The sequence below is a fragment of the Streptomyces sp. SYSU D01066-1 genome (assembly GCF_054956795.1).
In genome coordinates this window covers 1-171,917 of sequence record NZ_JBUDHV010000014.1, presented here as the reverse complement: position 1 = coordinate 171,917, position 171,917 = coordinate 1, and the positions used below count along the sequence as shown (strand labels likewise).

The following is a 171,917-nucleotide window of genomic DNA, read 5'->3' as shown; positions in this document are numbered from 1 at the left end:
TCATTGAGGGCTTATCCCCGTATACGGGGTCGTCGTACAGCGACCATGCCGGGGCGCAATCTGCCAAGAACTACCGCGAAAGCGAACCAAACGCTCACTTAGGGCGGTCGCCTTTGGGATAGGGGATGGGCTGGCGCGAGAACATCAGGGCCTTCCCTTGGGCCGAGACAACGACCTTGACGACGTTGTGGTCAAGGGCGGCACCCAGGTCGTGCAGCTCGGTGTATGCGTTCACGGCGAGTGTTCCCGGCGGCGCGTACTCCAGGGCCTCGGAGATGTCGTCGATGGCAGTTGGTGAAATGAACGGCTCGTCGCCCTGGACGTTGATGTACGCCTCAGCCGGCAGACGCTCGGCGACCTCCGCAACGCGGTCGGTGCCGGTGAGGTGCTCTCCGGTACGGATGCAGTCGATGCCCAGTTGGCCGCACGCTGCCTCGATGCGTTCGTCGTCCGTCGCCACGATGGCTCTGTCGAGGCGTTTGGCCTCCAGGCAGCGCTGGTGGACGTGCCAGAGCAACGGCTTGTCGCCGAGGAGGGCCAGCGGTTTGCCGGGGAAGCGCGAAGCCCCCCAGCGGCAGGGTATGACGGCGATGTGCCGGCGCGGTTTCGCTCCGGCCAGTTGATGGGCTGTGGTGGCGGACACGGCGTCCTCCGGTGGTCGGGTACGAGTGGGCGGCTCAGGCGAGCCGGGTGAGCTTGGCGCGGACGGTGGGTGAAGCGGCACTGGCGAACGGCCGCCATTCGTAGCCGTCGACCTCCTCTTGGAGCGTCACCCTGTGTTCTGCGGCGAGGTCGAATGCCCAGCGGAAGTCCACGTGGTGGTGAGCCGGCTCGTCCTTCAAGGGGTTTGCTTCGATGGCGTGCACGTCGATGTCGAGGGGGACGTCCTCGTAGCCGACGAGGGGGACGACGGCGCTGGGCGCGATGCCGACCTCTTCGTGTAGTTCGCGCAGGGCAGCGTCGCGCAGGTGCCGGTCAGCCGGCTCGTTGTGCCCGCCGGGCGCCAGTAGCTTCCCGGACGCCTTGTGCACGATGTGCAGCACGCGCCGGTCGTCGTCGATGAGGATTGCGCTGCAGGTCACGTGGGCGGGGTAGGTTTTGCGGCTCGTGGGGGCGTCGGGGCCGACGAGCGCGGCGAACAGCAGGGCCAGGGAATCGCGCTCGTCCGGGTGGCGGGCGAGATACGCCTCGGTGACAGAGCGGATGTGTTCGGTGGAGGGAGGCACCGGGTCACCTTTCGAAGTGGCGGAGCCAGGTTCTGGCGATGGTGTCGCGGTCGGACGCCGGCATCTCATGCAGGCCCGGGTGGAAGCGGGCGTGGCTGAGTGCGGCGGTGGCGGCGAGTATCTCGGCTTGGACGAGGTGGATGTACGGGCCGACGGCGGCGCCGTGCACGAAGTTGACGGCACCGCCGTCGGCGAGGACGTAGAAGTAGTGGCCGGTGACCTCGTATCGCGTCAACTGGGCTCCGACTGGGCTGCGCTCGTAAAGGTCGTGGAGGCTGCCGAGTTCGAGTTCGTCCTCGGAGGAGGTCACCGATCCGAGGTACGCGCCGTTGCGCAACGCGGCGAAGTCTCCCTGCCGAAGAGCCAGATTGCCGGTGGCGCACAGGACGAGTTCCGCGTCGTGCACGGCGTGGGCGGTGGACGCGCTGGTGCGGAAGCCGAGGGAGTGCGCCTGCACCCGCCTGACCGGATCGTTGTCGTACACGGTGACGCGCAGATCCTGCGAGCGCAGGGTCTGGGCGATGGCGCGGCCGATCTTGCCGAAGCCGATGACGCAGGCGTTGCGGCTGGCCAGGATGTCCCCACGAGCGCGGACGAGGGCGTCGGTGGAGAACACGATCGATCGGCCGACTAGGTGGTCCTCGCAGTCCTTGAGTGGGGAGCGGGCCACGGACACGACCGGGCACGGCAGGGAGTCGAGGGCCGCGTACCGCTGGTGTCCGTTCTCGGTGTCCTCGACGACTCCGAGGATGCGGCCGGAGAACTTGCTCACGAGCGTGTCGAGACTCGCCGCGAAGTACCCGCCGATGTCCACCAGGACGACGTTCCGGCCGCCGGCCGTGTCCTCCAGATAGTCCAGGGCGCGCGTCTCGTCGGTGAACCGCTCCCGGGCCAGGGTGTGGACCGGCAGTGTGCGGCGGACGGCGTCAAGGGTCGGCTGGTGGATCGACCGGGGCTTGGGCAGTACGGCGCCGACCGTGCAGACCGCGGCCATGGCGTGCAGGAAGGCCGGTCTTTCCGGGAGCAGGTGCGTGATGACCAGCGTCGTGATCGCCTCGCCGGCAGGGAACTGCGCGGTGATTTGCCGGAAGAAGGCGTCCAGCCGCGCTCGCTCGGGAGTTTCCATTACCACTCTTCTCGGGCTTCGAGGCGTAGGGCTACGCGGCCCGGCTGTAATCCGGAAGCTGGGCGGCCAGCGCCTGCATGTGGGCGCGAAGCCCGGTGTGGAGGTCGACTCGCGGCTGCCAACCGAGGACCTCCCGGGCGCGGCTGGGATCGGCGCGGGTGATGAGGACGTCACCGTTACGCGCGTGGTCCTGGTGGAGCTGGATATCGCGACCGGTGAGGCGGGCGGCGATATTGATCACCTCCAGCAGCGATGCGTTCGAGCCGCCGCCGACGTTGATGGCACCGTGAGCGGTCGGTGTGACGGCCGAGGCAATCGTGGCGGCGACCACGTCGTCGATGTAGGTGAAGTCGCGGCGCTGGTGGCCGTCTCCGTACAGACGGAGGGGTTGTCCGGTCAGGGCGGCGTGCAGGGCGCGATGGGTGAACATGTCGGTGCGCTGCCGGGGACCGTAGACGGTGAAGTACCGCAGGGCGACGATGCTCGGACCGGTGGGGCGCTCGGCGTAGGCGAGGCAGAGCTGCTCTTCGGCCAGTTTGGTCACGGCGTACGGGGATGCGGGTTTCGGACGGTCGGCCTCGAGGCTCGCGCCGCCGTCGGTCGGACCGTAGACGCTGGAGGAGGAGGCGACGACCAGCCGGGGGACACCGATGCGAGTGGAGGCTTCCAGGACGCGGTGGGTGGCCAGCACGTTGGACGCGAGATAGTCGCCGAACTGCGGTCCCCAGGAGGGCCGTACACCGGGGATTCCGGCGAGGTGGAAGACCGCGTCCGCGTCGATCAGGAGAGGGTCGATCGCGCAGTGGAGGAGGTCGGCCGTGACGTGGTGGTATCCCGGGAGCCCTCGCAGCGCAGTGAGGTTGGCTGCGGCCGTGGAGTCGGTGGTCGGGTCTCGGCGGTCCACGCCGATCACTGTGGTGCCGGCCCGGACGAGGGTGTGCGCGAGGTGGGAGCCGATGAATCCGGCGGAGCCGGTCACCACGGCCCGACGGGGGGCGGCAGTGATCGGGGACTGCTCGTGCTGCGGCACAGGAATCTCCAGAGAGGTGTCGTCGAAGAAGAGGAAGGTCAGGCGAGCTGGGACAGGACGGTTCTGCCGTGCTCGCTGAGAGTGGGGTCGTTTTCCAGGTGGCCCTTGACCAGGGCCGTGGCCGCCTCTATGGCGCCGAAGGACTCCAGGAAGTGCTGTTCGGTGTCGTTCAGCGGACGCCCGTAGCCGTCGAAAAATGCCGTGCGGAGGTGGGGTGCGGCTTGCCAGCGTCGGAATTCGAGCCGTGCGAAGTCCCGGACGCGGGCGTCGCGTCGCATGTGCTCGAAGTCGCAGATACCGAAGGTGTCCCCTGTCAGCCAGTTGCGCGGCTGGTAGTCGAGATGGCAGACCGCGCTGTCCATGCGGCTGTGCCCCAAGATTTCGGCGTGGTGCTTCAGCAGGCTCTGCTCGGCTGCGTCGACCAGGTCGGCGTGGACGGCCCGGTCGATCCAGCTCTGAAGGCGCTCGGCGAGCGCTGCGCCGACGGCGCCACCCGGAGACATGGTGGTGGCACGGTGGAGCTTGCCGAGGACGTGGCCGGCCTCGTAATGGGCCAGTTTCTCCTCGGGTGAGCCAGGGGCTGCGGTGTCTGCTCGATCGCCTGTGAGCGCGGTCAGCAGCAGGGTGCGGGTGGCATCGTCACGACCGACCAGCTGCGGCGCATGGCCGGTGAGGTAGGTGCCCCATGTCCGGTAGGCGTGGAGTTCTCCTGCGTAGCGGTCTCGCTTTGCGTGCTGCTTGGCAACGAAGTGACGCCCGTCGCAGGCCACCACGCGCACGACCCTGGCCGGCAGCCTGGAGTCCGGCGCGGTCTCGACTGGGCCAAGGAAGCGGTGTGCCAGTCGGATTCGAGGGTCCTCCGATGTAGCGATCACGGGGTCGGCTCCGGTGTGAGGAGACTGAGGTGCTCGGTGTCGTTGTGTCGATCGAGCATCCAGCGGGTCTGGCCCAGGCGGTTGCGGTGGTGTTGCCAGCGGGTGATGGACGCGTGGTGGTGCGTGAAGCCCGCCGGCGAGCCGATCGGGATACCGAGGAGCAGGGTGTGTGCGGTGATCACGGTCTCCCCGTGGGCCGCAAACACGACGCGCTTCCCATGGTTCTCCTCGATGAGCTGACACAGGTCTCTGCTGGCGCGCTTCAGGAACCCGTTCCAGGTGTCGGAGCCGGCGGCCCAGGGAGGTCGGGGTGCGCATGCGGTCCGCCGTTGGCGGCCGTCTTCACCGCATCCCAAGGCTTGCCGTCGGCATCGCCGTGGACCGGGCCGTCGAGACGATCATCGTGGTGCAGCGGAATCTGCAGCGTCTGAGCGATGATCTCGCCGGTCTGGACGAGACGGATCCGCGGTCCCGCGTAGACCACGTCGAAGGGCTTCTTCAGGTGCTCGGTGGCCAGGCGGCGTGCCGCCTGTTCAGCCTGGGCGTACCCGAGATCGGTCAGGCCGGTGCAGGTGCGCGGGCCACCGACGAGGCCGTCGGCGTTGCACTGCGCCTGACCGTGTCGTACGAAGACGAGTTCGCTGATGATCATGAGGCACCTCGGTGGTGAAAACGGAGGGGCAAGGCGTAGCGGTAGCCGTTACGGCCGACGTACGGGGCTGTGAGCACGGCGTGCAGGCCCAGAAAGCTGTCGAGCCGTCCTCGGTCCGTCGTACCCAACCGGGCGTCGTGGCGTCGGGCTGCCGCGTTGTACGCGAGCAGGGCAGCGTTGACGGCGTGGTCCGTGAGCGGTCCGTACGTCAGGTGGAGCGTCGCGATGAGCTTCGCGAGGTCATAGCCCAACGGGGCCAGGGACAGGTCATCGGTATCGACGGCGACGATTTCCTGCGTGCTGGTGATGATGAAGTTCAGCGGGTTGCTGTCCTTGTAGAAGGCGCATGGTCCTTGGGCGGTGGCTTCCAGCAGGCCAAGCATCGCGTACAAGGCCGCCTTGTCCGGCAGGTAGCCCTGCTCGTGGCGTTGCCGTAGGGCTGCCTCACGAACGCCCAGGTAATCGCCAAACGCCGTGCCATCCCGAAAGCAGTGCGGGGTGTGCAGCGACGCCGACTGCAGGTCGCTGGACCAGGCGGCACCGTGGGCGTGGCCCAGCAGTTTCGCCACGCGGGGAAGGTCCGCGGGGCGCACGGAGCGGCCCTCGATCCGTTCAAACGTCAGGCTGTCAGGCCTGATGGTGTGGAGGGCCGGCTGCCGCAGCGGTTTCGCGTGCTCGTCGATCCACCGGTAGTGGCGCACAGCTCCCGCCGCGCGCTCTGGTGTCGCGTAGTGCTTGGTGAATGGTGTGATGCTCATGCTGGCCGCCCTTCGTTCGGCTGGGCTACGACGAAGGTGATGCGGGACCGGGTGGTGAGTGGCTGGTCGGGGATGAATTCGTGCAGGGTTGCGGACAACGCGCCGGGGTCGCCGTACAGGCCGGGCGCGAGGTCGTACTTGGGGTTGGTGGCCAGGTACTGCGCCGTGTGGTCGTGGCCCTCGAAGGTGAAGGCGTGCTCCTCGTCCAGGACGGCGATCACGTCGAGCGAGGAGGCGGCCAGGTCGGCGAGGTTGCCGCTGTGGGCCGCGGCGTAGAGGCTCTCGCGCTGGTCGGCTCGCGGATCGAGGCCGACGGAAGCGACGAGCTGGTCCATCTCTCGGTAGCTGTCGAGACTCTTGGTGACGAGCACGGCCACGCCCTCGGGGGCGAGTACCCGGGCGATCTGCGCGATGACGCTTCCGGGGCACGGCGAGTGGTAGAGGCAGAACGCGGCGACGGCAACATCGCACGACCCGGCGGGCAGCGGAAGGTCGTGGAAGTCTCCCTCGACGAAGCTCACCGTGGTGTCGATCAGATCTTGGGCGCGCTCGTGGGCTTGGGCCAGCAGGGAGGGGGCAGCGTCCAGGCCGACGACGTGCTGCGGCTGGAGTTGCTCGGCGAGGACCAGGCTGCTTGTGCCGCGACCGCAGCCGATGTCGAGCACGACGCCGAGCCGGTCTGGCCGGGCATGGTGGGTCTGCACCAGACTGACGATGGTCTCGGGCACGGGGCGGCCAGAGGTCTTCGCACGCAGCAGGGCACTGGTCCGCCCAGCCAGCCGCGAGGCACGGCCGTACAGCTCCTGCCGGCGGGTGGGGTCCAGGAACGGGTTGGGGTCGCTCATGCCGCGCCCCCGGCCCGGGGGCGCGAGCCGTTCAGGACTGCTCGGCGGCCACCTTCCGTAGCCAACGGCGCGTCTGACGCCGGTTGGCCAGCAGCACCACATCGGCGCCGGAGCCGAACTCCTCGATCTTCGCCAGCACGCGGGGCCGCATCTTGCGCCGGTAGGTGGCGACGTACTTGATCACACCCCAGTGGATGCGGTTGTGCACCCCGTTGCCCTTGTGCCCGGCCCCGTGCCGGAGCTGCCGGGAGAAGATCCCGTACAGCGCCGCTACCGTCGACACGTCCATCAGGACCACCGTGTCGCAGGCTTCGAGCCGCACCTGCAGGGTCGAGTTGTAGTTGCCGTCGATCACCCACCGCGGCTGCGCGACCAGCTCGCGCTGGACGGCGGTGAACTCGTCCATGGACAGCGCGTTCCACTCGTCGTCGTAGAACGCGGCGTCCAGATGCGTCACCGGGGCGTCGAGGATCCTGCCCAGTTCGCGGGCCACGTGAGATTTGCCGCTGCCTCCGCAGCCGATGATGGCGACCTTCTTCATGGTGCTCCAGCGTAGACAGGTGCGAGTGTCCGGCGGCCCCGTCCCCCGAGGCACGATGGGATGAGCCAGGCTTCTTGGCCAGCCGAGCGGTCTGCATCAGGCAGCTCCCCGTTCGGCCGCGGTGGCCTCGACGAGCCCGTGCACGACGGATTCCAGGGTGTCGACCTGTTTACTCAGGTCGAACAGGCTCAGGCGGTCCACACACGCGGCGATCAGGTCGGCGTGCTGCTGGGTGCCGGCGATCTTGCGGAGGTGGGGGAGGTATTCGAGTACGTCCCGGCCGGAACGCACGACCAGCTCACGCGGGACGAAACGGTCGGCGAAGCGGATGTCTGCCGGGACCAGGGGGAGACACCCGGCGAGCACTGCCTCGAAGATGCGCTGGGTCATCTGCCCGACGCGGGCATACCGCTCGGGCAGCATGAGCACCGTGGCCAGAGACCGGCCGTAGACGCCGGCGGTGGCCTCGAACGGGACCCGGCCAACGAAGCGGACATGCGGCCAGCGATCGGTCTTCGTCCATTTCCCGGCGACCAGGTGATCGACGTGGGCGGCGGCCGGGGCGAAGAAGCGATCGAAGGGCTCGTCGCGGTCGTACTGGTTGCCCACGTAGCCGAGCACGAGGTCCCGCCGTTGTGCGGCGAGGGCCACTGGGTCCGCCTGGGCGATGAGGTCCTCGGCTACGGGGAAGAGCAGGGAGTGTGCGCCGTGGGCCGGCGCGAGTGCGGCCTCGCAGACGAGAGCGTGGGCCGTACGTCGCCATACGCTATCGGCCTGCAGCGTGCGGTCCTTGTCCCAGATCACGGTGGGCGTACGGTGCCGCACTGTGTAGTGGTTGACGAGCTGGGCCTGCCGGTGCAGGTCGCACGTGTGCCCCTCGGTCCCGCAGACCGTGGTGTTGCGGCCGGGAATCACCCAGCGCCATTCCAGGAACAAGACATCGATGCCGGGGGTGCCTTCGTCGAAGGTGTACGCGTTGCCGAGGTCGTCGCCGGCTTCCAGGCGGTCGCGGTCGGCCTGCAGGAAGACGATGTCGTGACCGCGGGCGAGGAGGGCGTCGACGAAGGGGCGGCGGTGGCTGCGGCCCCCGTCCGGGGTGTCGGTGACGCCGTTGCCGAGGAAGCCCCAGAAGCTGTAACCGATCTTCACTTGGTGATCCACCGCCCTTCGAGGAGCAGGGCGTCGAGTCCGGAGTTGGCCAGGCACTCCAGTGCCATTTCGGGTGTCCCGCAGATCGGCTTGCCCTTGACGTTGAGAGAGGTGTTGATCAATACGGGTACGCCGGTGCGGCGACCGAAGGCGGTCAGGACCGCGTGCACGAACGGGTTCTGCCTCCTGGTCACGGTCTGGAGACGCGAGGTGCCGTTCTCGTGCACGACGGCCGGCACGAGCTCACGCGTCTTGTCCGTCACCCCGGAGGTCATGGACATGTACGGCGCCGGTTGGCCGAGTGTGAAGAACTCGGCAGCGCGTTCGGCCGGAACCATGGGAGCAAAGGGCCGGAATGGTTCGCGGAACTTCACGGTGGCGTTCAGGCGCTGCACGACGCCGGGCTCCAGCGGCGAGGCGAGGATCGAGCGGTTGCCCAGGGCACGCGGTCCGGCTTCGACGGCACCCTGGAACAGTCCGGTGATCGTGCCGTGGGCCAGCTGGTCGGCGAGGAACTCGGCGGTCTCGATACTCAGGGCTTTCTGGCGGAGGCCGGGCCAGGGTGTGAGGTCGAGGGGCTGGTCCTCGTAGGAAGGACCGAGGTAGCAGGTGCGGGCGATGCCGGCGGCCGGGTGAGGGTTGCGTCGGTCGACGTGCACGGCGAGGGCGGCGCCGATCGCCGTTCCGGCGTCACCTGGTGCCGGCGGCACGAAGACCTCGTCGAAGATGCCGGACTCGATGATCTTCCCGATGCTCAGGCAGTTCGTGGCGACACCACCTCCGACGCACAGACGCCGGCAGCCGGTGAGCACACGGGCACGGCGGGCGAGGTGCACCATCACCTGCTCGGTCCGCTCCTGGAGGGCAGCCGCCAGATCTCGGTGGACGTCCGCGAGAGGCTCGGTCGGGTGCCGCTCGGGGCAGGTCTCGGCGACGAATCGCCGAGATGTCCTTGAGTACCCCGATGTGAGGGTGCGCGTGGGGAAGTAACCGGGGTCGATATGGAAGCCCGTAGCTGTCATGCGGACGGCCCTTGCGAACAGGCGGCGGAAGCGAGCGGGGTCGCCGAGGGCAGCCAGCGCCATGACGGTGCCCTCCTCGTCGCCCCGCCGCCACCCCAGGTGCTCGGTGACAGCGCCGTACACGTACCCCAGGGAGGCCGGGTCGTTGATCGCTTCCAGCGTCTGGACACGGGGGTGACGAGTGCCGTGCCCGCGGGCGACTGTGGTGGTCTGCCGCTCGCCGAGGCTGTCGACCACGAGCACAGCGGCTTCCTCCCAGCCGGAGCCGGCGAAGGCGGTGAGCTGGTGGGCGCGGTGGTGCAGGACCGGACTGACGCGGGCAGAGGGGAATTGGCTACCGAGGAGCCGCAGTCGCCGCCGGGTACGTACGGCTACCTTGGCGAATCCGTGGGCACGCGCCATGCTCCGCTCGCGTGTTACCGGCGAGAACGCCATGCGCAGGGCGACGGGCGTCTCGGCGAGGTAGTGGGCGGGCTGGAAGTTGTAGGCGACGGCGTCCACGTCAGCGGCGCTCAGCTTGGCCCGGTCGAGCAGCCACCCGATGGCGCGGGCCGGAAAGAGCTTGGTGTGCTTCTGCTCGGTGAGGCGCTCCTCCTCGACGAAGCCGACGAGTTCACCGTCCACGAGAAGGGCGGCCGACGAGTCGTGGGTGTACGAGCACAGGCCGAGGACGACGAAAGGTGTGCGCTTCATGACGGCCGTCACCTCGCCCCGGCCGTCGCGGCGCGCACGGCCGAGCGCCGCTTCAGCTCTCTGTACCAGGCGGTGAGGGCCTCCCCCAGAGGCCCGTCGATCGTGTCGGCCGCGCCCCATGCCTGCTCGTGATCGCCGTCCTTCCACAGGCGGTAGCTGCGCAGCGTCCCGGCCATTGCGTCCCAGCCGGGGTGGCCGGTCACGTCGCGGGCCTCGACCTGGGCGAGCAGGTCGGCGAAGCCCACCCAGGGCGTTCGCAGGTCGGGCATGAGCGGGCTCGCCGAGAGCGAAGTCAGTACGTCGGCCTGCTCCACGTGTTCGTCGTAGATGTGCAGCGAGCCGACGTGCAGGTGGAACTCGCCCAACTCCGCGTCGAGCCACCCGGCGACCAACTCGTGCAGCACGGTGTAGAAGAACACGTCGTACGGCATGCCGACCCACACGTCCTGGCCGCGCATCATGGTCGCCATATGCAGGCGCCCGGCACGCAGGTGGAACCGGAAACCGAGTGTGCAGGGCACGTCCCTGTGCCCGGCGGAGTCGCGGGCCGGATCGTAGAGCTGGATCACGGCTCGACGGGAGTCGGGATCCGCCTGGAGGATCTCCACGACACGGGCCAGTTGGTCCACCTTGCCGGCCCAGTTCCGCATTCGGGGTCCGTACGCACCGAGGAGGACGCCGTCGTCGGCGTACTGCCGCAGGCGTTCGTTGTAGTCGAAGATCCACGAGGCGTCGGATCCGGACAGGTGCCAGACCGTCTCGGCGACCGCGAAGGCCGGGTTCACGATCCGGGACGGTGGTGCGTAGAGCAGGCGGGCGCGCGGCTGGGTGAGCAGCAGGTGGACGTCACGGACTTCGCGGGTTGCCATGCCCCGAGGGCTGACCTCCTGGCCGGACTTGGCCAGCGCGACAGCGCCGGAGAACAGCTCGGCCATGTTGTCAGCGGTGAGATGTGTCATCGGACGGATGCCTCCTGGTCCTGGGGCGACGCAGAGGCGCCCGAATCGTGATGGATGGAAATGGACGACCTGGCGGTGGACGCGGCGCGGTCGGTGATGAGACGAGCGATCCGAGCCGCGCTGTCACCGCGCCATCGGCACACCGCGTCCAGGGCCTTTTGAGGGACGGGCGTACGGGGTTCACGCAGTGCGAGCAGTGCTTCGGCGACGTCACCGGCGTCGTGGCACCGGGTCGCGAGACCGTGACCGGCCAGGTCCAGCGTGCGTTCACCCGGCGGGCCGATTTCAAGGACCGGGACGCCGAGCAGCGCGGCTTCGATACCGCACGTCGAATACGCGCTCGCCAGGGCGTCGGCGCCGGCGATGCAGCCCCGCGCACCGACCCGGGGATCGGCCACGGCAACGAGCGGCCCGCCATCCCGCTGCAAGACAGAGGTGAAGGCATCGGCGCCCTGCGCCGGGTGCGGAGCGACGATGAGTCCCCAGTCGCCATTCGCCCTGCCGAGTCCATCCAGGAGGAGGTCCGCATGGGACTTGAGGTGATCGAGGCTGAACGGCTGGCAGGCCCACACCGCTATCCGGGCGGGTGCGCGGCGGCCACCTGGAGCAAGCAGCTTCTCCAGGTACCGCCGCTGCGCCTCGCGGCCCAGGCCGGCCAGTACGTCGAAGCGGGGCTGTCCGAGTACATGCACCTCGGCGGCGGTGTGGCGTACCCACGCTCGACCGAGAGCGAGGTCTCGTTCGCCCATGACGACGATGTCGCGGCTGTGCAGGGCCGGCCAGGCCGCCGAGTCCGCCGTCCACGCCCCGTGCTGGACGTGAACCGAGTTCGCGCCGTGTCGGTCGGCGGCGTGCGCGGCCAGTACGCCGAGAGGACTGGTGTCGTTGCTCAGGAGGACGGTGTGCGGCCGGGTCGTCGACAGCACGTCGTCCAGCCAGCTCTCCGCCTGCAACAGGGCCTGCCACGAAGGCTGTGTGCAGCCACCGCTGGTCTCGAACAGCACAGACAAAAGGCGGACGAGCCGGACGAGTTGCACACCGTGTCCTGCAACGTGGACGACGTGCTCGTCATCGGGTTGATGTAGGCCCTCAGCGGTGCCGGAGAGGACGAAGAGGTTGCTCGGTGCCGAGCGCACTTCGTTGTCTGTGACCGATTCCGCGGTGCACCGCTCTGCGGGATCGGTGGCGAGATCGAGCAGGAGATTCTTCTGTCCGTCGCGGGCCAGTTCGGTGAGAACCGGCATCAACGTGTCGGCGTGGCGGGAGGTCCAGGACAGCGCGATGACGTCCTGCCGTCCGAGGTTCGAGGGACGTGGGATCGGCTCCGTGTTCGCAGTGCCGGTGCCGGTGCGGGTGCGGGTGCGTAGCCGGGCGGAGCGGGTCGGGTTGTGCGGTGCCGCAGCCCCGAGCAGGTACGCGATGCCGGACCAAGTCACGGTGTAGGCCAGGTACTCTCGCGAGCTGCTCGAACGCAGTCCCACAAGTCCCTCGTACGGAGCCAGAGCCAAGGGTCCCGGCGCCGAAGCGAACGGCTCCCAGGCGTTCAGGGACAGGAGCTTGCGCACGATCTCGGCAACGAAGCGTCGCACCGGAACATGCTGGACATGAAGCCAGCCGGCTCCGCCCGGAGTGGAGGCGAGCGAGGCGCCGTAGCGGTCGAGAGAAGCCATGGCATCCTCGACGCAAGCGCGCAACTCTTGGCGGTCGACGGTCGTGGCTTCCAGTTCCGAGGTGTGGACGTGGTCGGTACTCGCGTGTACCAGGGCGCCGCTGCCGACGAGATCCCACGTCGGTTTCCCGGGGAAGGCGGAGCGGACCAGGCCCAGACCACCCGTCATACGGGGACTCACGCCGAACTCCCCTCGACGAGCGGCTCGGCGGGGCGGAGAAGGCGCCGCAGTTCCTTGGGCGAAGCGGCAGCCTCGGGGGCGGGGGAGGTGGGCCGCCCGTACCCCCACCCAGCGTGGATGTAGGCGACCCCGGCACGGGCGGCGGATTCCTGGTCGACCGCCATGTCCCCTACGTACACGGCTGCAGCGGGATCGACCCCCAGATCGACCAAGGCGAGGAGGAGCGGGTCCGGGGCCGGCTTTGTCCGGCCCGATCCGGCGGGGGTTCGGATGGTCGCGAAGGGACATCCGAGGCGCGCGAGAAGCGGGGCCGCGCGGTCGACGTGCTTCGACGTCACCACGCCCAGCCGCCAGTTCGCGGCCACGAAGGCGTGGAGTATCTCGACGATGCCGGTGAATACCTGCGCGAGGTGCGCCGCGCCGACGGATTCCGTTTCGTATGTCCGGCGGACTGTCTCGGTGTCAGTCACGCCCAGTCGCTGCATGATGTCGCCGAATTCGCGCCCCAGGTGGCACTCGTAGTCGTGGAACGGGACGGCGATGTCGTGCAGCTCTTGGACCTTGCGCCACGCCTTTCGCATCACTGGGCGGGTGTCGAGCAGGACACCGTCGAGGTCGAGAAGAAGGGCGCGTGACGTGCTGTCGCCGGCTGAGGAAGTGCGCGGGGGCGGAGCCGGTGGCGATTGCGGGGTGGGAACGGTCATGGTCGTCCTTGTCATCTGGGGGGGCACACCTTGCTGTCAGGGGTGGCGTGCCAAAGTCCGAGTCACCGCTGGCACACCGGGAGAGGAACCTTGTCTTCCTCCTTGACGTGATCAGAGTGGTGGCACACCCGAGTCGGATCCACGGGGATCAGGGCGTCGGTTCAAGGGTGGTTGCGTCGTACGGTGACATCGGGGTGCCTCCGTATGAGTGGGGATGACCGCGTATGTAGTCCGGCCGCCGTCGGCCACGCCCCACCGGAACGACACGCACTCGACAAGGAGCAGTCCTCGTCCACCGTGGTCGTTGGCGCCTGTACGTCGTCGCCTGGCCGGGGCGCAGCTGCCGTCTTTGACCTCGATGCGGAGCTGGTAGTGGTCGTGCCATACCCGCAACCGCACATCCCCGGAGCCGTGGCTGATCGCGTTGGTCACCAACTCCGAGACGACGAGCTGGGCGTCTTCCGCCGGGCCCGCCGGCAACGCCCACTGACTCAGCACAGTGACTGTGGTGCCTCGCGCTTGAGCGACGTGGACACTCGCCGGCTCCATGACCATCTCGAAAACGCCAGACGTCAGCGGGCACCCCGAGGGCGAGCTGGCGACGACAGTGTCCCCGCCGTCGTCCATCTCGGGTCGGGGCGACGATGGTGCCCGGTGCGTGGTCATGTGCCTATCGCACCGTGGCCTCGCGTCCCGGAACAGGGGAAACCCGAGGGGGAAATCTTTGTCAAGGGGGAAACTGAAAGGCGGAGTTGGGGAGAGGATTGAGCCGCCCCCACTGATAGAGGTCAGACTCATGGCATCAGATCCGTTCGCCGAGCTACTCCGGCAGCTGCGTCGTAACGCGGACCGATCGCAGGACGAGCAGGCGGATGCCATCAATGCGGCCTCCGGCCGGGCGACGGTGACTCGCCGTGAGGTGAGTCGGTACGAGAACGGTGAAAACGTCCCTACGAACCACACGCTGGGACATATTGCTGTGGCCTGTGGCGTCCCGTTGGAACCCCTGCTGCGCGAGGCGAAGGCCGCCCGAGCCAGGCGGCGACGGAGGGACGAGGTTGAACGGGAGGATCTGGACGACGTGAAGCGCCGAACGCTGCTGGGGGGTGCCGTCGTCGGCTCAGCTGCGGCTGCCGAGCCATGGGGGCGACTCGCCTACGCGCTCAGCAAGGGGACCATGATCGACCCTGAGTCGGCGGGCGTGCTCATCGATCATGCGGCCCGGTTGCACGTGGACGAGCTGAGCGAAAGCGCGCGCAGTCTGCAGAATCGGGTCGAGTCGCACCTGGACGCGATCACTGCGGCTCTGCCCCGTGCCGGCACCCACGAGCGAGCGCTGACCATTGCAGCGGGGGAAACCGCAGCCCTTGCCGGGTGGGTCGCTTGGGATCTCGGGGAGCATGACAAGGCTGCTGCCTATTACGGAGTGACCTCACAGTGCGCGAAGACGGCCGGGCACCCCCCTCTGCGCGCCTTGGCGCTGGGCTACGCGAGCTACGGTGCCGCCACTCCGGCCAAGGCGCTGAAGCTGCTGTCTCAGGCAGCTCAGGACGCGCGCGGGCGCGGCAACGCGACTGCTGCCGCATGGGCCTTGGGACGGTATGCGGAGGAAGCGGCTCAAGCAGGGGACGACGCTGGTGCTCTCCGGGCGCTGGAACAGGCTCACTTCGCATACGACTTCGCCGACTACAGGAGTGAGCAGGCGTGGGTCCGCTTTGTGACGCCGTACCGGATGGACTCGCTGACGCTCTCGGTGTACGGCGAACTCAAGCGCCAAGAGCTGACGGCCACAGCCGACTCCGCGGTCGAGCGTCTGGGCAAGGAGTTGCCCGACTCCGGAGTGGTTGTCCTCGGGGACTTGGCGTCTGCCCTTCTGCGCGGTGGCGACATAGACCGCGGGGTCTACGTCGCACACCAATTCGCAGCGGCAGCGGAGTCCAAGCCGAACACCATGGGACGTCAGCGGGCGCAGGCCATCGCCGCCCGGCTCCCCGACACGGAGCGTGATCTGGCCAGCCATCTGCTGGCGTTCGCGTCGTGAGCCGTCCCTGGCGTGCGATCTTGCTGAGGGCGAGGTACTGGGTGGCGTGCCCGCCCTCTACTGCGGGTGCGTCTCGTCGACCACCCAGGACAGGTATGCCTCAGACCCTCCGGTCACGGGCAGCGTGACCCACTGGGGGACGTCATACGGGTGCCTCTCATGCAGCCATGCTTTCAGTGCTGGGAGGCGGTCCGTCGACGTCATGTACGAAATTCGCCACTCCTGTGCCGATTCCACCTTGCCCTTCCACCAGTAGAAGGCGGTGATGGGCGCATCGATGTGAACGCCTGCTGCCAGCTTGCTTTCCACCGCGCCCCGGGCGAGAGCCTTCGCCTGATCTTCGTTGTCACTGGTCGTCTGGGCGATCACGATCTCGTGGTCCATACGGCTACCTCTCCGGCTGGGGTACCGCGACCCTATCCAGATGCCCGACGCAGGTCGGCGGGTGGTAGTCACCAAATGCATGCCATGTGCTTCCGAAAGCCAGAGGGCGCGCTCCGCGTCGGCACTGGAAGGTGAATCCCGCGAACAGAGTGAGACGTCATTCCGGTCGAGGCGCGTCCAGAGGCCGAACAACGGAGTCGCACAGGGATGTGCGTCAGACTGCAGCGCGAGTCACGGTTGGCGTCCTGGCCTCCGAGGATCTCGTCGGCCCAGCGGGACTGCTGGTGCCGTTGAGATGAGGGCTCCGGGGGCGGTGGTGCTTGTGCTGGCGGACAGCTCTGCGACCCGGCGGAGTCGCCACACGAGTACGTCGCTGATGGAGTCCGCCGTGCCGAGCTCGCGTCGCACCGCTGCTTCGCACAGGAGGGTTGCCGGGTCGTGGCCGACGGCTTCGATATCAGCGAGGGTGGCAGCGAGGGCGTACCAGCCCGGTTCGGCGAGGATTCGCCCGGCCAGTTCTGGTACGGCCTCGTGCACCACCGTGCGCTGCCGCAGCAGCCAGGTGCGACTCATCTGTCGGCCGCGCCGGTACAGGTCGCCGAAGGGTTGGGCGGCTGCGGTTTGGTAGGCGGCTATCAGGTGTTCCGCGGCTCGGTGTGCGGCGTCGGCCTGCTGGGCGTGGCGCTTCTTGGCGTGCCAGTGGCCGATCGCGGTGATGAGGAAGAACAACATGTCGATCGCCATCGCCGTCGTCGCTCCGTCTTCACCGCGGCCGAGGACGGGGCCGCCGTGGGCGAGGTCGCGGGCGGCCTGGCGCAGTGCGCGGTCGTGTCCGCGCTCGGCACGGACGTGGGAGCGGGAGGCCCGCTCGAAGGCGCGGGCGGCGTCGCGCAGTGCGGGGCGGGTGTGAGCGGCGGACGTCTGTGCCAGTGCGTCGAGGACCTCACCGGCTGCGGCGATGTGTCCGGCGACCACCGTGTCCTCGCCGTGCTCGACGACCAGGAGTGACTGCCAGGCAGCCGAAGCGGTGCGCCGACGGGCAGCAGCTGCGGTGGGCGGTGTCTCGCGTGCGGTCAGGGCGGTAAAGCTAGGGGATGCGGCATCACCTCGGGCGGAAGCGTCGGTGGTCCAGCGTTCTCGAATACGAGGGAGGGACAGGTCCGGCGCGAGGCGCGCGCCGGGGTAAAAGACGGGTTCGCCGTCTTTGTTGCGGTCACCGGGCAGGGCGACCTTGTAGCCGAGCAGGTCGCCGGAGGGCGCGGCCCGCTTGCGGATGAGCAGGCCGCAGGCGGCCAGTCGGTCGAAGAACTCCTTCTCGCTCTCTGCGCCGGCCACCGCCCGGCGTACCGTCTCGCGCAGTTCCTCCCGCGCGGTGCGTTCCCGGCCCAGGCGTTCGGCCTTGTGCCGCTCGGCGCTGGTGGGCCGCTGGGCGGCCGTACCGTCACCGGGCGTGACCCGGTGCAGGCCGTACTCCTTCTCGATCAACCGGCATTCGGTCTGGGCGCGTTTGCCGGAGCGGTAGTCGTCGGGCCGGCTGCCGTCCTCGCAGACCAGGGTGGCGATGATGTGGATATGGTCGTCGGCGTGGCGCACGGCGGCCCAGCGGCATCCGGGCTGGCCGTCGCCGGGGTCGATGCCGGTGGCGGCCACGATGCGCCGGGCGATCTCACCCCATTCCTCGTCGCTCAGTATCCGGTCGTCTGCGGTCGCGCGCACGGAGGTGTGCCAGACGTGCTTGGCGGGGCGGGCGTGCTCGGGCAGCGCCTGCACGGGCTGGTCGAGCATGGTTTGCAGGTCTTTGAGCGTGGCGGTGGGGTCGCGGCCGGGGTCGGGAGACATGCCGTCGAAGGAAGCGACGAGGTGAGGGTCGGTGTGCTCCTCGCGTTTGCCGGGCCCGTAGAGATAGATGAGCAGGCCGAGCGTTCGGGAGCCGGGCGCGTGGACACGGGGGATCACGGGGTGCGCCGCTCGATCAGTCGGGTGCAGGCTTCGTGGACAGCGTCGGCGGCGCGTTGCACGGCGGCTACGGCTGCCCACAGTTGTGGGGTGGCCTCGGCACCGGTGTTTAGGGCCTTGACTGCCTGGTTAAGATTGCTGCCGGCCCAGCCGAGCTTGCGCCGGCTGTCGAACAGGACGGTGATCACCTCTCGCTCGTCGGCGACTTCGGCGCTGGTGCGATCAAGGTCACGGGCAGCGGCGAGGGCGGAGCGGGCGAGGAAGCCGGCAACGGACAGGTTGCAGCGGGCGGCGGCGGACTTGATCACGGCGAACTCGTCGTCGTTGAGACGTGTGTTGGGCTGATGCAGGCGCTTCTTCTCGCGCGGCTGACGTGGACGCTGACGGGCGCGGGCGGCGTGCTCGTGGCGACTGGGGTGCTTGGTCGGCTTCTCCTCCTGCTCCGGCTTCGATCCGCCCTCGGTCGATGCCGATACCTGCGCCTCCCGGTGCGGGTCTCTTCCCGCTCCTCCTGGGGCGGAGTCGGCGGAAGCTACGCTTCCGCCCCAACTTGCTCCGCCTGGGGCCGGGACGGCCTTGCTGTGGTGTGCGTCGTCGGTGGTCTGCGGATGCGGTTGATGCATGGAGTCCTTCGAAGCGGGTTTTTGGTGGCGGTGGAAGGTGTGAGGGGGTTTCTGGGCGTCCGGCCGGTCCCCAACCGGCGCTGCCTGAGGTTCGGGGGCCGTGGTCCCCACTGTGTTCTTCCGGTCCCCGGTCCCCGGTCCCCGGTCCCCGGTCCCCGGTCCCCGGTCCCCGGTCCCCGGTCCCCGGTCCCCGGTCCCCGGTCCCCGGTCCCCGGTCCGTTGGGGACCCGTCCCCGTGGCTGCCTCCGGTCCCCGCGTGATGGTCGGGTTCGGTCCCGGGACGGTCCCGCTGTGGTCGGCGGTCGGTCTCGTTGAGGGATGGGACGGTTCCCAATGCTGACGGCGGACGTCTCCCTGGACCGGTCCCCACTGTGGCCGTGCACCGTCCCCGCTCTGCTGCGCTCGGTCCCCGAGGGGGCTCGGCGCTCGTCGCGGCTCGTTGGGAGGCGAGGCATCACCCGGGGTTACGGCGTCGGCGGTCGGGACCGCCCAGGATGACGCGTTCGGCCATTTCGGCGAGGCGGGAGGCGACGCGGTCGCCGAGGGTGGCGCGGAGTTCGTCGGTGGGGAGGTTGGTGGTGATGAGGGTGGGGAGCAGATGCTCGTAGCGGTGGTTGATGAGCCGGTAGGTCAGCTCCTCGGTCCACTCGCTAGTCTTGGCGGCGCCGAGGTCGTCCAGGAGCAGCAGCGGGCTGCGGGCCAGAGTCTGCAACTCGCGCTCGGTGTCCTGGCCGGCGCGGGGCCGCAGGCGGGCGTGTAGGTCGGCGCTGGTAACGGCTTCCCACCGCAGCCGGACACCGCGGGCGAGGAGGGCGCGGACGGCGCCGTACGCCTGGTGGGTCTTGCCGGTGCCGGTGGGGCCGGCGATCAGCAGGGAGCCGCCCTCGGCGATGCCGGGTGCGCCAGCCGGACCGGGGCGCCCGGCTCGGGCGATCCGGTCGGCCCAGGCGGTGATCTGAGGGTGGTCGGCGAGCGCGCCGCGGTAGCGCGCGGGTATGCGGGCATCGGCCAGATGCAGCGCTGAGATCGGTTCGTCCGGCGGGGCCACCGTGGCCTCCGGATCGAGGCCGCGGGCGGTGAGAATCGCTTCGAGTCGGTTGGCCAGGGCACCGACGGGCTGCGGCGGGCACCCGCGGCTGGTGGTGGTGATGTTCACAGCTGGCCTCCGTAGGCCGCCGTGGTGTCGGCGGGATTGGTCCACGCCTGGTGCGGGGTGCTGCGCGAAGTGCCCGCGTTCATCACCTCGTTGACGAGGCTGGGCAGGGTGCTGGGGTGCAGTCCCTTGGTCCGCTGTAGCACCAGCGCGGCGCGGATGCGGTCGGGCGCTATGCCGTCCGCGAGCAGGGTGCGGACCTCGCGTCCCAGGTGTCCCAGGAAGCTGGAGGGCGGGCGCTCGGCACATGCGGCGATGTACTCGCCGATGAGGGTTTTGGCCGAGACGGTCGCGGGCGCGGGGGCGCTTGCGCCCCCCGAAGGGGTAGATCCTAGATCCATGATCCTAGGTCCTAGATCCGGACCGTGAGGGCTCAGGGAGTCCTCGGTGAGCCCTCCTTGCGTCGGTGGTGAGGGCTCACTGCCAGCCTCCTGAACAGGACTTTCCCCGACGGGCGAGGCCGCCGCCTTACCTTCGTGAGCACTCACGGAGGGTTCCGTGAGGTCTCCGGGAGCCCTCGGTGAGGGCTCAGGGACGCGACCGAGGTCGTGGAGCGGGCAGTCGGGGTGGCGTACGCCGCTGGGCCGGTTGATCTTCTGGTGGCGGGCGAAGGTGACGATGTGCAGATATCGCTTGCCGTCGCCGCCCTGGTAGCGGCAGATCAGCCCGGCGTTGTGCAGTTGGGTGAGGTCGTCCTCGACGCCGAGGGGACCGTGGTCGGGGCGCAGTGACCACAACAGGCCGGCGATGACCGCGGCCTGGTCGCGGAAGCGGCCGCGGTCGTCGGCCTGCGTGAGCAGCCCGAAGAAGGTCCGCTCGGCGGAGAGGGACACCATAGCCAGCGACTCGGAGGCGAACGCTTCGGGCTTGATGGTGCGGATACGGGCGATGTCGATCGACCACCTTCGTCGTTACTCGGAGCACTTTCCGGCATCGTGCCGGGCGTGTGGACAACACAGCCACACCCACGGCACACAAGTCCAGAGTTGGCTCTAAAACTCTGTAGTACTCGCCCCGGGACCGACACGGCATAAACCGGAAACGGTGACGGAAACAGGGGTCGGATACCGGCCCCTCCCGTGCATCGCTTACGGCAGACACCGAATCGCTTCCCGAGATCGGGAAAGCAAGCTACAACAAAAAAATGCCGCCACGACCCCTCGAAATAGGCCCCGCCGGACAAGCCGCCGCCCAGGCCATCGCGTGCTTGCGCACTGCCTGCGGCTACTCGCAGCGCCGGCTCGCCGACCGCGTCACCGCCCTTGGGCGACCTCTCACCTTCACCCAGCTCTCGCGTATCGAACGCCAGGTCCGACGCTGTGACGTCGATGACCTCACGGCCATCGCCGCAGCTCTCGGGGTCGCGCCGCAGACACTCCTCGGGGATGGCGCCGCGCGTCATGGCTGAGCAAGCGGCGCAACATAGCCGACGATCGCCGGTTGGCCAAACCGGCGGTCCTCCGGACCATTGATGTGTCCCCGGCAGTCGCGTCTTTCCCTTTCGAGTTCCCATCCCCTTACCTGAGTGAGGGAACTATCCCGCCGACCCACCCACACTCGAATGCTCGCCAAGTGTGACTGCCCTGCCCCCAGCAGAGGTATTGAATGCCCATCGCTCGGTCCTCCGTTCCGCCTGCCGCTGCTCCGCTATTGCAAGCTGCCGCTTTCTTGAACGTCAAGGGAGCTGCCGAATACCTCGGCCTGTCCCCGCACACCCTCTATGTCTGGCGCCACCGGCGGCAGGGACCACCCAGCTTCCGGATGGGCCCCCGCGGGCGCGTCATGTACCGGCGGAGCGCCCTCGATGCCTGGGTCCGTGAACAGGAGCGGTCCGACTCCCGCTCCACTCCCGAGCTGAGTCCTCTCAGCACACCCCCGCAGCAGCGCCCCGACCGCGACCGCCGCAGCGTCTGATGTACCGCCTCATCGCACCTGCCTGCTCAACCGAACGCTTCCGAGGAGGAGACGGCCCTGGCCGGCTACATAGAAGACCGTTGGATCAAGAAGAGGAAGGACCCCGTCACCGGCAAGCGCGAGCGGACCGCGCGCTACGGTTCCGGGAAGCGGTACAAGGTCGCCGGCATCCCCGGCGTCCGGGACCGTTCGTTCGAGACACTGGAGGACGCCAAGGCGTGGCTGCGCCGGGCGGCCACCGACGAGGAGCGCGGCGAGTTCGTCGACCCGCGGGACGGATCGATCACCCTGGCCGACTACATCACGCAGCACTGGGCGCCAGGGCGGGCGGGCGCTCCGAAGACCCAGGACAACCAGGAGCGGCGAACGCGCCTCCATATCGTCCCGCACCTGGGTCATCTGCCGCTCAGGAGCATTACGGCGGCCGACCTGCGTGCCTACATCGCGAGGCTGGACGATGTCGTCGTCTCGGTCGACTACCGCCGTGGCATCTTGTCCGAGCTGTCCTCCATCCTGGAAGCGGCCGTGGACGACAAGCGACTCGCCGCCAACCCCATGCGCGCGAAGTCCGTGCGGTGGCCCCGGGCCGAGCAGGAGCGCCGCGAGGCATGGTCGCTGGAGACCGCACTGCGCGTCCGCGACGTCATCAGTCCGCGTAACCGGATCGCCGTCGTGCTCGGGCTCGGCTGCGGGCTCCGGCAGGGCGAGGTGTTCGGGCTCAGCCCCGAGGACATCGACTTCGGACGCGGTGTAATCCGTGTCCGACGCCAGGTCCAGGCGATCAAGGGAAGGCTGTACTACACCCTGCCGAAGGGCAAGAAGACCCGCGTCGTCGACATGCCCCCCATGGTGGCCGAAGAGCTCAAGCGCCACATCGAGGCGTTCCCCCCGGGGGAAGTCGAGTTGCCCTGGGGGAAGCCGGAGGCCGCGCAACGGAGGAAGTACTCCCTGCTGCTCACCACCCGCTACGGCAACGCCATCGCGGTGAACACATGGAACACCTACACCTGGAAGCCCGCGCTGGCCAAGGCCGGCGTCATCCAGCCCCAGGCCGAGGGAGCGAAGCAGTGGCAGTGGGAGGCGGCCCCGCAGGACGGCTTCCACGTACTGCGGCACACCTTCGCCTCGATCATGTTGGAGGCGGGGGAGTCCGTGGTAACTGTGGCCCGCTGGCTGGGGCACTCCTCACCGGCGATCACCCTCGGTTACTATGCACACTTCATGCCAGAGGCTGGCAGCAAGGGACGCGCGGCCATCGACGGACTGCTGGGGAGGACGGGGAACCGCATGGCGAACCAAACTCCCCAGATTCTCCCCACGGCCGATCCCGGAAGGCCCCGCCCCAGAAACAGTCCGGGAGGCGGCCGTGGAATGTAAGGCTGAGGGGGTAGATTGGCTGCGGACATGCTGAGACAGGTCACCGCCACCCGCTACGTCGAACCCCTCACCTCCGGCGGTTCCGTCCCCGCGCTCGTCGAGGCCGACGACCTCGGGATCTACGTGGTGAAGTTCACCGGCTCCGCCCAGGGCCGCAGGGCGCTGGTCGCCGAGGTGATCGTCGGTGAGCTGGCGCGGGCGCTGGGGCTGCGCTTCCCCGAACTGGTGCTGGTCGACTTCGACCCGGCGATCGCCGAGCGCGAGCCGCACCAGGAGGTGCGCGAGCTCCACCGGGTCAGCGCCGGCGTCAACCTCGGCATGGATCATCTGCCGGGCGCCGCGGACTTCACCCCCGAGGCCGCCCGGACCTTCCCGGTCGATCCGCTGGAGGCCGGGCGGATCGTCTGGTTCGACGCCCTCACCGCCAACGTCGACCGCACGGTGCACAGCTCCAACCTGCTGATCTGGCCGACCCTCGGCACCGTACCGCCGCGGCTGTGGCTCATCGACCACGGCGCCGCCCTCGTCTTCCACCACCGCTGGGAGAGCGCCGACCCCGCCAAGGCGTACGACTTCCGCCACCACGCCCTGGGCCGCTACGCCCCCGACGTACGGGCCGCCGACGCGCAACTCGCGCCCCGGGTGACCGAACGGCTGCTCGGCGAGATCGCCGCCGAGGTCCCGGACGCCTGGCTGGCCGCCGAGGAGGGCTTCGCGAGCCCCGACGACACGCGCCGGGCCTACGTCGACCACCTCCACGCGCGCGTCCGGGCGTCCGCCGCCTGGCTCCCCGCCGACTTCCCCACCCGGGAGGAACTCGCCGCCGAGGACGCCCGACGCGCGGCCCGTGCCCGGCAGGGCCGCCCGGACTGGCTCAAACGCGTCCCCGACCTGCACGGCAAGCCGGCGGCGGCACAGGACTGGTCGGTACACCTCGAAGGAGGCCGCGGATGACGGACGACGGCGCACGGCGCGTGGAGATCGAGTACTGCACCCAGTGCCGCTGGCTGCCCCGGGCGGCCTGGCTGGCGCAGGAACTGCTCACCACCTTCGAGGCCGAGGTGAGCGAGGTCGCGCTGAAGCCCGGCACGGGCGGCGTCTTCGTCGTCCGGGCCGGCGGCGCGGTGGTCTGGGACCGCCGCGAGCAGGGCTTCCCGGAACCGACGGCCGTCAAGCGGGCGGTACGCGACCGCGTGGCCCCGGGGAAGACCCTGGGCCACGCGGAGAAGGCCGGCCGGTGACTCAGCCCTTGAGCCGCTCGTACGCCGGCAGGGTCAGGAAGTCCACGTAGTCGGCGTCGAGGGAGACCGTCAGCAGCAGGTCGTGGGCCTGCTGCCAGGCGCCGGAGGCGAACGCCTCCTCGCCGGCCCGCGCGCGGATGCCGGCCAGTTCCCGGGCGGCGATCTCGCGGACCAGTTCGGCGGTGACCCGTTCGCCGTTGTCGAGGACGACACCGGCGTTGGTCCACTGCCAGATCTGGGAGCGGGAGATCTCGGCGGTGGCCGCGTCCTCCATCAGGTTGAAGACGGCCACCGCGCCGTGGCCGCGCAGCCACGCCTCGATGTAGCGGATGCCGACCTGCACGGCGTTGACCAGGCCCGCGTGGGTCGGCCTGGCGTCCAGGGAGTCGATCGCGATCAGATCGGCCGCCTTGACGTCGACGTCCTCGCGCAGCCGGTCCTTCTGGTGCGGCCTGTCGCCGAGGACCTTGTCGAAGGACTCCATGGCGATCGGGACCAGGTCGGGGTGGGCGACCCAGGAGCCGTCGAAGCCGTCGGCGGCCTCGCGGTCCTTGTCGGCGCGGACCTTCTCGAAGGCGACCCTGTTGACCTCGGCGTCCCGGCGGGACGGGATGAACGCCGCCATGCCGCCGATCGCGTGCGCGCCGCGCTTGTGGCAGGTGCGGACGAGGAGTTCGGTGTACGCCCGCATGAACGGGGCGGTCATCGTCACCGCGTTGCGGTCCGGCAGCACGAACCTCTCGCCGCCGTCGCGGAAGTTCTTCACGATCGAGAAGAGGTAGTCCCAGCGGCCGGCGTTCAGGCCCGAGGCGTGGTCGCGCAGTTCGTAGAGGATCTCCTCCATCTCGTACGCGGCCGTGATCGTCTCGATCAGGACGGTGGCGCGGACGCTGCCCTGCGGGATGCCGACGTACTCCTGCGCGAAGACGAAGACCTCGTTCCAGAGGCGGGCCTCCAGGTGGGACTCCGTCTTGGGGAGGTAGAAGTACGGGCCCTTGCCCATGTCGAGGAGGCGCCGGGCGTTGTGGAAGAAGTACAGGCCGAAGTCGACCAGGGCGCCGGGGACCGGGGTGCCGTCGAGCCGCAGGTGGCGCTCGTCCAGGTGCCAGCCGCGGGGACGCATCACGACCGTGGCGAGTTCCGCGTCGGCCTTCAGGGCGTAGGACTTGCCCGTCCCGGCGTCCGTGAAGTCGATGTTCCGGGTGTGGGCGTCGATCAGGTTGAGCTGACCGAGGACGACGTTCTCCCAGGTGGGGGCCAAGGCGTCCTCGAAGTCGGCGAGCCAGACCCGGGCGCCGGAGTTCAGCGCGTTGACGGTCGTCCTGCGGTCGGTGGGACCGGTGATCTCGACCCGGCGGTCCTCCAGCGCGGCCGGGGCCGGGGCCACCTTCCAGGAGTCGTCCGCGCGGATCGCGGCGGTCTCCGGAAGGAAGTCCAGTGCGGAGGTGCGGGCGATCTCGGCGCGGCGCTCCGCGCGGCGGGCGAGGAGGGCGTCACGGCGGGGGGTGAACCGCCGGTGCAGCTCGGCCACGAAGGCGAGCGCCGCGTCGGTGAGGACCTCCTCCTGCCGGGGCAGGGGCCCGGCGCCGACGACGGCCAGCGGGGACGGCGCTGGTGCGGACATGAGCGGTCACTTCCTTCAGCGGGCGGCGACTTCTGAGCGATGGATAGTAGTTTCCTCATGGTGGAAGCTCAATGTCGCGTTGACGCCGGGACACCCGTCCGTCCGGTTCACTCCAGGTGGACGAGGTCCGCCTCGGTGTCGATGTCGTGGGGCCGCGCCACGTCCGCGCACTCGACGAGCGTGAGCCGCCGCGCGTGCGCCTTCAGATAGGCGCGGGCCCCCCGGTCCCCGGTGGCGGTCGCGGTGACGCCCGCCCAGTGCGCCGCGCCGAGCAGCACGGGATGCCCGCGTACGCCGTCGTAGGCGGCCGAGGCCAGTGACGTCTCGTCCCGGAAGGCGGCGCGGACCCGGGCCACCGCCTCGGCGCCGACGCCGGGCTGGTCGACCAGGCAGACGAGCGCGGCCCGCGCCCCCGTACCGGCCAGGGAGGCCAGCCCGGCGCGCAGCGAACCGCCCATGCCCTGCTCCCAGTCCGGGTTGTCCACCAGGACGCACCCGTCCAGAGCCGCCCGCGCGCGTACGGTGTCCGCCCGCGCCCCCAGAACGACGTGCACGCGGGCGCAGCCGCCCGCGCGCAGGGCGAGTACCGCATGCTCGGCCAGTGGCCGGCCGCGGTGTTCCAGCAGTGCCTTGGGGCGTCCGCCGAGCCGCCGCCCGCCGCCCGCCGCCAGCAGCACACCGGTGACCTGGTCTTCGTGCTTCTCCATGCGTCCTGCATACCGGAGTTCGGGACACGGAGCCCCGGTGGGCGAGGAATTTCGGAGCACTCGGTTTCGGCCCCCGCTGTGGCGCGTGCGTACCGGGTGGCGTTTACTGGCCCGCGTCCCCGGCGCCCGGCCGGCGCCGCCTGGGGCCGGGGGGCGGGAACGCGCGACGGCGCACGACGGGTGCGAGGCGGAGGGGACCGCGTGACGGCGCACGACGGGACGCGAGGGGGAGGGGCTGTGTTGCGGGGTGTGGGGCAGGACCGAGTGGCCGGCGGTGACCAGGACGTGCGGGTCGGGGAACTGCGGTCGGCGGTGGCCCGACTGCGCCGACGGCTCGCCGAGTTGCCGGCGGAGTTCCCCGATCGGGGCGTCGCCGAGGAGGAGCTGGCCGACCTCGCCGCGATGGCGGCCGTCGGTGTGCCGGAGGTGCCGCGGCTGCGCCGCTCCCTGCTGCTGCTCGCCGGCGCGATCGGCTCGGTCAGCGCCCTCTCGGCCGGCCTGACGGAGGTCCGGCACGCCGTGGAGCTCTTCGGGGAGCCGCCGCGGCCGTAGTGGGGTGGCTGTAGAGCTGTAGAGCTGGAGAGGGGTGGCTGTGGTCGGCGGCTGTGGTCGGGCAGTCGGGGTCGGGTGGCTGCGGTCGGACAGCCGGGATCGGGCGGCCGGGACCGGGCGGGTGGTGGTCGGGCCGCCGCGGCGTCAGGCCGCCGAGCCGCCGCCGGACGCCAGCAGTGTCTGGGACAGTTCCGCCGCCACCTGCCGCAGTACCGGCACGATCGCGGCGGTCGCCGCCTCGGTGACGCGGCCGGCCGGGCCGGAGATCGAGATGGCGGCGGCGGTGGGGGAGCCGGGCACGGGGACGGCCAGGCAGCGCACGCCGATCTCCTGCTCGTTGTCGTCGATCGCGTACCCCTGCCGCCGCACCTCCTCCAGCGCCGCCAGGAAGTCGTCCGGCGTGGTGATCGTCTTCTCCGTGGCGGCGGGCATCCCGGTGCGGGCCAGCAGCGCCCGCACCTCCTGCGGCGGGAAGGAGGCGAGCAGCGCCTTGCCCACGCCGGTGGAGTGCGGCAGCACCCGGCGGCCGACCTCGGTGAACATCCGCATCGAGTGCTTGGACGGCACCTGCGCCACGTAGACGATCTCGTCGCCGTCCAGCAGCGCCATGTTCGCCGTCTCGCCGGTCTCCTCGACCAGACGGGCCAGGTGCGGACGCGCCCATGTGCCCAGCAGCCGGGACGCCGACTCGCCCAGGCGGATCAGACGCGGGCCGAGCGCGTAGCGGCGGTTGGGCTGCTGGCGGACGTAGCCGCAGGCCACCAGGGTGCGCATCAGCCGGTGGATGGTGGGCAGCGGCAGCCCGCTGCTCACGGACAGCTCGCTCAGACCGACCTCGCCGCCCGCGTCCGCCATCCGTTCGAGCAGGTCGAAGGCGCGCTCCAGGGACTGGACGCCACCGCTCGCGGTGTGTTTGGCGGAGCCGGTGGTGCTGGCGCTGGACGTCGGCACGGCGCGTTCCTTTCGGGGCGGACGGGAGGGCAGAAGCCTACCCGGCGGCCGGTTGACTCCCTGCTCACTCATCACTCTTTTCCTGTGGGTGGACTAATGGTTCCACTCAGTGAAAATGCGCGGGGGTGCTGGCCGCCCGGTCCCGGGCGGGAGGGCCTCTTGGTGCCGGGCGGTGGGAGGGGAGGCTTCTTCAACAGCTCGTTGAAGCGCGCCCGGTGACGGAGAAGAAGCTCGGATGTCCGAAGCCGAACCGGTGCCGCGCTCCACGCGGGCCGTCACCCCGGAGCGGACACGCGCCGCGTCGATCCGGGACCGGCGGCACGATCACGGCCGTCCTGCCGTACGACGCCCCCGTCCCGCCCGGAGGACGCCGGCGACCGCTCCGTCCTCCCCGAGGAGGCCGTCGGCACGCACACGCGCGTGGACATCCTCCCCGGCGGCGGCAGCTCCCGCCTGCGTCTGTCCGGTGCCCTCACCGCGGACGGCGCGGCCCGGCCGGCCGCCCGCCACCCGGAACCGGGCGGCTGACCAGGTCGAACGACGACGGCACGGCCCGGTGGCCGGAACGCGTCTGTCCGCCTGGCCGCGCACGCCCCGGGAGAAGCGTCACCGGGAAGCGATGAATCGCGCGGACGGGAGGAGTCTGCCCTGGTGACAGCGGATCCACCGCACACGGAAGGCAGGTACCCGTCATGGGCAAGCTCGTCCTCACCACCTTCGTCACCCTCGACGGCGTCTACCAGGGCCCCGGCGGCCCCCAGGAGGACACCAGCGACGGCTTCACCCAGGGAGGCTGGACCGTCCCCTTCGACGACGAGGACTCCGGCCGTTTCATCGACGAGGTCTACGGCCGCGTCGGCGCCTTCCTCCTCGGGCGCCGCACGTATGACATCTTCGCCGCGTACTGGCCGAGGGTCACCGACCCCGCCGACCCGATCGCCGCCAAGCTGAACGGTCTGCCGAAGTACGTCGCCTCCACCACCCTCACCGGCCCCGGGTGGGCCGGCACCACCGTGCTCGGTGCCGACCTCGCCGGGGAGGTCGCCGCGGCCAAGGAGCGCACGGACGGCGAGATCCTGCTGCACGGCAGCGGCGTCCTCGCCCGCTCGCTGTTCGCGCTCGGCCTCGTCGACACCCTCCACCTGCTGACCTACCCCGTCGTCCTGGGCGCCGGGCGCCGCCTGTTCGAGGAGGGCGGCGTGCCGACCGCCTTCCGGCACACCGGCGGACGGACCACGGCGAAGGGGGTGAGCATCCAGTCGTACGAGCCGGCGGGCAGCCCCGAGTACGGCACGTACGAGCTTCCGGTGGACGGGTGACGCGGGGGCCGGGCCGGGTGCTCGTGCGAGACCGCGCGGGTGCCCGCTTGGGCAACTCCACGCCACCTGGGCGCACTTGCCGTGCCGTACGCCGTCTTCGTCGGCGGCTGATACCTCGGCCGGCCCCTGGAGGTCGTCGGCTGTGAACCGTACGTGCCTCCCGTCGCGGCCGACGCGCCGGAGTCGTTCGGGGAGGCGGGAGACGTCTCCGACACGCTGGTGTGGACGACGGGGAAAGCCCTCACCGCCGACATCGTCTCGGTGGAGGCCGTGGTGTCCTGCGACGGCGAGCCCCGCCCCCGCCTGCTGGCCCGGGTGACCGGCGACTGGCGCTGAGCGGCGGCGGACCGGCGGCGCGAAGGGGACGGCCGCGCGAAGGGGACGGCCGTGCGAAGGGGACGGCCGCGCGAAGGGGACGGCCGCGCGAAGGGGACGGCCGCGCGGCGGGGGTGGCCACGTGAACGGGTTAACCCCGTGAAAACTCATCGGACGTGACGGGAGAAAACTTCTTCCTTGTCATTGACATGACATCGTCTACGCGCGTCATCATGGTGGGCATGCGATTCCCCCCACACGCCGCCCGCGTCGGCGCGGCCGCCGCAGCCCTGGCCGCCCTGCTCGTGGGCGGCACCGTCTCCGCGACCGCCACCGCCGCCCCCTCGGCGGTCGGCAGCATCTGCTACAGCGACCTGCCCTCCCAGGCGCACGACACCCTCGACCTGATCGAACAGGGCGGTCCCTACCCGTTCGCACAGGACGGGGCCGTCTTCCAGAACCGCGAGGGCATCCTGCCCAGCCGGTCCAGCGGTTACTACCACGAGTACACGGTGATCACCCCCGGCTCCTCCACGCGCGGCGCCCGCCGCATCGTCACCGGGGAGGAGTACCAGGAGGACTACTACACCGCCGACCACTACGCCTCGTTCGACCTGGTCGACCACGGCTGCTGACGACCTGGCCGGCCACGGCCGCTGATCACCTGGTGCCACGTCCGCCGTCGGCCGCGGCGCACAGGGCGAAGCCCGGCACGAGGAGGGCGGCGTTCACGTGGATCCCGTAGCCGTCGAGGAAACCGATCCGCCGCACCGGGCCGACGCGCCAGGCGGTGAGCCCGTGCGGCAGACCGGCCGCCCCCTGGAAGGCGGCCAGGAACCCCGGTAGTCCCAGCGACTTCCTCGCACCCGCAGACTCTCGCCCCGCGGACCCCCCACCCACACCGGCCGCGGGGCGAGACCTTTTTGACGGAAGCGCCGGCCACCGTCCGCCCCGGCGGAGCGGCCGGACCCGGACCCCGCGCGGCCCGGCGGGCGGCCCCGGCCGACCGCCGCCACCGCTCCGCCTTCCGTCATGTCCGGACAACCGGACTACACGTCTTCCCGTCAACAGCTCACAGAGCTACGCTCGCCCCGTGCCGAAACCAGAAGCCGACCCGACCGCGACGCTCGACCTCGGGGTGGACCGGAGCAGTCCGGTGCCGCTGTACTTCCAGCTGTCGCAGCAGCTGGAGGCGGCCATCGAGCGCGGCGCCCTGACCCCGGGCAGTCTGCTGGGCAACGAGATCGAGCTGGCCGCCCGGCTCGGGCTGTCCCGGCCCACGGTCCGCCAGGCCATCCAGTCGCTGGTCGACAAGGGCCTGCTGGTGCGCCGCCGCGGCGTCGGCACCCAGGTCGTCCACAGCCGGGTCAAGCGCCCCCTGGAGCTGAGCAGCCTCTACGACGACCTGGCGGCGGCAGGACAGCGTCCCAGTACGAAGGTCCTGGTCAACGACGTCGTCCCGGCGACCGCCGAGATCGCCGCCGCGCTCGGGGTGGCCGAGGGGGACGAGGTCCACCACGTGGAGCGGCTGCGGCTGGCCCACGGCGAGCCCCTGGCGTACCTGTGCAACTACCTGCCGCCCGGCCTCCTCGACCTGGACACCGGCCGGCTGGAGGCGAGCGGGCTGTACCGGCTCATGCGCGGCGCGGGCATCACCCTGCACAGCGCCCGCCAGTCCATCGGCGCCCGTGCCGCCACCGCCGCCGAGGCCGAGCGGCTCGGCGAGGACGAGGGGGCCCCGCTGCTCACCATGGAGCGCGCCACGTACGACGACAGCGGTCGCGCGGTCGAGTACGGCGCCCATGCCTACCGGCCGTCCCGCTACTCGTTCGAGTTCCAGCTCCTCGTCCGGTCCTGAACCGCCGAGCCGCCGAGCCACCGCCGACCCGCTGTGTCGTGATGTCCGGACATGGCGTCCGGTACCCGCCCCCCGTGCGTCGTGCCCGGTGCCCGTGCCCGACAATAGGGCGTTTGGGTCGGTGGGGTCGCCGGGCCTCACGCGAGACAGAACCACCGCGGACCCCGCAAGGCACCGCACAGCGAGGCACCGCACAGCAAGGGATCGACAGCAGGACGGCACACCGCAGGACCAGTAGCACACCGCAGGACCAGTGCACCGCGAAGACCGCGGAACACGGCACACCGCAAGACCAGCACACCGCACGACCACAGAACACAGCAAGAAGGGCACCGCCTCGTGGCACGGTTTCGGACCTGGACAGGCATCGCGCTGGCAGGGGCACTGTCACTCTCCCTCGCCGGCTGCAGCAGCACCGGCGGCAAGCGCGCCGAGGACGCCCGCAAGGCCGCCGCGGCCCAGGGGAAGGCGGCGGTGGACACGCCCCGCTGGACCGTCGCGATGATCACCCACTCGGGTGACGGCGACACCTTCTGGGACATCGTCCAGAGCGGCGCCGAGCAGGCCGCCGTCAAGGACAACATCAACTTCCTGTACTCCCACGACGACGAGGCCCAGCAGCAGGCCCAGCTCGTCGACGCCGCCGTGGACAAGAAGGTCGACGGCATCATCGTCACCCTCGCCAAGCCGGACGCCATGAAGGCCGCCGTCGCCCGCGCGGTGAAGGCGGGCATCCCGGTGATCACGGTGAACTCCGGGTCGGCCGAGTCCAAGGAGTTCGGCGCGCTCACCCACATCGGACAGGACGAGACGATCGCCGGCGAGGCCGTCGGCGAGGAACTGAACGAGCGGGGCCGCAAGAGCGCCGTCTGCGTCCTGCACGAGCAGGGCAACGTCGGCCACGAGCAGCGCTGCGACGGCGTGGCGAAGACCTTCGACGGCAAGCTCCAGCGGCTCTACGTCACCGGCACCAGCATGCCGGACGTGCAGTCCGCCATCGAGGCCAAGCTCCAGACCGACAAGAGCGTGGACACCGTGGTCACGCTGGGCGCCCCGTACGCGGACACCGCCGTCAAGGCCAAGCAGGGCGCGAACAGCGACGCCGAGATCGACACCTTCGACCTGAACGCCAAGGTCGCGGCCGGTCTGAAGGACGGCAGCCTCGGCTTCGCCGTCGACCAGCAGCCCTACCTCCAGGGGTACGAGGCGGTCGACCTGCTGTGGCTCTACCGGTACAACGCCGACGTCCTCGGCGGCGGACAGCCGGTGCTCACCGGCCCGCAGATCATCACCGAGGACGACGCCGACGCGCTGGCGGACTACACGGAACGGGGCACCCGATGAGCGCCACCGGAGCCACAGCCTCCGACGAAAGGATTCTGCGGACCTCGCCGCTGCGGAAGCTGCTCGGCCGGCCCGAGCTGGGTTCGGTGGTCGGCGCGATCGCGGTCTTCCTCTTCTTCGCCTTCGCGGCCGACAGCTTCCTGCACGCCTCCAGCCTCAGCACGGTCCTGTACGCCTCCTCCACGATCGGCATCATGGCCGTACCCGTGGCGCTGCTGATGATCGGCGGGGAGTTCGACCTGTCGGCGGGCGTCATGGTGACCTCCTCCGCCCTGCTGTCCTCGATGTTCAGCTACCAGATGACCGCGAACGTCTGGGTCGGCGTCGGCGTCTCCCTGCTGGTCACCCTCGCCCTCGGCGCCTTCAACGGCTTCATGCTCAGCCGCACCAAGCTGCCCAGCTTCATCATCACGCTGGGCACCTACCTGATGCTGATCGGCATGAACCTCGGCTTCACCAAGCTGATCGACGGCACCGTCTCCACCAAGACCATCGCCGACATGGAGGGCTTCACCTCCGCCAAGGACGTCTTCGCCTCGACGCTCACCGTCGGCGGCGTCGGCTTCAAGGTCACCATCCTGTGGTGGCTGGCGCTGGTCGCGGTGGCGAGCTGGATCCTGCTGCGCACCCGCGCCGGCAACTGGATCTTCGCGGTCGGCGGCAACCAGGACGCGGCCCGCGCGGTCGGCGTCCCGGTGACGAAGACCAGGATCGGCCTCTACATGGGCGTCGCGTTCGGCGCCTGGATCTCCGGCCAGCACCTGCTCTTCTCGTACGACGTCGTGCAGTCCGGCGAGGGCGTCGGCAACGAGCTGATCTACATCATCGCGGCCGTCATCGGCGGCTGTCTGATCACCGGCGGCTACGGCAGCGCGGTCGGCTCGGCGGTCGGCGCGCTGATCTTCGGCATGACCAGCAAGGGCATCGTCTTCGCCGAGTGGAACCCCGACTGGTTCAGGTTCTTCCTCGGAGCGATGCTGCTCCTCGCGACCCTGCTCAACGCCTGGGTCCGCAAGCGCGCGGAGGCCACCAAGTGACGCGGACACCGAGTCGTACCCCCCTCGTCGAACTGTCGGACGTCAGCAAGCAGTACGGCAACGTCCGCGCCCTGGAGGGGGTGTCCCTGGCGGCGCACGCCGGTGAGATCACCTGCGTGCTCGGCGACAACGGCGCCGGCAAGTCCACCCTCATCAAGATCATCGCGGGTCTCCACCAGCACGACGGCGGCACCCTGGCCCTGGACGGCGAGGAGACCCGCCTCTCCTCCCCGCGCGAGGCGCTGGACCGGGGCATCGCCACCGTCTACCAGGACCTGGCCGTCGTCCCGCTGATGCCGGTGTGGCGCAACTTCTTCCTCGGCTCCGAGCCGCGCAAGGGCGTCGCCCCGTTCAAGCGCATGGACGTCGACCTCATGCGCCGCACCACGCGCGCGGAACTGCTCCGCATGGGCATCGACCTGCGCGACGTCGACCAGCCCATCGGCACCCTCTCCGGCGGCGAGCGCCAGTGCGTGGCGATCGCCCGCGCGGTGTACTTCGGCGCCAAGGTGCTGGTGCTGGACGAGCCGACCGCCGCGCTGGGCGTGAAGCAGTCGGGGGTGGTCCTGAAGTACGTGGCCGCGGCCCGGGACGAGGGCCTCGCCGTCGTCTTCATCACCCACAACCCGCACCACGCCTACCTGGTGGGCGACCGTTTCGTCCTCCTGAAGCGCGGCACGATGGTCGGCAACCACGCCCGCGACGAGATCACCCTGGACGAGCTGACCCGCCAGATGGCCGGCGGCAACGAACTGGACGACCTGCGCCACGAACTGCGCCGCCGCTAGACCCCGGCGACCGGAGGGCGGGGAAGCCCCGGGGGCGCGTGTTCGTGGACGGCGCGGCAGCGTTCCCGGGGGCGCGTGTTCGTGGACGGCGCGGCAGCGTTCCCGGGGACGCGTGTTCGTGGACGGCGCTGCGGCGTTCCCGGGGACGCGGGGAACGGCGTGCCCGGCCAGGACGCGACCGCACCCGACGACGATCGGTACGCCCCCGGTCCTTTCCCGTCCTTTCCCGCCGGAGCGCCGGCGTCCTTTCCCGCCCGGGCACCGGCGTCCTTTCCCACCGGGGTGCCGCAGGCGGACGGCACCGCCTCGCCCCCGGGGACAAGGCGAACCGCGCGATCGACCGCAAACCGCCCGCACCCGGCCGGCCCCCGCAGCCCCCTCACCCGCGCCGTTCGGCACCCGCCAGGGCCGTACGGCACAATCGCACCCGATGAGCACCTACCGCGACCTCACCGCCCCCATCGGCTCCCGCCGGGCCACCGTGCTGCGCACGGCCGGCACCAGGGAACGCCGCTCCCACCTCACGGCCCCCCGCGTGCCCACCGTGGGCATCGACATCGGCGGCACCAAGGTGATGGCGGGCGTCGTCGACGCGGACGGCACCATCCTGGAGAAGGTCCGCGCGGAGACCCCGGACAAGTCCAAGAGCCCCAAGGTCGTCGAGGACACCATCGTCGAACTGGTCCTGGACCTCTCCGACCGGCACGACGTGCACGCGGTCGGCATCGGCGCGGCCGGCTGGGTCGACGCCGACCGCAACCGCGTCCTGTTCGCCCCCCACCTGTCCTGGCGCAACGAACCCCTCCGGGACCGCCTCTCCGGCCGCCTGTCCGTGCCCGTCCTCGTGGACAACGACGCCAACACCGCCGCCTGGGCCGAGTGGCGCTTCGGCGCCGGCCGCGGTGAGGACCACCTCGTCATGATCACCCTCGGCACCGGCATCGGCGGCGCGATCCTGGAGGAGGGCCAGGTCAAGCGCGGCAAGTACGGCGTCGCCGGCGAGTTCGGACACATGCAGGTCGTCCCCGGCGGCCACCGCTGCCCGTGCGGCAACCGCGGCTGCTGGGAGCAGTACAGCTCGGGGAACGCCCTGGTCAGGGAGGCCCGTGAGCTGGCCGCCGCCGACTCACCGGTGGCGTACGGGATCATCGAGCACGTCAAGGGCAGCATCGGCGACATCACCGGCCCGATGATCACCGAGCTGGCCCGCGAGGGCGACGCCATGTGCGTCGAGCTGCTCCAGGACATCGGCCAGTGGCTCGGCGTCGGCATCGCCAACCTCGCCGCCGCCCTCGACCCGTCCTGCTTCGTGATCGGCGGCGGCGTCAGCGCCGCCGACGACCTGCTGATCGGCCCCGCCCGCGACGCGTTCAAGCGCCAGCTCACCGGCCGCGGCTACCGCCCCGAGGCCCGGATCGTCCGCGCCCAGCTCGGCCCCGAGGCCGGCATGGTCGGCGCCGCGGACCTGGCCCGCCTGGTCGCCCGCCGCTTCCGCCGCGCCAAGCGCCGCCGCGTGGAGCGCCACGAGCGCTACGAGCGCTACGCGCAGTCCCGCCGTACGGAACGGGAGGCGCTGTGACGGAACCCCTGCCGCTCCAGGACGGGCCCGCCGAGGAGCCCGGGACCCCGGCCGAGGACCGGCGGCACAGGATCCGCCGCCGGGCGCTCACCCTGCTCATCATCGTGCTGCTGATCGGCATCCCGGCCGGCTACCTGCTGATCTCCGCCGAACAGAGCCGCAGCAGCGGCCGGGACAAGGAGGAGAAGTACTCGGCGACCGGACTGACCGAGGCCTGGCCCTCCAAGCTCCAGCGCCGCCTCTACCAGGTCCCGGTCCCGCACCCCGCCGGCAAGGTCGCGTACTACGAGACCAACAACTGGAAGACGAGCCGCCTGTACGTGCAGTTCGAGACCACCGGCGCCGGACTGGACGCCTTCCTGGCGGGCGTCGGCGTCGACCGGAGCGACCTGAAGCGGGACGACATCTCCATCAGCGCCCGCGACCAGCGGGTCACCGGCTGGGACTTCTCGGCGCCGGGACAGTGGTGGGGCCTGGTCCACACCCAGAAGAACCCGGCACCGACCCAGGACGTCGTGGTGAACCTGGCCAACCCGGATCTCCCGATGGTGTACGTCGTCTCGCGCACCGTTCCCTGACCGGTCCTCGGCCGGTCCGGCCAGTCCTCCGTCGGTCCGACCAGTCATCGGCCGGTCCGGCCGGGGCCCGGCGGGCGTCCGGAGCCGATTGTCAGACCCCGCCCGTAGAGTCGTGGACAGTCGAACCGGCGAACGGGAGGGGAGGTGACAGGACGTATGACGGACACGCGCACGGCGGACACGCACCTGGCGGGTACGCACCCGGTGGGTACGGCGGCGGGTACGGGACCGGGGCCCGGTGCCGTACGGCTCGCCGCCGTCTTCCTGCCCGCCCCGCTGCCGCGCGAGGGACGCGTCGCCTTCTGGGACCCGGCCGACGACACCTCGCCCACCCCGCCCACCGAGCCCCCCGGGGCGGTCCCGCTCACCGTCGTCCGCCGCCACGGCACCCGCGTCCGCCGCCGGACCGTCCCCGCGGTGACCCTCCCCGTCGAGGAGGCCCTGCCCCTGCTGGTGCGCGCCCGGCACGACCCGGCCGCCCACCCCGCCACCGCCTGCTGGGGCGCCGCCGCCCTGCACGCCCTGCGGCTCGCCGCGCGGGGCCGGCTGCTGCCCGGCCTGACCGCCGACGGCCACGACGCCTGGCGGGCCGGCCCCCTGGACCCGGACGACATCGCCCACCTGAGGGCGATCGCCGCCGCCCTGCCGCCCGAGGGACACGCGGTCCCGCTGGACGGCCCGGGCCCGCTGCGGCTGCCCGAGCCGCGCGCGCTGATCCGCTCGTTCCTGGACGCCGTCACCGACACGCTGCCCCGCACCCCGGCCGCGCCGTACGCCCTGGGCCTGCCCTTCGCCGCCCGCCCCGCCCAGCGGCTGCCCGGCGCGCGGGACTGGGCCGCCGAGGTCGCCGCCGGCATGGACGCGGGGGTGCGGATCTCGCTCCGCCTGGACCTGTCGCCGTTCGACCTGTTCGACGCCTCGGGGCAGGGCGAGGGCAGGGGAGACGCGGAGAGCGGACGCGGGCGCGCGGCGGGTGCCGCGGTGGTCCAGGTGCACAGCCTCGCCGACCCCACCCTGGTGGCCGACGCCGCGGATCTGTGGTCGGGCGCGGCGGACCCCGCCTTCGGTCCGCGCGCCCGGGTCGACGCGGCCCTCGCGGTGCGGCGTGCCGCCCGGATCTGGCCGCCGCTGGACCGGCTCACCGAGCAGGACGTGCCCGGCGTGCTGGCCCTGTCCGAGGAGGAGCTGACCGACCTGCTCGGCATCGCGGCCACCCGGCTGGCCACCGCCGGCGTCGCCGTGCACTGGCCCCGTGACCTGGCCCAGGACCTCACCGCGTCGGCGGTGGTGCGGCCCGCGCCCGGTTCGGCGACCGACGGCACCGGCTTCTTCGAGAGCGGCGACCTGCTCCGTTTCAGCTGGCAGCTGGCGCTCGGCGGTGACCCGCTCACCGAGGCCGAGATGGACCGGCTCGCCGAGGCGCACCGCCCGGTGGTCCGCCTCCGCGACCGCTGGGTGCTGGTCGACCCGGCCCTGGTCCGCCGCGCCCGCGAACGCGACCTGGGCCTCCTCGACCCCGTCGACGCGCTGTCCGTGGCCCTCACCGGCAGCGCGGAGGTCGACGGGGAGACGGTGGAGGCGGTGCCGACCGGCGCCCTGGCGGCCCTGCGCGACCGGCTCACCGCCGGCCTCACCCCGGCCGAGCCGCCCCCGGGACTCGCCGCCACCCTCCGCGACTACCAGCTCAAGGGCCTGGCCTGGCTGGACCTGATGACCTCGCTCGGCCTCGGCGGCTGCCTCGCCGACGACATGGGCCTGGGCAAGACGGTCACCCTCATCGCCCTGCACCTCAAGCGGGCCCGCCCCGAGCCCACCCTCGTCGTCTGCCCCGCCTCCCTGCTCGGCAACTGGCAGCGGGAGATCACCCGGTTCGCCCCCGGCGTCCCCGTCCGCCGCTTCCACGGCCCCGACCGCACCCTGGACGGCCTGGACGGCGGCTTCGTCCTCACCACCTACGGCACCATGCGCTCGGCGGCGGCCACCCTGGCCGGCCTGCCCTGGGGCATGGTCGTCGCCGACGAGGCGCAGCACGTCAAGAACCCGTACTCGGCGACGGCTAAGGCCCTGCGCACCATCCCGGCCCCCGCCCGCGTCGCCCTCACCGGCACCCCGGTCGAGAACAACCTCTCCGAGCTGTGGGCCCTCCTCGACTGGACGACCCCCGGACTCCTCGGCCCCCTGAAGTCCTTCCGCGCCCGGCACGCCCGCGCGGTGGAGACCGGCGAGGACGAGGAGGCGGCGGCCCGGCTGGCCCGCCTGGTCCGCCCGTTCCTGCTGCGCCGCCGCAAGTCCGACCCCGGCATCGTCCCCGAGCTGCCGCCCAAGACCGAGACGGACCACCCGGTGCCGCTCACCCGGGAGCAGGCGGCGCTGTACGAGGCGGTGGTGCGCGAGTCGATGGCCGTCATCGAGGCGGCGGAGGGCATCGCCCGCCGGGGGCTGGTGCTGAAGCTGCTGGGCGCGCTGAAGCAGATCTGCGACCACCCCGCGCTGTACCTCAAGGAGGACCACCGGCAGCAGGGCGACACCGCCGCCGCCCGCTCCGGCAAGCTGGCCCTGCTCGACGAACTGCTGGACACGGTGCTCGCGGAGGACGGCTCGGCCCTGGTCTTCACCCAGTACGTCGGCATGGCCCGCCTCCTCACCTCCCACCTGACCGCCCGCGCGGTCCCCGTCGAGCTGCTGCACGGCGGCACACCGGTGCCGGAGCGCGAGCGGATGGTCGACCGCTTCCAGACCGGCGCCACCCCGGTCCTGGTGCTGTCCCTCAAGGCGGCGGGCACCGGCCTCAACCTCACCCGGGCCGGCCACGTCGTCCACTTCGACCGCTGGTGGAACCCGGCCGTCGAGGAACAGGCCACCGACCGTGCCTACCGCATCGGCCAGACCCAGCCGGTCCAGGTCCACCGCCTGGTCACCGAGGGCACGGTCGAGGACCGCATCGCGGAGATGCTCACCGCCAAGCGGGCACTGGCCGAGGCGATCCTCGGCTCCGGCGAGTCGGCCCTCACCGAACTGACCGACCGCGAGCTGTCCGACCTGGTGTCCCTGCGGAGGTCGCCATGACACCCCGTCCCGCCGACGAGGCCCGCCGCGCCCTGCGCGCGGCGCGGGAGCGGGCGGCGGATCCCGCGCGGGAACAACCGGCCCCGACGGCACCGGCACCGCCCCCCGCGGTGCCGGTGCCGGTGCCGGCCGACCCGGCCCAGAGACCGCCCGCCGGCGCTCCCCGCCCCGCCGACGCCGCCCGCGCGGCACTGCGCCGTGCGGTGTCCGCCGCGGGGCGCACCGCCCCCGCGCCGTCCGCCGACGGCGAAGCCGTGGCGCCGGACACACAGGGGAAACCGCGAGTCCGCCACGGGGAGCCGTCGGCCGACGCCGACGCGAGGGGAGGCGTCGGACCGGCCGCCCCAGCCGGGGACGGGACGGCGGCGTCGGCCGGCCGTGGAACGGACGAGGAGATGACGTCCGCCGGTTCCGCCTCAGACTTCGGCTCTGCCTCCGGTTACGGTTCCGTCTCCGACCTCGGCTCTGTCTCCGGTTCCGGTTACGGCTCTGGTTCCGCCTCCGACCTCGGCTCCGGTTCCGGTTACGGCTCTGGTTCCGACTCCGGTTCCGTCTCCGACCCTGACGCGGACGGGAGCGCGGGGCCGGTCGCCGCGGCCCGGGGCGCGCACGCGGCACCGCCCACCCCGGTCGCCGCCTCCGTCGCCACTCCCGGCGGCGACAGCACGCGGGCCCGTCCCGGGGACGGCGCGCGAGAAGCGCTGCGGGCCGCCCGCCAGGAGGCACGCCGGTCCCAGGTGCCGACGCCCGCACGCCGATCCGCTGCCGTCCGCCGCCCGGCCCGCCCCGAGACGGTCGCGGACACCCGCGCCCGTACCGTACGGGCCGCGCTGGCGAACGCCTTCCGCCCGCCCTTCGGCGACTCGGGCGACTTCGGCGACTCGGGCGACTTCGGCGACTCGGGCGGCTTCGACGACTCGGGCGACGTGAGCGACCTGGTGGACATGGGGGACTCCAGCGGCTCCGGTTACTCGGCTGCCTCCGATACCTCCGGTGCCTCCGATACCTCCGGTGCTTCCGGGGCTCCCAGCGCCTCCGATGTCCCCGGTGCCTCCGATGCCCCTGGTACCTCCGGTCCTCCCAGTGCCTCCGGTACCCCCGGCCTCTCCGATGCCCCCGCCCCCCTCGACGACACGCCCCCCGCCCCCGACCCCGGCCGGGCGCCGTCGGCCGCCGAACCGGCGTCCGCGTTCCCGCGCACCCCCCGTTCCATGGCCGCCCCGGGCCGGGACGGCGAGCTGCGCCGCACCTTCCCCGCGCTCCCGCCGGGACCGTCGGCCGGACAGGGGTTCGCCGGGACCTGGTGGGGCGACGCGTGGGTCACCGCGCTGGAGGAGGGCGCGCTGGACGCCGGACGGCTGGCGCGGGGACGCGGGTACGCCGAGCGGGGCCACGTCGACGCCATCACCGTCACGCCCGGACTCGTCCTCGCCTACGTCCAGGGCAGCCGCCCCCGTCCCTACCGTGTGCGGGTACGGCTGCGCACGCTGGACGACGCGGACTGGGGACGGTTCCTCGACGCCGTCGTCGAGCGGCCCGGACACGTCGCCGCCCTCCTCGACAAGGAGCTGCCCCCCTCCCTGGCCGACTGCGGCGTCCCCCTGCTGCCCGGCCCCGGGGACCTCGCCCCGCAGTGCGCCTGCCCCGACTCCGGCCACCCGTGCAAGCACGCCGCCGCCCTCTGCTACCAGACGGCACGGCTGCTCGACGCCGACCCGTTCGTCCTGCTCCTGCTGCGCGGCCGGGGCGAGCGGGAACTGCTCGACGCCCTGTCCCGGCTGAGCGCCGCCCGCGCGGCCCGCGCCGTCCAGGACAGGGAGCCGGAACCCCTGCCGGGGGTACGCGCCACCGAGGCCCTCGCCACCCGCGTACGCCCGCCCCTTCCGCCGCCGCTGCCCGCGCCCCCGCACCCGGAACAGCCGCCCGCCTACCCGGCGGCCCCCGGCGGACCCGACCCCTTCGCCCTGGACCAGCTGGCCACCGACGCCGCCGCCCGCGCCCACGCCCTGCTCACCACGGGGCGGGACCCGGTCGACGGGTTCACGCTGTGGCAGGACGCCGTGCGCCTGGCCGCCGCCCGTCCCGGTTCCGGCCTGACCGCCGCGACCCGCGCCCTCTACGCGTCCCTGGCCCGGGCGACCGGCCGGGACACGGCCGAGCTGGCGCGCGCGGTGGCCGCCTGGCGGCAGGGCGGCCCGGAGGGCCTCGGCGTCCTGGAGGAACCCTGGGACCCGCCGGCCGGACGCTTCGACCGGGCCCGGCCCCTGCTGCTCGCCGCCGGCCTGCCCGCCTTCCGCCCGTGGCGCAACCGCCTCACCCACCCCGGGGGCCACGTCCAGCTCCGCCTGGGCCGCACCGGCCTGTGGTACGCCTACGAGTCCGAGCCGGACCGCGACGACTGGTGGCCCCGAGGCACCCCGGACCTGGACCCGGTCGGCGCCCTGACCGGCCTCGGGACCCTCGAAGATCCCTGACCGTCGCGCTCCGTGCCCTGCGGCGAACCAGGGGGTCCGTCGCCACCGGCCGGCCCGACGCGGTGCGACCGGTCCGCTCGACACGGTGCCGGCCCCTCACGGCGGGTCGCCGTGACGGACCGTCCGGGCTCCCTCTCCCGGCGCCGTCAGGCGCGCGCGTGCGCGAAGCCACCGCGCGTGCGCGAAGTCACCCCGCAGGCGCGAACTCGGGCAGGGTGAGGGCCGAGTGGGCCGGTCGTTCCTGCCGGGAGGGCAGGGCGCCGAGACCGCGCAGCATGGCGTTGCGCCGCTCCAGGGACCGGGCAGTGGTGGGGAAGAGAGTGGCCTCGCCCGCGCCGACCTGGTCCTGGTTCGCGGTCACGAACCCTCGGGTGGTGTGTTCGTAGGCCGCGAAGCCCGCGGCGGCGTCCCGGCCGGCCAGGGAGCCGGCGAGCATGTACGCGCCGACGAGCGCGAGGCTGGTGCCCTGTCCGGTGAGGAACGAGGGCGCGTACGCGGCGTCGCCCACCAGCGCGACCCTGCCGCTGGACCAGCGGGGCATGCGGATCTGGCTGACCACGTCGATGAACACGTCGTCCGCGTCCCGCATGGCCGCGATCATGCCCGGGACCTCCCAGCCCGCGTCGGCGAAGACCGCGGTGACCAGGTCCCGTCGGGCCTGCGGGGCACGGATCGCGCCGAACGGCGGTTGCGGACGGGCGAAGTTCAAGAAGGCGTGCACCTCGTCGTCGTCCCCCACGGCGTAGAGCGCGGCGGCCCTGCCCGGGGTGTTCCACATCATGATCTCGCGGGAGAGGCCGAGGGTGTTGCGCATGGTGAACACGGCGAAGCAGTACCCGAGGTAGCGGTGGAACCGCTCCCCGGGGCCGAACAGGAGCCCCCGGGTGCGGGAGTGCAGCCCGTCCGCGCCGAAGACCATGTCGAACGTACGCCTGCCGCCCCCGCGGAAGGTGACGTCGACCCCGTGGCCGGACTGGTCGAGGGTGTCGACGAAGTCGTCGAACAGGAACTCCACGTCGTCCCGGACCGCCGCGTACAGGGCACCGGTCAGATCCCCGCGCCGCACCTCGACGTCCCGTCCCGCGACACCGCCGGCGACGTCCTGCGGGCTGACCGAGGCGACCGTGCCGCCGTCCCCGTCCAGGAAGGTCATCCGGCGCAGGCCGATGTGGGCGTCCCGCAGCCGTGGCAGCAACCCCATCCTGCGGACGACCTCCAGCGCGGTGCCGCGTACGTCGACGGGGTAACCGCCGTCGCGCGGTGCGCCGGCCTTCTCCACGACCGTGACCGCGTACCCGTGGCGGTTCAGCCAGAAGGCGAGGGCGCACCCCGCGACGCCGGCTCCCGATATCAGGACCTCGCGCCCGCGTGCGGTACGGATGTCCGTCGACGGGCGCGTGGCGGTCATGTCCTGTCCCTTTCGCGCCGTGCCTTGACTCATCCGTGTCATGCCTTGACTCCTTTGTTCATCGCGCGGACGGCGAGCAGGGACAGCGCGGTGACGGCTGCGGCGATGACGAAGCCGGTGGCGAAGGCCGATTCGGCCGGGTCGTCGGCTCCGGGGCGGGTCCCGGCGGTGAGGAAGGCGCCGCTGGCTTGGGCGCCCGCGGCCATGCCGATCACGCGGACCACCAGGACCAGGCCGGTGGCGGTGCCGGTGTCGCCGTGCTCGACGGAGGTGGCGGTCCTGACGACCATCGCCGTGACGCAGACACCGCCGGCCAGGGCGACCAGCGCCTTGCCGACGACGAGGTGCCAGACCTCGGTGTGCGCGAACGCCATGGCGACCAGCGTGGCCGTCATGACGCCGATCCCGGCGGCGACCGCGGTGCGCGCGCCGAACCGCCGCGCCACGACCCCGCCGAGCGGCCCGCTGGCCGCCCCCGCGACGGTGCCGGGCAGCAGGTACCGCCCGATGTCGGTGGAGCCGGCCCCGAAGCCGTACCCGTCGCCGGAGGCCGCGAACAGCTGCGGGACGAGGAACATCGACACCGACGTGCCCACGCAGACGGCGAACGTGATCGCGTACGAGCTCCAGACCGCGGGTTTCGCCACCAGGCGCAGATCGACCATCGGCGCGGGCGACCGGCGTTCGACGACGGTCCATCCGGCCACGAGCAGGGCCAGGAGCAGGACGAGGGCGCCCAGCAGGAGTGGCCGGCGGCCGAGTTCGGGGGCGGTCGCCAGCCCGAGCATGAGCGTCAGCAGGATGCCGCTCAGGAGGGCCAGACCGGGCCGGTCGATCCCGGCGTCCGGGCGGCCCGGCGGATCGTCCGGCATCAGCCGGTGGACGAGCAGGGTCGCCGCGACGATCGCGATCGTCGGTAACGCGAACATCCAGTGCCGGGACAGCCCTTCCGCGACGGGCCCGGCCAGCAGCGTGCCCAGCATGCCGCCGCCCACGAACAGTCCGCTGACCACGCCGATGGCCACCTGGGCCGCTCCGGCCGGGAGGTGCTTGCGGACCAGGATGAACGACAGCGGCATCGCGCCCACCATCGCGCCCTGCAGGACCTGGCCGAGCAGCAGCACCGGCAGGCTGGGCGCCAGTGACGACACCAGGCCGCCGGTCGCCACCACCGCCATCAGCCGGAGCATGACCCGTTTCCCGCCGTGGCGGTCACCGAGACTGCCCGCGACCGGTGTGACGAGGGCCCCGGTGAGGAGCATCGTGATGCTGAGCAACGCCCCTTGCGCGGGGCTCATCGACAGTTCGCGCTGCAGCAGCGGGAGCGTCGGTGCCACCACCGACTCCAGGGCCCCGGTGGCGGCTGCCAGCAGGCCCAGAGCCCAGACGGCGGCCCTCCCGACGCGGACCGGGGGAGCCAGGGTTGTCGTGGTCATGAACGTCCTTTCCCTCGTCGCCGGCCCGGCGCGGGCTCGGTGGCCGTCGGCTCGGGCACGGTGCGTCACCGTTCGACGGCTACACTACACGGTGTAGTGTAGAAGGGGTAGGGTGAGCCCATGCCGACCACGAAGACACTGCGTGAGGGGTCCGCGCGGAAGCGGGCCGCGATCCTCTCCGCCGCCCGGGAGCTGTTCCTCGCCAACGGCTTCGACCGGTCCAGCGTCGACGCGGTCGCGGCCCGGGCCGAGGTGTCCAAGCGGACGGTCTACGACTACTTCGGCGACAAGCAGGCCCTGCTGCGCGCGGTCGTCGACTCCGCCGGCCAGTCGCTGATCGGCACGATCCGGCGCATCCTCGACGACACCCTCACCGACCGCACCGAAGCCGCCGGTCTGGAGGACGTCCTGGTCGAGTTCTCGATGCGCATCTCGACCGACATGCTCGGCTCGGCGGAGTACGCGACGCTGCAACGGCTGGTCCGCACGGTCCCCGGCCCGCTGCCGGACCGGGGCGGGAACCCGATGGCCGACACCCCTGACGAGGCGCTCGCCGAGCGGTTCGCCGCCTTCGCCGAGGCCGGGCTGCTCGACGTTCCCGACGCCCGCCTCGCGGCCGACCAGTTCATCGCGCTGACCTTCGGAGTCGCGCTCAACAGGTTCGGCGCCGCCAACGCGGCGGAGGACCCCCGCGTGCGGCCGCTCATCGTCGAGGGAGTACGGACCTTCCTCCGGGCGTACCGGGCCGCGTAGGCCGGGCCGCGCGGGCCGGGCTCCGTGGCGGGGCGGCCTGCCCCGGCGCGCGGGGAACCGCCCGGCTGTCCACCACCGTTCGTGGACGTTCCGTTACGGCCGAGTGGTGTGGGTCTCCTTCTGCCGGCGGGTGGCGGGAGGTCTCGCGGATTTCCCGTGACCGGTTTCCGCGACCTGGCGACGGGGGCGACGGGGGTGATGGGGGCGGCCCGCGAGGCCGGATCCAGCGCTATTCCTCACGAGGTCGCCATCGCCGGCCTCGGCGTACCGGATCCCGAGGTCCGGTACGCCGGCGTGGCCGGGAGCGTGCCGGACGCGCTCGCCGAGGCCGCCGGCCTCACCGCGCGGGGCGGGCTGCGCATCCCGGTCGAGAAGTCCTCCCCGCTCGCCGAGGCCGCGGCGGCGCACGCCGACGGCCAGGCCGGCCCCGCGCGCGGACGCCGGGTCATCGCCGTCTGACCCGGCGTCCGGCGTCTCCCCGCGCCCACCCGCTGTGCCGCGGGGGGCCGGACCGGACGCCCGGTCCCGGCGTCAGGCGCGGACCGCCCGCCCCTCCCGCATCTGGATCACCCGGTCCGCGAAGTGCCGTACGACCGCCCGGTCATGGCAGATGAACAGGTACCCGAGGCCCAGTTCGTCCTGGAGGTCGGCGAGCAGGTTCAGCACCCCGGCCCGCACGGAGGCGTCGAGCGCCGACACCGGTTCGTCCAGGACGAGCAGCCGCGGCCCGGAGGCGAGGGCGCGGGCGATCCCGGCCCGCTGGCACTGGCCGCCGGAGAGCTCGTGCGGGCGCCGGTCCCCGCACGACGGGTCGAGGCCGACCCGGTCGAGCAGCTCGGCCACGCGGGCGGGACCGGCGGTCCGGTCCCACAGCCCGTGCAGCTTCAGCGGCTCGGCCACCGCGTCGCGGATGCGGTGGCGGGGGCTGAGGGAGCCGTACGGGTCCTGGAAGACGGGCTGCATGCGCGGGCGCAGCGGACGCAGTTCCCGTTCGGTCAGGGCCGTCAGCTCCCGCCCCTCGAAGCGGACCTGCCCGCCGTCGGGCCGGAGCAGGCGCAGCGCCGCCAGGGCGGTGGAGGACTTGCCGCAGCCCGAGGGACCGTCGAGGGCGAGGGTCTCACCGGCCTCCAGCGTGAACGAGAGGTGGTCCACGGCGGTCACCGGGCCGTAGCGGACGACCAGGTCGCGGACGTCCAGCAGGGAGCGGGTCACACGAACTCCCGGAGCGGGTCGGGCACGTCGGCGGCGCGGTGGCAGGCGACCAGCCGGCCGTCCACGGTGCGTTGTTCGGGTTCGTGGTCGTGGCACACGTCCGTCGCCAGCGGGCAGCGCGGCGCGAACGCGCAGCCCGGCCCGAGGGCGTCCGGCGCGGGCGGGGTGCCGGGCAGCGCCGGCAGCCGGCGGCGCCGGGGGCCGTCCTTGGGGAGCGAGGCCAGCAGGCCCGCGGTGTACGGGGCGCGCGGACGGTCCAGGACCTGCCGGACCGGCCCGGTCTCCACCGCGCGTCCCGCGTACATCACCAGCACGCGGTCCGCGTGGGCCCGTACGACCTCCAGGTCGTGGGTGACGAGGACCAGCGCGGCGCCGACCGCCTCCCGCTGCTCGGCCAGGACCCGCAGCACCTGCTCGCGGCGCTCCTCGTCCAGCGCGGTGGTCGGCTCGTCGGCGACCACGACGTCGGGCTCGTTGACCGTCGCCATGGCGATCACCGCGCGCTGCCGCATGCCGCCGGAGTACTCGTGCGGGTAGGCGCGGGCCCGGCGCGCGGCGTCCGGGATGCCGACCCGGTCCAGCGCCGCCACGGCCAGGGCGCGCGCCTCGCCGCGGGAGACCCGCCGCACCGACCGTACGGCGGCGGCGAGCTGGTCGCCCACGGGGTGGACGGGGGAGAGGGCCGCCAGGGCGTCCTGCGGGACGAGGGTGATCCGGCGCCCGCGCCCGGCGGCGGGGCCGGCACCGTCCCGCAGCCGCACGCTGCCGCCGGTGGTCGCACCGCGCGGCACCATCCCGAGCAGCGCCCGGGCGGTGAGCGACTTGCCCGCGCCCGACTCGCCGACCACGGCGAACACCTCACGCGGCCGGACCTCGAAGGACAGCCCGCGCACCACCTCCACCGGACCGAACGCGATCCGCAGGTCACGCACCGACAGCAGTGCCTCGGACGGCATGGGCGGTCTCCTTCCGTACAGTGCGGGCGGCCGTGCGCCGGGCGCCCCGGCCCCGCGCGTACGACGCCCCCGACACGGCCAGCCCGGCCAGCAGGGCCAGGGCGACGGCCGGGGACAGGGCGGCCCAGGGGGCGCGTTCGACGTAGGCCCGGGACTCGTCCAGGAGCAGGCCCCACTCGGGGGCGGGCGGCTGGGCCCCCAGGCCCAGGAAGCCCAGGGAGGCCAGGGCGAGGGCGATGCCGGGCAGCCGCAGCAGGGCGTGCCGGGCGACCGGGGCGGCGACGGACGGCAGCACGTGCCGGGTGAGGATCCACCACGGCGGTGCGCCGAGGGCGCGCTGGGCGGTCAGGAACGCCGACGCCCGCACCTCCTGCACCAGCGCCGCCGCGTGCGCCGCCAGCGGCGGCCAGGAGATCAGCGCGACGGCGAGGGCCGCGCCGCCGGTGCCGGGACCGGCCGCCGCCGCGACCAGGATGCCGACGATCACCGGCGGCAGGGCGTTGGCGATGTCCGCCGCGCCCGCCGCCACACCGGGCAGGAAGCCCAGCGCCAGCCCGGCCAGCAGGCTCAGCAGGCAGACGGCCGCCGCCGTGCCGACCGTCGAGGCGGCCCCGTGCCCGAGCCGGGCCAGCACGTCACGGCCGAGCCCGTCGGTGCCCAGCGGATACGCCCAGGAGGGCGCCGCCAGCCGGGCCGTGGTGTCCACCGCGTACGGGTCGCGCAGCAGACCCCAGCCGGTCACCGCCAGCAGCACGGCGGCGAGGAGGGCCGGCAGCGCCGGGTGCGCCCGGACCGGGCGGGCCGGCGGCAGCACCAGCCCGGCCTCGCGCAGGGCGGGCCCCAGCATCCGGCGCCGTACGAGGGCGGCCAGCGCGCCGGTGACCAGGCCCAGGGCGAGCAGGGCGAGGACCGAGCCCTGCAGCAGCGGCAGGTCCTGCGACTTGGCCGCGCCCAGCGCGGTGCGTCCGATGCCGGGCACGGCGAACACGGTCTCCACCGCGACCGCCCCGCCGGTCAGGCCGACGGCGACCATCCCGAACTGCGGCACCAGCGGCGGCAGTACGCGGCGCAGCGCGGCGGCCGAGACCCGGGCCCGGCTCACTCCCGCTCCCCGCCACAGCTCCACCCAGCGTTCGTCCAGCACGGCGGGGAGCGCGTCCGCCACCAGCCGGCCGAGCAGGCCGCCCGCGGGGACGCCGAGCGCGAGGGCGGGCAGCACCAGGTACGCGGGGCCCTGCCAGCCGGACGTCGGCAGCCACCCCAGCCACACCCCGCACACCAGCAGCGCCACGGTGGCCAGGAGGAACTCCGGCACGGCGGCGGCCATGGCGGCGAACGCCCCGCCCGAGCCCCGCCCCCGCACCAGTACGGGCGCCACCAGCGCCGTGGCCAGCAGCACCGCCACGGTCAGCGCGGCGGCCATCAGCCCCAGGGACACCTGGAGTCCGGAGACGACCGACGGCCAGATCTCCGTCCCCGACACCCACGAGGTGCCGAGGTCGCCGCGGACCAGCCCGCCCGCCCAGTCGCCGAGCAGGGCGAGCGGGCCGGCGTCCAGACCGAGGTCCCGGCGGATCGCGTCCAGGGCCTCCGCGGTCGGCTCCTGCTCGGCGGACCGGGCGCGCAGCACGGTCAGCGCCGGGTCCCGGCCCGACAGCCAGGGGAGCAGTCCGACGGCGGTGAGGACCGCGGCCAGGCAGCCGGCGCGGGTCACGCCCGCTGCGGACGGCCTCACTTGACGTGGGTGTCGAGCGTGACCAGCTCCCGCTCGCGCGGGTCGTGGGCCGCGCCGACCACGTCGGCCGCGTCGCCCTGGATCACGCGCTCGTGGAGCATCGGCACGGCCGCGTCGGTGGCGAGCACGGCGGCCTCGGCGTCGACGACGGCCCGGCGCCGCGCGTCACCGGTCGGCGTCGTGCCGGCCTTGCGCAGGGCCTTGTCCACGGCCGGGTCGGCGAGCTGGGGGATGTTGAAGGAGCCGTCGGAGGCGAAGTCGCTGTAGAGGTACGCGGCCGGGTCGCCGGAGTCCAGGACGGTGGCCCGGGAGAGGATGAAGGCGTCGAAGGCGCCCGCCAGGGCGTCGGACTCGATGTTGGCGTACTCGCGGACCTCCAGCTTCACCGTGAACCCGGCCTTCTGGAGCTGCTGTTGCAGCGCGGCGGCCACCTCGGGCAGTTCGGCCCGGTCGGTGAAGGTGCCGATGGTGACGGTCCGGCCGCCGGGGTCGCCCGCCTTCGCGCGGCGCACCGGCTCGCGCAGGTCCGCCGCCCACGGCAGCGCGGGTCCGAGCAGCCCCTCGGCGACGTCGGCCCGGCCCTCGTAGACGCCCTTCACGATCGACTCGGCGTCGATCGCCTCCCGGGCCGCCGCCCGCAGCGCGGGGTCCTTGAAGGCGCCCTTCTCCGTGTTGAGGTAGAGGGTGTTGGTGCGCGGCATCGGGACCTCGGTGATCAGCTCCTCGTCCAGCAGCGCGGCCTGCGAGACGGGCACGGCCTCGACGATGTCGGCCTCCCCGCTGCGCAGCGCGGCGGCGCGGGCGGTGCCGTCGGGCACGAACGTCACGTCGATGCCGGGGGCCTTGGCCGTGCCGCCCCAGTAGTCGTCGTAGCGGTCGAGGGCGGCCGAGGAGGTGCCGTCGACCTCGGTCAGCTCGAAGGGGCCGGTCCCGGTGCCGACCGGGTCGACCGTCGTGCCCCGGTATGCCTTCGCCGCGAGGATCGACAGCTGCGGGGAGCTGAGCCGCTGCGGGACCAGGGGGTCCGCCTCGGCGGTGGTGACGACCACGGTCCCGGTGCCCTTCGCCGCCACGGTCAGCTCGACGCCGTCGAGGATGCGGGGCTTGGGGGAGGCGGTGGCCGCCTTCGTGAGGGAGCGGACGACGGACTCGGCGGCCAGCTCGGTGCCGTCGTGGAAGGTGACGCCCTCGCGGAGGGTGAAGGTCCAGGACCGGCCGGACTGCTTCCAGCCGGTGGCCAGAGCCGGTTCGGCGTCACCGTCCGCGTCCAGTTTCACGAGCGTCTCCGCCGTCGACCAGCGGGACAGCTTGAACGCGTCGTCGGAGAGCGGGGACAGGCCCGAGCGCGGCGGCTGCATCATCGCGACGCGGACGCGCTCGCCGCCGCCGGTGCCGGTGGCCTCGGTGGCCGCGAAGCATCCGGTGAGCAGGGCGGAGGCGGCGACAGCCGCGGGGACGGGCAGGAAACGGGCAGGGACGCGCACGGGGTCACTCCGGGTAAAGAGCGGGTCAATGGTTGAGCGTGCGACGACCGTAGCATGATGACAATCATTTTCAGAGCCCTGGGCATGGGCGCCTGAGGAGGGAGAACGTGCCGGGGCGGGCCCGGCGCCCGGTGGCGGCGCGACGGGCCGGTCCCTGCCGGCGCGGGACGGAGCGGGACGGAGCGGCGTCTGCCGGACGACGGCCGGACGACGGCCGGCGGGCCGACGGACTCCGCGCCGCCCGCGGACGGCCGCGGACGGCCGCCCAGGAGCGCGCGGCCGCGTCCCGCCCCGGCGCATGGCGGATCTGGACGTGTGGTGGGCCCGGACGTGTGGTGGGCCCGGACGTGTGGTGGGCCCGGACGTGCGGTGGACGAGCACCTCCGGGCCGGCGCACGGGGGTCTCCACCCTCCGGCCGCGCCCGCTCACGAACTGCGGAAAGCACGGTGAGCCGCCACCCTGGGAGGAGGAAGGACCAGGAGGGCGAGAACGAGGAGTGACGCCGCGTGGACGACGACGAGCGGAAAGAGACCTGGGACGAGTTCCGCGCACTGGTGAACATGAAGCCGGCCGACCTGCGGAAGTGGCTGGCCTCGGAGGAGTCGAGGGACGCCGGGCAGCACAAGGACGGCGAGGAGTCCACGGGGCACGCCTCCGGCCGCCGGATCGTGGACATCCTGGACGCGAAGAAGGGCGACCTCTCGGACGAGGACTACCGGCACATGAGGAAGGTCGTCGGCTACATCCACCGGCATCTCGCCCAGCGGCCCCCGGGTGACGTGACGGACACCCGGTGGAGGCATTCGCTCATGAACTGGGGTCACGACCCCCTGGCATGACGGCCTGACGCACGCGTCCCCCGGCGGGACCCGAGCGGCACCACCCCCACGGCTCGCCGCTCCCTGCTCCGTACCGGTGAGATCGGACCGGCTGGACGCCGTCGGACGGCCGGTGGACGCGCGCGGGCTGCTTGTCTGACTTGTGCCACGCACCGGACCATGCAAGGAGCACCGCTGTGCCGTCAGAACGTTCGGCCCCCTCCTACACCGTGCCCGGGATGAGTACGCGGGACAGCCAGCAGATCATCGGACTGCACCGTGCTGCCGGTCGCACCCGGCGCGTCCACGGACGGCCCAGGGCCCGGAGCAGTGCCGGGGGATGGACTCGTCGGTTTCGTGACCAGGAGTGAAGCGTGGAGCTGAGCGGTGCTCGTGTTCTGCCGGGCTGTGTGACGGGAGTGCCTGCCGGTGCCATCGGGATGCCGGGCGGTGCGGTTGCCCCCCGGCCGGTCACCCTCCGGCCGGTCACCCCCGGCCGGTCGGCCGGGGTACGCGCGTGACCGCCGCGGGAGGCGGGCCGAGCCGTCCGGCTCACGCCGGGCGAGCGGGGCCGGACGCCCCGGCCGTTCGTTCCGGCGCCTGCGGCCCCGCGCCCGCCACGTGCTTCCGCGCGGCGGCCGGCCCCCTGGAACCCCGGTCGGCGACCACCGCCGGCACCGGTGTGGCGACCGCCACCGGCACCCACGCCCCGCGCGCGGACGCCGGGCCCCCGCGTCCGGGCACGGGCGGAACGCCCCCCGGCGAACGGCGGGCCCGGTGACACCCGGCCCCGCCGTCACGTCCGACGTGGTCGTCGTCGGCGGTGGCGCGGCCGGCCTCAGCCTCGCGCACCGGCTGACGGAGACCGGCGCCGCCACCGTGACCCTGATCGAACCGCCGGAAGGCCCGCCGCGCCCGGCGGAGCGGACCTGGTGCTACTGGGGGGAAGGCGCCGACGGGCTCGAAGAGGCCGTCGGCGCGTTCTGGTCCGTGCTGCGCGTGCACGGCCCCGACGGCCGGCCGGTCACCGTCGACCCGGCCCCGTTCACCTACCGCATGGTGCGCTCCACCGCGTTCGAACGGCTGGTGCACGGCCGGCTGGCGCGCTCGGCCGGCGGGCGCGTCCTGCGCGCGACGGCGGAAACGGTGCGCGACGTGCCCGGAGGCGCGGAGGTCCGGTGCGCGCTCCCCGGGGGCCGGCCCCTGACGCTGCGCGCCCGGCGGGTGTTCGACTCGCGTCCGCTGCGCGCCCTGCCGCCGGCCCGGACGCGGTTGCTGCAGCACTTCCGCGGCTGGTTCGTGCGCACCGGCACCGACCGGTTCGATCCCGCGGTCGCCGATCTGATGGACTTCCGGGTGCCCCAGCCGGCCCACGGGCTCGCCTTCGGCTACGTCCTGCCGCTGGCGCCGGACCGGGCGCTCGTGGAGTACACCGAGTTCTCCGGCGGTGCCCTGACCACCGAGGCGTACGAGGCGGCACTCGGCCAGTACTGCCACGGCGTCCTCGGGCTCGGCGCGCTCACCGTGGAGCGGACGGAACAGGGGATCATCCCCATGACCGACGCCCGCTTCCCGCGGCGGACCGGCGAGGCGGTCTTCCGCATCGGATCCGCGGGCGGCGCGACCCGGCCGGCCACGGGCTACACCTTCGCCGCGGTGCAACGGCAGAGCAGGGCCATCGCCGCCGCCCTGCGCGACCGGCACGGGACCGTCCCCGCACCGCACGGGCGGCGAGCGCTGGCCATGGACGCGATACTGCTGCGGGCCCTGGACACCGGGCGGATCAACGGCCCGGACTTCTTCACCGGCCTCTTCCGCCGCGTCCCGGCCGAACGCCTGCTGCGCTTCCTCGACGGCACGACCTCACTGCGCGAGGAGTGGGGCATCGGGCTGCGCACCCCGGTCCTGCCGATGCTGTCCACCGCGGCCGAACTGCCCTTCCTGCCCCGCCGCCCCCGGCCCACCGCGACAACCGGAGAGAGCCACCGATGAGCCTGCTGCGCGACCACGCCCTGGCCCGCGCCTTCGACCACGCCTCCCACAGCTACGACCACCTCACCTCCCTCAACCCCGGCTACCGCACCGGCCTCCTGCGCTCGGCCCGCCGTCTGCGGCTGCCCGACGACGGAGCCGGACTGCACATCCTCGACCTCGGCTGCGGCACCGGCGCCTCCACCCGGGCCCTGCTCAGGGCCGCCCCCCGGGCCCGGATCACCGCCGTGGACGCGTCGGCGGGCATGCTGCGCCGCGCACGGGCCAAGCCGTGGCCCGCACGGGTGCGCTTCCTGCACCTGACCGCCGAGGAGGCCGCGACGGCGGGCGAGGGCCCCTTCGACGCGGTCTTCGCCGCGTACCTGTTCCGGAACGTCACCGACCGCGACGCGGTCCTGAGGAGTGTCCGGACCCTGCTGCGGCCGGGCGGACGTCTCGCCGCGCACGAGTACAGCCTCAGCGGCTCGCGGGTGCACCGGGCCGTGTGGACGGCGGTGTGCCGCGGGCTCGTCGTCCCGGCGGGCACGCTCACCGGCGACCGCGCCCTGTACCACCACCTGTGGCACAGCGTCGTCGCCTTCGACACCGCCCCCGCCTTCGCCGACCGGCTGACCCGGGCCGGCTTCACCGCGGTGCGCGTCGCCCCGGTCACCGGATGGCAGACGGGCATCGCGCACACCTTCCTCGCCCGCAACGGCTCGGCCACGGCGAGGGAGCGCCTCCGGTGACCGCCCGCCGCACCGGTGCCCCCCGGCGGGGCCGTGACCGCAAGGCCGAGGTACTGACGCCCGCACCCGGCGCCGAGCGTTTCCGGCGCGGGGACGAGCCGTCCGTCGCGGTGATCGGCGGCGGCATCGCCGGTCTGGCCGCGGCCACCCTGCTGGCCGAACGCGGCGCCCGCGTGACGCTGTACGAGCAGGAGGACGCGCTCGGCGGCCGGCTCTCCGGCCGCCGCACCGTGCTGGCGGACGGCTCCGCGGTGACCATGACCCGAGGCTTCCACGCCTTCTTCCGCCAGTACTACAACCTCCGCGGCCTGCTGCGCCGCACCGACCCCGCCCTCGCGCGGCTCACCCCGCTGCCCGACTACCCCCTGCGGCACAGCGGCGGCCTGACCGACAGCTTCGCCCGTGTCCCGCGGACCCCCCCGTTCAGCGCGCTCGGATTCGTCGCCCTGAGCCCCACCTTCGGCTGGCGGGACCTGGCCGCCATGGACGCCCGGGCCGCGCTCCCGCTCCTCGACGTGCGCGTGCCCGAGGTGTACGCACGCTTCGACGACGTCACCGCCACCGGCTTCCTGGACAGCGTGCGCTTCCCCCGGGCCGCGCACCACCTGGCCTTCGAGGTGTTCTCGCGCAGCTTCTTCGCCGACCCGCGCGCGCTGTCCGCCGCCGAACTGCTGCTGATGTTCCACATCTACTTCCTCGGATCGGCCGAGGGCCTGCTCTTCGACGTCCCGAGCGAGCCCTTCCCCCAGGCGCTGTGGGATCCGCTGGGCGACTACCTCCAGCGCCTCGGGGCGGACGTGCGCACCGGCGTCCCCGTGCACGCCGTCCTGCCGCGCGAGGGCGCGGGAGCGGACGTGCGCACCGGCACCGGTGCCGACCGCCACCAAGCCGTGGTGCTCGCCCTGGACACCGCGGGACTGCGCCGGGTCGTCGAGGCGTCGCCCGGCCTGGGCACCTCCGGCTGGCGCGAGGCCGTCACCGCCCTGCGCACCGCACCGCCGTTCCTCGTCTCCCGGCTCTGGCTCGACCGGCCGGTCCGTCCCGACCGGCCCGGTTTCCTCGGCACCAGCGGCTACGGCGGGCTGGACAACATCAGCATCCTGGAGCGGTACGAGGGCGAGGCCGCCCGCTGGGCCGCGCGGACCGGGGGCTCGGTGGTGGAACTGCACGCCTACGCCGTCGACCCCGCGGCGGAACGGAAGGACGTGCAGGACGCGCTGGCCGGCCGGCTCCACCAGGTGTACCCGGAGACCCGCGGGGCGCGCGTCGTCGACGTCCGGCACGAGTGGCGCTCGGACTGCCCGCTCTTCGAGGCCGGTTCGTACCACCGGCGCCCCACCGTGCGCACCCCGCACCCGTGGCTGACCCTGGCCGGTGACGCGATCCGCTGCGATCTGCCCGTCGCCCTCATGGAGCGCGCCGCCACCACCGGCTTCCTGGCCGCGAACGCCCTCCTCGCCGACCGGGGGGTACGGGGCCAGGTGCTGTGGACCGTCCCCCGGGCGGGCCGGTCGCCCGTGCTCCGGGCGCTCGGGGCGGTCGCGGGACGCCGCCCGCCCCGCTGACCGGCCGTCCCGCTGACTGCCCGTTCCGCTGACTGCCCGTTCTGCTGACCGGCCGTCCTGCTGGCTGCCCGTCCCGCTGACCGCCCGCCCCGCTGCCGGCGGTCTCGCGGGCACCGGCGCCCGCGAGACCGCCGGCGCCCGGTCACCCGGGGAACCGCCCGGTGCTGCGCAGCGCCCAGCGACGCTCGGCGTAGGCCAGGTCGTCGCGCCACAGGCGCCCGGCCGTACGGCGCATCAGCACCCGCAGCACGGGGGCGGCGGCCCGGGCGAGGGCGAAGCCGGGCCGGTCCGAGGCGGCGACGACCGCCTCGACCACGGCGGTGCGCGGGCGTTTGTGACCAGGACCCGTGAGCGGGGTCGCGTGCGTCTCCACCACGGACGTGGCGCCCTCACCGCCGGTGATGCGCATGACGACCGTGCGCGGCTCCGGCGCGGTGAACTCGGCCCGCACCGGCACCACCAGGCGCCCGGCCACCCGGAAGGAGACGTCGACGACGAAGACGTCGTCCTCCTCGCCCCGCGGCTCCCGCACCACCGACAGGTCGACGAACGAGTACGGGTGGAACCACGAGCCGTGCCACGGGTCGAGCCGGTTGGCCACCACGTCCTGGGGCTCGCAGCGCCCCACCGCCGTGAACACCGCGTCCACCCCGCTGCCCGCCGCGGGCCGCACGGGCACCACGGGCCGCTCGGTGGGCTCCTCGCCGCCCGCCCCGTCCAGCCTGACCCAGACCAGCACGCCGTCGTCGTACGCGGGCAGCGGCCGCCAGCCGGCGAACGCGGAACCGTCCAGGGCCAGTCCGTGCCAGTGGCACACCAGCTTGTCGCAGACCACCCGGCTGTCGCGCAGGGGAGCACCGAGGTGCGGGCAGATCCCCGGGCCCGCGCGCAGTTCACCGCCGTCCGTCCGCCACAGCACGACCTCCACCCCGCCGACCGTCCTGCCGTACGGGCGACCGCCCGCGCGCACGTCCCGGGAGGCGCCGGCCACGAACCAGTTGCCGGACGGACGGGCGGACGCCCGCTCGAGCGCGCCCTCGATGAGCGCCGGCCGCGCCCGGCGCCAGGTCGGTGGCTGCGCCGCCCAGTCCGGGCCGGCCCGCCGGCGCAGCAACGGCGGCCTCCAGCGCTTCCGGTCCGCCGGCCCCCTCACCGCGCGGTTTCCTTCCACTCCAGCGCCGGCCCGCCCGCCGCCGCTCCGCGCCGCGCGTGAGCGCGCCACCGCGCGCCGGCCACGCGCAGCGCACCCGCCGCGGCGGTGGCCGCGCGGCGCCGGCGGGGCACCACCGCGCGGCGATGGAGCACGGTGTAGTCCCGCTCCGCGATGGCGTCGAGGATCGCGCCGTACAGGGTGAACGCGGTGCGGACGCAGGGACGCACCCGCGGATCGAGCATGGCGATGCCCGGCTCCGCCGCCCGGTACACGTCCCGCGTCATCGCCTCCGCGGCGACGAGGGCCGCGCGGATGCGCGGATCGCGGCCTCCGGTGCGCCGGCTCCACTCCAGCAGCCCCCTGTCCACCCCGTGGGCGGCGAGCAGGTCGCCGGGCAGATAGACGCGGCCCCGGTCGAGGTCCTCGCCCACGTCCCGCAGGAAATTGGTGAGCTGGAACGCCACACCGAGCGCCGCCGCGTGCGGGGCCGCCTCCTGCCGGGGCACGACCGTGCCGAGCACCGGCAGCATCTGCAGCCCGATCACCGCGGCCGAACCGTGCATGTAGCCCCGCAGGTCGGCGTAGGTGGGATAGTCCGTGACGGTCAGGTCGGCGCGCATGGAGGACAGGAAGTCGGCGAAGAGGACGTGCTCGATGCCGTACCGGTCGGCGGTGTCGGCCACGGCGCGGACCACGGGTTCGTCCCCGCCGCCGGCCAGCAGCCCGCTCGCGAGGTCCCTCTCCAGGCGGCGCAGCAGCCGGTCGCGCTCGTCGGGGGTGCGCCGCCGGTCGAGGTCGTCCACGATGTCGTCGGCCCAGCGGGCGAAGCCGTACAGGGCGTGCACGGCCGAACGGCGCTCCAGCGGCAGCAGGCGGGTGGCCAGGAAGTACGTCCTGCCGTGGCGGGCGTTGAGCCGCCGGCACCGGGTGTAGGCGGAGCGCAGCGCGGGATCGGTGATGCCGGCCGCCGCCAGTTCACGACGGGTCATCGGCACCTGCCGCGGCCGGGACGCGGGGCCCGGTGGCCGTCCCCAGGGGCGGACGCGCCCGGCCGGGCCGCGGGGCGGTGCCGCCGGTGACGCGGGCGGCGGCGAGCTTGCCGCTGATGAGCACCGTCGGTACGCCGACGCCCGGAGTGGTCCCGCAGCCGGCCAGCACCACGTTCTCCACCCCTCGTACGAGGTTGCGCGGGCGGAACGGACCGGTCTGGGCGAACGTGTGGGAGACCGAGAAGGGACTGCCCGCCGCGTGGCCCCGCGCCGCCCAGTCGAGCGGGGTCACCAGGAGCTCCTCCCGGACGCTGTCGGCGAACCCGTCCAGGCCCCGGCGCTCCAGTTCGCCGACCAGGCGGTCGCGGTAGCGCGGTCCCAGGTCCCGCCAGGCGGCGGCCGGGGGACCGACCGTGGTGTTCGGGCAGGGGGCGAGGACGTAGTGGAGGTGGCGTCCCGGCGGTGCCAGGGCGGGATCGTGCGCGGTCGGGCGGGTGATCAGCACGGAGGGGTCGCTCATCAGCTCACCGGTGCGGGTCAGTTCCTCGAACGTGCGCTCCCACGCGGCGCCGAAGGAGAGCGTGTGGTGGGCGAGGTGCGGCCAGGTCCGGTCGGTGCCCGCGTGCAGGACCACGGCGGACGGCGAGTGACGCAGCCGTGCCGGACGCCGGGGCGGGCGTCCCAGCAGCCGGTAGGCGGCGGACAGCTCACACGTGAGCACCACCGCGTCGCACGGGACGCGCTCGCCGGACGCCAGGCGGACGGCCCGTACGCGGCCTGCCGAGCGCTCCAGAGCGGTCACCCCCGCCCCCCAGCGCAGATCCGCGCCGGCGCGTGCCGCCGCGTCGGCCATGGCGCGGGGAAGCGCGTGCACACCCCCCTTCGGGAACCAGACGCCGGCCACGGTGTCCATGTAGGCGATCACCGCGTAGGCCGCGAGCGCCCGCGCCGGGGCCACACCGGCGTACAGGGCCTGGAAGGAGAAGACGCGGCGCAGGCGCTCGTCGGAGAGGAAGCGTCCGACACGGCCGTCCAGCCGCCCGAACCCGCCCAGCGCCGCCAGCCGGGCCAGGTCGGGGTGGACCAGCTGGAACGGCGAGTCGAAGTTCGTGTCGATGAAACGGCGCATCTGCGCCCGGTACAGGCGCTCCAGCCACCGCCGCAGGTCGCGGTAGCCGGCCGCCTGCGCCGGCCCGGCGAAGCGCCGCACCTCCGCCTCCATCGCCGCGCCGTCGGTGTGCACGTCGAGCGAGGACCCGTCCGCGAAGCACGCCCGGTAGGCCGGGTGCAGGGCCATCAGCTCCACCCGGTCGTGAAGGCTGTCGCCGACCGCGGCGAACGCCTCGTCGGCCAGGTGCGGCATGGTCAGCACGGTGGGACCGGTGTCCACCCGGTAACCGCCCAGCCGTACGCGGCCGGCCCGGCCGCCGGGACCCGCGTCCCGCTCGACGACGGTGACCCGGCGGCCCGCGCCCAGCAGGTGCAGCGCGCAGGCCAGCCCCGACAGGCCGGCGCCCACCACGACGACGTGGTCGGTCGGCCCCGGCACCCTCCTCACGCGACCTCCTCGGCACGGCGCGGGGCCGTGCCCGTCGCGCGCCGGACGAGCGCGGCGAACTCGCGGCGTACGGCGGGGGGCGCGCCGGTGCGCTCGAAGTGCCCGAGGCTCATGTCCGCCAACTCCTCGATCTCCGTCTCCACCAGCTCCCGGGCCCCGGTGCGCTCCAGTGCCGCCCGCATCCGCTCCGGGGTGTACCCGGACGCCGGGTCCGCGTCCGGTCCGAGCCAGGCGGCGGCGTGGCGGTCCCCGGCGGCGTCCGCGAGCCGGAGGGCGACGGCCAGCAGGTAGGTCAGCTTGCGCGACCGCAGGTCGTCGTCGGCCGGTTTGCCGGTCAGCGCCGGGTCGCCGAAGGCGCCGAGCAGGTCGTCGCGGAGCTGGAAGGCCACACCGGCGCACCGGCCGGCCGCCCGCAGCGCGTCCAGCAGGTCCTCGTCGGCCCCGGCCAGCGACGCGCCCAGGGCGAGGGGCCGGGCGACGGTGTACCGGGCGCTCTTCAGGGTGGCGATGGCCAGCGCCTCGTCGGCACCGGACGAACGAGCGGCCTGGGCGCGCAGGTCGCGGTACTGCCCGGCGACCATCTCGGTACGCATCGCCCGCCACTCCTCGTACAGGCGCCGTCCGTGCGGCGTACCGAGCGCGGTCTCCGTCAGCAGGTCGTCCGCCCACGCCAGCGCCAGGTCGCCGGCGAGCACGGCGGCGGACGTCCCGAACGACTCCGCGCAGCCGTGCATGCCCGCGGCCCGGTGCCCGCGGGCGAGTTCGACGTGCAGGGCGGGGGCGCCTCTGCGCCGCGGTGATCCGTCCATCACGTCGTCGTGCACGAGGGCGCACGCCTGGAGCAGTTCGAGGGCGGCCCCCGTGCGCAGTACCGCGGTGGTGTCGCCCGAGCCGCCCGCGGCACGCCAGCCGCAGCAAGCGAACGCCGCGCGCAGCCGTTTGCCGCCCCGCCCGGTCAGCGTCGCCAGGCGCTCGGCCAGCTCCTGGGCGAAGACGCGGTCGACGGCACGGCAGTGACGCAGGCGTACGTCGAGGACCCGCTCAAGGACGGTGCCGACGGCGTTCGCGGCGTCGGACGCGGTGAGCGGGGCGTCGACGGGTTCGGCCGGCGCGGCCGTCATCGGCGGCATTCCGATCATGCACAACCCCTTCTCACTCCGGTTGGTCGCACCTCGGTGACTCCGCCGGGTGCGCTGTGACGGATGCGCTGATTCCTGCCCGCTGCGGCGCCGTTTCCGGGTGACCTCACTCCAAGGGACGAACGGCGCGGGGTCCCCGGCGGCTGATCGCCCCGGGCGGAGCGGGGCCGGGCCGGCCACCGGAGGGCCGGTGCACGACGGGCGCCTCCCCGGCCGCGGCCCCGGCCACGCCGGAGCGGGCGGCGGAGCGGTGCGCGCGCCCCGGCGGCCGCCCGCGGCCCTGTGCGCCCGACGGTCCCGCACGCGGCGGCGACCGCGTGCACCTCCCGGCCGGCCCCGCACCGACGACGAGCCGGCCGCCTCGGCGGCGCGGCGACGTGCCGGGGCGTTCGGACGGCCGGCGGGGAAGGCCCGTCGGCCGGGCGCGTCGGAGCCGGCCGCGCGGATTCCCGGATCGAGCGCGAACGGCGGCACCGCCCCGTCCGCCGCCCCGGCGCGGCGTGCGGCAGCGGGCGGTGGTGGGCGGTGGTGGTGCGGACACGGGTCCGAGAGGGGCAGAACGGTCGGCGGACACGGGTCCGAGAGGGGCAGGACGGTCGGCGAACACGGGTCCGAGAGGGGCAGGACGGTCGGCGGACACGGGTCTGAGAGGGGCAGGACGGTCGGCGGACACGGGTCCGAGAGGGGCAGGACGGTCGGCGGACACGGGTCCGAGAGGGGCAGGACGGTCGGCGGACACGGGTCCGAGAGGGGCAGGACGGTCCGCGGACACGGGTCTGAGAGGAGCAGGACGGTCCGCGGACACGGGTCCGAGGCTGGCAGGACGGTCGGCGGACACGGGGTCCGAGGCGGGCGGGACGGCCGCGGCGGTCATGGTGTCACTCCCGGGGCCTTCGCCCGGGGCGGCGCCGGGACCGTCGGGCGCGCTGGTCGCTTCCGTGAGGGATCGGGCCCTTGGCGGCGGCCCGGGCGATGTTGCGGGCCATCCCGCCGAAGACGACGGCGTGGAAGGGCGAGACGGACCACCAGTAGGCGTGGCCGAGGAGCCCGCGCGGATGGAACAGGGCGCGCTGCCGGTAACGGGTACGGCCTTCCTCGTCGGTCTCGACCCACATCTCCAGCCAGGCCAGTCCCGGCAGCCGCATCTCCGCCCGCAGCCGCAGCAGACGTACCGGCTCGATCTCCTCGACGCGCCAGAAGTCCAGCGAGTCGCCGACGCGCAGGCGCTGCGCGTCGCGCCGGCCGCGACGCAGACCGACCCCGCCGACGAACCGGTCCAGCCGGCCGCGCACCGCCCAGGCAGACGGAAAGGAGTACCAGCCGTTGTCGCCGCCGATCCCCTCGATCACCTTCCACAGCGCCTGCGGGGAGGCGTCCACGGGCAGCCGCCTGACGTCCTGGTACAGGCTGCCGCCGGCCCAGTCGGGGTCGGTGGGGAGCGGATCGCTGGGCGCTCCCGGCACGGACGCGGACGACCAGCGGGTGGCGACCCGCGCTTCCCGTACCCTGCGCAGAGCCAGGGCCAGGGTTTCGTCGAACGGCAGGGGCCGGCCCGGAGGGTCGGGCACGTACCGGGAGATGTCGTGCTCCCGGCAGACGACCTCATGGCGCAGGGACTCCGTCAGGGGCCGGGCGATGGCGGCCGGGACCGGGGTGACCAGCCCGACCCAATGGCTGGACAGCCGGGGGGTGAGTACCGGCACCGGCACGATGACGCGCCGGGGCAGCCCGGCCGCGGCGGCGTACCGGCTCATCATCTCGCGGTAGGTGAGGACGTCCGGCCCGCCGATGTCGAAGGCCCGGTCGACGTCGGCCGGCATGGTGGCGGAGCCCACCAGGTAGCGCAGCACGTCGCGGACGCCGATGGGCTGCGTACGGGTGTGCACCCAACGGGGCGTGACCATGACGGGCAGCCGCTCGGTCAGGTAGCGCAGCATCTCGAACGACGCCGATCCCGAGCCGATGACGACGGCGGCGCGCAGCACGGTGGCGGGCACCTCGGAGTCGAGGAAGACACGGCCGACCTCCGCGCGCGAGCGCAGATGCGGGGAGAGCGAACGTTCGGGGACGTCCCGCGGGGTGAGGCCACCGAGGTAGACGATCCGCCGGACGCCTGCCGCGTGCGCCTGCCGGGCGAAGATCCGCGCGGCGCGGCGATCGGTGTCCTCGAAGTCCGCACCCGATCCGAGGGCGTGCACCAGGTAGTAGGCGACGTCGATGCCACGCATGGCCGCGGCGACCGAGCGCGGGTCGGTGACGTCCCCCCGGACGCTCCCGACGTCCGCCGCCCAGGGGTGGTCACGGAGCTTGCCGGGGGAGCGGACCAGGCACCGTACCCGGTGACCGGCCTCCAGCAGCTCCGGTACCAGGCGCCCGCCGATGTATCCGGACGCTCCCGTCACCAGGCAGTGCAGCCGCTCCGCCGCTCGCTGTCCCTCGGTCGCCACGGTCCTTCCCTCCGGCTCGTTCCACGGCACCGTGCCCTCTCGACCGATCATGGACCTCGCGGCGTGAGCGCGCCTGTCGCCGCCCGAGGGCCTGCGGTCCGCGGCTCGCGGCCGGGGCGGGGGAGCGGGAACCGCCAGGCGCCGTCCCGCCGGGGGCCGGGGGCCGACTGCCGGGTGGGCCTCCGGTGTGACCAGCGGCGCCCTCGTCCCTGGGCGCGGCGCGCGCCGGGCGGGCGTGACCACGTGCGTCGCGGTTCTCACGCCCACCCGTCAATGGGCGGGCGTGAGAACCGCGACGCACGCGGTGGACGGCTCCACCTACGCCTTCGACGCGCAGCGGATGCTCCTCACCGGTTCCGCACCGAGGGGCGCCAGCGAGGCCGCTCGCGGGAAGTGACCGCAGGTGGCGAAGAGGTGAGAAGGACCGGGACGCGGGTGGGACACCGTCGAGCACAGGCACAGCGCCACCGCGCGGCCGGCGGGGCGTGCGGCGGCCGGGCTCCGCCTGCCGCACCGCGACGTGGGATCGCGGAACCCGCGCGTCCCATTGGTGACCGATGCCGCCGACCGGCCTCCGCCGACGTCCGACGCCCGACGCCCGGCTCCGGGCGCCGGAGCCGAAGGAAACCGGCCGCGAGGCGCGAGGGGGAGGTCAGCTCCGGCCGAGGGCCTTGGCGAGCTGGTCCTTGTTCATCGTGGACCTGCCCTCGACACCCTTCTTCCGCGCCTCCTGGTAGAGCTGCTCCCGCGTCGGGCCCCCGCCCGAGCCGCCGCCCCGGGAGGAACGGGACTTCTCACCCCCGCGCTGCGAGGGCGACTTGCCCTTCGTGGAGCCGCCACTGGCGGACCGGGCCTCGCCGGACCGTGCGCGCTCCTTGTTCACGGTCCTGGCGGCGATCTCCTTCGCCCGGCCCTGGGAGGCCCCGCGGTCCTCGGCGCTGTCCTTGATGTGCTCGTACTGGCGCTCCCGTTTGGAGCTGGATCCCGCCGGCATGGTTGTCTCCTTCCGACACCGGTCGTCGAAGCGCGGAACGGGTTGCCCGCCGCACCGCGGCCAAACGGCCCCGTCGGGCGACGGTCCCCGCTGACACGTGCCGTGCCGCCGGTGCGTCAGCCGGTGCCGGTGGGCGGCCGGCCGGGTCCGCCTCCCCGACGGGCACGGGCCTTCCGTCCGCCGGACCTGGGGAAGCGCGTCCCCGCGGGCGCGCGGGCAGGGCGTCCGCACGCCCGGTTCCTGGCGAGAGGATGACGTGACCGACGCCGAGGCACCGCGCGGCGCGGAGCACCGGGCGGAGCACTTCGGGTGCGGGGACGGCGCCGTGATCCGGGTACGCCCATGCCGGGCGCACGGCGCCCGGCGGCAGGAGGACGGCGGATCCGAAGACGGCGGGTCGAGGGGGGTAGGGCCCGTCCGGAGGCTAGTGCGAGAGCGAGGGCTCGGTGGCGGGCATCCGGTGGCGTGCCGCTGCCAGGGCGGAGTCCACGTCCCTCGTGCCGGTGGACACGCACAGGGTGTAGCTGACGTCGTCCAGGCGGCGCCGTGCTTCCTCGCTCCCGTCCTCGGCGTGCAGCGCGTGCAGCGCTTCGTACTGGTCGATCAGGTTCTTCAGCACGGCCGGGTGTGCCATCAGCATCGGGGTCTCCCTTGTCGCCACCGCTCGCATGGGTCGTACACGCACCCGTCTGCCCCGAGCTCCGGCCCGCAACCTCGCATCTTGCCGGAGACGGAGACGGAGACGGAGACGGAGACGGAGGCGGAGGCGGACGGCCCGGGCCCCGCGAACAGGAGAGGCGCCAGTCGCGGGACAATGCCCCGCAGCGGATCACCGGCCCCGGGGCCGGGCCGGGAGCGGGTGACGCCGGCCCGGGCGACCACGCCGACCAGGCCGTGCCCGTCGCTCACGGGCAGGCGACGCACCTCGTGTTCGGCCGTCGTGTTCGGCCGTCGTGCACAGGATCCCCGGCACATCGTCGCCGGCGCCGATGGTGGCGGCCCCGCCCCGGGCCGGTTCCCCGGCCGGGCAGGTGGCCGGGCCGTGCGGACGTCCAGCGGGACCGGCGACAGCCGCGAGGCACCGGCGGTTCGCCCCGTACGGCCACGGTCACGGTCACGGCCACGGCCACGACGGGCGACGCGGCGCAGACCGGCTCGCGGCCGCACAACGTGCCGGTATCGCCCGCACCGACCTGGGCACTAAGGAGACCATGAGCCCGCACCGACTGGTTCCCGAGTCCCTGGCCCTGCTGACCGAGGGGTACGCCTGGCTGCCCGACCTGATGCGCGCCGAGGGCGACACCGCGCTGAACCTGCGCGTCCTGGGACACCCGGCCCTCGCCGTACGCGGCCCCGAGGCGGTCCGCTTCTTCTACGACGAGGCGCACGTCCGGCGCCACGGCGCGCTCCCCGGCCCGGTCGTGAGCACCCTCTTCGGCCACGGCGCGGTGCACACCCTCGACGGCGACGCGCACCGGCGGCGCAAGGCGTTCTTCCTGCCCCTGCTGGAGACCGACGCGGTGACCGGCTCGGCGGAGCACATCGCCGCCGCCTGGGACGAGGCGGTACCGCGCTGGCGGCGGCAGCCGGAGGTGGTGCTCTTCGACGCCGCCGCGCGCGTGCTCACCCGCGGGGTCTGCCGCTGGGCCGGCGTCCCGCTCGCCGAGGGCGAGGAGGAGCCGCTGGCACGGGACCTGCTGGCCATGGTGGACGGCTTCGCCACGGCGGGCCCCCGGCACTGGCGGGCCCGGCGGGCCCGCACCCGCCAGGAGAAGCGGTTCGCGGACCTGGTGACCGAGGTCAGGTCCGGGGCGCTCGAAGCACCGGCGGGCTCCGCACTGGAACGGGTCTGCCACCACCGCGACGCCTCCGGCGCCGTACTCGCCCCCCGGACCGCCGCGGTGGAACTGCTCAACGTGGTCCGGCCCACGGTGGCACTGAGCTGGTTCACCGCCTTCGCCGCCCACGCGCTGCACCGCGCGCCCGAGCACACGGAGCGGCTGCGGTCGGGCGACACCGCGTTCGCCACCGCCTTCGCTCACGAGGTCCGCCGCTTCTACCCCTTCGCGCCCTTCCTGGGCGGCCGGGCCGTCACCGACCTGACCTGGCAGGGCCGTACGCTCCCGGCGGGCGGCCTCGTCCTGTTGGACGTCTACGGCCAGAACCACGACGAACGCTGGTGGAAGGACCCCTACGCCTTCCGCCCCGAGCGGTTCCTCGACCACCCGCCCGGCCGGGACGAGCTGATCCCCCAGGGCGGCGCGGACCCGCGCACCGGCCACCGCTGCCCCGGCGAGGCCATGACCGTGGGCATCCTGGAAACCCTGTCCCGGCGCCTCGCCGGCCTGCGCCACGACGTCCCGCCGCAGGACCTGGCCATCTCCCTGAACCGCATCCCCGCCCGTCCCCGCAGCGGCGTGGTCATCACGGTGCCCGCGTAACGGCACAGGGCACCGGCCGTGCCCCGCGGCCGACCGGCTCACCCTCGCACGCCCCCGCCCCCGCCCCCGCCCCCGCCGAAGCCTCCCGGAAGCCGCCGGGGGCAGCGGGGGAACGGTGCGCGTCACCGTCGGCCGCCGTGGCATCGTGGTGCGCATGGCGACCGAGTTGGACGTGGCCGTGCTGGTCGGCCTGCAGGCGTCCGGCAAGTCCACCTTCTACGCGCGCTGCCTGTCGGGGCGGTACGCGCTGGTGAGCAAGGACCTGTTCCCGGCACGGGCGAGGAACAAGCAGCAGCGGCAGATGCGCGCGCTGGCGGAACACCTCGCGGCCGCCCGGCCGGTGGCGGTGGACAACACCAATCCGGCACCCGCCGAGTGGGCCCCGCTGGTGGAGGCGGCGCACGCCCACGGGGCGACGGCGACGGCGTACTGGTTCCCGCCGGACCTGGCGGGCTCGCTGCGCCGCAACGCCGCCCGCGAGGGCCGTGCGCGCGTTCCGGACGTCGGTGTCCTGGCCACGGCGAAGCGCCTGCGCGAGCCGTCCGCGGCGGACGGGTTCGACGTGATCCGCGAGGTGAGGTTCGACGGCCGCGGCGGCTTCGAGGTACGGGGCTGAGGCGGCCGGCCGCGGTCGGCCGCCGCCGCGCCGCGTAACCCGTCCGCAGCGGGGTAGCCACGGCTGAAGGGGCCCGTCCGCGCGGCGCGGGGCCGAGTCCGGCGGAACCGGCACGCTGCCCGAGCGGGCTCGTCGAGAGGCGTGAGGCATGAACGAAGCATCCTCGGCCGAGCTGGTACGGCTGATGCAGATCAGCCACACCATCACGCTCGAGGAGTTGCCGCGGGAGATCTCGGCCCACGCGGCCCGGGCCGGGCTGCTGGACATGGCCGTCTTCGTCGTCGACGTGCGCGAGACGGTGCTGCGCCGGCTCACCGGCGAAGGAGCGGACGCGGGAGCCGGCGGCGAGCGGTTCACCGTCGAGGGCAGCCTGCCCGGCCGGGCCTACCAGCGCGTGGACCTGCTCACCGAGCACGGAACGGGAGGCGGCGTTGGACGGCACCGGTGGTGGGTGGCCGTCACGGACGGGGTGGAGCGGCTGGGCGTGCTGCGGACCGACACCGACAGCGACGGCGAGGACGTCCGGGAGTCACTGCGGCACTGGGCGTCGATGATCGCGCTGCTGCTGTTGAGCAAGCGTTCCTTCAGCGACTCCTACGCCCGCCTGGTACGGACCGAGCCGATGAACGTGGCGGCGGAGATGCAGTGGAACCTCACCCCGCCGCCCGCCTACGCCGGGCACGACGCCACCGTCGGCGCGGTGATGGAACCGGCCTACCAGATCGGCGGGGACGCCTTCGACTACGCCGTGGCCGGCACCACTCTGACCCTGAGCGTCTTCGACGCCATGGGCCATGACACGGCCGCCGGTATCACCGCCAACGTGGCCGTGGCCGCCTGCCGCAACGCCCGCCGTCAGGGCGCGTCGCTGGCCGAGACCAGCCGGCAGGTGGAGAGAACCCTGGTCGAACAGTTCGGCGGCCGGCGGTACGCCACGGGCATCCTGGCCGATCTGGACATGGAGACCGGCCGGCTGCGCTGGATCAATCGCGGCCACCACCTGCCGGTCCTGCTGCGCGGCAATCGGTGGACCACCGAACTGGCGTGCCCGCCGGCCGGTCCCATGGGCGCGGAACTCGGACTGCCGGTCACCGAGTGCGTCCATCAACTGGAGCCCGGCGACCGCCTGCTGCTCTACACCGACGGGGTCGTCGAGGCCCGCGACGCCGAGGGCCGGGAGTTCGGACGGGACCGGTTCATCGACTTCGTGCTGCGCGAGCACTCGGGCCGGCACACCCTGCACGAGACCCTGCGGCGGCTGATGGCGGCGGTGATGGCCCACCACGACGGCCTCCTCGACGACGACGCCACCGTGCTCCTCACGGAGTGGCGCGGCGGACTCCAGCGAGGCCTGACCCCCTGACGGGGACCGTGGCGGTCGTGGACGAACCGCGGACGGCAGCGCCGGCCCGCCCACCGCCGAGCGGGCGTGGGCCGGCACCCCGGCAGGGGCGGTCACCGGCCACGTTTCCCCCTGGTGCGTCCGGTTACCCATGCATGGTCGTGCCGCCGTCGCGCGGAGGCAGCCGGGAAGTCAGGAAGTGGAGTGTCCATGGCCAGCACGAAGGTGTCCGACTACATCCTCCAGCGACTGCGCGAGTGGGACGTCGGCCATGTCTTCGCCTACGCCGGTGACGGCATCAACGGGCTGCTGGCGGCCTGGGGCCGGGCGGACAACAAACCCAAGTTCGTCCAGGCCCGCCATGAGGAGATGGCCGCCTTCCAGGCCGTCGGCTACGCCAAGTTCTCCGGCAAGGTGGGCGTGTGCGCGGCGACCTCAGGACCGGGCGCGATCCACCTGCTGAACGGGCTGTACGACGCCAAGCTCGACCACGTGCCGGTGGTGGCGCTGGTCGGACAGACCAACCGCAGCGCCATGGGCGGCTCCTACCAGCAGGAAGTGGACCTGGCCGGCCTCTACAAGGACGTCGCCTCGGACTTCTGCGAGACGGCGACCGTGCCGGAGCAGTTGCCGAACCTGATCGACCGGGCGTTCCGGACGGCGTACGCCCGGCGCACCGTCACCGCGATCATCCTGCCGGCGGACGTGCAGGAGCTGGACTACAGCCCGCCGGGACACGCCTTCAAGATGGTGCCCTCCAGTCTCGGGCTGGGGCGGTACGCGCCGGTGCCGGCGGAGGAGGACCTCCAGCGGGCCGCCGACGTCCTCAACGACGGGGAGAGGGTCGCCGTCCTGATCGGGCAGGGCGCGCGCGGCGCCCGCGACGAGGTCGAGCGGCTGGCGGACGTGCTGGGCGCCGGCGTGGCCAAGGCCCTGCTGGGCAAGGACGCCCTGCCGGACGACCTGCCGTACGTGACCGGCTCCATCGGCCTGCTGGGCACCCGCCCGTCCTACGAGCTGATGCGGGACTGCGACACCCTGCTGATGATCGGCTCCAGCTTCCCGTACACGCAGTTCATGCCGGAGCTGGACCAGGCGCGGGCGGTGCAGATCGACATCGACCCGCACATGATCGGCCTGCGTTACCCCAACGAGGTCAACCTCGTCGGCGACGCCCGCGAGACCCTGCGCCGGCTGCTGCCCAAGCTGCACCGCAAGCAGGACCGGGCCTGGCGGGAGAAGGTCGAGGAGAACGTCGCCCGCTGGTGGGAGGTCATGCAGCGCCGCGCCGCCGTGGACGCCGACCCGGTCAACCCCGAGTACGTCGTGCACGCCCTGGACGGCAAGCTGCCCGAGGACGCCATCCTGTCCGCCGACTCCGGCTCCGCCGCCAACTGGTACGCCCGTCACCTGCGGCTGCGCGGCCGGATGCGCGGTTCGCTGTCCGGCACGCTGGCGACGATGGGGCCCGGTGTGCCGTACGCGATCGGCGCGAAGTTCGCCCACCCCGGCCGGCCCGCCATCGCCCTGGTGGGGGACGGCGCGATGCAGATGAACGGCATGATGGAGATGGTCACCGCCGCGAAGTACTACCGCGAGTGGTCCGACCCGCGGCTGATCGTCGCCGTCCTCAACAACCGTGACCTCAACCAGGTCACCTGGGAGATGCGGGCGATGTCCGGCGCCCCGCAGTTCGAGGAGTCGCAGCACATCCCGGACGTGCCCTACGCCGACATCGCGCAGCGCATCGGCCTGGACGGGGTGCGGGTGGAGAAGCCCGAGCAGGTCGAGGCGGCCTGGGACCGGGCGCTGGCCGCGGACCGGCCGTTCGTCATCGACTTCCGCACCGACCCGGCGGTGCCGCCGATCCCGCCGCACGCGGAACTGGACCAGATCGAGGCCGCGGCCTCGGCGATCCTGCACGGCGACAGCGACCGCACCGGCATGGTCCGGCAGGGCTTCAAGGCCAAGGTGCAGGAGATGCTGCCCGGCAGCCGCCACCGCGACGACCGGCCCGGCGCCACCGGCGACGGCGACTGACCCTCGCGGTCCCCGGGCCGGGTGAACCACCCCGGGTGAGGCGGAGACGCGCTTCCAGGCGGGGATCAGGCATGGCAGCCCCTCGAAGAACCGAACCGGGCGGAGCAGGGCAGGGCGGGGCGGGTCCGGCCACGCCGATGGCGGACCCCGGGCCGTCGAGCACGGCACCGCCGCGGCGGTGCCCTCCGCTCGGAGCGCCGTCCGACGGGGCGGCACATGTCACGGAGGGCCCCGTCTTCGCGCAGTACCCCCTGGCCGCTCGTACGAGCGCCGACTGGGCACCGCACGGCACAAGTCGTAGAAGCCTTCCGAGGGGTTCCGCACAGTCCGGACAGTGCCGAGAATTCGTGACATGCGTCAGGAAGAGGCCGCCGCATCCGCTCCTGCACCGGTGGCTGGACGAGGCCGAGCCCCTCTCCTCGGCGTTCGGCTACCGGCGGACCGCGGACACCCGCCGCCGCTACGACCTGCCCGGCCGCCGCCCGGCGGGATTCCATCTCCACGCTCACGTCACTCCGCCCCGGTGGGCGGAACCCGCGCCGGACCCCACGGCTCGCACGGGGTCGTCCAGCTGATCAGAGAGGCTGGCGAGGCGCCGCGAGTACGTCCGTGAGCACCTTCTCGAGCGTGACGCGGGCCAGTTCGTGCCTCAGGGTCTCCTCGATGTCCTGGTAGATGCCCCGCATGGCCGGCTGGATGCCGTGACCCACCACGCATCCCTGGTCCGGGGCGGTGCGGTGCATCGCGAACAGCGGGCCGGGTTCCACTGCTTCGTACACGTCGAGCAGGGTGATCGACCCCAGCTCGCGCGCCAGCGACCAGCCCGCGCCCGCGCCCCGCCGGGACTCCACGAGCCCGGCCCTGCGCAGCTCGCCGAGCAGCCGTCTGATCACCACGGGGTTGGTGTTCGCGCTGGTTGCGATCTGCTCGGAGGTGGCGATCTGGTGGCCCTGGCGCTGGTAGAGACCGATCCAGGCCAGCGCATGGGCGGCAATGGTCAGCCTGCTGTTGGCGCTCATGATCCCTCCTCCGGTCGCAACGCTCCATGTTACGACAGCGCGGTCGCAACAGTGAAGGTTGCGACAAGACGTCGTAACGATTATTGTTACGACGGCCGGGAAGGGGCGACCAAGGGCAAGCGCGGACCGTGAGCGTGTCGCGAACTCGAAGGAGAACAGGAATGGAAAGTAACGAAAAGACCATCCGCGAGGCTTACCGGCTCGCGGAAGGGGACGTTCTCGACGGTGACGGTTTCCTGGCCTTGTTCACCGAGGACGGGTCGTTCAACGACATGTCGACCTCGCAGAGTTTCCGCGGAGAACAGATCCCTCAGGTGATCGCGGGCCTCGCCCGCTCGTTCCCCGATGTACACCGTGAGCTGCTCGAGGTGCATGTGTTCGGTGACGTCGTCGCCGTCGAGTTGCGAATCCAGGGCACGCATCTCGGAGGGTTTCCGACTCCGGTCGGCGAGATCCCGCCGACCGGGAACCGGATCGACGTGCCGGCGGCGGACCTCTGGTACCTCCGTGACGGAAAGATCGAAAGGTTCAATTGCTACAACTCGATGAGCGTGTGGCTCGATCAAATCGGGGTCCACCCTGACTTCAAGTCCGCAGTCGAAGCCACCGAGACAGCAGCCACGACGGTGTAACTCTGCCGGTCAGCGCCGAGTATGCGACAGGGCACCCCCTTCTTCGGGCCGCATACCCGGCGCTGCTTCTCGAACGGAGTTGTTGTTCGCACCCAGCCGCCGACACGACTCGGCAGGCCGGCTCATCGAGTGTCAGCAGCCCTGGCCGGCAGGCAGGGCAACGACCCGCATCGAGTGACGTTCTCCGGGCCCGCCTCCACGAGACGCACGGCTGCGACGAGACCCCACCCCGAAGATCATCGAGGTACGCGGGGCCGGACCGCCCTTCCCCATGCCGCCGAGCCCTGCGCATCCCACGCCGACCGTGGACGAGTTCCACGCGTGCGCGGACCGTGGAGGGCTCGGCCTGCCATGAGTCCGGGACGCTCACGAGAACCGGCGCGGAGGCCGGCGTAGGAGACGGCACCACCCGCGCCCCTTGCCCCGCCCTTGGGCAGGACGACGACTCCCAGTTCGACGCCTTGCGGGCCACGGCATCCCGAGGGACAAGATCTTCAGCGAGAAGATCAGCACCCGCGTCCGCGGAGGGCCCAGTTCGAGGAGGCGCTCGTACGGCGCGGGAGGCCAAGGCCCACGCCCCGCACTGCCGCGTCATCCTTACGGCCCTGTCTCACATTCGGTGGTGACGGAGAGTCATGAGGTCGTTGACACTCGCGTGAAGAATGCCGACGAGCTTGCGCAGACGGCGTTCTCGGGTCTTTCCCCCCTGGTCATAGCGGATGTGGCCGACGAGGGCGAGCGGATCGTGGTGCGGGCACGGACTTTGCGGGGCGCCGGCGGCACCGCCATGCCACCGTGGTGGTCGACGCCGGCCACATCTCCCCGCGCCGGCTCGCCCGGACGCTTCTCACCAGGCCCGACAACCCCAAGGCCGAGCATCGCGACCTGCCGGCCCGGCTCACCGCAGCCTGCCCCGGCATGACCCGACCGGCCGCCGCTGTCGGGGGCTTCGCCGAACTCCTGACGCCTTGCGCAGGAAGTGCCGACGGGCTCTCGCGCTGGATCGTCCAGGTCCGCTCAGCCGATCTGCCCCATCCGCACGCCGTCACCCGGGGCCTGGAGCGTGACCGCGACGCCGTGAACGCCGCGCTCACGCTTCCGTACCGCAACGGCCCCACCGAAGGCGTCAACACCAAGACCAAGCGGATCGTGCGCCGGACGCACGGACGAGCAGGCTCCACGCCTCTTCGCCACCGCATCCTCCTCGGACAGCGCCACGCTCCGTCACCACCGAATGTGAGACAGGGCCATTGACCAGACGCTCCCTGCCGACGTAAGCGAGCCGTCGGCCGGATGTCAGTCAGCTGACGGAGGCTGTCGGCACGGCGGCCGAGCCATTCTCGTGGAGACATCGAAACCGCCCGGTACCCGGGCGAGACCGCGAGGAGCGGACCATGAACACCATCGCGCAGCACTGGATCAACGGACAGTGGACCGGCTCCGGCTCGGTCCTGGAATCGATCAACCCGGCCGACGGCACCGTCGTCGGCTCGTTCTACGACGGTGGCGAGGCAGAGGCCTCGGCCGCCGTGGACGCGGCCGCCGCCGCGTTCGAGACCACCGCATGGGCGCGCACTCCCTCGCTCCGGGCGACCGCGCTCAGCCGGCTGGCCGACGCCCTCGAGGCCCGGATACCCGAGGTCGCGGCCATGTTGTCCCGGGAGAACGGCAAGCTGCTGGGTGAGACCACGTGGGAGGTCAGCGGTGCGGTCGGATGGCTGCGGTACGCGGCGGCCTCTGCGCGCACCCAGACCGCCGGGCGCGCCGCCGAGACGGCACCCGGCCAGTACACCCACTCGGTGCCCGAGCCGCTCGGTGTCGCCGGGATCATTTCTCCCTGGAACTCTCCCGTCATGCTGACCGTGCGGGCACTGGGCCCGGCGCTGGCCGCCGGCTGCACCGTCGTGGTCAAACTTCCGGCTCAGACGGCACTGACCAATGAGCTTTTCGCGCAGGTCCTGGCCTCGGTCCCGGAGATCCCGGCGGGCGTGGTCAGCGTGTTCACCGAGTCCGGCAACACCGGGGCCCCGTTCCTGGTCTCCTCGGACAAGGTCGACGTGATCAACTACACCGGCAGTACGCCGGTCGGGCGCCGTATCGCGGCCGCGGCCTCCACCACGCTCAAGCGGCTCGGTCTGGAACTGGGCGGCAAGGCGCCCATGGTGATCCTTCCCGACGCCGACCTGGACATGGTGATCCCCACCGTGGTGCAGTCGCTGGTGCTGATGAACGGGCAGTTCTGCTGCACCGGCTCCCGTGTGCTGGTTCACCGGGACATCGCCGACCAGGTGCGCACTCGGCTCACCGACGCGCTCGCGCAGGTACGGCTCGGCTCGGGCGACGACGAGAAGGCCCAGCTCGGCCCGGTGATCGACCGGGCGTCCGCCCAGCGGGTGGACGCGATCGTCGAGGAAGCCGCCTCGTACGGCACGGTACTTCTGCGCGGCGGTGTGGTCACCGACGGCCCGCTGGCCGCCGGCGCGTTCTACCGGCCGAGCCTGATCGAGGTGGACCGCACCGACGTCCGGATCGTGCAGGAGGAGGTCTTCGGCCCGGTCCAGACGTTCGAGATCTTCGATGACGAGGACGACGCCGTGACCAAGGCGAACGCCACCATCTACGGCCTGGCCGCCTCGGTGTTCAGCTCGGACTCGATGAAGGCCCGCCGGATCGCCCGGCGCATCCGCACCGGCACGGTATGGATCAACACCTGGGGAGCCATCAGCGAGGACTTCGAGGAGGGCGGCGTCAAGGGAAGCGGTTACGGCTACCTGTGCGGCCCGCGAGCGATCGAGGAGTTCCAGGCCCTCAAGGTGTACGTGGAGCAGGACCACACCCAGTCCGCCCACTGATCAGATCATCACCTGGCCCGGCGCCCGCCTGGGCGCCGGGCAGCCCTCCTGCACAGGAAGGGCGCACCATGGCCTCGATCCTGATCACCAAAGCGGCGAACGGTCCTGGTCTCGCTCCGGCTGAGGAGCTTGCGGAAGCCGCGCACCAGTTGCTTCTGCACGGTCGTGTCCCGCAGCGACCGGTGCCGATCGCGCAGCGTTTCGGAACCGAGCAGTACATCGCTGACCTCCGCTCCGGCCGGGATCCAGCGACTCGCGGCCGAAGTGGCGGCACGGCACGATCGCCTCGACGCGCCGGTCGACGACGCGGGTGCGGGCTTCACCCGGAACGGCACCATCCGAAGCATGTCGGCGGACGGACACCAGCAGCGGCCGGCGGTGAACCGTCCGAGCCCTGTGCTGCCCACCCGGCAACCGCTGCCGCTGTCGCGCGCGGGCAGCCCGTCACGCAGCGCCGACATCGCCTCGGTCGCGCAGGAACCGATGGAATCAAAACGATACGCAGCATGTCGATGTGGAGTGGTCCATGAACGAGAGAACTGTTTCCCATGCCCACGGTGCCGACGATCCTGGACCGCCGAGCCCACCGGCGGTGACGGACATCCGGCACACGCTCCGGGAGCAGAGCCGGAACGCGTCCGCGAACGCCGAACCCCGGCTCGGCCCCACCGTTCCGGCCGCCGTCCGGCGTTGGAAGCTGTGGCTCCTCACCGTGTGCGGTATCTACCCCACCATCGTCCTGCTGGGCCTGGCCACCAACCCTGTTCTGGAGGATCTGTACCTGCCGGTGCGACTCGCTGTACTCGTCCCGGCGGCGGCAGCGGCGATGGTCTGGCAGATCAATCCCCGACTGCAGCGGCATTTCGGAGCTTGGCTCACCAGATGACAAGCAGCCCGGCTCCGCCGCCGGTGTGCTCCGCGGCGCCCGCACACCACGGACCACTGCGCAGGCTCACGGCGCGAGGCCGCGACGAGACCCGCCGCGGCGTCTCCTCACTGGAGCTCTTCTTCGACCTGTGCTTCATCGTGGCCATAGCCCAGGCAGGCGCCCAGCTGGTGCACGCCGTGGTCGAGGGACACACGGGCGAGGGGATCCTCAACTACTTGATGATCTTCTTCGCCATCTGGTGGGCGTGGATGAACTTCACGTGGTTCGCCTCGGCCTACGACAACGACGACGTGCTGTACCGGATCGTCACGCTGATCCAGACAGCCGGCGTGCTCGTCCTGACGGCAGGCGTCTCCCAGGCGTTCGAGGAACACGCGTACCTGGTCGTCGTCCTGGGCTATGTGATCATGCGGTTCGCCATGACGGCGCAGTGGCTGCGCGTGGCGCGGTCGAGCCAGGGCCCCGAGCGGACGATGGCGCTGCGGTACGCCATCGGGCTGTGCCAGATCGGCTGGCTGGGGCTACTGGCCCTGCCGGAGGCCGGCCGCCCGTGGGTCTTCCTGGTGATGGCGCCACTGGAGATGGCCGTACCGCTGTATGCGGAGCGGGCCCACCCCACGCCCTGGCACCCCCACCACATCGCCGAACGGTACGGGCTGCTCACGCTCATCGTGCTCGGCGAGACCATCGCGGCGGCCACCGTCGCCGTGAAGTCGGGGATCGACGAGCACGAGGCCCTGGGTGAGTTGCTGCCCATCGCCGCCGGCGGACTGCTGATCATCTTCACCGCCTGGTGGGTGTACTTCGCGGTCCCCATCCACGGGCACCTCCGCTCCAGCCGGCAGTCCTTCCTCTGGGGCTACGGCCATTACCTGATCTTCGTCTCGGGTGCCGCGATCGGGGCCGGCCTGGAGGTGGCGGTAGAGCAGGCGGTGGGCGAGACACACCTTTCGGCGCTGTCGGCGTCGGCGGCGGTGACGCTGCCGACAGCGCTGTTCCTGCTCACGGTGTGGGCGCTGCACTCGCGCTTCTACAAGGTGGGGATCGCCCAGCAGTCGGTGCTGCCGGCCACGGCGCTGCTGGTGGTCGTCTGTACGTTCCTGGGCCACTGGGCGGTGCTCGCGGCGGGACTGGTGGCGGCGCTGGCGGTGGCAGCCGGGGTGACGCTGACGGCGCTCGGGGCGAGCCCGGAGCGCGGCAGGAGCGAGGAAGGCGTCGCGGTGCCGGTTCTGTGAGGAAACCCCCGCCGCCGCGGGAACCCGGCCGGCACGGCGTACGACGGCGCCCGTGCCGTGCGCCCGGTACACCTGCTCGACGACGGCGACACGTTGTTCACGCCGACGACGCCGGACGCACCCGCTCGGCACCGCGAACCCGCCGGCCCCGGACAACGTCCTCACGGCGGGGCGCGGACGCGGTGACCCACGCGGCCGTACGCGCCGTGGGCACCGCCGAGTCGGTGCCCACGGCTGTTCGACGAACCGGGCACCAGCCCGCACGGCGAGGCCCGGGGCGACTTTCTCCGGTACCCCTACGGCCGGCTCGGACCCAGGCAGCAGGTCCTCCGCAGCCTGGTTCGCCGGGCACGGGTCACCCGCCGCGGGGCCCCCGTCCCCGACGCCTCCCATGACTCGTCACCAGGGCACGGGGGTTCCGTCCCAGGAGAAGAAGCCACCGGTGGGGCCGTCGTCCGGCAGCAGGGCCAGGCGGAGGGCACCTCGGGCGGCCTCGGCCGGGTCGCCGCCGGCAGCGGCGGCCCCGGGAGTGAGATCAGTGGCCCGCAGGCCAGGAGCGAGCGCGTTGACCTTGAAGCCGTCGTGGGCCAGCGTCTGGGCGTACAAGACGGTGAGGGCGTTGAGGGCGGCCTTGGACGACCGGTAGGCGGCGGCGCCGTTTCCCGGGTGGCGCGGCTGCGCCGGGCCGCCGACCGCTACCCGCACGACCCGCAGCTGGCCGCCCTGCTGGCCGAACTGCACGACGGCAGTGAGGAGTTCCGGCAGATCTGGCGAACACATCCGGTCCACGCTCCCGGGCACCGCACCAAGACCCTGGACCATCCGGAGGCCGGCGCGCTGCGGTTGAACTGCGACGTCCTGCTCGTGCCCGAGGACGACCAGGAGGTCGTCCTGATGACGGCCGACCCCGGATCACCTGCCGCGCGGGCCCTGCGCAGGCTGGCCGGGCAAGCAACCTGAGACGAAGGACGCGCACAGGTCTCGCCGGCGATCACAGGGCGTCGCAACCCTGATCCACTGGGGACCTCTGATGCTTCTTCGGGCCTTTGGGCCGAAGCCGTGAAGTCAGGGACCGGGTCCGTGGCTGCACGTGGTGTCCGGTCCCTCCCAGGCATCTTCGCCCGGTTCCCGGACCATCCCGGCCTCGCGTGCGTCGAGCAGCTCCTTGCGCCGCGGTTCCAGCTCGCCGGCGCCGCAGGGCTTGTCAGCCCTGCGGCCAGATCCGGGACCTAGTCGGTGGACCCGGGTGCGCAGCGAGGCCGCGGTGGCCGCCGGGTCGCGCGGGGTGGAGAAGTGCAGCAGGGCGGACTCGGCAGCGGCAGCGGCGTCGGCGTCGGTGCCGATGTCGATGTCGGTGTCGGTGTCGGTGTGTTCCTGGTCTTCGCCGTCCTCCTCGCCGCCGGTGCCGGCGCCGATGATCCGTCGCCTTCGTCACGTCGGACGTGGATCGTGCGCTGTCCGCTGGTGCGGGCGCGGGAGGCGAGCTGCACGAGTCCCGCCATGACCGCGCGGGCCTTCGGAGGACGGCGACGAGGGGGCGGTAGCCGGCGGAGGCGACCGTGTCGGCCGGTCCTTGCCGGGCGGGAGGAAGACCGGCACGACGATCCGCGCGCCCTTGGCGCTGTCGTCGCGGTGGGGCCGCAGCGCCCGACGGGTGTTCTGCATGATCGGCGTTTGGGAGCCGCGGGTGCCGGCGAAGCGGATGGCTTCAGGCCCCGTTTGCCGGTGGGTGCAATACTTCCTGGTCAGGTGCGTGGCTAGTGTTTCGACTGCTTCGCGAGGCAGGACGAGGGACGCGGCGGATGTGGGCGAAGTCAGGGACAGGCACGGGCGTCGGCCCGACCGGGCTGGTCGGCCGGGAGGGCGAGCTCGCCGAGCTCGCGGCGTTCCTGGACACGGCCGGGACGGACGGAGCTGTCCTGCTGCTCACCGGTGATCCGGGCGTGGGGAAGACGGCACTCCTGGACGCGACCGCCGAGCTGGCGGTGGCGAAGGGGGTGCGGGTCGTCCGCGGGAGCGGTGTCGAGTACGAGACGGACATCAGCTTCGCGGGACTCCATCAGCTCGTCGGCTCGCTGCCGGACGAGCTCGGTCGTCTGCCGCGTTCCATGCGGGAGGCCCTCGAGGTCGCCCTCGGTCTCGGCGCCGGTCCCGCGCCGAGCCGGATCGCCGTCCTGAACGCGGCACTGTCCCTGTTCGACGAGGCCGCGAAGGAGCGGCCGTTGCTCCTCGTGGTCGACGACCTCCATGTCGTCGACCGGGCGAGCCGGGCCGCGGTGGGTTTCGTCGCCAGAAGACTGGGGGGCCGCCGCATCGGGCTGCTCGGAGCGCAGCGGGCGGAGTCCGGCGAATCCTTCCGGGCCCCCGGTCTGCCGGAGCTCGAGGTCGCGCCGCTGGGTGACGCGGACGCCCTGCGGCTGCTGTCCCGGCGCTTTGCGCACCTTCCCCGCCGGGTTCTTTCGACCGTGGCCCACGAGGCGCAGGGAAATCCCCTGGCGCTGCTCGAGTTCGCCGGGTCCACCGGGGTGTCCGGCGACCGGTCCGGCCAAGGGGCGGGGCGGGCGAGCGGCCCGGGGCGCGATGTCCGCGCTCTGTACGGCGCCCGCGTCGGACGACTGCCGCGGGGAACGCGTGAGGTACTGCTGCTCGCGGCTCTCGAGGGCTCCGGCGACATCGGCGTCCTCGAAGCGGCCGGCGGGCCGGGCAGCCTCGAGGAACTCGCTCCCGCGGAGCGTGACCACCTGGTCATGGTCACGGAGAACGGCCGCGCGGTGCGCTTCAGGCATCCGCTGGTCAGGTCCGCGGTGGTCGACGGTTCCACCGGTGAACAGCGGCGCGGCGCCCACCGCCGACTGGCCGACGCGCTGGCCGACCAGCCCGAGCGGCGCGGTGATCACCTCGCGAGAGCCACGACGGCGCCCGACGAGGCGGTCGCCGCCGTGGTGGAGTCGGCGGCCCGGAGCAGCCTGCGGCGCGGTGACGCCGACGGCGCGATCGCGAGATTGCGGCGCGCGGCCGAGCTGAGCACCGACCGGGCGGACCGCAGGCGCCGCCTGTCGCAGGCCGCCTATGCCGCCGCCTGGGTCACCGGCCGTCTGGAGGTCAGCCACGAGATCATGCGTGAGGTCGAGGGCAATCCGGCCGCCCGGTCGCTCTCGGCGGCCGCGACGGCCGGCTTCCTGGTGCTCGTCACGGAAGGCGACGCCGATACGGCCCACGCACTCCTGATGGAGGCGGTCGAGCAGGCCCCGGTGATGCCCGGACCGCCGCATGAGGAGCTGGAGACCGCGCTGTTCACCCTCACCCTCGTCAGCCAGTACTCGGGCCGGCCCGAGCACTGGCAGCCTCTGGTCGACGTGCTCGCCCGGTTCCCCGAGGCGGCGCCCGCCGCCGCGGCGTCGCTGGGGCGCGTCCACCACGACCTCGGCTCCGTCACCGACGGCATGCTGCGCCGCCTGGACGAGGAGATCGCGCGGCTGAGGGACCAGAGTGACGCCGACGTGGTCATCCGCACCGCCCTGACCGCCTCGTACCTCGACCGGCTTCCGGGCTGTCGCGAGGCCGTGTCCCGGGTCATACGCGACGGCGGCGCGATGGGATCGAGCATGCCGGCCCTGATGTTCGTCGCCCTGGACGACCTGTACGCCGGCCGGTGGCAGGCGTCGGCCGGCGCCGCGGACGAGCTCATCGCACTGTCCGAGGAGACGGGGTACCACCTGTTCGCCCAGGTGGGGCATTACGTCGCCGCGATGGCCGCGGCCCAGCGCGGCGCCCTCGACGCGTGCCGGGAGCACTGCGAGGACATCTGGGGGTGGTCGGGTCCCAGGGGCCTGCGGCGGCTGGAGAACTGCGCCCACCAGGCGGCGGCCCGGGCGGCCCTCGGCGCCGCCGACTTCGAGACGGCGTTCCGGCACGCCACGGCGATCTGCGCCCCGGGGGTGCTGCCGGCGTTCAACCCCGAGGCCGTGTGGTCCGCGCCGGACCTCGTCGAGGCCGCCGTGCGCTCCGGGCGGCACGCGGAGGCGCGACGGCACGCGGACGCGCTGCGCGACGCCGGTGTCGGTCACCTCTCGTCGCGGTTCGCGCTGAGCGCGGCCACGGTCACGGCGATGACATCGGCTGCCGAGGACATGGTCCGGTGCTTCGAGGAGGCGCTCGGGCTGCCGGGCGTCGAGCAGTGGCCCTTCGAGGCCGGCCGTGCTCATCTGGCGTACGGCGAGAGGCTGCGCCGGCAGGGGCTCAACCGCGAGGCCCGGGTGCAGCTGGCCGCCGCCCGCGGCCGCTTCGAGGAGCTCGGGGCCCGTTCGTGGCAGGCCCGGGCCGCGGCGGAGCTGCGCGCCACCGGGATGACGCGGACCGGCCGGGGCAAGGCCGGCGATGCCCTCACCCCGCAGGAGCTGGAGGTCGCCCGGCTGGCGGCGACGGGGCTGTCGAACCCGCAGATCGCGTCGCGTCTGTTCCTTTCGCCGCGGACCGTGTCGTCGCATCTCTACCGTGTGTTCCCGAAGCTGGGGATCACGTCGCGGGCCGGGCTCCGCGACGCTCTGGAGGCGCTGCCTCCCGAGCCTCCGGCCACCCGGCCGTGAGAGCTGCCGGTCAGGTCTCAGCACTGCCCCGGTACTGACATGAGCGAGCCGTCGGCCGGATGTCAGTCAGCTGACGGAGGCTGTCGGCACGGTGGCCGAGCCATTCTCGTGGAGACATCGAATCCGCCCGGTACCCGGGCGAGACCACGAGGAGCGGACCATGCCGTTCGTCACCACCGGCGACGGAGTCGAGATCTTCTACAAGGACTGGGGCGCGGGCCGGCCGGTCATGTTCCACCACGGCTGGCCGCTGAGCTCGGACGACTGGGACGCCCAGTTGCTGTTCCTCGTCCGGCGGGGCTACCGCGTCGTCGCCCACGACCGCCGCGGGCACGGGCGCTCCGCCCAGGTCGGCCACGGGCACGACATGGACCGCTACGCGGCGGACGCCGCCGCCGTGGTGGCGCACCTCGGCCTGCGCGACGTCGTCCACGTCGGCCACTGCGCCGGTGGCGGAGAGGTCGCCCGGTACGTCGCCAGGCACGGTGCCGGCCGGGTCGCCAAGGCCGTCCTCATCGCGGCGGTCCCGCCGCTCATGGTCCAGACGACGTCCAACCCCGCAGGGCTGCCGGTGGAGGTCTTCGACGGTTTCCGCGAGGGCGTGGCCACCGACCGCTCCCAGTTCTACCTCGACATCGCCTCCGGGCCGTTCTACGGGTTCAACCGTCCGGGCGCGGACGTCTCCCAGGGCGTCATCCAGAACTGGTGGCGCCAGGGGATGGCCGGCAGCGCGCAGGCGCACCACGAGGGGATCAAAGCGTTCTCGGAGACGGACTTCACCGACGACCTCCGAACGATCGACGTGCCCACGCTCCTCCTGCACGGCGACGACGACCAGATCGTCCCGATCGCCAACTCCGCCCGGTCGGCGGTCACGTTGGCCGAGCACGTGACCCTGAAGGTCTACCCGGGCCTGTCGCACGGCATGTGCACCGTCAACGCCGACACCGTCAACGCGGACCTCCTCGACTTCATCAAGAGCTGACCCGGCCCGGTACCGGCACACAGCCCGTCAGCACGGAACACGACAGGAACAGAGAAGGAATCACCATGACCGCAACACCCACCGGCTACGTGACCGTCATCTGGGACGCGAAGGCGAAGGCGGGCAGGGAGGACGACCTCAAGGCGTTCATCACCGCCGCCGTCACCCCCTCGCGCAACGACCCCGGCAACATCGACTACGAGTCCCACGAAGTCGAGGGCCGACCCGGCGAGTTCGTCATCTACGAACGCTGGGAGACCCGCGCCCACCTCGACGCCCACCTCGCCGCGCCCCGGATGCGGGAACTCGTCCCGCAGATGCTCGAACTGATCGACGGATCCATCGAGGACGGCATCCGCCTGCTGCGTCCGTTCCGCCCCGCCCACTAGAGCAGGGCGCCCGCCGGCGTCGGGGTCGACGCCGACGGAGCACACCGCCGCGGAACCAATCCCTCGGGTGCTCCCGGTGACCGCTTTCCGGGAGCACCCGCTTTGACGACACGTACAGGAGAGACACGACGTGACCACCACATTGATCACCGGCGGCAACAGGGGCCTCGGCCACGAGATCGCGCGCCGACTCGTCCAGGCGGGCCAGACGGTCTGGATCGGCGCCCGGGACGCCAGGAGCGGACGCAAGGCCGCCGACCGGCTCGGCGCCGGCTTCGTCCAGCTGGACGTGACCGACGACGCGTCGGTCGGCGCGGCGGTCCAGACGCTGCGCGCTCGGGCGGGCCACCTGGACATTCTCGTCAACAACGCCGGGATCCTCGGCGAAGTGACCACGCCGGAGGACATGACGGCCGACCAGGTCCGCCACGTCTACGAGACCAACGTCTTCGGCCTGGTGCGCGTCACGCACGCGTTCCTGCCCCTGCTGCGCAAGGCGACTGCCCCGTCCGTCGTCAACGTCACCAGCGGTCTGGGGTCGTTCACGCTGACCCACGACCCGGAGCGGGTCGAGTCGCAGTATCCGCTCGCCGCCTACGGCTCGTCGAAGAGCGCGGTCACCATGCTGACCACGCAGTACGCCAGGACGATCCCCGACGTCCGCTTCAACGCGGTGGACCCCGGCCAGACCGCGACCGAGTTCACCGGCCACATCGGGCAGAGCGTCGAGGAGGGCGCGGAGGCGGCGGTGCGTATCGCCACCCTGGGGCCCGACACGCCCACCGGCACGGTGACCGACCGTGCCGGCGCCCTCCCCTGGTGACGGCGGCAGGCCCGACCCCGCGACAGTCCCGGCAACCACACCCACCCGGCGCACCGGTGAGGGCCGACGGACCCTTGCCGAGGGAACCAGGACTCAGTCGCCAAGCCCCTGAGGGAAAGCCAAGTCCGTTTCTTCCAGACAGGACCGGCCCGCCGATGCCGGGATCGTCATGCACCATGAGGATCAGCGCGACCCGCCGGTCTTCAGGCCGCGCACCTGGGGCGGACCGTGTTGCCCGTTGCTCCGGCATCCGGTCACGACACCCTGCCCGCCTCGCGTCCCGGGCGCCTACGCGTCGTCGGTGGGGGAGCGCCGGGCGGCGCGGCGGCGCAGGCGCAGCGGCAGCACGTACCAGCAGAGGCCGAACCACAGCATGACCCCGCCGACGAGCGCTTCGGCGAGGACACCGGGGACCACGAAACGCAGGATGAGCAGCAGTGTGCAGCCGATGGTCAGCGCGAGCAGGACCATGCCGCACATCATCAGGCGGCAGGCGGCCTCCACGACCTCGTCCTTCATGCGCTGGCCGGACAGGAAGCGGTGGATGGAGACGGGTGCTATGAGCGCTCCCGTGGCCGAGGCGCCCAGGACCACGGTGAGGACGTAGATGACGCGGTCCACCGTCCCCAGTTCCCGGAACAGCGGGGTGAAGGCCACGCTCAGCAGGAAGCCGAAGAGGATCTGTACACCGGTCTGGGTGACCCGCGTCTCCTGCAGGACCTCGTTCCAGCGGCGGTTGACCCGCTCGCGCGGGGACTCCGGCTCCTCGGTACCCGACCCCGGGCCGTGGCCGTCGTGGTGTGCGCAGCGAGCGCTCTCCTCCTCCGTCAGCTTGGCCGACTCTTCCGTCATCGTCATGGCATCCTCCCCGTCGCAGGATCACCGTCTGCCCCGTCTCCGCCGCCTTCATGCAGGTCACAGGCGCGACAAGGCTGATCCGACGACTGCGGCCGACGAGGACGCCACGCACGACGACTTCGTGGCCGGGACGAGGCGTCATCCCGGCGCGCGGCGGACGAGCGCGTCGCAGGCTCCAGGATCGTCGTCCTCGACCGCGGGATGGCCTGCGCCGGGATCACCCTCCCAGCGCAGGCCGATGCCCGGGTCGTGGGCGTCCGAACCGTCCGGGCCTGCCTGCGTGCAGGGTGGGCTTCTTCTGGCAGGAGGAGCCCACTTCGGGGATGCGTGAGGGCAAGCCCGTGCGCAGCTCCCTTCGGGCGGATCATCCGCGGCAGCAGTGGCAGGCCGAGCAGCGTGACCACGCCGACCATGGCCGAGCCCGCGCCGGTCACCGTTCACCGCCTGACGTCGTCGCTGCGCCGACGGCGGGAGATGTGTCAGGACCTGGCACCGTCGGGGTCGGAGAAGATGTTTGTCCGGGCGAGATCGGTGCAGACGATGGGCTGACACAACCTTTACATGACGAAGTGGAGAGAGACCATGGGCATCATCGCGTGGATCATCATCGGCCTGCTCGCCGGCGCCATCGCCAAGGCCCTGATGCCGGGCAAGGACCCGGGCGGCATCATCATCACCATGCTCATCGGCATCGCCGGCGGTCTGCTCGGCGGCTGGCTCGGCAAGGTCATCTTCGGCGTCGACTCCATCGACGGGTTCTTCCACCTCTCCACCTGGATCGCCGCGATCATCGGCTCCGTCATCCTGCTCGCCCTCTACCGCCTCGTCACCGGCAACCGGCATTCGCACCGCCACGCATGACCCGCTGAAGGCACAACGCCTCCCGACACACCCGGACGGCTCCCCTCCCTGTTCGCAGGACGGGAGCCGTCAGCATGTAACGGCCGGGCCACCCGGTGGCTCACCCGACGGTTGCCGTCGTCCGGGGGCCACCGCGTCCTGCCCGCCGTCCGAACAGGCGCCTGTGCGGTTCGGTGGCATGATCGCCCTCCTCGTGGGCAGGCGGCCGGCGTGTCGTGCGCCCCGTCTGAACTCGTGTCCCGGGTGAGCTCTTGCCTGGCCCAGGCCGGCTTTCGAGTGCTGGGTGACGCGGACAGTGGGGCTGCGGGGCTGCGGGCGACTGAGGTGTCCGTCGGCGCTCTGGTCAGTTGGACGGCCTCGGACGGGTTCACCGCGCTCGTCCGTGACCAGGCAGGCCGGGCAGCAAGCAACGACAGCATGAGAGTGATCGTGCGGACCGCAGTAGCAGTGCTGCTGATCCAGCTCGGACACACCGCCACCGAAACACCTGACGGCTGTGGCCTGGTGGTTTCACCGAGGCGGTTCCGCCACGGGGCGGCAAGGGCAGCTGGGGACCGGCCCGCCCGACGCACTGGGCGCCGGCAGTGTGCGAATACGGGGCGAAGTCGGCGTCGCTCGCGACGGTGCCAGTCGGCGGCGCTCACCCCGGACGCCGGCACCGTGCCCACCTCGGCCGCTCTCCACTGAATTCGATCCTGTAACGCCCCGCTTCACGGCAGATCGCCAGGGAAGGCGGTGAGGTCGACCGTGAGCGCGGGCTGTTACTGGGGGCGGCGTCCGGCGATGTCACCGCCGGGGTCGTCAGGTAGGGCGATGCGGGCAGTGACGCGTTTGCCGACCGGCTCCCGCTGGGCCTCGAAGCCCTGGGCGACGGCCATGACGATCTCCAGTCCGTGCTGTCCGACTCTGCCCGCATCGGAGGCCCGCGCCACTGGCAGAACGGGATCGCTGTCCCACACGACCACTTCCACGACGGCGCCGATGATGCGCAGCTCCATCAGCACGGGGCCAGGGGCGTACTTGCGGGCGTTGGTGACCAGCTCGCTCACCACCAGCTGGGTCAGGTCCATCGCGCGAGCGGACACCGGCAGGCCGTGCTCCGCCTGGACACGGGTGAGGAAGTCCACTGCCCGGTGGCGTGCCTCAGCGATCACGTGCCCGGCACCGTCCAGCGCGACGGTGTCCTGTATCTGAGGGACGTCCGGCATCACGCTGCCCTCCCCCTCGGGGGCTGATCCAGCCGGGTCCACCCCTGTTCCCCCTTCACACGTCCTGCGCGTACCCGGCACTGTGCCTCACACGCCCCCGTGAGAACCGCATAACGGGCCGCACGCGTATTCGCCGTAGCATCGAGGCAGGTTACCGGCGTTCGCGCCGGGGTCTTGAGGTTCCATCAGCGAGAACAGTCGAGGAAACGGTGACAGAGACCCACGGAGCAGCCCGGCCCGGCCACCTGTCGATCGACCACACCGCCATCGACGGCATCCGGGTGCTCACCGTGCAGGGTGAGATCGACCACGCCGTCAAGGACATGCTCAGCGAGGCCCTCATGTCCTGCGACGGCGCGGCGCCCCTGCGGACCGTGGTGGACCTCAGCGGCGTGACCTTCATGGACTCCAGCGGCATCAACGTCTTCGTCGCCGCCCACCAGGCCGCGAGTGACGATCAGGGATGGCTGCGTATCGCCGGCGCCCAGGAACCGGTGCTGCGGCTTCTCGGAATCGTCGGCCTGGACGAGGTCATCGGCTGCCATCCCACCGTCGATCAGGCCCTGACCGCCTGACCCGCGCCGTGCCCAGCCACCGCGTCCCACCCGGCTTCCGCGCCTGGGGCATCCCACCGGCGTGAGCACCGCTGCACGGCCGCGCACAGCTCCTGTCCGCCGTTCCGGCAGCGGCTGCCCCAGCGCCCAGGCGATCACCGTCTCGGCCACCGCCTGCAGCTTGGTATCGGTGTGCTGGGACACCTCACGCAGCACCTCGAACCCGACGGCCGGCGCGAGCTGGTGGCTCGCGGTGAGGACACCGATGGCCTGGTCCACCGCCGCGTGGGAATCGACGGCGTGCCGCAACCGCGCGTTCTCCTGCTCCAGGAGGGCGATCACGGCGCCGTCAGGTATGCCGTCAAACGAGGACCGCGACACGCGCGAGGTCGTCATAGCTGGTCTTCATACAGAGGCAGGGCTTCCTGTACACCTCCCCCCTGCCGCGACAGCAAGGCACCCTCAGTACGACAGCGAAAATCACACTGTGGGATGGGACTCTTCGCCGGCCGAGGCTGCCGAGGAATCCGAGAGACTGACCAGCCGTGGTCGGCAGTGGGCGCGGAAAGCCTCGGCTCATGGTCGGGCCGGCTTGCCACCCTGGCCGCGGCTCGCGGCTGCGTCTCCTGGGCGGCAGCGGCTTTTCCCGGCCGTCGCGCAGCGTGCCGGTCGGCAACCCTGCTGAGACGTTGAACTCCGAGTGAATCAATATCTGTTCCCGAGGGATCAGATATTGGGCGGACCTCAGGAAGCCTCGGCGATCCTTGCGCGTGGGCGAGCGGAGATGCCCGTTCGGAAGCCTTGATCTTTCCCATGGCCGACCGTTCCACTCGGCTTCGGCAGGCCCAATTGGCGGAAGGTCGACGGGACTGGAGTTCACGCGGTGGCGAGCCGGCCCGGGCCCGGCGATGGCTCTGGGGTCCTGGACCGACCTTCCACGAATGCTGCCGGAGTGAGGTCTTTTAGCATTAAAGGCATTGTTGTCAGTGACGCCCCGTCGCCCGAGGGAGAACGAGAAGCTGTGCCCCGTGATGCCGCTGAAGCCGAATACGGTCACGTCGCCTCAGCGCGTGGAGAGCACCGTCAAGACGGGCTGCGCGACGGATCGCAAGGCGGACATGCAGGGGAGAAGGCTCACTCGGTTTCCGCCCTGGTGGAGCGGGCGGCCGAGCTGGCTGAACCGATCAAGCCGAAATTGCGTGGCTGGCTCCATGCCGGAATGGTCCCTGCCGCACTGATCGCGGGCGTCGTACTCATCTGCCTGGCCCGTACTCCGCAAGCAGTCCTGGCCTGCTCCGTGTACTCGGTCACCGCCTGGCTGCTGTTCGCGACGAGCGCCATCTACCACCGCGGCACCTGGGGACCACTGGGCGAGGCTCTGCTACGACGACTCGACCACGCCAACATCTTCCTGATCATCGCCGGCACCTGCACCCCCCTGGCCGTGCTCCTCCTCCCGCCGGACCAGCGGTCCTTGCTGCTGTGGATCGTATGGACTGGAGCAGTGGCCGGCATCGTGTTCCGGGTCCTGTGGGTGGGAGCTCCGCGCTGGCTGTACACACCGTGTTATCTGGCCCTGGGGTGGGCGCCGGTGTGCTACCTGCCCGACTTCCTGCACACCGGCGGAGCAGCCGTAGTCGTCCTGATCGTCGTAGGCGGTCTCCTTTACAGCGCGGGCGCGGTTGTCTACGCCCTGCGGCGGCCTGACCCCTCACCCCGCTGGTTCGGTTACCACGAGGTCTTCCACGCCCTGACCGTGGCAGCCTTCACCGCGCACTACATCGCCATCTCCCTGGCCACCTACTGACCTCGACAGCGTCCGGGCTTGCACCGCTGGTTACACGCGTTGCCGCGTGCTGCACCGCGAACGGGCCGGGCGGTGGCCGAGGCACCGGTCCGTGCCTGACCCGCGACGGAGGAGCCTCCAGTCCGAGGCGGAAGGCGGGCGTCCAGCCGGTTCGCCCGCTCGCCGAGACAGTCAGGCAACGGCGAGGCCAGGACACCGACCTTCCGCGGCACCCGGTCGGTGTCCCGGAAGCGGTCTACGTCGACATCCCGGCCACGGACCAGCCCGGCTTCGCGACGGTCGCGGCCGGCCTGCCGACCCGGCACCGGCCGCGATGCCGGCGAGACCGCGACCGAAACCGGGGACCGTTCTGCCGGGCGGCCGTGTCTCAGGCGTCGATGATCACAGGGATGATGAGGGGCTTGCGGCGATAGGTGCGGAACGCCCAGTTCGCCACAGCGCGGGCGACGAGCTGTTCGAGCTGGCGCGCGTCCCCGACGCCTTCCTCGGCCGCGGTGGCCAGGGCCTTCTCGATGACAGGGATGACGGGCTCGAAGGTGGTGTCGTCGTGCACGAAACCACGGGCCAGGAAGTCGGGGGGCTCGGCGAGCGCGCCGGTGTCCGCGTCGACGATCGCCACCACCGTGACCACGCCTTCGGCGGCGAGGGTGAGGCGGTCCTTGAGGGACGCCTCGGTGGCGCCGCCGACCTCCATGCCGTCCACGTAGACGTTGCCGGCGGGGACCTTGCCGGTGATGGACGCGCGCCCGTCGACGAGGTCGACGACGACGCCGTCCTCGGCGATGACGACCCGGTCGGGATCGACGCCGGTACGGATGGCGAGGTCGCCGTTGGCCCGCAGGTGGCGCCATTCGCCGTGCACCGGCATGACGTTGCGGGGTTTGACGATGTTGTAGCAGTAGACGAGTTCGCCGGCGCTGGCGTGTCCGGAGACGTGCACCTTGGCGTTGCCCTTGTGCACGACGTGGGCGCCCCACCGGGTGAGTCCGTTGATCACCCGGTAGATGGCGTTCTCGTTGCCGGGGATGAGGGAACTGGCGAGCAGGACGGTGTCGCCCTTGCCGATGCGGATCATGTGGTCGCGGTTGGCCATCCGCGACAGTGCGGCCATCGGTTCGCCCTGGGAGCCCGTGCACACCAGGGTGACCTTGTGGTCCGGGAGCTTCTCCAGCTCCTTCGTGCTCACCACCAGACCGGACGGGACCTTCAGATAGCCCAGGTCACGAGCGATGCCCATGTTGCGGACCATCGACCGGCCGACGAAGGCGACCTTGCGGCCGTGCTGGTGGGCGGCGTCCAGCACCTGCTGGATGCGGTGCACATGGCTGGCGAAGCTGGAGACGATCACGCGGCGCGGCGCGGTGCGCATCACCTGCTCGATCGCCGGGTTCAGCTCGCGTTCGGAGGTGGTGAAGCCGGGCACCTCGGCGTTGGTGGAGTCGGTGAGGAAGAGGTCCACGCCCTCCTCGCCGAGGCGGGCGAAGGCGCGCAGATCGGTGATGCGGTCGTCGAGGGGGAACTGGTCCATCTTGAAGTCACCGGTGTGCAGCACCGTCCCGGCGCCGGTGCGGATCGCGACCGCGAGGCTGTCCGGGATGGAGTGGTTGACCGCCACGAACTCGCAGTCGAAGGGCCCGAAGCCGCGCCGGTCGCCCTCCCGCACGCGCACCGTGCGCGGCCGGATGCCGTGTTCCTTGAGCTTGGCCTCCAGGAACGCCAGCGTCAGCTTGGAGCCGACGACGGGAATGTCGGACCGCTCGCGCAGCAGGTACGGCACACCGCCGATGTGATCCTCGTGGCCATGGGTCAGCAGCACGGCGACGACGTCGTCCAGCCGGTCCCGGATCGAGGTGAAGTCCGGCAGGATCACGTCCACACCGGGCTGGGTCTCCTCGGGGAACAGCACGCCGCAGTCGACGACGAGCAGCTTGCCCTCGTACTCGAAGACGGTCATGTTGCGGCCGATCTCACCCAGGCCGCCCAGGGCGATGACGCGCAGCCCTCCTTCGGGAAGGGGAGGGGCGGCTTTCAGTTCGGGGTGCGGATGACTCATACCCTGACGTTACCCGGAGTGTGGGACGGCATCATCCATTGCCTGCGTGATATCTCCGTGACAGCGGGTGGGACGGCGAGGCCACGCCGAGGAAAATCCCGAGGCTGACCTCGGTGCGGCATACTTTCCCGATGAGTTCACGCACTTCCCCGATCAGCCGGCCGATCACGATACGGAGGGCAGTCGCGCGGGATGCCAAACGGCTCACGCGGCTCGTGCGTGGCTCAGGCGCCTACGCGGGTAAGTACGCAGCCGCGGTCGCGGGCTACCGGGTCGGTCCTGATTACATCGAGGCCCACCGCGCCTTTGTGGCCGTCGGCACTGACGAGCAGGGAGGCCGGGTCCTCGGGTTCTACTCGCTCGTCCTCGCGCCACCGGAGCTCGATCTGCTGTTCGTCGCCGACGAAGCGCAAGGACGGGGTATTGGACGACTGCTCGTTGCGCACATGCAGTCCGAGGCCCGTGCCGCCGGGCTCGACCGGGTCAAGGTCGTGTCGCATCCCCCCGCCGAGGACTTCTACCACCGCGTCGGTGCAGTGCGGACCGGGACCGCGCTCGCATGCCCGCCCGCCATGCCGTGGGACCGTCCCGAATTCGAGTTTCGCACCCCTTCTGCATGACGCGGTGTGCCGGTTCGCAGACCACCGGCTTCTCCCGCATGCCTGCCAGAGCTCTGCGCGCGGCTGCGGACCGTCATGGCGACACTGCCGGAGACGGCGGCCGCCAGCCTGCCACGCGGTGCCGCCGAGGAGCTCGCCGCTAGTCGGAGAGCCCGCACTGCTTCTGCGGCGGCGACCGACAGGCGAACGCCGCCCTGCACCGCATCGTCTTCACCCGGCTGCGCCATGACCCGCGCACCCAGGCGTACTACGAACGCCACACCCAGGAGGGCAAGACCCGCCGTGAGATCATCCGATGCCTCGAGCGATACGCGGCCCGCGAGGTCTTCAACCTGGTCAGACAGGTTTCCCGCACCCCCGCGTTATAGGGGCGTCCGTGAGACGTGAGAGGGTGCGGGGCGTGAGTGAGACACCGTCGAACACCCTGCAATACCGCTTTGACGGGCCAGAAGAGGCCCCGGTCCTGATCCTCGGTCCCTCACTGGGCACCACCTGGCACATGTGGGACCGTCAGGTGCCCGAGCTGGCGCAGCAATGGCGGGTCTTCCGGTACGACCTGCCGGGGCACGGAGGCGCCCCGGCCCATCCGGGGGCTTCCGTCGCCGACGTCACCGCGCGGCTGCTGGCCACGCTCGACGGGCTCGGCGTGCAGCGCTTCGGCTACGCCGGCTGCGCGTTCGGCGGCGCGGTCGGCATCGAGCTGGCCCTGCGCCACCCCGAGCGCCTCGCCTCGCTGGCGCTGATCGCCGCCTCGCCGCGCTTCGGTACCGCCGACGAGTTCCGTCAGCGCGGGGTGATCGTGCGGACCAACGGGCTCGACCCCATCGCCCGTACCTCGCCCGACCGTTGGTTCACCGGAGGGTTCGCCGCCGCCCAGCCGGCGATCACCGAGTGGGCCGTGCAGATGGTCCGCACCACCGACCCCGGCTGCTACATCGCCGCCTGCGAGGCCCTCGCCGCCTTCGACGTACGGCACGAACTGGGCCACGTCGGCGTGCCCACCCTCGTCCTGGTCGGCTCCGACGACCAGGTCACCGGCCCCGCCGAGGCACGCACCCTGGTGGCCGGCATCCCCGACGCCCGCCTCGCCGTCGTCCCCGGCGCCTCCCACCTGGTCCCGGTGGAGCAGCCCGCCGCCGTCACCGATCTGCTCGTGCGCCACTTCACCACCGCCTGGCAGCCCGCCCCCGACGCCACCGGTCAGACCGTGCTCCCCGGCGTTCCCGGCAAGCCGGTGCCGGTGGCGGCGCCGCACTCCGTGCCGGTCGCCGAGATCGCCCCGGCGGTCGCGCAGCCGCAGGCCGCCCAGGACCGCCCCGACCGCTACGAGGCGGGGCTGAAGGTGCGCCGCGAGGTGCTCGGCGACGCGCACGTCGACCGGGTGCTGGCGGAGGCCGGCGACTTCGCCGGGGACTTCCAGGAACTCCTCACCCGGTACGCCTGGGGCGAGGTCTGGAGCCGTCCGGGCCTGGACCGCCGTACCCGCAGCTGCGTCACCCTCACCGCCCTGGTCGCCGGCGGCCACGCCGAGGAGATCGCCCCGCATCTGCGCGCGGCCCTGCGCAACGGGCTGACCCCGGCCGAGATCAGGGAAGTACTGCTCCAGGCGGCCGTCTACTGCGGCATCCCCGCGGCGGACCGCGCCTTCCGGATCGCCCAGCAGGTGGTACGGGAGGAGACGACCCCCTCGGAGTGAGTGCCTCTGGAGCGCCCCCTCGGAGTGAGCCCCTCGGAGTGCCCCTCTGGAGTGCCCCCCTCGGAGTGAGCCCCGGAGCGATCCCCGGAGTGATACCCCGAAGTGATACCCCCCGGAATGACCCGGACCGGCCCCGGCGGCAGGATGGAGTCATGAAGCTGACCAAGAAGTCCCATTCCTGTGTCCGCCTGGAAAAGGACGGGCAGACGCTCGTCCTCGACCCCGGAGGCTTCAGCGAGGAGGACGCGGCCCTCGGCGCGGACGCCGTGCTCATCACGCACGAGCACCCCGACCACTTCGACGAGCTGCGGCTGCGCGCCGCGATGGAGACCAACCCGGCCGCCCACGTCTACACCCTGCGGGCGGTCGCGGAGAAGATCTCGTCCGCGTTCCCGGGGCGGGTGCACACCGTGGGCCACGGCGACACCTTCACCGCCGCCGGTTTCGACGTCCAGGTCCACGGCGAGCTGCACGCGGTGATCCACCCGGACATCCCGCGCATCACCAACATCGGCTTCCTCGTCGAGGACGGCCGGCTCTTCCACCCCGGGGACGCCCTCACCGTCCCCGACCACCCGGTCGAGACGCTGATGCTCCCCGTGATGGCCCCGTGGAGCAAGATCTCCGAGGTCATCGACTACGTCCGCGAGGTCCGGCCGCAGCGCGCCTACGACATCCACGACGCCCTGCTCACCGACCTCGCCCGCCCCGTCTACGACCGCCAGATCGGGGCGCTGGGCGGCTCGGAGCACCTGCGGCTGGCGGCGGGGGAGACCACCGACCTGTGAGGGCCGGACCCGCCCGGTAGGTTGTGGGGCATGCGCATCGCGACCTGGAACGTCAACTCGATCACCGCCCGCCTGCCGAGGCTGCTGGCCTGGCTGGAGAGCAGCGGCACCGATGTGCTCTGCCTCCAGGAGGCCAAGGTGGCCGAGGACCGGTTCCCGGCCGAGGCCCTGCGCGAGGCGGGCTACGAGGCGGCCGTCCACGCCACCGGCCGGTGGAACGGCGTGGCGGTGCTCAGCCGCGTCGGCCTGGCCGACGTGGTCAAGGGCCTGCCCGGCGACCCCGGCTACGACGGCGTGCGGGAGCCCCGTGCCGTCTGCGCGACCTGCGGCCCGGTCCGCGTCTGGTCGGTGTACGTGCCCAACGGCCGCGAGGTCGGCCACCCGCACTACACGTACAAGCTCCAGTGGTTCGAGGCCCTGCGCGCGGCCGTCGAGGGCGACGCGGCCGGCGACCGCCCGTTCGCGGTCATGGGGGACTACAACGTGGCGCCGACCGACGACGACGTCTACGACCGCGCCGCCTTCGAGGGCGCCACCCACGTCACCCCCGCCGAGCGCGCCGCCCTCGCCTCCCTGCGCGGCGCCGGCCTCTCGGACGTCGTCCCGCGCCCGCTGAAGTACGACCACCCGTACACGTACTGGGACTACCGCCAGCTCGCCTTCCCGAAGAACCGCGGCATGCGCATCGACCTGGTGTACGGCAACGAGCCGTTCGCGAAGGCGGTCACCGACTCCTACGTGGACCGCGAGGAGCGCAAGGGCAAGGGCGCCTCCGACCACGCCCCCGTCGTGGTCGACCTCGACGTCTAGCGGACCCGCCGTCCCGGTCACGCCGCGGGCACGGGGACCGGCACGCCCCTAGGGAACCAGCAGCCGCAGGTCCACCGACTCGGCCAGCGCCCTCAGGCCCGCGTCCCCGGGGTGCAGGTGGTCGCCGCTGTCGTAGGCGGGCAGCATCCGGGCCGGGGCGGCCGGGTCGCGCAGTACGGCGTCGAAGTCGAGCACGGCGTCGAAGGCGCCGGAGCCGCGGATCCAGGCGTTGACCTCGGTCCGTTCGGCGTCGACGGCGGCCGTGCACCCCGTCCGGCCGCCGCACGGCGTGATCGTCGCCGCCAGCGTCCGCAGGCCGGCGGCGCGCGCCCGGTCCGCCAGCTCGCGCAGCCCCGCGGCCAGCGTCCCGGCGTCCGTGCCCGCCAGCAGGTCGTTGACGCCCTCGAAGACCACCGCCGTGCGCGCCGAGGGCTGGGCGGCCACGTCGCGGTCGAAGCGGTGCAGGGCGCTCACCCCGGCCTGGTCGGTGGAGACCCCGTCGCCGGGGTAGCGGTCGGTGACGACGCGGTTGCCGGCGATCCCGTGGTTGAGCACCCCGTACCGGGGGACCGCGTCCTGCGCCCGCAGTCGGCCGGCCAGTACGTCGGGCCACCGCCGGTTCGCGTCCACGGTCGACCGGTCGCCGTCGGTGACCGAGTCCCCGAGCAGCACCACCGACCCCGGCCCGCCGCCGACGTCCACCCCGGCCAGCAGCGGCCAGGAGGTGAGCGTCGAGGTGTACGCCCCGCCCGGCCCCTTTGCCGCGTGGTCGCCCGGTTCGCTCAGGTACGACCGCCGCATCGCGAGCCGGTGGACGGGCGCCGCCGTCACCGGGCCCGGCAGGTGGAAGCTCACCAGCAGATCGGCGCCCGCGGGCACCGCGAAGGCCAGCGGATCGCTGTACGCCTGCGCCCCCGCCGGGATCTCCACGCCGGCGGCGCCGCCGAACGACAGCCGCGCCGGCGTCCCCCGCGCCGCCGCGCCGGAGGCCCGCACGGCCACCGTCGTGGCGCCGATCCGCACCGGCGCCGCCGCGAAGGTGTTGTCGAACCGCACCCGCACCCGCGTCCCGCCCACCGAGGTGTGGACCACCAGCCGCAGCGTCCGGTCCGCCCAGGGGCCCACCGCCGGGTGGCCGGACGTCGAGGCCGCCCACGTCCCCGTCCAGTCCCGTCCGGCGTCCCGCACCGCCAGCGCGAACACGTGCAGGTCCCGCGCGTACGGCAGCCGCACCGAGGCCACCTCGCGCTCCGTCGCCAGCGGCACCGTCACCACGTACAGCCTGGCCCGCTCGGCGATCCGGCCGGACGGTGTGCTGACGTGCGGCAGCGCCACCGCCTTGGTGGCGAGCGGGCCGGTGCGCCAGTCGGGGGAGGTGAGGCGGAACGCCGACCGGGCGCCGTCCGCGTACGCCACCTCGCCCGCGCCGCCCGCCTCGCCGCCGCCGGTGCCCGTCACCAGGAAGGCGAGCGCGTCGCCGCGTCCGGTGACCCGCACCTCCTGCCCGTTCGCCCGCACGTTGTCCGGTTCGCCCGGCGCCCGCGCGGGCCACTCCAGCCGCGCCCCCAGCACGGTGAGCGCGCGGCCCGGCGTCCAGCCCGCGGCGGCCAGGTCGCCGGCCGACAGGGAGGCGCCCGAGCCGTCGAAGTCCGCCTCGCCGGGGCGGGCGTCGTCGCTGACGGCCGTGTTGTCGAAGTACCGCTCCAGCGGCAGCGGCGCGGCGGCGCGCGCCGGGGCGCCCGGCGACAAGGCCGCAAGCAGCGCGAACACGACCGCGTGACCGCGGATCCCTGGGCGCACGGCGGCTCCTCCCCCTCGACGGACGGAACGCGAAGCTAGGAAGACACCCGGCACGCGTCAACGCGCCGCGCCGCACGGGCCCCTGACGCCACCCGGAAGTCGTACCCGCGCGCGCCTGTGGTGCGCACGGCGGTGCGAATGCCACGCTGGAGACATGAACATCCCCTTCCTGGGCAAGAGGCGCGCGGATCCCAGGGCCCGTGACCCGGAGGGCATCGCCGGCCTGCTCGCCGAGTGCGAACTGCTGCGGTCCCAGGCGTCCGGGGAGGGCGTCGGGCTGGACGACTCCCCGGTCTCGCTGGAGCGGCTCGACCAGCTCGTGCCGCGCTGGCGGGACGACGAGGAGGTCCTGCCCTGGCTGGGCAACGACGCCGGGCTGTACCTGGGCACCGTCATCGTGCGCACCGTGCCGGGGGCCGCCTGGGGGTTCCGGGCGGACGGCCAGCCGGTCGTGCGGCTCGCCTCCGGGCGCGAGTTCGACGTGGTGGCCCGTGGCCACGAGTGGGCCGCCAGCGGCGTGCCCGAGCTGTCGCAGTCGTACGCCGAGGTCACGGAGGCGTGAACCTCCCCCGCCACGACAATGGACTTAAATACGGCTAATGCCCGAAAAGTGCGTGTCGGGTGTGGGGCGCCTCCCCGGCCGGATACGTTGCGGCGGTCAGGACACGGCTGAGGAAAAGGGCTGGGATGGTCGTCGATCCATGGACCGAGTCGAGTGGCGTCAGGACGGATCCGGGGGAGGGGGCCCCGGGCAGCGGAGGGCGCGCGAGTCCCGCCCTCCGGCGCATCGGGCAACCGGTCTGACCCGGCAGCGGGCATTCCTCCGGACGCCGGACCCGTCCGGCGCCAGCCGCGGATCACCCCTCGTACGGACATGAGGGGAAGGTCAGCTGCGTGCCGGCCGGGCGGCGGAGCGGCCCGCACGGACCACTCGGGGCCCGGTGCCGGACACCACGTCCGGCACCGGGCCCCGAGGTCCGCGGGGACGGGCCCGAGGTCCGCGGGGACGGGCCGGAGCGTGCGGGGACGGGGGGCAGGAGGCCCGGCGGGAGGGGCGCGGCGCCGGCGCCGGAGCCGGCAGCGGGCTGGTCGCGGCCCGTGTCACATCCCTCGCCGGCTCCACCACGTCCGGTCCGTACGCGTGCGAGTCGACCACCTTGAGCAGCAGGACGAACGTGCCGTTGCCGTGTTCGCGGGCCGGCCGTTCGTCGTCGCGGGCGAGGTGGCGGGTGGCGGCCTGGTCGGTGATCGCCCGCTGGCCGCGGAAGAGGAACGCCGGACGCGTCTCCCGCCGGTCGCCGGCGGCGAGCCGGGCCGGCAGCACGTACCCGGTGATGCCCGGGTCCGTGCGGTAGCGCTCGCCAGCCGTCCGGAAGGCACAGCGATCCGGCCCCGGTTCCGGATCCACGCCGACTCCGGCTGCGTCCACGGCTCACCGCGGGTGCACGCCGTCCCCAGACGCGAGGGCGTTCACGCGGGGCGCGAACGCGTCGAGCGTCCGATGCGCGAGGCCGGCATCGCGGGCGTCAGCCCGCGCCGCAAGGGCCTCACGCGCCGCGGCCCCCAAGGCCGCCCTGGCCCCGGACCCGGTCGAGCGCGACTTCACCGCGAAGACCCCGAACAGGCTGCGGGTCACCGACCTCACCATGATCTCCACCGGCGAGTGACCCCTGTGGCCCCCGGCGATCCGCGACGCGTTCTCCCGCCGGGCGGCCGCGTGGGAGACCTCCGCCCGCGCGGACCCCGACCCGGTGCTGACCACGCTCGAGTACGCCCTCGCGTCCCGCGAGGCCGAACCGGGCACGCTCGTCCACCACGCTGATCACGGCTGTCGACGCACGTCCGTGAAGCCGACAACCCGGCTGCCGCGAGCGGGGAGTCAAGGCGTCCACCGGATCCGTCGGGGACTCGTACGGCAACGCCCTCGGGGAGCACCTCTGGACGCTCGTCAAAACCGGATGCGTCCGCGGCCGCGCCTTCGCCACCCGGGCCGAGGCCGACCTCGCGCTCCTCGAGCACATCGACGGCTTCCGCAACAGCCGGCGCGTCCAGAAACGGCTCGGCCACCTCGGCCCCGTCGGGTTCGAAGAGAAGCGCTACGCCGGGCAGGCGGCGGCCGAACGAGCCGACCTGAGACCCACCCGCTCTGACCGGCTGGTCAATCCCTCCCGGACAACCGGGGAACCGCACACCGGACGGACAGCCGAAGTGCCAGTGAGTGCGTGCCGAGGGCCGCTGCGAGCCGGCGCGCGACACCGTCCGCAGCCGTTGGATCACGCAGTGTCGACGACCGCACGCTCGCCCCGCGCGTGACCGTCCCGGCCACCGCGACGGCCGGGATCCACGTCCCCGCCGGCGAGCCCGCCCCCGTACGCCTCGGGGGCGAGCCCGCCCGGACGTCCCGGGAGGCGTCGTACTTCGGCCACGGGGACGGCTACGCCCGGTTCCCGACCCCGGCGGGCGAGTGCGACCTTCGCGTCGGAACTCTGACGAAGTGCCGCCGGACGGCGGCCGGGAGGGGGTTCCGGGACCTGTGTGCAACCGCCACTCCGATGGCTTGAAATGTTTCTTGTCCAAGGCATTGCCGATGTGCAGCGGACCGCTTACGGTGAGGGCCGTCACCGCGTGGATCGATCTACGGGGTGTAGCGAGCGGCGGGGCGAGCCGTGTTCCCCGCCTCCCGGGAGGCGGGGATGAAGATGCGTCAGACATCGCGGAGCCAAAGCCTCCGGTACGGTGCCGGCGGAGGGGTGTGCCCGCACACCCGGCCGCGGACCGGCCCGTACCCAGGCCGGTCCGTGCACCGGACGCCCGCCCGGACCGCCCTGTCGCGCTGACGAGCCGTGGCCGAACCGCTGCTCTGACCCGTCCCCCTCCCCTCCCTTTTCTCCGCCCCCCGCGGGCCTGCCCAGGCCCGCCAGGACGTCCCCTCCCCATCCCCGTGCGGTGGACGACCGCATGATTTCGAAACGTTGCAAGGAGGCATCGTGTCCGAAAGGCAGACACCGCGAACGGTGAGTCGCCGCCGGCGAAGAGGCGCCGCGATCGTCACGTCCGCCGTGCTGATCACGGTCATGCCGGCCACCGCCGGCACCGCGACGGCGGGAAACGCCGCGGCCACGGAATGCTCCAAGGTGCCGTGGATGGACACCCGCGACTCCGCCGACCAGCGGGCCAAGGCGCTGCTCGCCGCCAGCACCCAGCACCAGATCTACCGCTGGCTCGTCGAGCAGCCCGCCAACAGCCCCACCCGGACCGACTTCCAGGGCGTGACCTACCCGGTGCAGGTCCCCTGCACCCCGACCGTCACCTACACCGACGGCCCCGAGGGCGTGCGGTCCGTCGAGGGCGTCACCGCCTTCCCGGCACAGATATCCCTGGCGTCGGGCTTCAACGAGGACACCGCCTACGCCAAGGGCAAGGCGATGGGCAGCGAGTCCTTCGACAAGGGCAAGAACGTCATCCTCGGCCCGGGCATCGGCGGCGGCCGCACCGCGCTCGCCGGCCGGACGCCGGAGTACTTCGGTGAGGACCCGGTCGTCAACGGCGTACTCGCCGGCGCCCAGGCCCGCGGCATCGAGAGCAACGAGGACAAGCCGGTCCTGGCCGACCTCAAGCACTACGTGGCCAACGAGCAGGAGACCGACCGGCACACCAGCTCCTCCAACATGGACGAGCGGACGTACAAGGAGATCTACGAACTCCCTTACGGCATCGCCCTGTCGGAGGGCGACCCCGAGAGCGTCATGTGCTCGTACAACCAGATCAACGGCGTCTACGCCTGCGAGAACGAGCTGCTCGACGAGAGCCTCAAGGGCGAACTCGGCTTCGAGGGCTACGTCATGAGCGACTACGGCGCCGTCCACTCCACCGCAGCCTCCCTCAAGGCCGGCCTCGACCAGGAGCTGAACCGGCCGATCCACTACACGCCGGAGAAGCTCGACGCCGCCCTCGCCGCCGGCGAGATCACCCAGGCGGACGTCGAGCGGGCCGCGCTGCGCGTCGTCCGCTCCTACATCGACGGCGGCCTCTTCGACCACGCGCCGGCCGGCGAGCCCGTCGCGGACGTGTCGACGCCCGCCCACAAGGCGCTGGCCCGGCAGATCGCCGAGGAGGGCTCGGTGCTGCTGAAGAACAGCGGCGACACCCTCCCGCTGGACAAGCGCAGCGGCAAGACCCTCGCCGTCATCGGCTCGGTCGCCTCCAACGACCCCGACTCCGGCATGACGGCCAGGCAACTGTGCAGCCTGCCGCTGAACTTCAGCGGTACCACCAGCGGCCGCAACACCATGGCCTGCGAGGACATGGTCGCCCCGCTCGACTCCCTCACCGAGCGCGCCGCCGAACTCGGCATCGAGGTCGTCTACGACGACGGCAGCGACGCGGAGCGCGCCGCCGAGGTCGCCGCCGGGGCGGACGTCGCCGTGGTCTTCGGCTACAAGCAGGTCGGCGAGTTCTCCGACCCGGAGGACCTCGGCCTGGACGCCGGCGGCGACGCGCTGATCAGCGCCGTGGCCGACGAGAACGACTCGACCGTGGTGGTGCTGGAGACCGGCACCGCGACCACCATGCCGTGGCTGTCGAAGGTCGACTCCGTGCTGGAGACCTGGTACCCGGGCGAGCAGGCCGGTCCCGCCATCGCCTCCCTGCTCTTCGGCGACGTCAACCCCTCCGGCAAGCTCCCCATGACCTTCCCCAGGTCCGAGGAGCAGCAGCCCGCCAACACCGAGGAGCAGTACCCGGGCGTCGTCCCCGAGGGCGGGACCATCCGCCAGGTCGAGTACAGCGAGGGCCTCGAGGTCGGCTACCGCTGGTACCAGGCGCAGGACGAGGAGCCCCTCTTCGACTACGGGTACGGCCTGTCCTACACGGACTTCGACGTCTCCGGGGCGAAGGTCTCCACCAACGGCGAGAACGGCCTGACCGTCCGGTTCAAGGTGACCAACACCGGCGAGCGCGCCGGCACCGAGGTCCCGCAGGTCTACCTGGAGCTGCCGCGCAGCGCGGACGAGCCGTCGGCGCGGCTCATCGCCTGGGACCGGGTCTCCCTGAAGGCCGGCCAGAGCAAGTCCGTCACGATCAAGCTGACGCAGGAGCAGGTCGAGACCCGGCACCTGACCCAGTACTACGACGACGACCGTGACGCCTGGCGCACCCCGTCGGGGACCTTCACCGCGCACGTCGGCGCGTCCTCGGACACCACGCTGTCCACGAAGTTCACCCTCGGCAGGCGCTGACCCTCCCGGCCCGCACCGTCCGTCCGCGCGCCGTGCGCGGACGGACGGTGCGGGCCGCAGCGAACGGAGAACGAGCATCATGAGAGCACTCAGAACCGGAGCGGCCGTACGCCGGGGTCTGCCCGCCGCGGGCCTGCTCACCGCCCTGGTGACCCTGGCCGTCGGGGTCGCCCCGCAGAGCGCCGCGGGCACCGCCCCGGCCGGGAGCCGCACATCGGCCGGGACCACCGGTTCGTCCGGGTCGTTCGCGGACCCCGCCGCGGAGGACCGCCCGTACTACCGCTTCTGGACCGCCGGCGGCCTGCTGACCGACGAGTCCGCGCAGCGGCAGATCGAGCAGATGGCCGAGGCCGGCGCCGGCGGCGTCGAGTTCAACCAGCTCACCGGCGCGGCCGGTTACGACCCCGCGCAGCACGACTGGTCCAACGAGTCGTGGTCGTCCGCGATGGAGTCGGTGTACGACGCCGGCGCCGACAACGGCCTCCAGGTCGATCACATCTACACCCCCGGCTGGTCGGCCGGCACCACCACCGTCTCACCCGACGGCGCCGGTTCCGACAAGCAGATCTCCTTCGCCTCCGCCAAGGTCGCCGCCGGCGAGACGTTCTCCGCCGACGTCCCGGAGCCGACCTTGCCGAGAGGCGCGACGAAGGCCGAACTCCAGGGTGCCGTCGCCTACCGCTGTGTCGACGACTGCTCCGAGTCCACCCCCGCCCTGGAGCAGGAGACCGCCGTCGACCTCACCGCGAAGGTCGTCGACTCCATGGTCACCTGGACCGCGCCCGCCTCGCCCGCCGGTGCCACCTGGCTGCTGGTCGGCAGCTGGATGACCGGCACCGGCCACACCGTCGGCCTCGCCGGCACCCAGAAGACGACCTACCTCGTCGACCACTTCGGCAGCGAGGGCTTCCGGGCCATCCAGGACTACTGGGAGGACGTGGTCCTCACCCCCCGACTGGAGGCGTCCATCGAGGAGTCCGGCGGCTCGCTCTTCTTCGACTCGCTCGAACTGAACAGTTCCGGCCGGCAGGTCCGGCACTGGACGGCGAACTTCCTGGAGGAGTTCGAGAAGCGCCGCGGCTACTCCCTGGTGCCCTACCTCGCCGCGGTCGGAGTCACCGACCCCGCCTACGACTTCGACGGCGACATCGGCGAACGGGTCCGTGAGGACTACCGGACCACGCTGAGCGACCTGTTCCGCGACTACCACCTGGAGCCGCTCACCGAGTGGGCGCACCAGCGTGGCCTGACCGTGCGCGGCCAGCCCTACAGCTCCTGGGGCCCCTCACCCGTCGACATGCAGGAGATGGCGACCTACCTCGACGTCACCGAGGGCGAGGACCGCTCCTTCAGCAACGGCAGCGCCCTCGACCCGCTGATGAACGAGAGCGCCGACTCCTGGCGCGCGCTGTCCAGCGCCGTCGCCCAGTCCGGCAAGAACATCGTCTCCAGCGAGTGCTGCGCCGAGGGCCAGGCCCACCGCGTACCCCGCGCCACCCTGGTCGCCCGCGTCAACCAGCAGTTCGTCAACGGCGTCAACATGATCGTCTGGCACGGCTGGGGCGACACCACCGACGGCGCGGGCTCCTCGTGGCCGGGCTTCTCGCTCTTCGGCGGCAACGTCGGCGACGCGTACGGGCCGCAGAGCCCGACCTGGTCGGACGACGAGACCGTCAACGACTACACCGCCCGCCTCCAGACGGTGCTGCGCCGCGGTGAACTCCGCGACGACGTGGCCATCTACCGCCAGGGCGGCGGACACAGCAAGGACGGCGCCACCGGCGACGCCTACTTCACCGACGAGAGCCTGTCCGAGGCCGGCTACACCTACGGCTTCATGAACCAGGACCTCGTCACCGACAAGGACGCCGAGGTCACCGGCGGCCGGCTGCTGTCCAAGAGCCTGTCCTACAAGGCGTTCGTGCTGAACAACACGCCCAACGAGAACTACGAGACAGCCCTCGACCTCGACACCGCCGAGCGGATCCTGTCCTGGGCGAAGGCCGGGCTGCCCATCGTCGTCGTCGGCGAGGTGGACGACCGGGTCCGCGGCCTGGAGCCGGGCGCCGACGCCGAGCTGCGCAAGGTGCTGAAGGAGCTGTACCGCCAGAAGTCCGTGACGCGGGTCGACGCGGAGTCCGACGTCCTCGGTGCCCTGCGGGCCGACAAGGTCACGCCGGCCGCCGACTACGACGGCTCGTCGTCGTTCCTGAACCTGCGCCGCGAGACCGAGGACACCGACTACTACTACCTCTGGAACTCCGGTGCCGAGCGGGAGACCACCACGGTCACCCTGACCGGCTCGGGCCGCCCCTACAGCTACGACCCGTGGACCGGCGAGGTCACCCCCGTCGCCGAGTACACGCGTACCGCCAAGGGCGTCCGCGTCGAGGTCTCGGCCGCCGGCGGTGACGGGGTGCTGCTCGCCCTGACCGACGGCAACGAGGACACCCGGAAGCCGGCGAAGGCCGTCACCTCGGTGACGTCCACCACCGCCGACTCGGCCGTCGTCGGCGACGACGGCGAGCTGCTGATCCGCGCCGACAGCGCCGGCACGTACTGGACCCGGCTCGCCGACGGCCGGACCGTCACCTCGAAGGTGGCGTCCGTCTCCGCCGCGCAGCCCCTGACCGACTGGACGCTGGACGTCACCGCGTACGAGAAGGGTGCCACCGCCGAGCAGACCCGCACCGAGGAACTGGGTCCGTTCACGGTGGCGGCCGGGGACGGCGGGGCCCTGCCGGACTGGCAGAACATGGCCGGCCTGGAGGACAGGTCCGGGAAGTCGACGTACCGCACCACCGTCGACCTGGACCGGTCCGTCGTGCGGGACGGCGGGGCCACCCTCGACCTGGGCACGGTCAACGGCACGTACACCGTCGAGGTCAATGGACGGGCCCTGCCGAAGGCCAATCTCCTCGACGCCTCGGCCGTCGACCTGACCGGCTGGGTGACGGCCGGCCGGAACGTCATCGAGGTACACGTGGCGACCTTGCTCGGCAACGCCGCGTACGACGCGCAGCAGTCGTACGGGCTCGTCGGTCCCGTCGTCGTCCGGCCGTACGCGGAGAAGACCGTCGCCGAGGGGCGGCACTGAGCGTACGGACACCACTGTGAGACGCTGACCGCCACCGGCCGGGACCCCGGCCGGCAGCACAACGCCTCACAGAGCCCCGGGCGCCCCCGGATCCCCCGGGAGCGCCCGGGGCGCCTCGCGGACCGCGCGGCCGGTGGGGCAGGCTGCGCTGACGGTGATCGCACGGGAGGGACCACGTGTCGCAGGCCAGCAGTCGGCGCCGGTCGGTCACGATCCAGGACGTGGCACGGGCGGCCGGGGTGTCGCGGGCGGCCGTGTCCAAGGTCATCCGGGACGCCTCCGGGGTCAGCCCCGCGATGCGCGCCCGGGTCAACGCGGCCATCCAGGAGCTGAACTACCGGCCCAGTGTGGCCGCGCGGTCCCTGCGCGGGTCGAGCTACACCCTCGGCCTGGAGGTCCCGCACCTCGGCAACCGGTTCCTCACCCAGATCGTCGACGGTGCCCTCCAGGCCCTGGAGGGCACCCGCTACCAGCTCGTCATCGCCCCCGCCGACGGCCGCGAGGGGTACGGCGCGATCGAGGCGCTCGCCGACCGCCAGGTCGACGGCATCGTCGTCGTCTCGCCCCGGGTGGACGCCGACTGGCTGGAGCGGCTGGCGACCGGGGTGCCGGTGGTGATGCTCGGGCGGCACGACCGTTCCGCGCGGTACGACACCGTCGTCGGCGACGACGTCGCCGGCACCCGGCAGGTCATGGAGTACCTCCTGGGGCTCGGGCACCGCCGGATCGTGCACCTCACCGAGGACGCGGCGGTGACCGCGCCCGGCACCGGCAGCCCGCACGCGCTGCGGCTGCGCGCCTTCGAGGAGGCCGTGCGGGCCGCGGGCAGCCCCGAGCCGGCACGGGTGGTGCGCACCGGCCAGACGGAGGAGAGCGCCCGCGCCACGATGAACGAGCTGCTTTCTCAACACCCCTGGCCCACCGCGGTGTTCGCCAGCCACGACCAGCTCGCCCTGGGCGCGCTCGCCGCCCTGGTGGAGCACGGCGCCGGCCGGGAGATCTCCCTCGTCGGCTACGACAACACCGACCTCGCCGCGCATCCGGCGATCTCGCTGACCTCCGTCGACCAGCAGGGCCCCGAGATGGGCCGGCAGGCGGTGGCGATGCTCCTCGAACGCATCGAGGGCCGCGACGAACCGCGGCACCACGTCGTCACACCGTCACTGGTCGTCCGGGACAGCAGCGGCCCGCCGACCGGTGAACGACCCTGACCTCAGGACGAGTTGCGCTCGATCAGCCGCGGCGGGAACACCAGCCGCCGGTGCGTGTGCCCTTCCCGGTCCTCGTCGATGAGCAGCTCGGCCGCGGCCTTCCCCAGGTCGTACCCGCCGACGTGCACCGAGGTGAGCGGCACCCCCGCGGTCGCCGCCGAGTGGATGTCGTCGTACCCGACGATCGCCAGGTCGTCGGGGATCCGCAGCCCCGCCCGGAACGCCGTCTGCATGACACCCAGCGCCAGCAGGTCGTTGGCGCAGAACGCGGCGGTGACGGGCTCGCTCGCGGTCAGCAGCTGCTCCCCGGCCCGCCGCCCCCGGTCGACGGTGAACGCGGCGGCCTCGACGACCTGGAGCACGTCGGCGGGCCGCCCGGCGCGCTCCAGGGCCTGCCGGCTGCCCGCGAGCCGGTCCTGCGACTGCCTCATGTTCATCGGTCCGGTGACGAACGCGATCCGCTGATGCCCGCGGGCCAGCAGGTGCGTGATGGCCGCGTCCGCCCCGGCCACGTCGTCGACCGCGACGGAACACACGTCGGGATAGGTGTCGGCGTTGTCGAGCAGCACCACCCGCAGCCCCCGCTCCCGGACGCTCTTCAGCCAGCCGCGATTGAGGTCGGCGGGCGTGATGAGGACCCCGGTGGCGTGCTGCTGGGCGAGCTGCTTGAGATACCGCTCCTCCTTGTCGGCGAGGACGTCGCTGTTGCACAGCATCACAGTCCGGCCCTCGGCGTGCAGCAGGTCCTCGGCGCCGCGGGCCACGTCGGTCAGGAACGGGTTGCGGACGTCGAAGACGACCAGCCCGACGACGCTGCCGCGGCTGCCGGTGAGCTGCCGGGCGGCCGGGTTGGGGGTGTAGCCGAGGACGTCGATGGCGTCCTCGACCCGTTCCCGTGTGGCCCGCGCCACCTTGTCCGGGCGGTTCAGGACGTTGGAGACGGTGGCGATCGAGACACCGGCGCGCAGCGCGACATCTTTGATCCCGACGGTGTTCATCCCCATGAGCCCTTCATACGGCCGCCCGGCGGGCGGTCGGTTGTAACGCTTCAATCCTGGACCGACATCGTATCCGCCGGGTCCGGCTGCTCCCCCTGCGCCGGCCAGGGCACCTCGAAGCGGTGGGTGCCGCTGCCGACGGTGGTGGCCAGACCGGGCAGGTCGATGTCGGCGGTGGTGTTCGGCGGGACCGTGGCCGTCACCGTGAGCGTGCCGCCGTCCAGCCGCCACCCCGCCTCGGCCGTCCCGTAGGGCGTGAGGTGGCGGGCGTCGGCGTGGGTGAGACGACCGCCGGGACGCGGGGCGATCCGCAGCCGCCGGTAACCGGGGGCGGCGGGCGCGAGACCGGCGACGACCCGGTGCAGGAAGTCGGCGACCGCGCCGAGCGCGTAGTGGTTGAACGACGTCATCTCGCCCGGGTTGACGGTCCCGTCGGGCAGCATGCTGTCCCAGCGCTCCCACACCGTCGTCGCGCCCTGCGTGACCGGGTACAGCCACGAGGGGCACTCCCGCTGGAGGAGCAGCCGGTACGCGGTGTCGTCGTGACCGGTGTCGCTCAGCGCGTCGCACACCTCCGGCGTCCCCGCGAAACCGGTGGCGATGCGGTGGCCGTCCTTGCCGACCAGCTCCGCGAGCCGCTCGCCGGCCGCGGCGCGGGCCGCGGCGTCCGGCAGCAGGTCGAAGCGGAGCGCCAGCGCGTACGCCGTCTGCGTGTCGGACGTCATGCGCCCCTCGGCGGTGACGAACGTCCGCAGGAACGCGGCGCGAGCCTCGTCGCACAGGGTCCGGTAGCGCTCCTCGTCGGCGTCCTCGCCGAGTTCGGCGGCGGTCAGCGCGAGGACGTGCGCGGAGCGCGCCAGGTAGGCCTGCGCCACCAGGTAGGGGTCGGTCCGCGCCTGCCAGGGGTCCTCCGGCGGCGAGGCCGGGTCGAGCCAGTCACCGAGCTGCCTGCCGTGCCGCCACACCCCGTCCTCGCCGCGCTGGGAGGCGACCAGGTCGACCCACGCCCGGGCACTGGCGTACTGGGAGCGCAGCACACCCCGGTCCCCGAAACGCTGGTACAGCGTCCACGGCACCAGCACGGCCGCGTCCCCCCACAGCGCCGCCGCCCACGCCGGCGTCCACTCCGGCACGGGGATGGCGGGCACGATGAAGGGCACCGTGCCGTCGGGGTACTGGTCGTGCGCGAGGTCCGCCAGCCACGAGGTGAGGAAGCCCGCGCAGTCGTACAGGAAGGTCGCGGTGGGACCGAAGACCTGGATGTCACCGGTCCAGCCGAGCCGTTCGTCGCGCTGCGGGCAGTCGGTGGGGACGTCGACGAAGTTGCCGCGCATGCTCCAGCGGACGTTCTCGTGCAGGCGGTCGAGCAGCGCGTCGGAGGAGGAGAACCAGCCGGTGCGACGCATGTCGGTGTGCAGCACCTGGGCGGTGACGTCGAGGGGCGACTGCTCCTCGGGCCAGCCGGTGACCTCCACGTACCGGAAGCCGTGGATGGTGAAGCGGGGCTCCCACTCCTCGACCGAGCCGCCGCCCTTGAGGACGTAGGTGTCGACGGACGTGGCGTGGCGCAGCGGCCGGGTGTACAGCTCGCCGTCCTGGAGGACCTCGGCGTGGCGCAGGGTGATGGTCGTACCGGCACTGCCCGTGACACGGATCCGGACCCGGCCGGCGAGGTTCTGCCCGAAGTCCAGGATGCGGCGGCCGCTGGGGGAGGTCAGCACCGCCTCCGGCGCACGGCTCTCCACGCGGCGCACCGGCTGCCCGGGCGGCGCGCACAGTGTGCCGGTGTCGAACTCGACGCGTTGCACGCCCTGCCAGCCCGAGTCGTCGAAGCCGGGACGGGACCAGCCGGGCAGCTCGGCGCGGGCGTCGTACCGTTCGCCCTCGTACAGCCCGGCGGACGTGATGGGCCCGTACGCGGCACGCCAGCGTTCGTCGGTGTTCACCACGATCCGGCTGCCGTCGGCGCACTCCACCTCCAGCTGCGCGAGCAGCCCGGTGTGCCGGCCGTAGTGGCAGGTCTTGCCGCCGTGGATGCCGAACCGGCCGCTGAACCAGCCCTCGCCGAGCCACGCCCCGATCGCGTTGGGGCCCTCCGTCAGCAGGGCGGTCACGTCGTGCGTCGCGTAGCGCAGCCGGTGGTGGTAGCTGCTCCAGCCCGGGGCGAGGACCTCGTCGCCGACGCGCAGGCCGTTGATCTCCGCCTCGTACAGTCCGTGGGCGGTGATGTAGAGGCGGGCGCGGACGGCCGGGGCGGGCAGCTCGAAGGCGGTCCGCAGCAGTGCGGGCCTGGTCAGTTCGGGCACGGCCGGGGTGATCATGGTGGCGGTGACGTCACCGGGGGAGAGCAGGCCGGCCTCGACGGCGAGCGCCGGGCTCCAGCCGGAGCGGGTGCCGCCGGTGCCCCAGACCCGGACACGGACGGTGCGGCGCTCCCGGGAGGCCAGTGCGGGGGCCTCTTCCGGCCACGCCACGAGGACGGACTCGCCGCTCTCGACGCGGCCGCTGCTCCAGGCCGGTCCGCTCTCCGGAGAGATCTCCACTTCGTATGCGGTCTGGAGCCATCCGTCCGGTGCGGACTCCGTCACCCACGAGAGCCTGGGGCGGGCCTCACCGGTCCCGAGACCGCTGCCGTGGTGCTCGACGGTCGGCGCGGCCACCACCACGGTGTCGGCAGGCGGATTCTCGGACATGGAGCGGCTCCTGTTCTGTCGACCGGGTGGCTGGGCCGGTCACGGGATGCGTTTGAAGCGTGTGAAGCGCTTCAATCGCCGAACCGGGCACACGGTAAGGATGTTCGCGCGACCGCGTCAAGCAGTGCGGCGCTCCTGAATACGCAGGTCACGTCGGAATCGATGCGTCAAGGGGATCGACGTCACGATATTCGGTGTCCGGGACAGATGCCGAGAAAATAGTGAATCCACTCTTGACACGACTCCAGGCTGAACCTAGTTTCTGGCCATGATTTGAAGCGTTTCAGCTTCGTTAACGCATCATCGTGGCGGCACAACAACGCGCTGCGTGACTCGATGGAGAGCCAGATGGCCACTGTGGCGACCAGCCCTTTCCGCAAGCACCGGGACGGGCCTCCCGGGAAGGAGCCGACCCCGGACGGCGGGAGTCCCCGCACCACGCGCAACCGGGCCCCCTGGTGGTTCGTCCTGCCGGCCCTGGTCTTCTTCGCCTTCGTGGTCCTCGTCCCCAGCGTGCAGGGCGGCTGGTTCGCCTTCACCGACTGGGACGGCATCAGCCCGGTCAAGCACTTCGTGGGCCTGGACCAGTTCCGGGCCCTGTGGGAGGACACGGCGGCCCGGGACGCGGTGGGCACCACCCTGCTGGCCGCGATCGCCATCACGGTGGTGCAGAACGCGATCGGTCTGCTGCTCGCCCTCGGTGTCAACGCCCGCATCAAGTCCCGCACCGTCCTGCGCGTCTTCTTCTTCGCGCCGGCCGTGATCACCCCGGTGGTCACCGCGTACCTGTGGAAGTACCTGTACGCACCGGAGGGCGCGATCAACGCCCTGCTGAAGGCTGTCGGGCTCGAGGCGCTGACGCAGGACTGGCTCGGTGACCCGGACATCGCGCTGTGGTCGGTGGTGACCGTGGTCATCTGGCAGTTCGCCGGCTACTCCATGGTCATCTTCCTCGCGGGCCTGCAGTCCATCCCCCAGGAGATCCACGAGGCGGCGGCGATGGACGGCGCCGGCCCGGTGCGGCGGTTCTGGTCCGTCATCCGGCCGATGCTCGCCCCGGCCATCACCATCAACCTGATGCTGTCGATCATCGGTGGCCTGAAACTGTTCGACCAGGTCTGGGTGATGACCCAGGGCGGTCCCGGCGGCGCCACGGACACCCTGTCCACCGTCATCTACAAGCAGGCGTTCCAGTTCAACAAGTACGGCTACAGCATCGCCATGGGCCTGGTGCTGACCCTCTTCGTGATCGTCGTCAGCGGCCTGCAGTACTTCTACCTCAGCCGTCAGGAGAAGAAGAGCTCATGAACCGCTACACGTGGCGTACCGGCATCCTCGAAGCGGTCATGATCGTGGTTGCCCTGCTCTTCGCCTTCCCCCTCTACGTCCTGGTCTCCCTGGCCCTGCGCGAGGAGGGCGACGACGCCTCGCCGATCTCCCTGCCGTCCAGCCCCACCCTCGCCAACTTCGGCGACGCCTGGCGCCAGGCCGGCCTCGGCGCGGCCATCGCCAACAGCGTCCTGGTCACCGTCGGCAGCGTCGTGCTGATCGTCGCCCTGGCCGCCGCGGCGGCCTATCCGCTGGCCCGGTCCACCCGGTACTGGTCCCGCGGAGTGTTCGCCCTGTTCATGCTGGGCCTGCTGCTGCCGTTCCAGCTGGCGCTGATCCCGCTGTACCAGACCATGCGCGACCTGAACCTGCTGGGGAACCCGCTGGCGCTGGTCATCTTCTACACCGGCCTCCAGCTGCCCTTCTCGATCTTCATGTACACCGGGTTCCTGCGCTCCCTGGACCCCGGGTACGAGGAGGCGGCGCTCATGGACGGCTGCGGTCCGGTCCGGGCCTTCGTCAGGGTGGTCTTCCCCCTGATGCGGCCCATCACCGGCACCGTGGTCATCCTCAACGTCATCTTCGTCTGGAACGACTTCCTGACCCCGCTGCTCTACCTCAGCGGATCGGGCCGTCAGACCATCCCCGTCGCCCTGTTCGGCTTCGTGGGCCAGTACGTCTCACAGTGGCCCATGGTCTTCGCCGGGCTGATCATCGGCATCCTGCCGGTGCTGGTCGCCTACTTCCTGATGCAGAAGCGCATCATCCAGGGCTTCGCCGGCGGACTGAAGGGCTGACCACACCCCCGGCCCCGCACCAGTTTGCCCGCTCGCCGTCCGAGCCGCCCGTACGGCGTCACATGCCCGGCGTCGGCCGTGCACCATCACTCCCTCCTGCCCCTTGGAGCCGTCATGAGAGCAACCCGTCCCCTCGCCGCCACCTTCTCCGTCCTGTGCCTCGCGGCCGCCACCGCCGCGTGCAGCTCCGACGCCGCCACCGCCGGCGGCGGCGGTGACGGCGACACCCTGCGCGTCGCCGCGAACTCCACCGACCGGGTCCCGATGGACGCCGTCGTCAAGGCGTTCGAGAAGGCCAACCCGGACATCGAGGTCGACGTCACCTACGCCGACACCGACCAGCTCCAGTCCACGCTGCGCACCCAGCTCTCCTCGGGCACCGCGCCGGACGTCTTCACCGTCTGGCCCGGCAACGGCAACCCGGCCGCGGTCCAGGTGCTCCAGAAGGCCGGCTACCTGGCCGACCTCAGCGAGTACGGCTTCGTGTCGGACATCGCCGAGGGCGACAAGAGCGTCACGCAGGTCGACGGCAAGACGTACATCGTGCCCGTCACCTTCAACGGCATCGGCGCCGTCTACAACAAGGACACGCTCAAGGCGATCGGCGGCACCGAGCCGAAGACCTGGGACGACGTCCTGGACCTGTGCAAGAAGGCGCAGGACCACGACAAGGTGCTGCTCGCCCTCGGCAACCAGACCACGTGGGTCACCCAGCTCGTCGACTACGCGCTCGCCGCGACCACCGTGTACACCAAGGACGCCGACTTCGACGAGCAGCTCAGCGCGGGTGAAGCCACCTTCGCCGGCTCCGCCTGGAAGGACACCCTCCAGCAGTACCTCGACCTGAACGAGGCGGGCTGCTTCACCGAGAACCCCAACGGCACCAGCTACGAGACCTCGCTGTCCGACGTCGGCTCCGGCAAGGCCGTCGGCGTCGTCCAGGTCACCACCAGCATCCCGCAGGTGCAGAAGGAGGCCGGTGACGCTGAGCTGGGCATGTTCGCCCTGCCGGCGTCGGACGACGCGGACGCCACCCGCATCCCGGGCGCCGTCTCCGCCGCCTACGGCCTGAACGCCGAGAGCAAGAACGCGGCCGCGGGCAAGAAGTTCATCGAGTACCTGGCCTCGCAGGACGGGCAGAAGATCTACGCCGAGGAGGGCGGCACCCTGCCGGCCCTGCCCAACGACTCCTTCGAGGCGGACCCGGCTCTGGACGTCCTGATCGACATGCAGCAGGACGGCAAGACCATCCCGTTCATGGACCAGCGCTGGCCCAACCCCGAGGTGCAGCAGGCGCACTTCACCGCCGTGCAGAAGCTGTTCGCCGGTGACGCGAGCGTCGACGAGGCGCTGAAGAGCATGGACGACGCGGTCGAGACCGAGTGACCGGCTCCTGCCGGGACATGGGCCGTCGGGCCCCGGCCGCACCGCGGCCGGGGCCCGACGGCCTTTCCCGTACGGCTACGTCCACGAGCGTGCCAGACCGGTCGGCAGCCCACCCCACCGACGTGGACCGCCGCCCGTCATCCCGCCTCCCACGACTTTCCCGGCCACGGCACCGTCTGCTTCTGCTGCGCCATCTGGCGCAACGAGGAAATCCTCGCCCGACTTGACCTGGCACTTTCACGAGGTGGGGCGTCCGAGACTTGGCCAAATGAGCGGAGGCGCTCCTGACCCGCAACGATGGGACTTGTCGAGGGTCCTGTCGGCTGCGCGGAAAGAAGCACTCCCCAGGTGAAGACGGGTATCGGGTCCTCCCCGCGTGTCCGCATAGAGGGCGGCGGCCGGGCGGTGTCTGACAGGCCGGGAGCGTGCTGTCGGTGGAAACCGTCCGCAAGGCAGGCTTGGACACCGCGGAGGGGGAGAAGTGTTCGACTGGCCCCTGACGGGGCATGACGATCAGTCAGCGGTAATGAACGGCAGTGACGAACGGCTGTCTCTGGAGGTGTAGAGGTGCGGAAACGTCAACCGGTCGCGCGGAAACTGGCGGCCCTGGCGGTCTCGGCCGCCGTCGTGTCGGTGGGGGCGGCGGCGCCGCCCGCCACCCAGCGCGGTGGCGACGGGCCGGTGAAGACCCCGGTCGCCACCGGCTACGGCGGCGCCGTCGCGAGCGTCGACGCGGACGCCACCGCCGCCGGTATCGAGGTGCTCAGGAAGGGCGGCAACGCGGTCGACGCGGCCGTCGCCACCGCCGCCGCGCTCGGCGTCACCGAGCCCTACTCGGCCGGCATCGGCGGGGGCGGCTACTTCGTCTACTACGACGCCGAGTCCCGTACCGTGCGGACGATCGACGGCCGTGAGACCGCGCCGCTCACCGCCGACGAGAAGCTGTTCACGGAGGACGGGCAGCCGATCCCGTTCGCCGACGCCGTCAGCAGCGGCCTGGCCGTCGGCACCCCCGGCACGCCCGCCACCTGGCAGACGGCCCTCGACAAGTGGGGCAGCCGGCGGCTCGCCACCCTGCTGGCCCCCGCCGAGCGCCTGGCCCGCGACGGCTTCACCGTGGACGAGACCTTCCGCTCCCAGACCGCCGCCAACGAGACCCGGTTCCGCTACTTCCCCGACACCGCCGAGCTGTTCCTGCCGGGCGGCGAACTCCCGGCCGTCGGCTCCACCTTCAAGAACCCCGACCTGGCCCGCACGTACAAGGAGCTGGGCCGAGAAGGCGTCGGCGCGCTCTACCACGGCGACCTCGGCGAGGACGTCCTCGCCACCGTCAACAAACCGCCGGTGGACCCCGACTCGGGCTGGAACGCCCGCCCCGGCGACCTGTCGGCCAAGGACCTCGCCGCCTACCGCGCCAAGCTCCAGCCGCCGACGAAGACCTCCTACCGGGGCCTGGACGTGTACTCCATCGCCCCGTCCTCCTCCGGCGGCACCACGGTCGGCGAGGCCCTCAACATCCTGGAGCGCACCGACCTGTCGAAGGCGAGCGAGACCGCCTACCTGCACCGCTTCATCGAGGCCAGCCGGATCGCCTTCGCCGACCGGGGCCGCTGGGTCGGCGACCCCGCCTTCGAGGACGTACCGGCCAAGGAACTGCTGTCGCAGCGGTACGCCGACTCCCGGGAGTGCCTGATCCGCGACGACGCCGCGCTCACCAGCCCCCTCGCACCCGGCGACCCGCGCGACCCGGCCTCCTGCGCGGCCGGCGGCACGACGGCGCCGACGACGTACGAGGGCGAGAACACCACCCATCTGACGACCGCCGACAAGTGGGGCAACGTCGTCGCCTACACGCTCACCATCGAGCAGACCGGCGGCAGCGGCATCACCGTGCCCGGCCGGGGCTTCCTGCTCAACAACGAGCTGACCGACTTCTCCTTCGCCCCGGCGAACCCGGCGGTCCACGACCCGAACCTGCCGGGCCCCGGCAAGCGGCCCCGGTCCTCGATCGCCCCGACGATCGTCCTGGACCGGCACGGCAAGCCGGTCGTCGCGGTCGGCTCGCCCGGCGGCGCGACCATCATCACCACCGTGCTCCAGACCCTGACCGGATTCCTGGACCGGGGGCTGCCGCTGGTCGACGCGATCGCCGCGCCGCGCGCCAGCCAGCGCAACGCGGCGCAGACGGAGCTGGAGCCCGGCCTGTACGACAGCGCCCTGCGCGGGGAACTGGAGGCGCTCGGACACGCGTTCAAGGCCAACCCCGAGATCGGGGCGGCGACAGGGGTGCAGCGGCTTCCCGACGGGCGGTGGCTCGCCGCCGCCGAGAAGGTGCGCCGGGGCGGGGGATCGGCGATGGTGGTACGCCCGCTGTGGTGACCGGCCGGGTGCGGCGCCGCCGCGGCGGCGCCGCACACCGACACGGCCTCAGGGGACCCTCGCGCCCGGCGTCCGGAAGACCAGGCGGTTGTCCTCGGTGTCGACCGTCACGCTGCCGCCCGCGGTGACGCGGCCGTCCAGCAGCAGCCGGGACAGTTCGTTGTCCACCTCGCGCTGGATGGTGCGGCGCAGCGGGCGGGCGCCGTACTCGGGCTGGTAGCCGCGCTCGGCCAGCCAGTCCACGGCCGCGTCGGTGAAGTCGACGGTGATGCTCTGGGCGCTGACCATGCGGCGGGTCTGGTCCAGGAGCAGGCTGGTGATCTGCCTCAGCTGTTCGCCGGTGAGCTGGCGGAAGACGACGATCTCGTCGACGCGGTTGAGGAACTCCGGCCGGAAGTGCTCGCGCAGCGGACGCAGCACCTGCTCGCGCCGGGCCTCCTCGTCGGCCTCGGAACCGCCGGCGCCGAAGCCCAGGGTGGCGCCGCGCCGGGTGATGACGTCCGACCCCAGGTTGCTGGTCATCACCACCACCGTGTTGCTGAAGTCGACCGTGCGGCCCTGGGAGTCGGTGAGCCGGCCGTCGTCCAGCACCTGGAGGAGGATGTTGAAGACGTCCGGGTGCGCCTTCTCCACCTCGTCGAGCAGGAGCAGGGAGTACGGGTGGCGGCGGACCACCTCGGTGAGCTGGCCGGCCTCCTCGTGGCCGACGTAACCGGGCGGGGCGCCCACCAGGCGGGAGACGGTGTGCCGCTCCTGGTACTCGCTCATGTCGAGGCGGACCATCCGGTCCTCGCTGCCGAACAGCGCCTCGGCCAGCGCGCGGGCCAGTTCGGTCTTGCCGACGCCGGTCGGGCCGAGGAAGAGGAAGCTGCCGATCGGGCGGTTCGGGCTGGAGAGTCCCGCGCGGGAGCGCAGTACGGCGTCCGAGACGACCCGGACCGCCTCGTCCTGGCCGACGACCCGCTCGTGCAGGTGCTGCTCCAGGCCGAGCAGACGGTCCTTCTCCTCCTGGGTGAGGCTGCTGACCGGGATGCCGGTCTGCCGGGACACCACCTCGGCGACGGACTCGGTGCAGACGACGAGGTTCTGTCCCTCGTCGGCCCGGTCGTCGCCGGCCGCCTCGGAGATCCGCCGCTTCAGCTCCACGATCCGGTCCCGCAACTGCGTGGCCTGCTCGTACTGTTCGTCCGCGACGGCCTGGTCCTTGTCCCGGATCAGCTGCTCGACGTCGCGCTCCATGGTCCGTACGTCCGTGCCCTTGGTGCGGGCCCGCAGCCGCACCCGGGCGCCGGCCTGGTCGATCAGGTCGATGGCCTTGTCCGGCAGCCGCCGGTCGGTGAGGTAGCGGTCGGACATCTCCACGGCCGCCACCAGCGCCTCGTCGGTGTAGCGGACCTGGTGGTGGGCCTCGTAGCGGTCGCGCAGGCCGCGCAGGATCTCGATGGCGTCCGCGGCGGACGGCTCGGGCACCAGGATGGGCTGGAAGCGGCGGGCGAGGGCCGCGTCCTTCTCGATCCGGCGGTACTCCTCCAGCGTGGTGGCGCCGACCACGTGCAGCTCGCCGCGGGCGAGGGCGGGCTTGAGGATGTTGCCCGCGTCCATCGAACCGGACTCGCCGCCACCGCCCGCGCCGACCACCGTGTGCAGCTCGTCGATGAAGACGATCAGCTGGTCGGAGTGGGCGCGGATCTCGCCGACGATGTTGTTCAGGCGCTCCTCGAAGTCGCCCCGGTAGCGGGTGCCGGCCACCACGGCGGTCAGGTCGAGGGCGACCACCCGGCGCCCGACGAGCAGGTCCGGCACGTCCCCGTCGGCGATGCGCTGGGCCAGCCCCTCCACGACGGCGGTCTTGCCGACGCCCGCGTCACCGATCAGCACCGGGTTGTTCTTGCCCCGCCGGGAGAGCACCTCGACGGTCTGCTCGATCTCGTCGTCCCGTCCGATCACCGGGTCGATCCGGCCCTGCTGGGCCAGCTCCGTGAGGTCCCGGCCGTACTTGTCCAGGGTCGGGGTGCCGGTGGTCCGCTGGCTCTCGGCGGTACGGGTCTGCGGACCGGCCTCCGGGGTCTCCGGCGGCATGCCGGAGGGCGAGAACCGGGCCGCGTTCAGGATGTGCCCGGCCGCCGAGTCCGGGTTGGCGGCCAGGGCGCTGAGCACGTGCTCCGGCCCGATGTAACCGGTGCCGGAGGCGCGGGCCAGCTCGTGCGCGTCCAGCAGGGCGCGCTTGACCGCCGGGGTCAGGGAGAGCGAGGTGGGCGGCGGTGCCTCGCCGGGGCCGTGCTGCACCGGCCCGGACCGCTCGTCGATCTGCGACGCCATGGAGTCGGGGTCGGCGCCGGCCCGGCTGAGCAGGCTGCGGGTCGGCTCGGTGGACAGCGCCGAGCGCAGCAGGTGCTCGGTGTCCAGGTCCCGGCTGCCGTGCTCGGCGGCGTACTGGGCGGCGCCCCGCACCAGCTCGCGGGCGGGCTGGCTGAGCAGTCTGCCGATGTCGATCTGACGGGGCCCCTGGCGCGGTCCGCCGAAGAAGCGGGCGAAGAACTCCGCGAAGGGGTCGTATCCTTCCGGTCCGCTGAAGCCGCTGGTCATGGCCTTCCCATCCGGCGTCCCCGCGCCGGTCCGGGACGCCTTCGCTGGTCGACGTGCCGGGGCCGGGTAACCCGGACGGGCGCCGGTCACACACCGGGGGCGTGCTCTGCGACCACCCTGGCACGGCCGGCCGGCGGCGGCATCTTCGGCGGGCGGCGGGGAGTAGCGGGCCCGGCGGGCCCGGGTGCCAGGGGAGCGGTGGGGCGGGGGCCGCCTTGAACCATCGTCTCCTGCGGCCTGTACCGCCGTTTCCTCGGCCTGTACCGCCGTTTTCCCGCCTGTACCGCCGCCGTCTCCCCGGCCTGTACCGCCGCCGTCTCCCCGGCCTGTACCGCCGCCGTCTCCCCGGCCTGTACCGCCGCCGTCTCTCCGGCCTGTACTGCCGTTTCCTCGGTCTGTACTGCCGTCTTCCCGGCCTGTACCGCCGTCTCTCCGGCTCGTACCCCCGCCGTCTCCCCGGCCCGCACCACCGTCTCCTCCGGCCGACCCGAGCGGTATTAGAATGACGGCATGGTACGCACCCCCCTCACCCCCGAAGAGCGCGCACGCGGCGAGCGGCTGGGGCGGCTGCTGCGTGAGGCACGCGGCGACCGCAGCATGCCCGAGGTCGCGGCCGTCGCCGGGGTCTCCGCCGAGACGCTGCGCAAGATCGAGACCGGACGGGCGCCGACGCCGGCCTTCTTCACGGTCGTCGCGCTGGCCCGGGCGCTCGGCCTGTCCCTGGACGCCCTGGCGGAGTGGTGCGCGCTCGCGACGGTCCAGGCCGGTCCGGACGACGGCGGCGGAGCACTCCCCGTGGCCGCGGCCTGACCCGCCGGGCGCGGCGGGCCGACGGGTCCTGCGCGCCCCGCGCGCCCTGCCCCGCGCGCCCCGCCCCGCGCATCCCGCGCGCCTCGCGCGCCCCGCGCGTCGCCGACCGGCGCGGCAGCGCTCGTCCACCGGAGTGTGAAACCCGATCGACACCGCGCCTTGACGACGATGGTCTTGGCAAGCTCGCCCGAGAGGCTTACGTTCATCCCTCTACGGACCGTTCTACGGGCGTAGAGGCTCTGACGTCGCGAAGGAGCAGCTCATGGCCAACGTCGTACGTGCCGCTCTGGTCCAGGCCACCTGGACCGGGGACACCGAGTCCATGGTCGCGAAACACGAGGAGCACGCGCGCGAGGCCGCGCGTCAGGGCGCGCGGATCATCGGCTTCCAGGAAGTCTTCAACAGCCCCTACTTCTGCCAGGTCCAGGACCCCGAGCACTACCGCTGGGCCGAACCCGTCCCCGACGGCCCCACCGTCCGCCGTATGCGGGACCTCGCCCGCGAGACCGGCATGGTGATCGTCGCCCCCGTCTTCGAGGTCGAGCAGCCCGGCTTCTACTACAACACCGCCGCCGTGATCGACGCCGACGGCACCGTCCTCGGCACCTACCGCAAACACCACATCCCGCAGGTGAAGGGCTTCTGGGAGAAGTACTACTTCCGCCCGGGCAACCTCGGCTGGCCGGTCTTCGACACCGCCGTCGGCAAGGTCGGCGTCTCCATCTGCTACGACCGCCACTTCCCGGAGGGCTGGCGCCAACTGGGACTGAACGGCGCCCAGTTGGTCTACAACCCGTCCGCCACCCACCGCGGCCTCTCCGCCCACCTGTGGCGCCTGGAGCAGCCGGCCGCGGCCGTCGCCAACGAGTACTTCGTCGCCGCGATCAACCGCGTCGGCCAGGAGGAGTACGGCGACAACGACTTCTACGGGACCTCCTACTTCGTCGACCCGCGCGGCCGGTTCGTCGGCGACCCCGCCAGCGACAGCAAGGAGGAACTCGTCGTACGCGACCTCGACTTCGGCCTGGTCGAGGAGGTCCGCCGGCAGTGGGCCTTCTACCGCGACCGCCGCCCCGACGCCTACGAGGGGCTGGTGCGGCCGTGACCCACGACCTGCTGGGCCGCCACCGGGCCGTGCTGCCCGACTGGCTCGCCCTCTACTACGAGGACCCCATCGAGATCACCCACGGGGAGGGCCGGTACGTGTGGGACGCCGCCGGCCACAAGTACCTCGACTTCTTCGGCGGCATCCTCACCACCATGACCGCCCACGCCCTGCCCGAGGTGTCCAAGGCGGTCAGCGAGCAGGCCGGCCGCCTCCTGCACTCCTCGACCCTCTACCTCAACCGGCCGATGGTCGAACTCGCCGAGCGCGTCGCCCAGGTCAGCGGCATCCCCGACGCCCGCGTCTTCTTCACCACCTCCGGCACCGAGGCCAACGACACCGCGCTGCTGCTGGCGACGACGTACCGGCGCAGCGACACGGTGCTGGCGATGCGCAACAGCTACCACGGCCGCTCCTTCAGCACCGTCGGCGTCACCGGCAACCGCCGCTGGTCCCCGACCTCCCTCTCCCCGCTGCAGACCCTGTACGTGCACGGCGGCGTCCGCACCCGGGGCCCCCACGCGCACCTCGCCGACCGCGAGTTCATCGCCGCCTGCGTCGACGACCTCACCGACCTGCTCGGCCACACCCGCCCGCCCGCCGCGCTGATCGCCGAACCCGTCCAGGGGGTCGGCGGGTTCACCTCCCCGCCGGACGGGCTGTACGCCGCCTTCCGCGAGGTGCTGCACGAGCGCGGCGCGCTGTGGATCGCCGACGAGGTGCAGACCGGCTGGGGCCGCACCGGCGACCACTTCTGGGGCTGGCAGGCGCACGGCCGCAGCGGCCCGCCCGACATCGTCACCTTCGCCAAGGGCCTGGGCAACGGCATGTCCATCGGCGGCGTCATCGCCCGCGCCGAGATCATGAACTGCCTGGACGCGAGCAGCATCTCCACCTTCGGCGGCACCCAGGTCACCATGGCGGCCGGCCTGGCCAACCTCACCTACCTGCTCGAACACGACCTCCAGGGCAACGCCCGCCGGGTCGGCGGACTGCTCATCGAGCGGCTGCGGGCCGCCGCCGCCGGCCTGCCGCACGTACGGGAGGTGCGCGGACGCGGCCTGATGATCGGCATCGAGCTGACCCGGCCCGGCACCGACGAGGCCGACCCGCGCGCCGTCTCCGCCGTACTGGAGGAGGCCCGGGCCGGCGGACTGCTCATCGGCAAGGGCGGCGGCCACGACACCAGCGCCCTGCGCATCGCCCCGCCGCTCACCCTGACCGTCGCGGAGGCCGAGGAGGGCGCCGCGATCCTGGAGCGTGCCCTGCGCGGCCTGTGAGCGTCCCGCCCTGACCGAGGGGAACCGCATGAGCAGCAGCAGCCGTACCGTCATCCGCGGCGGCCTCGTCGTCACCGCCTCCGACGAACTGCGCGCCGACGTCCTGATCGAGGACGGCCGCGTCGCCGCCCTCGCCGCCTCCGGCACCCCGGCCGCCGAGTCCTTCACCGCCGCGCGCACGCTGGACGCCACCGGCAAGTACGTTGTCCCGGGCGGGGTGGACGCCCACACCCACATGGAGATGCCGTTCGGCGGCACCTTCGCCTCCGACACCTTCGAGACCGGCACCCGCGCCGCCGCCTGGGGCGGCACGACGACGATCGTGGACTTCGCCGTCCAGTCCAGGGGCGCGACGCTGCGCGAGGGGCTGGACGCCTGGCACGCCAAGGCCGAGGGCAACTGCGCGATCGACTACGGCTTCCACATGATCGTCTCCGATGTGCACGAGGAGACGCTGAGGGAGATGGACCTGCTGGTGGCGGAAGGGGTCACCTCCTTCAAGCAGTTCATGGCCTACCCCGGTGTCTTCTACTCCGACGACGGCCAGATCCTGCGCGCCATGCAGCGCGCCGCCGGCAACGGTGGCCTGATCATGATGCACGCCGAGAACGGCATCGCCATCGACGTCCTCGTGCGGCAGGCCCTGGCCCGCGGCGAGACCGCCCCGCGCTTCCACGGCGAGGTCCGCAAGGCCCTGCTGGAGGCCGAGGCCACCCACCGCGCGATCCGGCTCGCGCAGGTGGCCGGGGCACCGCTGTACGTCGTGCACGTCTCGGCGGCGGAGGCGGTCGCCGAACTGGCCCGGGCGCGCGACGAGGGGCTGCCGGTCTTCGGCGAGACCTGCCCGCAGTACCTGTTCCTGTCCACCGACAACCTCGCCGAGCCGGACTTCGAGGGCGCCAAGTACGTGTGCAGTACGCCGCTGAGGCCGCGCGAGCACCAGGCGGCGCTGTGGCGGGGCCTGCGGACCGACGACCTCCAGGTGGTCTCCACCGACCACTGCCCCTTCTGCTTCACCGGCCAGAAGGAACTGGGCCGGGGCGACTTCTCCAAGATCCCCAACGGTCTGCCGGGCGTCGAGAACCGCATGGACCTCCTCCACCAGGCCGTGGTCGACGGACGCCTCACCCGCCGCCGCTGGATCGAGATCGCCTGCGCCGCCCCGGCCCGGATGTTCGGGCTGTACGGGAAGAAGGGCACGATCGCGCCGGGCGCGGACGCCGACATCGTCATCTACGACCCGCACGCCGAACAGGTCATCTCCGCCAGGACGCACCACATGCACGTCGACTACTCGGCGTACGAGGGCCGGCGGGTCACCGGCCGGGTGGAGACCGTCCTCTCGCGCGGCGAGCCGGTCATCACCGGGCGGCGGTACACCGGGCGCAAGGGCCACGGCGTCTACACCCCGCGCTCCACCTGCCAGTACCCGAACTCGTGAACCGGGAGCCGCGCCCATGGACTTCGGACTCGTCCTCCAGACCGATCCGCCTGCCTCCCGGGTCGTCAGCCTGATGAGACGGGCGGAGCGCAACGGCTTCCGCTACGGCTGGACCTTCGACTCCGCCGTGCTGTGGCAGGAGCCGTTCGTCATCCACAGCCAGATCCTCGCCCACACCACGGAGCTCAAGGTCGGCACGATGGTCACCAACCCGGGCACCCGCGCCTGGGAGGTCACCGCCTCCGCCTTCGCCACCCTCAACGACATGTACGGCAACCGCACCGTCTGCGGCATCGGCCGCGGCGACTCCGCGATGCGGGTGGCCGGACGCCCTCCGGACACCCTGGCCCGGCTCAGCGACGCGATGCGGGTCATCCGGGCGCTGGGCCGGGGGGAGGAGGCCGACCTCGGCGGCGGCGCGGTCGTGCGGTTCCCGTGGATCGGGCCCGGCGCCGAACTGCCGGTCTGGATGGCCGCGTACGGCCCCAAGGCCCTGAAGATGGCCGGCGAGGAGGCCGACGGCTTCATCCTCCAGCTCGCCGACCTCTACCTCACCGAGTACATGGTCGGGGCCGTCAAGGACGCGGCCGTGGCGGCCGGCCGCGACCCGGCCGAGGTGACGGTCTGCGTCGCCGCCCCCGCCTACGTCACCACCGACGACTCGCCCGGGGCCCTCGCCCACGCCCGCGAGCAGTGCCGCTGGTTCGGCGGGATGGTCGGCAACCACGTCGCCGACCTGGTCGCCCGGTACGGCGAGCACTCCGCCGCCGTGCCCGCCGAACTCACCGCCTACATCGAGGCCCGCGAGGGCTACGACTACGCCCACCACGGACGCAGCGGCAGCCCGGACACCGCGTTCGTGCCGGACGAGATCGTCGACCGGTTCTGTCTGATCGGTCCCGCCGACCGGCACATCGGGAAGCTGGACGCGCTGCGCGCCCTGGGCGTCGACCAGTTCGCCGTCTACGCCATGCACGACGCACGGGAGGCCGTCATCGACGCCTACGGATCACAGGTGATCCCGGCCGTCGGCCACTGAATCCCACCTCGAACCCCGAACCCGACCCCGCCTCCGACCACCTCCGGCCCGAGACCCTTTCCCTTCCCCCGGTCCCGTGCCCGCACGGCCCCTCCCGTCCCCCCGCACGGCCGGCCCGCCGACCACGACGGCCCGCTCCGCCCTCCCCCCGGTCATGGCCGCCTCCGGTTCGCAGGCGGTGTACGGGGAGCCGGTGCGGGGCCCGGCGCGGGACCCGGTACAGCTCGCGGCGGAGACGGACGACGCGGCGGGGCCGCTCCACGCCCCGGTCACCGCGCTGATGGCCAGGCCGCCCGCGGACGTCGCGGCCGGCCCGGCCGCGCCGGCGTCCGGCCTCCCCGGGCCACTTCGCGCGAGGCGGGTTTCCGGGCGGGCGCGCGCGTCACCCGCGTACTGGCCCTACTGCTCGGCACGGTCGCCGGCCGGAGGCGCCCTAACCGTCCGCCAAGGAGGCCGCGGCCTCCTTGGCGGCCTTGATGGCACCCTTGTTGATCTCGTCCGTGCCGGGCGCCTTCTTCGACTCGAAGTCGCTGCCGCTGTAGGTGACGACCACCAGGGCGTTGGCGGCACGGACCACCACGGTGCCCTCACGGGTCTGCTGCTCGTCCTCGGTGGTGAGGTTCACGACGGAGTACGCCGCGTCCCCGAGCCCCTCGACCGCGCCGCCGCCGCTCTTGTCGGTGAGCCGCCCCTCGTAGGCCTTCTCGGCCGCCTCGTCCGACTCCGTCACCTCGAAGGAGACGTCGAGCCAGCGGTAGTCGTACCCCTTGAGCGCGTTCCACGAACAGGTGCGGCGGACCTCGGCGTCGGTCGAGGTGATCTCCTTGCCGGCCGTCTTGGCACCCGGCACCAGCTCGGTGATCGTCTTCTTCGCCAGGCTCGCGCAGGGGTCGGGCGCGCTGGTGTACGTCTTCGTCGCCGCCTGGGTGGTGGGAGCGGAGGCGGTCGGCGTTCCCGACGCGGTCGCCGTTGCTTCCGGTTCGGCGGCCGAGGTGGTGCCGGACGGCGACGACAGCGCCCAGCCCGCCGTGGCGAGCACGACGACCGGGGCCAGGCGCGCGGTGAGGGCGAGCGGCAGGGGCAGGGAAGGCACGGCGCACTTCTCGTGAGGGACGGTGCGGAGGGGGTCCGCACTGCGGACGGGACGACAGTGTCACATGTCTCCCTGTGGGGCGGAAGGGTGAACTCGGTGCGTGCCCGGACGGTGACGCAGCGGCCCGGCCGGAGGCGGTCCGGCGTCCGTGCCGGTGCCCGCCACGGCCCCGTCGGGCCGTCAGGACCCGTCCCCCCGGCGGGTGTGGACGGGGCCGTCCGGGAAGCGCGCCCCCGTCGGCGGTCCGGCGCTGCCGCGCGGGCTCCGGCCCCGACGGGGCAGGCGGCGACGTCCGCCACGGGGGCGTGCCGCGCGGCCGGCGGGAACCGCGGGCGTCCGTCGTCGGCGACCACCGGGGCGGTGACGGGGCGCCGTCCCCGTCGCACCGGACGGCGGCCGTCCCGGTGGTCCCGCCACGGGCCTCGGGGCACCCCGCCGCCGAGGACCGTCGGAACACCGGTCGCCGGTCGCCGGTCACCGGTCACGGTTATCGGTCGCCGGTCGCCGGTCGCCGGTCGCCGGTCATCGGCCGACCGCCTGCCGGCCGTGCTCGGCGGCCTCGATGACGTGTCCGCCCGGGTCCCGTGGCGGCAGTCGCCGCTGGACGGGCGAGGGTGCGGCGGCCGTCGTGCGCGGACGGGGACGGGGACCGCGGAGCCGAGGACGGCCGGCCGCGTCCGCGGGCCAGGCCCCGCGTGCGGGACGCCGGTGGTCAGGGCACCCGGGCCGTCCACTCCGGGCTGCTGAACTTGGACTCGGCCAGCTCCTTCGCGCGGGCCGCCTCCTCCCGCGTGACACGGCCCTCGGTCAGGCCGTAGCGGTCGCGGAAGGAGGCGAGCATCCGCTCGATGACGGCTTCGCGGGGCAGGCCGGTCTGGCGGCGCAGCGGATCGACGCGCTTCTTGGCGCTCCGGGTGCCCTTGTCGGACATCTTCTCCTTGCCGATGCGCAGCACTTCGAGCATCTTGTCGGCGTCGATGTCGTAGCTCATGGTGACGTGGTGCAGGACGGCACCGGGGCCGCCGTCGGTGGCGACCATGCGCTTCTGGGCGGCACCGCCGACCTTGCCGGCCTCGGTGGCGATGTCGTTGAGCGGCTGGTACCAGGCCTTGACGCCCATGTCGGCGAAGGCACCCAGCACCCAGTCGTCCAGATAGGCGTAGGACTCGGCGAAGGACAGCCCCGACACGAGGGAGGCGGGCACGGACAGCGAGTAGGTGATGCTGTTGCCGACCTCCACGAACATGGCGCCGCCGCCGGAAATGCGGCGTACCACGGTGATGCCGTGGCGGGCGGCGCCCTCGGGGTCGACCTCGTTGCGCAGGGACTGGAAGCTGCCGATGATCACCGACGGCCGGTCCCACTCCCACACCCGGAGGGTGGGGCCCCGGCGGCCGGCGGCGACCTCGGCGGTGAGCACCTCGTCGAGGGCCATGTGCAGGGCGGGGGACTGGGGCCCGTCGTGGATGAGCTGCCAGTCGTGGTCGGTCCAGTCCGTCGCCCTGGCCAGGGCGCGGCGCACCGCCACGGCCACACCCTCCGACGTGAGGCCGTACATGACCGTGCCCTCGGGCAGGGCGGCGTCGACGCGGGCGGCGAGGCCGGCGGTGTCGGTCTCGGCCGCGGCGCCCTCGAGGGCCCGGTCGATGGCGGGCAGGGCCTCGTCCGGCTCCAGGAAGAAGTCGCCCGACACCCGGACGTCGCGCAGGGCCCCGTCGACGACGTCGAGGTCGACGACGACGAGCTTGCCGCCCGGGACCTTGTACTCCCCGTGCATCTTTCCTCCGTTTGCCGGTTTTCGGATCCACGGTAACGCGCACCGTGATCACCGGCCCGCGCGGGTGGGCGCGACCGTCTCCCGCAGGCCGTCCCTCGCAGGCCGTCCCCGTAGGTCCTCTCCCGCAGGCCGTCCCCCCGCCGGTCGTGTCCTCCGCCGGGGGCGGCGTGCCGCATGTTCGTCCCGATTCCACCTGGAGTACGCCACCGCGGTGGGGATTGTCAGTGGCGCGTGCTCTCATGGACGCATGATCGAGAACAACGAAACCATCGACGAGTTTCTCGCCCGGTACGCCGACGACGTGGAGGAGGCCGTCCGCAAGGCGGCCGCCCAGGAGGTCATGCCGCGCTGGCGGCGGCTGGCGGCCCACGAGGTCGACGAGAAGACCGGGCCGCACGACCTGGTGACGGACGCCGACCGCGACGCGGAGCAGTACCTCACCGAGGCGCTGGTCGCCCTGCTCCCCGGCTCGGTCGTCGTCGGCGAGGAAGCGGTGCACGCCAACCCGGTCAGCTACGAGGCGCTGCGCGGCGACGCGCCGGTGTGGATCGTCGACCCCGTCGACGGCACCCGGCAGTTCGTCCACGGCGACAGCGGCTTCTGCACCCTGGTCGCGCTCGCCCGCCACGGCGAGCTGCTCGCCTCCTGGACCCACGCGCCGGCCCGCGACCAGTTCGCCACGGCGATACGGGGCGCGGGCGCCTTCCTGGACGGTGAGCGGCTGTACGCGGGTCCGCCCGAGCCCGGCCGTGACCTGCGGATCGCCACCTCCCACCCGGACTTCACCACGGACGAGCAGAAGCGCGTCCTGCGGGCCCTGGAGGTCCCGGGCGTGGCACCCCGCCCCTGCGGCTCGGCCGGACTGGAGTACCTGGCGGTGGCCCGCGGAGAGCTGGACGGCACGGTGTTCGGCTGGGAAGCGGCGTGGGACCACGCGGCCGGGCTGCTGCTCGTCGAGGAGGCCGGCGGCGCCCACCTGACCCTGACCGGTGAGCCGTTCCGGATCACGGGCGGCAACGAGCTGCCGTTCACCGCCGCCCGCGACGCGGCCACCGCCCGCCGGACGGTGGCGCTGCTGTCCGGCGGCGCCGTCTGACACCGCTCCGCCCGGGGCCGGGGACGATCGGCCTGCCGAGACCGGGGACGGCCGGTCCGCCCGGGGCCGGGGACCGCCGGTTCCCCGGGGCCTATCCTGGTCCGAGTGGCCGTCGGCTGACGAAGGGGTCCGAAGGTGCCGTCGATGCTCGATGCGGTGGTGGTGGGTGCGGGGCCGAACGGACTGACGGCCGCCGTGGAGCTGGCCCGGCGCGGCTTCTCCGTCGCCGTCTTCGAGGCCCGGGACACCGTGGGCGGCGGCGCCCGCACCGAGGAGCTGACCCTCCCCGGCTTCCGGCACGACCCCTGCTCCGCGGCTCACCCGCTCGCCGCCGCCTCACCGGCCTTCCGCGCCCTGCCGCTGGACCGCTACGGCCTTCAGTGGCTGCACGCGGAGCTGCCCATGGCCCACCCGTTCCCCGACGGCTCGGCCGCCGTGCTCTCCCGGTCGGTGGGCGAGACCGCCGCCTCGCTGGGACCCCGTGACGCGGGCACCTACCGCAGACTGGTCGAGCCGTTCCTGCCGCGCTGGGACACCCTGGTGAGGGACTTCATGTCGCTGCCGCTCAGCGCCCTGCCCCGCGACCCGGTCACCCTCGCCCGCTTCGGCCTCGTCGGGCTGCCCCCGTCGACCTGGCTGACGCGCCGCTTCCGCGACGAGCGGGCCAGGACCCTGCTGGCCGGTCTCGTCGCGCACGTCATGGCCCCGCTCAGCGGCTTCGCCACCTCCGCCATCGGCCTGGTCTTCCTGCTCGCCGCCCACACCCGCGGCTGGCCGGTGGCCCGCGGCGGCTCCCAGGCGATCTCCGACGCCCTCGCCGCCCACCTCACCGACCTCGGCGGCGCGGTGCACACCGACTACGAGGTCAAGCGGCTGGACGACCTGCCGCCCGCCCGCGCCTACGTCTTCGACACCTCACCCACCGCGCTGGCCCGCATCGCGGGCTTCGGCCGGGCCTACGACGGCTACCGGTACGGCCCCGGCGTCTTCAAGATCGACTACGCGCTGGACGGCCCCGTCCCGTGGACCGCGCCCGAGGCCCGCGCCGCCGGCACCGTGCAGGTCGGCGCGGACAGCGCCGAGATCGGCACCGCCCTGCACGACGCCTCCCGGGCCCACCGCGCGCCCGAGCGGCCGTTCCTGATCACCGTGCAGCCGAGCGTCGTCGACCCCACCCGCGCCCCGGAGGGCAAGCACGTCTTCTGGGTGTACGGCCACGTCCCGAGCGGCTGGACCGGTGACCTCACCGACGCGATCGAACGCCAGCTGGAGCGCTTCGCCCCCGGCTTCCGCGACCGCGTCCTCGCCCGCGCCACCGCCGGCCCGCCCGAACTGGCCGCCCGCAACGCCAACTACGTCGGCGGCGACATCGCCTCCGGCGCGGTCAGCGGTCTCCAGGTCCTGCTGCGCCCCAAGCCGTCCCTCTTCCCGTACGCCACCCCGCACCCGGCCGTCTTCATCTGCTCCTCGGCGACTCCGCCCGGCCCCGGGGTACACGGCATGTCGGGACACAACGCGGCGAAGGCGGTCTGGCGGAGGCTGAGGCAGACATGACCGACATCACCCTGGTCCAGGGCGACATCACGCGCCAGCGGGCCGACGCGATCGTCAACGCGGCCAACTCCTCCCTCCTCGGCGGGGGCGGCGTCGACGGCGCCATCCACCGCCGGGGCGGCCCGGCGATCCTCGACGCGTGCCGCGCGCTGCGCGCCTCGCGGTACGGCAGGGGCCTGCCCACGGGCCAGGCGGTCGCCACCACCGCCGGGAACCTGGACGCCCGCTGGGTCATCCACACCGTCGGCCCGGTGTACGGCGCCGCGGGCGGTGACCCGTCCCTGCTGGCGTCCTGCTACCGGGAGTCGTTGCGGGTGGCCGACGAACTGGGAGCGCGGACGGTGGCCTTCCCGGCCGTCTCCGCCGGCGTCTACGGATGGCCGATGGACGACGCCGCGCGGATCGCCGTGGACACCGTCCGGACGACGGCCACCGACGCCGAGGAGATCAGGTTCGTCCTCTTCGACGACCGGGCCCACGCGGCGTTCGCCTCACGGGTCGGCTGACCGCGGCCGGCTTCCCCGCGTCCCGGTCCCCGCGTCAGGAAACGGCGGACGCGGTGCCCGTGGGCCGGTTCAGCGGGTGGCCCCACCCCAGGCTGAGGTTCTCGTCGTCCGGTTGCGGGGTGTCCGACCGGTTGCGGCGCCCGACGGCGGCCGGCCCGGCCCGGTCCCGCGACGCAGGGCCGGGCTGTCCGGCGAGGCGGCCGACGAAGTCCAGTGGCCGGTCGGCCAGGAAGCCGCTGGACGTCAGGCTCCCCTGGAAGCCGTAACGGCCGTGGACGTCGAGGTCGCTGCAGAGCACGGCCGGCCCGATGCGCCTGCTGTCGTCGTCGTCCAGCGGCCCGGTGGCGCGGGCGACGGAGTCGTCGCGCATCCGCAGGCGCTGTTTCTCGTCTTCTCGCCTTCTCGTCGCCGACGCGCGAGTCGTCGGCGAAGGCCGGACAGAGGCGGTCGAACACCGCTTCCAGTGGCTCTGTGGTCAGCGGGAACGGTGCGAGCACCGCACTGCCGACGGCGGTCGGCTCCCCGTGCGGACGGGCACCGCGCTCCCCAGGACCAGACGCCGGACTGGCTCGCGGCCCCGTGCGCGGACACCCTCCGGTCCTGCCTGACCACCCCCTCCGCAGGCCCACAGGTGCGTACTGCCCCCACTTGGCGCTTTAATTGCGAGCGATGTGCAACAGCTCATCCATCTCAACTGCTCTGGGGGACACATGAGGACCCGTCGGATACGAGGCGCCGCCGCCGCGGCCGTGCTGGCCGTGGGCGCCGGTGCCTGCTCCGCCCCGGGAGGGAGCGGCGGCGACGGGAAGGGCACGACCGAGTCCGTCGTGATCGGGGTGGCCTCCGAACCGGACACCCTCAGCCCGCTGCTCGGCTACGGCAAGGACGGCAACTCCAAGATCTTCGACGGGCTGCTCGCCCGCGGCACCGACCTCAAGCTGAAGCCCGCGCTGGCCAAGGCGCTGCCCGAGATCGGCGACGGCGGGCGGACGTACACCTACACCCTGCGCGAGGGCGTGAAGTTCAGCGACGGGGAGCCGCTGACCGCCGAGGACGTCGTCTACACGTACGAGACGATCCTCGACCCGAAGACCAACAACACGGCGCGCAGCGAACTGGACGCCGTCAAGAGCGTCCGGGCGAGCGGTGACGACCAGGTCGTCTTCACGCTCAAGTACCCCTACGCGGCCTTCGCCGCGCGCACGGTGCTGCCCGTCGTCCCCGAGCACGTCGCGGGCGGACAGGACCCCAACACCGGTTCCTTCAACACCGAGCCGGTCGGTACCGGACCGTACACGCTCGTGAAGTGGAGCAAGGGCGAGAAGCTCACCTTCAAGGCCAACCCCGACTACTGGGGCGGGGAGCCGGCGGTGAAGTCGTTCACCATGGCGATCGTCGCCGACGACAACGTCCGCGCCACCCGCCTGCGCTCCGGCGACCTCGACGGCGCCGTCCTGCCGCCCAACCTCGCCGCGACCTTCGAGAACGACAGCGGCCGGCGCACGTACGACGCGAAGACCTACGACTTCCGCGCCGTCACCCTCCCCACGGCCGGCCCGGTCACCGGCGACCGCGCGATCCGGCGGGCTCTGGACGCGGCCGTGGACCGCCGGGCCATGGTAGACAAGATCCTCGACGGCGCCGGCCTGCCGGCGTACGGCCCGCTGCCCACCGACGACCCCTGGTACACCGAGGACATCGCCCGCGGCCAGGACCTGGCCGAGGCCCGCCGCGTCCTCGACCGGGCCGGCTGGAAGACGGCGAAGGACGGCATCCGCGCCAAGGACGGACAGCGCGCCGCCTTCACCCTCTACTACCCCTCCGGCGACAAGGTCCGCCAGGACCACGCCCTCGCCTACGCCTCCGACGCCAAGCGGGCCGGCATCGAGGTGACCGTGGAGAGCGCCACCTGGGAGGTCATCGAACCCCGGATGGGCCGCGACGCGGTCCTGGCCGGCTTCGGCAGCGTCGGCGACCCCGACTTCGGCCTCTACACCCTGCTGCACTCCTCCCTCGCCGGCGACGGCTTCAACAACATGGCCCGCTACGACAACCCGGCCGTCGACCGGGCCCTCGACACCGGCCGCCGCAGCCAGGACACCGGGGAACGCCGCACCGCCTACGACACCGTCCAGAAGGCGCTCGTCGACGACCCCGGCTACACCTTCCTCACCCACATCGACCACCTCTACGTCCTCGCCGACCGCTGGGACGGCCTGACCACCCAGCTGGAGCCGCACGAGCACGGCTTCGCCAGCGGCCCCTGGTGGAACATCGAGACCTGGCGGCCCAAGGCATGAGCGCGCTCCCCTGGGGAGCGATGGCACGGCTGACGGGACGGCGGGCGCTGTCCGCCGTCCCCGTCCTGGCCGTCGTCACCTTCGGCGTGTTCGCCATCGCCGCCGCCTCCCCGTTCGACCCCGTCAAGGCGTACGCCGGCACCGCCGCGCTCGGCGCCGACCAGGAGACCCTGGACCGGCTGCGCGCCAACCTCGGCGTGGACGAGCCGTTCGTCACCCGCTGGTGGCACTGGCTGACCTCCGCGCTCTGTGGCGACCTCGGCCACTCCAGCGTGCTGCGGCAGCCGGTGGCCCAGGTCATCGGTGAACGCCTGGCCTGGTCCGCGCTGCTGTGCGCGGTCGCCTTCGCCGCCGCCGTCCTCGCCGGCACCCTGCTCGGCGTCCTGGCCGCCCGCCGCCCCGGCTCCCTCCTCGACCGGGCGGTGACCTCCCTCGCGTACGCCCTGGAGGCGGCCCCGGTCTTCTGGACCGCGCTGCTCGCCGTCTGGCTGTTCGCCCTCCAGTGGGACCTCCTCCCGGCCGGCGGCCTCACCGACACCGCCAGCGAACAGGTCACCCTCGGCCAGGTCGCGCGCCACGTCGTCCTGCCCGCCGGGGTCCTCGCCGTCTCCCAGCTGCCCTGGTTCACGCTGTACGTCCGTCAGGGCGTCGGCGACGCCCTCGCCGAGGACCCGGTGCGCGGCGCCCGCGCCCGCGGCCTGGGCGAGGGCACCGTCCTGTTCGGCCACGCACTGCGCTCCGGGCTGCTGCCGGTGCTCACCCTGATCGGCTCTCGCGTCCCCGAACTCATCACCGGCGCCCTGCTGGTGGAGACCGTCTTCAGCTGGCCCGGCATCGCCGCGGCCACCGTCGAGGCGGCCACCGCCGTCGACTTCCCGCTGCTCGCCGCGCTCACCACCCTCGCCACCGCCGCCGTCCTCGCCGGCAACCTCCTCGCCGACCTGCTCTACGGACTCTTCGACCCGAGGGTGAAGTTCAGTGACATGTGACGCCCCCGCCCCGCGACAGTGGCGGTCCCACGGCACGGCCCGCCGCTCCACCCGCGCCCTGCGCCTGCGCGTCTCGGCCGGCGTGCTGGCCCTGACCGTCCTCGCCGTGCTGCTCGTGCCGCCGTTCGTCCACCTCGACCAGCAGGCCGTCGACCTCGCCGCCAAGCTCCTGCCACCGGGCGCCGCCCACCCCTTCGGCACCGACGACGTCGGCCGCGACCTGCTGCTGCGCTGCGTGTACGGGCTGCGCGTCTCGCTGTTGGTCGGGGTGGCCGCGGCGCTGACCGCGACGGTCGTCGGCACCGCGGTGGGCGCCGCCGCCGGGGCGCTGGGCGGCTGGGCCGACCGCGCGCTGATGCGGGTGGTCGACGCGTTCTCCTCCGTACCCCACCTGCTGCTCGGCGTGTTCATCGTGGCCGTGTTCCGGCCGGGCGTGTGGCCCGTGGTCGTCTCCGTCGCGGCCACCCACTGGCTGTCCACCGCCCGCATCGTCCGCGCCGAGGTGCTCTCGCTGCGCTCGCGCCCGTACATCGACGCGGCCGTCTGCGGGGGCGCCTCCCGGTGGCGGGTGACGGTACGGCACCTGCTGCCCGGCGTACTGCCACAGGCCGCGCTGGCCGCCGTACTGATGGTGCCGCACGCCATGTGGCACGAGTCGGCGCTGTCCTTCCTCGGGCTGGGGTTGCCCACCCACATGGCGAGCCTCGGCAACCTGATCCAGCAGGCCCGCGGTTCGCTGCTCGCCGGGCAGTGGTGGCCCACCCTCTTCCCGGGGCTGTTCATCATCGTCCCCACCCTCGCCGTCGCGGGCCTCGCCGGGGCCTGGCGGGAGCGGATCAACCCCCGGCGGCGATCGGAGCTGATGCTGTGAACGGGCGTCCCCCCGTGCTGGCGGTCCGCGGCCTGTCCGTCCGCTTCCTGATGCCGGGCGGACGGCGGATCGCCGCCGTCACCGACGCCCGCTTCGACGTGGCGGCCGGCGAGTGCCTGGCCCTGATCGGCGAGAGCGGCTGCGGCAAGTCCGTGCTGGCCTCCGCCCTGCTCGGCCTGCTCCCCGGCAACGCGCAGACCGCGGGCCGAGCCCTCCTCGGCGACCTGGACCTGCTCACCGCGGACGAGCGGACCCTCGCCCGCACCGTACGGGGCCGTGGGATCGGCCTGGTCCCGCAGAGCCCGGCCGCCCACCTCACCCCCGTGCGCACCGTCCGCTCCCACCTGGCGGAGACCGTCGCCGCCCTCACCGGCACGCGGGGCCGCGCCGCCCTGCGCGCCGCCGCCGAGGACGCCGCCGCCCGCGCCGCCTTCCCCGCCGGCCACCTCGACCGCCACCCGCACGAACTCTCCGGCGGCCTCGCCCAGCGCGCCGCCACCGCCCTCGCCCTGGTCGGCGACGCGCCCCTGCTGCTCGCCGACGAACCGACCACCGGGCTCGACCGGGACCTGGTGGACCGCACCGTCGACGAACTGCGCCGCCACGTCGACGGGGGCACGGAGGGGGAGGGCCGGGCCCTGCTGATGATCACCCACGACCTGGCGGCGGCCGAACGCGTCGCCGACCGGGTCGCCGTCATGTACGCCGGACGCATCGTCGAACTCGCCGACGCGGGCGCCTTCTTCGGCGCCCCCGGCCCCCGCCACCCCTACAGCCGGGGCCTGCTCCAGGCCCTGCCCGACCGCGCGTTCACCCCCGTCCCCGGCCTGCCCCCGGAACTCGGCGACCTGCCCGCCGGCTGCGCCTTCGCCCCCCGCTGCGCCCGCGCCACCGACGCCTGCGGCACGCTGCCGCCGCTGTCCGGCACGGTCGCCTGCCACCACCCGCACCCCCACCCGCACACCACCGCCGACCCGGAGGCCGCCCGTGCTTGAGCTGCGCGCCGTCACCGCCGGATACACCCGCAGCGCCCCCGTCCTGCGGGACGTCTCCCTGACCGTCGCGCCGGGCGAGGCGGTCGGCCTGCTGGGCCCCAGCGGCTGCGGCAAGTCGACCCTCGCCCGGGTCGCCGCCCTGCTGCACCGCCCCGACGCCGGCACCGTCCTCGTCGACGGCGAGCCGGTACGCCGCTGGCGGCACCGCGCGCCGCGCGAGACGCGCACCGCCTTCGGCGTCGTCTTCCAGCAGGCCCGGCTCTCCGCCGACCCCCGGCTGCGGCTGGCCGACCTGATCGCCGAACCGCTGCGCGCCACCGGCCGCCGCGCGGGCCTGGCCGCCCGGGTCGCCGAACTGGCCGCCACGGTCGGCCTCACCGGCGACCTGCTGGGCCGCCGCCCGCACGAGGTCAGCGACGGCCAGCTCCAGCGGGCCTGCCTGGCCCGCGCCCTGGTGTTGCGCCCCCGCTGGCTGGTGTGCGACGAGATGACCGCCATGCTGGACGCGTCCACCACCGCCGCGCTGGTCGCGGTGGTCGAGGAGTACCGCGCCGCCACCGGGGCGGGCCTGCTGGCCGTGGGCCACGACCGGGTCCTGCTGGAGCGCTGGTGCGACCGCACCGTCGACTGGGGCCGGCCGGGCGGCCGGCCGGACACACTCCTCCTTCCCCCAGGACCGCACAAAGCCCGACGGGGTGATTGATTCGATTGTGTCCGGGTCCTAGGGTGACCGTGTTTCAGTAACCGCTCCCTCACCGGCAGTTGCCGGGCACCACCCCCGCAACCGCCGTTAGCGCACCGTGCGTTGAGCCGCCCACCGAACCCCACGGAAGGCCACGGTCATGCCGCACCCGTCCCTCTCCTCCGTCGCGCCCCCGGTCGTCAGCCGCCGCCGTCTCCTGGAGGGCGGCGCCGCCGTCCTCGGCGCGCTCGCCCTGTCCGTACCCCCCGCCAGGGCCCGTGCGGCGGCCGCCGCCGACGGCCCCCCGCAGTGGAACGACTTCGGTGTCTTCCGGCTCGGCACCGAGCCGCCGCACACCACGCTCATGCCGTACGCGGACGTCCGCCAGGCGCTGGCCGCCGACCGCACCGACTCCCCGTACCGCCTCTCCCTCGACGGCACCTGGAAGTTCGCCTACGCCGACCGCCCCGAGGACCGGGACGCCGACTTCCACCGCACCGACCTCGACGACGGCGACTGGGACACCGTCCCGGTCCCCTCCGTCTGGCAACTGCACGGCCACGACCGCCCGATCTACCTGAACATCACCTACCCCTACTGGGGCCCCAACGGCCTGGGGGAGGAGCCGCAGCCCCCCACCGCCCCCACCCGCCGCAACCCCGTCGGCCAGTACCGCCGCACCTTCACCGTCCCCCGCGACTGGGACGGCCGCCGCACCTTCCTCCACTTCGAGGGCGTCAAGTCCGCCCACTACGTGTGGATCAACGGCGAACTGGCCGGGTACGACGAGGACTCCTACACCCCGTCCGAGTACGACATCACCGACCACCTCAGGCCCGGCACCAACCAGATCGCCGTCGAGGTCTACCGCTACGCCGACGGCGACTGGCTGGAGGACCAGGACATGATCCGGCTGAGCGGCATCTTCCGCTCGGTCTACCTCTACTCCACCCCCGCCGTGCGCCTGCGCGACTTCCGGCTGCAGACCCCGCTGGACGACACGTACACCGACGCCGAACTGGCCGTCACCGCGCAGGTCCGGGCGTACGGCGACGGCTCCACCGGCCGGTACACCGTCGAGACCCAGCTGTACGACGCCCGCGGCCACGCCGTCTGGTCCCGGCCGCTCAAGGCCGGCGCCGACCTCGGCACCGCCGGCGCCGGCGAGGACGTCACCGTACGCGCCTCCAGGGCCGTACCGGCGCCGAAGCTGTGGTCGGCCGAGCAGCCGAACCTCTACACGGCCGTGCTGCGCCTGCGCGACCCCGCCGGAAAGGTGACCGAGACCCTCTCGCACCGGGTCGGCTTCCGGGAGTTCGCGCTCAAGGACGGCCTGATGCGCGTCAACGGCAAGCCGGTCTCCCTGCGCGGCACCAACCGCCACGAGATGCACCCGGAGCGCGGCACCGCCCTCAGCCGCGAGGACCTGGTCAACGACATCACCCTCATCAAGCGGCTCAACATGAACAGCGTCCGCACCTCGCACTACCCCAACAACCCGCTGTGGTACGAACTCGCCGACGAGTACGGCCTCTACCTCGTCGACGAGACCAACCTGGAGACCCACGCCATCCGCGACGAGTACCCCGGCGACCACCCCGAGTGGACCGCGGCGTGCGTGGCCCGCGCCCAGAACATGGTGCACCGCGACAAGAACCACCCCTCGGTGGTGATCTGGTCGCTGGGCAACGAGGCGGGCACCGGCTCCACCTTCACCGCCATGCACGACTGGATCCGCTCCTACGACACCACCCGCGTCATCCAGTACGAGGGCGACGACCGCCCGGGGATCAGCGACATCCGCTCCGAGATGTACGACACCCCCCAGCGCGTCGAGCAGCGGGCGAAGGACACCTCCGACACCCGGCCGTACGTGATGATCGAGTACGCCCACTCGATGGGCAACTCCACCGGCAACCTCAAGAAGTACTGGGACGTCGTCCGCCGCTACGACGTGCTCCAGGGCGGCTGGATCTGGGACTTCGTGGACCAGTCCCTGACCTGGCCGGTGCCCGCCCGCGTCCTGCTGCGGGAGACCGGCCCCGCCGGGCTGCGCGGCGAGATCGTCAACCCCAGCGGCTCCTTCGACCGGCAGGAGGGCCTGTCCGGCGGCACGCTCTTCGCCCGCGACGAGAGCCTGGACCTCACCGGCTCCCTCACCCTGGAGGCCTGGGTCACCCCGCGCTTCCTCGGCTACCACCAGCCGATCGTGGCCAAGGGCGACACCCAGTACTCCCTGAAGCAGAACGACCGGACCCTGGAGTTCTTCATCTACTCCGGCGGGCAGTGGATCACCGCGACCTGGGCGCTGCCGGACGACTGGACCGGCCGGGAGCACCACGTCGCCGGTGTCTTCGACGCCGGCGCCGGCACCCTGACCCTCTACGCCGACGGCGTGGCCAGAGCCGTCCGCACCACCACCCGGCGCCCCGAGGTGAACACCGCGCCGCTCTCCCTGGCGACCGACGCCGACAACCAGACCCGCGAGTTCAGCGGCACGATCCGCGCCGCCCGCGTGTACGCCCGCGCCCTCACCGCCGCCGAACTGGCCGACGACGGCCGCGACAGCGGCGACGACGGCGTGCGCTTCTGGTTCGACGCCGCCGACGTCCGGAAGGAGGAGGCGCGGCCGCAGGAGAAGACCTTCTTCGCGTACGGCGGCGACTGGGGCGACAACCCCAACGACGGCGCCTTCGTCGCCGACGGACTGCTCACCGCCGACCGCGGCCACACCGGCAAGGCCGCCGAGGTCAAGCGCGTCTACCAGGCGATCGACGTGCGGCAGCGGGCCGGCGGCCCCGGCGCCGTGACCCTGGTCAACGAGTACCTCTTCACCGACCTGCGGGAGTTCGACGGCCGCTGGGAACTGGTCGCCGACGGCCAGGTGGTGGGGCGCGGGCGGCTGACCCGCGACCAGCTGGCCGTGGCGCCGCTGTCCGGCAAGGACATCACCGTGCCCGTACGGCTGCCGGCCGACCCGGCGCCCGGCACCGAGTACTTCCTCCAGGTCTCCTTCACCACCAAGGAGCCCGCCCCCTGGGCGAAGGCCGGCTTCGAGGTGGCCCGCGTCCAGCTCCCCGTCGCCGCGGACGCCCCCGCCGTCACCCCCGTGCCGCTGGACCGGGTCCCGGCCCTGGAAGTGGACGAGGACGGCGAGGAGATCACCGTCGCCGGCGAGGACTTCACCGTCACCGTCGACCGGGGCAGCGGCACCATCACCTCGTACGAGGCGCGCGGCATCCGGCTGCTCACCTCCGGTCCGGTGCCCAACTTCTGGCGGGCGCCCACCGACAACGACCTCGGCAACGGCCAGCACACCCGCAACCGGACCTGGCGGGACGCGGGCGCCCGGCGCGAGGTCACCGACGTCGCCGTGCGGACGCTCGGGGCGGACCGGGCCGTCGAGATCAAGGTCAGCGGCACGCTGCCGACCACGGTGGAGTCGTCGTACACCACCACCTACACGGTCTTCGGCAACGGCGAGATCAAGGTCGGCCACACCCTGCACCCCGGCGCCGCGAGCCTGCCGTACATCCCGGAGGTCGGCAGCCTGCTGTTCCTGCCGCGCGGCCTGGACCGGCTGCACTGGTACGGGCGCGGCCCCGAGGAGAACCACTGGGACCGCAACACCGGCACCGACGTCGGCCTGTACTCCGGGACCGTCGCCGAGCAGTGGTCCGGCTACATCCGCCCGCAGGAGAACGGCAACAAGACCGACGTCCGCTGGGTGGCGCTCACCGACCGGCACGGCACCGGGCTGCTGGCCTCGGGCGAACCCCTGCTGGAGGTCAACGCCTCGCACTTCACCCCGGAGGACCTGTCGACGGGCGTGCGGCACGACTACCAGCTCACCCCGAGGGACGCGGTCGTGCTCCGGCTGAACCACCGGCAGATGGGCGTCGGCGGGGACAACAGCTGGGGCGCGCACACCCACGACGAGTTCAAGCTCTTCGCCGACCGGGACTACTCCTACACCTACCGGCTGCGCCCGGTCACCGACGTGCGGGAGGCGACGCGGGCCGCGCGGCGCCCCACCGCCACCGAATAACGGCATGGGGCGGGGGAGTCCGGGCAACCGGGCTCCCATGGGTGAGGTACGGGTCGGCGCGTGTTCCTGGACGGACCGGCAGCTCGTCGCGAGCGGCTGGTATCCGCGCGGACGGCGGGACGCCGAGGGGCGGCTGCGGCACTACGCCTCCCGGCTGCCCGTCGTCGAGGTGGACGCCGGGTACTACGCGCTGCCCAGCCGCCGCAACAGCGAGCTGTGGCTGGCGCGCACCCCCGAGGGCTTCCGCTTCGACGTCAAGGCGTTCTCGCTGCTGACCGGGCACCCCACCCGGGCCGGGGCGCTCCCCGCCGACCTGCGGGGGGCCGAGCGGGGACCGGCGCTCCTCGACGAGGTGTGGCGGAGGTTCGCGTACGCCGTGGAGCCGCTGCGCGAGGCCGGGCGGCTCGGCGCCGTGCTGTTCCAGTTCCCGCCCTGGTTCGCGCCGGGCGCGGGCGCCGAGGAGACGCTCCAGGAGTGCGCCGGGCGCACGGCCGGGTGGCCGCTCGCCGTCGAGTTCCGGCACCCCGGCTGGTGGGCGGCGGACCGGGCGGACGCCACCGCCGCGCTGCTGGCCGGCCTCGGCGCCAGCGCGGTGGGCGTCGACATGGCGCCGGGCCTGCCCGGATCGCTGCCGCCGATCGTGCCGGTCACCCGCCGCTCCCTGGCCGTCGTACGGTTCCACGGCCGCAGCCCGGCGTGGGGCAGCGGCAGCAAGGAGGACCGCTTCCGGTACGGCTACGACGTGGCCGAACTCGCCGCCTGGGTGCCCCGGCTGCGGCGCGCGGCCCGGCACGCGGACGAACTGCACGTCCTGTTCAACAACTGCTGCGGGGACGCGGCCGTACGGGCCGCCGAGACGATGCGGGACCTGCTCAGCGCCGCGGACCGGTGTCGCTGATCCCCAGCCGCAGGTGCTCCACGTGGAAGACGGCCTGGTCGAGGAGTTTGGCCACGTGGTCGTCGTGCAGCGCGTAGACGACCGACCGGCCGCGCCGCTCGCCCACCACCAGGCCCAGGTTGCGCAGCAGCCGCAGCTGGTGCGAGCACGCCGACTGCTCCATGCCGACCTCGGCCGCCAACTCGGTCGCGGGCAGCGGCCCCTCGCGCAGCCGGGCCAGGATCAGCAGCCGGGAGGGGGTGGACAGGGCCTGGAGCGTGGTGGCGACCTTGGCGACATTGTCCGCGTCCAGCCGCACGCGTGCGGTCTCCTGCGTGGTGCTGGCGGCTCCGTGACCCATGCGGTCATCCTACGCACCGCCCGGGAACACCCATACGTATGAACGGATGAATGGGTCTTCATGTGTTCCTGTATGGTGTGCGGCGTGTCCACCACCCTTGCCCCCACCGCGCCCGCGACGACGCCCCGCCGGCCGGCGCCCGGCCGCCGCACCCGCGTGCTGGCCCTGCCCGAGGCCCGCTGGGCGCTCGTCTCCCTGCTCGCGTTCCTGCTCGCCCTGACCCTCGACCTGACCGGGGTCACCGCCTGGGCGTACGGCCCGCTGTACGCCCTCGCCTACGCCGCCGGCGGCTGGGAGCCCGCCCTGGAGGGCCTGCGCGCGCTGCGCGACAAGACCCTCGACGTCGACCTGCTGATGATCGTCGCGGCGCTCGGCGCGGCCTCCATCGGCCAGGTCCTCGACGGCGCCCTGCTGATCGTCATCTTCGCCACCTCCGGCGCCCTGGAGGCGCTGGCCACCGCCCGCACCGCCGACTCCGTGCGCGGCCTGCTCGACCTCGCGCCCACCACCGCCACCCGGGTGACCGGGGAGGGCGAGGAGACCGTCGCCACCGCCGACCTCGCCGTCGGCGACGTCCTGCTGGTCCGGCCGGGGGAGCGGATCGGCGCCGACGGCACGGTCCTCGGCGGCGAGGGCGAGGTCGACCAGGCCACCATCACCGGCGAGTCCCTCCCGGTCCTGAAGACCCCCGGCGACGACGTCTTCGCCGGCACCCTCAACGGCACCGGCGCCCTGCGGGTGCGCGTCGACCGCGACCCGGCCGACTCGGTGATCGCCCGCATCGTCGCCCTGGTCGAGGAGGCGTCCCGCACCAAGGCGCCGACCCAGCTGTTCATCGAGAAGATCGAGCAGCGCTACGCGGTCGGCGTGGTCGTCGCCACCCTCGCGGTCTTCGGCATCCCCCTCGCCTTCGGCGAGGGCCTCACCGACGCCCTGCTGCGCGCCATGACCTTCATGATCGTCGCCTCGCCCTGCGCGGTGGTCCTGGCCACCATGCCGCCGCTGCTGTCCGCCATCGCCAACGCCGGCCGGCACGGCGTCCTGGTGAAGTCGGCGGTCGCGATGGAACGGCTCGGCGAGATCGACACCGCCGCCCTGGACAAGACCGGCACCCTCACCGAGGGCACCCCCGAGGTCACCGCCGTGACCCCGCTGCCCGGCTCCGGGCTCGACGAGGACGCCCTGCTCGCGCTGGCCGCCGCGGCCGAGCTGCCCAGCGAGCACCCGCTGGGCCGCGCCGTGGTCGCCGCCGCCCGCGCCCGCGGCCTTGCCCTGGCCACCGCCGAGGAGTTCACCGCCGCCCCCGGCCGCGGGGTGACGGCGACCGTCGAGGGGAGCGTGGTGAGTGTCGGCCGGGCCGGCACCGCGGCCGACGACGCCACCACCGTCCAGGTCACCCGCGACGGCATCCCCGTGGGCACCCTCGTCCTCACCGACCGGCTGCGCCCCGACGCCGCCGGGGCCACCGCCGCGCTCACCGCCCTCAACGGCACCGCCCCCACCCTGCTGACCGGCGACAACGCCCGCGCCGCCGCCCGGGTGGCCGAGGCCACCGGCCTCACCGACGTCCGCGCCGACCTGTTCCCCGAGGACAAGGTCGCCGCCGTACGGGGCCTTCAGGACGCGGGCCGCAAGGTGCTGTTCGTCGGGGACGGCGTCAACGACGCGCCCGCCCTGGCCGCCGCCCACGCCGGCGTCGCCATGGGCCGCGCCGGCTCCGACCTCGCGCTGGAGACGGCCGACGCGGTCGTCGTCCGCGACGAGCTGACCGCCGTCCCCGCCGTCGTCCGCCTCTCCCGCACCGCCCGCCGGCTGGTCCTGCAGAACCTGGTGATCGCGGGCACCTTCATCACCGTCCTGGTGCTGTGGGACCTGATCGGGCACCTGCCGCTGCCGCTCGGCGTCGCCGGCCACGAGGGCTCCACGGTCCTGGTCGGCCTGAACGGGCTGCGGCTGCTGCGCGAGTCCGCCTGGCGATCCGGGACCGCGCGAAAGGCGTGAGCACGATGTCGGATTCCCGCCGGAACCGCCGGGCGCGGTGGACGATGCTGGACCCATGCAGATGGGGATGCACACCGACACCGAGCGCTGCGTGCGCGCCGTCCGGTCCAGGGACGCCCGGTTCGACGGCTGGTTCTTCACGGCCGTCCTGACCACCGGCATCTACTGCCGGCCGAGCTGCCCGGTGGTGCCGCCCAAGCCGGAGAACATGGTGTTCCACCCGAGCGCGGCGGCCTGCCGGCAGGCGGGCTTCCGGGCCTGCAAGCGCTGCCGCCCCGACGCCAGCCCCGGCTCCCCGGAGTGGAACCGGCGGGCCGACCTCACCGCCCGCGCCATGCGGCTGATCGCCGACGGGGTGGTCGACCGCGAGGGCGTGCCCGGCCTCGCCGCCCGGCTCGGCTACAGCACCCGGCAGATCGAACGCCAGCTGCTGGCCGAGCTGGGCGCGGGCCCCCTCGCCCTGGCCCGCGCCCAGCGCGCCCAGACCGCCCGGCTGCTGATCGAGACGACCCGGCTGCCGATGGCCGAGATCGCCTTCGCGGCCGGCTTCTCCTCCGTGCGCACCTTCAACGACACCGTCCGCGAGGTCTTCGCCCTCACCCCGCGCGTCCTGCGCACCCGCGCCCCGGAACCCGGGACCGGCGGAGCCCTCGCCCTGCGCCTGCCGTTGCGCACCCCGTTCAACCCCGACAACCTCTTCGGCCACCTCGCCGCGACCGCCGTCCCCGGCGTGGAGGAGTGGAGACAGGGCGCGTACCGCCGCACCCTGCGCCTGCCCTACGGTCACGGCATCGTGTCCCTCGCCCCCGCCCCCGGCCACATCGCCTGCCGCCTCGTCCTCGGTGACCTGCGCGACCTGCCCGTCGCCATCAGCCGCTGCCGCCGACTGCTCGACCTGGACGCCGACCCGGTCGCCGTCGACGGCCGGCTGCGCACCGACCCGGTCCTGGCGCCCCTGGTCGACAAGGCCCCCGGGCGGCGCGTGCCGCGCACCGTCGACGAGGCCGAGTTCGCCGTCCGCGCCGTCCTGGGCCAGCAGGTCTCCACGGCCGCCGCCCGCACCCACGCCGCCCGCCTGGTCACCGCCCACGGCGACCCGGTCGACGACCCCGAGGGCGGCCTGACCCACCTGTTCCCCACCCCCGAGGCGCTGGCGACGCTGGACCCCGCCACCCTCGCCATGCCCCGCACCCGCCGGGCCACCCTCACCACCCTCGTCCGCCACCTCGCCGACGGCTCCCTCACCCTCGGCGTGGACAGCGACTGGCCGGCCACCCGCCGACGCCTCCTCGCCCTCCCCGGCTTCGGCCCCTGGACCGCCGACGTCATCGCCCTGCGCGCCCTCGGCGACCCCGACGCCTTCCTCCCCACCGACCTCGGCGTCCGCCGCGCCGCCCAGACCCTGGGCCTGCCCTCGACCCCGGCCGCCCTCACCGCCCGCGCGGCCGGGTGGCGGCCCTGGCGGGCGTACGCCGTCCAGTACCTGTGGGCGACCGACGACCACCCGATCAACTCCCTGCCCGTGTGAGGCCCCCGCATGAACCGACTGAACCGACGGCACACCGTCACCGACAGCCCCTACGGCCCCCTCACCCTGGTCGCCGAGGACGGCGTCCTGTGCGGCCTCTACATGACCGGCCAGCGCCACCGCCCACCCGAGGAGACCTTCGGCCCCCGCGACGACACCCCCTTCGACGCCGCCCTCGACCAGCTGACCGCCTACTTCGCCGGCGAGCTGCGCGAGTTCACCCTCCCCCTCCACCTGGACGGCACACCCTTCCAGCGCACCGTCTGGGACCACCTGCGCACCATCCCCTACGGCGAGACCCGCACCTACGGCGAACTCGCCGCCGCCCTCGGCAACCCGGCCGCCTCCCGCGCCGTCGGCCTCGCCAACGGCCGCAACCCGATCGGCGTCATCGTCCCCTGCCACCGCGTCATCGGCGCGAGCGGCGGCCTGACCGGGTACGGCGGCGGGCTGGAACGCAAGCGGCGGCTGCTGGACTTCGAGCGCGGGGCGGCGCTCTTCTAGCGGACTACGGCGCTCTTCTTGCGCGCGGCGCCGCCGGTCACCACCGGCCGGCGGCGATCTTCCGCAGCGGTTCCGGCAGGGCCGTGCCGACCGGTTTTCGGATCATCCCGCACGCGCGCCGCCCGCCGGGCCTCACCGGTCCACCCGCCGCCCGTTCTCCAGCTCCGCCGTCCCCGAGCCCTCCGCCAGGACGTCCAGCGCGGCCAGGACCCGGCCGTGGAGGGCGCCGAGCAGGAAGCCGGACAGCTCCTCACGGGGCACCAGGCGCCAGGACAGCAGCTCCTCCTCCTGGAGACGGATGGCCTTGAGGTCCTCCTCGGAGAGGATCCCCCCGTCGTAGAGGTACGCCACCACCGGCGGCCGGCCCGCGCCGCGCACCCAGTCCACCGCGAGCAGCCGGCCCGGGGCGACGTCGAGGCCGATCTCCTCGGCCGTCTCCCGGCGGGCGCCCTCGCGGGGCGTCTCCCCGTCGTCGGACTCGATGGTGCCGCCCGGAAGCGCCCACCCCTCGCGGTAGTTGGGCTCGACCAGCAGCACCCGGCCCTCGGCGTCCCGGAACAGGGCGGCGGCGCCGGCCAGGACGCGGGGGAGGCCGGCGATGTACGTGGCGTAATCCGAAGTGGTCATCCTCCGCAGGGTATCGGCCGGGTATGACGCCGAGGGCGCGATCCGGTTAAGGTCACACCGGCGCGACTGCCTTGACGTGCGCGGACGTGCGCAAGGCCCGGAAGAGCAAGGGGAGAACAAGGTGGCTGACGCTGCTGTGGACGGGACCCGGCGGGTCCTCGTGGCCGCGGACAAGTTCAAGGGGTCGCTGACGGCCGTCGAGGTCGCCGAGCGGGTGACGGCCGGGCTGCGCCGCGTCGTGCCGGGCGTGCGGGTGGAGGCGCTGCCGGTGGCCGACGGCGGGGACGGCACGGTGGCCGCCGCCGTCGCGGCCGGGTTCGAACGCCGGGAGATACGGGTCGCCGGGCCGCTGGGCGCGGAGGTGACGGCGGCGTTCGCGCTGCGCGACGGCACGGCGGTCGTGGAAATGGCGGAGGCCAGCGGGTTGCAGCGGCTACCGGCCGGGGTCTTCGCGCCGCTGACGGCGTCCACGTACGGCTCCGGGGAACTGCTGCGGGCCGCGCTGGACGCGGGGGCGCGGACCATCGTGTTCGGGGTCGGGGGCAGCGCGACCACGGACGGGGGCGCCGGGATGCTCTCGGCGCTGGGCGCGCGGTTCCTGGACGGGGAGGGAGAGCCCGTGGCGCCGGGCGGCGGCGGACTCGCCGAGGTGGCCTCGGCCGACCTGTCCGGTCTCGACCCGCGGCTGTCCTCCGTTGAGCTGGTCCTCGCCAGCGACGTCGACAACCCGCTGACCGGCCCGAAGGGCGCCCCGGCCGTCTACGGGCCGCAGAAGGGGGCCTCGCCGGACGACGTGGAGGCGCTGGACGCGGCCCTCGCGCGTTTCGTGACGGTGCTGGAGGGCGCGGTGGGCGCGCGGGCCGCCGAGTACGCCGCCGCGCCGGGCGCCGGTGCCGCGGGCGGCATCGGATACGGCGCGCTGCTGCTCGGGGCGCGGTTCCGTCCCGGCATCGAGGTGATGCTCGACGTCCTCGGCTTCGCGCCGGCCCTGCAGCGGGCCGAACTGGTGATCACCGGGGAGGGGTCGCTGGACGAGCAGACCCTGCACGGCAAGGCGCCCGCCGGGGTCGCGGCGGCGGCGCGGGCCGCAGGGCGGGAGGTCGTCGCGGTGTGCGGGCGGCTGGCGCTGGCGCCGCAGGCGCTGGGGCGGGCGGGGATCAGGCGGGCGTATTCCCTCACGGAGGTCGAGCCGGACGTCGCGACGTGCATCGCGGAGGCGGGGCCGATCCTGGAGCGCGTGGCGGAACGCATCGCGCGGGACTTCCTGAGCTGACCGCCCGGGGGCTCCGCCACCGGGCCCCCGGGCCCATGCCCACCCCCGACTCGGCCGGCCCAGAGGGCACCTCCTCAGCCGGCCGAGACGGGTGGGAGGAGGGGAAGACGACGTCCGGGCGACGCGGGGCACACAAAAGGGGCCCCGGACCACACCTCGGTCCAGGGCCCCGGAAAAACTCCGCGCCGCTACGGCAGCTGCGCCGCCCGCGCCTCCCGCCGGTTGTCACGGAAGTTGTTCACCCGCCGGGCCGTGGCGAACAGCGGGATCACCGCGCCCATCACCAGCTGCAGCGCACAGCCCGTCTGGAGCAGCAGCTGCCCGCTCGGCGCGTCGAACGCCCATCCGGCCAGCAGCCCCATCGACAGCACGATCCACGACAGCATCGCCACCGCGAGACGCCCCCGCGGCTTCGGGTACTCCACCCGGCTCACCATCAGCCAGGCCGTCCCGACGATCGCCAGCACGGTCGCCACGAACGGCAGCTCGAGGAGCACGATCGACACGACCGTCAGCGCCCCGAACGGCGACGGCATCCCCTGGAAGGTGCCGTCCTTCACCGTCACGCACGAGAATCTGGCGAGCCTGAGCACCACCGCCAGCAGCACCACGATCGCCCCGACCGCCGCCAGCCGCTGGTGCGCGTCGTCCGCGACCATGCCGTAGACGAGGACGAAGTACGCCGGCGCCAGGCCGAAGCTGATCAGGTCGGAGAGGTTGTCCAGCTCCGCGCCCATCGGCGAGGACCGCAGCTTGCGCGCGACCAGGCCGTCGAACAGGTCGAAGACCGCCGCGCACAGCATCAGGATCACGGCGGTGGCGGCGCTGTGCCGCGCCATGCCGGTCTCCTGGCTGCCCTGGAGGTGCGGGATCAGGATGCCGGTGGTGGTGAAGTACACCGCCATGAACCCGCACGTGGCGTTGCCGAGGGTGAGGGTGTCCGCTATCGACAGGCGCAGGGAGAGCGGCATCTCCTCCTCTTCGAACACCTCGTCGGCCTCGTCGACGGCCTCCGGCACCCAGCCGGCCTTGGTATCAGGATCAATCACGGTCAATGCGAGTCACCCCAGCCACGGTCTTCTGACCGACCTCGACCGCCACCTCCACACCTTCCGGCAGGTAGAGGTCGACGCGGGAACCGAAGCGGATCAGGCCGATCCGCTCGCCCTGCTCGACCTTGGTGCCCCGCGGCAGGTAGGGGACGATGCGGCGGGCCACCGCGCCGGCGATCTGGACCATCTCGATGTCGCCCAGCTCGGTGTCGAAGTGCCAGACGACCCGCTCGTTGTTCTCGCTCTCCTTGTTGAAAGCGGGGACGAAGCCGCCGGGCACGTGCTCGACCGAGGTCACGGTGCCGGCCAGTGGGGCGCGGTTGACGTGCACGTTGAGCGGGCTCATGAAGATCGCGACGCGGGTCCGGCCGTCCTTCCACGGCATGATGCTCTGCACCACGCCGTCGGCGGGCGAGATGACCCGGCCCTGCGCGATCTCGCGCTCGGGGTCGCGGAAGAACCACAGCATCCCCGCCGCGAGCGCGGTGGCGGGGACGGCGACGGCCTTGGCGGCACCCGAGCGGCGGGCGCGGACCAGGCTGACGGCCGCGGTCGCGACGGTCGGCAGGAGCCACGGCGATGCTCCGCGCGCGAGGCGTACGCCGGCGAGGCGGTCGCTGGGTGCAGAGGTTTGGCTGTGGGGCATGGATGACCTTCGTAGCGGATGATGCCGCGCTTCGGAAACGGGGGACGGCGGCTTTCTCGCGATCGTAGCGGGTACGTGCCGCAACTGGGTAAGCCAGGAAGCCGAGTCGGAGGCCGAAGAACGCCCGTGGGGTGTGATCTTCTTCTCCAAGAAAACACCCCGTATCCGGACATCTAGTCCTGGAAGCGATACTCCTCCAGCAGCCTGCGACCGATGATCATTTTCTGGATCTCGGCGGTGCCTTCACCGATCAGCAGCATCGGTGCCTCCCGGTAGAGACGCTCGATCTCGTACTCCTTCGAGAAGCCGTACCCGCCGTGGATCCGGAAGGCGTCCTCCACAACCTCTTTGCAGTACTCGGACGCGAGGTACTTGGCCATCCCCGCTTCCAGGTCGTTTCGTTCGCCGGAGTCCTTTTTGCGTGCAGCGTTCACCATCATCGCATGCGCGGCCTCCACCTTGGTAGCCATCTCCGCCAGCTTGAACTGAATGGCCTGGTGCTGGGCGATCCGCCTGCCGAAGGCGTGGCGCTGCTGGGCGTAGCGGACGCCGAGCTCGAAGGCGCGCTGCGCGACGCCGCAGCCCCGGGCGGCGACGTTGACGCGGCCGACCTCGACGCCGTCCATCATTTGGTAAAAACCCCGGCCGGTGGTTCCGCCGAGCACCCGATCGGCCGGAACGCGCAGTCCGTCCATGATCATTTCGGTGGTGTCGACGCCCTTGTAGCCCATTTTGTCGATCTTCCCGGGGATGGTGAGACCCGGGCGGACCTCGCCGAACCCGGGCTCCTTCTCCACCAGGAAGGTCGTCATCGACCTGTGCGGGGCGGTGCCCTCCGGGTGACCCTCGTCACTGCGCACCAGAACGGCCACCAAGGAGGACGTGCCGCCGTTGGTCAGCCACATCTTCTGGCCGGTCAGCACGTACTCGTCGCCCTCCCGCACCGCCCTCGACGTGATCGCCGCCACGTCCGAGCCGAGCGCCGGCTCCGACATGGAGAACGCGCCCCGCACGTCCCCGGTGGCCATCCGGGGCAGGAAGTACTCCCGCTGCTCCTGGGTGCCGTGCTGTCTGAGCAGGTACGCCACGATGAAGTGCGTGTTGACGATGCCGGACACCGACATCCAGCCCCGGGCGATCTCCTCGACGCACAGCGCGTACGTCAGGAGGGACTCGCCCAGTCCGCCGTACTCCTCGGGGATCATCAGCCCGAACAGGCCCAGCTCCCGCAGTCCGTCGACGATGGCCTGCGGGTACTCGTCGCGGTGCTCCAGCTCGGTGGCGACCGGGAGGATCTCCTTGTCGACGAAGTCCCGGACGGTGGAGACGATCTCCGTCTGGACGTCGGTGAGGCCGTGGGTCTGGGCGAGGCGTGCCATCGGATCAGCCCTCCTGGAGTTCGGGGCGGCCCGGCTGCTCGCCGCCGCGCGCCTTGACGTACGTCTCGGTGGGCACCATCACCTTGCGGCGGAACACGCACACCAGGGTGCCGTCCTGCTTGTGGCCCCTGGTCTCCACGTGCACGATCCCGCGGTCGTCCTTGGATTTCGACGGCCACTTGTCCAGCACGGTCGTCTCGCCGTAGACCGTGTCGCCGTGGAAGGTGGGCGCCACGTGCTTCAGCGACTCGATCTCCAGGTTGGCGATGGCCTTGCCGGAGACGTCCGGGACGGACATGCCGAGCAGGAGCGAGTAGACGTAGTTGCCGACCACCACGTTCCGGCCGAAGTCGGTGGCGCTCTCCGCGTAGTTGGCGTCCAGATGGAGCGGGTGGTGGTTCATGGTGAGGAGGCAGAAGAGGTGGTCGTCGTACTCGGTGACCGTCTTGCCGGGCCAGTGCTTGTAGACCGCCCCGACCTCGAACTCCTCGTAGGTGCGTCCGAACCGCATCGTCCTCAGCCCTCCGGGGTCTGGAACGCCGACGTGCGGCGCATCCCGGCGGCCCGGCCCTTGCCCGCGACGACCAGCGCCATCTTGCGGCTGGCCTCGTCGATCATCTCGTCGCCGAGCATCGCGGAGCCCTTCTTGCCGCCCGCCTCGGACGTGTGGTACTCGTACGCGTCCAGGATCAGCTCGGCGTGGTCATAGTCCTCCTGGGAGGGGGAGAAGACCTCGTTGGCCGCCTCGACCTGGCCGGGGTGCAGCACCCACTTGCCGTCGAAGCCGAGGGCGGCGGCGCGGCCGGCCACCTCGCGGAATCCGTCGACGTTCCTGATCTGGAGGTAGGGGCCGTCGATCGCCTGGAGACCGTTGGCACGGGCGGCCATCAGGATCTTCATCAAGATGTAGTGGTAGGCGTCCGCGCCGTAGCCGGGCGGCTGCTCACCCACCACCAGCGACTTCATGTTGATGGACGCCATGAAGTCGGCCGGGCCGAAGACGATCGTCTCGGTGCGGGGGCTGGCCTGCGCGATCTCGTTGACGTTGTTCAGGCCCCGCGCGTTCTCGATCTGCGCCTCGATGCCGATCCGGCCCACCTCGAAGCCCATGGTCTTCTCGATCTGGGTGAGGAGGAGGTCGAGGGCGACGATCTGCTGGGCGTCCTGGACCTTGGGCAGCATGACGCAGTCCAGGTTGGGGCCCGCGCCCTCGACGACCGTGACCACGTCCCGGTACGTCCACTCGGTCGTCCAGTCGTTGACGCGCACGACCCGGGTCTTGCCGGTCCAGTCGCCCTCGTTGAGGAACTTGACGACGGTGTGCCGGGCCTCCGGCTTGGCCAGCGGCGCGCAGGCGTCCTCCAGGTCCAGGAAGACCTGGTCGGCGGGGAGGCCCTGGGCCTTCTCCAGGAAGCGGGGGTTGCTTCCCGGGACCGCCAGGCAGGAGCGGCGCGGGCGCGGTCGGTCGACGGTCATGCGGGGACCTCCAAGGGGTCGGGCAGGGGGCCGAGCTTGTTCGCGTGCCGGATCTCGTCCACGATCCGGCCGATGATGCCGGTGATGTCGAAGTCCTTCGGGGTGAAGACCGCGGCCACTCCGGCGTCCCGCAGCGCCGCGGCGTCACTGCTGGGGATGATGCCACCGGCGATCACCGGAATATCTGTGGCACCGGCCACACGCAGCCGCTCCAGCACGTCGGGGACGAGCCGCGCGTGCGAACCGGAGAGGACCGACAGCCCGACCGCGTGCACGTCCTCGGCCACCGCCGCGTCCACGATCTGCTCCGGCGTCAGCCGGATGCCCTGGTACACCACCTCGAAGCCGGCGTCACGCGCGCGCACGGCGATCTGCTCGGCGCCGTTGGAGTGCCCGTCCAGACCGGGCTTGCCGACCAGGAAGCGGAGCTTGCCGACGCCGAGGTCGCGGGCGGTCGCCGCCACCTTGCGGCGGACCTCCGCGAGCGCCGGGCCCTGTGCGGCCGTGACCGCCACCGGCGCCGACGAGACGCCCGTCGGCGCCCGGAACTCGCCGAACACCTCGCGCAGCGCCCCGGCCCACTCGCCGGTGGTGACACCGCAGCGGGCGCACTCCAGGGTGGCCTCCATCAGGTTGGCGTCGGAGCGGGCCGCCTCCTTCAGCCGGTCCAGCGCCGAGCTGCACCGGGGGTGGTTGAACGGCGGCTGCCACCGCGTGTCCCGCCACTGCCGGAGCGCGGCGACGACCCGCGCCTCCACCGCCGGGTCGACCGTGTGGATCGCGGTGTCCAGGTCGGCGGTGAGCGGGCTGGGCTCGGTGGACTCGAAGGCGTTGACGCCGACGATCTTCTCCTGGCCGGACTCGATCCGGGCCCGGCGCTCGGCGTGCGAGGCGACCAGCCGCGACTTGAGGTAGCCGGACTCGACGGCCGCCAGGGCGCCGCCCAGCTCCTCGATGTGCTCGATCTCCGCCTCGGCCAGCTCCACCAGTTCGGCCACCTTGGCCTCGACCACCTTCGAGCCCTCGAAGAGGTCGCCGTACTCCAGCAGGTCGCTCTCGTACGCCAGCACCTGCTGGATGCGCAGCGACCACTGCTGGTCCCAGGGGCGGGGCAGGCCGAGCGCCTCGTTCCAGGCGGGCAGCTGCACGGCACGCGCGCGTGCGTCCTTGGAGAGGGTGACGGCCAGCATCTCCAGCACGATCCGCTGGACGTTGTTCTCCGGCTGCGCCTCGGTCAGACCGAGCGAGTTGACCTGGACGCCGTAGCGGAAGCGGCGGTGTTTGGGGTTCTCGATGCCGTACCGCTCGCGGGTGATCCGGTCCCAGACACGGCCGAAGGCGCGCATCTTGCACATCTCCTCGACGAAGCGGACGCCCGCGTTCACGAAGAAGGAGATGCGTCCGACCACGTCGCCCATGCGCTCCTCGGGCACCTGGCCGCCGTCGCGCACCGCGTCCAGGACGGCGATCGCGGTGGACATCGCGTACGCGATCTCCTGCACCGGCGTGGCGCCCGCCTCCTGGAGGTGGTAGCTGCAGATGTTGATCGGGTTCCACTTGGGCAGGTGGGTGACCGTGTAGGCGATCAGGTCGGTCGTCAGGCGCAGGGAGGGGCCCGGGGGGAAGACGTGCGTCCCCCGGGACAGGTACTCCTTGACGATGTCGTTCTGCGTCGTGCCCTGGAGCCGGGTGAGGTCCGCGCCCTGTTCCTCGGCGACGACCTGGTAGAGCGCCAGCAGCCACATGGCCGTGGCGTTGATGGTCATCGAGGTGTTCATCCGCTCCAGCGGGATGTCCTGGAGCAGCCGGCGCATGTCACCGAGGTGCGCGACCGGCACCCCGACCCGGCCGACCTCGCCGCGGGCCAGGACGTGGTCGGGGTCGTAACCGGTCTGGGTCGGCAGGTCGAACGCCACCGACAGGCCCGTCTGGCCCTTGGCGAGGTTGCGCCGGTACAGCTCGTTGGAGGCCTCGGCGGTGGAGTGGCCCGCGTACGTCCGCATCAGCCACGGACGGTCCTTCTGGCGCTCTGTCATCGGGTGCCCTCAGATGTTCCGGAAGCGGTTGATGGCGTCGGCGTGCCGGGCGCGCTTCTCCTCGTCGCGCACCCCGAGCCCTTCCTCGGGGGCCAGGCAGAGCACCCCGACCTTGCCCTGGTGCAGGTTGCGGTGCACGTCGTACGCCGCCTGGCCGGTGTCCTCCAGGGAGTACACCCTGGACAGCGTCGGATGGATCTTCCCCTTGGCGATGAGGCGGTTGGCCTCCCACGCCTCGCGGTAGTTGGCGAAGTGGGAGCCGATGATCCGCTTCAGCGACATCCACAGGTAGCGGTTGTCGTAGGTGTGCTCGTAGCCGGAGGTCGACGCGCAGGTGACGATGGTGCCGCCCTTGCGGGTGACGTAGACGGAGGCGCCGAAGGTCTCGCGGCCGGGGTGCTCGAAGACGATGTCGACGTCCTCACCGCCGGTCAGCTCCCGGATGCGCTTGCCGAACCGCTTCCACTCCTTCGGGTCCTGGGTGTGCTCGTCCTTCCAGAACCGGTAGTCCTCGGCGCTGCGGTCGATGATCAGCTCGGCGCCCATCCGCCGGCAGATCTCGGCCTTCTTCTCGCTGGAGACGACGCAGATCGGGGTGGCGCCGCCGGCCAGCGCGAACTGGGTGGCGTAGGAGCCGAGACCGCCGCTGGCGCCCCAGATCAGCACGTTGTCGCCCTGCTTCAGCTGGGCGCCGTTGCGGGAGACCAGCTGCCGGTACGCGGTGGAGTTGACGAGCCCCGGCGCGGCGGCCTCCTCCCAGCTGAGGTGGTCCGGCTTGGGCATCAGCTGGTTGGACTTGACCAGGGCGATCTCGGCGAGACCGCCGAAGTTGGTCTCGAACCCCCAGATCCGCTGTTCCGGGTCGAGCATGGTGTCGTTGTGCCCGTCGCTCGACTCCAGCTCCACGCTCAGGCAGTGCGCGACGACCTCGTCGCCCGGCTTCCAGGAGTTGACGCCGGCCCCGGTGCGCAGGACGACGCCGGCCAGGTCGGAGCCGATGACGTGGTACGGCAGGTCGTGCCGGCGGGTCAGCTCGCTGAGCCGGCCGTAGCGCTCCAGGAAGCCGAAGGTGGACAGCGGCTCGAAGATCGAGGTCCACACCGAGTTGTAGTTGACCGAGGAGGCCATCACGGCCACCAGGGCCTCGCCCGGGCCCAGCTCGGGCACCGGCACCTCGTCCAGGTGGATCGACGCGCGGGGGTCCTTGTCGCGGGTGTCGAGCCCCGCGAACATCTCCGTCTCGTCCTTGTGGACGGTGATCGCGCGGTACGACTCGGGGAGCGGCAGGGCGGCGAAGTCGGCGGGTGTCGCATCGGGGGACTGGATCGCGTCCAGGATGTCCTTCACGGTCACGGTGTTGCCTCCGGCGGTGCGGTGCTGCTGCTGAGGGTCGGAAGGGTGCCTGTGACGCAGGCGTCCGGGACGCGGAGGCGGCCCCGCGGGGACTGCCCGGACCACTTCAACGTATGGCACCCCGTGTCACCCCGCAAGGCACTGGGTGCCAGATTTTCCACTCAAATGAAATCTTTGCCTAACAGATGAGCGATGATCGATCAGGGATCGCCGAGCGGGCACGAGAAAACGGCCACCGTCGGGTGGCCGTTGTCCGGGAAGGGGGAGCGGGGAAGAGGGAAGGGGGAGCGGGGGAAGGGAAGGGGGAAGGTCAGCGCTCCTTCAGCGCCTGTTCGATCGCGCGCATGACCTCGTCCAGCGGGGCGTCCGTGCGGGCGACGGTCACCAGGACCTCGCCCTCGGCGGAGGCCGTCGCCGCGGACCGGGGGCCGGTCCGGTCGGAGCGCCCGGCCCCGATGCCGGTGCCGAAGGTCTTGCGGACGATGGCGAAGGCGTGGTCGAGCTGGGCCTCCAGGTCGCCCTGCCCGGCCGCCCGCAGCCAGCGGCGCAGCACGTGGTTGTGGGCGGTGACCACGGCGGACGCGGCGACCTCCGCCAGCAGCGGGTCGTCGTTGGCGTCGTCGGCGTGCGCGTGCTCGTCGAAGTGGCCGAGGAGGTAACGGGTGAACAGACGCTCGTAGCGGGCCACCGACGCGATCTCCGCCTCGCGCAGGGTGGGCACCTCGCGCGTGAGCTTGTAGCGCGCGACGGAGATGTCCGGGTGGGCCGCGTACATCTTCATGACCTCTTTGATGCCCCGGCACACCGTGTCCAGCGGGTGCTCGTGCGCGGGGGCGGCGTTGAGCACCGCCTCGGCGCGGACCAGGGTGTCGTCGTGGTCGGGGAAGATCGCCTCCTCCTTGGAGCGGAAGTGGCGGAAGAAGGTGCGGCGGGCGACCCCGGCAGCCGCCGCGATCTCGTCGACGGTGGTGGCCTCGTACCCCTTGGTGGCGAACAGCTCCATCGCGGCGGCCGCCAGTTCCCGGCGCATTTTCAGCCGCTGGGCGGCGGCTCGGCCGCCGACGGCGGTCTCCGGCACGTCGGGCGCGGCTGGTGTACGTGTGGACTTGGCGGGCTGGGACATGGACACGAACGTACTGCATGTGCCCAGCTCGGTGCGCGCGGCCGGGGCTCCCCGGGCGGGGGAGTCCCGGCCGCGGCCGGCTCCGGTCAGCGGGCGTACTCGCGGAAGCCGCGGCCTGTCTTCCGGCCGAGGCAGCCCGCGGCCACCAGGTGCTCCAGGAGCGGTGCCGGGGCGAGCCCCGGGTCGCGGAACTCGCGGTGCAGCACCTTCTCGATGGCCAGCGACACATCGAGCCCGACCACGTCGAGCAGTTCGAAGGGGCCCATCGGGTAGCCGCCGCCCAGCTTCATCGCGGCGTCGATGTCGTCGGGGGTCGCGTAGTGCTCCTGCACCATCTTCACCGCGTTGTTCAGGTACGGGAACAGCAGGGCGTTGACGATGAACCCGGCCCGGTCCCCGCAGTCCACGGCGTGTTTGCGGAGCTTGCCGCACACCTCCCGGACGGTGGCGTGCGTCTCGTCCGCCGTCAGCACCGTCCGCACCACCTCGACCAGCCGCATGGCCGGCGCCGGGTTGAAGAAGTGCATGCCGATCACGTCCTGCGGGCGCGAGGTGGCGCGGGCGCAGGCGACCACGGGGAGGGAGGAGGTGGTGGTGGCGAGGACCGCGCCGGGCTTGCAGACCTCGTCCAGCGCGGCGAACAGCCGCCGCTTGACCTCCAGGTCCTCGGCGACCGCCTCCACCGCCAGATCGACGCCGGCGAAGCCGTCGTAGTCACCGGCGGGGGTGATCAGGCCGAGGGCGCGCTCGGCGGCCTCGGCGGTCAGCCGCCCCTTGCCGACGGAACGGGCCAGGGACGCGCCGACGCGGGCCTTGGCGGCCTCGGCCTTCTCCTGGCCGCGGGCGGCGAGGACCACCTCGTACCCGGCCTTGGCGAAGACCTCGGCGATGCCCGAGGCCATAGTGCCCGAACCGGCGACGCCCACCGCGCGGACCGGGCGTCCGGGGACCGGGGAGGCGTCCTCGCGCGGGGTGAGCGCGTCGGGGACGACGGTCGCGCCGCCCGGGGCGTCGTAGGTGTAGAAGCCGCGTCCGGCCTTGCGGCCGGTCAGTCCCGCCTCGCTGAGCTGCCTCAGGACGGGGGCCGGGGCGTGCAGCCGGTCGTGGGAGGCCGCGTACATGGCCTCCAGGACCGTGCGCGCGGTGTCCACGCCGATCAGGTCGAGCAGGGCCAGCGGTCCCATCGGCAGGCCGCAGCCCAGGCGCATCGCCGCGTCGATGTCCTCGCGGGAGGCGTAGCGCGCCTCGTACATGGCCGCGGCCTGGTTGAGGTAGCCGAACAGCAGCCCGTCGGCGACGAAACCGGGCCGGTCGCCCACCGCGACGGGCTCCTTGCCGAGGTCCAGGGCGAGGTCGGTGACGGCCGCGACGGCGGCGGGCGCGGTGAGCACCGAGGAGACGACCTCCACCAGTCTCATCGCCGGGGCCGGATTGAAGAAGTGCAGGCCCAGCACGCGCTCCGGGCGCGCGGTGTCGGCGGCCAGCCGGGTCACGGACAGCGCGTTGGTGCCGGTGGCCAGGATCGCGCCGGGCCGCACGACGCCGTCCAGCTCCCGGAAGATCCGCTGCTTGACCTCGTACGACTCCGGCGCCACCTCGATCACCAGGTCGGCGTCGGCCGCGGCCGACAGGTCGGTGGCGGTGCGGACGCGGGCCAGGGCGTTGGCGCGCTCCCGTTCGGTCAGCCGGCCGCGGGCGACGGCGCGGGCGGTGGAGGTCTCCAGCGCGGCGACGGCCCTGGCGGCCTGCGCCTCGCTGATGTCGACGCCGACGACCTCGCGGCCGGCCCGGGCCAGTACGTCGGCGATGCCGGTGCCCATGGTGCCGAGGCCGACCACGGCGACGGTCCGCAAGGGGGGCCGGGGAACGTCGGAGAGGGAACTGCCGGAAGGGGAAGTGCCGGAAGGGGAACTGCCCGAGAGGGGAGCGGCCATGGCGGGACTCCAGGAATGAGGGTGACGACGGCAGAGGCGCCCGCCGCGCCGGGCGGCGCACGGGTGCGTACGGGAAGGAGTGCGGGTGGTGCCGGGCTCACTGGCGCACACGCCCGGCGGAACCGGCCGGCCCTGTCCCCGGGCCGGACCGCGCTGCTCCCACGGAGGCCGCGTCACCAGACCGCCATGGGACGAACACGAGTCGCTGACTCGCTCGTCTGAGCTTAACCAGCGGGTAACGAGCGCGCCAGTCCCTCGTGTTGGTGATCCACGTCCCATCCGGGCCCCGCCCCCTCTAGCCTCGGACGCATGGACGAAGAGGTGCGCGCGTTCACGGAGCGTCTACGGACGGAGGCGGGCGGCACGGCGGCGTACGACCGTCTGGCGGCGACCGCGGACCACGGCGAACTGGCCGAGGTGCTCACCGGCCCCGGACAGCCGCTCTGGGCCAGGGAGCTGGCCGCGTTCCGGCTGGGGCTGGCGGGGGACCGGCGGGCCTTCGAGACACTGGTGCTGCTCCTCAACCACCGTGACCCGCCGCGCTGCGCCTCCGCCGCCTACGCCCTCGCCCGCCTCGGCGACCCCCGCACCGCCCGGGCCGCCGCCGCCCTGGCCACCAACGAGCTGCGCGTCGCCTACGCCCTGCACCCGGTCCGGCTGCTGACCGAGCTGCGTGCCCCGGAGTCCGTCCCCGCGCTGATCACCACCCTGAAGCGGCGGCTGCGCCCGCACGACCCGTACCGCCGGGTGGCGCTCGCCTGCGTCGACGGGCTCGGCGCGCTCGGCGACCCGCGGGCCAGGCCCGTGCTGACCGAGGCCCTCGCCCATCCGGCGCTGGCCGAGGCGGCGGCCCGGGCCCTGAAGCGCCTGCCTCCCCGAAGGTGACGGCCGAGCGGGGTCCGCGCGAACCGCGCCGCACCCCGCGGCGGGCGATCCGCCGAAGCCCCGGCGCGCCGAAGGCACCGGTGGTCACCGCGTCCGCGTCGGACCGCGCGGCGCCGGCCGCCCGGCCGGGACCGGACTCCGAAGGGCTCTCCCGGCGCGGGGCGCCTCCCCGGCGGCAGGGGACCACGGAATAGAACAAGCGTTCCCTCCTGATCGCGCGGCCCGGGGTCCGGGCGCCCGCCCCCGGCCGACGGACCCCCTCGATTTGGTGGCCGGGCGGCGGGGTGGTTGGCTTGCCCCGACCCCTCACCACCAGGCCCTGGAGGTACCCGATGGCGCAGGTCGAGGCCACCACCGAGCGGATCGTCGCCGCGGACGCGGAGACCGTGTTCGACGCGCTCGCCGACTACAGCGGCACCCGCGCGAAGATCCTGCCCGAACAGTTCAGCGAGTACGAGGTCCGTGAGGGCGGTGACGGCGAGGGCACCCTCGTGCACTGGAAGCTCCAGGCCACCAGCAAGCGCGTGCGCGACTGCCTGCTGGAGGTGACCGAGCCCTCCGACGGCGAGCTGGTCGAGAAGGACCGCAACTCCTCGATGGTCACCACCTGGCGGGTCACCCCGTCCGGCGAGGGACGCTCGCGCGTCGTCGTCACCACCGTGTGGAACGGCGCCGGCGGCATCGGCGGCTTCTTCGAAAGGACCTTCGCCCCCAAGGGCCTGGCCCGGATCTACGACGCGGAGCTGGCCAGGCTCGCCGCCGAGGTCGAGAAGTAGCCAAGAGCCGTACGTGAGGCGGCCGTTGGCGTCGCCTCACCGGTTCGAGTGATCTCCGCGCGTCCCCGCCGGACGCCGTAACCCCTCGCGAGTCCTCGCCGTTGTCGCCTGAGCGGGAATGGTGTGCTCAGGCGACGAATCGCGACGAAGGGGAGCGGCACGTGGGCGGGACGACTCTGGCGCAGGACGAGCCGGCCGCTGTCGCGCCGCCGGATCCCTCCGGGCCGCCCGCGCCCGGACCGGCCGCCGCGCTCAGTCCGCGCCGGGTCCGGCTGGTCTTCTTCGGACTGATGCCGGCGCTGCTGCTCGCCGCGCTGGAGCAGATGATCGTCGCCACCGCGCTCCCGAAGATCGTCGGTGAGCTGCACGGCCTGGACAAGATGTCCTGGGCGATCACCGCCTACCTGCTCACCTCCACCGTCGGCCTGCCGGTCTACGGCAAGCTCGGCGACCTCTTCGGCCGCAAGGGCGTCTTCCAGTGCGCCATCCTGGTCTTCGTCGTCGGCTCGCTGCTGGCCGGCCGGGCCCAGACGATGGACCAGCTCATCGCCTACCGCGCGGTGCAGGGCGTCGGCGCGGGCGGCCTCATGACCGGCGTGCAGGCGATCATCGCGGACATCGTGCCGCCCCGCGAGCGCGGCCGGTTCATGGGCCTGATCGGCGCCGCCTTCGGCCTCGCCTCCGTCGCCGGACCGCTGCTCGGCGGCTACTTCACCGACCACCTCTCCTGGCGCTGGTGCTTCTACGTCAACGTCCCCTTCGGCCTGCTCACCATGGCCGTCGTCGCCCTCGTCCTGAAGCTGCCCAAGCCGCGCGCCAGGGCCCGCCTCGACGTCCTCGGCACGCTGCTGCTCACCGCCGCCTCCACCTGCGTGGTGCTGCTGACCAGCTGGGGCGGGATCGAGTACGACTGGGACTCCGAGGTCATCCTCGGGCTCGGGGCCGGCGCGTTCGCGGCCACCGCGCTCTTCTTGGTCGTCGAGCGCTTCGCCGTCGAACCCCTCATCCCGCCGCGCCTGTTCTGCGACTCCGTCTTCAACGTCACCGGCCTGATCGGGTTCGTCGTCGGCGTCGCCCTGTTCGGCGCCGCCGGCTACCTGCCCACCTTCCTCCAGATGGTCGACGGCGCCTCCGCCACCGAGTCCGGCCTGCTGATGCTGCCCATGGTGGGCGGCATCGTCGGCGCCTCGGTCGTCTCCGGCCGGCTCATCAGCCGCACCGGCCACTACCGGATCCACCCGGTCATCGGCGGCGTCCTGTCCGTCGTCGGCATGTGGCTGCTCTCCCGGCTCGACGCGGACACGCCCAGGGCGCACTACAGCGTCTGGATGTCCGTCCTCGGCGCCGGCATCGGCATGGTGATGCCCGTCCTGGTCCTGGCCGTGCAGAACTCCGTGCGCCCCGCCGACCTGGGCACCGCCACCAGCGCCAACAACTACTTCCGGCAGATCGGCGGCAGCGTCGGCGCGGCGGTCTTCGGCACCCTCTTCGCCGACCGGCTCACCGACGCCCTCGCCGTACGGCTGCCCGCCGGTGCCGACGCCGGTCTGCCCGACGCCGACGCCATCACCCCGCAGCTCGTCCACGCCCTGCCGCCCGCGCTGCGCGACGCCTACGTCCAGGCGTACGCCGACGCCATGCCGCGGATCTTCCTGTATCTCGTGCCGGTGCTCGTGCTCGGCCTGTTCCTCGCCTTCTTCCTCAAGGAGAAACCGCTCGTGTCCCACAACGCGCCCGTGACCGAGACGGAGACCGCGCAGGCCCCGGCCGCGGTCCCGCCGGCCCGTTCCCACGCCCCGGGCGGCGGGACCCCGGCCCCGCCGCGCTCGCCGTGCCCCGGCGGCGTCCCGGTCTGCGGCACGGTGCAGCACTCCGACGGCACCGTCGTGCCCCGCGCGGCGCTCACCCTCATCGACGCCGCCGGACAGCAGATCGGGCGCGGCGCCAGCGGCGACGACGGACGGTACGCGCTGGCCACGCCCGGGACGGGGCCGTACGTCCTGATCGCCGCCGCCGGCGGCCACCAGCCGCAGGCCGTCTCCGTCACCGTGGGCGAGCGCCCCGTCGAACTGGACGTCGTCCTCGGCGGCGCCGGACGCCTCGCGGGTGCCGTCCGCACCGCCGACGGCACCCCCGTCCGCGACGCGACCGTCACGCTCACCAACGTGCACGGCGAGGTCGTCGCCAGCACCCGCAGCGGACGTGAGGGCGGCTACGTCATCACCGAGCTGGTGGCCGGCGAGTACACCCTGGCCGGCAGCGCCCCCGCCTTCCGTCCGGCCGCGCTCCCCGTCACCGTCCAGGCCTCCCGCGAGACCCGGCAGGACATCGAACTCGCCGGCGGCGCCATGCTCAGGGGCACCGTCCGGGCCGGCGGCGGACGGCCCGTGGAGGACGCCCGCGTCACCCTGCTGGACGCCGCCGGGAACGTCGTCGACACGCTCACCACCGGCGCCGACGGCACGTTCCGCTTCGTCGACCTGTCCTCGGGCGAGTACACCGTCATCGCCGCCGGCTACCCGCCGGTCGCGACGGTGCTCCACATGGCCGGCGGCGGCCGTACCGAGCGCGACCTCCAGCTCGGCCACGAGGACTGAGCCGGCCGGGACGCGCCGTCGGCGCGCGCGCCGCGCGCCGGGGCGTCCGCGTACCACCGATTTCCGGTTCCCGCACATCGCCTCCGGCCCCGGCCGTACGGTGGTGAGGGCGGCGCAGATCATGCCGCGCCGCGGGGAGAGAGGGCCTGACGCCATGGACCGTGGCACCGAGCAGCCCGTGCCCGGCCGTGTTCCGCCGGCCGTGGCCGTGGTGGACCGGGAGGGTCTGGTCTCCCACTGGAGCCGGGGCGCCCGGCGCCTGTTCGCCTGCCCCGAGGAGGAGGCCGTCGGCCGCCCGGCGCCGGACCTGCTGCCCGTCTCCGGCGCGCTGCCCGAGGCGGACGACCCTCCCCGTGGCCCCCGCGCCGCCCGCGACAGCCTCGGAGCGGACCTGGAGCCCTCCCTCGGCGGACGGCCCTCCCACCCGGCCCGCGGACGCGCCCGGCTCACCGTCCCCGGGCGTGACCGCGTCGACGTCCTGTGGTGGGCGTACCCGCTGGCGGGCCCCGGACGGGAGCGGCTGCTGGTGCTGGCGGCCGACGCGGGCGCGCTGTGCCCGGCCGGCACCGGCGAGGCGGTGGCACCCGAGCGGGTCGTCCCTTCCTTCGCGCCGTACACCGGCTTTCCCGGCGTCGTGGAACTGACCCGTCGTCTCACCGAGGTCCTGCCCGGCATGAGCGCCGGCGAGAGCGGCCGCGTCGTCGCCCGGGCCCTCGAACTGGGCTGCCCGGTACTGGAGTTCAGCCAGGACCGCCGGGTGCCCCTCGCCCTCGGCCGGGGCGGGTCCCGACGGCGGACGGCCCCGGGGGACCTGCCGGGGGAGGCCCAGGACCCGCAGAGCGCCGCCGGCCGCGAGCACCTGGGACCGCTCGGCGAGGACAGCGGCCGGACCGGTGCCTCCCCCGGCCGCGCCGAAGGACATGCCGGCGCGGCGCGGTCCGAGTAGCGAGGCATCCGGCCGCCGGTCACCGGCCGGTCCGTGCGGGCCGTCCCGCTCGAGGCCCGGCACGCCGTCCCCGGCTTCACGGTCCTGCCGCGCCACCCGGAGCGGACCGTCCTCAACGACGTGGACCGGGCCACCGGCGCCGGACCCGCCGCCCGCGCGGGCCTGGTGGCGGACGACGCGCGCGTACGCCCACCAGCGGACACGTCGCCGGGACGCCCGGGACGGCACGCCGCCGCACCTCCCCGCCCGCGTGGCGGGCCGCGACACCGCCCCCGCTGTCCGCCCGGCACCCCGGCACCCCGGCACCCCGGCACCCCGGCATCCCGGCACCCCGGCCCGCCGGTCCGGCGGTGAGCGGTCCGGCGCGGTCGCGCTGCCCGGCGCCCGCGCCGCCCTCGCCGTCGGCGGCGTCCCGGCCGAGGCAGCGGCCCAGGGAGAACATCCGCTCCCACAGCTCCGGTGAGCAGGCGGGGCTGTCCGGGTGACCGCCGGGGTGCCGGCCCTCATGGAACCGGTGCCGGTGACCGACGCCGACGCAGCGGCCCGTGGGCCGGGTGTGGTCCGTGGCCGGCGTACGGGGCGGCCTGTACCGTCCTGTGCATGAAGATCCTGATCAGCGCCGACATGGAGGGCGCCACCGGCGTGACCTGGCCCGCCGACGTGCTGCCGGGCACGCCGCAGTGGGAGCGGTGCCGGTCGATGTTCACCTCGGACGTCGACGCCGCCGTGCGGGGATTCCTGGACGGCGGCGCCGAGGAGGTCCTCGTCAACGAGGCCCACTGGACCATGCGCAACCTGCTCCTCGAAGAGCTGGACGAGCGGGCGCTGATGCTCACCGGCCGGCACAAGGCGCTGTCCATGGTGGAGGGCGTCCAGCACGGCGACGTGGACGGCGTCGCCTTCGTCGGCTACCACGCGGGCGCGGGCATGGCGGGCGTCCTCGCCCACACCTACCTCGCCAACCAGATCACCGGCGTCTGGCTGAACGGCGTACGGGCCAGCGAGGGCCTGCTCAACGCGCATGTCGTCGCCGAGTACGGCGTCCCGGTGGTGCTGGTCACCGGGGACGACGTGGCCTGCGAGGACGCCCTCGGCTACGCGCCCGAGGCGCTGAAGGTCGCCGTCAAGGACCATGTCTCGCGGTACGCGGCGGTGTGCCGGACGCCCGCCCGGACGGCCGCCGACATCCGGGCGGCGGCCGAGGAGGCGGCGTCGCTCGCGGTGCGCCACGAGCCGGTGTCCGGGGGCCCGTTCACCGTCGCCGTCGAGTTCGACGCCGAGCACCTGGCGGCGGCCTCGACCGTGGTGCCGGGCGTCGAGCGGACCGGCGAGCGCAAGGTGGCGTACACCTCCGCCACCATGTACGAGGGCATCCGGACCTTCAAGGCGGTCACCACGATCGCCTCGGCCGCAGTGGAGGAGACCTATGGCTGAGGAGACCCGTGGCTGACGAGCAGGCCCTCGACGAGGTGGTCCGCTTCACCTCCGACCTGATCCGGATCGACACCACCAACCGGGGCGGCGGCGACTGCCGGGAGCGCCCCGCCGCCGAGTACGCCGCCGCGCTCCTCGTCGAGGCGGGCCTCGAACCGACGCTGCTGGAGCGCACCGAGGGGCGGACCAACGTGGTGGCCCGGGTCGAGGGCAGCGACCCGTCGGCCGACGCGCTGCTGCTCCACGGTCATCTGGACGTGGTCCCGGCCGAGGCCGCCGACTGGAGTGTGCACCCGTTCTCCGGAGAGGTCCGCGACGGCGTCGTCTGGGGGCGCGGCGCGGTCGACATGAAGAACATGGACGCGATGATCCTGGCGGTCGTGCGGGGCTGGGCCCGGCAGGGGGTGCGGCCCCGGCGGGACGTGGTGATCGCGTTCACCGCCGACGAGGAGGCCAGCGCCGTCGACGGCTCCGGTTTCCTCGCCGACCACCACCCCGAGCTGTTCGAGGGCTGCACCGAGGGCGTCGGCGAGTCCGGGGCGTTCACCTTCCACGACGGCGCCGGCCGGCGGATCTACCCGATCGCGGCCGGTGAACGCGGCACCGGCTGGCTGAGGCTGACCGCTCGCGGCCGGGCCGGCCACGGCTCCAAGGTCAACCGGGAGAACGCGGTGACCCGGCTCGCGGCGGCCGTCACCCGCATCGGCGAGCACGAGTGGCCACCGCGCCCGGCCCCGACCGTCCGCGCCGCCCTCGTCGAACTCGCCGCGCTGTACGGCATCGACACCGGCCTCGCCGACACCGACGTGGACGCGCTGCTGGACAAGCTCGGGCCCGCCGCCGAACTGGTGGAGGCCACCGTCCGCAACAGCGCCAACCCGACGATGCTGGACGCCGGTTACAAGCTCAACGTCATCCCCGGCGAGGCCACCGCCTACGTCGACGGACGGTATCTGCCCGGCACCGAGGACGAGTTCCGCGCCACCCTGGACCGGCTCACCGGACCGGACGTGGACTGGGAGTTCGACCACCGCGAGGTCGCCCTCCAGTCACCGGTCGACTCACCGACGTACGCCCGGATGCGCGCCGCCGTCGAGGAGTTCGCACCCGAGGGGCACGTGGTGCCGTACTGCATGTCGGGCGGCACGGACGCCAAGCAGTTCTCGCGGCTGGGCATCACCGGCTACGGCTTCACCCCGCTGCGGCTGCCCGAGGGCTACGACTACCAGGCCCTCTTCCACGGCGTGGACGAACGGGTCCCCGTGGACGCCCTGCACTTCGGGGTACGGGTACTCGACCGGTTCCTGCGGACCGCCTAGGCGAAAGGGGGAGACAGTGCGGACCCTGGCGTACGGATCGTGGCCCTCGCCCATCGACGCGGCGCTCGCCGCCGCGCACGACGGACGCCCCGACGACGTGGGCCTCGTCGGCGAGGAGGTGTGGTGGACCGAGCCCCGGCCCGCGGAGGACGGCCGGCGGAGCCTGGTGCGGCGGCGCGCGGACGGCACCGAGGAGGACCTGCTGCCCGCCCCGTGGAACGTGCGCAGCCGCGTCATCGAGTACGGCGGCCGGCCCTGGGCGGCGGTACCGGACGGGGGCGGCCCGCTGGTCGTCTTCGTGAACCTCGCCGACCAGCGGCTGTACCGGTGGCGGCCGGGCGACGAGCCCCGCCCGCTCACTCCCCTCTCGGCGGTCGGCGGCGGCCTGCGCTGGGCGGAGCCGCAGCCCATGCCGGAGCGGGGCGAGGTGTGGTGCGTCCTCGAGGAGTTCACCGGCGAGGGGCCCGGCGACGTGCGCCGCGTCCTGGCCGCCGTACCGCTGGACGGCTCGGCCGCCGAGGACCGCGCCGCGGTGCGCGAACTGAGCGACGGACGGCACCGGTTCGTCGCCGGCCCCCGCCTGTCCCCGGACGGGCGGCGCGCGGCCTGGCTCGCCTGGGACCACCCCCGGATGCCCTGGGACGGCACCGAACTGCTGGTCGCCGACGTCACCGCCGACGGCACCCTCGGACCCGCCCGGACCGTCGCCGGCGGCCCCGACGAGTCGATCGCGCAGGCCGACTGGGACCGCGACGGCGCCCTGCTGTACGCCTCCGACCGCACCGGCTGGTGGAACCTGTACCGCGACGGCCGGCCGCTGTGCCCCCGCGAGGAGGAGTTCGGCGGGCCGCTGTGGAAGCTGGGCCTGCGCTGGTTCGCCCCGCTGGACAGCGGCCTGATCGCCGTCGTGCACGGCCGGGGCGCCACCGCCCTCGGCGTCCTGGACCCCGAGACCGGCGAGGTCGTCGACGCGGCCGGTCCCTGGACCGAGTTCGCCGCCGGGATCGCCGCCTACGGCGAGCGGGCCGTGGCCGTCGGCGCCGGCCCGCGCAGCGCCTACGAGGTGGTCGAACTGGACGTCAGCACCGGCCGGGCCCGGGTCATCGGCGCCGCGCACGACGACGCCGTGGACCCCGCCCACTACCCCGAGCCGCAGGTCCGCACCTTCACCGGACCCGGCGGCCGCGAGGTGCACGCGCACGTCTACCCGCCCCGCCACCCCGGCTGTGCCGCGCCCGCCGGCGAACTGCCCCCGTACGTCGTGCGGGCGCACGGCGGCCCCACCAGCCGCTCCCCGCTCGCCCTCGACCTGGAGATCGCCTACTTCACCTCCCGGGGCATCGGCGTCGCCGACGTCGACTACGGCGGCTCCACCGGACACGGCCGGGAGTACCGCGAGCGGCTGCGCGGGCGGTGGGGCGTGGTCGACGTCGAGGACTGCGCGGCCGTCGCCCTCGCCCTCGCCGAGGAGGGCACCGCCGACCGGAACCGGCTCGCCGTGCGCGGCGGCAGCGCGGGCGGCTGGACCAGCGCCGTCTCCCTCGCCACCACCGACGTCTACGCCTGCGGCACCATCCGCTACCCCGTCCTCGACCTGACCGGCTGGGGCGCCGGGGGGACCCACGACTTCGAGTCCCGGTACCTGGAGTCCCTCATCGGCCCCTACGACGAGGTGCCCGCCCGGTACGCCGAGCGCTCGCCCGCCGCGCACGCCGACCGGCTCACCGCACCGTTCCTGCTGCTGCAGGGCCTGGACGACGTGATCTGCCCGAGCGCGCAGTGCGAACGGTTCCTGGCCGCGATGGCGGGGCGCCGGGTGCCGCACGCCTACCTCACCTTCGCGGGCGAGGGACACGGCTTCCGCAGGGCGGAGACCCTGGCGCGCGCCCTGGAGGCGGAACTCTCCCTGTACGCGCAGGTGTTCGGGTTCGATCCGCCCGGCATCCCCACCCTGGAGCTGACCGGGTGAGCGGCCTGACGCGGCCCGCGCGGCTCGCCCCCGGCGCCCGGGTGGCCGTCGTCGCGCCCAGCGGACCGGTGCCCGAGGAGCGGCTTTGGGCGGGCGTGGACGTACTGCGCGGCTGGGGCCTCGACCCGGTCGTCGCCCCGCACGTCCTGGACCGGCACGGCACCCTCGGCTACCTGGCCGGCGACGACACCGGCCGGGCCGCCGACCTCCAGGCCGCCTGGTGCGACCCGGCCGTCGACGCGGTGCTGTGCGCCCGCGGCGGCTACGGTGCCCAGCGCCTCGTCGACCTGCTCGACTGGGACGCGATGCGCGCCGCGGGGCCGAAGGTCTTCGTCGGCTTCAGCGACATCACCGCGCTGCACGAGGCGTTCGCCGTCCGGCTCGGCCTGGTCACGCTGCACGGGCCGATGGCGGCGGGCGTCGACTTCCTGGAGAACGCGCGGGCCCAGGAGCACCTGAGGGCCACGCTGCTCGCCCCGGAGACGGTCCGCGCGATCGCCTCCGGCGGTACACCGCTGGTCCCCGGCCGGGCCCGGGGCGTCACCCTCGGCGGCTGCCTGTCCCTGCTCGCCGCCGAACTGGGCACCCCGCACGCCCGGCCCGGCGCGCGCGGCGGGCTGCTCTGCCTGGAGGACGTGGGGGAGGAGACGTACCGCCTCGACCGCTGCCTCACCCAGCTCCTGCGCGCCGGCTGGCTCGACGGCGTCCACGGGGTGCTGCTCGGCTCCTGGGAGGGGTGCGGTGCCCCGGACCGGGTCCGGGCGCTGCTCCTGGACCGGCTGGGCGGGCTCGGCGTGCCCGTGGCGCAGGACTTCGGCTTCGGGCACTGCGCCGGGGCGCTGACCGTGCCGTTCGGGGTGAGGGCCGGGCTGGACGCGGACGCGGGCACCCTCACCCTGGACGAACCGGCGCTGCGCTGAGGCCCCGCCCGCGCTGACGGGACGCCGCGGGACACGCCGTCCCGCCACCTCGCCGAGGCTCCCCGGGCGGGCGTACGCCGCCTCACCCTCGACGACGGAGCCGAGTTCACCGCCCGGGCCGGGAGCGCAAGGACCCGCGCCGCCCCTGGATCTTCCCGCCGGACACCGCCGAGGCGTACGCCCGGTACGCGGGCCGGCCGGTCGGGGACCTGGCCGGGGCCGGGTTCCTGGTCCGCGAGAAGGGAGGGACGACGGAGGGGGCGGCCGGCGGGTCGACCGCCGGGTCCGTCAGCGTCGACGACACCGTCGAGGCGGGTTCCTCAGCGGGGCGCTCGGCCACGGCGCCTTCGCCCACGCCGCCGGGCGCGCTCTGATGCGGGAGGGACTCGGCCTCGTCGCGGGGTACGCCTCCGGATCGATGCGGCTGTACGCCGATGCGGATGCCCCGGCTGGAGGCCAGCGTGCGGCCGGGCAACGCCGCCTTTCCCGCCCCGGCCCGCGCCCGCGGCTTTCGCCCGGAGGGCCTCTCACCGGAGACGCTGCACGCCGACGGGGCCCGGCGTGATCACCGGCGGTGGGTGATCACGGCCGGCCCCGGGGTCTGACGCGGGCCGCCCTCACGCCTTCCGGTCGGCGTACTCGTACACCGAACCGTCCGGGTGACGGGCGATCAGGTTGCGGCCCGCCGGCGTCGGCAGGGGACCGGCGACGACCTCGCCGCCGAGGCCGGTCACGATCCGGGCCGTCTCCTCCACGTCGGTCACGGCGATCGTCGCGGCCACCTTGCGCAACACTTCCAGCTGGGACTCCGGTCCGCTCATCAACAAGAAGCAGCCGACCGCGGCCACGTGGACGCCGCCGCGTTCGAACCGCATGGCCCGGCCGCCGGCGAGCCCCTCGTAGAAGGGGATCACCTTGTCCAGGTCGTCGACGTAGACGCGCAGTGTGGTTCCCAGAATGTCCATGCGGAAAAGCCTAGTTGGCGACGGTGCGGGCCGCTCATGGACGGTCGGGTCGCGGGTATCCGACCGGCATGGACGACCGACTGACACACTTGGAGCACCTGGACAAGCACCTGGTCGACGAGTTGGCCCAGGTGGCCCGCGAGACCATCCGGGACGAGCTGCGGGAACAGACGCGCAAGCAGCGCCGTACGGCGACGCTGTACGCGGCGTCCGGCGCCGCCGCGCTCTACGCCGGCGCGGCGGTGGCGCTCGCCGTGGGGCTGGCGCTCGCCGCCGGGCTGCCCGGCTGGGCCGCCGCGCTGATCACGGCCGCGCTGCTCGCCGTCGCCGCCTACCTGCTGCGCGGCGCCGCGAAGCCCTCCGCTCCGGGGACGGGCGCCGGGCACGGGGCCGCCGACGGCGGGCGCCCGCTGGGCGGGACGGCGCCCACCGCGCCGCCGAGCGGGCCCGGCACGCCGTACCCGCCGATGCCGTCCACCGCGCCCGGGACGCCGGGGACGCGGGCCCGGGCACCTCGCGAGAACGGCATCGACCCCGGGGCCCCGCAGGACGGACGCGACAGGGCCTGACGGCACGGGCTCACGGAGGCCCTCCGCACACCGGGGGCCCGGGCGGTGGCCCGTGGCGGGGACCGGCGGTACGGGCGGTGGCCCGTGGCGAGGGACCGGGAACCGGCGGTACGGGCGGCTCGCGCACGTTTGGGCGTCCCGGGCAGGGGGACGCGAAAGGCTCGACGCGCAGGCGACAGCCCGGAGGCGAGACCGTGAGCCGACCCCGCATCGTGATCGCCGGTGCCGGCTTCGCCGGGTACCGGACGGCCCGTGGGCCGGTCCGGCTCACCCGGCGCCAAGCCGGGATCACCGTACTCGACCCGGCCGGCCGCCCCCTCCGCCTGCCGCTGCCGCCCCGGGTCGCCGCCGGGACGCCGGAGCCGCGCCGGGGCGCCGTGCCCCTGCCGGACAGCCTGCCCGGGGTCCGGCCCGCGCCCGGCGGGGCCTCGCGCGTCGGCCCGGACGAGCGCGGCGCGCGTGACTCCGCCCTGCTCGACCAGTTT

138 protein-coding genes and 14 pseudogenes are annotated in these 171,917 nt (G+C 72.9%); 88 read left to right on the top strand and 64 right to left on the bottom strand.

What is annotated here, in order from left to right; genetic code table 11:
• Window positions 1-94: 94 nt before the first annotated feature.
• From ACY1JF_RS16510 to ACY1JF_RS16435, 16 genes are all read right to left on the bottom strand, one after another.
• Window positions 95-643: a cytidylyltransferase domain-containing protein gene (locus tag ACY1JF_RS16510; RefSeq protein ID WP_462705878.1), complete on the bottom strand. Its 549-nt coding sequence runs from the start codon at window positions 641-643 to the stop codon at window positions 95-97.
• Between the two features lie 34 nt (window positions 644-677).
• Window positions 678-1,226, bottom strand: coding sequence for an NUDIX hydrolase (locus tag ACY1JF_RS16505; RefSeq protein ID WP_462705877.1), 549 nt, complete (start codon window positions 1,224-1,226; stop codon window positions 678-680).
• A gap of 4 nt (window positions 1,227-1,230) precedes the next feature.
• Window positions 1,231-2,352 (bottom strand): adenosylhomocysteinase, encoded by a 1,122-nt coding sequence (locus ACY1JF_RS16500; protein WP_462705876.1) that lies wholly within the window; start codon window positions 2,350-2,352, stop codon window positions 1,231-1,233.
• 31 nt (window positions 2,353-2,383) lie between these two features.
• The gene (locus tag ACY1JF_RS16495; RefSeq protein ID WP_462705875.1) at window positions 2,384-3,382 is read right to left on the bottom strand and encodes an NAD-dependent epimerase/dehydratase family protein; all 999 of its coding nucleotides are present in this window, start codon (window positions 3,380-3,382) and stop codon (window positions 2,384-2,386) included.
• Window positions 3,383-3,420: 38 nt separating this feature from the next.
• On the bottom strand, window positions 3,421-4,257 hold the full coding sequence (locus tag ACY1JF_RS16490; protein ID WP_462705874.1) for an aminoglycoside phosphotransferase/kinase family protein: 837 nt from the start codon (window positions 4,255-4,257) through the stop codon (window positions 3,421-3,423).
• A complete protein-coding gene (locus ACY1JF_RS16485) occupies window positions 4,254-4,613 on the bottom strand; it encodes a histidine phosphatase family protein (RefSeq protein WP_462705873.1) in 360 nt (119 codons plus the stop codon). Before ACY1JF_RS16485 ends, ACY1JF_RS16490 begins: the two co-directional genes overlap by 4 nt.
• Window positions 4,520-4,909, bottom strand: coding sequence for a histidine phosphatase family protein (locus ACY1JF_RS16480; protein ID WP_462705872.1), 390 nt, complete (start codon window positions 4,907-4,909; stop codon window positions 4,520-4,522). Before ACY1JF_RS16480 ends, ACY1JF_RS16485 begins: the two co-directional genes overlap by 94 nt.
• The gene (locus ACY1JF_RS16475; protein ID WP_462705871.1) at window positions 4,906-5,667 is read right to left on the bottom strand and encodes a phosphotransferase; all 762 of its coding nucleotides are present in this window, start codon (window positions 5,665-5,667) and stop codon (window positions 4,906-4,908) included. The genes ACY1JF_RS16480 and ACY1JF_RS16475 overlap by 4 nt, the downstream gene beginning before the upstream one ends.
• Window positions 5,664-6,512, bottom strand: a complete 849-nt coding sequence (locus ACY1JF_RS16470) for a class I SAM-dependent methyltransferase (RefSeq protein ID WP_462705870.1) — start codon at window positions 6,510-6,512, stop codon at window positions 5,664-5,666. The genes ACY1JF_RS16475 and ACY1JF_RS16470 overlap by 4 nt, the downstream gene beginning before the upstream one ends.
• A gap of 31 nt (window positions 6,513-6,543) precedes the next feature.
• A complete protein-coding gene (locus tag ACY1JF_RS16465; RefSeq protein ID WP_462705869.1) occupies window positions 6,544-7,053 on the bottom strand; it encodes a P-loop NTPase family protein in 510 nt (169 codons plus the stop codon).
• A gap of 96 nt (window positions 7,054-7,149) precedes the next feature.
• Window positions 7,150-8,202 carry a glycosyltransferase family protein gene (locus tag ACY1JF_RS16460; protein WP_462705868.1) on the bottom strand — a complete coding sequence of 351 codons (1,053 nt, stop codon included), beginning with the start codon at window positions 8,200-8,202 and terminating at the stop codon, window positions 7,150-7,152.
• Window positions 8,199-9,917 (bottom strand): carbamoyltransferase family protein, encoded by a 1,719-nt coding sequence (locus tag ACY1JF_RS16455; RefSeq protein WP_462705867.1) that lies wholly within the window; start codon window positions 9,915-9,917, stop codon window positions 8,199-8,201. Before ACY1JF_RS16455 ends, ACY1JF_RS16460 begins: the two co-directional genes overlap by 4 nt.
• A gap of 8 nt (window positions 9,918-9,925) precedes the next feature.
• Window positions 9,926-10,876, bottom strand: a complete 951-nt coding sequence (locus tag ACY1JF_RS16450; protein ID WP_462705866.1) for a thymidylate synthase — start codon at window positions 10,874-10,876, stop codon at window positions 9,926-9,928.
• The gene (locus ACY1JF_RS16445) at window positions 10,873-12,714 is read right to left on the bottom strand and encodes a hypothetical protein (RefSeq protein WP_462705865.1); all 1,842 of its coding nucleotides are present in this window, start codon (window positions 12,712-12,714) and stop codon (window positions 10,873-10,875) included. Before ACY1JF_RS16445 ends, ACY1JF_RS16450 begins: the two co-directional genes overlap by 4 nt.
• An 8-nt stretch (window positions 12,715-12,722) precedes the next feature.
• On the bottom strand, window positions 12,723-13,430 hold the full coding sequence (locus ACY1JF_RS16440; RefSeq protein ID WP_462705864.1) for an HAD family hydrolase: 708 nt from the start codon (window positions 13,428-13,430) through the stop codon (window positions 12,723-12,725).
• Between the two features lie 111 nt (window positions 13,431-13,541).
• Window positions 13,542-13,979: an ATP-binding protein gene (locus ACY1JF_RS16435; RefSeq protein WP_462705887.1), complete on the bottom strand. Its 438-nt coding sequence runs from the start codon at window positions 13,977-13,979 to the stop codon at window positions 13,542-13,544.
• 247 nt (window positions 13,980-14,226) lie between these two features.
• Between ACY1JF_RS16435 and ACY1JF_RS16430 the strand changes: the two genes are divergently transcribed.
• Window positions 14,227-15,471, top strand: coding sequence for a helix-turn-helix domain-containing protein (locus ACY1JF_RS16430; RefSeq protein ID WP_462705863.1), 1,245 nt, complete (start codon window positions 14,227-14,229; stop codon window positions 15,469-15,471).
• Window positions 15,472-15,528: 57 nt separating this feature from the next.
• On the opposite strand, the gene cutA is transcribed toward ACY1JF_RS16430, so the two are convergent.
• The 5 genes from cutA to ACY1JF_RS16405 all read right to left on the bottom strand — a co-directional run bounded on the left by cutA (window position 15,529) and on the right by ACY1JF_RS16405 (window position 20,477).
• Window positions 15,529-15,855, bottom strand: coding sequence for a divalent-cation tolerance protein CutA (gene cutA / locus ACY1JF_RS16425; RefSeq protein ID WP_462705862.1), 327 nt, complete (start codon window positions 15,853-15,855; stop codon window positions 15,529-15,531).
• Window positions 15,856-16,086: 231 nt separating this feature from the next.
• Window positions 16,087-17,811, bottom strand: a complete 1,725-nt coding sequence (locus tag ACY1JF_RS16420) for a relaxase/mobilization nuclease domain-containing protein (protein WP_462705861.1) — start codon at window positions 17,809-17,811, stop codon at window positions 16,087-16,089.
• Window positions 17,808-18,434: a hypothetical protein gene (locus ACY1JF_RS16415; RefSeq protein ID WP_462705860.1), complete on the bottom strand. Its 627-nt coding sequence runs from the start codon at window positions 18,432-18,434 to the stop codon at window positions 17,808-17,810. Before ACY1JF_RS16415 ends, ACY1JF_RS16420 begins: the two co-directional genes overlap by 4 nt.
• Window positions 18,435-18,888: 454 nt before the next feature.
• Window positions 18,889-19,584: an ATP-binding protein gene (locus ACY1JF_RS16410; protein ID WP_462705886.1), complete on the bottom strand. Its 696-nt coding sequence runs from the start codon at window positions 19,582-19,584 to the stop codon at window positions 18,889-18,891.
• A 2-nt stretch (window positions 19,585-19,586) separates the two neighbouring features.
• Window positions 19,587-20,477 (bottom strand): hypothetical protein, encoded by an 891-nt coding sequence (locus ACY1JF_RS16405; protein ID WP_462705885.1) that lies wholly within the window; start codon window positions 20,475-20,477, stop codon window positions 19,587-19,589.
• Window positions 20,478-20,731: 254 nt separating this feature from the next.
• On the opposite strand from ACY1JF_RS16405, the gene ACY1JF_RS16400 reads away from it, so the two are divergent.
• From ACY1JF_RS16400 to ACY1JF_RS16375, 6 genes and pseudogenes are all read left to right on the top strand, one after another.
• Complete coding sequence (locus tag ACY1JF_RS16400) at window positions 20,732-20,995, top strand: helix-turn-helix domain-containing protein (RefSeq protein WP_462705859.1); 264 nt, start codon at window positions 20,732-20,734, stop codon at window positions 20,993-20,995.
• A 260-nt stretch (window positions 20,996-21,255) separates the two neighbouring features.
• Window positions 21,256-21,501 (top strand): helix-turn-helix transcriptional regulator, encoded by a 246-nt coding sequence (locus ACY1JF_RS16395; protein WP_462705858.1) that lies wholly within the window; start codon window positions 21,256-21,258, stop codon window positions 21,499-21,501.
• A gap of 18 nt (window positions 21,502-21,519) precedes the next feature.
• Window positions 21,520-21,900, top strand: a pseudogene (locus tag ACY1JF_RS16390) (hypothetical protein); the annotation flags it as partial.
• A gap of 126 nt (window positions 21,901-22,026) precedes the next feature.
• Window positions 22,027-22,878, top strand: a complete 852-nt coding sequence (locus tag ACY1JF_RS16385) for a tyrosine-type recombinase/integrase (RefSeq protein ID WP_462705857.1) — start codon at window positions 22,027-22,029, stop codon at window positions 22,876-22,878.
• A gap of 27 nt (window positions 22,879-22,905) precedes the next feature.
• Complete coding sequence (locus ACY1JF_RS16380; RefSeq protein ID WP_462705856.1) at window positions 22,906-23,832, top strand: HipA family kinase; 927 nt, start codon at window positions 22,906-22,908, stop codon at window positions 23,830-23,832.
• The gene (locus ACY1JF_RS16375) at window positions 23,829-24,119 is read left to right on the top strand and encodes an Rdx family protein (protein WP_462705855.1); all 291 of its coding nucleotides are present in this window, start codon (window positions 23,829-23,831) and stop codon (window positions 24,117-24,119) included. The genes ACY1JF_RS16380 and ACY1JF_RS16375 overlap by 4 nt, the downstream gene beginning before the upstream one ends.
• A gap of 1 nt (window position 24,120) precedes the next feature.
• Here ACY1JF_RS16375 and aceB read toward each other — a convergent pair whose 3' ends face one another.
• Complete coding sequence (aceB, locus tag ACY1JF_RS16370) at window positions 24,121-25,743, bottom strand: malate synthase A (protein WP_462705854.1); 1,623 nt, start codon at window positions 25,741-25,743, stop codon at window positions 24,121-24,123.
• Window positions 25,744-25,850: 107 nt separating this feature from the next.
• On the bottom strand, window positions 25,851-26,450 hold the full coding sequence (locus tag ACY1JF_RS16365) for a nucleotidyltransferase family protein (protein WP_462705853.1): 600 nt from the start codon (window positions 26,448-26,450) through the stop codon (window positions 25,851-25,853).
• A 237-nt stretch (window positions 26,451-26,687) separates the two neighbouring features.
• Between ACY1JF_RS16365 and ACY1JF_RS16360 the strand changes: the two genes are divergently transcribed.
• Window positions 26,688-27,002, top strand: a complete 315-nt coding sequence (locus tag ACY1JF_RS16360; RefSeq protein ID WP_462705852.1) for a DUF5955 family protein — start codon at window positions 26,688-26,690, stop codon at window positions 27,000-27,002.
• Window positions 27,003-27,146: 144 nt separating this feature from the next.
• Here ACY1JF_RS16360 and ACY1JF_RS16355 read toward each other — a convergent pair whose 3' ends face one another.
• Complete coding sequence (locus tag ACY1JF_RS16355; protein ID WP_462705851.1) at window positions 27,147-27,953, bottom strand: IclR family transcriptional regulator; 807 nt, start codon at window positions 27,951-27,953, stop codon at window positions 27,147-27,149.
• Window positions 27,954-28,645: 692 nt separating this feature from the next.
• Between ACY1JF_RS16355 and ACY1JF_RS16350 the strand changes: the two genes are divergently transcribed.
• From ACY1JF_RS16350 to ACY1JF_RS16300, 11 genes are all read left to right on the top strand, one after another.
• The gene (locus ACY1JF_RS16350) at window positions 28,646-29,272 is read left to right on the top strand and encodes a dihydrofolate reductase family protein (RefSeq protein ID WP_462705850.1); all 627 of its coding nucleotides are present in this window, start codon (window positions 28,646-28,648) and stop codon (window positions 29,270-29,272) included.
• A gap of 153 nt (window positions 29,273-29,425) precedes the next feature.
• Window positions 29,426-29,608 carry a hypothetical protein gene (locus ACY1JF_RS16345; protein ID WP_462705849.1) on the top strand — a complete coding sequence of 61 codons (183 nt, stop codon included), beginning with the start codon at window positions 29,426-29,428 and terminating at the stop codon, window positions 29,606-29,608.
• Window positions 29,609-29,829: 221 nt separating this feature from the next.
• The gene (locus tag ACY1JF_RS16340; protein WP_462705848.1) at window positions 29,830-30,222 is read left to right on the top strand and encodes a ribonuclease domain-containing protein; all 393 of its coding nucleotides are present in this window, start codon (window positions 29,830-29,832) and stop codon (window positions 30,220-30,222) included.
• Window positions 30,223-30,680: 458 nt separating this feature from the next.
• Entirely contained in the window at window positions 30,681-31,445 is a 765-nt protein-coding gene (locus ACY1JF_RS16335) for a GntR family transcriptional regulator (RefSeq protein WP_462705847.1), read from the top strand.
• Window positions 31,446-31,784: 339 nt separating this feature from the next.
• On the top strand, window positions 31,785-32,789 hold the full coding sequence (locus ACY1JF_RS16330; RefSeq protein ID WP_462705846.1) for a sugar ABC transporter substrate-binding protein: 1,005 nt from the start codon (window positions 31,785-31,787) through the stop codon (window positions 32,787-32,789).
• Window positions 32,786-33,826, top strand: coding sequence for an ABC transporter permease (locus ACY1JF_RS16325; protein WP_462705845.1), 1,041 nt, complete (start codon window positions 32,786-32,788; stop codon window positions 33,824-33,826). Before ACY1JF_RS16330 ends, ACY1JF_RS16325 begins: the two co-directional genes overlap by 4 nt.
• A complete protein-coding gene (locus ACY1JF_RS16320; protein WP_462705844.1) occupies window positions 33,823-34,614 on the top strand; it encodes an ATP-binding cassette domain-containing protein in 792 nt (263 codons plus the stop codon). The genes ACY1JF_RS16325 and ACY1JF_RS16320 overlap by 4 nt, the downstream gene beginning before the upstream one ends.
• Window positions 34,615-35,044: 430 nt before the next feature.
• Entirely contained in the window at window positions 35,045-36,193 is a 1,149-nt protein-coding gene (locus ACY1JF_RS16315; protein WP_462705843.1) for an ROK family glucokinase, read from the top strand.
• Window positions 36,190-36,771 carry a sugar kinase gene (locus tag ACY1JF_RS16310; RefSeq protein ID WP_462705842.1) on the top strand — a complete coding sequence of 194 codons (582 nt, stop codon included), beginning with the start codon at window positions 36,190-36,192 and terminating at the stop codon, window positions 36,769-36,771. Before ACY1JF_RS16315 ends, ACY1JF_RS16310 begins: the two co-directional genes overlap by 4 nt.
• Before the next feature lie 156 nt (window positions 36,772-36,927).
• On the top strand, window positions 36,928-39,837 hold the full coding sequence (locus tag ACY1JF_RS16305; RefSeq protein WP_462705841.1) for a DEAD/DEAH box helicase: 2,910 nt from the start codon (window positions 36,928-36,930) through the stop codon (window positions 39,835-39,837).
• On the top strand, window positions 39,834-42,311 hold the full coding sequence (locus tag ACY1JF_RS16300; RefSeq protein WP_462705840.1) for an SWIM zinc finger family protein: 2,478 nt from the start codon (window positions 39,834-39,836) through the stop codon (window positions 42,309-42,311). The genes ACY1JF_RS16305 and ACY1JF_RS16300 overlap by 4 nt, the downstream gene beginning before the upstream one ends.
• 187 nt (window positions 42,312-42,498) lie before the next feature.
• Here ACY1JF_RS16300 and ACY1JF_RS16295 read toward each other — a convergent pair whose 3' ends face one another.
• Both ACY1JF_RS16295 and ACY1JF_RS16290 read right to left on the bottom strand, forming a co-directional pair.
• Entirely contained in the window at window positions 42,499-43,719 is a 1,221-nt protein-coding gene (locus tag ACY1JF_RS16295; protein WP_462705839.1) for an FAD-dependent monooxygenase, read from the bottom strand.
• 38 nt (window positions 43,720-43,757) lie between these two features.
• Complete coding sequence (locus ACY1JF_RS16290) at window positions 43,758-45,155, bottom strand: MFS transporter (RefSeq protein WP_462705838.1); 1,398 nt, start codon at window positions 45,153-45,155, stop codon at window positions 43,758-43,760.
• 120 nt (window positions 45,156-45,275) lie between these two features.
• Between ACY1JF_RS16290 and ACY1JF_RS16285 the strand changes: the two genes are divergently transcribed.
• Window positions 45,276-45,908 (top strand): TetR/AcrR family transcriptional regulator, encoded by a 633-nt coding sequence (locus tag ACY1JF_RS16285; RefSeq protein ID WP_462705837.1) that lies wholly within the window; start codon window positions 45,276-45,278, stop codon window positions 45,906-45,908.
• Between the two features lie 243 nt (window positions 45,909-46,151).
• Window positions 46,152-46,367 (top strand): annotated as a pseudogene (locus tag ACY1JF_RS16280) (zinc-binding dehydrogenase); the annotation flags it as partial.
• A 72-nt stretch (window positions 46,368-46,439) separates the two neighbouring features.
• Here ACY1JF_RS16280 and ACY1JF_RS16275 read toward each other — a convergent pair.
• From ACY1JF_RS16275 to ACY1JF_RS16260, 4 genes are read right to left on the bottom strand one after another with little or no spacing between them, the layout of a single operon-like run.
• Window positions 46,440-47,120 (bottom strand): ATP-binding cassette domain-containing protein, encoded by a 681-nt coding sequence (locus ACY1JF_RS16275; protein ID WP_462705836.1) that lies wholly within the window; start codon window positions 47,118-47,120, stop codon window positions 46,440-46,442.
• Window positions 47,117-48,076, bottom strand: coding sequence for an ABC transporter ATP-binding protein (locus ACY1JF_RS16270; protein WP_462705835.1), 960 nt, complete (start codon window positions 48,074-48,076; stop codon window positions 47,117-47,119). Before ACY1JF_RS16270 ends, ACY1JF_RS16275 begins: the two co-directional genes overlap by 4 nt.
• Window positions 48,045-49,811 carry an ABC transporter permease subunit gene (locus ACY1JF_RS16265; RefSeq protein WP_462705834.1) on the bottom strand — a complete coding sequence of 589 codons (1,767 nt, stop codon included), beginning with the start codon at window positions 49,809-49,811 and terminating at the stop codon, window positions 48,045-48,047. Before ACY1JF_RS16265 ends, ACY1JF_RS16270 begins: the two co-directional genes overlap by 32 nt.
• Window positions 49,808-51,295, bottom strand: coding sequence for an ABC transporter substrate-binding protein (locus tag ACY1JF_RS16260; RefSeq protein ID WP_462705833.1), 1,488 nt, complete (start codon window positions 51,293-51,295; stop codon window positions 49,808-49,810). The genes ACY1JF_RS16265 and ACY1JF_RS16260 overlap by 4 nt, the downstream gene beginning before the upstream one ends.
• Before the next feature lie 507 nt (window positions 51,296-51,802).
• On the opposite strand from ACY1JF_RS16260, the gene ACY1JF_RS16255 reads away from it, so the two are divergent.
• The 4 genes from ACY1JF_RS16255 (at window position 51,803) to ACY1JF_RS16240 (ending at window position 56,399) form a co-directional block, all read left to right on the top strand.
• Window positions 51,803-52,135 carry a DUF3140 domain-containing protein gene (locus ACY1JF_RS16255; protein WP_462705832.1) on the top strand — a complete coding sequence of 111 codons (333 nt, stop codon included), beginning with the start codon at window positions 51,803-51,805 and terminating at the stop codon, window positions 52,133-52,135.
• 756 nt (window positions 52,136-52,891) lie between these two features.
• Window positions 52,892-54,106: a lycopene cyclase family protein gene (locus tag ACY1JF_RS16250; RefSeq protein WP_462705831.1), complete on the top strand. Its 1,215-nt coding sequence runs from the start codon at window positions 52,892-52,894 to the stop codon at window positions 54,104-54,106.
• Window positions 54,103-54,834, top strand: coding sequence for a methyltransferase domain-containing protein (locus ACY1JF_RS16245; RefSeq protein WP_462705830.1), 732 nt, complete (start codon window positions 54,103-54,105; stop codon window positions 54,832-54,834). Before ACY1JF_RS16250 ends, ACY1JF_RS16245 begins: the two co-directional genes overlap by 4 nt.
• A complete protein-coding gene (locus ACY1JF_RS16240; protein WP_462705829.1) occupies window positions 54,831-56,399 on the top strand; it encodes an FAD-dependent oxidoreductase in 1,569 nt (522 codons plus the stop codon). Before ACY1JF_RS16245 ends, ACY1JF_RS16240 begins: the two co-directional genes overlap by 4 nt.
• 142 nt (window positions 56,400-56,541) lie before the next feature.
• On the opposite strand, the gene ACY1JF_RS16235 is transcribed toward ACY1JF_RS16240, so the two are convergent.
• The 7 genes from ACY1JF_RS16235 to ACY1JF_RS16205 form a co-directional block, all read right to left on the bottom strand.
• Complete coding sequence (locus ACY1JF_RS16235; protein ID WP_462705828.1) at window positions 56,542-57,552, bottom strand: DUF5914 domain-containing protein; 1,011 nt, start codon at window positions 57,550-57,552, stop codon at window positions 56,542-56,544.
• Window positions 57,549-58,541 carry a phytoene/squalene synthase family protein gene (locus ACY1JF_RS16230; protein WP_462705827.1) on the bottom strand — a complete coding sequence of 331 codons (993 nt, stop codon included), beginning with the start codon at window positions 58,539-58,541 and terminating at the stop codon, window positions 57,549-57,551. Before ACY1JF_RS16230 ends, ACY1JF_RS16235 begins: the two co-directional genes overlap by 4 nt.
• Window positions 58,528-60,099, bottom strand: coding sequence for a phytoene desaturase family protein (gene crtI, locus ACY1JF_RS16225; protein WP_462705826.1), 1,572 nt, complete (start codon window positions 60,097-60,099; stop codon window positions 58,528-58,530). Before crtI ends, ACY1JF_RS16230 begins: the two co-directional genes overlap by 14 nt.
• Window positions 60,096-61,238 (bottom strand): polyprenyl synthetase family protein, encoded by a 1,143-nt coding sequence (locus ACY1JF_RS16220; protein WP_462705825.1) that lies wholly within the window; start codon window positions 61,236-61,238, stop codon window positions 60,096-60,098. The genes crtI and ACY1JF_RS16220 overlap by 4 nt, the downstream gene beginning before the upstream one ends.
• Window positions 61,239-62,116: 878 nt before the next feature.
• Window positions 62,117-63,685, bottom strand: a complete 1,569-nt coding sequence (locus tag ACY1JF_RS16215; RefSeq protein ID WP_462705824.1) for an SDR family oxidoreductase — start codon at window positions 63,683-63,685, stop codon at window positions 62,117-62,119.
• 652 nt (window positions 63,686-64,337) lie between these two features.
• Entirely contained in the window at window positions 64,338-64,679 is a 342-nt protein-coding gene (locus ACY1JF_RS16210) for a plasmid stabilization protein (RefSeq protein ID WP_462705823.1), read from the bottom strand.
• A 424-nt stretch (window positions 64,680-65,103) separates the two neighbouring features.
• Entirely contained in the window at window positions 65,104-65,319 is a 216-nt protein-coding gene (locus ACY1JF_RS16205) for a DUF5133 domain-containing protein (protein ID WP_462705822.1), read from the bottom strand.
• Window positions 65,320-65,890: 571 nt separating this feature from the next.
• Here ACY1JF_RS16205 and ACY1JF_RS16200 point away from each other — a divergent pair.
• The 5 genes and pseudogenes from ACY1JF_RS16200 to ACY1JF_RS16180 form a co-directional block, all read left to right on the top strand.
• A complete protein-coding gene (locus ACY1JF_RS16200) occupies window positions 65,891-67,120 on the top strand; it encodes a cytochrome P450 (protein WP_462705821.1) in 1,230 nt (409 codons plus the stop codon).
• Between the two features lie 154 nt (window positions 67,121-67,274).
• Window positions 67,275-67,736 (top strand): AAA family ATPase, encoded by a 462-nt coding sequence (locus ACY1JF_RS16195; RefSeq protein ID WP_462705820.1) that lies wholly within the window; start codon window positions 67,275-67,277, stop codon window positions 67,734-67,736.
• Window positions 67,737-67,884: 148 nt separating this feature from the next.
• Entirely contained in the window at window positions 67,885-69,099 is a 1,215-nt protein-coding gene (locus ACY1JF_RS16190; RefSeq protein ID WP_462705819.1) for a PP2C family protein-serine/threonine phosphatase, read from the top strand.
• Window positions 69,100-69,288: 189 nt separating this feature from the next.
• Window positions 69,289-71,118: a thiamine pyrophosphate-requiring protein gene (locus ACY1JF_RS16185; protein WP_462705818.1), complete on the top strand. Its 1,830-nt coding sequence runs from the start codon at window positions 69,289-69,291 to the stop codon at window positions 71,116-71,118.
• A gap of 341 nt (window positions 71,119-71,459) precedes the next feature.
• Window positions 71,460-71,612 (top strand): annotated as a pseudogene (locus ACY1JF_RS16180) (monooxygenase); the annotation flags it as partial.
• An 81-nt stretch (window positions 71,613-71,693) separates the two neighbouring features.
• Here ACY1JF_RS16180 and ACY1JF_RS16175 read toward each other — a convergent pair.
• On the bottom strand, window positions 71,694-72,137 hold the full coding sequence (locus ACY1JF_RS16175) for an Rrf2 family transcriptional regulator (protein ID WP_462705817.1): 444 nt from the start codon (window positions 72,135-72,137) through the stop codon (window positions 71,694-71,696).
• Between the two features lie 161 nt (window positions 72,138-72,298).
• On the opposite strand from ACY1JF_RS16175, the gene ACY1JF_RS16170 reads away from it, so the two are divergent.
• The 5 genes and pseudogenes from ACY1JF_RS16170 to ACY1JF_RS16150 all read left to right on the top strand — a co-directional run bounded on the left by ACY1JF_RS16170 (window position 72,299) and on the right by ACY1JF_RS16150 (window position 77,745).
• On the top strand, window positions 72,299-72,769 hold the full coding sequence (locus ACY1JF_RS16170) for a nuclear transport factor 2 family protein (RefSeq protein ID WP_462705816.1): 471 nt from the start codon (window positions 72,299-72,301) through the stop codon (window positions 72,767-72,769).
• Between the two features lie 804 nt (window positions 72,770-73,573).
• Window positions 73,574-74,023 (top strand): annotated as a pseudogene (locus ACY1JF_RS16165) (transposase); the annotation flags it as partial.
• Between the two features lie 140 nt (window positions 74,024-74,163).
• A complete protein-coding gene (locus ACY1JF_RS16160) occupies window positions 74,164-75,621 on the top strand; it encodes an aldehyde dehydrogenase family protein (protein ID WP_462705815.1) in 1,458 nt (485 codons plus the stop codon).
• Window positions 75,622-76,147: 526 nt separating this feature from the next.
• The gene (locus ACY1JF_RS16155) at window positions 76,148-76,507 is read left to right on the top strand and encodes a hypothetical protein (RefSeq protein ID WP_462705814.1); all 360 of its coding nucleotides are present in this window, start codon (window positions 76,148-76,150) and stop codon (window positions 76,505-76,507) included.
• Window positions 76,504-77,745: a low temperature requirement protein A gene (locus tag ACY1JF_RS16150; protein WP_462705813.1), complete on the top strand. Its 1,242-nt coding sequence runs from the start codon at window positions 76,504-76,506 to the stop codon at window positions 77,743-77,745. Before ACY1JF_RS16155 ends, ACY1JF_RS16150 begins: the two co-directional genes overlap by 4 nt.
• Window positions 77,746-78,144: 399 nt before the next feature.
• Here ACY1JF_RS16150 and ACY1JF_RS16145 read toward each other — a convergent pair.
• Window positions 78,145-78,411, bottom strand: a pseudogene (locus ACY1JF_RS16145) (SDR family NAD(P)-dependent oxidoreductase); the annotation flags it as partial.
• On the opposite strand from ACY1JF_RS16145, the pseudogene ACY1JF_RS16140 reads away from it, so the two are divergent.
• Window positions 78,412-78,705, top strand: a pseudogene (locus tag ACY1JF_RS16140) (MmyB family transcriptional regulator); the annotation flags it as partial.
• 144 nt (window positions 78,706-78,849) lie between these two features.
• Here the strand turns inward: ACY1JF_RS16140 and ACY1JF_RS16135 are convergent.
• Window positions 78,850-79,467: pseudogene (locus ACY1JF_RS16135) on the bottom strand (DEAD/DEAH box helicase); the annotation flags it as partial.
• 80 nt (window positions 79,468-79,547) lie between these two features.
• Between ACY1JF_RS16135 and ACY1JF_RS16130 the strand changes: the two are divergent.
• The 4 genes from ACY1JF_RS16130 to ACY1JF_RS16115 all read left to right on the top strand — a co-directional run bounded on the left by ACY1JF_RS16130 (window position 79,548) and on the right by ACY1JF_RS16115 (window position 84,528).
• The gene (locus ACY1JF_RS16130; protein WP_462705812.1) at window positions 79,548-82,331 is read left to right on the top strand and encodes an ATP-binding protein; all 2,784 of its coding nucleotides are present in this window, start codon (window positions 79,548-79,550) and stop codon (window positions 82,329-82,331) included.
• A 160-nt stretch (window positions 82,332-82,491) separates the two neighbouring features.
• A complete protein-coding gene (locus ACY1JF_RS16125; RefSeq protein WP_462705811.1) occupies window positions 82,492-83,316 on the top strand; it encodes an alpha/beta fold hydrolase in 825 nt (274 codons plus the stop codon).
• Window positions 83,317-83,381: 65 nt separating this feature from the next.
• Window positions 83,382-83,705 carry a putative quinol monooxygenase gene (locus ACY1JF_RS16120; RefSeq protein ID WP_462705810.1) on the top strand — a complete coding sequence of 108 codons (324 nt, stop codon included), beginning with the start codon at window positions 83,382-83,384 and terminating at the stop codon, window positions 83,703-83,705.
• Window positions 83,706-83,835: 130 nt separating this feature from the next.
• The gene (locus ACY1JF_RS16115) at window positions 83,836-84,528 is read left to right on the top strand and encodes an SDR family NAD(P)-dependent oxidoreductase (protein ID WP_462705809.1); all 693 of its coding nucleotides are present in this window, start codon (window positions 83,836-83,838) and stop codon (window positions 84,526-84,528) included.
• Between the two features lie 288 nt (window positions 84,529-84,816).
• Here ACY1JF_RS16115 and ACY1JF_RS16110 read toward each other — a convergent pair whose 3' ends face one another.
• Entirely contained in the window at window positions 84,817-85,386 is a 570-nt protein-coding gene (locus ACY1JF_RS16110; protein WP_462705808.1) for a DUF6328 family protein, read from the bottom strand.
• 582 nt (window positions 85,387-85,968) lie between these two features.
• Here ACY1JF_RS16110 and ACY1JF_RS16105 point away from each other — a divergent pair.
• Window positions 85,969-86,247 carry a GlsB/YeaQ/YmgE family stress response membrane protein gene (locus ACY1JF_RS16105; protein ID WP_123545136.1) on the top strand — a complete coding sequence of 93 codons (279 nt, stop codon included), beginning with the start codon at window positions 85,969-85,971 and terminating at the stop codon, window positions 86,245-86,247.
• 761 nt (window positions 86,248-87,008) lie between these two features.
• Here ACY1JF_RS16105 and ACY1JF_RS16100 read toward each other — a convergent pair.
• On the bottom strand, window positions 87,009-87,455 hold the full coding sequence (locus tag ACY1JF_RS16100) for an ATP-binding protein (protein ID WP_462705807.1): 447 nt from the start codon (window positions 87,453-87,455) through the stop codon (window positions 87,009-87,011).
• A gap of 209 nt (window positions 87,456-87,664) precedes the next feature.
• Here ACY1JF_RS16100 and ACY1JF_RS16095 point away from each other — a divergent pair, with 209 nt between their 5' ends.
• Window positions 87,665-88,030 (top strand): STAS domain-containing protein, encoded by a 366-nt coding sequence (locus tag ACY1JF_RS16095; protein WP_462705806.1) that lies wholly within the window; start codon window positions 87,665-87,667, stop codon window positions 88,028-88,030.
• Window positions 88,031-88,174: 144 nt separating this feature from the next.
• Here the strand turns inward: ACY1JF_RS16095 and ACY1JF_RS16090 are convergent.
• Window positions 88,175-88,405: pseudogene (locus ACY1JF_RS16090) on the bottom strand (ANTAR domain-containing protein); the annotation flags it as partial.
• 697 nt (window positions 88,406-89,102) lie between these two features.
• Here ACY1JF_RS16090 and trhA point away from each other — a divergent pair.
• Window positions 89,103-89,816, top strand: a complete 714-nt coding sequence (gene trhA, locus ACY1JF_RS16085; protein WP_462705884.1) for a PAQR family membrane homeostasis protein TrhA — start codon at window positions 89,103-89,105, stop codon at window positions 89,814-89,816.
• Window positions 89,817-90,183: 367 nt separating this feature from the next.
• Here the strand turns inward: trhA and ACY1JF_RS16080 are convergent, their stop codons facing one another.
• Window positions 90,184-91,869 (bottom strand): ribonuclease J, encoded by a 1,686-nt coding sequence (locus ACY1JF_RS16080; RefSeq protein WP_462705805.1) that lies wholly within the window; start codon window positions 91,867-91,869, stop codon window positions 90,184-90,186.
• A gap of 131 nt (window positions 91,870-92,000) precedes the next feature.
• Here ACY1JF_RS16080 and ACY1JF_RS16075 point away from each other — a divergent pair, with 131 nt between their 5' ends.
• The 5 genes and pseudogenes from ACY1JF_RS16075 (at window position 92,001) to ACY1JF_RS16055 (ending at window position 95,783) form a co-directional block, all read left to right on the top strand.
• A complete protein-coding gene (locus ACY1JF_RS16075) occupies window positions 92,001-92,489 on the top strand; it encodes a GNAT family N-acetyltransferase (RefSeq protein WP_462705804.1) in 489 nt (162 codons plus the stop codon).
• A gap of 167 nt (window positions 92,490-92,656) precedes the next feature.
• Window positions 92,657-92,857: pseudogene (locus ACY1JF_RS16070) on the top strand (IS110 family transposase); the annotation flags it as partial.
• A 32-nt stretch (window positions 92,858-92,889) separates the two neighbouring features.
• The gene (gene pcaDC / locus ACY1JF_RS16065) at window positions 92,890-94,185 is read left to right on the top strand and encodes a bifunctional 3-oxoadipate enol-lactonase/4-carboxymuconolactone decarboxylase PcaDC (protein ID WP_462705803.1); all 1,296 of its coding nucleotides are present in this window, start codon (window positions 92,890-92,892) and stop codon (window positions 94,183-94,185) included.
• A gap of 152 nt (window positions 94,186-94,337) precedes the next feature.
• The gene (locus ACY1JF_RS16060) at window positions 94,338-94,973 is read left to right on the top strand and encodes an MBL fold metallo-hydrolase (RefSeq protein WP_462705802.1); all 636 of its coding nucleotides are present in this window, start codon (window positions 94,338-94,340) and stop codon (window positions 94,971-94,973) included.
• 30 nt (window positions 94,974-95,003) lie between these two features.
• Window positions 95,004-95,783, top strand: coding sequence for an exodeoxyribonuclease III (locus ACY1JF_RS16055; RefSeq protein ID WP_462705801.1), 780 nt, complete (start codon window positions 95,004-95,006; stop codon window positions 95,781-95,783).
• A gap of 48 nt (window positions 95,784-95,831) precedes the next feature.
• Here ACY1JF_RS16055 and ACY1JF_RS16050 read toward each other — a convergent pair whose 3' ends face one another.
• Window positions 95,832-97,583, bottom strand: a complete 1,752-nt coding sequence (locus ACY1JF_RS16050; protein WP_462705800.1) for an SGNH/GDSL hydrolase family protein — start codon at window positions 97,581-97,583, stop codon at window positions 95,832-95,834.
• Between the two features lie 154 nt (window positions 97,584-97,737).
• Between ACY1JF_RS16050 and ACY1JF_RS16045 the strand changes: the two genes are divergently transcribed.
• Window positions 97,738-98,145, top strand: coding sequence for a DUF6278 family protein (locus tag ACY1JF_RS16045; protein WP_462705799.1), 408 nt, complete (start codon window positions 97,738-97,740; stop codon window positions 98,143-98,145).
• 477 nt (window positions 98,146-98,622) lie between these two features.
• Here ACY1JF_RS16045 and ACY1JF_RS16040 read toward each other — a convergent pair.
• A pseudogene (locus ACY1JF_RS16040) lies at window positions 98,623-98,997 on the bottom strand (hypothetical protein); the annotation flags it as partial.
• A 27-nt stretch (window positions 98,998-99,024) separates the two neighbouring features.
• Here ACY1JF_RS16040 and ACY1JF_RS16035 point away from each other — a divergent pair.
• The 5 genes and pseudogenes from ACY1JF_RS16035 to ACY1JF_RS16015 all read left to right on the top strand — a co-directional run bounded on the left by ACY1JF_RS16035 (window position 99,025) and on the right by ACY1JF_RS16015 (window position 107,128).
• Entirely contained in the window at window positions 99,025-99,405 is a 381-nt protein-coding gene (locus tag ACY1JF_RS16035; RefSeq protein WP_462705798.1) for a hypothetical protein, read from the top strand.
• Between the two features lie 128 nt (window positions 99,406-99,533).
• Window positions 99,534-99,896 (top strand): annotated as a pseudogene (locus ACY1JF_RS16030) (IS3 family transposase); the annotation flags it as partial.
• A gap of 830 nt (window positions 99,897-100,726) precedes the next feature.
• Window positions 100,727-102,820: a beta-glucosidase gene (locus ACY1JF_RS16025; RefSeq protein ID WP_462705797.1), complete on the top strand. Its 2,094-nt coding sequence runs from the start codon at window positions 100,727-100,729 to the stop codon at window positions 102,818-102,820.
• Window positions 102,821-102,899: 79 nt separating this feature from the next.
• Entirely contained in the window at window positions 102,900-105,917 is a 3,018-nt protein-coding gene (locus tag ACY1JF_RS16020; protein ID WP_462705796.1) for a glycosyl hydrolase, read from the top strand.
• Between the two features lie 176 nt (window positions 105,918-106,093).
• Window positions 106,094-107,128, top strand: a complete 1,035-nt coding sequence (locus tag ACY1JF_RS16015) for a LacI family DNA-binding transcriptional regulator (RefSeq protein ID WP_462705795.1) — start codon at window positions 106,094-106,096, stop codon at window positions 107,126-107,128.
• Between the two features lie 2 nt (window positions 107,129-107,130).
• Here the strand turns inward: ACY1JF_RS16015 and ACY1JF_RS16010 are convergent, their stop codons facing one another.
• Together ACY1JF_RS16010 and ACY1JF_RS16005 are read right to left on the bottom strand one after the other, a co-directional pair.
• Complete coding sequence (locus ACY1JF_RS16010; RefSeq protein WP_462705794.1) at window positions 107,131-108,132, bottom strand: LacI family DNA-binding transcriptional regulator; 1,002 nt, start codon at window positions 108,130-108,132, stop codon at window positions 107,131-107,133.
• Window positions 108,133-108,176: 44 nt separating this feature from the next.
• Complete coding sequence (locus ACY1JF_RS16005) at window positions 108,177-110,819, bottom strand: glycoside hydrolase family 78 protein (protein ID WP_462705793.1); 2,643 nt, start codon at window positions 110,817-110,819, stop codon at window positions 108,177-108,179.
• 348 nt (window positions 110,820-111,167) lie between these two features.
• Between ACY1JF_RS16005 and ACY1JF_RS16000 the strand changes: the two genes are divergently transcribed.
• From ACY1JF_RS16000 to ggt, 4 genes are all read left to right on the top strand, one after another.
• On the top strand, window positions 111,168-112,127 hold the full coding sequence (locus tag ACY1JF_RS16000) for a carbohydrate ABC transporter permease (RefSeq protein ID WP_462705792.1): 960 nt from the start codon (window positions 111,168-111,170) through the stop codon (window positions 112,125-112,127).
• Window positions 112,124-112,945 carry a carbohydrate ABC transporter permease gene (locus tag ACY1JF_RS15995; protein WP_462705791.1) on the top strand — a complete coding sequence of 274 codons (822 nt, stop codon included), beginning with the start codon at window positions 112,124-112,126 and terminating at the stop codon, window positions 112,943-112,945. Before ACY1JF_RS16000 ends, ACY1JF_RS15995 begins: the two co-directional genes overlap by 4 nt.
• 114 nt (window positions 112,946-113,059) lie before the next feature.
• Entirely contained in the window at window positions 113,060-114,331 is a 1,272-nt protein-coding gene (locus ACY1JF_RS15990; RefSeq protein WP_462705790.1) for an ABC transporter substrate-binding protein, read from the top strand.
• A 567-nt stretch (window positions 114,332-114,898) separates the two neighbouring features.
• A complete protein-coding gene (ggt, locus tag ACY1JF_RS15985) occupies window positions 114,899-116,710 on the top strand; it encodes a gamma-glutamyltransferase (protein ID WP_462705789.1) in 1,812 nt (603 codons plus the stop codon).
• 48 nt (window positions 116,711-116,758) lie between these two features.
• Here ggt and ACY1JF_RS15980 read toward each other — a convergent pair whose 3' ends face one another.
• Entirely contained in the window at window positions 116,759-119,296 is a 2,538-nt protein-coding gene (locus ACY1JF_RS15980) for an ATP-dependent Clp protease ATP-binding subunit (protein WP_462705788.1), read from the bottom strand.
• Window positions 119,297-119,806: 510 nt separating this feature from the next.
• Here ACY1JF_RS15980 and ACY1JF_RS15975 point away from each other — a divergent pair.
• From ACY1JF_RS15975 to ACY1JF_RS15955, 5 genes are all read left to right on the top strand, one after another.
• Entirely contained in the window at window positions 119,807-120,106 is a 300-nt protein-coding gene (locus ACY1JF_RS15975) for a helix-turn-helix domain-containing protein (protein WP_462705787.1), read from the top strand.
• 262 nt (window positions 120,107-120,368) lie between these two features.
• Window positions 120,369-121,211, top strand: coding sequence for a nitrilase-related carbon-nitrogen hydrolase (locus ACY1JF_RS15970; RefSeq protein ID WP_462705786.1), 843 nt, complete (start codon window positions 120,369-120,371; stop codon window positions 121,209-121,211).
• Window positions 121,208-122,491 (top strand): aspartate aminotransferase family protein, encoded by a 1,284-nt coding sequence (locus ACY1JF_RS15965; RefSeq protein ID WP_462705785.1) that lies wholly within the window; start codon window positions 121,208-121,210, stop codon window positions 122,489-122,491. Before ACY1JF_RS15970 ends, ACY1JF_RS15965 begins: the two co-directional genes overlap by 4 nt.
• A 28-nt stretch (window positions 122,492-122,519) precedes the next feature.
• Complete coding sequence (gene hydA / locus ACY1JF_RS15960; protein ID WP_462705784.1) at window positions 122,520-123,932, top strand: dihydropyrimidinase; 1,413 nt, start codon at window positions 122,520-122,522, stop codon at window positions 123,930-123,932.
• Between the two features lie 16 nt (window positions 123,933-123,948).
• Window positions 123,949-124,971, top strand: coding sequence for a TIGR03842 family LLM class F420-dependent oxidoreductase (locus ACY1JF_RS15955; protein WP_462705783.1), 1,023 nt, complete (start codon window positions 123,949-123,951; stop codon window positions 124,969-124,971).
• Window positions 124,972-125,404: 433 nt separating this feature from the next.
• On the opposite strand, the gene ACY1JF_RS15950 is transcribed toward ACY1JF_RS15955, so the two are convergent.
• Together ACY1JF_RS15950 and ACY1JF_RS15945 are read right to left on the bottom strand one after the other, a co-directional pair.
• On the bottom strand, window positions 125,405-126,064 hold the full coding sequence (locus ACY1JF_RS15950; RefSeq protein WP_462705782.1) for a hypothetical protein: 660 nt from the start codon (window positions 126,062-126,064) through the stop codon (window positions 125,405-125,407).
• Between the two features lie 712 nt (window positions 126,065-126,776).
• Window positions 126,777-127,841 carry a lipoate--protein ligase family protein gene (locus ACY1JF_RS15945; RefSeq protein ID WP_462705781.1) on the bottom strand — a complete coding sequence of 355 codons (1,065 nt, stop codon included), beginning with the start codon at window positions 127,839-127,841 and terminating at the stop codon, window positions 126,777-126,779.
• A gap of 247 nt (window positions 127,842-128,088) precedes the next feature.
• Here ACY1JF_RS15945 and ACY1JF_RS15940 point away from each other — a divergent pair, with 247 nt between their 5' ends.
• The 3 genes from ACY1JF_RS15940 to ACY1JF_RS15930 all read left to right on the top strand — a co-directional run bounded on the left by ACY1JF_RS15940 (window position 128,089) and on the right by ACY1JF_RS15930 (window position 130,997).
• Window positions 128,089-128,937 carry an inositol monophosphatase family protein gene (locus tag ACY1JF_RS15940; RefSeq protein ID WP_462705780.1) on the top strand — a complete coding sequence of 283 codons (849 nt, stop codon included), beginning with the start codon at window positions 128,089-128,091 and terminating at the stop codon, window positions 128,935-128,937.
• Between the two features lie 144 nt (window positions 128,938-129,081).
• The gene (locus ACY1JF_RS15935; RefSeq protein WP_462705779.1) at window positions 129,082-130,491 is read left to right on the top strand and encodes a phytoene desaturase family protein; all 1,410 of its coding nucleotides are present in this window, start codon (window positions 129,082-129,084) and stop codon (window positions 130,489-130,491) included.
• A complete protein-coding gene (locus ACY1JF_RS15930) occupies window positions 130,488-130,997 on the top strand; it encodes an O-acetyl-ADP-ribose deacetylase (RefSeq protein WP_462705778.1) in 510 nt (169 codons plus the stop codon). The genes ACY1JF_RS15935 and ACY1JF_RS15930 overlap by 4 nt, the downstream gene beginning before the upstream one ends.
• 34 nt (window positions 130,998-131,031) lie before the next feature.
• On the opposite strand, the gene ACY1JF_RS15925 is transcribed toward ACY1JF_RS15930, so the two are convergent.
• Window positions 131,032-131,367, bottom strand: coding sequence for a hypothetical protein (locus ACY1JF_RS15925; protein WP_462705777.1), 336 nt, complete (start codon window positions 131,365-131,367; stop codon window positions 131,032-131,034).
• 340 nt (window positions 131,368-131,707) lie between these two features.
• On the opposite strand from ACY1JF_RS15925, the gene ACY1JF_RS15920 reads away from it, so the two are divergent.
• From ACY1JF_RS15920 to ACY1JF_RS15890, 7 genes are all read left to right on the top strand, one after another.
• Window positions 131,708-133,297 (top strand): ABC transporter substrate-binding protein, encoded by a 1,590-nt coding sequence (locus ACY1JF_RS15920; protein ID WP_462705776.1) that lies wholly within the window; start codon window positions 131,708-131,710, stop codon window positions 133,295-133,297.
• A 20-nt stretch (window positions 133,298-133,317) separates the two neighbouring features.
• A complete protein-coding gene (locus ACY1JF_RS15915; RefSeq protein WP_462705883.1) occupies window positions 133,318-134,286 on the top strand; it encodes an ABC transporter permease in 969 nt (322 codons plus the stop codon).
• On the top strand, window positions 134,276-135,157 hold the full coding sequence (locus tag ACY1JF_RS15910) for an ABC transporter permease (protein ID WP_462705775.1): 882 nt from the start codon (window positions 134,276-134,278) through the stop codon (window positions 135,155-135,157). The genes ACY1JF_RS15915 and ACY1JF_RS15910 overlap by 11 nt, the downstream gene beginning before the upstream one ends.
• 50 nt (window positions 135,158-135,207) lie before the next feature.
• Window positions 135,208-136,152 carry an ABC transporter ATP-binding protein gene (locus ACY1JF_RS15905; protein WP_462705882.1) on the top strand — a complete coding sequence of 315 codons (945 nt, stop codon included), beginning with the start codon at window positions 135,208-135,210 and terminating at the stop codon, window positions 136,150-136,152.
• Window positions 136,145-136,855: an ABC transporter ATP-binding protein gene (locus ACY1JF_RS15900; protein ID WP_462705774.1), complete on the top strand. Its 711-nt coding sequence runs from the start codon at window positions 136,145-136,147 to the stop codon at window positions 136,853-136,855. Before ACY1JF_RS15905 ends, ACY1JF_RS15900 begins: the two co-directional genes overlap by 8 nt.
• Before the next feature lie 139 nt (window positions 136,856-136,994).
• The gene (locus ACY1JF_RS15895; protein WP_462705773.1) at window positions 136,995-140,882 is read left to right on the top strand and encodes a glycoside hydrolase family 2 TIM barrel-domain containing protein; all 3,888 of its coding nucleotides are present in this window, start codon (window positions 136,995-136,997) and stop codon (window positions 140,880-140,882) included.
• Window positions 140,883-140,919: 37 nt separating this feature from the next.
• Complete coding sequence (locus tag ACY1JF_RS15890; protein WP_462705772.1) at window positions 140,920-141,780, top strand: DUF72 domain-containing protein; 861 nt, start codon at window positions 140,920-140,922, stop codon at window positions 141,778-141,780.
• Here the strand turns inward: ACY1JF_RS15890 and ACY1JF_RS15885 are convergent.
• Window positions 141,755-142,120 carry an ArsR/SmtB family transcription factor gene (locus ACY1JF_RS15885; RefSeq protein ID WP_462705771.1) on the bottom strand — a complete coding sequence of 122 codons (366 nt, stop codon included), beginning with the start codon at window positions 142,118-142,120 and terminating at the stop codon, window positions 141,755-141,757. The genes ACY1JF_RS15890 and ACY1JF_RS15885 overlap by 26 nt on opposite strands.
• A 72-nt stretch (window positions 142,121-142,192) precedes the next feature.
• On the opposite strand from ACY1JF_RS15885, the gene ACY1JF_RS15880 reads away from it, so the two are divergent.
• Genes ACY1JF_RS15880 through ACY1JF_RS15870 form a run of 3 tightly spaced genes read left to right on the top strand, consistent with a single transcriptional unit; the run spans window position 142,193 to window position 146,153 of the window.
• Complete coding sequence (locus ACY1JF_RS15880) at window positions 142,193-144,121, top strand: heavy metal translocating P-type ATPase (RefSeq protein ID WP_462705881.1); 1,929 nt, start codon at window positions 142,193-142,195, stop codon at window positions 144,119-144,121.
• A gap of 55 nt (window positions 144,122-144,176) precedes the next feature.
• Window positions 144,177-145,649 carry an AlkA N-terminal domain-containing protein gene (locus ACY1JF_RS15875; protein ID WP_462705770.1) on the top strand — a complete coding sequence of 491 codons (1,473 nt, stop codon included), beginning with the start codon at window positions 144,177-144,179 and terminating at the stop codon, window positions 145,647-145,649.
• A 9-nt stretch (window positions 145,650-145,658) separates the two neighbouring features.
• Entirely contained in the window at window positions 145,659-146,153 is a 495-nt protein-coding gene (locus ACY1JF_RS15870; RefSeq protein WP_462705769.1) for a methylated-DNA--[protein]-cysteine S-methyltransferase, read from the top strand.
• Between the two features lie 132 nt (window positions 146,154-146,285).
• Here the strand turns inward: ACY1JF_RS15870 and ACY1JF_RS15865 are convergent, their stop codons facing one another.
• On the bottom strand, window positions 146,286-146,780 hold the full coding sequence (locus ACY1JF_RS15865; RefSeq protein ID WP_462705768.1) for an NUDIX domain-containing protein: 495 nt from the start codon (window positions 146,778-146,780) through the stop codon (window positions 146,286-146,288).
• Window positions 146,781-146,916: 136 nt separating this feature from the next.
• Here ACY1JF_RS15865 and ACY1JF_RS15860 point away from each other — a divergent pair, with 136 nt between their 5' ends.
• Window positions 146,917-148,053: a glycerate kinase gene (locus tag ACY1JF_RS15860; protein ID WP_462705880.1), complete on the top strand. Its 1,137-nt coding sequence runs from the start codon at window positions 146,917-146,919 to the stop codon at window positions 148,051-148,053.
• A gap of 188 nt (window positions 148,054-148,241) precedes the next feature.
• Here the strand turns inward: ACY1JF_RS15860 and pssA are convergent, their stop codons facing one another.
• From pssA to ACY1JF_RS15815, 9 genes are all read right to left on the bottom strand, one after another.
• Window positions 148,242-149,024: a CDP-diacylglycerol--serine O-phosphatidyltransferase gene (gene pssA, locus ACY1JF_RS15855; RefSeq protein WP_189418541.1), complete on the bottom strand. Its 783-nt coding sequence runs from the start codon at window positions 149,022-149,024 to the stop codon at window positions 148,242-148,244.
• Window positions 149,025-149,094: 70 nt separating this feature from the next.
• Window positions 149,095-149,751: a phosphatidylserine decarboxylase gene (locus ACY1JF_RS15850; protein WP_462705767.1), complete on the bottom strand. Its 657-nt coding sequence runs from the start codon at window positions 149,749-149,751 to the stop codon at window positions 149,095-149,097.
• A gap of 173 nt (window positions 149,752-149,924) precedes the next feature.
• Window positions 149,925-151,130 (bottom strand): acyl-CoA dehydrogenase family protein, encoded by a 1,206-nt coding sequence (locus tag ACY1JF_RS15845; protein ID WP_462705766.1) that lies wholly within the window; start codon window positions 151,128-151,130, stop codon window positions 149,925-149,927.
• A 4-nt stretch (window positions 151,131-151,134) separates the two neighbouring features.
• On the bottom strand, window positions 151,135-151,641 hold the full coding sequence (locus ACY1JF_RS15840; RefSeq protein ID WP_462705765.1) for a MaoC family dehydratase: 507 nt from the start codon (window positions 151,639-151,641) through the stop codon (window positions 151,135-151,137).
• Between the two features lie 5 nt (window positions 151,642-151,646).
• On the bottom strand, window positions 151,647-152,606 hold the full coding sequence (locus ACY1JF_RS15835) for an HpcH/HpaI aldolase/citrate lyase family protein (protein WP_462705764.1): 960 nt from the start codon (window positions 152,604-152,606) through the stop codon (window positions 151,647-151,649).
• On the bottom strand, window positions 152,603-154,642 hold the full coding sequence (locus tag ACY1JF_RS15830) for a protein meaA (protein ID WP_462705763.1): 2,040 nt from the start codon (window positions 154,640-154,642) through the stop codon (window positions 152,603-152,605). The genes ACY1JF_RS15835 and ACY1JF_RS15830 overlap by 4 nt, the downstream gene beginning before the upstream one ends.
• Window positions 154,643-154,651: 9 nt before the next feature.
• Entirely contained in the window at window positions 154,652-155,989 is a 1,338-nt protein-coding gene (ccrA, locus tag ACY1JF_RS15825) for a crotonyl-CoA carboxylase/reductase (RefSeq protein WP_462705879.1), read from the bottom strand.
• Between the two features lie 316 nt (window positions 155,990-156,305).
• On the bottom strand, window positions 156,306-157,118 hold the full coding sequence (locus tag ACY1JF_RS15820; protein WP_462705762.1) for a TetR family transcriptional regulator: 813 nt from the start codon (window positions 157,116-157,118) through the stop codon (window positions 156,306-156,308).
• An 86-nt stretch (window positions 157,119-157,204) separates the two neighbouring features.
• Window positions 157,205-159,052, bottom strand: a complete 1,848-nt coding sequence (locus ACY1JF_RS15815) for a 3-hydroxyacyl-CoA dehydrogenase family protein (protein ID WP_462705761.1) — start codon at window positions 159,050-159,052, stop codon at window positions 157,205-157,207.
• A gap of 309 nt (window positions 159,053-159,361) precedes the next feature.
• On the opposite strand from ACY1JF_RS15815, the gene ACY1JF_RS15810 reads away from it, so the two are divergent.
• From ACY1JF_RS15810 to ACY1JF_RS15770, 9 genes and pseudogenes are all read left to right on the top strand, one after another.
• On the top strand, window positions 159,362-159,937 hold the full coding sequence (locus tag ACY1JF_RS15810; protein ID WP_462705760.1) for an adenylosuccinate lyase: 576 nt from the start codon (window positions 159,362-159,364) through the stop codon (window positions 159,935-159,937).
• 332 nt (window positions 159,938-160,269) lie between these two features.
• On the top strand, window positions 160,270-160,713 hold the full coding sequence (locus ACY1JF_RS15805) for an SRPBCC family protein (protein WP_462705759.1): 444 nt from the start codon (window positions 160,270-160,272) through the stop codon (window positions 160,711-160,713).
• Window positions 160,714-160,874: 161 nt separating this feature from the next.
• Entirely contained in the window at window positions 160,875-163,310 is a 2,436-nt protein-coding gene (locus tag ACY1JF_RS15800) for an MFS transporter (RefSeq protein ID WP_462705758.1), read from the top strand.
• Window positions 163,311-163,464: 154 nt separating this feature from the next.
• Window positions 163,465-164,211, top strand: a pseudogene (locus tag ACY1JF_RS15795) (PAS domain-containing protein); the annotation flags it as partial.
• 645 nt (window positions 164,212-164,856) lie between these two features.
• Window positions 164,857-165,690: a M55 family metallopeptidase gene (locus ACY1JF_RS15790; protein ID WP_462705757.1), complete on the top strand. Its 834-nt coding sequence runs from the start codon at window positions 164,857-164,859 to the stop codon at window positions 165,688-165,690.
• A gap of 8 nt (window positions 165,691-165,698) precedes the next feature.
• Window positions 165,699-167,009 carry a M20/M25/M40 family metallo-hydrolase gene (locus ACY1JF_RS15785; protein WP_462705756.1) on the top strand — a complete coding sequence of 437 codons (1,311 nt, stop codon included), beginning with the start codon at window positions 165,699-165,701 and terminating at the stop codon, window positions 167,007-167,009.
• Window positions 167,010-167,025: 16 nt separating this feature from the next.
• Window positions 167,026-168,978, top strand: coding sequence for a prolyl oligopeptidase family serine peptidase (locus tag ACY1JF_RS15780; protein ID WP_462705755.1), 1,953 nt, complete (start codon window positions 167,026-167,028; stop codon window positions 168,976-168,978).
• The gene (locus ACY1JF_RS15775) at window positions 168,975-169,898 is read left to right on the top strand and encodes a S66 peptidase family protein (RefSeq protein ID WP_462705754.1); all 924 of its coding nucleotides are present in this window, start codon (window positions 168,975-168,977) and stop codon (window positions 169,896-169,898) included. Before ACY1JF_RS15780 ends, ACY1JF_RS15775 begins: the two co-directional genes overlap by 4 nt.
• Window positions 169,899-169,931: 33 nt before the next feature.
• Window positions 169,932-170,503, top strand: a pseudogene (locus tag ACY1JF_RS15770) (GNAT family N-acetyltransferase); the annotation flags it as partial.
• Between the two features lie 12 nt (window positions 170,504-170,515).
• On the opposite strand, the gene ACY1JF_RS15765 reads toward ACY1JF_RS15770, so the two are convergent.
• Window positions 170,516-170,863 carry a VOC family protein gene (locus tag ACY1JF_RS15765; RefSeq protein WP_462705753.1) on the bottom strand — a complete coding sequence of 116 codons (348 nt, stop codon included), beginning with the start codon at window positions 170,861-170,863 and terminating at the stop codon, window positions 170,516-170,518.
• Window positions 170,864-170,931: 68 nt separating this feature from the next.
• Between ACY1JF_RS15765 and ACY1JF_RS15760 the strand changes: the two genes are divergently transcribed.
• Entirely contained in the window at window positions 170,932-171,432 is a 501-nt protein-coding gene (locus ACY1JF_RS15760; protein WP_462705752.1) for a phage holin family protein, read from the top strand.
• 194 nt (window positions 171,433-171,626) lie between these two features.
• Window positions 171,627-171,917 (top strand): annotated as a pseudogene (locus tag ACY1JF_RS15755) (NAD(P)/FAD-dependent oxidoreductase); the annotation flags it as partial.

What these genes read in the sequence shown, in the direction of transcription:
- ACY1JF_RS16220 (WP_462705825.1), bottom strand. Translation starts at nt 61,238, where the DNA reads ATGATCGGAATGCCGCCGATGACGGCCGCGCCGGCCGAACCCGTCGAC.
- ACY1JF_RS15880 (WP_462705881.1), top strand. Translation starts at nt 142,193, where the DNA reads ATGGTGTGCGGCGTGTCCACCACCCTTGCCCCCACCGCGCCCGCGACG.
- ACY1JF_RS16340 (WP_462705848.1), top strand. Translation starts at nt 29,830, where the DNA reads ATGCGATTCCCCCCACACGCCGCCCGCGTCGGCGCGGCCGCCGCAGCC.
- ACY1JF_RS15925 (WP_462705777.1), bottom strand. Translation starts at nt 131,367, where the DNA reads ATGCGCGACGACTCCGTCGCCCGCGCCACCGGGCCGCTGGACGACGAC.
- ACY1JF_RS15890 (WP_462705772.1), top strand. Translation starts at nt 140,920, where the DNA reads ATGGGTGAGGTACGGGTCGGCGCGTGTTCCTGGACGGACCGGCAGCTC.
- ACY1JF_RS16480 (WP_462705872.1), bottom strand. Translation starts at nt 4,909, where the DNA reads ATGATCATCAGCGAACTCGTCTTCGTACGACACGGTCAGGCGCAGTGC.
- ACY1JF_RS15835 (WP_462705764.1), bottom strand. Translation starts at nt 152,606, where the DNA reads ATGACCGTCGACCGACCGCGCCCGCGCCGCTCCTGCCTGGCGGTCCCG.
- ACY1JF_RS15810 (WP_462705760.1), top strand. Translation starts at nt 159,362, where the DNA reads ATGGACGAAGAGGTGCGCGCGTTCACGGAGCGTCTACGGACGGAGGCG.
- ACY1JF_RS16005 (WP_462705793.1), bottom strand. Translation starts at nt 110,819, where the DNA reads ATGTCCGAGAATCCGCCTGCCGACACCGTGGTGGTGGCCGCGCCGACC.
- aceB (WP_462705854.1), bottom strand. Translation starts at nt 25,743, where the DNA reads ATGTCCGCACCAGCGCCGTCCCCGCTGGCCGTCGTCGGCGCCGGGCCC.
- ACY1JF_RS15765 (WP_462705753.1), bottom strand. Translation starts at nt 170,863, where the DNA reads ATGGACATTCTGGGAACCACACTGCGCGTCTACGTCGACGACCTGGAC.
- ACY1JF_RS16060 (WP_462705802.1), top strand. Translation starts at nt 94,338, where the DNA reads ATGAAGCTGACCAAGAAGTCCCATTCCTGTGTCCGCCTGGAAAAGGAC.
- ACY1JF_RS16440 (WP_462705864.1), bottom strand. Translation starts at nt 13,430, where the DNA reads ATGACCGTTCCCACCCCGCAATCGCCACCGGCTCCGCCCCCGCGCACT.
- ACY1JF_RS16150 (WP_462705813.1), top strand. Translation starts at nt 76,504, where the DNA reads ATGACAAGCAGCCCGGCTCCGCCGCCGGTGTGCTCCGCGGCGCCCGCA.
- cutA (WP_462705862.1), bottom strand. Translation starts at nt 15,855, where the DNA reads ATGGACCACGAGATCGTGATCGCCCAGACGACCAGTGACAACGAAGAT.
- ACY1JF_RS15850 (WP_462705767.1), bottom strand. Translation starts at nt 149,751, where the DNA reads ATGCCCCACAGCCAAACCTCTGCACCCAGCGACCGCCTCGCCGGCGTA.
- ACY1JF_RS16170 (WP_462705816.1), top strand. Translation starts at nt 72,299, where the DNA reads ATGGAAAGTAACGAAAAGACCATCCGCGAGGCTTACCGGCTCGCGGAA.
- ACY1JF_RS16300 (WP_462705840.1), top strand. Translation starts at nt 39,834, where the DNA reads ATGACACCCCGTCCCGCCGACGAGGCCCGCCGCGCCCTGCGCGCGGCG.
- ACY1JF_RS15805 (WP_462705759.1), top strand. Translation starts at nt 160,270, where the DNA reads ATGGCGCAGGTCGAGGCCACCACCGAGCGGATCGTCGCCGCGGACGCG.
- ACY1JF_RS16315 (WP_462705843.1), top strand. Translation starts at nt 35,045, where the DNA reads ATGAGCACCTACCGCGACCTCACCGCCCCCATCGGCTCCCGCCGGGCC.
- ACY1JF_RS16400 (WP_462705859.1), top strand. Translation starts at nt 20,732, where the DNA reads ATGCCGCCACGACCCCTCGAAATAGGCCCCGCCGGACAAGCCGCCGCC.
- ACY1JF_RS16415 (WP_462705860.1), bottom strand. Translation starts at nt 18,434, where the DNA reads ATGCATCAACCGCATCCGCAGACCACCGACGACGCACACCACAGCAAG.
- ACY1JF_RS16120 (WP_462705810.1), top strand. Translation starts at nt 83,382, where the DNA reads ATGACCGCAACACCCACCGGCTACGTGACCGTCATCTGGGACGCGAAG.
- ACY1JF_RS15930 (WP_462705778.1), top strand. Translation starts at nt 130,488, where the DNA reads ATGACCGACATCACCCTGGTCCAGGGCGACATCACGCGCCAGCGGGCC.
- ACY1JF_RS15940 (WP_462705780.1), top strand. Translation starts at nt 128,089, where the DNA reads ATGATCGAGAACAACGAAACCATCGACGAGTTTCTCGCCCGGTACGCC.
- ACY1JF_RS15975 (WP_462705787.1), top strand. Translation starts at nt 119,807, where the DNA reads ATGGTACGCACCCCCCTCACCCCCGAAGAGCGCGCACGCGGCGAGCGG.
- ACY1JF_RS15955 (WP_462705783.1), top strand. Translation starts at nt 123,949, where the DNA reads ATGGACTTCGGACTCGTCCTCCAGACCGATCCGCCTGCCTCCCGGGTC.
- ACY1JF_RS16020 (WP_462705796.1), top strand. Translation starts at nt 102,900, where the DNA reads ATGAGAGCACTCAGAACCGGAGCGGCCGTACGCCGGGGTCTGCCCGCC.
- ACY1JF_RS15995 (WP_462705791.1), top strand. Translation starts at nt 112,124, where the DNA reads ATGAACCGCTACACGTGGCGTACCGGCATCCTCGAAGCGGTCATGATC.
- ACY1JF_RS16290 (WP_462705838.1), bottom strand. Translation starts at nt 45,155, where the DNA reads ATGACCACGACAACCCTGGCTCCCCCGGTCCGCGTCGGGAGGGCCGCC.
- ACY1JF_RS15815 (WP_462705761.1), bottom strand. Translation starts at nt 159,052, where the DNA reads ATGGCCGCTCCCCTCTCGGGCAGTTCCCCTTCCGGCACTTCCCCTTCC.
- ACY1JF_RS15840 (WP_462705765.1), bottom strand. Translation starts at nt 151,641, where the DNA reads ATGCGGTTCGGACGCACCTACGAGGAGTTCGAGGTCGGGGCGGTCTAC.
- ACY1JF_RS16465 (WP_462705869.1), bottom strand. Translation starts at nt 7,053, where the DNA reads ATGAAGAAGGTCGCCATCATCGGCTGCGGAGGCAGCGGCAAATCTCAC.
- ACY1JF_RS16210 (WP_462705823.1), bottom strand. Translation starts at nt 64,679, where the DNA reads ATGCCGGCGGGATCCAGCTCCAAACGGGAGCGCCAGTACGAGCACATC.
- ACY1JF_RS16200 (WP_462705821.1), top strand. Translation starts at nt 65,891, where the DNA reads ATGAGCCCGCACCGACTGGTTCCCGAGTCCCTGGCCCTGCTGACCGAG.
- ACY1JF_RS16205 (WP_462705822.1), bottom strand. Translation starts at nt 65,319, where the DNA reads ATGCTGATGGCACACCCGGCCGTGCTGAAGAACCTGATCGACCAGTAC.
- ACY1JF_RS16455 (WP_462705867.1), bottom strand. Translation starts at nt 9,917, where the DNA reads ATGAAGCGCACACCTTTCGTCGTCCTCGGCCTGTGCTCGTACACCCAC.
- ACY1JF_RS15760 (WP_462705752.1), top strand. Translation starts at nt 170,932, where the DNA reads ATGGACGACCGACTGACACACTTGGAGCACCTGGACAAGCACCTGGTC.
- ACY1JF_RS16285 (WP_462705837.1), top strand. Translation starts at nt 45,276, where the DNA reads ATGCCGACCACGAAGACACTGCGTGAGGGGTCCGCGCGGAAGCGGGCC.
- ACY1JF_RS16375 (WP_462705855.1), top strand. Translation starts at nt 23,829, where the DNA reads ATGACGGACGACGGCGCACGGCGCGTGGAGATCGAGTACTGCACCCAG.
- ACY1JF_RS15990 (WP_462705790.1), top strand. Translation starts at nt 113,060, where the DNA reads ATGAGAGCAACCCGTCCCCTCGCCGCCACCTTCTCCGTCCTGTGCCTC.
- ACY1JF_RS15920 (WP_462705776.1), top strand. Translation starts at nt 131,708, where the DNA reads ATGAGGACCCGTCGGATACGAGGCGCCGCCGCCGCGGCCGTGCTGGCC.
- ACY1JF_RS16325 (WP_462705845.1), top strand. Translation starts at nt 32,786, where the DNA reads ATGAGCGCCACCGGAGCCACAGCCTCCGACGAAAGGATTCTGCGGACC.
- ACY1JF_RS16000 (WP_462705792.1), top strand. Translation starts at nt 111,168, where the DNA reads ATGGCCACTGTGGCGACCAGCCCTTTCCGCAAGCACCGGGACGGGCCT.
- ACY1JF_RS16500 (WP_462705876.1), bottom strand. Translation starts at nt 2,352, where the DNA reads ATGGAAACTCCCGAGCGAGCGCGGCTGGACGCCTTCTTCCGGCAAATC.
- ACY1JF_RS16105 (WP_123545136.1), top strand. Translation starts at nt 85,969, where the DNA reads ATGGGCATCATCGCGTGGATCATCATCGGCCTGCTCGCCGGCGCCATC.
- ACY1JF_RS15845 (WP_462705766.1), bottom strand. Translation starts at nt 151,130, where the DNA reads ATGGCACGCCTCGCCCAGACCCACGGCCTCACCGACGTCCAGACGGAG.
- ACY1JF_RS16190 (WP_462705819.1), top strand. Translation starts at nt 67,885, where the DNA reads ATGAACGAAGCATCCTCGGCCGAGCTGGTACGGCTGATGCAGATCAGC.
- ACY1JF_RS16055 (WP_462705801.1), top strand. Translation starts at nt 95,004, where the DNA reads ATGCGCATCGCGACCTGGAACGTCAACTCGATCACCGCCCGCCTGCCG.
- ACY1JF_RS16045 (WP_462705799.1), top strand. Translation starts at nt 97,738, where the DNA reads ATGAACATCCCCTTCCTGGGCAAGAGGCGCGCGGATCCCAGGGCCCGT.
- ACY1JF_RS15980 (WP_462705788.1), bottom strand. Translation starts at nt 119,296, where the DNA reads ATGACCAGCGGCTTCAGCGGACCGGAAGGATACGACCCCTTCGCGGAG.
- ACY1JF_RS16175 (WP_462705817.1), bottom strand. Translation starts at nt 72,137, where the DNA reads ATGAGCGCCAACAGCAGGCTGACCATTGCCGCCCATGCGCTGGCCTGG.
- ACY1JF_RS16380 (WP_462705856.1), top strand. Translation starts at nt 22,906, where the DNA reads ATGCTGAGACAGGTCACCGCCACCCGCTACGTCGAACCCCTCACCTCC.
- ACY1JF_RS15905 (WP_462705882.1), top strand. Translation starts at nt 135,208, where the DNA reads ATGCCGGGCGGACGGCGGATCGCCGCCGTCACCGACGCCCGCTTCGAC.
- ACY1JF_RS15970 (WP_462705786.1), top strand. Translation starts at nt 120,369, where the DNA reads ATGGCCAACGTCGTACGTGCCGCTCTGGTCCAGGCCACCTGGACCGGG.
- ACY1JF_RS16195 (WP_462705820.1), top strand. Translation starts at nt 67,275, where the DNA reads ATGGCGACCGAGTTGGACGTGGCCGTGCTGGTCGGCCTGCAGGCGTCC.
- ACY1JF_RS15885 (WP_462705771.1), bottom strand. Translation starts at nt 142,120, where the DNA reads ATGGGTCACGGAGCCGCCAGCACCACGCAGGAGACCGCACGCGTGCGG.
- ACY1JF_RS15865 (WP_462705768.1), bottom strand. Translation starts at nt 146,780, where the DNA reads ATGACCACTTCGGATTACGCCACGTACATCGCCGGCCTCCCCCGCGTC.
- ACY1JF_RS16475 (WP_462705871.1), bottom strand. Translation starts at nt 5,667, where the DNA reads ATGAGCATCACACCATTCACCAAGCACTACGCGACACCAGAGCGCGCG.
- ACY1JF_RS16075 (WP_462705804.1), top strand. Translation starts at nt 92,001, where the DNA reads ATGAGTTCACGCACTTCCCCGATCAGCCGGCCGATCACGATACGGAGG.
- ACY1JF_RS16010 (WP_462705794.1), bottom strand. Translation starts at nt 108,132, where the DNA reads ATGGGGATGAACACCGTCGGGATCAAAGATGTCGCGCTGCGCGCCGGT.
- ACY1JF_RS16350 (WP_462705850.1), top strand. Translation starts at nt 28,646, where the DNA reads ATGGGCAAGCTCGTCCTCACCACCTTCGTCACCCTCGACGGCGTCTAC.
- ACY1JF_RS16185 (WP_462705818.1), top strand. Translation starts at nt 69,289, where the DNA reads ATGGCCAGCACGAAGGTGTCCGACTACATCCTCCAGCGACTGCGCGAG.
- ACY1JF_RS16295 (WP_462705839.1), bottom strand. Translation starts at nt 43,719, where the DNA reads ATGACCGCCACGCGCCCGTCGACGGACATCCGTACCGCACGCGGGCGC.
- ACY1JF_RS16470 (WP_462705870.1), bottom strand. Translation starts at nt 6,512, where the DNA reads ATGAGCGACCCCAACCCGTTCCTGGACCCCACCCGCCGGCAGGAGCTG.
- ACY1JF_RS15830 (WP_462705763.1), bottom strand. Translation starts at nt 154,642, where the DNA reads ATGACAGAGCGCCAGAAGGACCGTCCGTGGCTGATGCGGACGTACGCG.
- hydA (WP_462705784.1), top strand. Translation starts at nt 122,520, where the DNA reads ATGAGCAGCAGCAGCCGTACCGTCATCCGCGGCGGCCTCGTCGTCACC.
- ACY1JF_RS15935 (WP_462705779.1), top strand. Translation starts at nt 129,082, where the DNA reads ATGCTCGATGCGGTGGTGGTGGGTGCGGGGCCGAACGGACTGACGGCC.
- ACY1JF_RS16100 (WP_462705807.1), bottom strand. Translation starts at nt 87,455, where the DNA reads ATGCCGGACGTCCCTCAGATACAGGACACCGTCGCGCTGGACGGTGCC.
- ACY1JF_RS15915 (WP_462705883.1), top strand. Translation starts at nt 133,318, where the DNA reads ATGGCACGGCTGACGGGACGGCGGGCGCTGTCCGCCGTCCCCGTCCTG.
- ACY1JF_RS16110 (WP_462705808.1), bottom strand. Translation starts at nt 85,386, where the DNA reads ATGACGATGACGGAAGAGTCGGCCAAGCTGACGGAGGAGGAGAGCGCT.
- ACY1JF_RS15875 (WP_462705770.1), top strand. Translation starts at nt 144,177, where the DNA reads ATGCAGATGGGGATGCACACCGACACCGAGCGCTGCGTGCGCGCCGTC.
- ACY1JF_RS16125 (WP_462705811.1), top strand. Translation starts at nt 82,492, where the DNA reads ATGCCGTTCGTCACCACCGGCGACGGAGTCGAGATCTTCTACAAGGAC.
- ACY1JF_RS15870 (WP_462705769.1), top strand. Translation starts at nt 145,659, where the DNA reads ATGAACCGACTGAACCGACGGCACACCGTCACCGACAGCCCCTACGGC.
- ACY1JF_RS16160 (WP_462705815.1), top strand. Translation starts at nt 74,164, where the DNA reads ATGAACACCATCGCGCAGCACTGGATCAACGGACAGTGGACCGGCTCC.
- ACY1JF_RS16270 (WP_462705835.1), bottom strand. Translation starts at nt 48,076, where the DNA reads ATGCCGTCCGAGGCACTGCTGTCGGTGCGTGACCTGCGGATCGCGTTC.
- ACY1JF_RS15895 (WP_462705773.1), top strand. Translation starts at nt 136,995, where the DNA reads ATGCCGCACCCGTCCCTCTCCTCCGTCGCGCCCCCGGTCGTCAGCCGC.
- ACY1JF_RS16430 (WP_462705863.1), top strand. Translation starts at nt 14,227, where the DNA reads ATGGCATCAGATCCGTTCGCCGAGCTACTCCGGCAGCTGCGTCGTAAC.
- ACY1JF_RS16130 (WP_462705812.1), top strand. Translation starts at nt 79,548, where the DNA reads ATGTGGGCGAAGTCAGGGACAGGCACGGGCGTCGGCCCGACCGGGCTG.
- ACY1JF_RS16365 (WP_462705853.1), bottom strand. Translation starts at nt 26,450, where the DNA reads ATGGAGAAGCACGAAGACCAGGTCACCGGTGTGCTGCTGGCGGCGGGC.
- ACY1JF_RS15790 (WP_462705757.1), top strand. Translation starts at nt 164,857, where the DNA reads ATGAAGATCCTGATCAGCGCCGACATGGAGGGCGCCACCGGCGTGACC.
- ACY1JF_RS16435 (WP_462705887.1), bottom strand. Translation starts at nt 13,979, where the DNA reads ATGGAGCCGGCGAGTGTCCACGTCGCTCAAGCGCGAGGCACCACAGTC.
- ACY1JF_RS15820 (WP_462705762.1), bottom strand. Translation starts at nt 157,118, where the DNA reads ATGTCCCAGCCCGCCAAGTCCACACGTACACCAGCCGCGCCCGACGTG.
- ACY1JF_RS16025 (WP_462705797.1), top strand. Translation starts at nt 100,727, where the DNA reads ATGGACACCCGCGACTCCGCCGACCAGCGGGCCAAGGCGCTGCTCGCC.
- ACY1JF_RS15945 (WP_462705781.1), bottom strand. Translation starts at nt 127,841, where the DNA reads ATGCACGGGGAGTACAAGGTCCCGGGCGGCAAGCTCGTCGTCGTCGAC.
- ACY1JF_RS16155 (WP_462705814.1), top strand. Translation starts at nt 76,148, where the DNA reads ATGAACGAGAGAACTGTTTCCCATGCCCACGGTGCCGACGATCCTGGA.
- ACY1JF_RS16445 (WP_462705865.1), bottom strand. Translation starts at nt 12,714, where the DNA reads ATGACGGGTGGTCTGGGCCTGGTCCGCTCCGCCTTCCCCGGGAAACCG.
- pssA (WP_189418541.1), bottom strand. Translation starts at nt 149,024, where the DNA reads ATGCCGCTCTCCCTGCGCCTGTCGATAGCGGACACCCTCACCCTCGGC.
- ACY1JF_RS16245 (WP_462705830.1), top strand. Translation starts at nt 54,103, where the DNA reads ATGAGCCTGCTGCGCGACCACGCCCTGGCCCGCGCCTTCGACCACGCC.
- ACY1JF_RS16305 (WP_462705841.1), top strand. Translation starts at nt 36,928, where the DNA reads ATGACGGACACGCGCACGGCGGACACGCACCTGGCGGGTACGCACCCG.
- ACY1JF_RS16450 (WP_462705866.1), bottom strand. Translation starts at nt 10,876, where the DNA reads ATGACACATCTCACCGCTGACAACATGGCCGAGCTGTTCTCCGGCGCT.
- ACY1JF_RS16230 (WP_462705827.1), bottom strand. Translation starts at nt 58,541, where the DNA reads ATGACCCGTCGTGAACTGGCGGCGGCCGGCATCACCGATCCCGCGCTG.
- ACY1JF_RS16080 (WP_462705805.1), bottom strand. Translation starts at nt 91,869, where the DNA reads ATGAGTCATCCGCACCCCGAACTGAAAGCCGCCCCTCCCCTTCCCGAA.